A 222,161-nucleotide genomic window follows, 5' to 3' on the forward strand; every position below is an offset into this window, starting at 1 on the left:
CAGGCCGCGCTGGCGATGCGCGAACGCACCGGCCGCGGCCAGCATGTCGACATGGCGCTGCTCGATTGCTCGGTCGGCCTGCTGGCGAGCCAGGCGCTGCATTACCTCACCACTGGCACCAACCCGCCGCGCATGGGCAATGAGCATGCGCAAGTGAGCGCCTATGGCGTGTTCCCGACACGGGACGATCCGGTGATCCTGGCACCCGCCAATGACGGGTTGTTCCGCAAGCTGCTCAAGGTGTTGGGCCGCGACGATCTGTTGGATGAGCCCCGCTTCGCCACCAACGAGGCGCGCATCGCCAACCGTGCCGAGCTCGACGCGATGATCACTGCAGAAACAGCCAAGCACGACCGCGCGCATCTGCTCGAGCAGTGCCACGAGCACGGCATTCCCGCCGGGCCGATCCATGCCATCGACCAGGTCTTCGCCGACCCCCAGGTTGTGGCGCGCGGGATGCAGGTGGAGCTGGGCGGGCTACCCGGCGTGCGCAGCCCGTTCACCTTCTCCGAAGCCGAATTGGCGCTCGACCGACCTTCACCTATGCTGGGCGAGGATGATCCTGCTAGCGGCTAAGCCACGGGGTTAATCAGCCAACCGCCGCCTTCAGCGCATCGACCAGATCCGTGCGTTCCCACGGGAAGAAATCGCCTTCGGGGGTCCGGCCGAAATGGCCATAGGCCGCAGTCCGGCGATAGATCGGCTTGTTGAGGCCAAGGTGGGTGCGGATGCCGCGCGGGGTCAGGCGCACCAGTTCAGGCAGGATTTTTTCCAGCTGCGCTTCGGTCACGCCCTTGCCGGTGCCGTGCAGGTCGACATAGATCGAGAGCGGCTCTGCCACGCCGATCGCGTAGGAAAGCTGGATCGTGCAGCGCCGCGCAAGGCCCGCCGACACGATGTTCTTGGCGAGATAGCGGGTGATATAGGCAGCCGAGCGGTCGACCTTGGTCGGATCCTTGCCGCTGAATGCGCCGCCGCCATGCGGCGCGGCACCACCATAGGTGTCGACGATGATCTTGCGGCCGGTCAGGCCTGCATCTCCATCTGGACCGCCGATCTCGAAACGGCCGGTCGGGTTGATGTGATAGACGGTGTTCTCGGTCAGAAGTTCGTCCGGGAGAACATCGGCGATCACGCCCTTCACATAGTCGCGCAGCTCGGCATATTTCGCTTCGCCGCCTTCGCCGCCATGGAAGAAATACCCCGGCGCATGCTGGGTCGAAACCACGATCGCAGCAGCTTCAGCAGGGCGCTCGTTGTGATAGCGCAGCGTCACCTGGCTCTTGGCGTCGGGCTCGAGGAAAGGCGCAGCTCCGCTCTTGCGGTCGGCCGCCATGCGCTCAAGGATCTTGTGGCTGTAGTCGAGCGTCGCGGGCATCAGGTCAGGCGTCTCGTCGCTGGCATAGCCGAACATGATGCCCTGGTCGCCCGCGCCTTCATCCTTGTTGCCGCTGGCATCGACGCCCTGCGCGATATGCGCCGACTGGCCGTGCAAGTGGTTCTCGAAGACCAGCGTTTCCCAATGGAAGCCCGACTGCTCGTAGCCGATTTCCTTCACCGTGCGGCGGACCGTCGCTTCGATTTCCTCGAGCGCACCGGGTGCCCACTCGCCATTCTCATACACGCCCTTGCAGCGGATTTCGCCCGCCAGCACGACCAGCTGGGTGGTGGTCAGGGTTTCGCAGGCAACGCGCGCTTCGGAGTCTTTCGACAGGAACAGGTCTACGATAGCGTCTGAAATCTGGTCGGAAACCTTGTCCGGGTGCCCTTCGGAGACGCTTTCGGAAGTAAACAGGAATTCGCTGCGCATGATGCCTCGATATAAAGAGTTCTTTATGTGTGAAAACGCTCCCTAGACCCGGCGGCGGCGCATGGCAACCAGCGATGCAGCGAGAATCAGCAACGCCCAGCCAAGCGGCAACCAATTGCCCAGCCGTGCGAACAGTGTCGGCGCTTTGGCGGGCGGGATCAAGCCGTCGAGCCGCCCCGTCACTCCGGTCGGCACATGCTGGCGCACCACGCCATTGGCATCGATCACGGCGCTGATCCCGGTAGTGGTCGAGCGCAGCACCGGCAGGCCCTCCTCGATTGCGCGCAGCCGCGCCTGCGCCACATGCTGCGGCGGCCCCCAGCTGCCGAACCATCCGTCGTTCGACGGGTTGAAGATGTAGTCGGGCCGGTTGGCGCGATCGACCACATGCCCCGAGAAGACAATTTCATAGCAGATTTGGATCCCGGCCCTGCCGAAACGCCTGAGATCGAGCGTGCGTGGCCCGGGGCCCGGCAAATAGTCGATCGATCCTGCCACCAGCCGCGAAAGCCCGATCGGCTCGAGGATCTCGCGCATCGGCAGATATTCGCCATAGGGCACCAAATGCGCCTTGGCGTAATCGCCCACGATCTCACCGCGCCCGTCGATCGCGCTCACCGAATTGCGCGCACTGACTGCCGTGGTCCGCCCTTCAAGCTGTCCGATATCGAGATGGACGAGGCCGGTGAGCAACAGTGATTGCTGCCCGATAAGGACACCGATCCGCTTCCGCGCGAAATCGGGATCGGCCCCGGCGGTGCGCGCGCTGTAATAGCGCTGCGGATAGCCGTTCTCGAGATAGTCGGGGATCGCCGCTTCGGGCCACAGCACCAGCCGCTCGCTGTCATTGCCGGGCATGGTCAGCTGCGCGATGCGGATGAACTGGTCCTCGAATTTGCCGGGATCCTCCCGCTCAGCCTGCGGGATGAGCGGCTGGACCAGCGCATAGCGGATCGAGCCTTCGGCCTGCGTCAGGCTGCCGAAGGGAAAGGTCATCGCCCCGATGACGAGCAATGCCAGCACCAGCTGGCCGACGCGTCGTCCCTGCTGCACCAGCGCCGCAAAGCCGCCGGCGATCAGGATCGCCAGCCCCGAAAGCGCATAGGTGCCGAGCCAGGGCAACAGCAATGCGATGCCCGGGCTGTCGAAATCGCCCAGCAGCATCAGGCCCAGCGGCGGCCACGGATAGCCGGTGAAGACCCAGCCGCGCAGCCATTCGGCCACTATCCAGGTCGCAGCAAACAGTGCGGCAAAGGTGAAAGTCCCGGCATTCCGGCCGAGCCGGTTTGCGGCGAAGGCGGCGAGCGCGGGATAGACCGCGAGGTAAAGGCACAACAGCGGCACCGCCAGCCAGCCGAGGAACTGCGGCATCTCGGCCTGGTAGGTAAAGGCAGTCGCGATCCAGCTGTTGGCGACGGTGAGGTGTGCAAGGCCGAACAGCCAGCCCATCAATGTGGCGCGTTTCCAGCAGTTCGCCTGTCGCAGCAAGGCGATGAACAGCGCCAGCGCCGCAAGGCCGACCGGCCAGAGGCGGAGCGGGGGAAAGCCGCAAGCGGCGATTGCGCCAAGCAGCGCGGAAGCGAGCAGCGGCCGCGCCGCCATCGCTTGCCAGATCCGATCGAGCCGCGAGGTCATGCCCTGTACGTGCCCCTGCCCGATCCCGGGAATTGCGTTTGCGATCAGCCTACGGCGCGCAGTGCGTCGCCATCGTCATCCTTGGTGCGGCGGCGGCGACGCGGCTTCGCTTCCTCGCCCTCGTCATCGCTGCTGGCAGAGATCGAAGGAGGAAGAACCGCCGCATCGAATTCGCCCGAGCCGCCCTCGTCGCGCGGCGCGCGCTCCTTGCGGCGCGGCTTGTTCGAACCGGCATTGCGGCGGCGCGGCTGGTAATCGCCTTCGTCGTCACTGCTTTCGATCGTTTCGCCTTCGACGCCCTGCTCGCCTTCGTTCATGCCGTCGTTCTGATCGTCACGACCCTGCTCGTCGCGATAATCGCGCGAGCGGCGCGAACGGCGGCGATCATCGCCATCGTCTTCGTAATCTTCGTCGTCCTGCTGCTGGCCGCGCTCGTCGGGCCGACGGCCGCCGCGTGCTTCGTCCTGCCGCGCCTTGTTGTCGGCAATCACGCGGAAATAGTGATCGGCGAACTGGAGGTAGTATTCGGCCTGCACCCGGTCGCCATTGTGCTGGGCGTCCTGAGCGAGCTTCTTGTACTTTTCGAGCAACTGCGGGGCGTTGCCGCGTGCGCGGCTGTCGATCCGGTTGAGCTGCTGGCCGCCGCCGCTCTGATTGCGATTGCCGCGACCGCGGCGACGATTGTTGCGATTGTTGTTCAAGGAAAAACCGTCCTCACTGGAGGCCCCACGCGACCATTCGCTGGCGCGGGGTCAACTCACCCCTGTTCTTCGCCCCGCCCAATCGGACGGAGCAGTCCTATCCGCATGCCCCGGCAGGCGGGTTCGCGCTGCCCAATAACCTTTAAATGCGGAGCTTGGCGCAATGGTTCGCAGCTTTGGCAAACCAGAGGCCGATTCGGAGTTAGTGCTTCCAAGCCGGTTTGCCAAGCCTTTATGTCAGAATGAGCGCGCGCGGCCGCTCGGCAAGATCGCGGCGCAAGGAAACGGAAAATCCAGCCTCCTCAGCAATTTGCGCCACCATCTCCGCTTGCCCAGCCCCGATCTCGAGCACTGCAGCGCCGGTTTCTGTCAACAGGCTGCGCAATTGCGGGACGATGATACGGTAGTCGTCGAGCCCTTCGGGGCCCGCAAAGAGCGCGCTGGCGGGCTCGAATTCGCGCACCGAGGCGTCAAGCCTTGCCGTGGTTTCGACATAGGGCGGGTTGGCGATAACCAGTTCGAAGCGGCCCAGATCGTCAGCCCAACCGGCTTCGCGCCAGTCGCCACGCTGCATCCGCGCCCGCTCGCCCAGCCCCAGCCGCGCCGCATTCGCCGCCGCCACCGCGAGCGCGCCGAGCGACGCGTCGATCCCCACGCCGGTGAGGCCTGGGCGCTCGGCCAGCAGGGTCAGCAGCAAGGCGCCCGATCCGGTGCCGAGATCGAGCACCCGCCCGTCAATCGGCGCCACCTCCAGCGCCGCCTCGACCACGCTCTCGCTGTCGCCGCGCGGGATCAGCACCGCCGGACTGACGATGAAGCTGCGCCCGAAGAACTCGGCCTCGCCGAGGATGTAGGCGACCGGCTCGTGCCGCGCCCGGCGCTCGACCAGCGCCGCGAAGCAGGCCGGCGCCTCCGCACCCATGTGGCGCAGCAACATGTCCGACCGGCTGGCACCCAGAGCATGCGCCATCAGCAGTTCGGCATCGAGCCGCGCGGTGTCGCTGGTTTGAGAAAGGTTCTGCGTCGCCGCGCGCAAGGCGTCAGCTACTGTCACTCGCTCCGCTCCGTTCGTGTCGAGCGAAGTAGAGACACAGCCCGTTCGGCCTCTCGACTTGGCTCGAGGCGAACGGGAAGGAGATCACTCACCCATCGCGGCGAGGCGCTTGGCCTCGTCCTCTGCGATCAATGCATCCACCAGTTCGCCCAGCCCGGGCCCGGCGAGCACTTCGTCGAGCTTGTGCAGGGTCAGGCCGATGCGGTGGTCGGTCACGCGGCCTTGCGGGAAATTGTAGGTGCGAATGCGCTCGGACCGGTCGCCGCTGCCGACCATCGCCTTGCGCGCTTCCGCTTCGGCCCCCTGCGCCTGATCGCGCATCTGCTCGTAGAGGCGCGCACGCAGAACCTGCATCGCCTTGGCGCGGTTCTTGTGCTGGCTGCGCTCATCCTGGCAGGTCACGACGATCCCGCTCGGCAAATGGGTGATGCGCACGGCGGAATCGGTGGTGTTGACGTGCTGCCCGCCCGCGCCACTGGCGCGGTAAATGTCGATCTTGAGGTCCTTGTCCTCGATATGGACGTCGACCTCGTCGGGCTCGGGCAGGACCGCCACGGTCGCCGCCGACGTGTGGATGCGCCCGCCGCTTTCGGTCACGGGCACGCGCTGCACACGGTGCACTCCGCTTTCGAACTTGAGCTTGGCGAACACGCCCTGTCCGCTGACATTGGCGACGATTTCCTTGAACCCGCCGATGTCGCTGGCGTTCATGCTGATCGGTTCGACCTTCCAGCCCTGTTCGGCGGCATAGCGCTCATACATGCGGTAAAGGTCAGCCGCGAACAGCGCCGCTTCGTCGCCGCCGGTGCCGGCGCGGATTTCGAGCATGGCGGGCTTGCTGTCGGCGCTGTCCTTGGGGAGCATGGCCACGGCGAGCTGGCGTTCGAGCTCGGGCAATTCTTCCCTGATCTTGGCCAGCTCTTCCTCGGCCATGGCCTTGAACTCGGGGTCTTCCTTCATGGCATTGAGCGCCAGCACTTCCTCGCGCATGGCGGCGACCAAGCCTGCGGCCTTCGCCACCGGCTCAAGCTCGGCATAGTCGCGGCTGGCCTTGACGAATGCCTCTCCCTCGAGCGTGCCCGAGGCCATGCGTGCTTCAAGCTCGGCGAAGCGATGCGCGATCTGGTCAAGACGTTCGGCGGGGATGGCGGTCAATCTTCGTCTCCCAACGAATTCACCGCGTCCTCCAGTTTGTCCATATAAGAATCAAATTTTCCAACGTCGCGATCAAGTCGCAATTCCCAAGCGCGCTCGCTGGCCTCGTCCAAAGTTAAAGTCGACTGCTCACCCGTTCCAAGATGCTTGAACTGGAGCTGGCCAGAGGCAATTTCGTCCTCGCCAATGATGATCGCGGCCATGGCTCCAGCCTGGTCTGCGCGGGCAAAGCGCTTCTTCATATTGCCGCGAGCAAAAATCTCAGCCGAGAAGCGGGAGTTGCGCAAGGCCTGCGCCACCTCGATCGCTCGCAGATTGCCGACTTCACTGATCGGTATTACAGCAATCTCGACCGGTTCCTCAGCCTTGTCACCAACCAGCATCGCCAGCCGCTCGATCCCGGCAGCCCAGCCGACCGCGGGCGTGGGTGCGCCGCCAAGCGATTCCATCAGCCCGTCATAGCGACCGCCGCCGAGGATCGTGCTTTGCGAACCGAGGCGCGAGGCGGCCTCGCTGCCCTCGTCCGGGATGAACTCGAAGGCGGTGTGGCGATAATAGTCGAGGCCGCGCACGAGGCTTTCGGCGCGCACCCACTCCACACCCGCCGCATCGAGCCCCGAAGTCACCGCTTCGAAAAACGACTTCGCCTCGTCCGACAGAAACTGGTCGATCTTCGGAGCGGCGCTCACAAACTTGCGGTCACGCGGGTCCTTCGAGTCCAGGATCCGCAGCGGGTTCTTCTCAAGCCGCTCCTGCGAATCCTCGCTCAGTTCGTCCTTCACGGCGCGGAAGTGTTCGACCAGCGCGGCGCGCCACGCCTCGCGGCTCTCGGCATCGCCCAGTGTGTTGAGGTGCAGCGTCACGCCGGTGATGCCCAGTTCGCGGATGATCTGGTCGGCCATGGCCAGCAACTCGACATCGGCCTGTGGTTCCGCCGCGCCGATGATCTCCGCGTCGATCTGGTGGAACTGGCGATAGCGGCCCTTCTGCGGGCGCTCGTAGCGGAACAGCGGGCCGTGGGTCGCAACCTTAAGCGGCGCGTGCTGCTGCCAGCCATTGGTGAGATAGGCGCGCGCGATGCCCGCGGTGAATTCGGGGCGCAGCGTGAGCGATTCCCCGCCGCGATCCTCGAAGGAATACATTTCCTTCGAGACAATATCGGTGGTCTCGCCGATCGAGCGTGCGAACACTTCGGTCTTTTCGAACACCGGCATTTCCACCCGGCGGAAACGATAGAGCTTGCGCACGCGCTCGAAGGTTTCGACCACGAATGCAAAAGCTTCGGCTTCGGCGCCGAAAATATCCTGGGTGCCTCTGATGGCTTGCGGGGTGATCTTGCTCATGCGGGGGCGATTACGACCAAGGAAGGGCTTTCGCAATGGCAGTCGCGCCGCTAAAGGCCGCGCTACGAATTCCAGCCTCACGGCTGGAAGCGGTGCCAGCCCTCTCCCCCACCCAACCACCCGATATCATGGCCGGATAGCCTATCGGGTGGTTGGGTGGGGGAGAGGGCCGGAGCCGAGCGCAGAGCTCGGCGACAGCCGAGACTGAAAAGACGACACGAGACTGAAATGCGCATCGACAAGATCCCCACCGGCGCCAACCCGCCCGAAGACCTGAACGTCATCATCGAAGTTCCCACTGGCGGCGAACCGGTGAAATACGAGTTCGACAAGGAATCGGGCGCGCTCTTCGTCGACCGCATTCTGCACACGCCGATGCGCTATCCCGCCAATTACGGCTTTGTCCCGCACACGCTTTCGCCCGATGGCGATCCGCTCGACGCGCTGGTGATCTCGCGCAGCCCTTTCATCCCGGGCTGTGTCGTGCGCGCGCGCCCGATCGGCGTGCTCAACCTCGAAGACGAGCATGGCGGCGACGAGAAGCTGATCTGCGTGCCGGTCGACACGACTTTCCCCTATTATTCGGATGTCGGTGAAACCAAAGACCTGCCGTCGATCATCTTCCAGCAGATCGAGCACTTCTTCACCCACTACAAGGATCTCGAAGCCGAAAAGTGGGTGCGCATTGGCAGCTGGGGCGACGCACAGGAAGCGCGGCGGATCGTGGTCGAAGCGATCGAGCGCGCCAAGAAAGGCTGATCACTCCACCGGGCGGCTGGGATCGAGCAGGTCCTTGGCCCGCTTGCCGCTGCTGCGACGCTCGGCCTCGACCATTTGTTCGATTTCGCCTTCGGGGCGGACATCCTGGCTGAGCGTTTCGGCCTGTTGCGTGGCAGCCCTTGCGGCACCCGCCTCGCTTTCCACCGCAGCAACCGGGCGCCCGATCGGCAAGGCATCGCTGCGTGAATCGACCCGCAAGCGGTAGATCGGCTCGGGAATGGCGAAGCCTGCCTGTTCGAGCGCGTCCTTTACCGCCGCGATCGCCAGGCTGCGCGATTTGAACCAGTCTGCCTCGCGCTGGTCGATCCAGCCGAGGTAGAGCAGCACGATATTGGAATCGCCCACCTTCTGGAGCCGCGCCGATGGTTCGGGATCGGCCAGCACGAAGTCGAGCTTTGCCAGTGCTTCAATCCCGCAAGCCATCGCCGCAGGCGGGTCGTCATCGGCATCGATCCCTAGCTCGAATTCGAAGCGGCGCTGCGGATTGCGCGTGTAGTTGAGGATGACAGCCTTGAAGACCTGCGCATTGGGAATACGCAAATGGTTCCCATCGAGCGTCATCAGGATAGTGGCCCTGCTGGTGAGCCGGATCACGCGGCCTTCATATTGGTCGATCAACACCCAGTCATTGGCGCGAAACGGCTGGCGAATGCTCAGCATCAGCGAAGCGACATAGTTCTCGATTGTGTCGCGCATGGCAAAGCCAAGTGCGATCCCCATCACGCCCGCGCCGCCTAGCACCGCCCCCATCAACGTGCCGGCCCCGAGCATGTCGAGCGCAATGATCACGCCGCCGACAACGAACACGAATCGGATGGCGCTGCGGATCAGTTCGGCGAGGAATATGTTCGGCGCGATCCGGCTCCACAATCCTCTGAAGCCGGCGATCAGATAGCCAAGCCCGCCGATCAGGATCGCGGCCAGCAGCGATACCAGGATAAGCGGAAGGGCTTTGACGAAGTTCTGGGCAAGCCCCGACATCTGGCCCAGCACGGAAAGGTTTTCCTCAACCGAAAGATCGCGTTCGAGCCGGTTCTCGACTGTGACAACGCCGGAAACGCGTGCGGCGATATTGCCCGCACGACCGATCCCCGCCGGGTCCGCCACCTTGCCCGAGAGCGTGACGACCCCTTTATTCACTTCGACATTCACGCTCGAAAATGCGGGGAGTTCGGCGAAAATGCCCTCGATCCGTTCAGCGATCAGCGTATCCTGGCCCTCGTCGCGCGTGGCCTCGATTATCTGTTCGGGAGCCTCTGCAGTCGGAGAGGTCGTTGGAATCGATGTGGGGAGGACGGCTGATGCAGGCGCGCCAAGAGCAAGCGGCAGAGCCACCAGCAAAACCATGTGCCAGGAATATTTACGCATGTGTCACCCCCGCCCCGTCAGCCTACAGCGGTTGGGCGGCGGCGCAAAACTTAAGTCAGAAGACGGCGGCGATGACCTTGAACAGCGCGGTAAGCACGAAGGGCAAGCCGATCGCCAGCCCCCACAGCATCAACCGGTCGCGCTTGAACGCCTCGGCATAGGCGGGATCGACGGCCTGCTCGTCCGAAAGATTGACCCAGCGCTTCTCGAACCAGCGGCACGCCGGGATGATCCCCGCCACTAGCACCACCAGCGCGAGATAGGGCAGCATGCTGTGCGAGCCGCCCTTGATCGCGTTCACCGTGACGAAAATCTGCAGGCCGGTGTAGACCAGCAGCGCGTAAGCGACATGGTCGCTCATCGATTTGCGCCAGTCGCGCGCATGACCCCCAGCGCGCGCTGACCCTGCATCGTCGTGCGAGACGACGTCGTCCATCGAGGTTCTCCCCACAATGCCTCTCCGAATCCGGAGTATCACAGAGCAAGGCGACTTGTGCAAGCCCGCTAACCATGGCGATCTGCGCCGCCATGCACAAATCCTGCCAATTGAGCGAAGACAGGGGTTTTCTGGGCCGCACGGAATGCTAAAGCAGGCGTGATGGAGCATAGCGAAACCCTGAGCGAAGCGACCCACTCTCCGGCGAAGAGTGCAAGCGCGCCCATGCCCAATGGCGGCCTCGAAGTGATCTCGATCGCCAAGAGCTATGACAAGCGCAGCGTGCTGAGCGACATCTCGCTGACCGTGGCCAAGGGCGAAGTGCTCGGCCTGCTCGGCCCCAATGGCGCCGGCAAGACCACTTGCTTCTATTCGATCATGGGCCTGGTGCGGCCGGATTCGGGCCGCATCCTGATGGATAGCGAGGACGTCACCAATCTGCCGATGTATCGCCGCGCGATCCTGGGCCTGGGCTATTTGCCGCAGGAAACCAGCATTTTCCGCGGGATGACCGTGGAACAGAACATCAATTGCGTGCTCGAAATGGTCGAGCCCGATGCGGACACGCGCGCGCAGGAGCTTGAGCGGCTGCTCGACGAATTCGGCCTTACCCGGCTGCGCGAATCCCCGGCCATGGCGCTTTCGGGCGGCGAGCGCCGGCGCTGCGAGATCGCCCGCGCGCTGGCGGCCAAGCCTTCGATCATGCTGCTCGACGAGCCATTCGCCGGGATCGACCCGCTTTCGATCAGCGACATCCGCGATTTGGTGAAAGACCTCAAGGAACGCGGCATCGGCGTGCTGATCACCGATCACAATGTGCGCGAAACGCTCGACATCGTCGATCGCGCCTGCATCATCTATGGTGGCCAGGTGCTGTTTGCAGGCTCTCCGCAAGACCTTGTAGCCGACGAGAACGTGCGGCGCCTTTACCTTGGCGAGGGCTTCACGCTCTAGAGGTTTGGCAGATGGCGCTCGGACCGAGACTGGACCTCCGCCAATCGCAAGGCTTGGTGATGACGCCGCAGTTGCAGCAGGCGATCAAGCTGCTGGCGCTGTCCAATCTCGAAATCGAAGCCTTCATCGGCGAAGCGCTCGAAGCCAATCCGCTGCTCGAAGCTGGCGAGGTCAGCCGCGAGGCGGGCGAAGAGCTGCCAGCCGACGACATCCCGCGCGAGGAATTCACCGCCGACGTCCTGATCGCCGAAGGCCATGGCGAAGCCGAAGCTCCGCTCGATCTCGATCCGGCGTCGCTCGATCGCGATTTCGACACTGGCGATGCCGATTGGGGCGCTGCCGCCAGCCACGGCGCCTCCGACAATGAATATTCGTCATTCGAGGAACGCTCCAGCGCGGAACTGAGCCTGGCCGATCATCTGCACGAACAGGTGGGCGCGCTGAGTTCCGATGCGCGCGAGCAATTCATCGCACGGCACATCATCGGCCTGCTCGACGAGGCCGGCTACCTCAGCTTCGACCTGCGCGAGATTGCAGCGGACCTTGGCGTTACCCTGCCCGAAACCGAAGCCGGGCTGGCACTGGTCCAGAGCATGGACCCGAGCGGGGTGGGCGCGCGATCGCTGTCTGAATGCCTCGCTATCCAGGCGCGCGAAGCCGATCGCTACGATCCCTGCATGGCAAGGCTAATCGACAATCTCGACCTGCTGGCGCGCGGCGAAATTCCCCGGCTGAAGCGGATGTGCGGCGTCGACGACGAGGATTTCGCCGAAATGCTGAGCGAGCTGCGCGGTTACGATCCCAAGCCCGGCCTCGCTTTCGGCAACCCGGGCGCGCAGGCGGTGGTCCCTGACATATTGATCGCAGCGACCGCGGACGGCGGGTGGGACATAAGGCTCAATGAAGACACTTTGCCGCGCCTCGTGGTCAATCGCGGCTATTACCTCGAATTGCGACGCGGCGGCGGGGCGGACAAGGAAGCGCGCCGCTGGCTCAAGGAAAAGCTGGCTGACGCCAACTGGCTGATCCGCGCGCTCGACCAGCGGCAGAAGACCATTCTCAAGACCGCGGCGGAAATCGTCAAACGGCAGGACGGCTTCTTCCGGCGCGGCGTTTCCGAGCTTCGCCCGCTGACCTTGCGCGAAGTGGCCGAAGCGATCGAAATGCACGAAAGCACCGTCAGCCGCGTCACCAGCAACAAGTTCCTCAGCTGCGAGCGCGGCACGTTCGAACTGAAGTATTTCTTCACTAGCGGCGTGGGCAGAGTCGGGGGTGCTGGCGATGGCGAAGGCGCGTCCTCCGAAGCGGTGAAGGCGCGGATCAAGGCGCTGATCGATGCGGAGGATCCTGCCAAGATCCTGTCCGACGATACGCTTGTCGACCTGCTCAAGGCGGAAGGCTTCGACCTCGCGCGGCGGACCGTGGCGAAATACCGCGAGGCCATGGGAATCGGCTCGTCGGTCCAGCGGCGGCGCGCCAAAAAGCTGCGGGGCTTGTAAGCGCCGGTTTGAATTCGGGAGAGGGAGAAGGAAGATGAGCGACGATCTGGCCGAGAGGCGCCTGCAGCGCGTGCGCGACCATATGGCGCTCGAAATGGAATATGACTGGGATGCGGTGATCGCGACCTTCGACGGCCACCCGCGCTATGAAATGGCAACCGGTCAGGTGTTCGACGGTGAGGAATCCGTGCGCGGCTATTTCGCCGGATCGCGCTCGGTCTTCCCCGACCAGGGCAATGAGATCATCGAAATCGCACATGCCGGGAACACGGTGCTGGTCGAATTCTGGCTCACCGGCACGCATCTGGGCGAGATCCGCGTGGGCGACAGCGTGATCCCGCCAACCGGCCGCAAGCTCAAGGCGCGGATGGCGGCGACATTCGAATTCGCTCCGGGCAGCGACCTGATCCTGTGCGAGCGGCCCTATTTCGACCAGCTGGGCATGCTCCGCTCGATCGGGATCGATCTGTAGCCTGCGCCTTGCCGCACCTAAGTAGCTGTTGCCTAATAGACTCACTGCCTGGCGCAATCCGCACGGACACCGGCTTTACGCTAAATTAACCTTTTTCGTTGAGACCTCGTGTGGTTAATTCCTGGCAACCCCTCTTGATGAGAGGTTACCGCGAGCTCTGGGGCAAAGGGGGAACCACCCATGCGCGTGCTGTTGATTGAGGACGAACCGACAACCGCCAAGGCGATCGAGCTGATGCTCACGACCGAAGGCTTTAACGTCTATTCGACCGATCTGGGCGAGGAAGGCCTGGATCTGGGCAAGCTGTATGATTACGACATCATCCTGCTCGACCTGAACCTGCCGGATATGCACGGTTATGACGTGCTCAAGAAGCTGCGCGTCGCCAAGGTGCAGACGCCGGTGCTGATCCTTTCGGGCATTTCGGAAATGGACAGCAAGATCCGCAGCTTCGGCTTCGGCGCCGACGATTACGTGACCAAGCCGTTCCACCGCGAAGAGCTGGTCGCCCGCATCCATGCCGTGGTGCGCCGTTCGAAGGGCCACAGCCAGTCGATCATCCGCACCGGCAAGCTGGCGGTGAACCTCGATGCGAAGACCGTCGAAGTCGACGGCGCCCGCGTCCACCTGACCGGCAAGGAATATGCGATGCTCGAGCTGCTTTCGCTGCGCAAGGGCACCACGCTGACCAAGGAAATGTTCCTCAACCACCTCTATGGCGGGATGGACGAACCCGAACTCAAGATCATCGACGTCTTCATCTGCAAGCTGCGCAAGAAGCTCAGCCATGCATGCGGCGGCGAGAACTACATCGAAACCGTGTGGGGTCGCGGCTATGTGCTGCGCGACGCGGACGAGGCTGCCGAAGCGGCCTGAACCAGTTCCTTTCACGAAGGAAAAGAGACTGCGCCCGGGGCTATGCTCCGGGCGTTTTTCTTTTCGGGTGGCGCAAATTACGCCGTGCCGACCAGTTCCCTCCAGGCAGTGCGGTCGACCCGCGACTGGAACCCGGCAAGCTGGACCGCATCGAACAGCTCGACCAGGAAGGCATCCTCGATCCAGATCTCGGCCAATTCGGACAGTCCCTCGCCCCTGGTGAAGAGGCGCATGGGCCATGGTCTGCTACTTGGGAAAAGTTCGAGCGTCAGAATGCCGCAGCGCGGACGAGCATGAAGCCTGCGCCGAATGTCGCGAGCGCAAAGGGGATTGCGAGGACCTGCGCCGCTACCGCTCCTCCCTCCATCGGTCCGGTCCAGGTTGCGAGCGGTGCTGTACCCTGCGCGAATGGTGAACGGCGACGGGCCGGATTCAGGCGAAACAACACCAATGCGGTCGCGAAATACATCAAGGTATAGAGAATACCGATGACGAGGGCGAAGGTAGCCGCGGTCCCGCTTGCCGTTGCCAGCCAGAGGCCGGTGAAGAACACTGCATAGGCAACGCCCATCGCGAACCATATCCTGCGCGGAAACTCAAGGTCACTATCGGAGTGGTCCGCGCGAAGCCGAGCGCCTGGGGTCTCAAACAGAGCGAGCATGGTCGAGTCGCACGTCTCACCAATGTTGCAGCACGGATCACTGCATTCATCAACGACAGGCTCGGCAAGACGGTATTCAAGCATGGTTTGCTCCTTCGATCGGGGTTTCAGGCGGGGTTGCCTCGCTGCGATTGCGCTCAATCCCTGCACGCAGGCTGGCGGCAATCATTTCGGCGCGGCGCAGGATTTGGGCAGCGGCGGCATTACTTGCTTCAAGCGCCAGCGCGCGCTCGAACAGGGCAAGCCAACGATCGAACTCGCCCTGGCCTAGGCCGGTGATGACGGCATGCTTGAGCATTGGATTGCCTGCAAAGCCGCCTTCTCCCCGCAACACCGCGGCCCAGAACAGTTTCATCCGGGCGAGGTGATGCGGCCAGTCGGCAACTCTGGCGGCGAAAATCGGAGCAAGCAGTTCGTCCTCGCGAACTGAAGCATAGAACCGCTCTACGATGCGATCGATGAGACCGGAATTGATGCCAAGTTGGTCCGCCAGCAGGCGGCGTTCATTTCGTGCCATCGCGGCGCTGGGATGTGGCAAGGTCATGGCGGCGACTCTTATAAGTGGTATGTTATATACCTTTTATATCTCGCATTGCGGCAAGAGCAATGTCTGATATGTGCTTTAAATGCGCCTGAACCTGATGACCGATTACGCCCTGCGGTTGCTGATGTACCTGGCAACCGAGGAGCGGACTGTGTCGGTCGATGAGATCGCCGATGCTTATGGAATTTCACGCAATCACTTGATGAAGGTCGGGCAACAACTGTCCGCAATGGGGCTCGTCACCGCGAAAAGGGGCCGGGGCGGCGGATTAGCGCTGGCAGTTCCACCTGAAGAGGTGTCAGTCGGGGCAGTCGTAAGGCAACTGGAGTCGCTGGGCGGATTCGTCGAGTGCTTCTCCCCCGACACAAACACATGCAGGATTGCAGGAATGTGCGGCCTGCAGGGAGCGTTGAAATTGGCTTTGGGGGATTTCCTCAAGCGACTCGATGGTTACACGCTGGCACAATCTGTTCCAGACCGTCATCGCATGGCCTCGCGCCTGGAATTATTGTCTGACGCATGCAAGGAGTGAGTAGAACCTCGCTCCTAAACACCCCCGGATTTTCTTTACCACCCCGCGAGCTAAATCTATCTCGCTGGCACAAGCGCGATTGAATAAAGGCCGATCGAATTCACCCAGGCAGGAAACCGCGGGATGGAATGGTTCGGCATTGATCTCGCGGCCATCGCGCCGTTCATTGCGGTCGGCTTCGCCGCGCAGCTGGTCGACGGCGCGCTAGGCATGGCTTTCGGCGTGATCTCCAACACTTTGCTCGTTGGCGTGCTCGGCCTCCCCCCGGCGCAGGCATCGCAGCGGGTGCATGTCGTCGAATGCTTCACCACCGCCACTTCGGGCCTGAGCCACCTGTTCCACGGCAATATCGACAAGCGCCTGTTCGCTGGGCTGGTGATCCCCGGGGTCATCGGCGGGGTGGCCGGCGCCTACCTCCTGACTTCGATCGACGGCGAAGCGATCAAGCCTTTCGTGCTGCTCTATTTGGCAGCGATGGGCGTCTACCTGCTCGCACGCGGCCTGCTCTACCCGCCCAAGCTGCGCCCGGCGCGCCATGTCGCCCCGCTCGGCCTTGTTGGCGGCTTCCTCGACGCGGCAGGCGGCGGCGGCTGGGGACCGGTCGTGACCTCCAACCTGCTGGTGCAAGGCGCGGAGCCGCGCAAGGTGGTCGGATCGGTCAATGCCGCCGAATTCTTCATAACGGTCGCGATCTCCGCCACTTTCATCCTGCATATCGGGATTGCAGACCTCGCCGGGGCAACGCTGGGCCTGCTGATTGGCGGCATGGCGGCAGCGCCCTTCGCCGCTTTCGCCGCAAAGCATTTCAGCCCCAAGCTGATGCTGATCCTGGTGGGTGGCGCGCTCACGGTCACCAGCAGCTACGGCATCTGGACGGCATGGAGTTGAACGCCTAGGGCGCGGCCCATGTCTGCATTCAAGGAAGGCGATCCCACTACGCTCAACCGGCTCTATGGCCGCAGCCAGGGCAAGCCTCTGCGCGCGCGCCAGCAAGGGCTGGTCGACAATTTGCTGCCGCAGATTGCCGTACCAGCCGAAGGGCCGGTCACCTCGCAAATCCTGTTCGGGGACGATCTCCCGCTCCATTTCGAGATCGGCTTCGGCGGGGGCGAGCACCTGGCCTATCGTGCCGATCTGCTGCCCGACCACGGGTTCATCGGGGCCGAGCCTTTCGTCAACGGCGTGGCGCAGGCGCTGACCCATATCGAGGAGCAGAAGCTGGCCAATGTCCGGCTGCACATGGGCGACGCGCTGGATGTGCTCTCCCGCGTACCCGACGGGTCGCTTACCATGATCTACCTGCTTCATCCCGACCCCTGGCCCAAGGCCAAGCACGCCAAGCGCCGCATGATGAACGACGGGCCGGTCAGCATGTTCGCCGACAAGCTCAAGCCCGGCGGCGAATTCCGCTTCGGCACCGACCATCCGGTCTATCTGCGCCATGCGCTGATGGTGATGCAGCGCCACACAGATGCGTTCGAATGGCAGGTCAAGGACCGCTCATGCTGGGAAGTTCGCCCTTCGGGCTGGCCCGAAACCCGCTATGAGCACAAGGCGCGCACCGTTTACGGGCATGAGGTGTGGTACTTCCGCTATCGGCGCAAATAGTTACGCGGCGAGCAGGCCGGGAATCGTCATCGCTGCGGCAACCACAAGCACCACGACCAATCCTCTGCGTTTCGACTGCTTATCGTCGACCGGATCGCGCGAGAGCCGCCAATTGAATGCAAACCCCGCGAGTCCGGCGACAAGGCCGCACCATCCGCTGACGGAATTGGCCCGGTACCATGCGGCTTCGGAAGCGAGCGTTGCCGAAGTCCGAACGCCATAGACGCCGTTCGGCTCGATCAGTGACAGCGCAAGCGGCAGGCACACTGCCGCGAGGAACAGGGGCACATAATCAAGGATAGTGAGGCCGCGCATCAGCCGCCGAAGGTGAAGTCGACCATGATTTCGCCCGAAATCGATTCGAGTGCTTCCTGCACCGCTTCGGGTGCAACGCCTTCGGGCAGTGTCACGAGCAGCTCAGCGCGGAACAGCCGCTCGCCGCCCCATGCGGCGGTTTCCTCGCCGCTCGACAGGCTCTCGATATTGACGCCAAGCCGGGCAAGGATCGCGGAAACTTCGCGAATGATCCCCGGCCGGTCCTGCCCGACCAGTTCGAACAGCAGCGCGCCTGGCGCGGTTGCAGGTTCGTCGCCTGCCGGGTTGATCACCACATTCAGGCCGGCGGTGTCGATCGACTGCACCTGGCGCTGCAATTCGCCGACATTGGCGTCGGGCAATTCGACCAGCACTGAACCGACATAGAGCCCGCCCAGCCGGCTGAGGTGGCCTTCCTGCCAGTTGCCGCCCGCCGCCAGCACCGCTTCCGCCAGCGCCGAAGTGAGGCCGGGACGGTCGCTGCCAGTGACCGAGAGCACGATGCGGGTGCTGTCGCTCATAGTGGCCTAACCCGTCACGCCTGCGGCTGCGAGAACCGCCAGAGTGAGCACATCGGGCGCGATCGCAGTCATCGGCGCGATCTGCACCGGCTTCTGCATCCCGATCATCATCGGCCCGATGGTTGAAGCCCCGGCGAGTTCGCGCAGCAGCTTGGCGGACAGATTGGCCGATTGCAGGCCGGGCATCACCAGCACATTGGCCGGCGCCGACAGGCGGCTGAAGGGATAGCGTTCCATCACCTTGGGATTGAGCGCGGCATCGGGCGCCATTTCGCCTTCATATTCGAAGCCCGGGTCTTCCTGGTCGAGGATCGCCACCGCGCCGCGAATATTGTCGAGCCATTTGCCCGAGGGATTGCCGAAGGTCGAATAGGACAGGAATGCGACCCGTGGTTCATGCCCCAGCCGCCGCGCGACCGCCGCGGTTTCCTTCGCGATATGCGCCAGTTCCGCCGCGCCGGGGCGCTCGTTGATCGTCGTGTCGGCAAGGAACACAGTGTAATTCTTGCCGATCATCAGATGGATGCCGAAGGAAATCTCGCCGGGCTTGGGATCGAGCACCAGGTTCACTTCGCGCGCGGACTGCGCGAACGGCCGGGTAAGGCCGGTGATCATCGCGTCGCCCACGCCCAGCGCCACCAGCAACGCGGCGAAGACGTTGCGTTCCTGGTTGACCATGCGCGCCACATCGCGCTCGGTGAAGCCTTTGCGCTGCAGCCGGTTGTAGAGAAACTCGTTCATCGCCGGAACGTGTTCGCTGACCATCGAGTTGTGGATCTCGAAACTGTCCGGGTCTTCCACCGCCAACTCGACCAGCTTTTCGCGCACCTTTTCGGTCCGGCCGACCAGCACCGGCGTGCCATAGCCGAAATCGCGGAACTGGATCGCAGCGCGCAGCACTACATCCTCTTCGGCCTCGGCGAACACCACGCGCTTGGGATTGGCCTTTGCGGTCTCATAAACCTGCGTCAGGACCGAAGTGGTCGGGTTGAGCCGCGCCTTGAGCGAATGGCGATAGGCGTCGAAATCCTCGATCGGCGCCAGCGCCACGCCCGAATCCATCGCAGCCTTGGCCACTGCCGAGGAAACGACTTCCATCAGGCGGGGATCGAACGGAGCGGGAATGATGTATTCCTCCCCGAACTGGTGCGACACGCCATAGGCGGCGGCAACTTCGTCCGGCACGCGCTCGCGTGCCAGCTCGGCAATCGCCTGCGCCGCCGCGATCTTCATCTCTTCATTGATCGTGGTCGCCTGCACGTCGAGCGCGCCTCGGAAAATGAAGGGAAAGCCCAGCACGTTGTTGACCTGGTTCGGGAAGTCCGAACGGCCGGTCGCGATGATCGCGTCGGGGCGCACTGCCTTGGCTTCGTCAGGCATGATCTCAGGCGTCGGATTGGCCATGGCGAAGATGATCGGCTTGTCCGCCATCTTGGCGACCCATTCGGGCTTGAGCGCGCCAGCGGCGGAAAGACCGAGGAAGATGTCCGCACCCACCAGCGCTTCTTCAAGGCTGCGCGCCTTGGTCGGCACGGCATGCGCGCTCTTCCATTGGTCGACATCTTCGCGGCCGGGATAGATCGGGCCCGAACGGTCGCACACGATCACGTTCTCATGCGGGATGCCCATCGCCTTGATCAGCGCGGTGCAGGCCAGCGCCGAAGCGCCCGCGCCATTCACTACCATGCGACAATCCTTGAGCTTGCGACCAGTCAGCAGGCAGGCATTGATCAGGCCCGCCGCCGCAATGATTGCCGTGCCGTGCTGGTCGTCATGCATCACCGGAATCTTCATCCGGTCGCGCAGGGCTTGCTCGATGATGAAACACTCAGGCGCCTTGATGTCCTCGAGGTTGATGCCGCCGAAGCTCGGCTCCATCAGCGCGACCGCATTGATGAAGGCCTCGGGATCTTCGGTCGCGAGTTCGATGTCGATCGAATCGACGTCGGCAAAGCGCTTGAACAGCACGGCCTTGCCTTCCATCACCGGCTTCGAGGCAAGCGCGCCGAGGTTGCCCAGGCCAAGGATCGCGGTGCCGTTCGAGATCACTGCAACGAGGTTCGAGCGTGCGGTATACTTCGCCGCCAGCTGCGGATTCTCCGCAATCGCTTCAACAGGCGCGGCAACGCCGGGCGAATAGGCCAGGCTCAAATCGCGCTGCGTCGCCATCGGCTTCGAGGGGATGATCTCGATCTTACCCGGGCGGATCGTCTCGTGATAGAATAGCGCTTCGCGGGTCGTAAAACTGACTTTGCTCTTATCGGCCAAGGCTTGCCTCCTGTCTGCCGCCTCCCCTAAACGAGCCAAAGCGCGAGCGATAGGGGAAAGCTCGGCCAAGACCGTTCCGAATCGCACCGCGCGCCGCTACGGCTTGGCCAATGTCCGGCCAGACCACTCCAATGATGCAGCAATACCACGCGCTCAAGCGCGAGGCGGGCGGCAGCCTGCTGTTCTATCGCATGGGCGACTTCTTCGAGCTGTTCTTCGACGATGCGCGGCAGGCAGCCGCAATCCTCGATATCGCGCTGACCAGCCGCGGCGAACATGGCGGGGAACCGGTCCCGATGTGCGGCGTGCCGGTGCATGCGGCGGAGAACTATCTCGCGCGGCTGATCAAGGCCGGATGCAGGGTCGCGATCGCCGAACAGGTCGAGACGCCCGAAGAGGCGAAGCTGCGCGCCAAGCGCGAAGGGACGCCTTCGTCGAAGGCGCTGGTCAAGCGTGACATCGTGCGTTTCATCACTGCCGGCACGCTGACCGAGGAAGCGCTGCTGGAGCCGCGCCGCGCGAACCTGCTAGTGGCGCTGGCAGAAGTGCGCGGCACGATCGGCATCGCCAGTTGCGATATTTCGACCGGCGAAATGGTGCTGGAAGAATGCGAGCCTGCGCTGGTCGATGCCGCACTGGCGCGCCTGACCTTCAGCGAATGCGTGGTGCCCGAAGGCTGGGAATTGGGCCCGGAAGGCGCGGTCGAGCGCGCAAGGTCGGAATTCGGCAGCGACGGAGGAGCCGCAGCATTGCAGCGCATCCATGGCGTCGCGACGCTTGACGGATTTGGCGATTTCTCGCGCGCCATGCTGGGGGCCGCCGCTGGGCTGATCTCCTACCTTGAGCATGTCGGGCGCGGCAGCCTGCCGCTGCTGCTGCCGCCGCGCCTGCGCGATGCAGGGCAGGCGATGGCGATGGATGAAGCTACGCGCAGCAGCCTTGAAATCCTCGCCAGCCAGTCGGGCTCTCGCGAAGGCAGCCTGATCGCCGCGATCGACCGCTGTGTGACGGGCGCCGGTGCGCGCCTGCTGGCCGAAGACCTTGCAGCACCGCTGCTCAACCGCGCCGCGATCGAACAGCGCCTGTCGCTGGTGCAGTGGTTCCATGCCGATCCGCTCAACCGTGCCGATTTGCGCGAGGCGATGCGCAATTTGCCCGATCTCGGCCGCGCGCTGGGAAGGATCGTCGCCGGGCGCGGCAGCCCGCGCGATCTGGGCCAGATCCGCGACGGGCTCAACGACGCGCGGCGAATCCGCGACTTTCTCGCTCGTATGCCCGACACGCCCGAATTGCTGGCGGGACTGCTGCCTGCCCTAAGCGGACACGGCGCGCTCACCGATTTGCTCGACCGGGCGCTCGTACCCTCGCCGCCGACCGAGCGATCGAGCGGTGGCTACATCGCAGAAGGATATGACGCCGCGCTCGACGAATTGCGCGCGATATCGGGCAATTCGCGCCGCGCCATCGCCGCAATGGAAGCGCGCTATCGCGACGAGACCGGGGTCGCCGCGCTCAAGATAAAGCACAATGGCGTGCTGGGCTATTTCATCGAAGTGCCTGCGCGTCATGCCGATGCGCTGATGGCGCCGGACAGCGGCTTCACGCACCGCCAGACCATGGCGGGCGCGGTCCGCTTCAACTCGCTCGCGCTGCACGAGGAAGCGAGCCGGATTGCAGAAGCGGGCGGCCACGCGCTCGCCGCGGAAGAAGCGCATTTCGAGGAGCTGGTGGCGGAAATCGTCAGGGCGCGCGAAGCGGTTGCGCGCACGGCAGCGGCACTGGCGCGGATCGATGTCAGCGCGAGTCAGGCCGAACGCGCAGCCGAAGGCGGCTGGTGCCGGCCCGAGATCGAGGACGCCGCGCTGCTCGACATCACGGGCGGCCGCCATCCGGTGGTCGAAGCGGCGCTGGCGCGCAGCGGCGAGCGCTTCGTCGCCAATGATTGCCGCCTCGCGCCCGATGACCGGCTGTGGCTGATCGGCGGGCCGAACATGGGCGGCAAATCGACCTTCCTGCGGCAGAACGCGCTGATCGTGCTGCTGGCGCAGGCGGGCGGTTTCGTGCCTGCCGAGCGCGCCCGAATCGGCCTCGTCGACCGGCTGTTCAGCCGCGTCGGCGCATCGGACAATCTTGCGCGCGGGCGCTCGACCTTCATGGTCGAAATGGTCGAAACCGCCGCGATCCTGGCGCAGGCCACTTCGCGCAGCTTCGTGATCCTCGACGAAGTCGGTCGCGGCACATCGACCTATGACGGGCTGGCGCTGGCATGGGCCGTGGTTGAAGCGGTGCATTCGACCATCGCGTGCCGCTGCCTTTTCGCGACGCACTACCACGAACTCGCCCGGCTGGCCGAAAGCTGCGAGGCGCTCTCGCTGCACCATGTCCGCGCGCGCGAGTACAAGGGCGATCTGGTGCTGCTGCACGAATTGTCGGGCGGCCCTGCCGACCGCTCCTATGGCTTGGCCGTCGCGCGCCTTGCCGGCGTGCCCGCGCTGGTCGTGGCGCGCGCGAAGCAGGTGCTCGACAGGTTGGAGAAGAACCGCACCGAAACCGGCGGCCTCGCCGCAGGGCTCGGCGATCTCCCGCTCTTCGCTGCGGTCCACGAAGAGGAGGAGCCCCAGCGCGATACGCTGGCGGAAAGGCTCAACGCCATTGACGTCGATGCGCTTTCCCCGCGCGAAGCGCTCGACCTGCTCTACGAACTGGCAGCCGAAGCCAAAGCTACGAAAAGTTAACGGCGCGGCGACTATAATCCCGGCCCATGGCCAAGGGATTGTTCGAAAGTCCGAAAAAAGCTTTGCTGTTCGTCGGCATGACGCTGTTCAGCGTGGCCATGCTCGTCGGCTCCGAAGACGACCAGGGTGCACTGGTCCAGGCAGCCTCAAGCCTTTCGGAGCCTGAACCGGGAACCTTCGATGCCCCACCACAGGGCCAGTTCGGCTCGCGGATCGAAAATGACCGCGATCCCTATCGCGATGACTCAAGCGATGCCGATTTCTTCGCAGACGAAGAGCTGATAGATAGTGCGGCGGGACTTGACCCAACACCGCTCAGCACCGATCCGGACATGTCCAATCCGGCCGATGGCGACACCTATATCATCTCCGACGGCAGCGATTTTTTCGACGACTGAGCGCCGCTCCGCTGCTCAGCGTGTGGGAACCGGCACTTCGCCCGAATAGTCGTAAAAGCCGCGGCCGGTCTTGCGGCCAAGCCAGCCCGCCTCGACATATTTCACCAGCAGCGGCGCCGGGCGATACTTGCTGTCACCAGTCGTGGCGTAGAGCACCTTGATGATCTCGAAACAGGTGTCGAGGCCCACGAAATCGGCCAGTTCGAGCGGGCCCATCGGGTGATTGAGGCCCAACCGGCAGCCCTTGTCGATATCCTGGATGCTCGCGGTCGACTGGCCCAGCACGAAGATCGCTTCATTGATCATCGGCAGCAGGATGCGGTTCACCACGAAGCCCGGCTCGTCCTGGCTCAGCACGACCTGCTTGCCGAGTCCTTCGGCGAAGGCGGTGATCCGGTCGGTGGTTGCCTTGGCGGTCGCCAGCCCGGGGATCACTTCGATCAGGCCCATCACCGGCACGGGGTTGAAGAAGTGAAGCCCGATGAAGCGGGCCGCGTCGGGCGAATAGTTCGCCATGCGGGTGATCGGAATTGAGCTGGTGTTGCTCGCCATGACGGCATCGGCGCCCAACACCTTGCCTGCCGCTTCAAAGATCGACTTCTTGATCTCCTCGCGCTCGGTCGCGGCTTCGATGATCAGCTCGGCATCGACCATCGGCGCATAGTCGCCAACCGGGGTGATCCGGCCCAGCAGCGCTTCGGCTTCGGCGATCTCCATCTTGCCGCGGCCCACCAGCCGACCCAGCGCCTTGTCGATCGCGGCCTTGCCAGCTTCGGCGCGCGCCTGGTCGACATCGGCCAGCAGCACCTGCATGCCGTGCTGCGCAACGGTCTGGGCGATACCCGTGCCCATCTGACCCGCCCCGATAACTGCAACCCTCTGCATAAACCGATCCCTTCGCAACTGCAGCAAAGGCCGCCTGTTAGCGGCGCGGATGCGGCTTGGCTAGCGGCTTGCTGTCAGCGGTTGGCGCCGGGCACCCAGCGCACGTCGGCGGCGCCATTCGCATTGGAGACGCGCGCCAGCACGAAGAGATAGTCCGAGAGCCGGTTGATATAGGCCAGCGCCGCCGGATTGACCGGTTCCTCCGCAGCCAGAGCCACCACCGCCCGTTCGGCGTTGCGCACGCTCGCCCGCGCCACATGGGTGCGCGCGGCAGCTTCGCTTCCACCGGGCAGCACGAAGCTGGTGAGCGGTTCGAGGCCTTCGTTGAGCCCGTCGATCGCCCGTTCGAGCCATTCGACCTGCGCAGGCACGATCCGCAGCACCATTTCGGACGGCGCGAAATCGCCATCGGCCGCAGGGGTCGCCAGATCGGCGCCAAGATCGAACATGTCGTTCTGGATGCGATAGAGCGCCGCCGCGTGCGGCCCTTGCGGGTCCGCCGCCGCCGCCAGCCCGATCGCGCTGTTGGCTTCGTCCACCTTGCCGATCGCTTCGATCCGCAGCGAGGCCTTGGCCACGCGCGATCCGTCGACCAGCCCGGTCGACCCGTCATCGCCAGTGCGGGTGTAGATCTTGTTGAGCTTGACCATCGGCAGGCGCGCGCGATGCGGCGCTTACTGGCTGATCGCGAGGATGACGGCGATCACCGCCACCGCGAGCCCTTGATACTTGATGCGGGCGAACATCGCGCGGTTCTGCATCAGCTGCATTTCCTTGACGTTTTCGCCATCGCCCGATTCCAGGTCGATCTTGGTCGTCTTGAGGAAAGCCACGATGCCGCGCACCAGCGAAAAGACCACCAGCGCCATGAGCACGAGCAGCACAAGGATAAGAAGAGCCGTCATGCCGCCAATCTAGGCCTTCGACAGCGAGATACCAACCGGAAATCTATGCAACCGCAATTGCTCTGCAAGCAACAGCCCGTCTTCGCCCGCCATGCGCCGGTCGGCGAGCGAAGCGCTGTCGCGCCGCTTGGCGAGCTTTTCGCCGCTTTCGTCGAGCAGCAGCGCATGGTGGTGCCAGGTCGGCACCGGCAGGTCGAGCAGCGCCTGCAGCAAGCGGTGGATATGCGTAGCGGCGAAGAGATCCTTGCCGCGGGTGACCAGCGTCACCCCGTCGGCCGCATCGTCGAGCGTGGCGGCAAGGTGATAGCTCGCAGGCTCGTCCTTGCGCACCAGCACGACGTCGCCGAACGCGCCCGGATTGGCCAGGATGGTCCCGGCAAGCTCGTCTTCCCACACAAGCTCGCCGACCTGCGCGATCGCATCTTCCATATCGAGCCGCCACGCCGCGGGCCGCGCGGGATCGAGCGGCTTGCCCTTGCAGGTGCCGGGATAGACCGGCCCGTCGGGCCCGATGCGCGGGCTGAGCGCAGCGATTTCCTTGCGCGTGCAGGTGCAGGGATAGAGCAGCCCAGCATCGCGCAGGCGCTGCGCCGCCGCTTCATAACTCGCCAGCCGGGTCGATTGCGCGGGCACTTCTTCCCATTCGAGCCCGAGCCACGCGAGATCGCGGCGAAACTCATCCGCCAGTTCAGGGCGGCTGCGCGCGCCATCGATATCCTCGATCCTGAGCAGGAAGCGCCCGCCCCGCGCCTTCGCAAGGTCATGCGCCACGATCGCGGAGAAAGCATGGCCCAGATGCAGCATGCCATTGGGGCTGGGGGCGAATCGCGTAACGATCATGCTTGACTGGGAATCCCGCTTTTCCGGCGCCTTCGTCAAACCATGCTTGTGGAAAGACATTTTGTCACGGGGTTGACGCTTTAGCCCGCAAATGATTCTTTCGCATCAATCAGGGAGGAACGCGAGCAGTGTTCAGAACCGATCTGATCGAGAAGGCAGCGCGCTTTCGCAATGCGGACGAGGACCCGACGCGCAATCTGTCGGCGTGCCCCTCGCTCGTGCTCAATGCGGATTACACGCCGCTGTCCTATTACCCGCTGAGCCTGTGGCCGTGGCAGACCGCGATCAAGGCGGTGTTCCTTGACCGGGTAGACATCGTCGCGAGCTATGACCGCGAAGTGCACTCGCCTTCGCTCGACATGAAGATCCCCAGCGTGATCGCGCTGCGGCAATATGTGAAGCAGAGCGAGTTTCCCGCTTTCACCCGCTTCAACCTGTTCCTGCGCGACAGTTTCCAGTGCCAATATTGCGGCAGCCACGATCATTTGACCTTCGACCATGTGATCCCGCGGCGGCTGGGCGGGCGCACGACGTGGGAGAACATCGTCACTGCCTGCGCGCCGTGCAACATGAAGAAGGGCGGGCGCACGCCGGGCCAGGCGCAGATGCATCTCTATGAGAAGCCGATCCGGCCGACGAGCTGGCACTTGCAGCAGCGCGGGCGGCTGTTCCCGCCGAACTACCTCCACGAAACCTGGCGCGACTATCTCTACTGGGACATCGAACTGGAAGAGTGAGGCGGCTAGCTGTTTAACACCCTTCTGCCTTCTTCGGTCCAATGCGCGGTAGGCCCGGGTGATGTAATCAGTCCTGCCTCGTGCAAAGCTTCGAATGCGAGCTCACCAGCCGTCATGGAACAGTTGTAGAGGCTACCATCGCGCTCTTCGAGATATTGTGCCACCATCCACACGAGGGCTGTCAGTGCCTTCCCCGGCATATGCGTTTCCTTGATTCAGAAGGCTCTAGGTCACCGCGGCGCGTTCCCTGAATTCCGGCCTTTTCCATTCGTCCATATGGAGCACTTCGCGCAAATGCCCTGCCGCTTCGGCCATGTCCTCGAACCGCAGATAGGCGGGCGCGAAGCCCAGCCGCAAAATGTCCGGATCGCGGAAGTCGCCGATCACCCCGCGCGCGATCAGCGCCTGGCAGATCGCGTATGCCTCGGGATGGCGGAAGGACAGCTGGCTGCCGCGCGCATTGCCGTCGATCGGGCTGGCGAGTTCGATATCGAGGCCCCATTCGCCGAGGCAATGGAGCAAGAATGCGGATAGCGCCTGCGATTTGGCATAGAGCCGCCTGACACCGATCTCGGCGATCAAATCCACCCCCACCTCGAGCGCGGCGAGCCCGAGGATCGGCGAAGTGCCGCATTGCAGCCGGTCGATCCCCTCTGCCGGGGCAAAATCGTCCGAGAAAGCGAATGGCGCGGCATGGCCGAACCAGCCCGTCAGCGGCTGGTGGAGCGCGGCGTGGTGCCGCTCGGCGGCGAAAGCATAGGCCGGAGCTCCCGGCCCGCCGTTCAAATATTTGTATCCGCAGCCGACCGCGAAATCTGCGTTCGCCGCATTGAGGTCGACCGGCAGCGCGCCACAGCTATGCGACAGGTCCCACAGCACCAGCGCGCCTGCCGCATGCGCAGCCTTGGTGAGTTCGGCCATGTTGTGCAGCGCGCCGGTCTTGTAATGGACATGGGTGAGCATCAGCAGGGCGACATCGCCATCAAGCGCATCGATCAAACTGTCGCGATCCGCCAGCCGGCGGGTCGCCAGCCCCTGCCGTTCAAGCCCCGCGATCATGTAGAGATCGGTCGGGAAATTGCCGGGTTCGCTCAGGATCACCTTGCGCGCCCCTTGCCCCTCGCGCTGCATGTCGAGCGCGGCGGCGATCAGTTTGAACAGGTTCACGCTGGTGCTGTCAGCGGCGACGACTTCATGTGGCTGCGCGCCGATCAGCGGCGCGATCTTGCCGCCGACGCGGCGAGCGGCGCCGATCCAGTCGGCGCTATTCCATGAACGGATCAGCCCTTCGCCCCATTCGCCGCGGATCACCTGCTCCAGCCGCGCCGGAGTCGCGGCGGGCAGCGCGCCGAGCGAATTGCCGTCGAGATAGATCACGCCTTCGGGCAGCTCGAAAAGCCCGCGGAAAGCGCTGAGCGGATCGGCGGCGTCAAGTTCGCGCGCGCGGGCGATCATGGCGTCACGCATCGGGCAGCTCCCGCAGGATGGCGCGCACCGGCGAGGCGTCGCCCCGCTCGATCGCGAGCGGCAAGGCGATCAGTTCGTATTGGCCGGCGGGAACATCGTCGAGCACCAGCCCTTCGAGCACGCGCATATCCGCTGCAAGCACCGCCAAATGCGCTTCCATCGCCTTTGAATCCTGCGGATCGAGCGAAGGGCCGTCCATCCCGATCAGGATCACGCCGGCATCGGCCAGCGCGCGGATGGTCGCAGGCGCGATGGCGGTGTGCTGCGCATCCCACGCCTCATGCGGAAAGCGGTCATAGGTGCGGAACAGCACCCGCCGCGTACCCGCGAGGTCGGGCAGGTGGCCAGGCTCGACCAGCGCCCCGCAATTGCGCGCGTCGACCACAAGGCAGGGGCCGAGATAGGGCTCGAGCGCAACCGAAGCGATGTCGGGCGCATCGGCGGCGTAATGCAGCGGCGCATCGGCATGCGCGCCCGAATGGGTCGACAGGGTGAGCGCCGAGACATTGACCGGCGACCCCTCGCCCATCTGCCAGGTGCCCACTTGCGCGAAAGCGGTGTCGCCCGGCCACACCGGCAGATCCGGGCGCAGCACTTGCGAGATGTCCCGGATGCGCCGCCCCGCCATCAGATCGCGGTCCTGACGCTCAGCAATTCGGGGAAGAATGCCTGCTTCAGCACGCCGGCGAGATAGGGCACGCCCGGTGTCCCCCCAGTGCCGCGCTTGAAGCCGATGATGCGCTCGACCGTTTTCAGATGGCCGAAGCGCCAGCGCTGGAAGTGGTATTCGAGATCGACCAGCTTTTCGGCGAGCTCGTAAAGGTCCCAATGTTCCTGCGGGGCGCGGTAAATCTCCGCCCAGGCGTCCTCGACGCTTTGCGAATGCGCGTAAGGCGCTTCGATGTCGCGATCGAGCACGGCATCGTCGATCGTGAAGCCCCGCCGTGCGAGCAGGCGCACCGTCTCGTCATAAATGCTGGGGCTCGCCGCTTCGCTGGCCAGCATGGCGGCCGCCTCGGGCAGGCGTTCGTGCAGGCTGATCATGTCCGGATTCCGGCCGCCCAGCATGAATTCCATCATGCGATATTGCCACGACTGGAAGCCGGAGGAATTGCCCAGATGCGGGCGGATGGTGGAATAGTCGTGCGGAGTCATGGTGCTGAGCACGTCCCAGCTCTGGATCAGCTGCCCCTGCGCGCGTGCGACCCGCGACAGCATCTTGAAGGCCGGGCGCAGATTGTCCGCCGCGATGTGTCGCCGCGCTTCGGTCAATTCGTGCAGGCACAGCTTGAGCCACAGCTCGCTCGCCTGGTGGACGATGATGAACAGCATCTCGTCATGCGCGCCCGAAGCGGGGTGCTGCGCCGCAAGCACGCGATCGAGATCGAGATAGCTGGTGTAGGTAACGTCGGTTTTCGCCATGAGCCGGGCTCTAGCGCGAGATTGTCACAAATGAAACTAGCCGTCGATCATCCGCGTAGCGGGATGGTGCTTGTCGAGATGGCGCTTGATGATCTTGAGGTTCATCGTGTTCGACCGGAACAAGAAGTCCGCCGCGTCGCCCACTACGGGCACCAGCCCGAGCGCCGTGTCCAATGCCACATTCGCGCCCATGCGCCACAGCTTCCAGCGGGGCATGTCGAGGTTGCGCGCTTCCCACACGAGATAGGCGCCCATCACCGTGGTCACGACATCGCCCAGCACGGGGACGAGGCCCACCACGGCGTCGAGCCCGACCGGATAGTTGATTCCGGGGATGCGAAAGCTGCGTTCCAGCAGCATTTCGAGCGCTTCGACCCTTTGCCGGACCGATTGCGGATCGCTGCCCATCGGCACGACGAAACCCATCGGGCGGGGGCGCTGGTCATCGGGCATTCCTGTCTCCTCCGCCCTTATCTGGTCGGCCCGACCAGCGGAAACAAGGGATGCATGCCCCAAACGTTGGCTTCGAAACCCGAGATGTCTCCGCGCACAAGCGACCACCGCACCGGTGCGCCCAGCGGGATATAGACATTGGCCGAAGCCAGTTCGCGATTGGCCGCATCGAGCAATTGCGCCTTGGCCACCGGATCGGTCTCGGTCACCGAAAGCGCGACGAGCCGGTCTGCCTCGGACGAGCAAAGCCCCACCCGCAATCCGCAATTGAGCTGGTTGAGATACCAGCGCGGCGATTCATAGCGCGCCAGCCGGTCGAACAGTTCGAGATCGGCGGCATCGCCGGGCTTCGCCTGCACCGCAGTGACCCCCACAAGGCCGAAATCGCCCGCGACCTGCGCGAACAGGCGGTCGCTGCCCGGACCGGATGGCATGGCGATCCGCACCACCGCATCCTTGCCCTGCGCCGCTTCCCACGCCCGCACCCTCCCGCGCGCGATCTCGCGCCTCTGCTGCATCGACAGGCTTTCCCAGCGCTCCACCTGCGGCCCCGAATTGCCGAACATGCCGACGGGAACGACCCAGGTCGAGCTTTGCCATCCACCGATATTGAGCGGCTGCATCAGCCCGTCGCGGTCGATCGACATCGCCAATGCCTCACGCCGCGCCGGATCGGCCACGAAACCGTCATTGCTGCGCACAAGCAGGCCGAACAGGCCGCGCGCGCCATCGATCCGCACGGCTCCGCGGCTGAGCGGCCCGGTATCGGCCAGCGGCAGGCTGTCGATCTGGCCGTTGAGGACAAGGTCGACCTCCCCGCCTCTGAAGGCTTCGACCGCCGCCCTTGCCGGAAGCGCGCGCAGGATCAGCGGGCGGACCAGGTCTTCCCAATTCTCGCGCGCAGGCAAGCCGCGCCGTTCGGGCGGCAGCGCCGCGAGGCTGGCCACGCCCGACTCTTCGTCGAAGGTCAGGCTCATCGGCCCCGCACCGGCATCATTGCGCGCGACGCCCAGCTCGGGCTGGGCCAGCAAGCGCAGGAAATCCGGCATCGGGCTGGTCAGCCTGATCTCGATGACGCGCCCGGTCATGGCGCGGATTTCGGAGACTTTGCCAAGGTCGAGTCCGAGCGATGTGCCGCGCAACTCGCGTATGCTTTCCCGCAGCGACTGGCGCACGTCATTGGCGCCGATCGTGCGCCCGTCCGGCCAGTCGCTGTTCCGCAGGCGGAAGATATAGCTCAGCCCGTCATCGGTAATGATCCAGCGTTCCGCGAGCGCGGGAACGACCTGCCCCGTCTCGTCGAGCCCGACCAGCCCTTCAGTCGTCGCAGCACGCAAATGTTGCCCGGCAGGCGACAGGCGGACGCCTTCCTCGGTCAGGCTGCCGGGATCGCCGATGATCGCGACTTGCACCGGCCCGTCGGGGCCTGAGGGGCCGCAACCGGCGAGCAGCACAAACAGCAGGCAGGAGAACAAGAATCGCATCGCATACCGACTAGCAGCTTGCGCGCCGCCGGTCAGCGTCGATCAGTCCAATGCCATGAAAAGCCGTTCAGGCGAGCAGTTCGACCTCGTCATCGAAGGCCACGCCAAAGCGCGGCTCCTGCACCCAAACCACGGTGCCGGCGACGGAACCGACTTCAGGCAAGTCGATCGTGAGCCTTGTTCCGCTCGAAACGTGGAGCGCGCCTTCGCCCATCAGGCCGCGCGCCGAAAGATTGCGTACCTTGATGCGGTGCTGTGCGGGATCGCGGCCGATTTGCACATCGGCCAGATGAACGACGTCCTGGCGTTCGAGACTGCGTCGCTGGAGCCCAGTCATTGTTCGTCCTACCCTCGCGATAGCCGTTAACCACCCGTAGCCCGGGAATATCGGTATTGCGAGCGAGGATTAGCCGCCGAGTGCTAAGGAACCTTTAACCTCCTTCGGCAGCAGGGGCTCAATCGTCGCGCGAAATCTTCTCGCGGCGCTCGTGCGCTTCCTGCGCTTCGACGGTCATCGTTGCGACCGGGCGGGCGATCAGGCGCCGCAATCCGATCGGATCGCCAGTGACTTCGCAATAGCCATATTCGCCCGCGTCGATCCGGCGCAGCGCCGAATCGATCTTGGAGATCAGCTTGCGCTGGCGATCGCGCGTGCGCAATTCGATGCCCCAATCGGTCTCGCTCGAAGCGCGATCGTTGAGATCGGGCTCGCGGATCGGGCCGTCCTGCAATGCGTGGAGGGTCTGGTCGGCAGCGTGGTGGATCGAGCGCTTCCATTCGAGCAGGAGCATGCGGAAATAATTCTGCTGCTTCTCGTTCATATAGGGCTCGTCCTCGCTGGGCGTGTAGTCCGGCCCCAGGATTCGCTTGGCCTTTTCAAGAATATCAATTTCTTCAGATGCCGCAGTGGCCATGTATGCCTCTCAACCCAGTCAGACCCAATCAGACTGTTCCAAGTCCTGCTGCCCCGGTTTTCCGGTAGCGAGGGAGCGCCCTCTGCGCGGGCCTATAGGCTTGGGCCTTGGCACGCACAAGCCGTTTCCCGAGGCCCACCAATAAAGCCTGAGGATTAATGCCTGGCGAACGCAAATCGTGGCCTGCGCTGGCGTCAAAACGAAAAAGTTGATGGCCGCGTTAACCAATTGTTGACCATGTTCTGGCGAATTCACCTTGTAGCGGACAGGCGGGGGCCAGGTCCGCCGAACAGGGGACCGAACATGGAACTGAAACCGATCGACGGAATGGCGGCGAAAGAGTTGAAGCCGACCGAAGCCAACCGCATCATCGCGCAATGCCTTGCCGCAGCGTCGCAAGGCGAAATTGCCGCCTATTTCGATCTTGGCGTTGCCTTTTCGACCGGCATCCACGGCGTCGATTGCGACCTTGTGGAAGCGCACAAGTGGTTCAACCTTGCCGCATCGAAGGGGCATGAAGAAGCTGCTTACTGCCGCGCCGACATCTCCGAAGAGATGACTGCACGCGAAATCGCCGAAGCCCAGCGCCAGGCGCGCGAATGGCTGGCGAGCGAGCGTCGCCGCGCAGCCTAAGCCTTCCTGAAGGGAGTGCGCTGGTCGAGGTAGTTCTGATCCAGCGCGACGCCCGCGCGCTCGCGTTCGAGAAAATCGGCCACGGCAGCGCGGAAACCCGGATCGGCGATCCAGTGCGCCGACCACGTGCTGACCGGCTCATAACCGCGGGCGAGCTTGTGTCCGCCCTGCGCGCCCGCCTCGACCCGCTTCAACCCGCGCTCGATCGCCAGCTCGATCGCCTGGTAATAGCACAGCTCGAAATGCAGGAAGCGCTTGTCGAGCGTGCAGCCCCAATAGCGCCCGTAGAGCGCTTCATCGCCGATGAAATTGAGCGCACCTGCAATCGGCTCCCCTTCCATCAGCGCCAGGATCATGACGATCCGATCGGCCATCCGTTCGCCCAGCAGCGTGAAGGCGTCGCGCGTCAGATAGGGGCGGCCCCATTTCCGCGCGCCGGTGTCCTGGTAGAAAATCCAGAACGCATCCCAATGTTCGGGGCGAATATCGTCGCCTGACAATCGCAGGATCTCGACGCCTTTCTGCGCCGCCGCGCGTTCCTTGCGCAGCGTCCGGCGCTTGCGCGAGGCCAAGGCGCCAAGGAAATCGTCGAAGCTGGAATAGCCGCGGTTTTCCCAGTGGAACTGGATGTCGCTGCGCATCAGCCAGCCGGCATCCTCGAAGAAGCGCCGCTGCCCCTCTTCGATGAAGGTCGCATGCGCGGAAGACAGCCCGCTTTGCTCGCACACCGTCTCGGCCGCCTTGAGCAGGTGCGGGGCGAGGCTTTCGTCGCGCATCAAAAGGCGCGGTCCGTTGGCCGGAGTGAAGGGTGCGGCGATCTGCAGCTTGGGATAGTAACGCCCGCCCGCGCGGTGCCATGCATCGGCCCATGAATGGTCGAACACATATTCGCCCTGGCTGTGGCCCTTGGCATAGCTGGGCATGGCGGCGAGCAATTGCCCTTCGGCATCGGTGATGACGATCGGCACCGGGTCCCAGCCCGTGCCCTCGCCCACGCTGCCGGAATCCTCCAGCGCGGTCAGGAATTCATGGCTGACGAAGGGATTGCGATTGCCGCCGAGCGCGTTCCACTCCTCCGCGCCAAAGGAACCCACCGAAGGGGCAATGCTGACGGTGAGTTCTTCCGAACTCATGCCAGGCCATCTCCCTCCGCAATCAAGGCATCGGTGTTCGCCAGTGCGCGGGCGCGCGTTTCGGGCGAATTGACCGTCCATGTCAGGATCGGGAGGCCACGCTGGCGCAGCCCCGCAACCCAGCGGCTGGGCAGCGCGGCGATGTGATAGGCGAGGAAATCGGGCTTCGCGATCCACAGCGCCAGCCGCCGCTGCCATGCCTGCTGCGTATGGCCGTGCTCGTCTTCGCGCATCACCAGCCCGGCGCAGGTCTGCGGCGAGTGGTGGCGGAACCAGCGCGCCACGCGCGGGTCGAAGCTCATCACGGCATGGTGGCCCGAATAGTCGCGCAAATGATCGGCAACGACCTCGCAGGTCCGCGCGACATTATAGCCGCGCTTCGACTTGATCTCGATCAGCAGCGGGACGCGCCCGGCCACGGCATTGAGCAATTGGTCGAGCGTGGCGGGCCTCTCCTTGCTGCCGAGGTAATGGAGCTGCTGTAGTTCGGCCGCCGTGAGGCCATGCGTTTCGCCTTCGATGCCGGTCAGCCGCTTGAGGTCCCAATCGTGGAACACCATCGGGCGATCGTCGAGGCTGCGCTGGATATCGCATTCGATCCCCAGCCCGGCTTCGACCGCCAGCCGCGCGCCTTGCAGCGAGTTTTCCGGAACGGACCCGCCTTCTTTGGCCCCATGCAGCCCCCGATGGGCATATTCCCATTCGGTGAGCCACGATGGGGCGTGCCGCTTAGTCACCTTTGATCGCGACCACCGCATCGACTTCGACCGCGACGCCCAGCGGCAGCGCCGAAACGCCGACTGCGGCGCGCGCATGCTTGCCTGCCTCGCCGAAGACTTCGAGCATCAGGTCGGAAGCGCCGTTCACCACCTTGGGCTGGTCGGTGAAATCGGGCGTCGAATTGACGAACCCGCCGAGCTTCACCACCCGCTCGACCCGGTCGAGCGAGCCGAGCGCCGCCTTGAGCTGAGCCAGGATCATCAGGCCGCAACCGCGCGCGGCCTTGATCCCATCCTCAAGCGACATGTCTTCGCCCAGCCGGCCATTGATGCGCTCTCCATCAATCATCGACACCTGGCCGGAGACAAATGCCAGCCCGTTGTGGATCACCACTGGGACATAGCTTGCAACCGGGGCTGCCGCCTGCGGCAGAGTGATGCCCAGTTCCTGCAGGCGCGTTTCGATACTCATCTTGGATCCCTTTCCAGTTCTTCGAGCAGCCAAGGCAGCGCCTCGGCCCAATTGTCTATCCGCGCATGGGCGTGGCCCGCTTCGTGCGCGCAATCGATATGTCCGGCAATCATAGGTTCGCCGCACAGGTGCAGGCGGCTGACGCCCGGCACGATTTCCGAAACCGATTTGTGATGCTGCGCGAGGTCGTCGATGAAGATCGCCTTGGACGGCGCGAACTCTTCGACGATCGCTTTCAGCGCGGGGCCCTTCGGACCCTCGTTGGTGAAGACACGGGCATGCACGCCATAGGCGGCAAGCTGCTGCGCGCGCCGTTCCTGCCGCTCGTCATTGAGGTTGGTGAGGATCACGACATCGGCATCTTCCGCCAGCCGGTTGATCCCCGCGACAGCGCCCTCGATCGGCAGCTGGCGGTGCATTTCGGTGTCGAAGAAGCCGCCCAGCATGCGCCAGATATCGTGCTGCTCCAGCGGCTCGCCGGTCGATTGCCAACGCATCGCCGTGCCGAAATTATTGCCCTGGAGCTTGAAGGTAACGCCCTGGCTTTCTTCCAGCCATTCCTTGAAATGCGCCACCATGTGCAGCAGCACTTCGTCGCAATCGCTGATTACAAGCGGCCTGCTCATCGTGCCAACTCCTGCGCCGCGCCGACCAGTTCTTCGGGCGTGACCGCCAGCGCTTCGGCGCAGCGCAGCAGGTCGGGCTCATGGTTGGCGAGGAATTCCATCACCGCGCCAAGCACAGAAACATCGCCCAGCCCGGCCCGGAGCGTCTCGGGATCGAGCCCCGTCAGCGAAAGAAAACGCTCGGCGCGATCGCTATCTTCCAGGATCCAGCCAAGCGCCGCCAGCGCCAGCACCTGGGGTTCGGCAGAAGTCTCACTGGGGGATGAAGCTATCATGTGAATTGTCAGCGGCCTTTCAGCTCGACTATCTGGGGATGAAGACAAGGGAGCGCCAGAGGGCAGTGGCAAAGAGAATCCTGGTTGTCGAGGATAACGACCTCAACCGGAAACTGTTCTGCGATGTTTTGCGTGCCAACGGCTTCGAAGTCGAGCCGCTGGCCGATGGCGCACGCGCGCTCGATACCGCGCGCCAGCTTTCGCCCGACCTGATCATCATGGATATCCAGCTGCCGCATGTTTCGGGGGTCGAGCTGATCGAGCAGGCGAAGCGCGACCTGCACTTGCAGGCGATCCCGGTGCTGGCAGTCACCGCCTATGCCGCCAAGGGCGACGAAGAGAAGATTCGCGCCGCCGGGGCGGCGGGCTACCTCGCCAAGCCGGTCTCGATCATGCCCTTCATGAACGCCGTGAGGGAGCTGTTGCCCGATTGAACTGGAGCCCGCCCGATCCCACCGCTATGAGCGAGGACGCTTGACAAGCGCGCGGAAGAGCCGCTTTTCCGCCGCAACCGCATGGCACATGCCGCGCGACAGATTCTAAGGAAGGTTTTCCCCGCATGGACCGCGCCGAAGTCGATACCACGATCCGCTCGCTGATCGATCCCTTCAACAAGAAGGGTGTCGAGATCACGGATGCGACGAGTTTTGCCAACGATCTCGAATTCGACAGCCTGACGGTGATGGATTTCGTCGCCGAGATCGAAGACGCGTTCGACATCATCATCAGCATGAACCAGCAGGCCGAGATCGAGAATTTCGGCCAGCTGATCGATGCCGTCACCAAGCTGCAGGGCTAATGATGGCAGACGGTCTGGCCACGGGAGACCTCTTCTCCAAGTTCGACGAGCTTATCGCCATGCGCGAGGGCCTGCTGGCTGGCGGGCAGGAAGATCCCTTCAGCCTGGTGATGGAAAAGGTGCTTTCGCCCACGCAGGCGATCTGCAACGGGCGCGACACGATCCTGCTCGGCACCTACAATTACATGGGCATGACCTTCGACGATGACGTGATCGCCGCGGGCAAGCAGGCCTATGACGAGTTCGGCGCCGGCACCACCGGCAGCCGCGTGCTCAACGGCACATTCTACCATCACCGCGATGTCGAGAATGCGCTGAAGGAATTCTACGCCATGGATCACGCCATGGTGTTTTCGACCGGCTACCAGGCCAATCTCGGCATCATCAGCACCATCGCCGGCAAGGGCGACTACATCATCCTCGATATCGACAGCCACGCCAGCATCTGGGACGGCTGCAAGATGGGCGATGCCGAGGTGGTGCCGTTCAAGCACAATGACCTCGATGCGCTGGAAAAGCGCTTGCGCCGCGTGCCCGAAGGCGCGGGCAAGCTGGTGGTGCTCGAAGGCGTCTATTCGATGCTGGGCGACATCGCGCCGCTCAAGGAAATGGTCTCCATCGCCAAGAAATACGGCGCGATGGTGCTGGTCGACGAAGCGCATTCGATGGGCTTCATCGGCGAGCATGGCCGCGGCGTGTGCGAGGCAGCGGGCGTCATCGACGATTGCGATTTCATCATCGGCACCTTCTCGAAGAGCGTCGGCACGGTCGGCGGTTTCTGCGTGTCAAACCATCCCAAGTTCGAGATCATGCGGCTGGTGTGCCGCCCCTATGTCTTCACCGCGGCGTTGCCGCCTGCCGTGATGGCCTCGAGCGCCACTTCGATCCGCAAGCTCATGCACAATGGCAACAAGCGGGCGCATCTGTGGGAGAATTCGCGCACGCTGCATTCGGGGCTTCGCGCGCTCGGCTTCCAGCTTGGCACCGACGAACCGCAGAGCGCGATCATTGCCGTGGTCATGCCCGATCTCGAGCGCGGCGCCGCAATGTGGGAAGCGCTGCTGAAGGAAGGGCTTTACGTCAATCTTGCGCGCCCGCCGGCGACCCCTGCGAACATGACGCTGCTGCGCTGTTCGCTTTGCGCCGAGCATTCGTCCGAGCAGGTGCAGACCATCCTCGGCATGTTCGAACGCGCGGGCAAGGCGGTCGGCATCATCTGATCGCGGGGGCGGCCGGTTACGGCACGCCCCTTGCCGTCAGCGCGATCAGGCGCCCTCGCCAGCCATCGCGCCGTCGATTGCGGTTTCGGCGAACTCCTTGTTCTCCGGGAAGATCGGCCACAGCAATTGCTGGCCCAGCGTGGCCGGCGCGAGGTTTTCGACGCCGTAGCTGCGCGGATAGAGGCGGGTGATCCTGGCGGTGCCGAACAGCACATCCCAGAAGAACAAAAGGTTCCCGTAGTTGCCCTTATAGTGGACCGCGGGGTCGTCCGCATGGCGGCCATGGTGGGCATGATGCGTGGCGGGGGTCGAGATGGTCCGTTCGACCACCCACATGACCGGCGAGAGCCACTTGATGCGATAGAGCGGCTTGTCCCAGGCAACGTCGGAATGCGCGCCGATGATCACCGCCATCTTGACCACGAGATAGCCAGCGTAAACCCAGCCGAGCCCCATGTAGAGCAGCGCCCCGGCAAACCACAATCCGGGCATCATCGCGTAATATATGATGTTGTTCCGGTAGACGAGGCGCACGCTCATGTAGCGGGCATCGTGATGCGCGCGGTGAAGGTTGTAGAGCCAGGCGAAACTGTGGCTCGCGCGGTGCCACCAATATTGGGTCATGTCGTCGAGGATCAGGAACAGCAGTATCGCAGCGAACACGTTCAGGCCCGCCAGCGCGCCCTGCAGGCCGGGAGCGATCAGGCCCATCAGCGCCGCCGAAGCAAAAACAATCGCCGGCTGGGTAAATCCGATCAAGACGATCATGCTGACGCCTTCGACGATCCCGTCGTCGCGCGTCTGTTCGTCCTTCGCGAACAGGTTCGAACGCCACAGTTCGAGCAGCGCAAATCCGATATAGATTCCGAGAACCGCAATCATGTAGCCGGGCATAATCCTCTCCTTTGACGACCCTGCCGATACCAGCTAATCACACGCCAGAATGTCTAATATTTTACATTTTGCCGAGAGATCGCTTGCGACCCCGCTGCTGTTCTCGACGCTCGGCGCGCAAGTGCAGGACGAGTTGCGCCGCAGCGCGAGCAGGCACCGCTTTGCCGAAGGCGGGATCATCCAGCAGCGCGGCGACGAAGCGCGCGGCTTCTGGCTGATCGAGCGAGGCTCGGTCGCGGTCGGCCAGTTCCTGCCCGATGGCGAGTTCCGCGCAACCGCCGTGCTGGGGGTCGGCGATTCGTGGGGCGAGATCGCCATGTTCGCGCATCGGCCGCGCGTGGTCGATGCGGTGGCGCGCACACCGAGCGAGCTCGCCTTCATCCGCGCCGACCATTTCGAGAGATTGCTGGCGCGCGATCCGGCGGAAATGCGCAGCCTGCTCGGCGCGCTTTCAGCCCATCTGCAGGACATGGTCGATCTGGTTACGGGAATCCGCCAGGGCAGCGCACAGCGCCGCATCGCCGGACTGCTGGCCAATTTCGCCCGGACCACCCCTGCCCCGGTAGCGGTGGCGATCACGCAGCAAGAATTGGGCGAATTGCTCGGCCTCTCGCGCGCGACCGTGAACAGTGCCTTGCGCGAGCTCGAAGCGGCAGGATGCGTCTCGCGCTCCTATGGCAGGATCGTGATCGACCAGCCCGACCGGCTAACGATGCTCTCGCTGGCGGACTAAGGCGCGGAAGCCGCCGCGCAGGTCGCTTCGGGCGTTTCACCCTCATCGCTGGCGAGCTGCGTCAGCGCCACGAAGCCGCCCACAACCAGCACCACGAACAGCGTGGTGACTGTGCCGAGATATTCGTCGATGACACGCTTGATCGGCGCACCGAACACGCGGAACAGGATCCCCACGGTCATGAAAATCAGTGCGCGGCCGGCCAGGCTGGCGAGGATGAAGGGCACCAGCGCCATTTCCATGAAGCCCGCCGTGATCGTCAGCAGCTTGAACGGCACAGGCGTGGCCGCAGCAAAGATCACCGCCGCAACACCATATTCCTCGAAAGTGCATTGTGCCGCGGGGAAGCTCGCGGCGAGCCCCAGCATTTCGAGCATTTGCTTGCCGACCGTGTCGTAAAGCCCCCAGCCGATCGCATAGCCGAACAGCGCGCCCGCAACCGACGACAGCGTGGCGATCGCCGCAAAGCGCACCGCCTTCTTCGGTTCGGCCAAGCACATCAGGCCCAGCAGCGGGTGCGGCGGAATCGGGAAGAAGCTCGCTTCGACGAAGCAGAAGAACGCCAGCCAGCCCTGCGCATGCGGATGCGCGGCCTTTTCCATCGTCCAATTGTAGAGACCGCGCAGCGGCTTCATGATCATGAGGAAAGCGATCCCTTTGAAGATGTGCGGGGATTAGGGCAGGCGGGACATGGAGGCAAGCAAAGACAAATAACCTATTTGGCACTTTTTTATTGACATCGCCACGCTATTTGGTTAGAGAAAGGCGATTGTGTACTTTACAAACCCAAAGCTAAGTGCTAGATAATGCTCACTAACGGAGCATATCACCATGTCGGTTCTTTCTTCCCCGTACTTTCACGACGAAGCCAAGGCTTACGAGTACCTTGAGGGCATCGTGTGGGCCAACGGCGTGACCTGTCCGCACTGCGGTACGGTCAATGGCCGCGTGTATGATCTGTCCGGAGTTCGCTCCAAAGCCAGCAAGAAGAACCCCGAAGGCAAGGTGCGCCACGGCCTCAAGAAGTGTGGCGAGTGCCGTAAGCAGTTCACCGTCAAGGTTGGCACCGTCTTTGAACATGCCCGCATCCCGCTTCACAAGATGCTCCAGGCCGTTCACCTGATGGTGTCGAGCAAGAAGGGCATTAGCGCCCATCAGCTGCACCGCGTTCTCGAAATCCAGTACAAGAGCGCGTGGTTCCTTGCCCACCGTATCCGCGAGGCCATGCGTTCCGGCGATCTGGCACAGCCCTTCGGTTCGAACGGCGGCGCGGTTGAAGTTGACGAGACCTACATTGGCTTCAAGCGCGACGTTCCCACCCGTCGCGGTACCGCTCACAAGCACGGCGTTGTCGCACTGGTTGACCGTGAGAGCGGCCAGAGCAAGTGGTTCAAGATCGACGGTGCCCGCGCCGACGACATCCATCCGATCGTACTCAACAACATCAGCCGCGAAGCCCGCCTAATGACGGACGAGGCCAAGATGTACCGCAAGATTGGCCGCGAGTTTCGCGAGCACGGCACCACTACCCACGCCCGTATGGAGTACGTGAACCCGCTAGACCGCACCATCCATACCAATACCGTCGAAGGTGCATTCTCGATCTTCAAGCGCGGCATGCGCGGTGTGTACCAGCACTGCCAAGAGCACCACCTGCACCGCTACCTTGCCGAGTACGAGTTCCGCTATAATAACCGCGAAGCAAACGGCATTGACGACCGTATGCGCTCGGTTGCTGCGGTGAAGGGTATCGTCGGCAAGCGGCTGACCTACGCAAGGCCTGACGAAATCGCCTAAGCCGCCCCGCCAACTTTGGCTGCCGGGGCTGGAACCCCGACGTCGTGGCCGTTGGAAACCAAAACGGTCAAAAATGGGGGATTCACAAAGAAAGGCAGGGGTGCTATGGACACCCCTGCCAGTTTGGATCGAACTTACTTATTGGCCCACATCGAGGCCACCGTCCCCTGCTCGGGATTGGTGGCCTCTCTCATTTAGCCCCTACCGCCACCGCGAGCATGTGAACGGCATGAGCGACCCTTCTGTTGGTCATATCGCACCTCGCATTTCGCCGGGCTGATTCCCGACCCTCGCAAGGCCTATGTGATTCGCCCGCGCCGGTCAAGCAGCAATCACCCTTGTAAACTGCCAACCTGTGGATAGCGGATGTATTGACATTTCTTCGGTGATTGCACATTTACGTGTGCAGTTAGAAGGATTCGCTATGAGTACACGGATGCGTAGCCCGAACTTTCCGGGTATTTCACTTGATAGGGCGGTGAATGCCGTCGAGCAGATTTTCAACAACAACCGGCAGGCCGTCATAATGCGGGAGGATGCCGCAAAGGATCTTGGCTACTCCGGCCTGACGGGCCGCTCGATGAAAATTCTTGGCGCGCTTAACCAATACAATCTTATTGAGAATGTGCAGAAGGGCCAGTTGCGTGTCACGGACTTGGCGAAGGATATCCTTCACGGCTATCCAGAGGATGTGCGTGTTGCCGCATTGCATACTGCGGGGAACTCCCCCGCCCTTTTTAATTCGATTTATGATCGGTTTGACGGCGACATTCCTGGAGAGAACGCCGTCCGCTCATTTCTTATGCAAAGCGGGTTCACAAATCAGGGCGTAGAGAAGGCGCTGGACAGCTTCCTCGCTACAAACCGCTACCTTGAGATAAAGAGTGCTGCGAAAAGTTATCGTAGTGACGCCGAAAGCGAGCCAGAATCACCCCCTGAAATCGACAAGCAGGAGAGTGAACCCATGCAAGCCACCATGACGCGCCCCAGTCGGGAGGAGACACCAGCACTCGCGCGGCATACGGGCGGACTAGACTTCAACCTGACTAAGACTGGGTTGAGCCTTATGGGTTCAACCAATAGCAAAGCAGAACTGCTGGACTTCGCTGAAAAGCTAACGGTACTTGCGGGCCTGTTGCCAGAGAGCGAAAAGGCCTCTGATGGCTGACAAGAGAAAACCCCAAATCGACAAGTTCAAAGAAGCCGCGCGCGAACTTGAGTGCGACAACGACGAACAGCGCTTCAAGGAACGGCTTAGCCGGTTGGTGAAGCGACCTGCGAGGGAGCGCTCCGATGAGCGATGACAAGAAATACGACGAAGCCTTTGGCGTTGATCTTCCCATCGAAGCGGCACGAAAGCAATTCGCCAATGACATGCGTGAGGAGCTTGAAGAGAGCGGAGCGGACTTCACTGAATTGGTACCAGATGGGACGATCGAGATTGTCCCGTTTAAGGGAACCGATATCAGGCGCATTTGCCAGAACGGGGAATGGCTCTTTTCAATTGTGGATGTGATTGAGGCGGTCACGGAGAGTGAGCGACCAAGCAAATATTGGTCTGACTTGAAGGCTAAAATGGTGAAGAATGAGGGATTTGGAGATATTTCCGATAATATCGGAAATATCCCTTTACCCCTTTCGGACGGTCGAATGCGTGGCACTGATGTGGCGAACGCGGAAGTGCTGTTTCGCATTATTCAATCTGTACCGTCTCCAAAGGCTGAGCCGATCAAGCGTTGGCTCGCCAAGGTCGCTTATGAACGCATCCAGGAAACCCAAGATCCCGAACTGGCGATCAAACGGGCAATTCTCACATACCAGCTTCAGGGGCGAACCGATGAATGGATCGAGCGACGAATCCGCTCGATTGTTGCTCGCAACGAACTAACCCGTGAATGGCAAAAGCGCGGCGTCAAGGATAGCAAAGACTTCGCTATGCTGACTAACATCATTTCCGAGGAAACCTTCGGAATGGGGGTGCAGAGGCACAAGAAGTTGAAGGGTTTGAGTAGTCAGAATCTCCGTGATCATATGACCGACCTTGAACTCATTCTGACGATGCTGGGTGAAACATCCACAACAACGATTGCGCGCCAACGCGATGCACAGGGACTTTACCAGAACGCCAGTGCTGCACGCTCCGGTGGGAGCATTGCTGGGGGTGCTCGTAAGCAAATTGAACTGGAAACCGGACAGAAGGTCACATCATCAGAAAATTTTCTTGGCTCTCGAAAGCGCACAGCCGATCCAGTGCTTTTGACTGAGGGTGGTCGCAAACTACCAGAGACAATGGATGATGTAATTGAGGACCAACAGATACTCAAAATCTCGATTGCTCTCGGAATGTCATATGACGAGCTGAACGGCCAAGAGTGGACGATTGACGCCGATGTCGGCAACGATGACACGATTTACGGGTACGTTGTCACGCTGGGCAATGGCGAAACCAAATACCTGTCACCTGCGGACGTAGAGTAAGCTTTCCTACTCATCACCAGATCGGTTAGCGCGACTCATGGATGATCGCGACCGAAGCAACCTGCACAATTACATGGCCGGTTGCGTAGCCTTCCCGCTGATCGCGTACGGTGTTGTGAGGATGCTGTTCCACCTGCTTTGACCCGTGGGTTTGTAAACTGCACAATCGCCTCGGGAAAACATGCTGGCGGTCTATGCCGATTCGAGCTGGCTGTTCGCCACACCGACACAAGGAATGCAAATCTTCGACAAGGCAGCAGGGCAGCTAACGATTTTCGACGGAAGCTGGAACATCGCCACAGCACCTGCGACGCCCCAAGGCGGAGCGTCAATCGACGCGGAAGCCCGCCTCGCAATCGGCGAAATCATCGCGGCGCTCAAGTCCGCAAGAATCCTCCCGGAGTAACCCCGCAGAATTCCCGCAAGCCGCGCAGATCATTGGCCGGGCCGTGCTTGATTGTCGGCAAATTGTTCGGCGCCTGCCATAGCGACTAAAATGCAACAGTTATCGAAGATTGCATGCTTGCCACGACTTCGGCGAAAGGATAGAAACCCCGTCAAATCCTGCAGTTCGCAAGAAAGAAGGGGAAAGTAAAAATGCGCAAATTGGTCATGGGACTGGCGCTGGCATCGACTGCGCTTGCCACGCCCGCTCTCGCCCGTGACGGCCAATGGTACATTGGCGTCGATGGCGGTGCGATGATCGTAGAGGACACCGACGTTAACAGTGGCGATGCCACTGTCGAGCACGACAACGGTTACGACTTCGGTGGCGTCATCGGTCACGATTTCGGCGCGTTCCGTCTCGAATCGGAAGTGAGCTACCGCGAAGCACAGCTTAAGAGGATCTCGATCGGATCCGACTCGTTCCTTGCCAACGGCAAGGGCAATGCGCTCAGCTTCATGCTCAACGGCCTGTTCGACTTCGGTCCGGACGATGGCGTACAGGCCTTCCTCGGTGGCGGTATCGGCGTGGCTCGCGTCGATTTGTCGAACACGCTCAATGAAGCTGGTTCGGGCTACCCCGGTCTCTACGACGATTCGGACACCGGTCTTGCCTGGCAGCTGCTCGCTGGCCTGCGCGCTCCGCTCAGCGGCAATTGGGACGTTGGCGTGAAGTATCGTTACTTCAATGCACCGAACGTCAACATCATCGCCAATGACGGCGGCGACGTGAAGGGCGATTTCAAGTCGCACTCGCTGATGGGCTCGCTGATCTACAATTTCGGCGCTGAAGCTCCGCCGCCTCCGCCTCCGCCGCCGCCGCCTCCGCCGCCTCCGCCGCCTCCGCCTCCGCCTCCGCCGCCGCCGCCGCCGCCTCCGGCTCCGGTGTGCAACACGGGCCCGTACATCGTCTTCTTCAACTGGGACGAATCGGACATCACCCCGGAAGCGGCAACTGTGCTGGACAATGCGGTTACGGCTTACGCTGACTGCGGCACGGCAAGCATCATGCTCGCCGGTCACACCGACCGTTCGGGCACTGTGACCTACAACATGGGTCTCGCTGGTCGTCGCAACGCTTCGGTTCGCGAATACCTCACTGGCCGCGGTATCCCCGATGCACGCATCTCCAGCGAAGCGTTCGGCGAATCGCAGCCGCGCGTTCCGACTGAAGACGGTGTCCGCGAACTCCAGAACCGCCGGGTCGAAGTGACCTACGGTCCGGGTTCGGGCATGTAATCTTCGGTTACATCGAACCAGAAAATGATAAGGGGCCGGAGCTTTCCGGCCCCTTATTCGTTGAGGGCCAAGGATCCCGATACGGAGGCTTCCTATGAACAGACCCGTCGCTGCATTGCTGCTTGGCTCTTTCCTTGTCACCGGCTGCGCCACCACTGCGGTGCCGCCCACAGTGATCGTCGCAAACGGCAGCCTGATCCGCGCAGACGGCCAACAAGCGGGTCGTGCCGAACTGCTCCAGGAGGGCGATCGCCTCTACTTGCGCCTGGCAGGAAGCAGCTTCGATGCAGGCACCCGCGCGCTTCATCTTCACCAACAGGGCAAATGCGACGGGCCAGATTTCACTTCAGCTGGCGGGCACCTTAACCCGTTCGGCAAGACGCACGGCAAGCTTAGCGAGATGGGCCAGCACCTCGGCGATCTTCCCAACCTCGAGATTCTCGCGACAGGGTCATTCGACGTGACTGTCGAACTCGAGGGAGACGCGATCAGCACCCTGCCGCAGATTCTCGATGCCGACGGCACTGTCGTAATGATTCACGCCGGGCCGGATGACTACAAGACCGATCCCTCGGGCGCGGCCGGACCGCGGATTGCCTGCGCGGTGCTCTCGCCGACGTCCTGACTAGTCGAAAAAGATTTCAGTCAAACGCGCGTTTCGCCAGCAGCCTTTGCGCGAGCGATCAGGCTGTCACTCGCTGCGGGCACAAGGCGGATGGCCGCGAAGATCAGGGCGAAGCCGATCGGTGTGATCCACAGGGTTGTGATCACCCCCTTCGAAAGATCCCCATCGTTGATCGATGACACATAGCCCGCGAGATAGGGCCCCAATGCAAGGCCGACCAGCGTCGTGGCCAGGAAGAAGGTCGCGGTTGCGACGCCGCGCATGCGCGGAAGCACCAGCGACTGGCTGGTCGCTGCAGCCGCGCCAAGCGCCGAAGCGGTCAGCAATTGCGCTACGAAGGCAAGGATGAAGAACAGCACCATGTCATCGGTCGTGAAGAGCCAATAGGCCACCGGAACCGGTGCGAGCAGGCCGAACATCAGCACATAAAGGCGCCCCGCCGGATCGCGCTCAAACAGCAAGTCCGCCACGCGGCCACCCAGCGTCACCCCCAGGAAACCGGCCACAGCACTGGGGCCGCCAATCCAGAAGCCCAGGCTGCCCTTGTCGATATCGAAAACGCGTTCGGCATAGGGCGCGGTCCAATAGGCGCTGGCATATGCCATGAAGGCAACCGAACCATAGCCCAGGATCGTGCACAGGAAGGCTGGTGAGCCCCAGGTCAGGCGGAAGGTCGGCAAATCGCGGCTGCGAAGCGCCGTCGCCCAGCAGAAAACGGCGTAATAACCGATCGCGAGCAGCAACCACTGATCGGTGATCGGCTCGACAATCATACCGTTCCCCGAATCAAGCCAGTTTGTAAGCAGGACCGCCATGGTGAGCGCGCCGGCAAGGACGAGCAGGTTCAGCACCAACGCGCCCATACCCCTGCGGGCGGCACCGATGATCGTGAACGGAGGGATCACCGTCAAAAGCTCGGCAACGAAGCCGCGGAACGGTGCGGGATCGTGATGGGTTTCAATGCCGTCCATCACACCGCGCACTGGCTCACGCAGGGTGAGAACCCAAAGCGCAAGCAGCAGCCCGGGAAGGCCGACTGCGATGAAGGCTGCCTGCCACCCCGCCAGGCCGAGCGGCCCGCCGTCAGGATAGGCCGCGTTCCAGCGGTCGACGATCAGCCCGCCGATCAGCAGCGACACGCCACCACCGATGTAGAGGCCGGAGCTGTAGATCGCCAAAGCGGTCGCCCTGAGGCGGGCTGGGAACCAGTCTGAAATGAGCGAATAGGCCGAAGGGCTGGCGGTCGCCTCGCCCACGCCCACGCCGATACGCGCTACGGTGAGTGTTGCCGCATCGCGTGCGAATCCAGAAAACGCCGTCATGGCCGACCAGAGCGAGAGCCCGATCGTCATCAGGCGAACCCGCTTCCAGCTGTCAGCCAGCTTGCCCAGCGGGATGCCGAACAGCGCGTAGAAGATTGCGAAGGCCGTGCCGTAAAGGAAGCCAAGATAGGCGTCATCGACCCCGAGGTCCGCCTTGATGTCATTCGCGAGGATCGAAAGGATCTGGCGGTCGATGAAGTTCAGAACATAGACCAGCACAAGAACGCTAAGCGCATACCAGCTATAGGCCGGAACCCCCTGCGTCGCTTGTTCAGGTGCAACCTGCTGCGTGGCCTCTTCGCTCATGCATCTCCCCCAATTTCTTCCGTGCTTCCAACCGCGTAGCGCGTGCTATCTTCAACGCCCGCTTCGGCAAAACCCTTTTTTCGTAGTCGACAGGAATCGCACAATCCGCAGGCCAGCCCTTCCGGGGTCGGGTCATAGCAGGACCAGCTCCACGAAGGATCGAGTCCCAGCCGCGCACATTCGCGGGCAATATCCGCCTTGGTCATATGCTGGAGCGGCGCGTGGATACGAAACGGATGCCCCTCTACCCCCGCCTTGGTTCCCAGTCGCGCGGTCTCGGCAAAGCTCGCGATGAACTCGGGCCGACAATCTGGATAGCCGGAATAGTCCAGGGCATTCACACCGATGAAAACGTCGCGCGCATGCGCAGCTTCGGTCGCGGCAACCGTCAGCGACAGGAACACAAGATTCCTTGCGGGGACGTAGGTTACAGGGATCGAATCCTCGACACCCGTCTTGGGCACATCGATATCGTCGGTCAGCGCCGAACCTCCGAATGCCCTCAAGTCCAGCCCCAGTTCCACGTGCCGCTCGGCGCCAAGACGCTTTGCTATTGCTCTTGCCGCTTCGAGTTCGCGCCTGTGCCGCTGGCCATAGTCGATCGTCAGCGCATGAAGCGCATGGCCGCGTTCTATCGCAATCGCAGCCGTAACCATCGAATCGAGACCGCCCGACAGCAGGACAACTGCGGGCCCTTTTGAGGTAATTGCGTCGACAGGCATCAGGCTGGCTTAGCGACTGGCCCGACCGATGCAATCAGAACCGCGCTTCAAGCGGCGACTATTTGCAGCTTCCCGTCTGGCGCGCTTCGGCGAGGAACTGGAACGGCAAGCCATTGGCAATGCCCTGGCTCTCGATCTGCACCAGCGTCGCCGTTTCCCGGCGGATATTGGTACGGCCATAGCCATTGCCGCGGCAGGTGTACTGCACCGTCACTTCGATCGCTCCGTCCTCGACGACAAAGCGGCTGCAATTGCGGTCATCGTGCTGGAGCTGGATCAGCTCGTCGCCACTGCGGACACAGATCTTGCGGCTGGGCGCACCGTCGCGGAAGCGGATCGTCCACTCGCCCTTGCTCAGCCCGCCAAGCATGGCGAGCGCATTGGACTGGGCCTGGGCAGGCATGACCAGCGCACCGCCCGCCATTGCGAGCGTCACGAGACCGCCAACCAATCCTGCCTTGCGTCCAATCACCATATTGCCTTTCAAGCCATACCTATGCTGCGCGAGCTTGTATGCTATCGCACCTGCGCGATAAATCGTTGCTGAATAGCGACGAAGCGTTTCAAATGTCGATAATGAACTCGCGCGAGCAGAACGCGCAGTCGACCACGATGTCGCCCGCTTCATTGCGCATGGCGTCGCGCTCATCGTCAGGAAAGCGGCCAAGCACGTCCTTGTAATGCGCCACGGTGCAACGGCAGCCCTTGGTCAGCGCAGCACCCGGATCGACCCTGATCTCGCTTTCCTCATGGAACAGGCGCCACACCAGTGCCTCCATCGAAAGGCCGCCGTCGACCAGTTCGTCATGGCTGAGCGAGCCCGCGAGCACGGCGACATGCTCCCAATCGGGATGGTCGAACCGCGCATGGAGCCGTTCGCGGCCCACCTCGCCTTGTGGCAAGTGCTGCAATAGCAGCCCGCCCGCGACGCAGGACCGGCCCTGCGCCCTGATCCCGACCTTCAGCAGCGTGGGAATCTGCTCGGACTGGAAGAAGTAAGCCTCGCATGCCGCAGCGAGCGAATGCCCCTCCAGCGGCACTACGCCCTGGTAACGCTGGCGATTGCCGGTTTCGAACGTGATTGCCAGGAACCCCTGCCCGAACAATGAAGGCAAAGAAGGGTTGGCGCCAAGTTGCGCCAGCCGGTCGCGATCGAAATCGGCATAGCCGCGCATCTCGCCGCCACGATAATCGCATACCAGCAGGCGGACCGGGCCATCCTGCGTTTGCGCCTGCATGGTGAGCTGCGCCCCGTCTTCCTTGAGCAGCGCGCCCATCAGGGAGGTAAGGACCAGCGCTTCGGCGAGCAAATGCGTCACCGGTGCGGGATAGTCATGTGCGCCCAGTATATCGTCGAGCACAGCGTCAAGCCGCACCGCGCGCCCGCGGGCATCGCGGCCGGGCAGGCTGAAGCCCAGCAAGCGGTCAGCGAATATTTCAGGAGTGTTCGTCATCGCGGTGATATGGGAACGGCGGCGGCAATCGGAAGATGCCGCCACTCATTCCGCTAGAGTTTGCCGAGGCACCACAGGAGGACCGACTTCTGTGCGTGGATGCGGTTTTCGGCCTCATCGAACACCACAGAGTGCGGGCCCTCGAACACGCTTTCGGTCACTTCCTCGCCGACATGCGCCGGGAGGCAATGCAGGAAAAGAGCATCGGGCTTCGCATGCGCCATCAAGGCATCGTTGACCTGATAGGGCGCCATCGCCGCCAGCTTGTTGTGGGTATGCTCCTGCCCCATCGACACCCAGGTATCGGTCACGAGCACGTCCGCGCCCTGCGCTGCCTCTGCAGCATCGCGGGTGAGCGTTACATTCGCACCGCCGGCGCGCGCCATCTCGACGAATTCGGGATCAGGATCGTAACCGGCAGGTGTCGCCACGCGCACGTTGAACTTCATCAGCCCCGCCGCCTCAAGGATCGAGTGCAGCACATTGTTGCCATCGCCAAACCACGCCAGTTCGAGCCCGGGCAGCGGCTTGCCGTGTTCGATCACGGTCAGGAGATCGGCGACGATCTGGCACGGGTGCGAACGATCCGTCAGGCCATTGATCACCGGAACATGGGCGTAATGCGCCATTTCCTCGACCTTGGCATGATCGTCGGTTCTCATCATGATGACATCGACCATCCGGCTGAGCACGCGCGCGGTGTCGGCAATGCTTTCGCCGCGACCGAGCTGGCTTGACGAAGAATCGAGCACCAGCGTCGATCCGCCCAGCTGGCGCATGGCGACGTCGAAGCTCACCCTTGTGCGGGTCGAGTTCTTTTCGAAAACCATCCCCAGCACATGGCCGGCCAGCGGCTGATCAGCGTCGGGTTTCCCCTTTGGCCAGCCTTGCCGCGCCGCCTTGCGATCGATCGCATCGGCAAGCATCGCGGCGAGCGCATCGCCCCCTGCATCGGAGAGGTCGAGAAAATGCCGAACCGCCATCAGCTTGTCTGCGGCAGCTCGAAGCTTGCCGCCCCCGCCGAAAGCTTTTCGAAGAATTCGTCGAACTCGGCGTCGTCCGCCACCAGCGGCGGCAGGATGCGCAGCGTGTTGTCGCCCGCGGCCACCGTCAGCAGCTGGTGGTTGTCGCGCAAATGGGCATAGAAGGGTCGGCTTTCGACCTTCATCTTCAGGCCGAGCATCAGTCCCTTGCCACGCACCAGTTCGAACAGGTCGGGATAGTTGCCGATGAACTGCTCGAGGCGACTGCGCAGCCGCTCTCCCTTGTCGCGCACTTGCGCAAGGAATTCGTCATTGGCGACAGCGTCCATCACCGCCATGCCGGCCGCCATCGCGAGCGGGTTGCCGCCATAGGTCGAGCCGTGGGTGCCGAGCCCCATGCCGCGCGCAGCCTTTTCGGTGGCGAGGCAGGCGCCCAGCGGGAAGCCGCCGCCGATCCCCTTGGCAGTCGCCAGGATGTCGGGCTCGATCCCGTATTGCTCATAGGCATAGAAAGTGCCGGTGCGCGCCACGCCGCACTGCACTTCGTCGAGCACCAGCATCAGGTCATGCTGGTCCGCCAGTTCGCGCAGCCCCTTCATGAAGCTGTCGGATGCCGGGCGGATCCCGCCTTCGCCCTGGATCGGCTCGACAAGGAAACCGGCGGTGTGCGGCCCCATCAGCGCCTTGGCGCTTTCGAGATTGTCGAACTCGGCATATTTGAACCCGGCCAGCAGCGGCGAGAAGCCGTGATGCATCTTCTCCTGGTTCGATGCGCTGATCGTCGCCATCGTGCGCCCGTGGAAGGCATTGGCGAAAGTGATCAGCTCGAACCGCGTCGTGTCGCCCTGATGCTGGTGATAGGCGCGCGCGGTCTTGATCGCGCACTCGACCGCTTCCGCGCCCGAATTGGTGAAGAACACCGTGTCGGCAAAGGTCTTGTCGACCAGCCGCTGCGCCAGCACTTCGCCTTGCGGGCTGCCATAGAGGTTCGAGACATGCATCAGCGTTTCGGCCTGGCGCTGGATCGCGCCGATCAGCCCCTCGTGCGAATGGCCCAGCAAGTTCACCGCGATCCCGCTGGCGAAATCGAGATATCGCGTCCCGTCCTCATCGATCAGGTGGCAATGCTCACCGCGCACCGGCCGTACGCCACAACGCGGATAGACGGGCATCAAGGGAGTGATCGACATTCGGGAACCTCTGGCAATTTTCGAATCGGGTAAACGAGAAATGGCGGCCCATCAGGACCGCCATCTCCGCGTCGTTTAGATGCTGGCGCCGGGTCGGTCAAACGACCGGGCCAGTCAGCTGATCAACCCTGGACGGGAACGAGGTTGACCGCCGAGTGCTTGCCTCGTCGATCGACTTCGAGGTCGAACTCATAACGCTCGCCTTCGTTGAGCCCCGAAAGGCCCGAACGTTCGACTGCACTGATGTGAACGAAAGCGTCCGGCTGGCCGTCGTCACGGACGAGGAAGCCGAAGCCCTTCATCGAGTTGAAGAACTTGACCGTGCCGGTCGCCTTCTCGCCGGTGAGCTCGCGCTGCGGCGCGGCAGGAGGTGCCGAACGCTGTGCCACGGGCACGACGTCGCCGACGATCTGCAGGTCCTGAGCGGAAACCTTTCCGCCGCGATCGACCAGGTTGAACTCCAGCTCCTGCCCTTCGGCAAGCCCTTCAAGGCCGGCGCGCTCGACAGCACTGATGTGGACGAAGATATCCTCGCCACCGCCCTCTTGCTGGATGAAGCCGAAGCCCTTCTGTCCGTTGAAGAACTTCACGACGCCCTTGCCGGTGCCAATGACCTGTGCAGGCATGCGGCTGAAACCGCCGCCACCGCCGCCACCGCCGGGCCCGCGGCCACCGCCGCCGGGTCCACGGCCACCGCCGCCACCGAACCGGTCGCCACCGCCGCCAAAGCGATCGCCACCGCCACGGTCGTCGCCGAAGCCACGTCCGCCGCCGCCAAAGCGGTCCTGTTGTCCGAAATTGTCGCGCGGAGCGAAGTTGTCACCGCCGCCGAAAGGATCGAAGCCGTCTTCGCCGAATCCGTCGCGCTTGTCCCGGCCCCGGCGGCGCCCTCTGTCGTAACCCATAACCTACTAAGTACCTTGTAACTCCGCCCGAATATCCTGGCGCCGTTGCAGTGGACGGACAAAAGCAACCGGCGCAGCAGGCATTGCGGCATAGTGCCGAACCCCCGTCTGTGAAAGCAACATAGCGCACAAAGGCGTTAGACGCGAATGATTTAACGCTTGCCGCATCTTAGGCGCATAAATGTGACATTTTCGCATTCGAATATTTGCCTCACGCCTCGCAAACCTTCCATCCGATGCGCAAAGGGGATGCCTGACGATTCCGGGCGACGCCTATTTGCGATAATCGAGTGCCGGCGGGCGATCGCCCAGCAGCGAACGATACTGGTAGTCAGGCCCGCGCGAAGCGTCGAATTCGGCCTTCGCCGCCGCCCGAAGGTCCGGATTGGTGAACAATTCGACCGCCATCAGCGCCATGGCCTTCGCGGCAACCTGCGCCCCCTTGTGCCCGATCGAATTGCCGCTGGCCGCCACCGCCTGCCAGCTATGCGCACTGGTGCCCGGGACCCAGGTGGCAGTCCGCACGCCGACAGTCGGCGTCGCCCAGGACACGTCGCCCACGTCGGTCGAGCCATAGCCGAGGCTCTTCGAATAGGGCTGGATCTCCGCCGCGCTGTCGAGCGGCTTGGCGGCATTGCCAAACGACTTCTGGATCTCGGCCGCCCATTCGCGCTCTTCCTTGGTATAGACGACGCCGCCAACCTGGCGCAGCTTCGCATCCATCACCTTGGCCAGCGCCTCATTCACCAGCAGCGGGTTGTTGCCGTGGATCACTTCCCATTCGACCTTGGTGCCGGTGCCAAGCGCAGCGCCGCGGGCGGCATCTTCAAGGCGGGCCCAGATTTCCTCGACGCCTTCCGGGCTCGGGTGGCGGACGTAATAGAAGGATTCGGCGAAGTCAGGCACCACGTTGGGAGCATTACCGCCCGAAGTGATGACATAATGCATCCGCGCCTGCTGCGGCATGTGCTCGTGCATCATGTTGGCCATCATGTTCATGGCCTCGACCCCGTCGAGCGCCGAACGCCCGCGCTCGGGCGCACCGGCGGCATGCGCCGAGATACCGGTGAAGCGGAACTTCGCCGAGCGATTGGCCAGGCTGGTGCGCGCGGCAGCGCTGTTCTCGTCATCGGCGTGCCAGTGGATAGCAATGTCGACATCGTCGAACAGGCCGGCGCGGGTCATGTAGACCTTGCCCGAGCCGCCTTCTTCGGCGGGCGTGCCATAGAGCCGGATGCGGCCCGGCGTGCCGGTCGATTCGAGCCAGTTCTTCACGGCAATGGCCGCCGTGAGTGAGCCCGCGCCGAACAGATTGTGACCGCAGGCGTGGCCCGCGCCCTTGCCTTCGACCGGATCGCGGGTTGAAGATGACGACTGGTTGATGCCCGGCAGCGCGTCCATCTCGGCCAGGATCGCGATCACCGGTCCACCCTTGCCCCATTCGGCGACGAAAGCGGTGGGAATTTCTGCGACGCCTGCTTCGATGCGGAACCCTTCCGAAGTGAGTTCTTCCATCATCAGCGCGCTCGAGCGCTCTTCGAGAAAGCCGACTTCTGCCCAATCCCACAGCTGCTGGGCGACGCGTGCGGTACGCTCCTGCTGCGCTGCAACGTCGGCGGCGGGATCGACGCCCTGCGCCGCCAGCGGGCTGGCTGCGAAGGCGGCAATGGCGATCAGGCTGGCAAATGGCTTCATCGAATCTCCCCTAGATGCGTTGCGCTTGCCGCAAACCGCGCGCCATGCCAATGCGCAAATCGATGAATGTGTCGCCAGAGTTGCTCCAGTTCGCAGGATCGTTGGTCGCCATACTTGCCCTGGCCGGGATCGCGCGTGCGCTGAAGCTGGGAGGCGAGCCCAAACTCCTGCAAGATGATGACGTGCGGCGCGCGGCTGGCGAAGCGGTTGAGGGTTTCAAACCGGTAGCGATTTCGCGCGACCGCGAAGGGCGCGGCGCTATCCTGCGCGACGCCGCCGGGCGCGTGCTGGTGCTGAAACCGCATGGCAATTTCTTCGCGGGCCGCTTGCTGGCGGCCACGGCACGGGCACGGCTGAGCAGCACCACCGCCCTCGAAATCGACAGCGGCGAGCGGCGCTACGGCAAAGTCAGCCTGGACATTGACGATGCTGCAGCTTGGGCCGAAACCGTAAATGCCCTAGGAGAAGATCGGCATGCCTGATTTTTCGCCCGTCGATTACGCTGTTCCCGGCTTCGTGGCCCTGGTTCTGGTCGAGATGATCTGGGCGCGCTTTCGCCGGCGCGAAGCCTATGAGGCGCGCGATACTCTGGTCAGCCTCGCTTTCGGGCTTGGCAGCACCGTGTCGGGCCTTTTGACCGGCGGCTTCTTTTTCTTGCTGTTCCTGTGGGCCTGGCAATTCCGCCTGTTCGACATCGGCTGGGCCTGGTGGGCATGGCCACTGTGCTTCGTGCTCGACGATCTCAAATACTACTGGGTCCACCGCGCGGGGCACCGCATTCGCTGGATGTGGGCGGCGCATGTGAACCACCATTCAAGCCAGCACTACAATCTGTCGACTGCGCTCCGGCAAACCTGGACCAATCCACTGACCTTCGGATTCCTGTTCGCGCTTCCGCTGGTGCTGCTTGGTTTCCACCCGGTCATGATCGCGATCTGCGGCGGGTTCAACCTGATCTACCAGTTCTGGATCCACACCGAAGCGATCAACCGGATGCCGCGCTGGTTCGAAGCGGTGATGAACACGCCGAGCCATCACCGCGTGCACCACGCCACCAACCCGCGCTATCTCGACCGCAACTACGCGGGCGTGTTCATCGTTTGGGACAAGATGTTCGGCACCTTTGAGCCCGAGAGCGACGAGGAAAAAATCCGCTACGGCATCATCAAGCAGCTCGGCAGTTTCAACCTGCTGTGGGCGGTGTTCCACGAATGGATCGGCATCGTGCAGGACATGTGGCGTGCGCCCTGGGGCAGCAAGCTGGGCTATCTCCTGCGCGAACCCGGCTGGACGCATGACGGCAGCCGCGAAACATCCGACATGATCCGCGCGCGCTGGCTCGCGAGCCGTGAGGAGATTTCTCCAGCCGAAATTCCAGTGGCCAATCAAAACCCGATTGCGGGACAGAGCGAGCCTGCCTAACACTCTCCTGCAAGAGGAGAGATGATGGATACTTTCGATTATATCGTGATCGGTGGCGGCAGCGCGGGGAGCGCAGTGACCGGTCGGCTGGCCGAAGACGGCACCACCAGCGTGTGCCTGCTCGAAGCGGGGGGCCGGAACAACAACTTCCTGGTGAAGACGCCGGGCTTCATGCCCTTCCTGCTCAAGAATGCGAATTACCGCTATGAGACGGTTCCGCAGAAAGGCCTGAACGGGCGGATCGGCTACCAGCCGCGCGGCAGGGGTCTTGGCGGCTCCTCCGCCATCAATGCGATGGTCTATATTCGCGGCAACCGTTTCGATTACGACAAATGGGCCGCGCTGGGCTGCACCGGCTGGGCCTATGACGACGTACTCCCCTATTTCAAGCGCAGCGAAGGCAATGTGCGGGGCGGCGACGATTACCACGGTGCGGAGGGCCCGCTTTCCGTCTCCGACCAGAAATGGCCCAACCCAACCAGCGAGGCCTTTGTCGAAAGCGCCGCGCAATTGCAGCTGCCGCGCAATGCTGATTTCAACGGCGAGCGGCAGGAAGGCTTCGGGCTCTACCAGGTCACGCAAAAGGATGGCGAACGCTGGTCCGCAGCGCGCGCCTATGTCGAACCGCTTCGCGGCAAGCCCAATCTCGACATTCGCACGGGATCGATGGTCGAAAAGCTTGTGATCGAGGAAGGTCGCGTCACGGGTGTGGCAATCAAGCGTGGCGGCAAGCGCGAAGTGGTGCAGGCGCGCCGCGGTGTGATCCTCTCTGCCGGCGCGTTCAATTCGCCGCAGATCCTGATGCTGTCAGGCATCGGGCCCGGCGAGCACCTGCAGCAGAGCGGCATCGAAGTGCTGCTCGACAAACCTGCCGTCGGCAGCGATCTGCAGGATCATATCGACTACGTTTCGGGTTGGGCGACCCAGTCGACCGAGCCTTTCGGCAATTCGCTTGCCGGAACCTGGCGGATGGTCAAGGCGATCATCGAGCACCGCCGCCAGCGCACTGGCATCATGACCACCTGTTTCGCGGAGAGCGGCGGGTTCTGGAAAGTCATGCCCGACAGCCCCGCCCCCGATGTGCAATGGCACTTCGTTCCTGCAGTTCTCGAGGACCACGGGCGAGAGAAAGTGAACGGCCATGGCTTTTCGCTCCACGCCTGCGTGCTGCGCCCCGAAAGCCGGGGAACGGTGCGGCTCAATTCGCCCAATGCGAGCGATGCGCCACGGATCGACCCCAACTTCCTCGATGACGAGCGCGACATGGCGGTGATGCGCGCAGGCGTGCGCCTGTCGCACCGGATCGTCGATGCGCCGCCGCTATCCGACTACCATCCGATCGACCGCCATCCGATCGACCTGGATGACGATGCGCAGCTTGACGAACTGATCCGCAACCGCGCGGACACGGTTTACCACCCGGTCGGAACCTGCCGGATGGGCAGCGATGCCGAGAGCGTGGTCGATACGACGCTCAAGGCACGCGGGATCGAAGGCCTGTGGATCGCCGACGCCTCGATCATGCCCCGGCTTGTGAGCGGCAACACCAACGCGCCGAGCATCATGATCGGCGAACGCTGCGCCGATTTCGTGAAGGCTGCGAGCGGCTAGAACCTACGCAATCCGTTTCCACATCGTCGCGAGCGGCACCGGTACGGCACCGTTCTCGTCGAACCATTCGCTCTCGACCTGGTAGCCGCAGGATTCGTAAAGCGGCTTGCCCGACATGGTTGCGGCCATTTCGAGCTCGCGGAAGCCTTCCTTCCGCGCGGCTTCTTCAGCCGTTTCGAGGATCAGTCGGCCAATGCCCTTACGCGTATGTTCGGGGTGGGTGTACATCGCCCGGATCCGCGCACGTTCGGTCGCGGGATCGAGCAGGCGCGGATCGCGCCCCGCCGAGTGATTGCCGCCATAGAGCGTCGCACGGCGCGACCAGCCACCGCAGCCGACCAGTTCCCCCGCTTCCTCGACGCAAAAATAGGTGCCATCCGCGATCAGTTGCAGGTCCAGCCCCATCCCGGCCCGCGATGATGCGATCTGTTCGGGCGAGAGAAAACCCTGCTGTAATTCGCCGATGGCGCGATCCATCAGTGCGGCGATCACCGCTGTGTCTTCCTGGGTGGCCACGCGAACTTCAAGCATCGATTAACTCCAAATGAAAAGGGGCGACCAATGGCCGCCCCTCTCCCTTATCCGAGTTTGCTCCCGATCAGAACTGGAAGCGTGCCCGCACATAATAGCTGCCGCCGCTGAAGCCGAACGGCGAGCGTTCGCCATACTTGGCGCCGACAATGCCGGACCACGGGTTGAGCGTGGGATAGGTGTCGAACAGGTTCTGCGCGCCAGCGGCAATTTCGAGCCCGTCGATCACTTCATAGCCCAGCTCGGCGTCAACCGTCAGCTTGGCCTTGGCGTTGATCGGCAGGGTATCGTCTTCGAGGTGAGCCTCGAAGTACTTGCCGAAGTAATTGGCGCGAAGCAGCCCGCGGACGCGGCCTTCTTCATGCGTGATGTTGAGGAAGCCCTTCCAGCGGGGCAAGCCTTCCTCAAGCTGGCGTGCACGGGTGGACGAAATGGTCGCACCCAGATTGGTGACGTCGGTCTTGGTGTAGTTCACCGCCAGCGTAGCCTTGGTCACGCCGCCTTCGGTCAGGTTGAAGCGCGTGTTCGCCACGAAGTCGATACCCTGCGTGCGGGTGTCGAAATCATTGTTGAAGAAGGCGAATGCCACGAGATCCTCGAAGCCGGTGAAGTCGGCCCGGTCGATCACGCCTGCAGCGTCAAGCTGCGTCAGCAGTTCCGCCGGCGGCGGAGTGTTGCCCGGTGCGCAGCTGGTCGTCACGCCTTCGCGATCGGCCAGGTAGCAAAGCGCCGCCGGGAAATCGATCGTCGAGGAGCGCGAGATGCGATCCTTCAGCTTGATGTTGAAGTAGTCGATCGTGAAGCTCACCGCGCCCACGTCACCCGCGATACCGAGCGTGAAGCTATCCGCCTTTTCGGGGCCAAGCGTTGGGCGCGCAAGGCCAAGACCGCCATTCGCAACGCTATCGGCGATATAGTCCGAAGCGATCAGGCCAGCTGGGCTGCTGAGCGGGAAGGTGCCTTCGTCCTGCAACTCGCCATTGGAGAACTGCGTGGTGACGTTGATCACGTTTGCCTGGCCCGCCGTCGGGACGTGGAAACCGGTCGAATAGGTGCCGCGCAGGCGGAACGCATCCGAAACCCTGTAGAGGGCACCGGCCTTCCAGGTGGTGGTGTTGCCGAAGCTCTTGGTGTCTTCGTAGCGAACCGCACCTTGCAGCGTGAGCGCATCGATCAAATCGGCTTCGACGTCCAGATAGACAGCAGTGTTGTCTTCCTTCCACGAACCGGCGCTGTTGTCGGCAAAGCCGGGGAAGCCGTTCGAACTGGTCGAGAAGCCCTGGCCGAAAGGATAGGCAGCCGTCGGCTGGGCCAGCGGGCCAAGTTCGAAGGATGCCGGGTCGCCCGCAGTGATCGTGAACTTCTCGTTGCGATGTTCGGCACCCGCGGCGACGTACACGCTGCCGCTGCCGACCGGCAGTTCGTAGCCAAGGTTAAGGTTGAAGACCTGTTCGTGCTGCGCGTAGCCGCCGGGGTTGAACTCGGTCGGCGTATTCGGGCCAAGCGAAGCGTTCACCGTGTTGCGGATCATGAAGGTCGATTTGTTGCGACCATTGCGATAGCTGAGGTCGAAATCGAGCCCGCCGAGCAGTTGCCCCTTCACGCCAGCCGCGATCGAGTAATCCTCGATGTCGCCGCCGAAGCGCGGAGTGAAGCCGCCCGGGAACATTTCGACGAAGGAGAAGCAGTTCGCGCTGGCCTGGACCGCAGCGAGAACCGTCGGATCGGGCAGCAACCCGCCGCCCGCCGTCAGCGGAATGCCGGCAGGGCAGTCGCCGGCAGTGGTGTTCGACATGTCGCCAACCAAGACGGAAGGCACGGCATTGGCTGCTGTCGAAGCCGCGCCGGTTATCGGGTCGACCAACGGGCCTTCAAACACGCCCGCACGGTTGGTCGGGTTGCGGAAGAAGAAGCCGCCATCGACATTGCGTTCGGCATAATTGCCGAACGCGTAGATCGAGACGTTCTCGGTCACGTCGAGGCCGAAATTGGCGAAGAACTTGAAATCGTCGTTGACGTTGGGTTGGCCCCAGATCTGCGCCGGATCGGCGACATCGGTATTGCCCGCAGCGATCAGAGCAGCGGCGTCATCGCGCTGCACCGAACGGACGGTGGCATCGGATTCGCCATATTCCATGCTGAGGTTGAGGAAGCCCGCATCGGTGATCGGCAGGCCGATGTTCGCGGCGATCTGGTAATTGTCGCCATCGCCTTCATAGGTCGAGCCCCACTTGCCCGAGATCTCGCCACCTTCAGCGCTGTCCTTCAGGATGAAGTTGAGCACGCCCGCGATCGCGTCCGAACCATATTGCGACGAAGCGCCGTCGCGCAACACTTCGAGCTGCTTGATCGCGATCGACGGGATCACCGAAATGTCCGGCCCCTGCGAACCGTCCGAAATGCCGCCGCCGAGGAAGGCGATGACCGAAGCGCGATGCATGCGCTTGCCGTTGACGAGAACCAGCGTGTTGTCGGGCGAGAGCCCGCGCAGATTGGCCGGACGCACCAGCGTCGCCGCGTCCGAAATCGGCTGCGTGCTGACGTTGAACGAAGGAACCGAGATGCGCAGCGCATTGCCGATGTCATTGTCGGCCTGGTTGCTGAGTTCGGCACCCGAAACGATATCGACCGGCGCGACAGTGTCTGCGGCGGAACGATCCGCCTGGCGCGTGCCGGTTACGATGATCCGCGGAGCTTCCGCCCCGTCACCATTGGCATCCTGCGCCATTGCCGGGGTCGCCACGGTCATTGCCGCTGCGCCACACAAAAGGACCGAGCGGTACGTGGCCCGCATGGGGTTCCTGATTTCCATCGCCTTATCTCCCTGAATTACCACCATGGATAGGAGAATCGTGGAAAGGGCACATGGAGGCAAGGCCCTTGTCCCGAAGGACATTCCGTCGGCTTTTCACTGTCACACTGCTGCAACACAGAAAAAAGGGGCCGGAGCGGCTGGCTCCGGCCCTCATAGGCTTTACGTTCGCAGGAGGAACGTGGTGAGGCGGGGGGAAGGTGAGAGAGGAGAGAAGTTCCTGCCCCCCGCCAAGCTTGGTACTTCTTGATGGTCGCGTCGCGAAAGGCGAAGCCCGGGCTCCACCTTTCGCGTGACGCTCCCTCAGTTGTAGGCGCGCTCTCCGTGTTCGGAGATGTCGAGGCCGTTGACTTCGGACTCTTCATCAACCCGCAGGCCGATCGTGTACTTGACGGCCAGGCCGGCGATCAGAGTGCCGATGGCAGCCCAGGCGATTGCCACTACCACCGCGATGACCTGGATGTTGACCTGCGCCATCATGCTTTCTGCAGCACCGTTGCCCGGGCCGTTGAACAGCGTGTTGACGAAGCCGGTGCCAACCGCGCCGACGATGCCGCCGATGCCGTGGATACCGAAAGCGTCGAGCGAGTCGTCATAGCCCAGCTTCGGCTTGAGCTTGGCCACCGCGAAGTAGCAGACCAGCGAAGCGACGATGCCCAGCACAACCGCGCCGAACGGGCCCGAGTTGCCGGCTGCAGGCGTGACCGCCACAAGACCGGCGATGATGCCCGAACAGAAGCCCAGTGCCGAACCCTTGTGGCCCATCAGCTTCTCGATCACCATCCAGGCGAGGCCGCCAGCCGCCGTGGCGACGAAGGTGTTGATCATGGCGAGGCCAGCGAAACCGTCGGCTTCGAGCTCCGACCCGGCGTTGAAGCCGAACCAGCCCACCCACAGAAGGCCCGTGCCGACCATGGTCAGCGTGAGACTGTGCGGCGGCATCGGCTCGGTCGGATAGCCTTTGCGCTTGCCCAGCAAATAGGCGAGCACCAGGCCCGAGACACCCGCATTGATGTGCACCACAGTGCCACCGGCGAAGTCGAGCGCGCCCATTTCGAACAGCAGGCCGCCGCCCGCCCACACCATGTGCGCGATCGGGAAATAGACGATCGTCAGCCAGATGATGGTGAACAGCATGGTGGCCGAGAACTTCATGCGTTCAGCCGTTGCGCCCAGCACGAGCGCAGCGGTGATCGCGGCGAAGGTCATCTGGAAGCTGACGAAGACATATTCGCTGATCACTTCGTCAGAGAAGGTCGCCGCCGTCGTATCGGGCGTAACCGACGAGAGGAAATAGCTGCCCGTGCTGAAGAACTGGCCGAGCGTGCCTTCGATCGCAGTCGGTCCGAATGCGAGCGAATAGCCCCACATGATCCACACGAGCATGGCCAGCGCCGCAACGGCGCCGACCTGAGTCATGGTCGAAAGCATGTTCTTGCTGCGGGTCAGGCCGCCATAGAACAGCGCGAGGCCCGGCAGGATCATGAGCATCACCAAAACGGTGGCAGTCATCATCCATGCGTTGTTGCCCGGGTTGGGGACCGCCGCTGCGGCCTCGACGACTTCTTCCGGAACTGCGGCTGCAGCTTCCGCGGCGACCTCGGCTACAGCCTCGGCAGCTTCTTGCGCCAATGCGGCCGTTGCAGCGAACATCGTCGCTCCAAACGCGCCGACGCTTTTGATCATTGTGCGGATCATTGTGTTGGTACCCCTCATGAGCCTAGAGCGCCGTGTCGCCGGTTTCGCCGGTGCGAATCCGGGTGGCGGAAGCAAGGTCGAGCACGAAAATCTTGCCATCTCCGATGGCATCGGTGCTGGCGGTTTGCTGGATGGTTTCGACCACTTGAGCGGCGATGTCGTCGCTCGCGGCAATTTCGATCTTCACCTTCGGCAGCATATTGGTCGAATATTCGGCCCCGCGGTAAATTTCGGTCTGGCCCTTTTGACGGCCGAAGCCTTTCACCTCGGACACGGTCATGCCGGCGACGCCGATGTTGCCCAGCGCTTCGCGGACCTCATCGAGCTTGAACGGTTTGATTACGGCGATGATGAACTTCATCTCTGCCCCCTACTGCTTACCGGGCGCTTCCCGGCTGTGCAGGTGCAGCAAAAGCCGTGCCAACTCGGCTAACTATCCGGAATCCGAAGCGGAGGGCGCTCAATCAACCTGCCCTCCATTCGGGCAGAATGAGATATGTTGCCTATTTATTAATCTCTGGATTATTTTTTAGGCAGAACGAGCCGGGCCCAGACAGGCAGGTGATCCGATGCCTGAGCCGCCATCGCGCTGTGGTGCACCCCGCTGGCGATATAATCCCAGTCAGGCGTGGTCACGATCCGGTCGAGCGGCGCGATCGGGCGGCGTGCCGGATAGCTCGCTCCGGGGGTGATTTGCTGCCACGCGACCCCGAAGGCGCGCATTGCACCGGTCAGCCTGCCCCACTGGTTGAAGTCGCCCATGATCACCGTCGGGAGGCGCGGGCGCGCGGCACAATGGCCAAGCATGGCATGGACCTGGTCCCGCCGCCTGATACCCGAGATATCGAGATGCGCGCCAAGGATGCGCAGTGGCCGGCCTTCGAGCTCCAGCTCGCCCATTACCGCGCCGCGCGGCTCGAGCGTGGGAAGGTGCAATGCTTCGGACAGGGTGCAATCAATGTCGCGCCGCACGAGCAGCGCATTTCCATGCCAGCCGAGGCTGCGCGGCCGCTCCGACACGGCAAGCGGCCGCCAATGCGTGTCGTCGAGCATGGCACGGGGCAGCACCGCAGCGCGCTGGCCGAACCGCCGGTCGGCTTCCTGCAGCGCGATGATATCGGCATCAAGCTCGCGCAATACGGTGATGATACGGTCCGGGTCGCGGCGCCCGTCCAAGCCAACGGCCTTATGGATATTGTAGCTGGCGAAAGTCAGCTCCACCCGCCGCGCCCGCTAGTCACCCGCGATGTAGCGGTCGGTGGCGCGGGTCGGCAGCCCGTCGATGCTGCTGATGCGGAGCGACATCTTGGCCGCCCATTCGGCAGGGTTGGCCTGGGCATGCGCCTTTTTCAGCGTCTGCCGCTCTTCCTGGAACTCCATGAAGGGGACGCCCCAGCCGCAGCTCGTCTGTACGCTCTCAACATCGATCACGAAAATCTGCCGTGTGCCGGGCAACAGCGTGAAACGCGCCGCCAACGCTTCCCATTCATCGTCCTGCGGCAGAACCGCGCGCCCACCCCCGTAGATGCGCAGGATCAGCGCGGGCTGCTGGAAATTGCAGAACATGATGGTGATGCGCCCATCGGCGGCAAGGTGCGCATGGGTTTCGTTGCCTGAGCCGCCAAGGTCGAGATAGGCCACCTGTGTCGGGGACAGAACGCGAAAGGCGTCATAGCCCTTGGGGCTCAGATTGATGCGCCCGTCCGCGGCCGCCGTGGCGACGAAGAAGACGGGCTGCTGCCGGATCATCGTGACATGCTTGTCTTCCAGCGCGTCGAAGAAATCGGCCATCAGAGGAAATCCCGCAGCGTCTGCATGAAGCGGTCGAACTGGTCATGATGGAGCCAGTGCCCGGCCTTCTCGAACTCGATCACCTCGGCATTGTTGAAATATTTGATGCGGCCGTCCTTCTCCGGGTTCGAAGCCCAACTGTCCGCACCATAGAGCAGCAAGGTGGGGCTGGTGATCGCGTCCCAGGTCTGCTGGAGAAACTCGTCAGCAATGTCCTCGACGCCCCAGATGTTGAGATGCGGATCGAACTTCCAACTGAAGGTGCCATCCTCATTGCGGTTGACGCCGTGGATGGTGAGATGCCGCGCCTGCTCCTCGGTGAGGTAGGAATTCTCCTCGATCATGCGTGCGAAGGCATCCTCGATCGAGGCATATTTGCGCGGGTTGCGGCCAGAAGCCGCACGCTTCTTGCCGATCCATTCAGCGAAACGTTCGGGATAGGGTCTGGCGCGCATCTCTTCCTGCCGCGCAGGGCTTGGCCCCAGCCCCTCGATCGCAACGATCTTCCTGACCATCTCGGGGAACACGCCGGCATATCGCAGCGCCACATTGCCGCCCATCGAATGGCTGACAATCGTCACCGGCCCCACATCGAGCTGGTGTATGAACTGTGCCAGGTCATACACCATATCATTGGCCTGGTAGTTCCCGTCCGAAACCCAGTCGCTGTCGCCGTGGCCACGGTGGTCCATCGCGACGACATGCCAGTCCGCGCAGAGCGCCTCGGCCGTCCAGTCCCAGCTGCGCGCATGGTCGCGCCCGCCATGGACGAGCACCAGCGGCGGTTTGCCCCGATTGCCCCAATCGACGTAATTCAGCCGCAGCCGCTGCGAGATGAAGGTCTGGTTGGTGGGTCCGGTGCCGTTCATGCCGCATCCATGCCGTGAAGCAGGGCGGCCTGCAAGCCTACCGTTCCTTGGTCGCCGAGAAGGTAAGCTCGGGGTTCTTCTCAACCTGGTAGCTCACGTCCCACGGGCTCTTGGCCATGAACACAAGGTCGCCGTCGCGGTCGCGCGCCAAATTTGCGCGGTTGAAGTCCGCAAAGCCCTTCAGCGCCGCATCCGCTCCCTTGAGCCAGCGCGCGGTGGCAAAGGGCGAGGCCTCGAGCGCGGCTTCGACTTTATATTCCGCCTCGAGCCGGCTGATCAGCACTTCGAGCTGCAGCTGCCCGACCACGCCGACGATCCATTGCGCGCCGATTTCCGGGTAGAACACCTGGATCACGCCTTCTTCGGAAAGGTCGTCGAGCGCCTTGCGCAGCTGCTTGGTCTTGGTCGGATCCTTCAGCACCACGCGGCGCAGGATTTCCGGCGCGAAATTGGGCAGGCCGGTGAAGCGGAGCTGGTTCTTCTCGCTCAGCGTATCGCCCACCCGCAGCGTGCCATGGTTGGGAATGCCGATGATGTCGCCCGCTTCGGCGGTATCGGCCAGTTCGCGGTCTTGAGCGAAGAACAGGATCGGCGAATGCACCGCGATCGGCTTGCCGAGGCCCGAAGGCGTCAGCTTCATGCCGCGCTTGAACGTGCCCGAGACCATCCGCATGAAAGCGATCCGGTCGCGGTGGTTGGGGTCCATGTTCGCCTGCACCTTGAAGATGAAGCCGGTCACTTCATCGCGCGTCGGCGGGATCTGCTCGTCACCGGCGGGCTGCGGCCGCGGCGGCGGCGCGAAGCGCGCGATCGCATCGATCAGTTCGCTGACGCCGAAATTCTTCAGCGCCGAACCGAAATAGACCGGGGTCAGATCGCCATTGCGATAGGCCTCAAGGTCGAACTCCGGATATCCGGCCTGCGCCAGCTCGATCTCTTCGGCGAATTCGTCCGGGATCGCAGCATTCTCGTCGCGCGTACCGAGATATTCCTTCGACGGGCCTTCGGGGCGGCTGATCGCTCCACTGGCGAAGTCGAGTATGCCTTCGAAGCGGCCACCCATGCCGACCGGCCAGCTTTGCGGCGACACGTCGAGCGCGAGCATATCGGCCACTTCATCGAGCAGTTCGAAGCACTCGCGGCCTTCGCGATCGACCTTGTTGACGAAAGTGATGATGGGAACCGAACGCAGGCGGCAGACTTCGAACAGCTTGCGCGTCTGCGGCTCTATGCCCTTGGCCGCGTCGATCACCATGATGGCGGAATCGACCGCAGTCAGCGTACGATAGGTGTCTTCCGAGAAGTCTTCGTGCCCCGGCGTATCGAGCAGGTTGAAAGTGATCGTCTCGCGCCCGGAGTCCGTCTCGAACTCCTTCTCGAAGGTCATCACGCTGGAAGTGACCGAGATACCGCGCTGCTGCTCGATCTTCATCCAGTCTGAGCGTGCGCGGCGAGCCTGCCCGCGTGCCTTGACCTCGCCCGCAAGATGGATCGCGCCGCCTTGCAGCAGCAGCTTTTCGGTCAGCGTTGTCTTGCCCGCGTCAGGGTGCGAGATGATCGCGAAGGTGCGTCGATTGGACATATGTGGTCGACCTGCGCGGACTAGCCGCGCAGTTCCGCCCCCTGCTTGGCCGCCGCCGCTACGATCGCCTCGGAAATGGCCTTGAGGTCGGCATCCTTATAGCTCGCCTGCTGCGGCTGCAGCGTCACTTCGATCGCGACCGACTTCTTGCCCTCGGGGACGCCCTGCCCTGCGAACACATCGAACACGCGCGCGTCGACGATGTTCGCCCTGTCGGCACCCTTTACCGCACGCACCAGCTCGCCCGCGGCCAGACCTGCCGGAACGACGAAGGCAAAATCGCGCGTCACCGCCTGAAGCGTGGGCGGCGCATAGGCGCTGCGCGCAAACGAACCCCCGCCCTTCCTGGGCGGAATCGCATCGAGGAAGATTTCGACCGCCGCCACCGGCCCGTCGATATCGAAGGCCTTGCAGGTCGCAGGATGCAGCATGCCGAAACGCGCAAGCACGTTCTTGGGCCCGAGCCGCAAGGTCGCCGACTGGCCGGGATGGAATTGCACACCAGCCTCACCCATCACCATCAGGTTCTGGACCGGCGCCCCGGCAATCTCGAGCAACGCCATCGCCTCGGCCTTGGCGTCATAGGCATCGAACTTCGTTGCCTTGCCACTCGACCAGCCGCGCGCTGTCTTCTCGCCCGCCAGCACAGCCCCCAGCGTCGGCTTTTCGTCGCTTGCCCCGCCTTGTCCGCGGAAATAGCGGCGCCCGATCTCGAACAGCCGCAAGCCATCGGCCCCGCGATCGAGATTGCGCTTGGCCGCGCTGATCAGCCCCGGCAGCAGCGAAGGGCGCATCGCCTTCATGTCTTCGCTGATCGGGTTCTCAAGCACCCAAAGCTGCGAGCCATCGGCGAAATGCGCGGCGTCGTCAGTGGGCAAGAAGGACCAGGTCACCGCTTCGTTGAGGCCTCGCGCCGCTGCAGCACGGCGCAACTTGCGCTCGATCGCCTGTTGCGGCGTTGCGGTCGGCCTCGCGACCCCGTCCGCCCGAGACAGAGCAACGCTTGCCACCTTGTCGAGCCCGTGGATGCGGACGATTTCTTCGACGAGGTCTGCCGCGCCCTCGATGTCGTGGCGGCGCAGCGGACAAGTTACCTGCCAGTCGGCCGAAACCTTGAAATCGAGGCTTTCGAGAATGCGGCGCTGCTCGGCTTCGGGCACGTCGATACCACCCAGCTGCGCGGTGAGTGACGGATCGAATGCGACCAGCTTCGGCTCGGCAGGCGGCGTACCTGCCTGCACCTTTTCGCTCGCGGTTCCTCCCGCATGTTCGACGATCAGCGCGGTCAGCAGATCGAGCCCGTCATCGAGGAAGGCGGGATCGACGCCGCGCTCGAAGCGTGTGCGCGCATCGGATGTCAGCCCCAATGCACGGCCTGTCGCACCGATCCGCGCCGGATCGAAATAGGCGATTTCGAGCAGCACATCGGTCGTGCCTTCGCTCACGCCCGAATGCTCGCCGCCCATGATGCCGGCGATGTCGTGCACCTGCCGCTCATCGGCGATCACCGTCATGCTGCCGTCGAGCGTGTAGGTCTTCTCATTGAGCGCGAGCACCTGCTCGCCATCATTTGCCCGCCGCGCCACTGCCGCGCCGTTCAGCTTGGCAAGGTCATAGGCGTGCGCCGGGCGGCCATATGCGAGCATCAAGTAATTGGTCAGGTCGACCAGCAATGAAATCGGGCGCTGCCCCGCGCTGATCAGCCGCTGCTGCAACCATTCGGGCGAGACGCCATTGGTGACGCCCGTGACGACGCGGCCATAGAAAGCCGGGCACCCTTCCGGATCGTCGGTGCGGATTTCGACCGGGCAAGCGCCCTTTGTTTCGAAGCCCGGGATCGCGATCGGCTTGAGCGTGCCCATGCCCGCTGCGGCCAGGTCGCGCGCAATGCCATATACCCCCATGCAATCGGGGCGATTGGGCGTAATTGCCACGTCGAGCACCGGCGAAGCGCCGTGATATTCGGCGAAGCTGGTGCCAACCGGAGCATCTTCAGGCAATTCGATGATGCCATCGTGCTCGTCGCCCAGTTCGAGCTCGCGCACCGAGCACATCATTCCGTTCGATTCGACCCCGCGGATCGCGCTCTTGCGCAATTCCATGCCGTTTGCAGGAACGACCGCGCCGGGCAGGCCCAGCACGCCCTTCATCCCTGCGCGGGCGTTGGGCGCACCGCAGACGACCTGCAGCGGGTCGCCCTCGCCGGTATCGACAGTCAGCACGCGCAGCTTGTCGGCATCGGGATGCTGGACCGCAGTCAGCACCTTGGCGACGCGGAAACCGGCGAGCCTTTCGGCCGGGTCCTCGATCCCTTCGACTTCGATCCCGATCCGGTTAAGCGCAGCCGCGATCTCCTGCACCGATGCTTCGGTGTCGAGATGGTCCTTGAGCCAGGTCAGCGAGAACTTCATGAACGCGCTCCCACACCTGCGGAGAGCGTCGGCTGGTCGAGATGCGAAAAGCCGTATTGGTTCAGCCAACGCACATCGCCGTCGAAGAAAGCGCGCAGATCGTCCATGCCGTATTTGAGCATGGCGAGCCGGTCGACGCCTACGCCGAAGGCAAAGCCCTGCCATTCGTCGGGATCGAGCCCGGCGAACTCGATCACGCGGCGGTTCACCATGCCGCTACCGAGCAGTTCCATCCAGCCGTGCCCCGGCGCATCTCCGTCGCCGCCCAGCACGCGGCGGCCATCGACCACTTCGAAGCCGACATCGACTTCGACCGAAGGCTCGGTGAAGGGGAAATATGACGGGCGCAGGCGCAACACGATGTCGTCACGCTCGAAGAAGGCCTTGAGGAAGGTCTCCAGCGTCCACTTGAGGTGGCCAAGGTGGATGTCGCGATCGATCACCAGCCCTTCGACCTGGTGGAACATCGGCGTGTGCGTCGCGTCGCTGTCGCTGCGATAGACGCGGCCCGGCGCGATAATGCGGATCGGGGCGCCCTGGGCCACCATGCTGCGGATCTGCACCGGCGATGTGTGCGTGCGCAGCAGCATGCGTCCTTTTGGGCCTACCGCTTCGCTGCTTGAGGCCGCAGCGCCTTCGCCGTGCCCATCGGGGAAATAGAAGGTGTCGTGCATCGCGCGCGCAGGATGGCTTTCATCCATGTTGAGCGCAGTGAAATTGTGCCAGTCGTCTTCGATTTCGGGGCCGGTCGCGACCGCGAAACCCATGTCGGCGAAGATTTCCGCGAGTTCGTCCATCACCTGGCTGACCGGGTGCACCGATCCGCGCGCAGCTTCGGGCGCGGGCAGAGTGAGATCGAGCCGTTCATTGGCCAGCTGCGCTTCGAGTTCAGCCGCTTCGAGCGCGTTCTTCCGGGCGGTGAGCGCGTCGGTCACCTCGGCGCGGATCGCCTGGATCGCGGGAGCGGCCTGCTGCCGCTCTTCGGGCGGCATCGCACCCAGCGTCTTGAGCGCCAGGCTTACCCAGCCCTTCTTGCCCAGCGCCGCCACGCGCAGTTCCTCGAGCGCATCGAGCGTATGCGCTGCGGCGATCGCGGCCAGCGTGGCCTCTTTCTGTGTGGTCGGTTCGGTCATGGTATCGGATTCACTATCGGAGGCGCCCCGCTAGCGGCAAATGGCCGCCAAGGCAAAGTGCTTTCAGGCCGGGCGGTCAAGAGTCTGGGCGGGCGAACCCAGGTCGCGCGCCCGCGCTTCGACAAAGGAGGACAGGATCGGGTGATCCTGAGCCGCATATTCGCGCGGAGTCATGCCCATGAAGGTGCGGAACTCGCGCGTGAACTGCGACTGGTCGTGATAGTGCTCATCGATCACTTCGGTCCACTTGCTGCCCTTGTGCAGCATGAAGCTGGTAAGGCTCCGCATGAACCGCTGGCGGCGCATCAGCAGCTTGGGCGTGAAGCCGAAATGGCGCGCGCAAATCCGCTCGAGGCTGCGCACAGACAGTCCCGCCCGCTCGGCGAATTCGGCCACGCTGCCGAGATCCTCATCGACCATCGCGCTGTGCACCCTCAGGATCGTCGCTTCGTCGCGATGCGGGCGCGACAGAAGGCGCATGGCAGCGCACAAGGCTTCGAACTGCTCTTCAATGCTTACGCCGGGATTGCACAGCACGTCGCGGAGCGACGCGAACTTGCGAAACGCCGGATGTTGCGTTCCGTCCGACACGCTATTGGCCAGCGCCTTTGCTTCGACGTCGACATAGCGCGCCCAGCCAAGCGGAAGGAATCCGACACCCCACATGCGCACTGTGCCCAGCTCGAATTCGGTAGGGCGCGAGCTCGGACCGGTGGCGGTGAAGTTGGTATCGATGACCGGCTCGTGCCCGGCCATGCGCGACCATGGCATCACGCCGCAGAAGAAGCGGATATTGCCCCACTCAGGCTGGAGGTAGTCGCGGATCTTTCCGCCATCTTCGACGTCCAACTCAAGGCGGTAGAAGGAAGTGAAGCAGCCGTCGAATTCGCTGGGGGGCGCAAAGAACCGGCTGCGTATCGTGTACGCCGCAGTGCCAGCCCCCTTGGGTTCGCCCGACCCGTTCATGCGCGGGTGTTTGCCGGACCTCCATGCAATTTACAAATGGAAAGGCGCCGGAAGTCTCCTCCCGACGCCCCCAAAACTAACAGTCGGTATCGACTTCAGGCGGGCAGCGCGCCCTTGGCCTGAGCGATCACCGCCTTGAAGGCGCCTTCCTCGTTCATGGCGAGGTCGGCCATTGCCTTGCGGTCGAGTTCGATGCCGGCAAGCTTGATGCCGTGCATGAACTGCGAATAGGTCAGCCCTTCGGCGCGGACAGCCGCGTTGATGCGCTGGATCCAGAGCGCGCGGAAGTTCCGCTTCTTGATCTTGCGGTCACGGTAGGCGTACTGGCCTGCCTTTTCGACCGCCTGGCGGGCGACGCGAATGGTGTTCTTGCGGCGGCCACGAAAGCCCTTGGCCTGTTCCAGCAGCCGCTTGTGCTTGGCGCGAGTGGTCACGCCGCGTTTGATGCGAGGCATATCAGATTCTCCTTAAACCAGCGCGCTCAGTCGAGCCCGTAGGGGGCCCATTTCTTCACCGTCTTGGTGTCGGCTTCCGACAGGACAGTGGTGCCGCGGTTGGTGCGGATATACTTCGCATTGTGGCTGATCAGGCGGTGGCGCTTGCCGGCGACACCATGCTTGATCTTGCCAGTGGCGGTGAGCTTGAAGCGCTTCTTCACACCGCTCTTGGTCTTCAGCTTGGGCATTTCGATCTCCTAGTCAGAGACACGTTCGAACCGGCCCTGGCAGCCCTTTCAGCCAGGCAGGCGACTTGATTCGTGTCGATGAAGCGCGCGCAATTAGCGGATCGGGAGCAGAATGCAAGCGCGATGCCGATTCCTGCCGTTCGGTTCCGGCGGGCATGCATGGGACGATGCGACACATGCGACACTGTCTTAAGAAGAAAAACTCGCCCGTCCTGCCTGCCCCTTCATAGGGTGCGAGTCCGGCGGATCTGGCGGGCGGCATGGCGATCATGCGGCGACATTGGCAAACGAGCGCCGAGTAGGAAAGCCGGGATGGAAGCGTGCCGCAGGTTACGCGATATCAGGCGTGCATCGCTTCAAGCACGTCCTCGAGCCGCGCCGGGTCGCCGATCGCCAGCACTTCGCCCGTGCTGTCGGCGTTGAGCGGGTCGCCATTCCAGTCGCACATGATGCAGCCCGCCCCTTCGACCACCGGCACGAGCGCAGCGAAATCGTGCAGCTTCAGGCCTGCCTCGCACACCACATCGACATGGCCCGATGCGACCAGCCCGTAATTGTAGCAATCGCCGCCCCAGATGATCTTGCGATGCGCCACTGCACCGGCGAGCTTCATGAAAGGTTCGACCTGCTCGCCCGAGAACAAATGCGGGCTGGTAGTGGCAAGCACTGCATCGCCCAGCGCGCGGCAGGGCGAGCCGTGCACCGGCGTGCCGTTGAACATGGTGGCCTGCCCCGCTGCGCCGATCCAGCGTTCGCCCAGGATCGGCTGGTCGATCACGCCCAGCACCGGCCAACCGTCCTCCATCAGCGCGATCAGCGTGCCGAAGATCGGGCGCCCGGCGATAAAGCTGGTGGTGCCATCGATCGGATCGAGCACCCATTGCCGCCCCGCGCCCGGATTGCGGTTGCCATATTCCTCGCCGATGATCCCGTCGGCCGGGAACTCGCGCTCAATGATGGCGCGCATGGCGGCCTCGGCGGCGCGATCCGCCTCGGTCACGAAGCTGTGATCGTCCTTGCGCTCGTGCGACCACGCGCCGCGATAGAGCGGGCGGATCGCATCGCGGGCGGCTTCGGCCAGGCGCTGGGCGCATTCGATATCGGATGAGTTCATGACAATTGCCTTGGTTGGCGATATGGAGTGACGCAACGGGTCGCGCAACACCTCCTTCCGAAATGAAATGCAAGGGTCGGAAAAGAAAATGGGGCGCGAAGGCAATAGTCTGGTGACAAGCCTCGGCTTGCGTTCGCTGCTGGGTCACACCGCGGCGGGCGAGCCGCTGTCATTGAACCGCGCGCCATGCGAAGAGCTCTCACCCTGGGTCGCGCGGGTTTACGCGGTGCAGGTGGAAGCCGAACCCGATCACATGATCCATTGCGGGCTGTGCGCCGACACGCCCGTGCTGCGCGTACTGCTCGACGGCGACTGGACCGCCGAAACGCGCGACGGCTTTGCGCGCTATCGCAGCTGCGCGATGTTCTTCGGCCCGCAAACCCGCAAGATGCCGGTGACGGTGAAGGGCAGTTTCGCTGCGGTGGGCGTGGCGCTCAGGCCCGGGGCTGTCGCTGCGCTGAAAGGGCCCAAGGTCGCCGACATGCTCGACCGGGCAATCCTGTATGACCATATCTATGGCGACCAGGAATGGGGCACGAGCGAGAAGCTGATCGAGTGGTTCGACCCGTCCAGCCCGCCCCAGCGCTGGCTGCGGGTGGCGGAGATCCTGGTGGGCGATCTGGTCGAGCGTGCGGGAGGGGCGCACCCCGATCCGATCGTCGAAGCCTTCGACAAGGCGGCCTTCGCCAATCCCAACATGAACATCGGCGATTTCGCGGAGGAACACGGGATCGAGCGACGCAGCCTGGAGCGGCTGATCAAGCGCGCCTATGGCCAGACACCCAAGCGCGTGCTGCGGCGCGCACGCGTACTCGACATTGCGGCCAATTTGCGCGGAGTGGCCGACGATGCCGAGGCCGAGGAGTTGGCGCTGCGCTATTACGACCAGTCGCACATGATTCGCGAGTTCGTGGAATTCTTCGGCATGACCCCGCGGCAATTCGTCAACACGCCGCAACCGATCATGACCAAGACGCTGGAAGCGCGCCAGGCACGCCGTCTGGAAGTGCTGGGACGGCACGATCCGGCCGAACGCTATCCCTGGCGCCGCGGCGACTAGGCCACGCTTCGCATCCGATTCGACCAGCCAGTTTTTTTGCGCTAAACATCGGAAAAATGTGGGGTTGCTCTCAATGGCTGCGGATTGGGAAGGCGAACACTGGCACCATAAATACGCGCCGAAATCGGGCACTTCGCGCGACGGCATGCCGCTGTCGATCAATCGCCCGCCGGCCGACGATCTCCAACCATGGGTCGCACGACTCGTCGCCGCCAAGATCGAAGCCGCACCGGGATCGCTGATCCGCTGCGGCATGTGCACCGATCTGTCCTTTGTCCGGATTGTCCTGCGCGGCGACTGGACCGCCACTTCGGCTGACGGAACCCAGCACTATCGCGACGAGGCGCTGCTGTTCGGGCCGCATTCGCGCTACATGCCGCTCAGCTGTTCAGGCCCGGTGATGGCGATCGGCGTAGGACTGAGGCCCGGCGCGCTGCCGCTGCTGACCGGTCGCGCCACGGACGAGCTGGTCGACCGGATTGAGCATGGCGATCCGTTGGGGCTGATCGAGCACGACCTGTTTGCGGAATATTCGCCCGACGACGATCCGGAGCAATGGCTCGAACGGATCGAGGGCAGGCTGCGCCGCCGGATTGCCGAACTCGCGCCCCCCCATCCCGATCCCATCTCGACCGCGTTCGAACTCGCCGGTTTCGCCGACCCCAACCTGTCGCTGAGCGATTTCTCGGAACTCCAGGGTATCAGCCTCAGGAAGCTCGAACGCATGGTGAAGCGCGATTTCGGCCTCACCCCCAAGCAGGTCTTGCGGCGCGCCCGCGCGCTCGACATCGCAGCCCAGCTGTGCGGGGTGGCGGATGACGCCGAGGCGGAGGAACTGATGCTGCGCTATTTCGACCAGTCGCACCTGATCCGCGAATTCGCCGCCTTCTTCGGAACCACGCCCAGCGCCTTTCGCTCATCCCCGCGTCCGCTGATGACGCTCAATGTCGAAATACGGCAGGCGCGCCGGTTGGAGGAACTCGACCGGCTGAGGCCCGGGCAGACGCGCCCGTGGTTCAGCGGCAAATAGCCTAGTCGAACAGCGAGCTGACCGAGCTTTCGTCGGCAATGCGCCGCACCGCTTCACCGATCAGCGGCGCGATGGTGAGCACGCGGATGCGCTGCGACTGTTCGGTCGCTTCGGTCGGGCGGATCGTGTCGGTGATCACCAGCTCTTTCAGCGCCGAACCGTCGACGCGAGCCACCGCCCCGCCTGACAGCACGCCATGGGTGATATAGGCCGCGACGCTCACAGCCCCCGCGTCGAGCAGCGCCTGCGCCGCATTGCACAGCGTGCCGCCCGAATCGACGATGTCGTCGATCAGGATGCAATGGCGGCCCTTCACATCGCCGATGATGTTCATCACTTCACTTTCGCCGGGGCGGTCGCGCCGCTTGTCGACGATCGCGAGCGGGGCATTGTCGAGCCGCTTGGCCAGCGCGCGGGCGCGCACGACGCCGCCCACGTCGGGGCTGACGACCATCAGGTCCTGGTCGCCGTAACGCGCCTGGATATCGGCGGCCATCACTGGCGCTGCATAGAGATTGTCGGTCGGGATATCGAAGAAGCCCTGGATCTGCCCGGCGTGGAGATCGACCGCCAGCACGCGGTCCGCCCCGGCACGGGTGATCAGATCCGCCACCAGCTTGGCCGAGATCGGGGTGCGCGGGCCGGGCTTCCGGTCCTGCCGAGCATAGCCGAAATAGGGCACCACCGCCGTGATCCGCTTGGCCGAGGCGCGCTTGAGCGCATCGATGCAGATCAGCAGTTCCATCAGATTGTCATTGGCCGGGAAGCTGGTCGGCTGGACCAGGAACACGTCTTCGCCGCGCACATTCTCGTGAATCTCGACGAACACTTCCTCGTCGGCAAAGCGCCGCACGCTGGCGTCCGTCAGTGGAAGTTCGAGATAGGCGGCGACCGCGCGCGCGAGCGGCAGGTTCGAATTGCCGGACATGATCTTCATCGCGCTGTTCCCCTTTTGCCGCATGGCGAATCGGGCATGCGGGCCTGCCGCGGGCTTAGCCGAGCGTCATCACATTGCAACAGAGCGGGCGGCGGCTTTTCCATAGCCAGCCCGCCGGTCGCACCGTCAGTCGATGCGGTGTTCGCCGCGAATCCAGCGGACCGTGCCCGAACTCGCCCGCATAACCACGCTGTGGGTCGTCATCTTGCCGCCGCGCAGCCGCTTGACGCCATCGAGCAGCGAGCCCGATGTGACGCCGGTGGCAGCGAAGATGCAGTCGCCCTTGGCGAGGTCTTCCAGCTTGTAGATGCGGTCGAGGTCCTCAATGCCCCAATTGCGCGCGCGCTTCTTCTCGTCATCGTTGCGGAACACCAGCCGCCCGTTGAACTGGCCGCCGACGCAGCGCAACGCCGCTGCGGCAAGCACGCCCTCGGGCGCGCCGCCCTGCCCCATATAGAGGTCGATCGTCGTATCGGGGTCGGTCACCGCGATCACCCCGGCAACGTCGCCGTCGCCGATCAGCACGACGCCGCATCCGATCGAGCGCAGCTCGGCGATCAGTTCGGCATGGCGCGGGCGGTCGAGCACGCAGACGATGATCTCATCCGGCTGCACGCCTTTGGCCGCAGCCACGGCGATCACATTTTCCGTCGGCGTCCGGTTGAGGTCGATTATGTCGGGCGGATAGCCCGGCCCAACCGCCAGCTTGTCCATATAGACGTCGGGCGCGTTGAGCAGGTTCCCTTCGTCCGCCGCTGCCAGCACCGCGAGTGCATTGGGCCCGGCCTTGGCGGTGATGGTTGTGCCTTCGAGCGGGTCGAGCGCAATGTCGATCTTCGGGCCGCGACCGGGCGCGCCGCCCACCTTCTCTCCGATATAAAGCATCGGCGCTTCGTCGCGCTCGCCTTCGCCGATCACCACGGTGCCGTCCATATAGAGCGTGTCGAACGCGCGCCGCATCGCTTCCACCGCCGCAGCGTCCGCAGCCTTCTCGTCCCCGCGACCGACCAACTGCGAAGCGGCAATCGCCGCGGCTTCGGTCACGCGGACCATTTCGAGCACGAGAACGCGGTCGAGCACGTTGTCGCCGGCGGGCTTCTTTGCGAGAATATCGGTATTCATGAGCGATTCAGTCCCAAAGGCAAAAGGTCCGGGGGCGCTTAGACACAAGGAGTGGCGCTTGTCGAGCATTGCGCCGGTTCCGGCCTGCAATTCATCCCAGCCGTGGCGGTCGGCGTGGCTTGTCGCCGCGCTGGCGCTGGCGGGTCCGGCCCAGGCGCAACAGTCCGAAGGCGCGAATCCCCAGGGAAGCAGCGCCGACGCGCTGGCTGCAGCGCGCAGCGCCTATGGCCCGCCCCCGCAGGTGGAGGATTGCTCGGCCGAGCAGGAAGCTGCGATCATTTCCGGCGAGATCATCGTGTGCCGCCGCAAGCAGGACACGAGCGAATATCTAACCGGCAGCCGCGAAGAGTCGCAGAGCCGCTACGCGCAGGAAACAATGTATGCCAACGATCCGCAGGCGCCCGATGTGGCCGGGCCGGGCATATTCCGCGGGCCAGCAACAGTCGGCAGCCTGTGCATCCCGGGACTGCAGAAGTGCCCGCCGCCGCCCGCGCTGATGATCGACGTGACTGCGCTGCCCCAGGCCCCGCCGGGATCGGACGCAGATCGAATCGCCAAGGGGCTGCCGCCGCTTGGCCGCGAAGCGCCACAGCCACCGCCAGAGCTGATTGCCGAACTGGGCCTGCCCGCGCCCGGCGAAGCAAGCGCGGAAGCCGAGGCCGAAAGCCCCGACGCTAGTCAGGCAGGATCGGCAGAACCAGAGGCTGGGCAGTAAGGCTGTCGGAACCTTCGAGCAGCGCCAGTGCCTGTGCCACGCAACGCTCGGGCCCCTCATGCGTCACCATCGCCACCAGCACATCGCCGCCGTCATCCGATCGCGCCTTCTGGATCAGGCTTTCGATCGACACCCCGGCATCGCGCATCGCGGCCGCGATCTCGGCCAGCACGCCCGGGCGATCCGCCACGGTGAAGCGCAGATAGGTCCGCTCCATGCGGTGCCCCGGCTCGGCCGGCGCCATCCTGGCAAGGCTCGCGACCGGGATCGAGAAGGGCGCACCCACCTCGTCGCGAGCGATGTCGATCAAATCGGCCACCACCGCGCTGGCGGTCGGCCCTTCGCCCGCGCCCGCACCCTGGAACAGCAAGCGCCCCGAGAAATTGCCTTCCGCCACCACGGCATTGGTCGGCCCGTCGACGCTGGCAAGCGGGTGCGATTTGGGAACGAGGCAAGGCCGCACGCGCTGCAGCAGGCGCGGCGCGCCGCTCTCATCGGGTTCGACGTCGGTCATTGCAATCAGCCTGATCACATAGCCCAGCGTATCGGCCTGGGCGATGTCGGCCGCCTGCACCCGAGCAATGCCGGTGGTTCGCACTGCATGGAAATCGATCCGCGCGCCAAAACCGATCGCGGCGAGTATCGCCAGCTTGTGCGCCGCGTCGATCCCTTCGATGTCGAAGGTGGGATCGGCTTCGGCATAGCCCTTGGCCTGCGCTTCGCCGAGCACTTCGGCGAAATCGGCCCCGGTATCCTCCATGGTGGAGAGGATGTAATTGCAGGTGCCGTTGAGGATGCCGTAGATTCGCTCGAGCTTGTTGGCGGAAGTGCCTTCGCGCAGCCCCTTCACCACCGGGATCCCGCCTGCAACCGCCGCTTCGAATTTGAGCGCGACGTCCCTCGCTTCGGCGAGCTCGGCCAGCGCCAGCCCGTGATGCGCGATCATCGCCTTGTTCGCGGTGACCAGCGGCTTGCCTGCGCCGAGCGCGGCCCGGGCCAAAGTCAAGGCGGGGCCATCCGAGCCGCCGACCAGTTCGACCACCACGTCGACATCGTCGCGCTGCGCCAGCGCCGCCATGTCGTCTTCCCAGCCATAGCGCGAAAGGTCGATTCGGCGTTCGCGATGGCGATCGCGCGCGCTCACCGCCACCAGCTCGATCGGTCGCCCGGCGCGGGCGGCGAGCAGGTCGCGATTGGTGTCGAGCAGCCGGATCACCCCGACGCCCACCGTGCCGAGCCCGGCCAAGCCGATGCGAAGCGGATCAGGCATGGGCCACCTCATCGCTGGCAAAGCCATAGGCGGCGCGCACCTCGTCTTCGATGCGCAAAGGCTTGCCGGTGCCGAGATCGACCCTGACCTGCACCAGGCGGATGTCGGCGCGATGGCTGCCATCGTCCGCTCCATGAAGCGAGACCAGCATGGTCATGCTGGAATTGCCGATATGTTCGACCGTCAGCCGCCCTTCGATCAGTTCGTCGTTACGGATCGGGACGAGGTAATCGACTTCCGCCCGGCGCACATGGAACTCAAGGTCACCGGGCAGGCCGGCAGTGCCGCGATCGCGCAGGAATTCGGTCACCAGCACATCGGCATATTCGAGATAGCGCGAGTTGAAGACGACCGACTGCGGGTCGACCTCAGCATAGCGCACGCGAAAGACATGGCGGAATGGATAGCTCATCGCCGCTGCCTCTAGCGCGAGCATAGGGGGCGAGGGAACCACTTTGTCTTGGGGCGGCGCTAGTTGGGCTTGGCCCCGACGATCACAGCGATCGCGCGCAGGGCCCGAGCTCGCCCATCACCAGCGCATAGTCGCGCGCGGCCTGCGCGCGTGCAGCGCCGTCGTTCGACAGGTTCGCTTCATCGGGCAGGCGGGGCGGCAGCGCGCAAGCGAGCCGGTACCACGCAATCGTCTCGGGCGCGGGCGGGCGGGCGGACTGGTCGATGATCTCTCCCCACGAGACGCCCCATGCGGGCTGGCGACCGGGCCGCCGCAATACAGTGATCGAAACCGGAGCGCCCGCTTCGGTCTTGAGGAAAATCTGCGTCTCCGATTCGCCGGCAAGATTGCCGGGCACGGACAATGCATCGCTGATCCCCGTGACAACGGGCGGCGAATCGGATGCTGCGAGCGCCGACAGGACCGGGCGCAGCCGCGCTTCGAGCTCGGGCGAATAGGCGAGCTGCGCCGATTCGCTGGCCAGCTGCAATTCGCCCGGTCGCCCGGGAACCGCCCGCGCGAAGAGCAGCACCTGCTGCTTGCGCAGTTTGGGCACCTTGCCGCGCGCATCGAGCGGCACATCCACGAGGTAACGCAGCTGCGCCCCCACCCCGCTCGTCCCCGCAATCAGGGCCAGCGTATCCGCCTCGATGAAGAGCCGTGCGAATCCCGGTGCGACTCCCGTCGTGCGCTCCGGTTCCAGCGCGATCTGGCGACGAATCTCCGCGCGCAATACCAGTTCGGAAGTGTCGGCGAGACCGACCAGGTCGGCATAGGTCAATTGCGCTTCGCGGGAATCGGGCGCAGCCGGCACCTGTGCCGATACCGCCAAGGGCAGCGTTGCGAGGGATAGAGCCAGAATCTTGATTTTGAACATTTATTTTGCCTCGCATGGAGCCAGTAATGCCACCGATTACCTTCACCTTGCGTGGCTTGTCCACGCAAGGCTAAAGCGCTCTAATAGCAGACAATCAGGTCTGAATCGGAAATTAACCGATAAAGCGTTTGCCTGAGCTTGGCTTGCCCGTTAAAGCGCCGGTCTTGAGCCGGGCTAAGTTGGGGACAAGACTAGCCGGGCTCTGATTGCGGGTCGCATCGCTGCTAGCTCGCAATGCGTCCGGGTCGGTCGACTGCCGCCCGGTCAGGGAGGAAATGGAGTTCGAGGCTCCGCAAACTTCGTTTTGCGGTCGCCTAACTGTCGGGCTTTCAGCCTGACGAAGTGAATGGAGAGAAAGCGACTGGATGGCTTACGCTGACCAAACAACAAGCGGCAACCGGATAGTCTCCATCGTTCTGGTGGGACTGATTCACGTAGTTGTCGGCTATATCTTCATCAGTGGCCTGGCGATTGAAGCGGTGAAGAAAGTTGCCGAACGTGTGACCACGATCGACATCGAAGAACCGCCGCCGCCCGAGCCCGAGGATGAACCGCCGCCGCCCGAGCCTCAGCAGCAGGCTCCGCCGCCGCCCGTGGCTCCGCCGCCGCCGATCAATATCGCGCCGGCACCGCCCCCGATTCAGACCCGGCCCACGATTCCGCCGCCAGCTCCGCCTGCGTTGGTCGTGCCGCCGCCGGCTCCGCCCGCAGCGCCTTCAAGGGCGCGCGGCGCGACTCCGGACAATCAGCGTCGCTGGGCTGCCCGTATCCAGGAAAATTATCCGTCGCGCGCTTTGCGTGAGGAAATCCAGGGAACCGTGGGCGTGAACGTTTCGATCAGCCCCGATGGGCGCGTATCCGCATGTTCCGTCGCTCGCTCTAGCGGCTCGTCGATCCTTGACGAAGCGGCTTGCCAGGGGATGCAGCGCTACGCGCGTTTCAATCCTGCGCTTGACGCGGCCGGCAATCCGACCACGGGCCAGTATTCAACCAGCATTACCTACCAACTGAATTAGGCCGCGCGGCTTCGCACCAAGCCCAAGGCCCTTTGGGGACAATTTTTTAAGAGGACTTTTCGCAATGACTATCGAACTTCTTGCACCGGCTGCCGATGTTGCGCCGAACCAGTTTGGCTTCTGGGAAGCGATGCAGCAGGGCGGCCCCGTCGCCTGGTTCATTCTCACCATCATGATCATCATGAGCGTCGGTTCGTTCTACATCCTGATCACCAAGCTCTTCGAGCAAAACAAGATCATGAAGCAGTACCGCACCGAAGTGTCGGCCAAGTTCTGGCAGGCCGGTTCGCTCAAGGACGGCGCGACCAAGCTCGAAAAGAACAGCGCATGGCGCCAGGTTATCGACGACGCTCTCAAGGCTGAAGACGAGCACGCCAAGATGACCGACAAGCTCGAAGCTCATGACTGGATGCACGGCTCGCTGCAGCGTTCGCAGGACTCGATCAACGCCAAGCTCGCTGGCGGCCTGCCGTTCCTCGCCACTGTCGGCGCGACCGCGCCGTTCGTCGGCCTGCTCGGCACCGTTATCGGGATCTACCGCGCTCTGATCAACATCGGCATCGCCGGTTCGGCCTCGATCGACAAGGTCGCCGGCCCGGTCGGTGAAGCCCTGATCATGACCGCGATCGGTCTGTTCGTGGCTGTGCCTGCCGTGTTCGCCTACAACTGGCTGCAGGGCCGCAACCGTCGTATCGCCGAACACCTCTCGGCCTTCTCGACCGACATTCTTGCGAACCTGAGCTCGAATGGCGCCGTGAAGCCGGCAGTCAAGGCAGCTGCTGCCAAGCCCGCTGGCGCCTCGACGGCTCCCAAGGCCTGATCGCTGTAGATGACCGGGGGCGGCGCCAGCGCTGCCCCCGCCATCCACGACCCTCAGCGAAGTTTTACGGATAGGATTTAGCAATGGCGATTTCGATGGGAGGCAAGGGCGAGACCCCGATGTCGGACATCAACACCACGCCGCTCGTGGACGTGATGCTGGTGCTTCTGATCATCTTCCTCATCGCGGTTCCGGTGGCGATCCAGACGATCGAGAAGCTCGAAATTCCGGTGATGGAATCGATCGAGTCGAAGGATAAGGTCGAAAACCTTCTCCTTACCGTCAGCACCACCGACGCAGCCGGACGCAGTGCCGGCGAGCCAGGCTTCGAAGGCGCATCGCGCAGTGGCGAATGCCGCGTCTACTTCAACAACATCACCCCGGTGACGTCGGAGCAGCTCTACGACCAGGCATTCGCGCGTCTCGACGCAATCGTGACCCGCGCAGGCGGCCCCGAAGCGATCATGCAAAACCCCGACCAGATTCCCCAGGTGCACATTCGCGGCGACGTGAATGCACCGTGGCGCTGTGTCGCTGGTGCGATCTACAATGTGCAGGCTGCGGGCTATCCCACGGTCGGCTTCATCTCGAACCCGGTCGAACCCGGGATCTGACGCGCCTAGAAGAGAAATAGGAGACTACGCCCATGGCAATGTCAGGCGGCAAAGACGATGGCGCGCCGATGATGGAAATGAACATGACGCCGTTGATCGACGTCCTGCTCGTTCTCCTGATCATGTTCATCATTACCATCCCGGTGGCGACGCACTCGGTCGATATCGACCTTCCGCAGCCGAGCCCGCCGACCGATGTTCCGATCGACCCGATCAAGAACAAGCTTGTTCTGACGGCCGACAACCAGGTGTTGTGGAATGCCCAGCCGGTCACTCTTGGTGAACTGGTTTCGCTGCTGCAGGACACGCTGGCGATCCAGCCCGAGCCCGAACTCCAGTTCGAGCCCGAAGCGCAGGCGAGCTATGAACTCTCGGCCAATGTGCTGCGGATCATCAAGGCGTCGGGCGTCACCAAGTTCGGCTTCGTCGGAAACGAGAAGTACCGTTCGTTCGGCACCGGTGGACCCGGAGCGGTTGGCGGCCAGCAGTAAGGCTGCAAGCCAAACACATTTCGAAGAAGGGGCGGAGCGATCCGCCCCTTTTTTGTTGCCCGGTGCGGATCGGCCAGCAAGCCCAAGGCCCTGATCTGTCTGCGATCTTGCCAATCATTCGCGGTATGTTATGTTGTCACATCGCTCGCGCAGAGCGGGCGTGCAATCGGGAGAAATGCCATGCCCTACGCCTTGCGCCGCCGCCCGCCACCGTCGCGCCCGCTGAGCGACATGAACGTCACCCCTTTCATCGATGTCCTGCTGGTCTTGCTCATCATGCTGATCATGGCGGTGCCCATGGCCACCCATGTGACCGAGATCGACCTGCCCAGCGGCCCGGGGCCCTTCATACCGAACGATATCGAGAACACGGTTGCGATCGACGCCGGAGACCGGCTCTACTGGAACGGCAATGCGGTCAACCGCGCCGATTTGTCGCGCATGGTGCAGGCGGCCAGTGCCTTGCCGCGCGAGCCCCTGCTGCGCTTCGAACCCGATGGCTCAGCCAGCTACGACGCCTCGGCCAAAACCATCGCGCTGATCAAGGATTCGGGGGCGACGAGGTTCGCTTTCGTTGGCAACCACATGCACAAGGATTTCGGCAATTAGGAGCTGGCGGGAAGCGGCTATTCCTCGGCCGCTTCCCGCGCATCCACCCGCATCGCCTCGCCTGCCAGCGTTTCCGCCTCCAGCAGCAATTCCTCATCGATCGCGCCTTGCGGCACCGCTTCGCGCCCGATCATCGTCATCACCGGCACAGCCAAAGGGCTCACCCGGTCGAGTTCGACATGGACAAGTTCGCGGGCAGAGCGTTCGAGCAAATCCGCCAGCCGCCCTACATCGGTCATCCGCGCGCGGGCATCGGCCCAGGCCGCTTCAAGCAGCACGTGGTCTGGCTCGTATTTGCGCAGCACGTCGTAGATCAGGTCGGTCGAAAAGGTCACCTGCTTGCCGCTCTTGCGCTTGCCGGGGTGTTGGCGCTCGACCAGCCCGCTGATCACCGCGACCTCGCGGAAGGCACGGCGCAGCAAATGCGATTCCTGCACCCAATCGACGAATTCGTGCTCGAGGATATCGGGTGACAGCAGCGGGGCCGGAACGGTCACCGGCTTCAGCCCCCACACCGCAAGCGAATAGTCATTGGCAACGAAGCCGCCCGGCTGCAGCCCGCGATCCTCCATCCGCCGCGTGATCAGCATGCCCAGGCTCTGGTTCGCGTTCCAGCCTTCGAACGTGTAATAGACGCTGTAGTGCTTGCGCTCGTGCGGGAAGCTCTCGACCAGCAGCATGCCCGGCCCCGGCATTTGCGAGCGCCAATCCTGCACTTCCAGCCATTCGCGCACATCGTCGGGGAAGCGCGCCCAGCCCGCCCGGTCGACCAGCATCTCGCGTACACGCGCGGAAAGATGCGTCGTCAGCGGCATGCGCGCACCGCCATACGACGGAATGGTGGCGCTCTTCTTCGCGGCGCGCACCACCACGTCCATGTCCTTGAGCTGTTCGACCTCCAGGCTCATTCCGGCGAAGAAGAACGTGTCGCCGGGTGACAGCGTCGCGGCGAAGCGTTCTTCCACCCTCCCCAGGCTGCGCCCGTTGCGGAACCGCACGGTGAGCATTTCGCTATCGATGATGATCCCGGCATTCATGCGGTGGCGCTGGGCATGTTCGGGATGGGTCAGCCGCCACACGCCCTCCCTGTCGCGAACGATCCGCTTGAACTTGTCATAGGCGCGCAGCGCGTAACCGCCGTTCTCGACGAAGCCGAGCACACGCTGCCAGTCATCGGGCGTGACCCAGCTATAGGCCAGCGTCGAGCGCACTTCGCCCAGCAGCGCATCTTCCGCGAATGGCCCCGCGCAGGCGCAGGCCATCACATGCTGCGCCAACACGTCGAGCCCGCCCGGCCGGAACTCCTCGCCGTCGCGCTGGCCTTCGTCGACCGCATCCTTGGCGGCCGTCGCTTCAAGGAATTCGAAGCGGTTTCCCGGCACCAGGATCGCACGACTGGCTTGATCGAGCCGGTGGTTGGCGCGGCCGATGCGCTGCAGCAGGCGCGACGAGCCCTTGGGCGCGCCCATCTGCACCACGCAATCGATGTCGCCCCAATCGACGCCAAGATCGAGGCTGGCGGTGCAGACCAGCGCGCGCAGCTCGCCGCGCGCCATCGCGCCTTCGACCTTGCGACGCGCCTCGGCCGAAAGGCTGCCGTGGTGGATACCGATCGGAAGCTTGTCCTCGTTCACGTCCCACAACAGCTGGAAGATGAACTCGGCGAGGAAACGCGTGTTGGTGAAGACCAACGTGGTCCGGTTGCGCTTGATCGTGTCATAGAGCTGCGGGATCGCCCAACGCCCGGCATGCCCGCCCCACGGCACGCGCTCTTCAAAGGGCAGCAGGATTTCGACCTCGGGCGCGGCGCCCCGCTCGCCTTCGACCAGCTCGACCGTATCGACATCCCGCCCCCCCGAGTCGCTTTGGGGCGCCAGCCACCCCCGAAAACCTTCCGGATCGGCGACTGTGGCAGAGAGCGCCACCCGCTGCATATCGGGCGCAATCGCCTGCAGCCGCGAAAGGCTGAGTGCGAGCAGGTCTCCCCGCTTGCCGGTGGCAAAGGCGTGCACCTCGTCCACCACCACGCGCTTCAGCCCGCGGAACATCTCGAAACTGTCGGGATAGCTGAGGAGGAGGGAAAGGCTTTCCGGCGTAGTCAGCAAGACATGCGGGGGCCTTACCCGCTGGCGCTTCTTGCGTTCGGCTGGCGTGTCGCCGCTGCGTGTTTCGACGCGTATGGGCAGGCCGATCTCTTCGATCGGCGTGAGGAGATTGCGCTGCACGTCATGCGCCAGCGCCTTGAGCGGTGAGACATAGAGCGTGTGCAGCCCCTCGGGCGGTGCCGCACCATCCAGCCTCGATGCACAGAAATCCGCCAGCGTCGGCAGGAAGCCCGCCAGCGTCTTGCCCGCGCCCGTATCCGCCACCAGCAGAGCGTGCTTCCCCGCGTCCGATGCGGCGAGCATTTCTCCCTGGTGCCGCCGCACACGCCATCCCCGCCCGGCGAACCAGGCGGTGATTTCATGTGGGACCAGAGGCAGTGCGTTCACGCTCCGCAAGGAAGCAAATCGCGCGACCCGTGGGAAGCGATAATGACGGGCGCTAGTGCCCCACGCTTTCGCCGCGTTCGAGGCCGCTCAATGCCAATTGCTCGTCGATCTGCGCCAGCAGTCGAGCAAGCCCTTCCTCGCTGTCGCTTTCGGCGCGCGCGACCAGCACGTCCTGCGTGTTCGATGCGCGCAGCAGCCACCAGCCGTCATCGGTGGTGACGCGCACCCCGTCGGTCGTGTCGGCCACGGCATCGCTTTCGGCGATCCGCTGCGCAATCTCGCCAATCGCGGCAAACTTGCGGCTTTCATCGACCTGGAAGCGCAGCTCCGGCGTGTTGAGCATCGCGGGCATCTCGCCGCGCAGCTGCGTGACCGACTTGCCCAGCCGCGCGCTGGCCGCAAGCAGCCGCACCCCGGCATAGAGCGCATCGTCAAAGCCGTAATAGCTGTCGGCAAAGAACACGTGGCCGCTCATCTCGCCCGCCAGCGGCGAGGAAACTTCCTTCATTTTGGACTTGATCAGCGAATGGCCGGTCTTCCACATCAGCGGGCGCCCGCCGCATTCGGCGACGCGATCGAACAATGCGCGGCTGGCCTTCACATCGGCGATCACCGTCGCGCCGGGATGCGATTTCAGCACGTCCTCGGCATAGATCATCAGCAGCTGGTCGCCCCAGATCACGCGGCCCTGGCCATCGATCGCACCGATCCGGTCGCCATCGCCATCGAAAGCCACTCCGAAATCGAGCTGCTTTGCCGCGACGAGCGCCTTGAGGTCGGCCAGATTGGCTTCGACCGTCGGATCGGGATGATGATTGGGGAAGTTGCCATCGACTTCAGTGAAGAGCAGGTGATGCTCGCCCGGCAAGCGCGCAGCAAGCTTTTCGAGCGCGGGCCCGGCAGCGCCATTGCCCGCATCCCAGCCGACCTTGATGCCAGCCAGCGCACCCGGATCGATCCCGGCGAGACCTTGCAGCAGGCGTTCGACATAGTCGTCGAGGATTTCATGCACTTCGATGCTGCCCGTGCCATTGGCCCAGGCGCCGCGCGCCGCGAGATCGCCCAGCAGCTGGATGTCCGCCCCGAAGAACGGACGCCCCTGGAATACCATCTTGAAGCCATTGTAATTGGCGGGATTATGGCTGCCGGTTATCTGAATGCCGCCGTGCACATCCTCGGCTGAGGCTTCGGCGTAATAGAGCATCGGGGTCGGGCCCATGCCAACCCGCACGACGTCACACCCGCTGGCGGTGAGCCCTTCGACCAGCGCGTGTTCGAGCATCGGCGAGCTCACCCGCCCGTCATAGCCGACCGCGACCTTTTGCCCCCCCGCTTCGCGCAGCAGCGTTGCGAAGCCGCGCCCGATCGCGCGCGCGTCATCGGGGCCGAGCGTTTCGCCGATGATCCCGCGGATATCGTATTCGCGCAGTACGGTGGGATGGAATCTATGTGTCATGTCTAATGCCTTGAAATCCTGCGGCCGGGCCTAAGCCAGCCGCATTTGCCCTGCAATCGTGCCAATCGAACTACGACGGAATTTCGGGCGGCAGTTCGGCCAGCAACAGGTCGCGCGCGGCATTGGCCTCATGCACCTGCTCGTTTGTTCCGCCGCGATCGGGGTGGACCATCGCCACCAGCCTTTTGTGCGCTTCGACGATCTGCTGCCGCTTCGCGCCCTGGTCGACGCCGAGCAATTGTCGGGCCCGCTCGATCGCGCGCTGCCGCGTGGAGGCGCCGCGCAGATACTCCCACGGCCAGCGACCGAAGATGAGCTTGCACCCCAGCGACAGCAGCGCCGCGATGACCAGCAGGCGCAGCATCAGGCGAGCTCGAGCCTTGGCTGCGGCGGGATGAATTCGGGCAAGGCCAGCGACTTGACCAGTTCGCGCAATTCCTGCCGCGCGACGAGGTGGCTGGTGCCGAGTTCGCCCAGATGGCCCTTGTCGAGTAGCGTCAGCCCCGACGGGAACAGCTCGCGATAGATCACGCGTTCGGAAAGGCCCTGCGCCACGCGGAAACCGACCCGCTTCGAAAGCTCTGCCAGCGCCTGTTCGATACGCGCCATGTTGCGCGCTTCGACGTGGCCGGTGCGATTGCGCACCACCACCCAGTCCATCTGGCGGCGCTGCTGCTCGATCGTGGCACGGCTGCGCTTGAGCCGCGCTTCCCAGATCAGTTCGGCATAAAAGCTCAGCCGCTTGACCTTGAAAGTCTCGCCTTCGACTTGCCCGATCAGGTCGAAATCGACGAAGCTGTCGTTCATCGGCGTGACCAGCGTGTCCGCCTCGGTCGCGGCATGGCGAGCCAGCGGATCGTCGCGCCCCGGCGTGTCGAACACGACATAGTCGGCGTCGGCCCCAAGCTCCGCCACCAGCGCTTCAAGCCCGTCGACATCGCCTTCAAAGACCCTGCATTCCGCACTCGGCAAAGCCACCTGGCGGCGCTGCGCCGTATCGGCGCGATTCTCGAGATAGCGCGCCATGGTGCGCTGGCGCTGGTCGAGGTCGATCGCCACGACCCGCGCCCCGCGATAGGCCAGCGCGATCGCGATATGCACCGCCGTGGTCGACTTGCCGGTACCGCCTTTCTCATTGGCGAAGACGATCCGGTGCGGGAGCCTGGCGGACATTTCTGGCGGGGCCTTTCGATCTGCTTGTATCGCCCGCATGTCGGGCGCTAGGGGAGGGAAAATCCATATCGGAGGGGCTGCCCGCGTGCAAACCGCCACTACGCTCGACATGTTGAGAAATGCCCTGGCCGCGCTGCGCGCCGGGGGCGGCAGCGTGGCGCTCGTGCCGACCATGGGCGCGCTCCATGAAGGGCACCTGACGCTGGTGCGCGAAGCGCGCAAGGCATGCGATCACGTCGTCGCGTCGATCTTCGTCAATCCTACCCAGTTCGGCCCGAACGAGGATCTCGACGCCTATCCGCGCCAGCTGGCAGCGGATTCGGCCATGCTCGAAGCAGAAGGCGTCGCGCTGCTCTGGGCTCCGGGGGTCGAGGCGATGTATCCGGCGGGTTTCGTCACTTCGATCAGCGTCAGCGGCGTGAGCGACAATTTCTGCGGGGCGGCACGCCCGGGCCATTTCGACGGCGTGGCGACAGTGGTGTGCAAGCTGTTCAACCAGGTCATGCCGGACAAGGCCTTCTTCGGCGAAAAGGATTACCAGCAGCTGGCTGTGATCCGCGCGATGGCGCGCGACCTCGACCTCACCCGGCCGCATGTGCGCGACATCATCGGCGTTCCGACCGTGCGCGAGGCTGACGGGCTCGCGATGTCGAGCCGCAACCGTTATCTTTCGCCCGAAGACCGCGCGAACGCGGCCGCGCTGCCGCGCGAAATGAAGGCCGCGATTTCCGCAATCGAGGCTGGAGAGGATGTCGGCGAAGCGCTGGCCACGCTCGAACGCAGGCTGGTCGAGGGCGGTTTCGCTTCGGTCGATTACGCCGCGCTGGCCGATGCGCAGTTGCTCGCGCCGCTCACCAGCCTGCCGCCAGCGCCCGCACGCCTGCTGGTCGCTGCCAGGATCGGCGGAACCCGCTTGATCGACAATATGGCAGTTGGTTAGCCAATCCCTGTTTTGCCTCGGCAGGATAGTTGGTAAACACCCTGTTAGGAGTTTTGAAAGCAAGGCGCATAAGCCTTGGTTCAAACCGAGAGGACTAAACGAGGCGGATGACCAACGACTCGCGCCTTGAATATTGGGAAGCCATGGCGCAGATCGCGCAGGCGCGCACGCTCGTCGCTTTCCGGCGCGCGATTTATGAAGTGCTCAAGGCGATCGAGTTCGGCGGCGTCTATTTCGTGGCTCCGGTGGTGGCTGACCGGCGGGTGGGCCGGGTGTTCTGGAACGTCGGCTTTCCCAAGGAATGGGAGGCCGCCTACAAGCAGAGCGGCCGCTGGGACGATCCCTTGCCCAATCTTGCGCTCAATCGCGGCAACGCCTTCCGCTGGTCCGACGCGGGCACGATCGCCTGCCTCGACGAATGCGGATCGGCCTATCTCGACAGGCTCGAGGAAGTCGGGATGGGCGAAGGCGTGGCGGTGCATTGCACCGGCCCCTATGCGCGATCGGGCTTTGTGGGCGTCGGCATGCCGAGCCATCCGGAAGCGCTCGACGATGCAATGGTGCGCCAGGTGCAGGTCGCGGCGCAGCTTTGCTTCCACCGCTATTGCGACCTCGTCGGCGCGTTCAAGGAAGAAGTGCCCGACCTGTCGCAACGCGAACTCGACGTGATTCGCTGGATCGGCGAAGGCAAGAGCAATGCCGTGATCGCGGAGATCCTCGGCATCTCGAAGAACTCGGTCGACAGCTATGTGAAGCGCATTTTCGCCAAGCTCGATGTGTCCGATCGCACGGCTGCGGCGGTGCGTGCGGTGTCGCTGGGGCTGATCGCACCAGGCAAGCATTATCGCGAAGCGGCGCACCGCCCGCGCTGGCTTACCTGACAATTTTCCACTGACCCCCAATTGAGGGACAAGCCAAATCGAACTGCCCCAGCTAGAGGCAGTTGAGAAATGGCATCAGAGCCTTTCGGGTTCCAAGCCGGGCGTCACCAGAAAAACTGGGACCCCGGCTTTTTCATTTCTATATCAATGATTTGGAGCGAGGACTGCGGCTGGAGCGGGTGAAGGGAATCGAACCCTCGTCGTCAGCTTGGGAAGCTGCTGCTCTACCATTGAGCTACACCCGCCTGCATCGCTTGCGGCAGGGATGCGCCATTGGCACAGTCGGCGCTCGCCGGTCAATCGCAATCACCCATAGCGGCCAGTGATCGGACAGCGCCCTTGCCAGCGGCGCGCCCGCGCGCCATTGCATCTGCTGAAGGAGAGACTCAGGACTCATGCGTCAGATTGATCATTTCATTGTCGGAGGTGCAGGTGCTCCTTCGGCCCGCAAGCACCAGGTATGGAACCCCTCGACGGGTGAGGTTCAGGCCGAGGTTGTGCTGGGCGATGCGGCGCTGCTGCAGCGCGCGGTCGAAGCGGCGAAGGCGGTGCAGCCGGCCTGGGCGGCGACCAATCCGCAAAGGCGCGCGCGAGTGATGTTCGAGTTCAAGCGGCTGGTCGAAGCCAACAAGCAGGCACTGGCCGAAATGCTCGCGAGCGAGCACGGCAAGGTGGTCGAGGATGCGCATGGCGACATCCAGCGCGGGCTCGAAGTGATCGAATATGCCTGCGGCATCCCGCAGGCGCTGAAGGGCGAGTATACGCCGAGCGCAGGCCCGGGGATCGACGTCTATTCGATGCGGGTGCCGCTGGGCATCGGCGCGGGGATCACTCCGTTCAACTTCCCCGCGATGATCCCGATGTGGATGTTCGGCATGGCGTGCGCGGCGGGCAATGCCTTCATCCTCAAGCCCAGCGAGCGCGATCCGAGCGTACCGGTGCGGCTGGCTGAGCTGTTCCTCGAAGCGGGCGCCCCCGAAGGCGTGCTGCAAGTGGTGCATGGCGACAAGGAAATGGTCGATGCAATCCTCGACCATCCTGACATCGCGGCGATCAGCTTCGTCGGCTCGTCCGACATCGCGCAGTATATCTACTCGCGCGGCACCGCGAACGCGAAGCGGGTGCAGGCCTTTGGTGGGGCGAAGAACCACGGCATCGTGATGCCCGACGCCGATCTCGACCAGGTGGTGAACGATCTGGCCGGGGCCGCCTTCGGCTCGGCGGGTGAGCGCTGCATGGCGCTGCCGGTGGTGGTTCCCATCGGCGAGGATACTGCCGACAAGCTGCGCGAGAAGCTGATCCCGGCGATCAACGCGCTGCGCGTGGGCGTGTCGACCGACAAGGATGCGCATTACGGCCCGGTCGTGACCCCCGAACACAAGGCGCGGGTCGAGCAATGGATCACCACTGCCGAGCAGGAAGGCGGCGAGATCGTGATCGACGGACGCGGCTTCTCCTTGCAGGGACACGAGAAGGGCTTCTTCATCGGCCCCACGCTGATCGACCGCGTGACACCGCAGATGAAGAGCTACCAGGAAGAGATCTTCGGCCCCGTGCTGCAGATCGTGCGCGCGAAGGACTTCGAGGACGCGCTCAAGCTGCCGAGCGAGCACCAATATGGCAATGGCGTGGCGATCTTCACCCGTAACGGCCATGCTGCGCGCGAGTTCGCGAGCCGGGTCAATGTCGGCATGGTGGGGATCAACGTGCCGATCCCGGTTCCGGTGGCCTACCACAGCTTCGGTGGGTGGAAACGTTCGGGCTTTGGCGACATCGACCAATACGGCATGGAAGGCCTCCGCTTCTGGACCAAGACCAAGAAGGTCACCCAGCGCTGGCCCGATGGCGGCGGCGACGGTTCCAACGCCTTCATCATCCCGACAATGGGCTAGTATCTCCGGCTGGATTGCTCGCCAGACGGGATACTTTAAGTAGGTTTGATGCCCTTCGAAGAAGTAACCGCAGCGGAGTCAAATTTTCGCGCAACTGCCGCGCACCTGCTCGCCGCGGCATTGGCGATCTTGGCAACGCCTCCGCTTGTGGCTTCGAGCACTTCACAGCGCGCCGGGATTCCGGCCGCATTCCACGGGCACTGGGCTGTGGATGCCGCCGAGTGCACGAACCCATATGCCACCAGGAAATTGACAGTCGATGGCTTCGACATGCCGGAATTGAGCGAATCGACGATCCGGGTCGATCTGCTGGGCAAGCGAGGCGACAGCATGTTGATGGAATACAGCACTACCGTTACCGACGTCGTTTATAGGGGGCGGCGCTTGATCCACCTGTCGCGCGATGGCCAGCGCCTCTCGATCGAAGAGCTTGGCGAAGTCGAAATCGGATCGATCGATCCCGAATGGAAGCCGGACCCACTGGCCCGGTTGCACGAGCCGGGCGAAGCGCCGGTCCGCAGGGAGGTGCTGGTGCGATGCGAAACCAAGGGCCAATGAGCCGCTTTTGGCTTTTCTGCGCCATGTTGGTGCTGGTAGCGGCACCCGCGATTGCAGATGACAAACGCATCGCGCTTACCTTTGACGATATCCCCCGACAGGCGGGGGCCTTCTTCACTCCCGAAGAGCGGACCGAGCGACTGATCGCCGCCTTGCAGGAGGCGAAAGTCGAACAGGCTGCGTTCTTCGTAAATCCAGGGCGACTTGAAACGCCCGATGGCGTCAATGGCGAAGCGCATGTCGCGGCTTATGTCGCGGCAGGCCATGTCATCGCCAATCATTCCTTTAGCCACCGACACTTGAGCAAGAGCACGGCCGAGGACTATCTCGCCGATATAGACCAGGCAGGGCATTGGCTTGCAGGGCGCGACGGATACCGCCCCTGGTTCCGTTTCCCGTATCTTGACGAAGGCGCCGACAACAAGGCGAAACGCGATGCAGTGCGCGCGGGGCTGGCTGAACGAGGTCTGCGCAACGGCTATGTTACGGCCGACGGCTCCGATTGGCACCTGGAAGCCCTGGCCGTCGAGGCCAGGAAGGCAGGGCGTGAAATGGATATGAACGCTCTTCGCCGCCTCTATCTGCAATCGCAGCTGAGTGGAGTCGCCTATCACGACGCCCTTGCCCGCCGCACGCTGGGGCGGTCGCCCGCACATGTGCTCCTCCTGCATGAGACGGACCTTGCCGCTCTGTTCCTGGTCGATCTCGTGACCGAGTTGCGCCGCGACGGCTGGACTATAATCACTGCTGACGAGGCCTATCGAGATCCGATTGGAGAGGCGATGCCCGACGTCCCATACAGCTGGGGGACCTTGACCGGTTCCATGGCGTGGGAGCAAAATGTCGAGCCACCGCTCTCGCCTATATGGATGGGGACATCGATGGTAAGCTGGGTGTTCGAAACGCGGGTAGTCAAGCAGGATTCATCGGGAAAGGCACAATAGGCATTGCTTCCGTGCGATGACGCATCAATGATGGATGGATGAGTATGAGAGAGCTTCTGTCACCGATCCTTGTCGTTTCCCTCGCCGCGTGTGGCAATTATGGGGGCACCGATTTCCCTCCTGCCCCTCCGACTGGAGGAAGTGTTTGCGACGCTGCCCCCGCACAATACCACATCGGCCAGGAAGCAAACTCTGCAACAGGAGCGGCGATCCTGCGTGATAGTGGCGCAAAGACGCTACGTTGGGGTCCGCCCAATTCCGCATGGACGATGGATTATCGCGAAGATCGGGTGAACGCCCGCTATGACGACGCGATGAAAATCACGGAAATCACTTGCGGGTAATCACAAAGGAATTTCCTCCAACCGCATGCAAGGTGGCGGAGCGGGCGCTCAAGTTGAAAGCAGACTAGTTCCAGCCAGGTTGAGAAAGGGCATCGACATGAAGAATTCCAGCCTGGGCATCATTGCAAGCGCCGCCGCCCTGGTACTTGCTGCATGCGGCGGCGAAAGCGAACCCGCAGCCACTCATGACAGCGCCAGCGGTGCGACGCCCGGCGAAATGGCATCCGAAGCAAGCGAAGCCACTTCCATGCCAGCTGCGGACGATGTCTCTACTGTCGATGGCACCACGCTAGCTGACTTCACCGGCGATCCCGCTGCAGGCGCAAAGATATTCATGCAGTGCCGCTCGTGCCACGTTGTCGAACCCGGTGTGAACCGTGTCGGCCCTTCGCTGGCGGGCATTGTCGGCCATGCAGCTGGAGCGATCGATGGCTACAATTATACCCCGGCAAATTCTGGCAGCGGCATCACCTGGACGCCCGAAAAACTCTTTCAATATCTCGAGAATCCGCGGCGGGTGATCCCCGGTACCAAGATGGCCTTTGCCGGCCTCAGGAACGGACAGGATCGCGCCGATGTGATCGCATATCTGCAGGCGCCAGGCGAATAGTCCTGGAGCGACGCCCGACGAAGCGAACGCTGCGTTCACTTTCATTTCCTGCCTCAAATCCGCTTGGTTTTTGTGCCACCTGAGGCAAAAAATGCGCAAGAGTAGCATCAAGTATAACTCAATATCGCGAGCTTCGAAGGGCCGCAAATCGACCGGGCCGGGATTGATGCAGCGTCTAAAAGTCCGGCGCATAGTGGCTTTGTCGCACTCGTGCAGCGTCTCACCGCAAATATTGGCACCCCGGCATCGATTCGCGATTCCGGGCTAGCGCAATTGTTGAACTGTGCGGACGATGGTCTAAAGCAGCTTTCGCGATGGATACCAAGGTACTACAACGACAGCGTAAAAAGGCTGTGGTCGGAGACGACCATCCGCTGTTTCGCGATGCCTTGGGTCAATTGGCTGAAGCGTTGATCCCCTGTGCCGAAATCGGCCTCGCGGAATCAATGGGTGAAGTATTCGAACTGGCGGAACAGGGGGCTCCGCCCGACATTTTCCTGCTCGACCTGATGTTTCCGGGCATGGACATTCCCGTCACCCTGCCAGAATTGCGCAAGCAATATCCACTCGCTTCGATCGTGCTAATCTCGATGGTGAGTGACGAACCGACCATTGCATTAACGATGCAATCGGGCGGTGACGGGTTCATCCACAAGGCCGTTTCGCGAGAGCGCTGTATTGACGCCATCTCGCGCGTGCTTGCGGGCGAGTATGTGATCGAGCGAGAAGATCTGGACGCCGCTTCGGACGCGCTGGCTGAAAACCTCGGCCCAACCCTGACTGCGAGGCAGCGGGTTGTGCTCGATATGTTGGCGACTAACGCCTCAAACAAGTTGATCGCGCGCGAACTGGGAATCTCGCACCTTACCGTTCGGTTGCATGTATCTGCCCTGTTGCGCGCGCTTGGAGTCGCCAACCGCAAGGATGCCGTCGCCAAGGCCAATGCACTTGGCCTATTGAGCGGCGGTTGAGCGAAGCTTCGCACCCAGGCGGATAGCATTCACCAGCGAACGCAGTTCGGCCGGATTGACCGGCTTTTTTACCACCAAAAGGCTTTCAGCCGCGGCCAGTTCCGCAATCGCGTCAGTGTCATGGCCGGTGATGACCAGCGCCGGCGCGTCAGGTCCGAGCGAAGCGCGATAGGCGGCAATGCAATCACTTCCGGTCACCCCGCCGCCCAAATCGAAATCGGAGATCAATAGATCATAGGCTGGCTCGATCAGATCGGGGATAGCAAGGCATGCATCTACTGCACATCCCCATCCAGCCAGCATCTCGGCAGAGGCTTCCAGAATATCTGGCTCATCCTCAACCAGCAGTACGCGAAATCCGCTCAACGGACTTGGAATGTCAGATCGCCGGTTGCGGAACGAGATTGTTCTCGGAGCGACGCGGCCCCGATGCGGTACCATCCCTGCGATCGCCGCGCAGGTCCCTCGGCCCAATTCCGACCGCAGGTTCACATCCAGATCGAGCAGCTCACCCATGCGCCGTACAATCGACAAGCCCAAACCGACTCCGTGCCGGTCCCGGTCGCCCAATTTTCGGACTTGATAGAATTCCTCGAACACATGCGGCAATTCCTCGGACGAAATTCCCGGCCCGCGATCCCACACTTCAATCGCAATACGACCGCCGCGAAGCCGTGCGCCAATCACAATATCGCCGCCGTCCGAATATTTGATCGCATTGGACAACAGGTTTTGAACCATCGAATGAAGCAAAACCCGGTCGGTCATCACAACGTGTCGGGTTGCCACCAGGCGTATGCGCGAAGAGGCCCAGTCAGCGACTTCTTCATTCTGTGCCACAAGCTCACGCAACAATGCCCCCAGGGCGACAGGCTCAATCCGGGGAACCAGCTTGCCGCTATCAAGCTGAGACACATCGAGCAGCGACCGGAAAAGCCCCGACACACCGACAAGCGATCGTTCGATACGATCGACGATTGCCGAATGTTCGGGCGGCAACCCTTTGCTGCGCAAATTTCCGATCAGCAGGCTGGTAGCATGAAGCGGTTGCCGCAAATCATGACTGGCCTGTGCCAGGAAACGCGATTTCGACAGGCTCGCCTCTTCCGCCTGCCTGCGGGCCATTTCCACTCGCTGGAGCAACAACCAGGCATATGCCGGTACGATCAGCGCGGTAAGCGATGAGGTGATCATTATGTTCAGGCTGCTGAGCGGAACCGGGTACAACACATAGTACAAGAAGAGCCCGATCTGGCTGATGACCATCGCAACCGCCAGATAACCCCTGCCGAAGCGCAGCCCGTGGCCGACTACTGTCCAGACGAGGACCGCATAGAGCGGCAGCATCGCTAGCGGGTTGGCGATGATGCTGAAGCTGATCGCCGCTGTATCGATAAGCATCACAAAGACGCGGCGCGCCGGGTAATGACCTGGATAACGAACTATAAGGTAATGGGTGATCGTCGCCAGCACGGCATGGCAACTGAAATATGTCAGAACCTGCCAGGCCCATGCATCAAGCTGGAATGATCCCTTGGTAATATAAGTAAAAATAAAGACATAAACGATGCAGATCGCCCACAGGCCGAAGCGGACACGCGACTGCCCGAGCTCTGCAGCCCTGTCGCTGGTACCGGTCGGTGGCTGGAGCCTGAACAGTTCGCGCGGATCCAGATAGCTTCGACTGCCTGTGCTCATGGCGAGCCTAGGCTTTCCGTTCGGGAGGCCTGACGTGCCTCAATGCCCCGATCAAATCATTCGACACCTTAGCTGTTCCCCCAACCGCTTCATAGACCTTGGACAAGTCGGCATCGCGGGGAATTGCTTGCCCCATGACGCCGCACATGTCGATAGCCTTGCCCCATACACCCCGGGCCCGATGAGCCCAGTCACGATACTATTCATATGAATCGCCTCGAAAAGCGGCTTCGATGAACTAGTTAGTCTTGCCGACGCAGCGGTTTGGCGCACGCCAAACAATCGGATTGCCCGGATGCCGTTGGGCGCGACATCATGACACGGATCGTGCTACCGCACGGCACAATGCACCCCACCAAAGCAGAATCCGATTGAATGACCGACACCGCAACCGACATTTTCGACCTGGCCGTGATCGGCGGCGGCGTGAACGGTTGCGGCATCGCGCGCGATGCGGCGGGGCGCGGCTCAAGCGTGCTGCTGCTTGAGGCGGGCGATCTGGCGGGCGGGACGTCCTCGGCTTCGACCAAGCTGATCCACGGCGGCTTGCGCTATCTCGAGCATTTCGAATTCGGCCTCGTCCGCGAAAGCCTGTCGGAGCGCGAGCGGTTATGGTCGATCGCGCCGCACATCGCCTGGCCGCTCCGCTTCGTGCTGCCGCATGTCCCGGGCCTGCGCCCGCGCTGGCTCGTGCGGCTGGGGCTCTTCCTCTACGATCATATCGGTGGGCGCAGGCTGCTGCCGAAGACCGAGAACATTTCGCTTGCCAGGCACCCGGCCGGCGCGCCGCTCAAGCCCGAGTTCACCAAGGCCTTCGTCTATTCGGACTGCTGGGTCGATGACGCCCGGCTGGTGGTACTCAATGCGCGCGACGCCGCCGACCGCGGGGCGCAAGTGCGGACCCGCTGCCGCGTCACTGCGCTTGCCCGCGAGGGCGAGCATTGGCGGATCGAGGCCGATGGGCAGGTCTTTCGTGCCCGCGCCGTCGTCAATGCCGCCGGTCCCGCCGTGCTCGATTTGCTCGGACTGGCGAACCTGCCCGCCCACCGCAACATGCGGCTGGTGCGCGGCTCGCACATCGTCGTGCGAAAGCTGTTCGACCATTCCTTCGCCTATTTCTTCCAGCTGCCCGACGGTCGAATATTCTTCGCCATCCCCTACGAGCATGATTTCACCCTGATCGGGACGACCGATGCCGATCACCATGGCGGGCTCGATCACATCGAAGCCAGCCCTGAGGAGATCGCCTATCTTTGCGAAGGGGCGAGCCGCTTCTTTCGCCATGAGGTCACGCCATCGGACGTAGTCTGGACTTATTCTGGGGTGCGGCCGCTGATCGACGATGGCTCGGGCAAGCCCGAAGCGGCGACGCGCGGCTACTTCCTGGACCTGTCGGAAAAGGACGAAGGCGCGCCCTTCCTGTCGGTCTATGGCGGCAAGATCACCACCTATCGCCATCTGGCGCAGGAAGCGATCGAACTGCTGGCAGAGCTGCTGCCCGGGCTCGGCGGTCCCGAATGGACCGACCATGCACCCTTGCCGGGCGGCGACTTCCCGGTTGGCGCGGCGGCGGCGCAAATCGCCGAGCTGGAGGCGCGCTATCCCTTCCTCGAACGGCTCTGGGCCGATCGGCTGATCCATGCCTATGGGACGCGCGCTTTCGCCCTTCTTGGTGAGGCGCAGACGCTGGATGAGTGCGGCGAACATTTCGGCCACGGGCTGACCCGGCGCGAGGTGGACTTCCTCGTTGACGAAGAATGGGCCATGACGGCCGAAGACATCTTGTGGCGCCGGACCAAGCTGGGCCTGCGCTTCACAACCGAAGAAACGACCTGGCTGTCAGAATATCTTAGAAAGAAGGCTCGCGCATGACCATCAGGATCGTCGGTATCGGCGGAACGGTGAATCCGGGCAACACCACCGAAATGGCGTTGCGGCTGGCCGCTGCGCAGGCCGAGGCCGAAGGCGCGGAAGTGACGATCTTCGGCGGCGAATATCTGGGCAAGCTGCCGCACTATCGCGGAACCGGGCACGATGCCGAACACGGCGTCGAACTGGTCGAGGCCGTGCGGCGGGCCCATGGCGTGATCATCGCCGCGCCCGGATATCACGGGACGATCTCGGGCCTGGTCAAGAACGCCCTCGACTATCTCGAAGACCTTGCGAGGGACGAACGCCCCTATCTCGACGGGCGCGCGGTCGGCCTCATCTCGACCGCCTATGGCGACCAGGCTTCGGTGAGCACGCTGCTGACGCTGCGCGGCATAGTCCACGCGCTGCGCGGCTGGCCTACCCCGATGGGGGCGACGATCCGCACCCATCACGGGCTGTTCTCGCCCGAGGGCGAATGCTTGGAAGAACCGGCGCGGACGCAGCTCGAACTGGTCGGGCAACAGACCTTACGCGGCGCGCGCGCATTGGCTTCGCTCGATTCGGAAAAGTAACCGCTAGCGCGCGACCAGTTCCAGCGCCGGTGGCAGGCTTTCGGCAAGCGCACGCGCGGCATCTCGCGTGCCCGCCCGATCGGCGCTGTCGGCGATCTCGTAGGTATAGGCGGGAATGCCGTAAGTATCGTGGAACCAGTTCTTGGTGGTGCCGCTGCCGGGATTGGCGTCGCGCCGCTCGATCGTGAAGGGATAGTCGGGAAAGGCGGATTCCTTGCTGCCCAGCCAGGCTTGCAGGAATGCTTCCTCAGCTTCGCTCGCTTCCGCGCCCTGCACGTAGAACAAATTGCTGAAGGTCGAGTGGAAGTCGAGCATGAGCACGGGCCGGATACCGTCGGGCAGCGCGTCGAGCCAGCGTTTCACAGCCTGCGTTTCCGGCTGCGAGAAGTCGCCCCAGTCCCGGTTGAGGTCCTTGCCACCAAGATTGGCGCGCCAATTGCCATGCGCCACACCGTCGGGATTGAGCAACGGGATGGCGAGGAACTGATATCGCTGGCCCAGCGCTGGATCGGCCGCGATCATCTCAGCAATCCGGTCGACGAAAGCTTCCATGGCAATTGCGCCGGTCACTTCAGGCGGGTGCTGGCGACCAAGCAGCAGCACCAGCCTTGGCGCATCGGCGCGGCCCAGGCGGACGGCTTCGATCGGCCTGCCGCCATGCGAAGCGCCCAGCGTGAAGCGGTGCGCAAGGCGGCCCTGCGCCCATCGCGCCAGAGCTTCCCGATGATCGCCAGTGTCGATGATCTCCTGCGCGCTGACAGTCGCCGCGCCAACAGGCAGGTGCATGGTGGCGGTGGTGCGATCCGCGTCCGTCTCGACCGTCAGCTGCCGGGTTTCTGCGCCGTCATGCCATTTCGGGGCATAGCGATGCCTGCCGACAAGATAGCGCAAATGCACTGTCAGCGCTTCGCCTTCGCTCGCCTCGTAGCGGAAGGCATACCAGGGGCTGGGATTGATCGGCGGCTGGTGTTCCGGCGTGACCAGCACGCTAAACTCGCGCTCGCCCTCGATGACACAGCGCGAGAAGGATGCGGCTTCAAAATCGAAGCTCAGTTTGGCCGAGCCGGTCGAGCATGCCGTTTCGACCGGCCTAGGGCCGAGATTGTCCAACGGAGGCGTGCCTGCGGTGCACGCCCCCGTTGCCAATGCGAATCCGACCAGCAGATGTCGCACAGTCATGTCCAATCGCTTCGCTCCTCAGAACTCCTTGCGCAGTTCGACATGGAACACGCGCCCGCGCGCTGTGTGCAGCTCGCTGAAGAAGCCGTAGGATTCATCGGCCAGCGGCGGATCCTTGTCGAACACGTTGTTGATCGCGAAACGCAAGCGAGTTCCATCCAGCGGCGTGTCGTTCTCGATCTTGTAGGAGATCGAGAAATTGACCGTGAACCAATCATCGACCGGATAGTAGTTGGCGTTCGGATTGTCGGACACAATCAGGTTGTCGCGCACGACGCTGGTATCATAGACCATGCCCGTATATTGCCCGAACAGGCCGACATCGACCGGGCCGCTCTCCCAATTGATCGCGCCGTTGAGCCGCCACTTGGGCCGCCCTTCGATTTCGAGCAATTGCCCCAGGCCGCCTACGGCGACATCGGTCGGCAGAGTGCCATCGGCAATCGCATCAAGCAGTTCCTGGCCGTCGGGTCCGGCCGACTGGATGAAGCTCTTGAGGCGAGCCGCATTCAGGCGCAGCCGGAACTTGCCCAGGCCGAAATCGGGGACACGATAGAACAGGCCGAAGTCCCATCCCTTCGACACGCGGCTATCGAGGTTCAGATAAGGGTCAAGCACCTGGATGATCGCACCTGCCGGAGCGAGGCTGGTGCCAGTGAACAACGCAATATCGTCGGCCGTTGGAGCCTCGCGAATGACGTTCGGATTGGTGCTGCCGTTTAGGCGACGCAGCAGGTCGAGCGCGATCGCGTTGTCGTCACCGAAGGTTCCGACCAGCCCGGTCTGCTTCACGCGCCAATAGTCCGCCGTCAGCGTCAGGCCTGGAATGAATCCCGGCTCCACCACGATGCCCAGGTTGATGCTCTCGCTGTCTTCCGGCTTGAGCAGGTCGGTGCCCGAACGGAAGCTGATTGTACCTGCACCGGGACAAGCGCCGAGGTTCGCCAACGTGCCTTTCTCGACACGCGCCTGGCAGACGACGAAGTCGTCGCGCGTGTTGGAACGGGTGGTACCCTCGTCATTGACCTGCACAAGGTTGGGGGCGCGAAAACCTTCAGACCATGCGCCGCGGAAGGTGATGCCCGGGATAGTGGTCCAGGATGCAGCTACGCGCGGCACCATCGCAGTTTCGTCAATATCGGTGAAACGCTCGATCCGGCCTGCCAGCTGGACATTGAATGCTTCGACCAGCGGAATGTTCATGTCCGAACTAACCAGCGGAACGAAGAGCTCGGCAAAGGCCGAATAAACTTCGCGGTCGCCGCTGGTATCGGGCGAGGGACTGGTGCCGGCAACGTCACTGCCGTTGAAATCGCCGGTGACGCTGTCGGTAAAGGTGATCGTTCCGTCGAGCCGCGGGTCGCGATCGTCATAGAAGGTCTCGCGGCGCCATTCGATGCCCGCAGCAACACCCAGGTCGCCACCGGGAAGGGATAGCAGGTCATCGCGGCTGATCTTGAAATCGGCCAGCGCCAGGCTGGTGCCACCCTTGCGGTACACGTCGATCCTGAAGGGATCGATCGATGATAGCGGGTTCGGCGTGCAATCGCCCTGCCCAGGGTCATCGAGACAGCCGCCGTTGAACGGATTGTAGGCGTCAGGCGTCGTCAGGTTTATCTGTTGCTGCATCAAGGTGAGCGAGACGCGGTTGCGCGCAAGGTCGACGGATTTCGCCTCCGAATAGACGAAGCCGGTGTCGAAGTCCCACGCCCCGAAATTGCCGCGCAGGCCAGCGACAAGGCGGTAAGTGTCCTTGTCCACCGAAACGTCGCGATTGCCGACGTCAACGAAGCGGTAGCGCTCCATGATGATATCCGCACCGCCGGCAGCAATCGTGGTTCCCGGAAGCCGGTTCGGGCTGCCGGTCGGTCCGAAGGGGTTCCAATAGGCAGTACGCGAAATGCCCACCGGCACTGCGCTGAGGATCGCGGAAGCCTCGATATTGCGGCGGTTTTCCGACCGGTAGTAGCTGCCTTCGAAATAGGCTTCGATGCTGTCGCTCAACTCATAGCTGAGCAGCGCCATCGCGTTGTAGCGGTCTTTCTGGCTGTACAGGTGGTTGCCGTAATTGGTGTTGTAGCGCACAGCGGTTGTCGGCGTTGTGCCTGCGCGGGCGCAGATGCCATTGCCGAAGTCCATGGCACAACTCGGGAAGGTGCTTGGCTGCAGGTAGAAATCGTCATCGCCAATCGGTGTGCGGCTCGAGGGAGCCTGGATGTCGAATTGCCCGAACGGCCCGAACGTGTTGCGATTGTTGAACGAAGCATCGCCTTCGAAATCGGTGCCTTCCACGAGCGGGATGCGGTTTTCTTCGCCTGCGTAATCGCGCGCCGAAGCGAGCAGGCCGTTCTCGTGGAAATAGCCGCCATAGACGGTCAAATTGCCGCGCCCGCCTCCGAAATCGAAGCCATAGCCCCCGGAAAGGCGGTAGCTGTAGAGACTGGTGCCGTCGGACGCGCGCCAGTCGGCTTCAAGGAAGCCGCCCTTGCGATTGCCCCTGAGCACAGTGTTGACGACGCCCGCCACCGCGTCTGCACCGTAGATCGCCGAAGCGCCATCGCGTAGCACTTCCAGCCTGCGCACGCTGCCAGGCGCGATTTCATTGGTGTCGGAGCTGACCACGGGCACCAGCAATTCGGTCTGGAAACCCGGATGCAATGTCATGCGGCGGCCGTTGATCAGCAGCAGCGTGTTGCCTGTGCCCAGGTCGCGCAGGTTGATCGACCCGACGTCGCCACGCGCGCTGTTCTGGGTCGTCGCGTTCTGCTCGTTGAAGGCCACGCTGCCCGCCTGCGGGATCGCACGGAACAACTCGTCACCCGAGGAAGGATTGATCGTTTCGATCAGCTCTTCGTCGACCACGGTGACCGGAAGCACATCATTGATCTTGGCGCCCTGGATCTGGGTGCCGGTTACCACGATCACCGGTTCGTCCGGCGGCGGTGGCGGGCCCTGCAGGTCCTGCGCTGTCGCTGCCGTGGCGGTTGCGACCAGGCTGGTGCCAGACAGCAGCACAAGCTTACGGATAGTTCCAATCTGCATTGCTATTCCTCCCGAATTCAATCTTTGAATCCTGTTTCAAACCATTTGCTAAATATCGAAGGCCATTGGCTTATTGCCTGGTCCGGCGTGCCCAGTCCCCAGCCATGCCCGCCTTCGCTGAAAATGTGAAGCTCTGCCGATGCACCTTTCCCGCGCAATGCTTCGAACAGCGCTATGCCGTGCGCAGGCGGCGTGATCGGATCGTCTGCGGCAGAAAAGATGATCGTCGGCGGCGCGCCGGCGCTGGCATGTGTATCGAGCGACCATGCCTGCTGAGCGGCCAGGCTGGGATCGCGCCCGATGATCTCCCGCCTTGTGCGGGTCTCCACGAAGGGTTTCCGCAGCGAGACGACCGGGAACAGCAGCACCGAGAAATCGGGCCGCGCGCTCACCCCTTCGTATTGGTCCGTCCCTTCGTAAAGCGCCCGCGCCGGTTGCAGCGCTGTGAAACCGGCAAGATGCCCGCCGGCAGAGAAACCCATGATGCCGATCCGGTCGGTACGCAGCCCGAATTCAGCGGCGTGGGTGCGGATGATTTTCATCGCGCGCTGTGCATCGGCAAAGGGCGCTCCCGCATCCCACCCGTCATTGGGCAGGCGATAGAGCAATTCGAATACGGTAAAGCCCTGTTCCTGCAGCCACTCGGCCGCAGGCGTGCTTTCCTTCCACAGCTGGATGCGGAAATAGCCGCCGCCGCCCGCCACCAGAACGGCAGCGCCATTGGGCTGCGCGGGCCGGTAAACCCGCATGCGCGGGGTCGAGATGTTCGAAACTGCGCCAAAGCCCGATCCCGGCCCGCCGATCTTCTCCGGTCCGGTAGGGCCGCCTTGCCCCGGCGCACGCCCCGGCCAGAGCAGTATCTCTTCATGCTCCGCTGCAAGCAAAGGCCCGGAAAGCCCAAGCCCGGCGCAAGCGCCGAGCACAGTTGAGCGGTAAATCAGGGCGCGGCGCGAAATCATGCTCCGTGCTCTGCCAATTGCGCGGTGATCGCTTCGCTATGCGGCCCGCTGCGCTCGTGCCGTTCGATGTCTTCCTCGGGCAGGGGCAGCGGATTGCCGGCCATGGCGGCCGCCAGCCGGTCGGTATCGAGCGCATTCTCCCAGCGGGCGACGACGATGGTCGCCACCGAATTGCCGATGAAATTGGTAAGCGCGCGGCATTCGCTCATGAAACGGTCGATGCCCAGGATCAGCGCCATGCCCGCGACCGGGACCGAAGGGACCACCGACAGCGTGGCGGCAAGGATCACGAAGCCCGCGCCGGTAACGCCCGCGGCACCCTTCGAACTGATCATCGCAACCAGCACCAATGCGAACTGTTCGCCCCAGCTCAACTCGATGCCCACCGCTTGCGCAATGAACAATGCCGCCAGCGTCATGTAGATATTGGTGCCGTCAAGATTGAAGGAATAGCCGGTCGGCACGACCAGTCCGACCACGGTCTTGCGGCAACCCGCAATCTCCATCTTCTCCATCAGGCTGGGCAGCGCCGCTTCGGACGAAGACGTGCCGAGCACCAGCAGCAGCTCCTCGCGCAAATAGCGGATCAGCGAGAAGATCGAGAAGCCCGTGAAATAACCCACCATCCCCAGCACCACGAGCACGAACAGTAGCGAGGTGAGATAGAAGGTTGCAATCAGTGCAGCGAGATTGGCCAGCGATCCAATGCCGAACTCGCCGATCGTAAAGGCGATCGCGCCAAAGGCGCCGATCGGCGCGAGCCTCATCAGCATATGGACCAGCTTGAACACAATCTCGCTGAGCGACCCGAGGACATCGAGCACGAGATCGCTGTGCGGGCGGGTCATCGCCATGGCCACGCCTGCCAGGATCGCGACCAACAGCACCTGGAGGATTTTTCCTTCCGTCATGGCGCTGAAGAGGGTCTCGGGTATGATATCGAGCAGGAAGCCGGTAACGCTCTGCTCCTTGGCGGTTTCAGTGAAATTGGCGACTGCGGCAGCATCCAGCGTTGCCGGATCGATCGCCAGGCCGGCACCGGGCCGCACGACGTTCCCCACCACCAGGCCGATAATCAGCGCCAGCGTGGAGAAGAACAGGAAATAGATGAAGGCCTTGCCCGCAACGCTGCCAACCTTGCTCATGTCGCGCATGCCGGCAATTCCGGTCGCAACCGTGAGGAAGATCACCGGCGCGATGATCATCTTGACGAGCTTGATGAAGCCATCGCCCAACGGCTTCAGCGATGCACCGAATTCGGGGAACAGATGCCCGACGATCGCACCGAGCACGATGGCGGTCAGCACCTGGACATAGAGCTGGCGATAGAACGGCTTCCGCTGCATGGGCACCTCGGGCGCTTGCGCGATTCCGTCTTGCCTACCCATCAGCCTCTATTCCCCCTCCACAGGCTTGTTCGCGCCTGACCTGCCCAGATTACGCGGCACCAAGCCGTGATCAAGCAAGCGCACCGCAAGTATAATACAATGTTTATTCAATAACTTGAATGAAACTCCCTCGGGCTTTGTGCGGATTTTCGCACAGATTGATTGACCTCGATGCGAAATTCCGCACAAACACTCCTGAGCGAGGCATTGCAATGAGGCAGGAAATCAGTCGCTGGTATCTTCCGGCTATTGCCGGCCTGGCAGTACTACTGGCAGGCCTGCTCGCCATGGTCGCGGTCGATCGCGCGATGCACTCTGCCGCAATGGCTGAAGCACAATCGGTAGCCGACGGCGACGCCGCGATCCTTGCTGCGGGGCTCGAAAGCGAACTCGACAAGTTCAGCCTGTTGCCGCGCGTATTGGCAGTCGACCCCGAAGTGCGCGCCTTGCTTTCCGGGGAAGCGCGACAACAGGCCGTCCTCAATCGCCGCTTGGCAGACCTCGCCGAACAGACTGGGGCGGCGGCGATCTACCTGTTGGATGCGGACGGCCTGACACTCGCGGCCAGCAATTGGGAACTTCCGACCAGCTTCGTCGGGTCCAACTACCGCTTCCGCAGCTATTTTTCGGAAGCAATCGAGAAAGGCGCCTCGAACGAGTTCGCATTGGGCACGATCAGCCGCAGGCCCGGCCTCTACATTGCCCAGCGCGTGCAGCCTGGCTCCTCGCCGCTCGGCGTGGTCGCGATCAAAGTGGAATTCGACGCAATCGAGCAGAATTGGCGCGAAGCGCAGGAAGGGGTCTTCGTCACCGATCCTGACGGGGTCGTACTGATTACCAGCAATCCCGAATGGCGGTTCCGCACGACCCGGGCATCGGAGCCAAGTGCGCGCAACCCGGCGCAGGACGAGTTGCGCTTTGGCGTCTCCTCGCTTGAACTCTTGCCTGCGGCGGGCGAAGATTCAGCTTTCTCCTCCGTCGCCCTGATCGAGAAGATCCAGCCGATCGCGCCGAACGGTTGGGAGCTGCACCTGCTGGTCGATCCGTCGCCGCGCCTCGCCGCTGCAATAGCCAACGGGCGGCTGCTGGTGTTGCTGGGCCTGATCGCAGCGGCTGCGCTAGGCGGCATACTCATCTGGTGGCTCAGGCGGCGCGAAGCGCAGGCCGAAGCGCTTCTTGCTCAACGGACCGCCACCTTGCGCGACCAGCTGCTGCAGGCGAACCGGCTGGCAACGCTTGGGCAGGTCACCGCCGGGCTGGGCCATGAAATCCGCCAGCCGGTGGCTGCCATGCGGGTCTATGCCGAGAATGGCGAACGCTTCCTCGCAGCCGGCCAGGGCGAGGCGGCCGCCGAAAACTTCGGCAAGATCGTCGGGCTGACAGCACGCATCGGCCAGATCACCGAGGAGCTGCTGCGCTTCAGCCGCCGCGGCGCACGCACTCCGGTCGAGATGCCGCTCGCCCAGGCAATCGACGGAGCACTGCTATTGCTGCGCGACCGCGTCGAGCGACATGGCGTCACGCTGGTTCCACCCGATCCCGCACTGGCGCAGACCATGGTTCGCGGCGAGCATGTCCGGCTTGAGCAAGTGCTGGTCAACTTGCTGCAGAATGCGCTCGATGCCACGCCCACAGGCGGCAGGATCGCGATCGAAATCGCAGTCGAGAGCGATCGCTGCCTGCTCACCGTGGCCGATAGCGGAACCGGGATCGATGAAAATCTGCGCGAAGCGCTGTTCCAGCCGTTCGCAACAACCAAAGAGGAAGGACTGGGGCTGGGCCTTGTCATCTCGCTCGATATCATGCGTAGCCTGGGCGGGGACCTGCGGGCCGATAGCAGCACCATGGGCGCTCGCTTCACCATGGTGATCCCCCGCACATGAACGATCTTCCGAAACTCGAAGTCGCGCTCGTCGAAGACGAACCCTCGCTTCTCGAAGCGACAGGGCAGACGCTCACCTTCGAAGGCGCGCAGGTACAGGCCTTCAGCGATGCGAGGGCCGCGCTCAAGGCGCTGACGAGCGATTTCGCCGGGGTGGTGGTTAGCGACGTGCGATTGCCGGGCATGGACGGCATCGAGTTCTTCGCGCGCCTGCGCGAACTCGATCCAGAGCTGCCGGTCATCCTCACCACTGGCCACGGTGATGTGGCAATGGCTGTCGAAGCGATGAAGAATGGCGCGGCCGACTTTCTCACCAAGCCATATTCTTCGGCGGAGCTAATTCGCGCAATCAGGGTCGCGGCAGACCGGCGGGCGCTGGTGCTCGAAAACCGGCGATTGCGCAGCGAGCTACTGCGCCGGTCGGACGGATCGATCATCGGCTCCTCCGAAGCGGCGCAAAAGCTGCGTTCGGTGGTCGAAGCGGTAGCCCGATCGGAAATCGACGTTGTGCTGGAAGGGCTGGCAGGCACGGGCAAGAGCTTTGCCGCGCGGCTGATCCACGATCTCAGCACGCGCAGCGGCAGGCCCTTCGTGACGATCGATGCGGGTATTTTGGCGCATGAGGACGCCGACCTGTTGCTGTTCGGGCGCGAGCCTTCCGCCGGGCTTTCGCGCACCGGATTGCTCGAGCGCGCGAATGGCGGCACGCTGTTCCTCGACGAACTGCAATTCCTGTCCGGGCAGACCCATTCGCGGCTGCTGGCCATGCTCGACAGCCGCTCTGTCCTGCCGCTGGGTGCCGAGCGGGCGCGCAAGCTCGACCTGCGCATCATCCTCGCCCGCAATCCCGCTGCGCTGGAGGAAGCGACGCCCCAGCGCCAGCCGCTTGAGCAGCGCCTTGGTGCGGTGCGCATCACCCTGCCCCCGCTGGCCGAGCGCCGTGCAGACATCGCCGAAACCTTCCGCCATTTCGTTCTGCTGCACGAACGCGAGCTTGGCATCGAGGCACGCAACATCAGCGAGGCCGAGTGGCGCCATATCCAGACGCACGACTGGCCGGGGAATTTGCGCGAGCTGAGCGGCTATGCGCGCGCTTTCGTTCTGGGCCTGTCAGGCATGGATGCAGTGCAAGGCCCGCTAAGTGCACAGCGCCCGCTGCAGCAGATCGTCGCCGATTTCGAACGCTCGCTGCTGGAGGATGCGCTGCGCCAGAGCGGGGGCAACGTCAACGAGCTGCAGGCGGCTTTGCAGACCCCGCGCAAGACGATTTACGACAAGCTGGCGAAATACGGCCTCACCCCGCAATCCTTCCGCAAGTAGCCGCCCCGCAGGGCAGGCAAACGCCATTTCGCACCTGCAACATAGCTCTTGGCAAAGTGGCACGGCTGGTGCAGTCTCGCCTCCAAGGCATGGATAAGACGAGCGACACCAACTTCGACGAGATGGTCGACCACCAGGGCAATGTTCGCCCGGCCTATAATGCCTATCGCAACTGGTACGACGAGCAGGAGCCCGGCTGGCTACGCAGCCAGAACGCCCGGGCCGAAGGCGTTTTCCGCCGGACCGGGATCACCTTCAATGTCTATGGCGCCGCCGACGGGGAAGAGCGGCTGATCCCGTTCGACATGGTGCCGCGCATCATCTCCGGCGCGGAATGGCGCCGCATCTCGCGCGGGATCGAGCAGCGGGTAAAGGCGCTCAACGCTTTCCTGCACGACATATATCACAAGCAGGAAATCATCCGTGCAGGGCGCATCCCTTTGCAGATGATCGCCCGCAACGACGCTTTCCTGCAGCAGATGGTGGGCTTCACGCCGCCGGGCGGCGTCTACACACACATTGTCGGTATCGACCTGGTGCGGACCGGGTCCAACGAGTTCCATGTGCTGGAAGACAATGCCCGAACCCCGTCAGGCGTGTCCTATATGCTGGAAAACCGGGAAACCATGATGACCATGTTCCCGGAGCTGTTCGCCAACATCCCCGTTCGCCCGGTGCAGGACTATCCGCGCCAGCTCGCCAGTAGCCTGGCCAAATGCCGACCTGCGGCAAGCGGCCAGGGCGAGTCTGTGATCGCAGTGCTCACGCCCGGAATATACAATTCGGCCTATTTCGAGCACGCCTTCCTGGCCGACCAGATGGGCGCCGAACTGGTCGAAGCGAGCGACTTGCGCGTGATCGACGGCCGCATCGCAATGCGCACCACCCGCGGTTACCAGCCGATCGACATCCTCTATCGCCGCGTCGACGACGACTACCTCGATCCCTTGACCTTCAAGCCGGAAAGCATGTTGGGCGTGCCCGGGATCATGGACGTATATCGCGCCGGGGGCATCACCATCGCCAATGCGCCGGGCACCGGGATCGCCGACGACAAGGCGATCTACAGCTACATGCCCGACATCGTCCGCTTCTACACTGGCGAAAAGCCGATCCTCGACAATGTCCCGACCTGGCGCTGCAGCGAGCCTGACTCGCTCGCCTATGTGCTCGACAACCTCGCCGAGCTGGTGGTCAAGGAAGTGCACGGCTCGGGCGGATACGGGATGCTGATCGGGCCGACTTCGACCAAGGCAGAAATCCGCCAGTTCGCGCAGAAACTGCGCGCCCGGCCGGACAATTACATCGCCCAGCCCACGCTGGCGCTGTCGACCGTGCCGGTCTTCACCAAGGCGGGGCTCGCCCCGCGCCATGTCGACCTGCGCCCCTTCGCGCTGGTGTCGCCGCAAGAGGTGAAGATCACGCCCGGCGGCCTTACCCGTGTGGCGATGCGCAAGGGCTCGCTGGTGGTCAATTCGTCGCAAGGCGGCGGGACCAAGGACACCTGGGTGCTGGAGGACTGACGGGATCATGCTCGGCCGCCACGCCAACGGTATCTTCTGGATGTTCCGCTATCTCGAGCGGGCGGAAAACACGGCGCGGCTGCTCAGCGCCGGTTTCCAGCTGGCCCTAACCAGCGGCATGCAGGCAGCCGACGACGAATGGCGTTCGGTACTGGTCACGACCGGGCAGGACGAGTTGTTCCGCGAGCACAACCAGAGCTATTCCGGCCTGGCCGTGCCCGAATTCATGCTGCGTTCGCGGGACAATCCCGGCAGCATATTGTGCATGCTCGAAAGCGCGCGCACCAATGCGCGGGCGGTGCGCACCGCGCTGACCCGCGAGGTGTGGGAAGCGACCAACGAAACCTGGCTTACGCTCAAGGAGATGCTCGCCCGGCCGATTACAGAGCGCAGCCTGGGTGAAATACTGACAGTGATCCGCCGCCAGGCCGCGCTGGTGCGCGGCGCGATGGAAGGCACCATGCTGCGCAACGAGATCTACAATTTCGCGCGGCTCGGCACATTCCTGGAGCGCGCCGACAACACCGCGCGAACGCTCGACGTCAAGTATTACGTGCTGCTGCCGAGCATCTCGATGGTCGGTTCGCAGCTCGACAACAAGCAATGGGAAGCGGTGCTGCGCTCGCTTTCGGGAATCCGCGCGTTCCGCTGGCTCAACGCCGGGCGGATGGATGCGCGCAGCATCGCGCAATTCCTGATTCTCGACCGACGCTTCCCGCGCAGCCTGCGCTTCTGCATCGACAAGATCGAAAGCAACCTCGCCTATCTGGCCGAGGAACACGGCGGCGAAGGCACATCGCACGAACTGGTGCGCGACGCCGCGGCGAGGCTGCGGCGAAGCGACGTCGATGCGATCATCGACACTGGGCTGCACGAGTTCATAACCGAGGCGATCACGCTCAGTTCGCACATCGCCGACGCCATTTCATCCGACTACAGGTTCGTCGACTGATGCGCCTCGCGATCACCCATTCCACCCGCTACGATTATTCGCCGCCGATCGCGCATGGGCTGCTGCGCATCCGGCTCAGGCCCAAATCCACCCACGGCCAGAATGTGGTCGACTGGTCGATGGAACTCGATGGCGCGCAGGTCGAATGCGAATATGAAGACCAGCACAACAATAGGGTGGTGCTCGCTTCGGTGCATCCGGGCATGTCCGCGGTGACGGTGACCTGCCGCGGCGTGGTCGAAACAACCGACAATGCCGGCGTGATCGGCCAACATGCCGGCCACATGCCGCTGTGGGCCTTCACCAAGCAGACCGAGCTTACGCGGCCGGGAACCCGCATCCGCGCGCTGGCCAGTTCGATCGCCAAAGAGGAACTGGGCCCGCTCGAACAATTGCACGAGCTGTCCACCCGCGTGCTTGATGCTGTCGCTTACGAGATCGGCCGTACCCATGCGCAAACCACAGCCGAAGAGGCGATGCAGGCCGGCCATGGCGTGTGCCAGGACCACGCGCATATCTTCATTTCCGCCGCCCGCGAGCTCGGCATCGCCGCGCGCTATGTCAGCGGATACCTGATGATGGACGATCGCAGCGAACAGGAAGCGGGCCACGCCTGGGCCGAGGCGTTCGTGCCCAATCTCGGCTGGGTCGGCTTTGACGTTTCCAACGGCATCTGCCCGGATGAACGATATGTGCGGGTCGCCACCGGCTGCGACTACAGGGACGCCGCCCCGATCGCGGGAATTTCCTACGGAGCTGGGGATAGCGCGCTTGAAGTTCGGCTTTCGGTTGAACAGCACACCGCGGCACAGTAGCGCAGGCTTTCCGATGGAGAATTCGCCGTGACCTATTGTGTTGGTTTGCAGATGGAGCGCGGCATTGTGCTGATGAGCGACACGCGCACCAATTCGGGCGTCGACTACATCTCCTCCTTCCGCAAGCTCTACCATTGGTCGTCGCCGGGCGACCGCCTGATCACGCTGCTTTCGTCAGGCAATCTCGCGACGACCCAGGCGGTGATCAGCAAGCTCGAGGAACGCAGCAAGGCGCCGGGCGAGCGCCACAATTCGCTTCTTGATGCGCCCACCATGTTCCAAGTGGCGTCGCTGGTGGGCGAAGTCCTGCGTGACACCATCCGCGAAAGCACGCCTTCCGATACGCCGGAGGCCAGCGGCACCTTCACCGCCTCGTTCATCCTCGCGGGGCAGATCGCGGGCATGCCCCCGCGCCTGTTCCTGGTCTATCCCGAAGGCAATTTCATCGAGGCATCGGAAGACACGCCGTTCTTCCAGATCGGCGAGACCAAATACGGACGCCCGATCCTGATCCGCGCCTATGACCGAAGCATGAGTTTCGAGGATGCGATCAAGCTGCTGATGGTAAGCTTCGATTCGACGCTGAAAGCCAATCTTTCGGTGGGCATGCCGCTCGACCTGCTGGTGATGGAAGCCGGGAATTTCGAACCGCTGCACCAGCGCCGGATCCCTGAAGACGATCCCTATTTCCGCTCGATCTCGAGCGGATGGAGCGACGCCTTGCGCCGCGCCTTCGAGGAACTGCCCGACTATTCGATCTGAGCGAGGCCGCGCGGCCGCGACCTAGGCTTCGTCAAATGCGCCGATGACTGCCTCGATCTGGTCGAGCGGGTGATTGGTCAGGTCCTTGGCGATCTCCGCCACGACTGCAGACTTCAGGCCGGCACCATATGCCTGGCGCAAATGGCCCAGCGTGCGGGGATCGGCGATCATCACCAGCTTCTGGAACCGCCCCTGCGATACCCCTTCGCCAAGCCGCTCGGCGACGTGTTCGGCGAAGCGTTCTTCTGCCACCTTGTGCCAATCGGTTTCTTCAAGGCCGCTCTTGCCCCATGCCTTGAGCCCGCCCGTGGTTTGTTGCGTCGAGTCATTGCGGCGGCCGGGCCGGTCGCTTGCCAATTCATGGGCCGGCGCATTGTCATTCCGCTCATGCTCGACCAGCTGGAGATTGATGAATTTCGTGTCGCCGGCATTGTGCAGCAACAGGAACTTCTCGCCGTCTGCGATGACTACCCAGGTGCCGTTTTCGATTTGCACGCCTTTCCTCCTTGCTTGCCCTTACCCGTTCGGGCGGCACCGCTCGGGAGGGCGGGGAACCGGTCGCGTCCCGCTCATTCTTGGCCGCTCAAGGCTGTATAGACGGTTTCGCATGGAAAAGCATGCCATCCCGGTTCTGCGCCGGGCGGATGGAAAAATTGGTGGCGGCCTGTGTCAGGCCACCACCCCCTGGATTGCAAGCATGGCCACGGCCGAGCTGATGGTGGTGAAGGCGCAAACGCTTGCGGCAATCGCCATCTTGAAGCGGTCGGCGGGGCTGGCAACTGATTTGACGTACATTGTAATTCTCCTTGAAAAGATCCTTGCCGTCATCGGCAATGATGGTCTTCTAGGAGAGCGGCGTATCAGCCATGTGTCGCGCGAAGCGGAACCGTGTTTCGTTTGTTTCAGAAAGGCTTGCCCGCAGTTCGCGCCAAACGGATGCGAGATCGTGCGCAAGGCGAGCGCCGAGCTGTTCGTCGACGCGATCGGAAATGACCGAGATCCGCAGCACTTTCTCTCCGCGCCAGTTGGCGGTCCGCAGGAAATAGCGTCCTGTGGCGTTGAGCCGGTTGGCGACCGCTTCGGGCGCGTCCATGCCAGGCAAAGGCTCGAACCCCAACGCGATCTGGTTGAGCACCACGTCGTTGCGCATTTCGATCCCGTCAACCTTGGCCAAGGCCGCCGCGATTGAATGTGCCGCGCGGCAATGCCGCTCGATCATTTCGGCCAGGCCGCGCCGCCCGAGATGCTGCAACATCGCCCAGGCGGCGAAGCCGCGCGCGCGGCGCGACAGTTCGGGAACATAATCGCTCGGATCGGGCTCGTTCGCGGCTTCGCGCTCGATATAGCCTGCGGTCATGCGCATCGCGGCGCGATGCACCGTGCGGTCCTTCACAATGGCGAAACCGGAATCATAGGGCACCTGCAGCCATTTGTGCCCGTCGACCGACCAGCTGTCGGCGAGGTCCACGCCCTTGGCGAGGTGGCGCAAGCGCGGGCTCGCGCGGCACCACAGGCCGAATGCGCCATCGACATGCAGCCAGGTATCATGCTCGCGGCACAGGCGGGCGATCTCGGTGAAATCGTCGAATGCGCCCGACATGATATGCCCGGCCTGCGCGATCACGATGCGCGGCGCGTCCCCGTCTTCGGCCATCGCCGCTTCCAGCGCGGCAAGGTCGAACGTGCCTTGCTCAAGCGACGGGATGCGCCTGATCTGGCGGTTCCCGAAGCCGAGATAGCGCAGCACCGAGTAGTTCGAGACGTGCGCGTCCTCGGCAATGTAGATGGCGACTGGCGGCGCGCCGGCCAGGCCGCATTCCTCAAGGTCCACGCCTTTGCGGGCAAGCACGCCAAGCCGGGCCGAGGCCAGACAGGAGAATGCCGCCATGGTCGCTCCGGTCGAAAAGCCGACGCTGGAACCATGCGGCAATTGCATCAGGTCGACCAGCCATTCGCCAGCCACCTCTTCGGCTACTGCGGCAGCGGGCGCGGTCAGGAACATGCCCGCATTCTGGCCCCAGGCCGATGCAAGCCAGTCGGCTGCCACGCCGGTCGGGCTCGAACCTCCGATCACCCAAGCAAGGAAGCCGGGGTCGGTCGATCCGGAGAGGCCGGGTGTCGCCGCTTCGACGAGATTGCGGATCACTTCGAGGCTGTCTCGCCCCTTGACCGGCAGGCCGATCGCGAAATTCTCGCGCAATTCGGCATATCCGGCCGTGGAATGCAGCGGGCGCAATTCGCAGCGTGACCGGATTGCGAGTTTTGCAGCGAGTTCGAGTTCGGCTTCCTTCATTATCCCTCGCCCCTCATTCGACCATTCGATCCTGTCCTAGCGCGGCTGGAGCCATGCCGGCAGCATGGAATAGGCATTGTCCGGGCCCTTGCCCGTTATCTCAAGCCCGGCGCCCGCCAGCATATCGCCAATCCGGCCTTCGTTATAGGCGTCGAACAGGTCGGTGGCGCCGCCAAGGTGATCGCCCCCGAGGAAGATCTGCGGGATCGTGGGTGCACCGCTGCGTTCGGCCACGGCGCGGCGGACATCGGCCGCCCATTGCGGATCGGCATAATCGGGCCCGTCGAGCGCCACGGTGCGATAAGGCACGCCAAGCGCGTCGAGCAGCTTGCGCGCCGACCAGCAGAATTCGCACCATTGCAGCGCGAAGAAGACCAGAGGCTGCCCGGAGTCCGCCACGATGGCGTCGACATGGGCAAGCGCTGCAGCGCTCGCAATTGCAGGTGCGGCAACGGGTTTGGCCGGGGCAGTGGCGGGAGCCGGGGCATCGAAACGCGCAGCGGGAGTGGACCGCGAAATTTCGAGCTCTTCTTCATCCATCGCTTCGGCGATGTCCGCGAACAGCGGCGTCGACATATAGCGTTCGGCCGTGTCCGGGATCATCGCCAGGACTCGTGTGCCTTCGGGCGATTGCTCGGCGATCCGGCGCGCAGTGGCGAAAGTCGCGCCCGAGCTGATGCCGCAAAAAATGCCTTCTTCGCGGGCGAGCCGCCGGGACCAGGCGATCGCATCGTCGCCGGAAACCGGGACGACTTCGTCGATCAGATCGTCGCGCATCGCGCCATCGACGATGGCGGGAATGAAGTCGGGTGCCCAGCCCTGCACCGGGTGCGGGCGGAACACAGAGTGGCTGCCCGCCGGAGAGCGGTCGGCGTGATAGGCCTGTGCCACACCCGAGCCGAGCATGGGCGAGTTCTCCGGCTCGCAGGCGATCACGCGCGTGTCAGGGCTGTGCCGACGCAGGGCGCGCGCGACGCCCGAGATGGTGCCGCCGCTGCCGAAACCGCTTACGAAGAAGTCGAGCGGGCGGTCGGCGAAGGCTTCGACGATTTCCATGCCGGTGGTGCGTTCGTGGATCGCGGCGTTGGCTTCGTTCTCGAACTGGCGCGGCAGGAACCAGCCATGCGTTTCTGCGAGCTCGCGCGCTTTGGCCAGCATGCCGGTGCCTTTCTCGGCAGCCGGGGTCAGCACCACCTTGGCGCCGAGGTAGCGCAGGATCTTGCGACGTTCGATGCTGAAGCTTTCGGCCATGACGATGACCAGCGGATAGCCCTTGCGCGCGCAGACCATGGCCAGGCCGATGCCGGTATTGCCGCTGGTCGCTTCGACCACGGTCTGGCCCGGCTTGAGCGAGCCATCGGCTTCAGCGGCTTCGATCAGCCCGATGGCGAGCCGGTCCTTGACCGAGGCCGTGGGGTTGAAAGCCTCAAGCTTGACGTAGACTTCGCGGCCCGGGGGCGAGAGCTTTTCCATCAGCACGACCGGCGTATTGCCGACCAGTTCGAGCACCGAGCCGTGCGGACCCGCCACGCCTTGGGGGAGCGAGGGAGAGGGGAAGAGAGCGGTCATGGCGGGTCCTTTGACTTGCTGTTGGCAAGCGCCGGGATATGCCGCGCGTGTTTCAGTCGGATGCCGCGAGAGCGCTATCTTGTTTCAATTGTTTCAGCGGCGGTGTGCGCGCCGCTCAGGACGCGTCGGGATCGAAGATATAGCCGATGCCGCGCACGGTGCGGATCGTGACGGGCTTGGTCGGATTGGGCTCGATCTTCTTGCGGATGCGCGAAATGCGGATGTCGATGCTGCGGTCGAACGGATCCCATGACCGGTCGTGCGCACCTTCAAGGATCTGGTCGCGATTGAGCACCCGCCCCTTGTTGAGCGCGAACAGCTTGAGCAGGTTGAATTCCATCGAAGTGAGCGGCAGCGACGCGCCCTCTTCGTCGAAAAGCTTGGCCGCTTCGAGATCGAGCCAGGTCTTGCCGAAACGGATGCGCCCTTCGCGGTCGGTCGATGCGGAACCTTCGTCCGATTTGCCCGCGCGGCGCAGCACCGCGCGCACGCGCGCTACCAGCTCGCGCAAGTCGACCGGCTTGCCGAGGTAATCGTCCGCGCCCATCTCGAGCCCGACGATCCGGTCGACCGTTTCGCCCGCCGCAGTCAGCATGATCACGCGCGGCGCATCCTCGCCCTGGAGCGAGCGGAGCAGCGAGAGCCCATCTTCTCCCGGCATGTTGATGTCGAGCAGCATCAGGTCTGGCTTCCCGTCGGCCAGCAGCGCGCGCGCTTCGTCGGCATTTCCGGCCTGGCGCACTTCGAAGCCATGCTTGCCGAGATATTCGGCGAGCATTTCGCGCAGGTCCTTTTCATCGTCGCAAACGTAGATGAGGTTGCCGTCAGCCAATGTCCGTCACTCCGGTTACGACGCGGCGCGCCAGCTCGCGCAAATCCTGCGGCGCGATGGGTTTCTCGAGGAATTCGCAGCCCGCATGGTCCAGGAAATCGCGCACATCGGGGCTCATCGTGTCGCCGGTGACGAACGCCACCCGGCCAAGCAGTTCGGGCCGGCGGCGGCCCAGTGCCTCGTGAAAGCCGCGCCCGCTGATCCCCGGCATGTTCATGTCGGTCAGGATGGCGTCGTAATCATGCGTGGTCGCCAGTTCCAACCCTTCTTCGCCGCTCGACGCGCAATCGACCTGATAGCCTTCGCGTTTGAGGATTTCCGAGATCAAATCGGCCACATCCTCCTCGTCGTCGATCACAAGGATATGCCCCTCGCGGCCGTCGCTGGGCGCACGCGGAATTGCCGCGGCGCGGCCGCTGTCGCCTGCGACCGGCAGGGTAATGTGGAAATGCGCGCCCTCATCGCAAGGCATGAGCTCGATCGTCCCGCCGTGCGAATGGATCACGCGGTGACAGAAGGCGAGGCCGATCCCGGTGCCCTGCCCGGCCGGCTTGGTCGTGAACAGCGGTTCGAACACGCGCTTGCCGACGTCCTGCGGGATGCCCGGGCCATTGTCAGCCACGTCGATCGCAATCGATTCACCGCCCGGCAAGAGCCGCGCTTCGATGGAGATGCGATCGCCCTTGCCGCTTGATGCCATGGCCTGCGCGGCATTTAGCAGGAGATTGCCGAACACCTGCTCCAGCTGGCTGCGCTCGGCCATGATGCGCGGCAGATCGTCCGGCAGGTCGATCGCGATCTGCGGCGCGCCTTCGGTCGCCAGCGTGCTGCGCGCGCCCTCGATGATCGCGCTCAGTTCGACCGGTCGGGCGTCGACCTTTTGCTGGCGCGCCATGGCAAGGAACGACTTCACGATCCGCGCGCAGCGCTCCGCAGCTTCGCCGATCTTTTCTATCCGCGCGATCGTCTGCGGGTCGCTCGCTTCCTCGCGCATCATCAGCGCATGGCCGACCACAACGGAAAGCGGATTGTTCAGCTCATGCGCGACCCCCGCCAGCAGTTCGCCCAATGCCGAAAGCTTTTCTGCCTGGAATATCCGCTCGCGCTGTTGCGCCAGAGTTTTGCGCAGCGCGACTTCCTTGGTGATGTCGACCACCGAAGAGACTACCACATCGTCGCCGCGATATTCGATCAGCCGCGCCGACACGAGCGCGGGAAAGCGGCTGTCATCGGTCCGCTGCAGCTCGATGGTGCGCTCGTCGATCCTTCCTTCGGGCAGCAGTGCGGTGATGAAATCGGCGCGTTCGGTGCGGCTGGCGAAATGGTTCCCGGCATTTCGGCCGGGGCCGAGCAGGTCGCGCGCGGCAGGCGAGCGGTAGATGATCTGCCCATCGGTAATACGCGACATCACCAGCGCAGCCGGGCATGCTTCCATCACCTGGCGCAGCAGGGCATCGGCTTCGCGTTCGTCTTCATCGGTCTGGCTGCGCGCGGTCACGTCCGACTGGCTCAGCACAAAGCCGCCGCGCGCGGTTGGCCGCATGGCGAATTCGTGCACCCCGGCATCGCGCACTTCGACCATCAGCGGAGGAAGCGGCGCCTCGCCCGGCTCAAGCCGGCTCTCCATCCATTGCAGGCGTTCGCGCGTCGAAGGGGTGACCGCTCCACGCGCGACCATCTCGATCAGCAGCCGGTCCCACTCCAGGCCCGGCGCGACTAGATCCGCCACCTTCGGATTGAGCAGCCTGAAGGCCTCATTCGCACGGACCAGCCGGGCCGACGCGTCGAAGATCGCAATGCCGTCGCGCAGAGCGTCGACGACTTCGTCGAGCAGGTCCTTGCCGGAAAGGGCGTTGGCCGCGCTCATCGCGGGCTAGCCCTGGCCGCCCTCGGCCGCCGGAGCGATCGCGACCACTTCGCTGCTCTCGCCGCCTGCTATCTTGACGGTCCCGGCAGGCGAGCTGGCAATCCCGTCGCCCATCAGTTCGGCAAGTTCGGCAGGTGCAACGATCTGCATCGGGCCGGCAGCCTGGCGCAGCGCGCTGGCTTCGATCACCGCCGGGCCGAACACGTCGTAAATATATTTCTGGACGCCGACGACCGAGCCGATCACTGGCCCCACCGCGATCCCGACGCGGCATTGCCAGCCGATCGGATGGCTGCGGTTGCGCTGTTCGAGATAGCGCTGGAAGCGGATTGCGGCGTCGACCACCGATTGCAGCGCACGTTCCGAAGGGTCGGGCATGCCTGCCACGGTGATGTAGGTGTCGCCCACGGTCTTGATCCGCTCGCAACCGAATTGGTCGCCGATCCGGTCGAACGCCGTGTAGATATCGTTCAGCTCGCTCACCACGACGCTGGCGTCCTGGTTGCGCACGGTATCGCTGAATCCTGCGAAATCGAGGCAGATCACCGCGACATTCTCGTAGAGGCGCGGCGTCACCACGCCAAAGGTCTTGTACTCGTCATATACCGAGCGCGGCATCATGTTGAGCAGCAGCTTTTCGACCTGCTCTTTCTCGCGCTTGATCTCGCGCGTATTGCGTTCGACCATCATGGAATAGGAATCGATCATCGATTCCAGTTCCTTGATCCGGCTGATGTTCTGGCACACCAGCACCGCCACGCGCTCATTGCCGTCGAGCGCGGGATTGAGCGTCATCGCGATCGTCATGGTGCGGCGGCGCACGCGAAAACTGGTTTCGCCGACGTAGCGCCCTTCGCTTTCAAGCGCCCTGCGCACTTCGTCCTGATCGATCCCGACGAAAACATCGCTCAGCTGCTGGCCCAGTTCGGCCTCGCCGAACCATTCCTGGAAAGTGTCGTTGAAGAAGCGGAAACGCAGGTCGGACAGGTCGACCAGCGACACGCCGACCCCGATCGCCCGCAGCAATTGCTCGTTGATGGCTTCGATCGACATGGCGTCAGCTGTTCACGACCAGGCCGCGGCGGTCGGCGAAAGTCCCGACGATGGCGTCGGCATCCCCATCGCTCACACCGTGTTCGATCAGCGTTTCGCGCAGGATGACCGCAAGCTTGTCGAAATGCAGCGCACCGATCGCGAGATGCGAATGGAGCTTTTCGATCTGGTTGTCGGTGTAGGAAGCCGGCCCGCCCATCAGCGAGGAGACAAATTTCGTCTGGTGGTCGACGATCCGCGCCATATCGACATCGTCGAAAAACGGCCCGACATCGTCATCCTCAAGCAAGCGATCGTAGAGATCCATCACGATCCTGGAGATGGCGGAGAAGCCGCCATATTTGTCGAATAACGTCTGTTGCATGTGCCTTGTCCAAAAACCCCCGATGAACAGGGGGGAGACTGCCCCTATCCATCGGTAAAATCAAATGCGCAGAGTTCGGCCGGGTCAGGCGGCCTGTGCCAGGGGGTAGAGATGCCCGGCAATCCAGTGCTGGTTCGCCTTCATCGTCAGGTTCAGCGACTGGTGCAGTTCGGCCAATTGCGGAAGCGTCCAGTCATAGGCTGCGATGGTATCGGACAGGCGCAGCATGTCCTGCGACAGCGCATCGCGCGAGATCGCATAGCTGTCGAGGCGCCCAGCAGCCCAGCTGTCGGCCAGGATCTGCGCATCGCGCAAGGCGTCGGTGATGCCATGCGCAGTGATCGGATCCTTGAAGTATCCGGCATCGCCCACCAGCGCCCATCCGTCGCCGCATGCCTGCCGCATATAGCCGGGCTCGCCCGCAAAACCGGTGAGCCTTTGCACCAGCCGCGCATCTTCGAGTTCGCGGGCCATTTGCGGCATCAGCCGGGCGATGGCGGTGCGGAAACCTTCGGGCCTGAGCGCAGCGCGATAGGTTTCGCGCGCATCCTGCGGCAGCGACAAGAACACGCATGCCTGCCCGTCATTGGTGGGAATGATGCCGCCTGCGGCACCTTCACCCCAGTGCCAGCGAAAGCCGCGCGGAGCGAGCCCTTCGAAATAGCCATAGATGCAGCGCGATGCATGGGTTCCGCGCTTGGTGTAAGGCGCACCCGCGAGCTGCGCGACGGTCGAATTCCTGCCGTCTGCGCCCACCACCAGTTCGGCGGTGATCTTGTGGATTCCGCCGCCAGAATCGCGCAGGAAGGCCCCGGCCACGCCGCCATCGGGGGCGCGCAGCAAATCGAGGCAACGAATGCCGTGATGCACTTCGGCGCCGCTGCGGCGAGCTGCATCTACCAGCACCTTGTCCAGTGCGAACCGGCGCGGCGCGTAGAGCGCGCTGACCCCGTGTTGAGGCGAAATCTCGATGTCGATCGGATCGCGATCTCCATAGATGAAGCCGGTCGTCCGCACAGGCGGCGCGCCGGTCGCTGCGACATTGTGCAGCAGGCCCCAATTGGCCAGCTGCATCACCGCCCCGCGCATCAGCGCATGGGTCGACATGGTGTCACTGCCATAGGGTTCGCGATCGACGATCAGCACGCGGGCGCCCCGGCGAGCGAGAAGCATGCCGGTAGCGGCACCGGCGCAGCGCGCGCCGACAATCACCGCATCGTAATGGTCGTGGGAAAATCCGGTCAAAGTCATGTCTGTATCCTTTCAGGCAACGCGCAACTGGCGCGCGCCGAGCTGGGCAATGATGGTCTGTGAAATCGCCTCCGCATCGCGGCCAACGCCGTCGATGAAGCTGGAGGCGCGGTGGCGCATGAAGGGCAGGCCGAGCACATAGAGGCCCGGCAATCTGGCGATGCCATCCTGCTGGGCGATCTCTCCATGCTCGTCGAGCGCGTCGAGATGCAACCAGGGGTACGAACGGCGATAGCCGGTGGCCCAGATGACGGACGAAATCCCTTCGGCGACGAGATCGATCTGCGTGGGCGCTTCCGGCAGCGCAGCGGGGGCCTCCCAGGCGGCCGGGTCGGGTTCGACGTCGAGCGCCCATTGCGCGATCTCGGCATCGATCCGCTCGAGCATGGTGTGCCGCCGGCGCTCTGCTGCAGCGCATTCGCGCGCAAGGTCGGAAGCGAAGCCGATCGTCGCGCCACTCGCGCCCAGGGCGCGCCCGGCGATGGTCACGCCTTCGGCGGCCAGCGTGGCGAAGTCGATGTCGCCATTGGCGCCACCCCCCACCAGTTGCAGCGAAGGCTGCGCCATCAGCTCGCGGAACGAGCGGGCTTGCGGGCGAGTTTCATTGAGGAAGCCGACGAAATCGAGCCATTCGAACAGGTCCATCCCGCGGTAGCGGCGCGGGGTGCGGACGTGCCGTCCGGCAGCCAGCACGGTGCGGCGGCCGGAAGCGGCGGCTTCGCGGGCAAGCTGGACACCGGTGGCCGAGCCGCCGACGACGAGAACGCCGCCGTCGGGCAACTGGTCCGCGCCGCGATACTGGCTGGGCGCAATGCGATGGATGCGATGATCGAGCCCCAGGCTCCAGGCTGGAATGCGGGGACGATCGCAAGCGCCGGTCGCCACCACCAGCGCGCGGGCGATCCATGTGCCAGAGCTGGTGACGATGCGGAAGCGGTCGCCCATCGGCTCCACCGCCAGCACTTCGGTTCCATCCTGCAGCGGCACTTCATGCGTGGCGGCATAGGTTTCAAGCCGTTCGACCAAATCCGACGATGTGAGGAAGCCGTCGCTCTTCTGCGCCAAAGCGCCACCGGGCATGCGGGTCATCCAGCCGGGCGTGAGCAGGCGGAGCGAAGGCCAGCGTTCCGAACGCCAGCGTTCACCGATCCGTCCGCGCTCAAGCACCACGTGCTCGATGCCGCCTGCGGTCAGGCATTGGCTCATCGCAAGGCCGGCCTGGCCGGCTCCGATAATCAGGCAGTCAATCATGCGGGCCATGGCACGCTCCTTGCTTGGTGTTGCGCCCTGCCTAGGCCGGCGATGTATCTGTCGTGTGCCGCGCCAGCCCCGAAAGTGTTTCGATTGTTTCAGCGCGGGAAAAAGGTGGCGGACGCGAAAAGCCCGCCGGTTCGCTGGGAACCGGCGGGCTCTGGAGTTTGCGGTGTCGCCCCGGGTTGGGGGGAGAGATCAGGCGACCACCGCATTGACGGCGACAGGAACGCCGTTGGTCAGGATGTCGAACACGGCCGAGCGGGCGATCGACTGGTTGACGATCTTTTCGAGCGTTTCGGCATCGGCATCGCCATCGATCTTCACCGTCAGGCGGATGGCGTTGAAGCCGTTGCGCACCGAAGTGTCGATCCCGAGAATGCCGTTGAGGTTGATGTCGCCTTCGGCCTTGGTTTCGACCGAGTTGAGCTTCACCTGGCGCATCGAAGCGATGTTGCCGATGCCGGCCATGATGCAGCTCGAAAGCGCGCCCAGCACCAGCTCGACCGGGGTCGGGCCGTTGTCCGCACCGCACAGGACCGTGAGGTGATCGGCATCGACAGTGTGCTTCTTCTCGTGGCGACCTTCAGCGCAGGCACCAAAATAGTCGTCGAACTCGACCTGGCTGTGCGTGCCGGCGACCCACTTGCCGTGAGCGCGGAAGTTGAAGTTGCCGATTTCGCGGGTCGCATCGACCGCACCGAGAGTGGCGACGAAGGCAGGCACGTCGACGCCGTTCATTGCGACGCGGGCGGGCTTTTCCATGGTTGCAGTGGTCATTGTATCAGGTCCTCGAATTGAATTGGTAAAGGGGGATGAGTGCGGCGCGGCTTCCCGCTCCGAACGAGGACCTTTTCCCCTCCCAATGTATCAGTTCGATGCCGCCCAGCCCGGCAAAAGGTTTCAATTGTTGCAACTCACAGCGGCTCTACCGCATAGGGTGTGCTTACTATGGGGACTGGATCGTTGATCGTCATACTGGGCCGGTCGGGCAACTGAGAGATAGAGTGGCTTTCCGCCGCGATCACCCCGCCGACAGGCGGAACCTGGCCCCGCCGCACCACCTTGATCGCCGCCACCAGATCAAGCTTCGGCCGACGATCCTGCGGGTCAAAGTGACTCAGTCGAGGCGCGGGAGATTTGTCAGCAGCCGCAACGGCTTGGCGCACCACCAGCCCACTCTGTGTCGCGATTTTCCGACTGACCCGCTACCGGCACAGAAGATGTCATCACCCAAAATCAGCTACAACCCGCTGATCTGACACAACTCCATCAACAGCAGGCGCTGTGTACGGTGTGCCGGGTAATATACCCGCTCACGAGCTGCTCAGCATTGATGGCGGGGAGAGCAATGAGAGGTCGGGGCTGCGTTCAAAGGGAGCGCAACCGCTCACTAGTCGACCACAGTAAGATGCACTGCCAAGTCGTCAAAATCCACGGAACCTTCCCCATCACTGCAATGTAGGGCCAACCATGTGCCCACCTGTTTGACCCTCATTCCGGCGTTCCCAAGCCAAGCTTGTGTGACATCATGACCGCCGACTTTACCGCGCCATACGTTCCAAATCTTTAGCGTGGCTCGACCGCCAGTTTCCGATTTTACCTTCACCGGAACCCTATTCGGAGCGGTATCCCGCCAGAGCAGCATTTCCTGTGCTTCTACGCCATCGATTTCCAAGACGCCGCCATAAACCTTCAATGTCAGCCCTTGGACTGGCGTGTCAGTTGAGGATACGAACTCGACATCAAAAGCTTCCGGAGCCGGCATTTCGTAAATCGCGTAAGCTGGTTCACCCTCCCAATGGAGGCAAGGGGCCTGAGCATCAGCAAACATGTCAGCAAGAGCTTTGGTCATCTCAATATCCTGGGCGCCTGTAGGGATCGATCGCAGCATGGTCTTGCGGCCAACGCGGAACAACATCTCGGCCACCATTTCGGAATGGAATTGGCTCATGGCTCAAGTCCATAGATTCAATGCCGCCTTTATCAAAGTTGTAGCGCTGTGGTGCTAAACCCTGCTCCATTCTCTCAAGTTGCTGAGCGTTCCATGTCCCATGTTGAGGATGGGCCGCTTCGTTCTTCCAAAAACGCCCTCTCACAGTAGACCAGGCTGGCTCATTGCCCTTCGCCGTGAGGTTGTAAATGTCATCGCCGACGCTCCAGCCATTCGCTGGCACACTCTCTGCGGCATCTCCTATTAACTCCTTGGAGCCAATCCTTACCGTGCCTTTGAGTGCACCTGCAAGCCCTGTAAACAAACCGCCATATTCGCCCAATGCAGTCGCGTAGGGGTTTTCCCTGCGCAGGATCGACAAGGCCTGCTCGTCCCAGATGAAGGCGCCGCCGACAGCCGAACCGAAATCCGAAAGCAAGAAGCCTGCACGCAATTGATCAAGCGGATCGACAGGCTCTTCATAGCTATGCACGATGTCAACCGTACCGAACCTGTTTACGCTCTCAACGAGTGTGGAAGTCGATGCCCCGCCCGAAATGTGCCAACTTCTACCGGATGGAAGTTTGGCTTCGTTTGCAGCGTAGTCAGAAATGATGGCATTGACTTCGCCAAGCGTAAACTTCTCGGCGTCCGAACCCCGCGAAACGATAAAGTCAGTTACCGCCCTCTCGAGTGCTTCCGATGCTCCGACTGTGACCGTCCGCTTCGAGCCGGTCGCAAAAGTCAATTCCTGTTCGAGTGGGCTGAAACCGCGATGGCGGTGGAGCCACGCATCCAAGCCATCAGGCGCGCTGATGCTGCCATTTGCCAACGCATTTACGATCGAAAGATCAATCGATGAGCCAATGCCAAATGGAATCGAGCGATCCTGAGCAATATGTTCTGCAACCTGCCCGATGGTCACACCTGGCAGTGCGATCGGGTCGATGTCGATCGTAGGGATGGCGAACGGGGTGTCCTGCGTGATCCAGTCGCTCAAGGATGCCGGGCCGCGCCCTGCCGCAGATGCCGAGGAGCCGCCATTCCCCCTTAGCGCCCCACCGAGCGCCCGTCCGATGACCTGTCCGATGACATCGGGCAGGCCTGCTGCGATATTGCGCGAGAAGGAGGAGCCGGTGATGGCAGAGCGGGTGGCGGCAGACGCGATCAGCGAGGCTGTGCCTGCGGCGACTTGGTTGCCGAAGCTGTTTGCGCCCGCCTTGACGCCAAGAAATCCCTTCTCGGAAGCAACCGCGCCGCCCAGCGCGTCACCCACACCGGCGGCTACGCCCGCTGCCGCAACGCCAGCAAAGCTGAACTTGCCCTGCAGGCCGGTGGCCACGGCCACGCCTTGTGTCACCGCTCTGGCAAGTGCGCCTTTTGCCGCCGCATTGGCGATAGCTGTGACTCCGCGTTCGGCCCCATCTGCGACTGCGCCAAACGGGGCAAACTTGTCGCCAATGCCTGCGGTCACGCCTGCAGAGAGCGCTGCCATGGCCACGCCCTTGAACGAGAACTTCTCTTGTATACCGGTGGCCACGCCGACGGCTTGGCTGGCGATGCTGCCAAGGGCGGCATTGGCTATGGCTGCACCAAAGCTCGTCCCCCCGACGGGAGCCATCACCGACACCGCGATAGCGATTGCTGCGAGGAGTATCTGACCGAAGACGCCGCAGTTCTTTTTCTTGGGTTTGGGCGCGGTTGGAGAGAGGTCTCCTGTGGCCTGTGCGGGATCGTAGGGGGTGAAGGTGGAAGCGTTGAAGTGGGTGCGCTGGACCCCTGTGGGCAGGCGCAGCTGCTGCCCTTCGATCAGGCCGGAAGCGCCTGACAGACCATTGGCTTCGGCGATCTTGTACCACAGCTGTGTATCGCCATAGAGATTGGCGGCGATCGATTGCAGCGTCTCGCCGCCGCGCACCGTATAGCTGCCGCCCGCGCTACCCTGGCTATAGGAGTTGAGCGCGACCGAGCTGCCGATGAAGTCATAGGCGGTAGTGCCGATGGTCTTGTCGCCGCGGTAAGTGCCGATGGTGGTGGGCGAAGGCGCGGTCCGTTCTGCGATCGAGGCATCGATCGAGATATCGTTCGTCCCGTTATTGCCGGTAAAGCCCATCTCCCGACCGCCAAAGCGATACCACACTTCATGCGGCGCGCCGGTCTGTGCGGAAGGCGCGTTGGAAGGACGGGTTTCGTCACGGCGGATCACCTGGCCAAGCTCGTCATGCTTGAAGGTAACCCAGTGCGGCAAGCCGTCATTGACATGCGAGCTGGTGAGCTGGCCAACGCCATTATAGTAAAAGGCCGTGCTGTGATTGACGTCGAACCCCGACAGGACATAGCCCTGCGTCATCCCGCCGCCCGAAGTGTTGTCCTCCCAGCCATAGCTCCTATCGTACTGGATCGAGCTCTGCACCGCACCATCGTACCAGGCGAAGAAGTACTTGGTGGCAGTGTCGTTCCAGTCGTCGTCGCTAGAGTTCTTGTGATTGTCGGAGGCCTGCTGGACCACGCTGCCCAGTGCATAATTGGAACCCACGCCGTAATCGTAATTGGTGCGCGAGCGCCACAAATCCCCACTGCGCAAGGTGACCGCATAATCCTCGATCATCTGCCCCTTGGCATTGTACCAACTGTCGCGACTGTAGCCGACCGTGGTGCTGTTCGCGAGATAATCCACCTGCTGCGTCTGACGCCCCATCAGGTCATAGGTGAAGCTCGAACGCGTATAGAGCGTGCCAGTGGAGGCCGAGGGGATGTTGTTGGGATCGATTGAGGTAGCGCCCGATTGCTTCCTGATCTGCGTCAGGCGGCCAGCGGCATCGTAGACGTAATGCTCCTTGTGCTCCTGATAAATCGTGTAGGGATAACTGGTCGTAACCACCCTGCTGACCGCATAGGCGCGCTCTCCGGCCGCATTATATCCGAACTCCTGGCTGGGAACTCCAGTGCTGAACGAGCTCGTCACAGCAATGCCTATGGTTCCTCCAGAAAGCATGCCCTTGTCGATCACCAAGCGGTTCATGCTGTCATAGCGGAACCAGTAATCCTGCCCGGTCTGGTAGGGGTTGGGTGCCCCATTGGAACCAAGCGTGTAAAAGCTGGTGCTCTTCCTGCGGACATTGCCATTGGCATCATACTGCATTGTTGAAGAAGCCGCCGGTGCAGTGGAAGTGCCTGCTTCCGTCCACGTTCTCAGGCGCCCCAGCCTGTCGAAAGTGGCGCTCTGGTTCTTCAGCGCCGTACTAGAGACATTGTAACTCTCTTCGACCCATTGCCCTTCGCCGCCGTAATATTCTTCCCACATCTCCCAGTCATAGGTTCCAGGCGGATAGGGGTTTTCATAACCTTCCCAATGGGCAGGTACGTAAGTGCCGGATTCATCGTTGAGCTGCTCGGTCAGCCGATTGCCAACCACGTCATAGGTGTAATTGGCAATGCTACGATTCCAGTTGGTGTTGGTCTGTCCGGAGTTGGGGCTCCCGGTCCATTGCTGCCCCACCAGCTCTGTGTTGAGCCAGATGAAGCTGGTCAGCAGCCCTCCCATACTTGTGGCAGACAGCCTGCCTGCGGCATCATAGGTATAGCTGGTGATGTTGCTGCCCAGATCGCTCTTCGAGATGGCGCGCCCGAAGATGTCGGTGGTTTCGGAGAGAGTCCTGTAATTGGCCATGGTGGTGGTCTGGATCCACCCGCCGGTATCGATGAGACCGGTGCCGACCGCCTCGAGCGTTTGGTCCCAGGTATAGCTAGTGGTGGTGATATCGCCGCCGAAGGCGCGGCTTGAGATAACCCGGCCCCGGATATCGTAGTCGGTGGTCTCCTTGTTGGAGCTGCCCAGTAAATTGTTCCAATGGGTCAGCTGCCGGCCGAGACCGTCATAGCTGTAATAGTCCGAGAGGCCGCTGCCTGCGTGATAGACGTGGATCACTCGGCCAAGTCGGTCGAACGCTTGCCCAATGTCGCGCCCAAGCTCATCGCGTATTACGCGCGCATCGCCATGGATGTCATAGAAACGCTGTTTGACCCCGCCATCAGCATGGGTCTCTGCGGTGATGAGCGCCTCGCTGCCGCCATAACCCGATCCGGCGAGCAGGGCGAGGCGGGTGAGATTGCCGGTGTTGGCGGCTTTGGAGGTGCCATTGGTGGAGCTGCCACCGGTAGCATAGCTGCCATTGGCATCGCGCTGCGCGACGAGGCGCCCGGAGGCATCGTAATAATAATCCTCGGACGGCTTGATCCATTGCGAAGTGCCATCCTCATTGGTGATCTCCACCGTCGGGCCTTCCGAACGGATCATCCGCCCCATGGTGTTGTAGCTGTAAGTCAGCAAGGCGCCTGCCGCATCGGTCTCGCTCGCCACTTCATCAAAGGCGTTATACGTGCGGTAGGTATCAAGCGTCTGAGTGAAGGTCGTGGAGAGCTGGCGCTGCTCTTCCGAGACCCTGACCGCCATGTTGCGCTTGTCGTATTGGGTGTAAGTGGCGTTGACATTGGTCTGGCCAACCACTGCCAGCGCCTGGGCGAAGGTGATATTGGTCAGATTGTCGCCCGCGCTGGTGATTGCAATCGTCTGGTTGCCGTTCCGGTCATAGCCGAAGTGCTTCCACACCCCGTCGCCCGCATTGGTCTTGATCAGCCGCCCGGCCAAATCGTATTGATATTGCGTTTGCGACGTCCCGGTGCCGATCTGCGTTGCAATCACATCGCCATAGGCATTGTAGGCAGTGTAGGTAACCGGACCGCTCTGGATCCAGTTGGTACCATCATGAATCACATGATACTGCTGATAGATACGACCCACTGCATCGTGGTGGGTTACTGTTCCTTCATAGGTCGCCGTTGCAACACCGACGCTGTTGTAACGGACATAATGTTCGTAGTTCACCCGTCCAGCCACATCATACCAATAAATTGTAGTCAGCCCATCGGTGATATTGCCATCTTGGCCCTCTGCATTGGTTGTCGATCGAAGCTTATCACCATCATAATGATAGGTCGTGACCCGCTCTGCCGCATTGGCATTGCCGTGCTGGCGGGTACGGGTGAGGTTGCCCACGCCGTTGTAATAATAGTCGACCGTCGGGGTGACACTTGCCCCGGTGTAGTCGATGAAGGCCTGCCGCGACTCGGTGGTCAGCCGTCCGGCATCGTCATAGGTGTAACTGACCTGATCGCCGGTCGCTTCGACCTTGCGGGTCACCTGGCCCAGCCCGTTGTAGGTATAGCTCACCGTCGCATCGATGGTGCTGGTCGCGCCCGAACCATTGTGCACCACCACATTCTTGCGCGTCTCGGTCAGCCGGTTGCCTACCCTGTCATAGGTGTAGATTGTAACCCGATCGATCGTATCATCGACGATCCCTCCCGGGATCCAGGCAGTGCTAGTCGGCGTGGCGAACTTATTGGCATAATGCCTCTGGCTCAGAACATTGCCCTCGGCATCGTAAACCCAGTCGGTGCGATAGTTCTCCGCATCCATCTGATACTGCTTGCGCCCCAGCCTGTCGTAATAGGCCCAGGTGGTGTTGCCTTCAGGATCGGTGGTCTTCACCACATTGCCATTGGCATCGTACTCATAGAGCGTGTCGAGCGTCGCGGTGGTGACATTGGTCCAGCTCGTGCCGCTCAACACACCGGTCTTGTAACCCGATTGCAGGATCACCGTGCTCTTGGTCATGCGGTTCAGATTATCGTATTCGAAGCGCGTCTCGCGATATTCACCAGCAGGCGCTACCGGCGCTTCTTCCTGAGAGCCGCCATCCGTCGGCATACCCACTGCGGTTCCGAACACCCGGATCTTCGTGACATTGTTGTTCCCGTCATACTCATAGGCGGTGTAGGTCCCCACCGGGCTGATCTCCACCGCCTTGCGGTCAAGATCGTCATAGTAATAGATCGTCTTGCCGCCATCGGGCGCGGTCACCCGCGTCAGATTGCCGCGCGCGTCATAGGCATAGGTGGTGACAGGGGTCACACCGTGGAAGCTTGCCCCCGTCTCCTGGATCAGCCGGTCGGCCTTGTCATAGACATAGCTGGTGGTGCGCGCTTCAGTGAGGCCTGATGCCTCGACCCTGGTGATCAGATTGCCGCGCGCATCATAGGCATAGGTGTTGGTGACATTGCTCGCAACTAGCACGCCTGCATTGTTGTAGGAACCAACCGGCAGCGTCTCTGACACCATCCGCCCGAGCTTGTCGTAAGCATAGGTCGTGGTGTTGTTCGCGCCATCGGCATTATTGCCCGTCTCCGAGCGCGCAGTCTTGCTGGTCCGCTCGCCGAACACGTTGTAAGAATAGTTCTCGACAAAGCCTTCCGCATCGGTGCTGGTGACAACCCGGCCCGCCTTGTCATAGGCAAAGCTGGTGACAGCATCCTTGGCGGGATCCGCGGTTGTCGTCGGCTGCGTCGTGATGCTGTAAGGGCTGGTTGAGGCATTATAGCGCCGCACAACGCTCGCCACTTCGCCAAAGGCGGTATAGCTCGTCTCAGTGATGTAATTCTCGACATCGCGGGTCTTTGTCACCCGGCCCAGATTGTCGTAATAGCTGTAGCTTGAGTTGCCGCGCGCGTCGGTCACCTTCACCCGCTCGCCAAACGCATTGTACTCATAAGTGGTCACTCCACCCTGAGCATCGGTCACCTGCAACAGCAGGCCGCGCTTGTCGTACTCGTAAAACGTGTTCCTACCTTGGGAATCAGAGATTCGAACTGTCTGACCAAACGCGTCGTAGACATGGAGTGTGTGAGTTCGTTCTCCAGCCGCACCGTTGAGCTGAGTCGCCGTTTCACCCCATGCATAGAAGGACCACAGCAATCGGCCAGCACCATCGTTATCGAACAAGTTACTACTATGGTCACTGCCATTGTAGTCCCTGTGCTGCTCGGAAAGAAGGCCATTGCCATAATACCAATAGTCTTGTCGTTCGCCTTCACCATTGAATATGGCGAGCAGCCGATCCTGATTGTCATAGGCAAAGCTCTGATCGACAAAACCGGTGCCCACCAGGCTGTTGACCTGGCTGATGGTGGTGGCATCGGTGACGCTGATCGGTGCATCATAGCGCCGCTGGAGCGTGTTATGCCCCTCCGCGTCGTAATCATAACGCGTGACATAGCCCTCGCCGCCAACCGTGAAGCGTAGCTGCCCCCCTGCGCTATAGTAATTGCGCGTGATCCGCGCTTCAGCCCCTGAACCCTGCTGGACCCGGATAACATTGCCTGAGGTATCGTAGGTATATGTCGTCACCAGCCCGACCGGATCGTTGCTGGTCGCAACACGCCCCGCGCTGTCATAGGTAAAGCTCGTCTTGCGATCGTTCGTCGCATTGGCAATGCCCGCGACCAGCGCCTTGACATTGTCATAGGTAAAGTCGCTGGTGGAGAGGGCCGCGCTATACTGAATGCTCTCGCGTACCAGCCCCACTGCATGCCATTGCGTCCCGATCCAGTAGACGCTCTCGCTCACCCGTCCGGCACCATCGACCTGGTACCTCAGCAGTCCCTGCCCGTCGTAAACGTAATGCATCCGCCGGTTGGCGGCATTGCTCGCTCCGGCAGATGTACGCAGCTGCGCAAAGGTGCCGCTCGCCCACAGCGACGAAGATGTCTTCGCCGCATAGGCGATCTCTTCGACCTTCTGCCCCGCCTTGTCATACACCACTTCGGTCAGATAGCCTTCGCCATCCAGACCCCCGATCGCCCGGCCCGAACGGTCGTAGAACGTGCGCGTGATGATATCGTCGGCATGGCTCGCCACCGCCACCGGACTGGCAGGAGACGTGGACTTAAAACCTGATACATCGACCTTGGTGGCATAGGCCAGCGTCTTGATTAGCTGGCCCGCCGCATCGAACTGATAATCAACCACCCCGCCGGTGCCGTCGATCACCTGCGCCACCCGGCCCGCCGCATCATACACCGTCCAGGCCCAGATGTCGTAGATGTGTGCTGCAGGGCGCAGATCAGCAATCGTCAGCGTGTTATTCGGATTTTGCAGCGTCGCAAGATTTATCGAAGAAACCCCTAACGCAAAGCGCGTGCTCGCCACCACCCGGCCTGCCGCATCGTAACGACACTCTACGAGGTGGCCATCGTGGCTAATTACGCCGGTCTGACGCCCTAGCTTGTCATAAAGGTAATGGGTGCGCAGGCCCCGCTCATCGGTTGCAACCCGCAAACGGCCCATCGCGTCGTACTGGTTCGACGCCGTCCCGCTCACATCCCAGCTGCCGCTACCGCTCGAACTGATCAGCTCACCCGCCTTGTTATAGGTCTGCGTGGTGACATAGCTGCCTGCAGTCGTCACAATCGTCTTCGAGTTGGCATCGTCGAACACGATCGAGGTCGTGCCGCCACCCGTGTCGACCGAGGAGACCAGACGCCCCATACCGTCATAGACGAAGGTCTCGGTGCCTAGGCTGGCGGTCACCCGCGACAGCAACTGACCCTCCTGATCATAGGTATAGTAATGATGCGAATTGCCTTCCGCGGTCGAGGCCTCCCCGGCCGCCGTGGCAGAGCCCCAATCGATCATCTGAGTCTGGTTGCCGCGTGCATCGTAGGCGTAGGTCACAATCTGCCTGTCCGATCGATCGGCCATCCCATCGACCCAGGCGTTCAGCTGCGCAAAGCTCGGAGTGGTCGAGCTTACTGTGTAGGCGTGCTTGGGATAGGTACTCTCCCACTCCAGTTGGCCCGCAGCAGCATATCGGTACTCGGCAACCCTACCTTCGGGATTGATGATGAAGGCCAAATGCCCCTCGCCATCATAAGCATAATGCGTCCAGCGCTCGACATTGCTCCCCGTCTCGCTCACTCCATAGGAACGCTCGCGGATCAGACGGTCATTGCCATCGTACCACTTCTCGACTGTCTTGCCTGTAGCATCGGTGACCTTCGTTACGTTGCCACGCGCGTCGTAGGTGTAGGCGGTTATCCTTCCGTTTTCGTCATAGACAATCCCGAACGGATCGGCGCTGTCGGCGGCGACCTGCGATGCATCAAGCGCAACTACTTCTGGAGCGAGCCAGTCGGTCGACCAGCCATGCTGGGTCTCGTTATAATAGGTAAAGAAGCGGGCATAGACGCTGTTGTCAGGCCGATTCCCGTTCCAGCGGAAGGTAGCTGTGGTTCCAACCTTGACGCCTGTCTCGGTGTCGAAGATGCCGCCATACTGGCCCCAGGCAATATTACCCGAGCCTTCAGGCATTACATAGCCCACCACCTTGTACCAGCGATCCTCTTGTAGATGCGCCTGCTGTGTACCCGGATCCCATCCCATGAAATAGGGATTGACATTATCGGAACCGTCCCAAGCATTCTTGACATAACCTGCGCCACCCCAATTAGCGCTTAATCCAAAATACATGTAGTGCTTGCTCAGATCGCTCTTGCGCACATACTGGGTAAATTTGTAGGCTTTTGAGGTGTCGACCGTGAATTGGTTGGTGTAATTGCCACCTCCGTGTTCATAACTGTCGAATTGACCGGTTTGAAGCGCTACCGCCTGCCCGCCATCAGGCCCATCTACCGCAGACCAGCGCGCTTCATCGTAGTTCCAGTGGCTTCCTGACCAAGGGTTCCAACCATCGACCGATGGTGCCTCGAACAGCGCGGCGTCGCGCGCAATGTCGAGCTTGTCACTGCCGCGCAGGATCGCCGCCTCGTGAACCTCGCGCACCTCGGGGCGTACCCAATGGGTGAATTTACCTGTGCGCTCCTGATTGTAGTAATTGAAGAAACGGAGGTGTGTATCGTTGCTGGCATAAGCGCCATTCCAGGCGAAGTGATTGATACCAAACAACTTATTACCGGTCTCGGTATCATAGACTCCTCCGACCGAACCGTTTGCCTCTGCAGGAGTGCCGTCGGGCAACACATAGCCGACAATTTTTACCCATTTGTCTGCAGACCAGCCAGACGAAGCTGAAGGATAGGGTGCCGTGAAATAGGGATTGTTCTGAACGGCACCATCCCAGCCATTCTTGACAATGTTTGACGCACCCCAGTCCGCGCTGAGCCCGAAGTAGGCCATATGCTTGTCGAGCTGATCGGCCTTGACATAAATCGAGAACTCATAGGCTTTCGACTTGTCGATGGTGAAGTTGGCGCTGTAGGCGCCACCCCCTGGATCGGAACCGTCTGTCTGCCCGGTGTGAAGTGATACCACCTGCTGGCCATAGGGGCCCGTTGTCTGCGCCCACTCGGTCTCAGCATAGGCGTGTAGCCAGAATCCGCTCCCCTGGATCGATCCTGCTGCTGGCAGCGTGCCGTCGCGATCCTGCGGCCATCCGCTGTCATCGACAAGGTTGTCGCCGCGCAGTGCCTGCTCACCGTCCGCCCAGGTGCCCGCGATCACAAGGTTGTTGGGAGCCGATGCATTCTCGGCATCGGTCTCAATCGTGCGGATCAGATTGCCATCGGCATCATATTCGAACTGCTTGACAATCGCTGCCCCACCCTGCGTCGCAGGCGGGGTCATCAGCTGGATCAGCTGGCCCTTGGTATCATACCAGAGCTTTGTAATCGAACCATCTGGAGCGGTCACACTGGTTACGTTTAGCCCATAACCGATCCTAGTCGTTCTGGTGATGTCTGTTGAGACTGTTTGAGTGATGCTGGCTACACGACCTAAGGCGTCATAGGTGACGGCGACTTCGGTGCCGTCCTTTTGCCTGATCAGATTGACCCGGCCGTTGCCGTCATAGCCATACTCGAGCCAATAGGACTGAGCCAGAGTTGGCAGCGCATTGTCCTCCGGCGACAGATCGGTGCGCACCCGGATCAGCTTTCCGCCGGAATAGTCATACCATGTCCGCGTCAGCGTCGTGGCTGTGGAAGTTGTAAGATCGGTATAGCCGGTGGTGATCTTGGTGATATCATTGCCCGACCAGCTGTATTGCAGCCACTCGCCATTGGCCGTGGTCACCTTGTCGAGCTTGTCGGTATCCGAAACATAGCTGTAGGTCAGCTTGTTGCCATCGATATCCTGACGCTCGAGAAGCCGCCATTCACTTCCGCTTGCAACCGTCACTCCATAGGTCTCGGTTACCTTGCTATCGCCATCGCTCCAGATCCAGTTTGAACCGGAATTGACCAACCTGTCATAGGTCCCGGCTCCATCGGTGGACCAATAGGCCGTCACCGCATTCTTTGTGCTCCACACATAGGTGATCACCGAGCCGTCCGCGCTTAGCCGCTTGATCGTGCTGCCCGCAGTGTTGAGCGTGCCGGTCAGCCCGAAGACACGTCGCGTGGTCGACTGCTGCCAGCCATCGCCATTGTCACGATCGCTCGTGTCGCCAAGACTGTTGTAAGTCCGCAATACCTGCGCATCAGGCCCACGCCCGACCAAAAACTCGTCCTGTCGCGAGATAAGCAGGTTGCCCGTCGCCACATTGACCGAAACACTATCGCCGCCCTGGCCCAGAAGCGCCCCGCCAAGTCGGCCGGCCCCTCCAAGAATGCTCGCAGAACCACGCTCAAATCCCGCACCCAATCCCGAAAAAATCGCGACCATTTCTAAAGCTCCGGATCACCAAATCATCAAAGGAGCAAAAGCCGCACAACAACTTACCCCCCCAATTATCCTACCGGCCACAAAGAAGTTTAGAAAAAAAGAACACGCACCCTCAAAACACACAAGACAATATTATTCGTATTCTCCAACAATTGAAGTACAGCGGACCACTGCAGCAAATTCGATCGGGCTTCGGGTCTCTTCCACGCATTGGAATCGCTGTTGAATCGCAGCCCTGGAAGCGGTCGCACGCCGCATGATGCGTATCGGGGCCTTGGGTGACGGAAGCGACATGGTGCGGCTTCGCGGAAGTAGAGCCGCCAAAGACTACAAAAACAAAAACCACCGCCAAACCCGCGAAGGCTACCACTTCACGGCCACAATCCCGCAGAACTGCGCTGTTCTGAGGGGCTAATTCTCACATGTCGGGAAGAGACAAGGCTAGGTGGCGGAGCAGGAGGGATTCGAACCCTCGATACGGGGTTACCGTATACACACTTTCCAGGCGTGCGCCTTCGACCACTCGGCCACTGCTCCGCGTGCCCCGTTTATTGGCCTACCGTGCGGTGCGCTACTTGAGGCCTGAGACAGACCGGCGCGGATAGCCGTGCTATCCCCCTTTCGCAACCCGCAATCAGGTGGCACACATCGGCGGATGAAAAACCTCCTTCTCGGCGTCGCCGCCATCGCCCTTTCGGTAAGCGCACTCGCGCAAGACGCAGCGCCTTCGCCCAACGAAATCGTCGCCGCTGCGCCGCAATCTGACTGGGTGCGGATTCCCGCGGACGACCTGCTGGTGATGGACCTCGCCCCCGATGCAGAAGGCAATCCGCGCCGGGTAGTGATCCAATTGATGCCACCGCCCTTCAGCCAGGGTTGGGTGCACAATATCAAACTGCTCGCACGCAGCGGCTGGTTCGACAACATCAGCGTCAACCGGGTGCAGGACAATTACGTCGTGCAATGGGGCGATCCCAATTACGACAATCCCGAAGCGGAGGGTGAGACGAAGAAGCTGCCCGAGGGGCTGAAGGTGATGGGGGAGAGCGAGTATGTTGCCCCGCTCGACGCAGTCCATCCAGCCAGTGAAGCGGTAAATGGCGATGACCCCGAGCAATTCGAGAATCTGCTCGCATCGATCCGGGCGCTCGCCGATGCGCCGGAGATACGTGACCCCTATGCGCAGTCGTTCGAATTCTACAAAGGCTGGCCGATAGCAGGCGATTTCGACAATAACTGGCCCGTCCATTGCTATGGCATGGTCGGCGTAGGGCGGAACTACTCTCCCGACACCGGCTCTGGCGCGGAGCTATACACGGTGATCGGCCATGCGCCACGCCAGCTCGATCGCAATATCGCGCTTGTGGGCCGGATCATTGAGGGGATGGAGCATCTCTCTTCGCTCCCGCGCGGAAAGGGTGAACTGGGCTTCTACGCCGAATTCGAAAAGGACAAGCGTACGCCGATCCGGCAGGTCCGCATTGCCAGCGACCTACACGAGATTCCGCAGCCCGCATTCGAATATCTCAGCACCGAAAGCGAAAGTTTCGCCCGCTATGCCGAAGCGCGCGCCAACCGCCGCGACGCCTTCTTCATCCATCCGGCAGGCGGCGCGGACATCTGCAATATCCCGGTGCCGGTGCGGCGCGTGCCGAGCGAGTGACCCTCTCTCGTCATTGCGAGGAGGCGAAGCCGACGCGGCAATCCAGCTCCGATTCTGGATTGCTTCGCTACGCTCGCAATGACGAATGACAGAGAGACTAAGCCACACCGCCCCGCTCACCCGCTGGCAGGGCGAACGCGGCACCTGGTACCTGCTTGTCATCACCGGTGAAGCTGCCGAAGCGATCGCGATGCATGCGCGGCTCTATCGGCTCGAATATGGCAGACAGCGCGGCTTCGGCTCGGTCAAGGTCATGGCGCGCATCGGCGGCACCGAATGGAAGAGTTCCGTCTTCCCGCAAAAGGAGTCCCTGCCCTCAAGTAGCGAAGCGACAGGGCAACCAAGACGCGAATGGATTCTTCTCGTCAGCCGGAAAGTAATGCGCGCCGAAGACATTGTCGCCGGCGATCGGGTCTGCGTGGAGCTGGAACTGCACTAGAGCTTCTGCATCAATTCGATGCGGTTGCCGAAGGGGTCTGCGATATCCCCCCGGCGATACCCCTTCAGCGGCTTGCCCGGCGTAAACGGAACGCCGCTTTCTTCGAGCCGAGTAACCAGCGAGGCCAGATCGTCGACCAGCAATGCGGGATGCGCGCGCTGCGCTGGCAGGAAATCCTGTTCGACCCCGCAATGGATATGCGCCGTGCCGCTGGAGAACCAGCAGCCGCCGCTGATCGCTAGATGCGCGGGCTTGGGCACTTCCACCATTCCCAGCACTTCGACGAAAAATTGCCGTGCTTCGTATTCGCCGCCATGCGGCATGGCCAGCTGGACATGGTCGATGCCGATGACCCGGGCCAAGCGCGCCTCCCTAGATCCGTTCTGCCTGCGCCACCGCGTCGCTGGCGCGCAAGGCGCTGAGGATGCGGGTAAGGTGCGCCAAATCCTGCACTTCGCTGTCGATTTCATAAGTGGTGAAGGGATGGTCGGTCTCGACCTGGTCGAGCGCTTTCACATTGACGTGGTTCTGCGCGAAGATTCCAGCCATCTCGGCCAGAGTGCCCGGCCGGTCATATAGCGTCACGCGCAAGCGACCGACCGCACCCTGCGAGCGACGGCCCCAGCTGAGGTCGAGCCAGTCGGCATCGACGCCATTGGCCAGCTCGAAACAGCCGATCGAATGCACCTCCACCGGCTCGCCTTTCTTGCGCAGCCCCACGATACGGTCGCCCGGCACAGGGTGGCAGCATTCGGCAAGCTGGAAGCCGACCCCGGGGGTGAGCCCGCGGATCGAGATCTGGTGCTCGCGCCGGGTCCAGTCGTCATCGTCGCCAAGATCGGTGGTGCAGCCGGGCACCAGCGCTTCCATTACTTCGCGGTCGGTCAGGCGTGCTGCGCCGATCGCGAACATCAAATCTTCCTCGTCGATCAGCTCGAGCCGCTTGACCGCTTCGCGCACTGCCTTCTTGCCGATCCGCGCCGGAACCTTGGTGGCGATTTCGTCGAACAGCTTGCGACCGATCTCGGCGATTTCGGCGCGCTCCTTGAGCCGCACCGCGCGGCGGATCGCCGCACGCGCCTTGCCGGTCACGACGAAGCCGAGCCACGAAAGCTGCGGTTCCGCAGTCTTGCTCTTGATGATTTCGACCACATCGCCATTCGCCAGTGGCGTGCGCAGCGGCATGTGCCGCCCGTTGATCTTCGCGCCCACCGCTTGCGCACCAAGGTCGGTATGCACGGCGAAAGCGAAATCGACCGGGGTCGCGCCCTTGGGTAGCTGGAACAGCCCGCCCTTGGGCGTGAAGGCAAAAATGCGGTCCTGGTAGATCGCAAGCCTGGTGTGCTCGAGCAGTTCCTCGGCATCGTGGCTGGCATCGACGATTTCGATCAGGTCGCGCAGCCAACCGACTTGCCCGTCCGGCCGGTCGCCTTGCTTGTAGGCCCAATGCGCTGCCAGCCCGAACTCGTTGGTCATGTGCATCAGGCGGGTGCGGATCTGTACTTCCACCCGCATCGAATTCTCATACATCAGCGACGTGTGGAGCGACTTGTAGCCATTGCTCTTGGGCGTCGAGATGTAATCCTTGAACTTGCCCGGCAGGAACTGCCACGTGGTGTGCAGCACGCCCATGGCGGCATAGCAATCGGCCTCGGTATCGCAGATCACGCGGAAGGCCATGATATCGGTCACCTGTTCGAAGCTGACATGGCGTTCGGCCATCTTCTTCCAGATCGAATAGGGATGCTTCTCGCGGCCCGAGACTTCGACCTTGAGCCCCGCTTCGGCGAGCCGCTGCTTGACCTTGAGCGCAATCGCATCGACCTGCCCGCCATCCTGGCTGCGCAGTTCCTCCAGCTTGCTGGTGATGGTGGCATAGGCTTCGGGCTCAAGCTGCTCGAAGGCGAGCAGCTGCATTTCGCGCATGTATTCATACATGCCCACCCGCTCGGCCAGCGGGGCGTAGATATCCATCGTCTCGCGCGCGATGCGCTGTCGTTTTTCCGGCGACTTGATGAAGTGCAGCGTGCGCATGTTGTGCAAGCGGTCGGCCAGCTTGACCAGCAGGACGCGAATGTCCTCGCTCATCGCCAGCAGGAACTTGCGCAAATTCTCCGCCGCGCGCTCGTTCTCGGCCATCTGCTCGATCTTCGAGAGCTTGGTCACGCCGTCGACCAGCCGCGCGACGTCGGTGCCGAAATTGGCTTCGATATCCTCGATCGTCGCCAGCGTATCCTCGACCGTATCGTGCAGCAGAGCGGTGATGATGGTCTGCTGGTCGAGCTTCAGGTCGGTCATCAGCCCGGCGACCTCGACCGGGTGACTGAAATAGGGATCGCCGCTGGCACGCCGCTGCGTGCCATGCTTCTGCACCGTGTAGACATAGGCGCGGTTGAGCGCCGCCTCATCGGCGTCGGGGTCGTAACCGAGGACCCGTTCAACAAGTTCGTATTGGCGAAGCATCGTGCCCTGAATGTGCGGTGCAGCGGGGCTTATTGCAATGCGGAAATTCTCGGACGCGCGCAAGCAATGCACGCGCAGCCCGCAGGGGCCGCCCTCACCGCGGCGGAGGCTTCAGCTCCACACCGCTTCGGGCGGCAGGCTCATGAGAATGGCATCGACATTGCCGCCGGTCTTGAGCCCGAACAGCGTGCCGCGATCGTAGACGAGGTTGAATTCGGCATAGCGCCCGCGCCATTCCAGCTGGGTCTGCTTTTCTTCGGGCGTAAACTCGCTGCCCATCCGCCGCCGCACGAGTTGCGGGAAGATGTCGAGAAATGCCTTGCCGACATCCTGGGTGAAAGCGAAATTGCGCTCGAACGCCGCCTCGTCGGTGCATTCGAGGTGATCGTAGAAGATCCCGCCTACGCCGCGATGCACGCCGCGATGCGGGATGAAGAAATAGTCGTCAGCCCATTTCCTGAAGCGTTCGTAATAGGTCGGATTGTGCGCCGCGCAGGCCGCGCGGAAACGCGCGTGGAAATCCGCCGTGTCCTCTTCATAGGGGATCGGCGGATTGAGGTCCGCCCCGCCGCCGAACCACGCCGCCTGGGTCGTCAGGAAGCGCGTGTTCATATGCACTGCGGGCACATGCGGGTTGGCCATATGCGCGACCAGGCTGATGCCGGTGGCGGTGAAGCCCGGTTCCTCGGCACTCGCGCCATTGATGGTCGCAGCGAATTCCTTGCTGAAATTGCCCTTCACGGTCGAGACATTGACCCCGACCTTTTCGAACACCTTGCCTTTCATCAGGCCCCGCGTGCCGCCGCCGGGATCGGGATTGCCCGCTTCCTCGCGGTTCCACCTCGTATATTCGAAGGCGGCGTCCGATCCGGCCTCGCGCTCGATCGCTTCGAATTCGGCGCAGATCTGGTCGCGCAGGCTTTCGAACCATTGCTGCGCGCGGGCGGTGTAGGGTGTCCAATCGGTCATGGCATCCCCTTGCCAAAGCGCGCGGGGCGCGGCAAGTGAGAGCGATGGTTCCCCTTTCGTTCGCCCCGATGGAATTTGCCGGCCACGAATTGCTGCTGGCCGAGGGGCGCGCGCTGTACTGGCCGCGCGAGCAGGCCTTGCTGGTGGCCGATCTGCATCTCGAGAAAGCGAGCTTTTATGCGCGCCATGGCCAGATGCTTCCGCCCTATGACAGCCGCGAGACGCTGGAGCGCGTAGCCGATGCAGTGAAGCTGACCGGCGCGCGGCGCGTGATAACGCTGGGCGACAATTTCCATGACGAAGGCGGCACTTCGCGGCTCGACCCCTATGCCGCAGGCATGCTCGAGGCGCTGACGCGTGCGCTCGACTGGGTCTGGATCACCGGCAACCATGACGGGCAGATGCAGCGCGGTTTCGGCGGGACGCTGGTCGAAGAACTCGAGCTTGGAGGCGTGATCCTGCGGCATGAAGCGCAATCGGGAGAAGCACGCCCTGAGCTTTCTGGTCATTTCCATCCCAAGGTGCGGGTCAAGGTGCGCGACCGGCATATCAGCCGACCCTGCGCGGTGGTGAGCCGCGGTGCCGGTAAATCTGACCGGATGATCCTGCCGGCCTTCGGTGCGCTCACCGGCGGGATGGACGCGGGCGCACCCGAAATCCGCGCTGCGCTGATGCCTGCCAGCCGGATCGATGCGGTGCTTCCGGCAAGGGGAAAGCTGGTGCAATTGCCGCTTTGGCGCGAAGCCGCGTAACCCCTAGCGTTCGGCCCCGTTTGTCCCTACATAGCGGCCACAGAATCAAGGCTGAAACAGGAGAAAACCCCATAGCCCGTCCACCCCGGCGTTCGCTGGCCCCGCCTATCAAGAGCGGCCCGCGCTACGATGAATTTATCCAGTCCGACAAGGTACGCGTGATCGATCACGAAGGTGAAAACCTTGGCGTGATGTACACCCGCGAAGCGATCGAGCAGGCCAACGAACTCGGCCTCAACCTAGTCGAAGTTTCTCCCAACGCCGATCCGCCGGTGGCCAAGTTCCTCGATGTGGGCAAGTACCGCTACGAGGCGCAGAAGAAGGCCAACGCCGCGCGCAAGACACAAAAGACGCAGGAGATCAAAGAGATCAAGATGCGTCCCAACATCGACACGCACGATTATGACGTGAAGATGCGCAACGTGAACAAGTTCATCGAACATGGCGACAAGGTGAAGGTCACCCTGCGCTTCCGCGGCCGCGAAATGGCGCACCAGGAACTCGGCATGAACCTGCTCAAGCGGGTGCAAGACGATGTGGCGGAAATCGCCAAGGTCGAAGCCTTCCCGCGGCTCGAAGGCCGCCAGATGCTGATGGTGCTGGCTCCGAAGTAAGCCGCTATCGCATCGGGATACTAGCAAGGGGCGTGTCCGAAAGGCGCGCCCTTTTCGCTTTCCTGATGCCAAACGGCTCGACGAGCGGCTTGTGCCATTCGACCGAAGTCATTGATGGTTTTCAGGGATCGTCTATTTTGGCGGCGTAAAGAATTGCACACCTACCGGGCACATGACGCAGCACTATGCGTTTGCCCGTCCAGTACCCCCAATTGGAGCCATCATGCTTAAGTCACTGCTTGCCGGTGTCGGCATCCTCGCCCTTGCTCTCACAGCGCCAGCCAGCGCCGAGACTTCCGATGCGCCCGCCAGTGAAGCGATCGCCCAGTTCGTGCCTCACCCTACTGGCAGGACGACAAGGTTCGATTTCAGCCATTGGGACCAGGCGCTGGATTTCTTTGTGCTCGAGTTGGGCCCGTCGCTGCGCGAGAACGCTTTCCGGCCGGACGCGGATGTCGGGTCGAGACTGGTCTACGGCCATACCTCCCGGTACCGGCTCGAGGGCAACCGGGTCGTATTCTCGATGCTGGAACCCGAAGTGATCGAGACGCTGACCGAATACCGCAAGGATCTCGAGCACATCGGCAACACAGTCGATATCGGCAGCATGCCGCGCAACGAACAGCTGGCCTTCTGGATCAATTTGCACAACGTGGCGATGGTCGAACAGATTGCCCGCGCCTATCCCGTCAGGCAGCCGCGCAGCATCAAGATCGATGGCCTCCCGCTCGACGAAGCGCCCGTCCTTGCGATCAGGGGAATGGCCCTGAGCCCGCGCGACATCCGCACTCGGATCGTCTATCCCAACTGGAAGGATCCGAACGTGATCTACGGCTTCTTCCGCGGGGAAATCGGCGGCCCCTCACTCCAGTCCAACGCCTATAACGGCGAAAATGTCGGCGCCTTGCTCGAACTCTCCGCCAATGAATTCGTGAACTCGCTGCGCGGCGCACAATCGAGCGGGGATACGCTGCTGGTTTCCGAGATCTACGAAGAAGCCCGGCCCTTTTTCTTCGCCGACTGGCCCGAATCCCTGCGCGAGCACATCAAGTATCACGCCGACGAGGAAGTGCAGTCGATCCTCGCCAAGACCGGCCCCGTCAAAGCCTCGATCTACGAGCACGACATCGCCGACCTGGCGGGCGGCGAGCGCGCCCCGATCTACAGCAATGTAGAGAGCTGCGGCGGGGCGGGCGGTGGCCAGACCGGGATGGGCGATTGCTCGCCGATCAATTCACAAATCCCGCAGAATGTGCTGCGTTTCGTTCAGGAGCGGTCCGCCAAGGTCAATGCACTGATCAAGCGAGGCCGCCTGGGCCGCGTCATCATCGGACAGACCGATGCAGACGGGAACCCGGTCGAAGTCGAATAGCCACCGGATAATTCTGCTTTCCGACAATGCTTTGGCCTTGTGCCGGGGCATCCGGACTTGTTACCCCCCTCGTCAGCGCGCATCGGCGTCGCAACGGGGGAGCAGAATGACTGCCAAACGCATCGGGTTGATCCTTGGGCCGCTGGCCTTTGCGCTGACTGCGCTGACCGCACCGCCCGCCGGATTGCCCGCGGCGGCATGGCTGGTCGCGGGGCTGGTCGTGTGGATGGCAGCATGGTGGATGACCGAGGCGATCCCGCTGACCGCCACCGCGCTGCTCCCGTTCATTGTCCTGCCATTCGGCGGAGTGGGTAGCGCGCGCGAAGTCGCCTCGAGCTATTATTCGCCGATCCTGTTCCTGATCCTGGGCGGCGCTTTCATCGCGCTGGCGATCGAGCGCACCGGCCTCCACAAGCGGCTGAGCCTCGCCATCCTGCGCATGGTCGGCGCAAGCGGCGGGCAAACGCAGTTGCTGCTGGCTTTCATGATCAGCGCGGCGCTGCTTTCCATGCTTATCTCCAACACTTCGACCGCGCTCATCATGATGCCCATGGCGCTGGCGGTGCTGGCGGGTGGCGGGGTTCCCGATGAGGACAAGGAGGGGCTCGCGGGTGCCTTGCCGATGGGGATTGCCTTTGCCGCCAGCATCGGTGGGCTTGGCACCGTGGTCGGTTCTCCCACCAATGCCATTGCAGTCGGCTTGCTCGACACCATCGCCGGAGTTCGGATCAGCTTCGCCGAATGGTCGCTCTATGGCATGCCAATCGTGATCGTCGGCGTCCCGCTCGCCGCGTGGATCGTCGCCCGGACACAGAAGGTCGCCGCGCATCCCTTCGATGTCGCCAAGGCGCGAGCGGCGATCGACACCCATGCCGCATGGACCCTGCCCGAGAAACGGCTGGTGCCGCTCGTCGCGGTGACCTTCGTCGCGTGGATGAGCGTGCCGCTGGTCGAACCTTACCTGCCGGGCGGGAGCTGGGAAGACGGGACGATCGCCATCCTCGCCGGGCTTGCGCTGTTCCTCATCCCCGACGGCACCGGCCGGCCGCTGCTGGAATGGAAGGAAGCCGACCGCGCGCCATGGGGCGTGATCATGATGTTCGGCGGCGGATTGGCGCTGGCAGCCGGGATGCAGGCGTCGGGCCTCGCCGAATGGCTGGGGCAGGCGCTGCTCCCGCTCAGCAATGTGCCCTTGCCGCTGGTTGCGCTGGCGATCGTGGCGATGGTGGTGCTGGTGACCGAATTCGCGAGCAATGTCGCGACAGCCAGCGGGATCATCCCTGTGGTCGCGAGCCTGATCGTTGCGCTGGGGGCAGACCCGATCCTGCTCGCCATGCCCGCAGCAATCGCCGCCAGCTGGGGCTTCATGCTTCCCGCCGGGACCGGGCCGAACGCAATCGCCTGGGCGACGGGGCGGATCCGGATCGAGCGCATGGTGGGCGCGGGCCTGGCGCTCGACATCCTCGGCATTGCCTTGATCGTCGGGCTGGTCTGGGGCGTCGCATCGATCGCCGGTTGATATCATTTGAAACCGGTTGAAGCTTGCCCGGCATGGCGGTATTCGCGCGGGCATCGTTTCAGGCATCCGGTGCAGAAGCGTTCCTGCGGAGGTTAGGAACGGGCGGCCCGGACGGCTCCTAACCGGCTCCTGCCTTCCTAGGAGCGTTGCGGACGCGGCCTTGACCAAGAGGCAATCCGGCAGCGCCCGCACACTGGGAGGAATATCCATGACCGACGCTATCGACGCCGTCGACCAACCCACGCCGCGCCGCAAGCCGAAGGAACCGATCACCACGATCGGCGGGCGCCCGATGAAGCCCAGCACGCTGATGATGGGCTATGGCTATGATCCGGTGCTGTCCGAAGGATCGCTCAAGCCGCCGATCTTCCTCACCAGCACTTTCGCCTTCGAAAACGCTGCTGCGGGCAAGCGTCATTTCGAAGGCATCACCGGCAAGCGCGCGGGCGGGGCCGAAGGGCTGGTCTATTCGCGCTTCAACGGGCCCAACCAGGAAATCCTCGAAGACCGGCTGGCGATCTGGGACGGGGCGGAAGACGCACTCAGCTTCTCCAGCGGCATGACCGCGATCTGCATCCTGATGATGGCCTTTGTCAGCCAGGGCGACGTGATCGTGCATTCGGGGCCGCTCTATGCAGCCAGCGAAGGCTTCGTTGCAAGGGTGCTGAGCAAGTTTGGCGTGACCTATGTCGACTTCCCCGCCGGCGCGACGCGCGAAGAGATCGACGCGGTGCTCGCCAAGGCGAAGGCGCAGGCCGAGGCCAATGGCGGCAAGGTCGCGATGATCTATCTCGAGAGCCCGGCCAACCCCACCAATGCACTGGTCGACGTCGAAGTGGTGACGGCGGCGCGCGATGCGGCGCTCGATCTTGCGGTCACGCCGATCGCGATCGACAACACCTTCCTCGGCCCGCTGTGGCAGCGGCCGATCGACAATGGCGCCGACATCGTGTGCTATTCGCTCACCAAATATTTCGGCGGCCATTCGGACCTTGTCGCTGGCAGCGTGGCAGGCGCGAAGAAGTGGATGGACCCGGTCCGCGCGCTCCGCAACACCATGGGCGGCATCGCCGATCCCAACACCGCATGGATGCTGCTGCGCAGCCTGGAAACGGTCGAACTGCGGATGCAGCGCGCGGGCGAAAACGCCGCCAAGGTGTGCGAATATCTGCGCAGCCATCCCAAGGTCGAAGGCCTGGGCTATCTTGGCTTCATCCAGGATGCGCGCCAGCAGGATATCTTCGACCGGCATTGCAGCGGCGCCGGCTCGACCTTCTCGCTCTTCATCAAGGGCGGCGAGGCCGAGTCCTTCGCTTTCCTCGATGCGCTCAAGGTAGCCAAGCTCGCGGTCAGCCTGGGCGGAACCGAGACGCTTGCCAGCCACCCGGCTTCGATGACGCACCTCTCGGTGCCGGACGAGCGCAAGGCCGCGCTCGGCATCACTGACAACCTCGTGCGCATCTCGATCGGGATCGAAGACCCGGACGATTTGATCGCCGATTTCGAACAGGCACTGGCTAAGGTCTGATTGCGCAATGACGCTGCGCCTCGCGCCATTTCTGGCCCTTATTTTTCAGATGCCGGTATTGGCGCAAGGGATGTCGACTTCCGAAGCTGCCGCGCTCGACGCTGCGGCCGCAGCTCTTTGCGATCGAAAGGTCGCGGTGCTGGGCGAAGCCGAGCACGGTGATGCGCGGACCGAGACCTTCAAGATCGCCCTGATTGAACGACTGGTTGCACAGTGCGGCTATTCGGCGGTGCTATTCGAAGCGAGTTTTTACGAATTCGTGCAGCTCGATCGTATCCGTCGCGGTGGACGACAGGTAACACCCGATCAAATTGCCACCGCGGTCGGTGGGTTATGGAAGTTCGACCGGGAATTCCAGCCTTTGCTGCCCTATCTGGCAAGCCGCATAAACACCGGCACAGTCCGGCTTGGTGGCTTCGACTTTCAGTTGGGAGGCGTAGGACAGGACTTCACCAATTTTGGCGTCACGGCCGAGCTGGCCGGTGAGCTCGCGCCCGAAGATGGCCAGCGCTGCCGCGCGGTTTTCCGGGACATGCTTTTCACGGGCAACAATCCGGAACGCCGACGGGTCGCCGCCACATGCCTCGCCTTGATCGGCGGGCTGCCCCGCTCGGTCGATCCCAATGTCCGGCGCGAACGACAGGAAATGCTGGCGAACCTGTCCGCCTTCGCGGCGGCCGACCCGGTCGAAACGAACAACTATTTCGCCAGCCGCGACCGCGAGATGTTCGCCAATTTCAAGCGCTGGATGGCCCGATGGCCGTCGGAAACCAAGGCGATCATCTGGACAGCGAATTCTCACGCCGCGCGTGCGCCGCACGGGCATGCGGGCTTTGAGGGGATCAAGCCGTTCGGGGCTTACCTTGCGGGCCACTATGGCGGCGAGGTATTTGCGCTGGGCTTTGCCGCGCAAGCGGGAACAATGCGCGGCCACCCCGCGCCGCACCTTATCGAAACTGTCGAACCGGATTCGCTTGAAGCTGTCGTCGGACCGATCACGCGCGATGGGGCGGTGTTTTTCGACAAGACCGCGCTGGCGAACGCCGGGGCGCGGCCCTCGGGCATGTTCAGCTATTCACCAATCGTCGCCGACTGGGCGCAATTGTTTGACGGCGTGGTGGTATTCGATCACCAGGACGCCGCCGGTGACATCCGTACGGATGAAGTGCCAAAGTGACAGTAGCTGAAGCCTCTGGCAGGCTGCAACCGAGGTGCAGGCGACCATGCCTGCAATCCAGTTTGGCAGCTGCGGAGGGAGAGCGACATCATGGCTGACAGCAAGCCGGTTTTTCTCGTCATCGGCGCAGGCGCGGGGATCGGCGGGCACGCCGCCGCGCGCTTTGCCGCAGGGGGCTATCACGCGGTGCTGGCGCGCCGCAGCGATGAGGAAGGTCTCGCCCGGCTGGTGAGCCAGATTGAGCAGGCAGGCGGCTCGGCCACCGGAACGCTGCTCAATGCGAGCGAGGACGGCACGATCGAGGAGCTGGTCGAACGGGTCGAGCGCGACATCGGCCCGATCGATTGCGCGCTCTACAATCTGGGCGCGCAGATCGGGAACCGTAGCCTTGAAGAGACGCCACACCGCACCTTCGAGCTCGGTTGGCGGCTGGGCTGTTTCGGCCTGTTTCGCCTTGCGCATGAGATGCTCCCGGCGATGGTCGAGCGGGGCAAGGGCACCCTACTTGTCACTTCGGCCACGGCGGCGGTGCGCGGCAATGCGGGCCAGCACAGCCATGCCGCAGCGATGGGCGGGCGGCGCATGTTGTGCCAGACGCTCAATGCCGAATTCGCGCCCAAGGGCGTGCATGTCGCGCATGTGATCGTCGATGGCGCGGTCGACGCGCCCGATACTTTGGGCAAGATGCTGGGCGACAGGTTTGAAGCCTTCAAGAGCCTCAAAGGCGATGACGGCGTGGTCAATCCCGGCGCGCTCGCCGAAACCTACTGGCACCTTGCGCAGCAGCCCCGCAATTGCTGGACGCACGAGATCGACGCCAGGCCGTGGCTGGACGTTCCGTGGTGGAACGACAACCCCAGCCCGGCAATCGATACGCGCAAGTAGCGCTCAGGTCGCGCCCAGCATCTGGCCGGGCTGCGGCCCGCCGCCGCCCAGCGCCATCGGCTGGCGCTTCCAATAGGTCAGCGAACGCCAGACCCATTCGAGTGGGCCGAAGCGGAAATTGCGCAGCCAGATCACGCTGAACACAATCTCAACCACGGCGATCGTCAGAACCAGCAGGTAAAGCTGTGAGCGATCGAGCTGGCCATAGAGGCCGAACCCGAAACCGTAGAACAGGAAGGTGCAGATCAGCGTCTGGCCGATGTAGTTGGTCAGCGCCATCTGCCCGGCGGCGGCGAACCCCTGCTGGAGCCACTTGAAGAGGCCCAGCTTCACCACCGCCAGAACCAGCCCGATATGCCCGGCCACCATGGCAAGTCGACTGAACTGGTATGTCCTTCCGGCTTCCGCCGCGGCAACCGGGCCATAATCTCCCGCGGCCAGCAGCCCAAGTTCGTAAAGCCCCAGCGGTATGCCGATGCCATAGCCCACCAGCACCATCAGGCCGTAGAAGCGCACACTGCGTTCGGCCGAAAGCACGCCCCATTTGAGCAGCGCCATGCCGATCAGCATGAAGGGCAGCACGTCCGTGAAAATCCAGTACGGCGCGTGCGTCCATTGGAAGGAATAGCTGAAGTCGAACTGGCCCTTCACCGCCTCGACGTAGGTACCCTGATGCCACCCTTCGAACATTGCAGTCGATTCCTCGGTCGGGATGAATTCACTCTCCCGCTCCGCCCAGCTGTCGATCGACGCCTGCTGTTCCGGGCTTAGCGCCGCTCCGCTATCGGCAACGGCCTGTGCGGCAGCGGCGACCTGGGATTGGGCCGCTACTTCATGATAATCCTGGTTGCCCGAATAGGCGGCATAAAGCAGTCCGACGATCCCGACCGCAAATTGCACGCGCGCGGGCAGCTTGCGGACTGCAAACAGCAAGAAACCGCACAGCGAGTAGAGAAAGAGAATTTCGCCGGTCCATAGCAGGAGCGCCCAGTGGATCACGCCGAACAGCATGAGCCAGCTCATCCGGCGAAAATGGATCTCGGCGGTGGTGAGGCCCGCGCCGGAATTCTCCATCCGTTCGGTCATCAGTACGACCCCAGCCCCGAACAGCATCGAGAAGATGCCGCGCATGGTGCCCTCGAAACCCACGTTCATGATTTCGAACAGCTGGAGGTTCAGCCCGGTGCTGCCCCCGGCAGCATAGGGATTGCCATAGGCTTGCCAGATCATCCCGAAGGCGGAAATGTTCATCAGCAGGATGCCGAAAACGGCGATCCCGCGCAGGATATCGAGTGAATCGATGCGATTGGATTTGGCGACGGGCGCAGCAGCGCCAGCCGATTGTTCGACATTGGTCATCAGGGAACCCCCCAGTCCCCGAGGCAGCACATGAGGCCGCGACCCATATGCCTGGCGACACCGCCCTCGGTGAAACGATGCCGCTGGAGTGGAAGCTATCGTCTATCGTTTTCGAAGGCAATCCGGCTGCGCGGATTATTGACGGACCAGCTACACAGGGGTGGCCGCCAACCGTCGACAAGGCCAATCGTCGAGGGATCCTCGATCTGGACGTTCTGGGACGAATCTATATAATTTCGTGAAATCATGGTGTTGTGGTCAAAAGCAATTCGGGGGCAGTCATGAAGGCTAATGTGATTGTCTCGGCATTCCTGGCTCTATCCGTTTCAACACCAACCTTCGCCAAGGAACCCATCGAGGCCACAGCGGTCACGCAATGGGAAGTGGACTTCGCTCCGGAGAGTTGCGGCATTAAGCGCCACTTCCAGCTTGGCGAAGGGATTGTCAGCTTCGAGCTGAGGCAATTTACACCGCACGACGGCTTCGATCTGACCGTCTTCACTAACACACTCAAACGAACAGGAGCGAGTCCCGAAATCCGGTTTGGCGAGCATGACGATACAATCAGGCACGATTCCTTTTTCAAATTGTTGAGCGGCGAATGGAGCGGCATCAAGTTGATGTTGCCCGGAAACTATTTCGGCGATGGGGCCCAGAAAAGACGTGTTCTGTCCATATCGAAGTCGTTCGAGCAGGACATGGCCTTGCCGCTCGACAGTCTTGATCTCGCGCACAAAGCCCTGACCGACTGCATGGATGATCTGGTCGCAAGTTGGGGTCTCGATCCAGCTGGACAGAGGACGCTTTCGAAGCCGGTGGCCGTGCCGGAACTTCCTTGGGGTTGGATGAGCGATGCACTGCGAGCGACCCATTCGGAAAGGAGGAAAGCCCGGGAGGACCAAGTAAGGATCCTGCTGATCGTCGGGTCAAACGGCAGGGCAAGTTCCTGCAAGATGCTGGGAGCAATCAGCACGAGCAAATCAGCCATCAAAGCTTGCGATGGGATCATGAGGCAAGCCGAGTTCGAACCGGCCCTGGATGCCACAGGCAAGCCGGTGCGGAGCTTTTTTCTGGCTACCGGAGCTGCCTATGTCACGAGAAGCACTGTCAGTTTTTGACATCCGAACGCGGTTGGTCAAACGCCAGCCTTAACCCTTCCATTCGCGGCGTTCCTCCGCCGCTTTGAGCACTTCATAGGCCAGCTGCAGCTTCTGAAACTCTGCGGCAGCGTCCTTGTCGCCCGGCTTCACATCCGGATGGACTGTCTTGGCCTTTTCGCGCCACGCCTTCTTGATCGCGACGAAATCGGCATCGGCTTCGAGTTCGAGCACGCCCAGCGCGCGCATTTCGTCCTGACTGCGGCTGCCGTCGCCCGCGCCGGCCCAGCCGTAGTGCGAGGCTTCGGCATAGCCCGAATTGTCGCGCCGTTCGGTGCGCGCGCGCTCTTCGCGTTCGGCCTTGTCGAGCCCCTCGAAATAGTCCCACTTCGAATTGTATTCCGCCGCATGCTGCTGGCAGAAATACCACCGGTCGGGGCTATTGGGCGCCTTGGGCGCAGGGCAATTGCCGGGTTCGTCGCAGCCATGCCGATCGCACAGGCGCACGCTGGTCGCCTCGCGCGAGCTGCCATAGCCCCGCCAGCGCGGAAATCCCCAGTCGAGCGAACGGCGCGGTTTAGGCATGGGCACCCCTGCTGCAAATCGCCGGCCATGTCGTTCGTCTGACGCACATGGCAATCAGTCTAGGGACGATTGCGATTGTTTGGAAGATGTGGGAACCAGTTTCGATACGAAATGTTGCAATGCAATAATTCGTCAATATATGCGCGCTAGACGCGGCCCGAGAGACCCCCGATGAGCAAGCAACTCGCCATTTCCAGCAGCTTCGCCACCTTTGCCATGGCGGCGATGGCGCTGTTCGTCACGCCGGACCATTCGGGCCTGCCCAGCGGCAATGGCTTTGCAGGCTTGCAGGCCGAGAGCCCCGCTCTCGACCTGCCGCGACCGTCGATCTTCCTCGATTAATTCACCACCACGCTGACAGCGCGACGGTTGCGCGCCCAGGCTTCCTCGTTCGAGCCGAGTGCCACCGGGCGTTCCTTGCCATAGCTGACCGTGGCGATGCGGCCCGCATTGACGCCAAGGCTGACGAGGAAATTCTTCGCCGCATTGGCGCGGCGCTCGCCCAGCGCGAGGTTGTATTCACGCGTGCCGCGTTCGTCGGCATGGCCTTCGATCGTGATCGAAACCTGCGGATAGCGCGAAAGATACTGCGCCTGCGTCTGCAAACGTGCCGAGTCTTCGCTGTCGATATTGAAACGGTCGGTGTCGAAAAAGATCACGTTCTGCCCGTTGACCGCATTTTCGAAATGCGCCTGGCTGCCGACGCGCGGGCCGGTGGGAGTGGGCGCCGGCGTGGGAACCGGAGTGCTGGTGGTGGAGGGCGGCGGCGGAGGCAGTTCTTCCGGAGCTTTCTTGGCACAGGCCGCCATGGCAGCCGTGCCCGCCAGAAGCATCGCAGTCTTCATTCCGATATTCATGATACTTCCCTTTCGATGGGCGGCGCGCGTTTTGTGAAGGGGCGGCCGCTGTTAGTCTCTTATACCTCAGGGGAGGATCGGTCCCCAGGCCGGATCCGACGCGTCGACCGGCGTCGGCAATTTCCTTTCATTGCGGCCGGTCAGGTCGACCTGCCACAGCGATGACCGGCCCGTGTTGCGCTCGGTCCGGAAGAACTGGATGATGCGCCCGTTGGGCGCCCATGTCGGGGCTTCATCCTGCCATCCGTTGGTGAGCGCACGGACATTGCGTCCATTGGGGCTCATCACCGCGATGTTGAAATCGCCTGCGATGCGGGTGAAGGCGATCTGGTCGCCGCGCGGGCTCCATTCGGGCGTGGCGCAACGCCCGCCGCCAAAGCTGATGCGCCGCTGGTTGGTGCCGTCGGCATTCATCACATAGCATTGCTGGCTGCCCGAACGGTCGCTTTCGAACACGATCTGCCTGCCGTCGGGCGAATAGGAACCGCCGATGTCGATCCCCGGCGTATCGGTCAACCGAACGCTCTGCCCGCCGCTCGCCGGAACGCGATAGATGTCGGTATTGCCCGCTACCGCCATCGAATAGAGGATGTAGCGCCCGTCGGGGCTCCAGCGCGGCGCGAAAGTAGGATTGCTGCTTTGCGTCACCAGCGTCTGCTGGCCGGTGCCGATGTCATAGACATAGAGCCGCGGATTGCCGTCGACATAGGAGAGATAGAGCAGCCGCTTGTAATCGGGCGAATAGCGCGGGGTCAGCGCAGTGGCGCTGCCCAGCGTCAGGAAGCGGTGGTTGGCACCGTCGCTGTCCATGATCGCGAGCCGCTTGACGCGCCTGTCCTTGGGCCCGGTTTCGGCGATATAGGCGATGCGGCTGTCGAAGAACGGGCTTTCGCCAGTCAGCCGCGCATAGATCAGGTCCGAACATTTGTGCGCCGCACGCCGCCAGTCAGCCGGAGGCACGACCCAGCCCTCGCGCACCAGCTCGTCCTGCAGCGCAACGTCATAGAGGTAACAGCCGACCACCAGCCGCCCGTCGCTCCGCGCCCGCACATAGCCGTGCACCAGCATTTCCGCACCGCGCCCGCGCCACGTGCCCCAGCTGGGCGACGTGATCTCGGCAAATGTCGGTTGCGGCAGGCTGTTCGGCCCGACCGGCTTGAACAGCCCGTTGTTCTGGAGGTTTGCGGTGATCACGCGCGCCATTTCGCGCCCGAGCGCCGCGGTGCCATCGGCATTGGCAGGAGTCGGCACATCGCGATCGGCGGCAAAACCGGGGATGGCGATCCCAAGATCTGCCCAGTCGCTTTCGTCGGTTACGGTGAAGGTCAGGCCACCATCGGCAGCCTCACCCGAAGCGTCGGTTCCGGTCGTCTCGACCTGACCGCCCTCGGCCACCGGCCTGCCCAGATCCTGGTTCTGCGCTGCGAGCGGCGCAGCGGCGAATGCAATGGCGAAGAGCAGATATTTCATCGTGACAAATTCCTATCGAAACGGGCTCCGCGGATCGACTTCCATGCGTTGTAATACTCTGCAGGCAGGTCGAACGGCGCGGCAAGTTGCACTGCGCGGATCGCGCGTTCGGCGTGCAGGCTCGCCTGCGGGCGATTAGAGGCGTTGATGCCTGACTGGCGCAGCACACGCGGCCGCCCTTTCAGGCTGCCGTCTTCATTGAGCTCGAATGCCAGCTCGGTCACCAGCAATTCGGCATCGACGCCTGAGGGTGCATTCCAATGCGGCTTAATCTGGCGCGAGATCGACTGGATCATGCTCGCCTTGGCGCTCGCGCCGATTTCGTTGGCCGGAATGCGCGTATCGTCGCTGGTGCGGCTTGAACCGGAACCTTCAAGGAAGTTCTCGCCAATCTGCGTGCCGGTGGCCTGTCGCGGCTGTTCAGCGGCCTGCTGGCGCGGGGTTTCGCGCACCGCGTTGCGGGCATTGCGCGAAGGCGGCGCCTGGTCGACCGGCGTGCGTTCGCGCGCACGCTCCGGCTGTTTGGGTTGCTCGACCGGCGCCTGCGCCTCTTCGGCAACGACCGGCGCCATGGAAGCACGGCTTTCGGCAACCGGATCGGGCGATGTCGAGCGCAGCGAAACGTCGGGCGCGAGGCTCACCGTCATGCGTTCGGGCACTTCGAGCCCTTCGCCCGGGCCCGGCTGGAACAGCAGCACGCCTGCGAGCATGAGGTGCAGCCCCAGCGCAATCGCCAGGCCGAGTTTTTCCTCCCTCCGCAGTGCTGTCGCTTCCATGATGTCCTGCCGAATTATGGCGGCGAAACTGAACTGTTGGTGACCAGCGAGATCGAGTTGAACCCCGCGCGGTTGAGTTCGCCCATCACCGCCATCACTCTGCCATAGGCCAGGCCGCGATCGCCGCGCAGCACGATCACCGGCCCTTGCCCGTCAGCACCGCGATCGATCGCGGCCAGCGCCTCGGGCAGTGCGCCCGCAGGCACGCGCTTGTCGTCGACATAGATCGTGCCCGTGGAATCGATAGAGATCGTCACCTGGTCGGGCGTCTGGTCGATCGGGTTCGCCCGGCTTTCCGGCAGCTCTACTGGCACGCCCGACGCAAGCAGCGGGGCGGTGACCATGAAGATGATCAGCAGCACCAGCATCACGTCGACGAAGGGTGTGACGTTGATCTCGGCCATTGGCGCGCGGCGGCTGCGTCGCCATGTCCTGCCCGAAGATGCGAGGTTCATGGCCATTATTTACCTCCCTGTCGGGAGGAAACGGTGCCAGCCCGCTCCCCCGCCCAGCCACTTGATAGCCTGCCTGCCACCATATCGGGTGGCTGGGCGGGGGAGCGGGCCGGAGCCGCGCAAGCCGACGCGAAGCGGAGGCGGTTCATGCACACTATGCCTTGTCCAGCTCGAAGCTCAGCCCCGCATGGAAGCGGTCGGCAAAGCGCTGCAGCCGCGCTTCATAGCGGTTCACGCGGTGGCTGAAGCGGTTGTAGGCGATCACCGCGGGGATCGCGGCGAACAGGCCGATTGCCGTGGCGAACAGCGCCTCGGCAATGCCGGGCGCGACCACCGCGAGCGATGAGCTTTCCTGCATCCCAATCTGGAAGAAGCTGTTCATGATGCCCCAGACCGTGCCGAACAGGCCGACGAAAGGCGCGACCGAACCGACGGTGGCGAGGAAATTGAGCCGTTCGGACAAATCGTCCGCTTCCTTGGCGACCTGGCTTTCCATCGCGCCGGCGAGCCGATGGCGCGTACCTTCGCGGTCGACCGGCGGGTGCTGGGTCGAGCGCTTCCATTCGGCGACGCCTGCGGCAGCAACCCGGGCCGAGGGCAGGTCCTTGCGCGCGCGGCCGGTGGTGAGGCTGTCCAACTCCTCCGCATCCCAGAAATCGGCTTCGAACTCGCGGCTGCGGCGTTCGATCTTGCCCATGCGCATGCTGAAGGAGACGATGATCGTCCACACCCAGAGACTGGCGAGGATCAGGCCGATCATCACCGTCTTCACGACGATGTCCGCTTGCAGGAACAGGTCGAGCGGGTTGAGCCTGGTGGGCGCTGCGGCAATCAGGGAAAGCAGGGTAATGGTCATGCGGGGAAGTCTTCCATGAAATTCCGGAATGCGGCACGCCAAGCGTCGGGCTGGCGACGTGGGCGGCCATCGGGAGTGATGAAGCCAACGCGCAAATTCGCTTCGGCCAGCAATTCGTCGCCGCGCCATGCCCGCTGGTGCATGCGGCAACTGGCAGCGCCAAGCTCGGTGCAGGTGGTTTCCAAGACCACATCGTCATCTAGCCTGGCGGGGCGCAAGTATTTGAGATTGATCTCCGACACCGCATAGGCGCCTTCGCCCGCTTCGATCGCGGCGCGCTGGTCGATCTCCAGCATCCTCAGCAGGTCGCTGCGCGCACGCTCGAACCAGCGAAGGTAGTTCGCGTGATAGGTGATGCCCGAAAGATCGGTGTCTTCGTAATAGACCCGCACGGCATACAGATGCCGCGCGCCGTCGAAGCAGCCTCCGGGGGGATTGGGCCCAGTGGAAACAGGTAGGTTCATTCGCGCTGCGCCTTAGCGCATGCGTGAATCGCAGGGAAGCGACCAAAGACGGACTGAATCAATCTGTCGATGAAACGCTACCTGCGCAGCAACATCGGGCCCAGCGGATGCCCACCGAAGACATGGACGTGCAAATGCGGCACTTCCTGATGGCCATGCCCGCCGATATTGGCGAGCAGGCGATAGCCGGGTTCGACCAGCCCCTTGGCGCGGGCCACTTCACCGACCGCGCGTATGAAACCGGCGATTTCCTCGGCCGAGGCATGCTGCGAGAAATCGTCCCAGCTGACATAGCGCCCCTTGGGGATCACGAGCGTGTGGATCGCCGCCTGCGGATTGATATCCTCGAAGGCGTATGCCCATTCATCCTCATAGACTTTCGCAGAGGGAATCTCCCCGCGCAGGATCTTCGCGAAGATATTGTTGTCATCATAGGGCTGGGTCGCGTCGATCGGCATTATTCGCTCCGTGAGGCTTTTTCGTCCAAACCCGAAACGCCCTCGCGCCGGTCAAGCTCGGCCAGCACGTCGGCCAGCGGAATATCCTTCGCGCCGAGCAGCACCAGCAGGTGGAACAGCACATCGGCGCTCTCGCCGACCAGTTCCTGCCGGCTGCCGGAGAGCGCGGCGATCACCGCTTCGGTCGCTTCCTCGCCCAGCTTCTGCGCAATCTTGGGAAGGCCCGCGGCGTTGAGCTTCGCGACATAACTGCTTTCGGGCGAAGCGCCGCGCCGCGAGGCGATAATTTGTTCCAGTCGGGTCAGAGTATCCATGCGCCTGCTTTCGCTCATACGCCGCGCGCCGGCAAGCCCGCCGCACGCAGCGCGGCATGCGCTTGCGAGATCGAATAGGTGCCGAAGTGAAAGATCGAGGCCGCGAGCACTGCGCTGGCATGGCCCAGGGTCACCCCTTCGACGAGGTGCTGCAAATTCCCCACTCCGCCGCTGGCAACCACCGGCACACTCACCGCATCGGCGATGGTGCGGGTGAGTTCGAGGTCATAGCCGGCCTGCGTACCGTCACCGTCCATCGAAGTAACGAGCAGTTCGCCCGCACCGAGTTCCGCCAGCCGCACTGCGTGCCCGACCGCGTCGATGCCGGTCGGCTTTCGCCCGCCGTGAGTAAATATCTCCCATTCACCCGGCGCGGTCCGCCGCGCATCGACACTGGCGACCATGCACTGGCTGCCGAATTTCGCGGCAATGTCCGCGACCAGTTCGGGCCGGGCGACCGCCGCGGAATTGACCGCGACCTTGTCTGCGCCCGCGAGCAGCAGCGCGCGCGCATCATCGGCGCTGCGCACCCCGCCGCCGACGGTGAGCGGCATGAAGCAGACTTCCGCCGTTCGGCGCACGATATCGAGCAAGGTCCCGCGCCCTTCGTGGCTGGCGGAGATGTCGAGGAAGCAGAGCTCGTCCGCACCCGCTTCGTCATAGGCCTTGGCTTGTTCGACCGGATCGCCCGCGTCCTTGAGGTCGACAAAGTTCACGCCCTTGACCACGCGCCCATCGGCAACGTCGAGGCAGGGAATTACGCGGATACGGACGGTCATGCCACCCGCCCCGCCATCGCAATCGCCGCTGCGAGGTCGAGGCGCCCTTCGTAGAGCGCGCGGCCGGTGATGACGCCTTCGATCCCCTCATGCGCATGGAGCGAGAGGACATGGATATCGTCGAGGCCCTTCACTCCGCCACTCGCGATAACGGGAATGTCGACCCGCCGTGCAAGGTCAACTGTCGCTTCGATATTCGCACCCTTCAGCAGCCCGTCGCGCCCGATGTCGGTGAACAGCAGGCTGGCGACGCCCGCATCCTCGAAGCGGCGCGCCAGATCGACCACCGGCACGTCCGACACTTCGGCCCAGCCTTCGGTCGCGACCATCCCGTCCTTCGCGTCGACCGCGACCACGATCCCGCCTTCGAACTCGCGCGCCATGTCCTTGACGAATTCCGGGTCCTTGAGCGCGGCCGATCCCATCACCACGCGCGCCACGCCAAGATCGAACCAGAACTCGACCGCCTCGGGCGTGCGGATACCGCCGCCAAGCTGGACGTAGCCCGGAAAGGCTTCGACGATCGCTTCCACCGCTTCGCGGTTGCGGCTCTCACCTGCAAACGACCCGTCGAGATCGACCACATGCAGGTGCTGCGCGCCAGCATCTGCGAACAGCAGGGCCTGCGCCGCGGGATTGTCGCCATAGACCGTGGCGCGCGCCATATCGCCTTCGGCCAACCGCACCACTTCGCCGCCCTTGAGGTCGATGGCAGGAAAGATGATCATTTCGGATCCCAATTGAGGAAACGCTCGAGCGTCGCCAGCCCATAGGCCTGGCTCTTCTCCGGATGGAACTGCACCCCGATCATGTTGTCTTTCGCGACAGCGGCCACCAGCCCTTCGCCGTGGTCAGTCATTGCAGCCACTTCATGCCCGTCGCTTGCCTCGAAGTGGTAGGAATGGAGGAAATAGGCCTCGCCTTCCTCCAGCACCGGGTGATTGCGCGCATGCGGCAGCAACGCGACGTCGTTCCAGCCCATATGGGGCACCTTGATCGACGGATCGGCGGGTTCGATCAGATGTACCTCGCCTTCGATCCAGCCGAGCCCGCGGGTCGCGCCATGTTCCAGCCCGCGGGTCGCCAGCAATTGCATGCCGACGCAAATGCCGAGGAAGGGCACGGCGTCGCCGATCACGCGCTGCTGCAGCGCTTCGACCATGCCGGGGATCGCGCGCAGCCCCTTGGCACACGCCTTAAAGCTGCCCACGCCCGGCAGCACGATCCGCTGGGCACCTCGCACCAGTTTTGGATCGGAAGTTACCGCGACATGCTCCGCCCCGGCAGCCTTCAAGGCATTATAGACCGAATGAAGGTTGCCCGCGCCGTAATCGATCAGGGCCAAGGCTTCAGCCATGATTAGCCGCCCAACTGCCCCTTGGTGCTCGGGATCGCCTCGCCCTTGCGCGGGTCCCGCTCCACCGCGACGCGCATCGCCCGGGCAAACCCCTTGTAGATGCTTTCGCAGATGTGGTGATTGTTGGTGCCGTAGAGCAGCTCGACATGCAGCGTGATGCCGGCCGTCTGCGCGATCGAGTGGAACCAGTGCTCGATCAGCTCGGTGTCCCATTCGCCCAGCCGCTCCTGCGTGAACCCGGCCTTCCAGACCAGATAGGGCCGCCCCGAAATGTCGAGCGACACCCGCGCCAGCGTTTCGTCCATCGGCGAATAGGCGCTGCCATAGCGGCCGATCCCGGCCTTGTCGCCAAGCGCCTGCAGGATCGCCTGGCCCAGCGCCAGCGCGCTGTCTTCCGTTGTGTGATGCTGGTCGACATGGAGATCGCCAGTCACCTTCATGGTCACGTCGATCAGCGAATGCTTGGCAAACTGTTCGACCATGTGATCGAGGAAGCCGATCCCGGTGGAAACGTCATAGCGGCCCGTCCCGTCAAGGTTCACCTCGATACGGATCGCGGTTTCGGCGGTGTTTCGCTCTATGCTGCCTGTGCGCATAGTGGCGCTATAGGCGCTTGCTGCGAGCGCGCAAGCATTGCTGCGCCGCAATAATCTCCTCGCGTACCAAGCGATTGTTGCTTGACCAGCGCTGCGTGCAGCGCCACCTATCAGCCATGAGTGACGATACGCCCGACAGCCTGATCCCCTATGACGAGATCGTGCAGGAAGCCCTGCGCGCCGTGGTCGGTCGTGTGCTGGGCGAAGTTGCCCAGTCGGGCGGCGATTTGCCGGGCAACCACCATTTCTACATCACTTTCAAGACCGGCGCGGCAGGCGTCTCGATCCCGCCGCAATTGCGCGAGCGCTTTCCCGACGAGATGACGATCGTGCTGCAGAACAAGTTCTGGGACCTGCAGGTGGGCGAGGACGGTTTCTCGGTGGGGCTGAGCTTCAACCAGATCCCCGCAAAGCTCTCGATTCCCTTCGGTGCGATCACCGCCTTCGTCGATCCCGCAGTCGATTTCGGGCTACAGTTCCAGGCCACTGTGCCCGACATGGAGCCCGAAGCGCACGAAAATGCCGAGAATGACGAGCCGGATGGCGACGGCCCGACCAAAGGCGGGGATGATGGCTCGAACGTGGTCACAGTGGATTTCGGACGCAAGAAATAGGTCGATTGCGCATTGCAGCGCACTTGATTCCTGACCCCGCTTTGCGCCAACAGCGCACATGGCCGACCAACCCGAAAAGATCGATGCGCTGCAACGCCGCGGCTTGATGTTCATCCTGTCGTCGCCCTCGGGCGCTGGCAAGACGACGATCTCGCGCATGCTGCTGGCCGCCGACAGCGAGCTAAAGCTCTCGGTCTCGGTCACCACCCGCACTCCGCGCCCAGGCGAAGTGGAAGGGGTGCATTACCACTTCGTCGACGATGTCGAATTCGACCGGATGATCGAGGAAGACGATTTCTACGAATGGGCGCATGTCTTCGGCCACCGCTACGGAACGCCAAAGGGGCGCATCCGCGCCGCGCTGAAGGAAGGGCAGGACTTTCTGTTCGACATCGACTGGCAAGGCACGCAGCAGCTCTTCCAGAAGGACCAGCAGGACGTGGCTCGGGTGTTCATCCTGCCGCCCAGCCTCGAGGAACTGCGCCGGCGGCTGGAAACACGCGCGACCGACAGCGCCGAGGTGATCGAAAGCCGGATGGAGCGCGCCCGCGCCGAGATCAGCCACTGGGACGGTTACGACTATGTCGTGATCAATGACGATGTCCAGCTGTGCTTCGACAAGGTGCGCGAAATCCTCCATGCCGAACGGATGAAACGCCAGCGCCAGACCGGGCTGATCCCTTTCGTGCGCGGGCTGATGGGCTAAAAAGCATCGTTCGGGGCTGCTCCGGTCGGCCACGCGACGGAATTCTGCTGTATCTCTGCCCTTGCGGCGTTACGCTGAAGGCGTGAAGCCTAAAATCCTCACCACCATGCGCGATTATTCCTGGCGCCAGCTAGGGGCGGACACGCTCGCGGGGATCACCGTGGCGCTGGTCGCGCTGCCGCTGAGCATCGCCATTGCAATCGCTTCCGGGGCGCCGCCCGCCGCGGGGCTGGTGACGGCCGTCGTGGCGGGATTCCTGATCTCCGCGCTCGGCGGCAGCCGCGTCCAGATCGGCGGGCCGACCGGCGCCTTCATCGTGGTGGTCTATGGTGTGATCCATGACCATGGCTACAATGGCCTGCTCCTCGCCACGCTGATGGCGGGCGTGATCCTGCTGTGCGCAGGCTTTCTCAAGGCAGGCCAGCTGATCCGCCACGTGCCCGAGCCGGTGATCGAAGGCTTCACCATCGGCATCGCTGTGGTGATCGCGGTGAGCCAGCTCAAGGACCTGGCGGGTATGACCGGCGCCAGCCTGCCCGCCGATTTCCTGCCCAAGCTGCAAGGCCTGTGGGAGATGCGCGGCACGGTGGACACGGGATCGCTCGCGCTGGGCGTTGCCTGCATCCTCGCCATCATCGGCCTGCGCAAGCTGGCACCGCGAATACCCTGGCTGGTGCTTGTCGTGGCTGGCGCGAGCGCGATTGCCGCGTTGGCGGTTCCTTCGATCGAGACGGTCGCGGGCCGCTATGGCGCCTTGCCGCACGGCTTGCCCACACCCGAACTTCCCGAGATCAGTTCCGCGCTTCTGGTCGAGCTGCTGCCTTCGGCGCTGGTGATTGCCTTCCTCGCCGGGATCGAATCGCTGCTGTCGGCGATGGTGGCTGACCGAATGATCGGGAGTGCGCATCGATCGAATGCAGAACTGATCGCGCAAGGCGCGGCCAATGTCGCAGCGCCGCTGTTCGGAGGCTTGCCCGCCACAGGAGCGATCGCGCGCACCGCGACCAACGTCAACGCCGGAGGCCGCACTCCGGTAGCGGGGATTGTCCATGCGCTCGCGATCCTGCTGGCGATCGTGGTCGCAGCGCCCTTGGCTGGAGCACTGGCCTTGCCCGCGCTGGCCGGGTTGCTGGTTGTGACCGCATGGACCATGAGCGAGCCGCATCGCTGGCCCGAGCGGCTGCGCCTGCCCAGGGCGGATTTGGCGCTGCTGCTGATGACCGCCCTACTCACAGTGCTGGCAGACCTGACGATCGCGATCTGCGTGGGCACGATGATTGGTCTCGCGCTACGCCTGTCGCGCGGCGAAGTTTCCGCGCCGCGCTGGCACACGCCCTTCCGATGGGGCGGGAACGACCGGGACGATTAGTAGGCGCGGATGTCCGCGCGCGCCGTTTCGACCTCTGTCACCAATATCTTGCCCAGCGGCTCCCTGGCCGCGGCTTCAGCATCGGAGGTGGGCGCAACCAGGATGAACAGGTGCCGCCCCTGCGGCCCGCCGAGCATGCAGGCATAGCTGGGCAGGCCGCCCGTCTCGATGACTTCGAGCACTTTGCCGCCTGCTCCGATGCGTACGCATTCTGGGCCGAGCGGGTTGCTGATCCATACTGCACCTTCGGCATCGAGGCAGATACCGTCGGGCACGCGCGGAGCTGTCGGCGCCCATTCGCGCCGGTTCGACAATGCGCCATCGGGCCCGATGTCGAGCACGGTGAGCCGCCCGCCCAGCGTTTCCGCTACGATCAGGGTCTTGCCGTCAGGCGTGATCACCATGCCATTGGGAAAGCTGAATTTCTCGCCCGGCGCGGCATCGGAAACCGTGCCGTCGGGCTGCACCAGTGCAAGGCACGTCTGGGGGTGTTCGGCGAGCACGCTTTCGGGGCCGCGCGCATGCATTTCGGTATCGAGGTCGAAACCGAAATTGCCGACATAGGCGCGGCCTTGTGCGTCCACGACCATGTCGTTGCAGAGAAACACCGAATGGTTCGCCAGATCGGCATGGAACTGGAAGCGCCCATCGGGCCAGCGCCGCCAGACCTGGCGTAGCTCCATCCGCACCACCAGCAGCGATCCGTCGGGCAACCAGCCGAGCCCCGAGGGTCGGCCTTCGAGCTCAAGCTCAGTCCGAACGTCGCCCTCAAGCGATACCGAGCAGACCCGGTGCGCGTAAAAGTCGGAGTACCACAACCGGCCGCCATGCCAGCGCGGTCCCTCCCCGAAGTACACGCCTTCAGCGAGGGTTCGCACCGGCCCGGCCATGGTCAGCGGCCCGAAGGATCGACGAAATTGCCCGCGCCAATATTGGCGTTGACCACGCCGCCGTCGATCGGGATCGTCGTGCCGACTACGTAATCGCCCGCCCGGCTGAGCAGGTAGATCGCGCCTGCCGCCATATCTTCGGTCACGCCGACACGGCGCGACGGAATCCCGCGCGCCGAAGCTTCGGGATTGTCGCGCGCCGCACGGTTCATCGCGCTCGGGAAAGCCCCCGGGCCGATGCCATTGACGACGATATTATCCTTGATCAGCTCGGCTGCGAGGCGGCGGGTCAAGTGGATCAGCCCGGCCTTCGAAGCCTGATAGGGATAGGTCGGCCAGGGGTTCGACTTCATCCCGTCGATCGACGAGATCATCAGTACCTTCGCCGGGCGTTCAGGCGTCCCTGCCGCCTTGAGCAGCGGGAACAGTTTCTGCGTGAGGAAGAACGGCGTCTTGACGTTGAGGTCCATCGTGCGGTCCCAGCCCGCTTCGGTGAATTCCTCGAACGGCTCGCCCCAGGCGGCACCCGCATTGTTCACCAGCAGGTCGAGCTTGTCTTCGCGACTGGCCAGCTCATCGGCGAGCTGCTTGATGCCGTCCATCTGGCTCAAATCGCCGACAAGGCCGATAACCTTGTCGCCCAGCTCCGCCGACGTCTCGTCGACCTGCTCCTTTTTGCGAGCGACGATATAGACGCGTTCGCATCCGGCTTCGAGCAGGCCTTCGACGATCATCTTGCCGATGCCGCGGCTGCCCCCGGTTACCAGGGCGACACGTCCCTCGAGACCGAACAGTTCCTTGAGATTCATCATCTGCCCGTCCTCCTCAATATCCGCTCAGTTCGGCGACGCGGTTGGCATGGTAATAGGCATCGCCCAGGAACTCCTGCAGCGCGCGGTCGCGCTTCATGTAGAGGCCGATGTCATATTCGTCGGTCATGCCGATGCCGCCGTGCATCTGCACGCCTTCCCGCACCGAAAGACCGGCGGTCTTGGCGACCTTGGCCTTGGCGACGGAAACCATCAGCTCGGCCTTTTCGCTGCCCGCGTCGAGCAATTGCTGCGCCTTGATCACAGCAGCGCGAGCGATTTCGACTTCGGAATAGAGATGCGCAGCGCGATGCTGCAGCGCCTGGAATTCGCCGATCAACCGGCCGAACTGCTTGCGCTGCCTCAGGTATTCGACAGTCATGTCCATCGCACCGCGAGCCACGCCCACGCCTTCGGCGGCGGCCCCGACGCGGCCCGCCATCAGCAGGGTATTGAGCACTTCGCGCCCGCCATCGACTTCGCCGATCACCGCGTCACCGTCGAGTTCGACATTGTCGAACGTCGTGTGCGTCGCGATCGAGCTGTCGACCAGCCGCACCGCGTCATGGCTCATCCCGGCGGCATCCTTGGGAACCGCAAACAGCGTGACGCCGTCCGCATCGCCATCGCTGCCCGAAGTGCGCGCGGCGACGACGATCATGTCGGCGCTGGCGCCGTGAACTACGAAATCCTTCTTGCCTGAGAGCTTGAAGCCATTGCCCGAACGTTCGGCCTTGCAGGCGATGCGTTCGGGGCGGTGCTTCGGGCCTTCGTCAACCGCGACGGCAAAGACGCTGTCGCCCGAAACCAGGCCGGGCAAATAGCGCCCGCGCAGGTCGGCGCTGGCATGGCCGAGTGCGGTTGCCGCCAGTACCGAGCTGGTAAGGAAAGGCGAAGGGGTGAGGTTGCGGCCAATCTCTTCGAGCACGATGCCCGCTTCGACATGACCCATGCCGAGCCCGCCGTCTTCCTCGCTCACCAATATGCCGGTGAAGCCGAGTTCGCCCATTTGCTTCCACAGCGCGTGGCCGAAGCCATCCTTGCATTCGCGGTCGCGCCAATGGCGCAACTGCTTCGCGATCGCGCCTTCGTCAGCCATGAACTGGCTCGCGGTTTCGGCCAGCATGGCCTGGTCTTCGTTATGATACAGAGGCATGGATCAGGCTCCCGGCAGGTCGAGAATGCGTTTGGAAATGACGTTGAGCATGACTTCGCTCGTCCCGCCTTCGATCGAGTTCGCCTTGGTCCGCAGCCAGTTGCGGGCGGGCTTTCCGCCTTCGGTTTCGTCACTGTCCCACTCGAGCGCGCGGCTGCCGCCGGCGCTCATGACCAGCTCGTTGCGCGTCTTGTTGAGCTCGGTCCCGGCGTATTTCATCATGTTCGGCTGCGCCGGATGTGCCTTGCCGACCTTGATTTCGTCGAGGAACTTTTCGCTCATTGCGGTGAAGGCCAGCGCATCGACGTCGAACATCGCGATCTCGCCGCGCAGCACCGGGTCGAGCGTGGTGTTGCGGCTCATCGCTGCGCCGAGCGAGGTCGCCCGGTCGCCGCCACCGGTGGCGGAGATCATTTCGCGTTCGTGGCCGAGCAGATACTTGGCAACGTCCCACCCGCGGTTGATCTGGCCGACATAGCCGGGGATGTCCTCGCCATAGGACTTGGGCACCTTCACATCGTCGAAGAAGGTTTCGCAGAACGGGCTGTTGCCGCTGATCAGCAGGATCGGCTTGGTCGAAACACCCGGGCTCTCCATGTCGTAAAGCATGAAGGTGATGCCCTGGTACTTGTTCTCCTTGTCGGTCCGGACGAGGCAGAAAATCCAGTCGGCCTTGTCGGCATAGGAGGTCCAGATCTTCTGGCCGTTGACGATCCAGTGGTCGCCCTTGTCCTCGCCATAGGTCTGCAGCGACACGAGGTCCGAACCGCTGCCCGGTTCCGAATAGCCCTGGCACCAGCGGATTTCGCCGCGGGCGATCTCGTTGAGGAACTTCTTCTTCTGGCCTTCGGTGCCGAAATGCAGCAGCGCCGGGCCCAGCATCCAGATGCCGAAGCTGGAGAGCGGCGGACGCGCATTGATCGCTGCCATTTCCTCGCGCAGAACCTTGGCTTCGGCCGGGCTCAGGCCGGCGCCGCCATATTCCTTGGGCCAGGCCGGAACGGTGTAGCCCTTGTCGCGGCACGCCTCGAACCATGCCTTTTGCGCGTCGCTTTTGAAAACGGCCTTGCGACCACCCCAGAAAACGTCCTCGTCATCGCGGACGGGTTGGCGCATTTCGGCGGGGCAATTGGCTTCAAGCCAGGCGCGTGTTTCCTGGCGGAAGGCTTCCAGATCGGACATGTCCGACTCTCCTCTCATGTCTCCTGATTGACGCTTACGTTAGGGTGATTCGCACCCGCGCCGCAAGCACAGTTGTGACAGGTGGCAATGCCGTAGCGTCAGACTGTACAGCGTTGACGCGGGGCACGCTTCGCTTACGCTAACGTCAACGCCGTGGGAGTGGCCTGATGGAGAGATTCGCCCCGATTCGCAGCTTGCGGAGTGCCGCAGGGTGAGCCTTGTCAGGGGCCCTTTGCCGCAGCGGCTGAAGTTGATTCACGGCTTCGGCGCGGTCGCCTTCGGGGTCAAGGACTCGGGGTTCAGCTTCTTCCTGCTGCTCTATTACAACCAGGTGCTCGGCATGGATGCCGGAGTCGTGAGCCTGGCATTGCTCGTGGCGCTGCTGGTCGATGCCGTGGTCGACCCGATCCTCGGCAATCTGTCGGATCGCACCTATTCGCGCTGGGGCCGACGCCTGCCATGGCTCTACCTCGCGCCGATCCCGCTGGCTTTCGCATGGATTGCGCTGTGGTCGCCGCCCGGCGCGGAGCCACCCAGCTTCCTTGGCCTGCTTGGCATTGCAGTGGTGGTGCGCTTGCTGCTTTCCGCCTGCGAAGTGCCATCGGTTTCGCTGCTGCCCGAAATCACCAATGACTATGACGAGCGCACCACGCTGTTCCGCTATCGATATCTGTCGGGCTGGACCGGCGGCATATTGATGATGGTGCTGGCCTATACCGTTTTCATGCCGGGGCCCGAAGGCCTGTTGCAGCGCGACGGCTATGCCGCATTCGGCATTTTCGGTGCGATCCTGATGGCCGTATCGGTGATCGGATCGGCGCTGGGGCAGCACAGCCTGGTTGCGCATTACCCCGCCCAAAAGCCACCGCCCTTTTCGTTCAAGGCCGCCTTTTCGGAGATCGTCGAAGCCTTCCGCGAACGCGCCTTCATCATCTTCGCACTGGGCGGGTTGGCGGCCTATGTAAGCCAGGGGATGAGCTTTTCGATCACCAATTACCTCAATGTCTTCGTCTGGCAGTTCGATCGCACTGCGCTCACCGCCTATCCCGGCGTGCTGTTCCTTTCCGTGGTGCTGATGTTCTTCATCGTCAGCCCGATGCACCGGAGGCTTGGCAAGCCAAAGAGCGCCGCGGTTGCGATGCTGTCTTCGCTTGTCCTGTTCCTGGTCCCTTACGTGCTGCTGCTGGCCGGGATTTGGCCCGCAGTCGGCACCTGGCCATCGACCCTGCTCTATTTGGGGCTGCATTTGCTGGCCAACACCATGGGGATCGTGGTGATGATCTCGGCCTCGTCGATGATCGCGGAGATCGTGGAAGCCTATCTTGAGAAGACCGGGCGCCGGGCCGAAGGCGCTTTCTATTCGGGCAACTGGCTGGTGCAGAAATGCGCAACGGGCCTCGGCATCTTCATGACCGGGCAGATCATCGCTGCATCGCAGCTGCCATTCGATGCGCAGCCCGGCGCCGTGCCCGAATCGATCATCGCGCATATGATCCTGCTATATTGCGGCGCGGCAGCGGTGCTGGCGATCTTCGCCGCTTACTGGTTGGGCCGTTTCCCTATCGGACGCGAAGAGCACGAAGCGCGGCTCGCCGTGCTCGATGCCGCCGCTCGCGCCGACCCCGATGCCCATGCGATAACGCCATGAGACAGCACAAATGAGAGCTTGGCGCACCCAGCGGCCTCTGCCACTGAAGTGCACAACATCCGATTAGAGAAACCGAAGAGAGATAAGGACAGGAGCACCCCCATGGATTTCGAACCCACCGAACGGCAGCAATATTGGCGCAACCGGGTGCGCGATTTCATCGATCATCACATCCGCCCCGCAGTTCCGACCTACAAGGCGCAGGATGCCGCAGGCGATCGCTGGAAAGTGATCCCGGTGGTCGAAGAGCTTAAGGCCAAGGCCAAGGCAGAAGGCATCTGGAACCTGTTCATGCCGCCGCGCAATGACGGCCATCACCATGTCGACGAAACTTATGAATTCGAAGGCCCGGGTCTTACCAACCTCGAATATGCGCTGTGCGCCGAGGAAATGGGCCGCATCGGTTTCGCTTCGGAAGTGTTCAACTGTTCCGCGCCCGACACCGGCAATATGGAAGTGTTCCACCGCTATGGCACGCGCGAACAGAAGGACCGGTGGCTGACGCCGATCATGAATGGCGAGATCCGCTCCGCCTTCCTCATGACCGAGCCCTATACCGCCTCGTCCGACGCGACCAATATCGAGACCCGGATCGAGCGCGATGGCGACGAATACGTCATCAATGGCCGCAAATGGTGGTCTTCGGGCCTTGGCGATCCACGCTGCAAGGTCTCGATCGTCATGGGCAAGACCGATTTCAGCGCCGGTCGCCATGCCGCGCAGTCGATGATCCTGATGCCCAATGATGCGCCGGGCGTGAACATCATCCGTCACCTTCCGGTGTTCGGCTATGACGATGCCCCGCACGGCCACATGGAAGTCGAACTGAAGGACGTCCGCGTCCCAGTCAGCAACATGCTGCTCGGCGAAGGCCGCGGCTTCGAGATCGCACAGGGCCGCCTTGGGCCGGGCCGTATCCATCACTGCATGCGCACCATCGGCGTCGCCGAGGAAGCGCTCGCCAAGATGTGCCGCCGCCTGCAGGAACGCGAAGCTTTCGGCAAGCCGATCTACAAGCACTCGGTCTGGGAAGAGCGCGTCGCTCGCGCCCGCATCGACATCGACATGACTCGCCTGCTTTGCCTCAAGGCGGCCGATATGATGGACAAGGTCGGCAACAAGAACGCCAAGCAGGAAATCGCCATGATCAAGGTGCAGGCGCCCAATATGGCGCTGCGCATCATCGACGATGCGATCCAGGCGCATGGCGGCGGCGGCGTGTCGGAAGACTATGGCCTGGCCAGCGCCTATGCCCACCAGCGCACGCTGCGGCTGGCTGACGGGCCTGACGAAGTCCATGCCCGTTCGATCGCGCGGATGGAATTCGCCAAGCACCTGCCTCAGGCAGGCCCCTCCGCCAACGCGCTGCGCGACGGCAAGGCGCCGAGCATGGGCGAAGCAGGCTTCAGCTCGGGCGATATGGGAGTGGCGCGCTGATGGCGAAAGCTGCCATTCTCGAGCAAGTCGGCGGACTGACGATCGGCGAGGTCGAACTCGCCGATCCCGGCCCGCACGAAGTGCTGATCGACACCAAGGCCTGCGGGCTGTGCCATTCCGACCTGCACTTCATCGAAGGTACCTATCCGCACCCGCTGCCGGCGATCCCGGGCCACGAGGCAGCGGGCGTGGTCCGCGCGGTGGGGAGCGAAGTGAAGACGGTGAAGCCGGGCGACCACGTGGTCTCGTGCCTCAGCGCCTTTTGCGGGCACTGCGAGTTCTGCGTCACCGGCCGCATGGCTCTGTGCCTTGGCGCGGAAACCCGCCGCGCGCCCGATGCCGCCCCGCGCATCATGCGCGCCGACGGCTCGGCGCCGGTGGCACAGATGCTCAACCTCTCGGCCTTCTGCGAGCAGATGCTGATCCACGAGCATGCCTGCGTCGCCATCGACAAGAATATGCCGCTCGACCGTGCCGCCGTGATCGGCTGCGCAGTGACGACCGGCGCGGGCACCATCTTCAACGCCTGCAAGGTGGTGCCGGGTGAAACCGTCGCCGTGGTCGGCTGCGGCGGGGTCGGCCTTGCCGCCATCAACGCCGCCAAGATCGCTGGCGCGGGCAAGGTCATTGCGATCGATCCGATCCCGGAGAAGCGCGAACTGGCGCAAGTGCTGGGCGCGACCCATACGGTCGATGCCATGGCTGCAGACGCGGTCGAGCAGGTCATGGCGATCAGCGGCGGCGGCGTGCACCATGCCATCGAAGCCGTCGGCCGCCAGGCTTCGGCCGATCTAGCCGTCAAGATCCTGCGCCGCGGCGGCACTGCCACTATCCTCGGCATGATGCCGCTCGATTGCAAGGTCGGGCTCGGTGCGCTTGACCTGCTGGGCGGCAAGAAGCTGCAGGGCGCGATCATGGGGATGAACCACTTCCCGGTCGACCTGCCGCGCCTCGTCGATTTCTACATGCGCGGACTGCTCGATCTCGACACGATCATTGCCGAGCGGATCCCGCTGGAGAAGATCAACGAGGGCTTCGAGAAGATGAAGGGCGGCCATTCTGCCCGTAGCGTGGTGGTGTTCGACTGATGAGCGAGGAAGCGATCGATTTCGACAAGGAAATGGTCGGAACTGTCGAGGTGTCCGAAGCGGATCGGCTCGATCTCGACCGGCTGACAGCCTGGTTCGAAGCCAATGTCGAAGGTTATGAAGGTCCGATCAGCTACACCAAGTTCAAGGGTGGCCAGTCGAACCCGACCTATCGCATCGACACGCCCGGTGCATCCTACGTGCTGCGCCGCCAGCCATTCGGCAAATTGCTGCCAAGCGCCCATGCGGTGGACCGCGAATATGCCGCGATGACGGGGCTGTACCCCACCGGCTTCCCCGTGCCGCGCACCTTTGGCCTGTGCGAAGACCCCGAAGTGATCGGCTCCAAGTTCTTCGTGATGAGCCTCGCCGACGGGCGGTCGCTCTGGAACGGGGCGCTGCCGCAATGTTCGAAGGAAGATCGGCGCGAAATCTACCATTCGCTGATCGACACCATGGCGGACCTCCACACCAAGGACCCGCAGGCGATCGGGCTGGGCGATTTCGGCAAGCCAAACGATTATTGCGCGCGCCAGATCAACCGCTGGACCAAGCAATACAAGCTCTCCGAAACCGAGCATCAGCCCAAGATGGAGCGGATGATCGAATGGCTTCCGCAGACGATCCCGCCGCAGCACAATTCCAGCGTGGTGCATGGCGACTACCGGCTCGACAATGTGATTTTCCACAAGACCGAGAATCGCGTGATCGCGGTGCTCGATTGGGAGCTGTCGACGCTGGGCGATCCGATCGCCGACTTCAGCTACCTGATGCTCAACTGGAAGAACGCTTCCGATGGCCGCGCCGGCCTCGCCGGGCTCGACCTGGCAGAGCTGGGCATTCCTTCGATGGAAGAGGCAGTCGAACGCTATGTCGCGCGCACCGGTTATCCAGTTCCGCCGATGGATTGGTATTTCGGTTACAATCTGTTCCGGCTGGCGGGGATCATGCAGGGCATCAAGAAGCGCGTCATCGACGGCACAGCTTCCTCGGCCCACGCAAAATCGATGAGCGAGCGTGTCACGCCGCTGATCGAGCGTGCCTATGATTTCGCCAAAGCCGCCGGAATGCCCGACTAGAAACCGGCAGTGAAGCTCACCATGGCGCCGGCATCGCGGGGCGCCCCGGCATAATGGCCGGGCTCATGGCGGTAGAACAGGCTGGCGGCGGCCCGCCCCCACGCCAGCGGGCCCTGCCAGGCGAGTTCACCGACCAGTTCGCGCCCTTGCGGGGCAAGCGACAGGCGCTGGATCGCAAAACCCGCCGTTTCGCTCGCATAGTCATAGCTCGCAGGCAAATTGAGACTGAGCCCGCCGTGCTCGACCCGCAAAGGCTGGCTCAAGCGAAGCCCCAGGCTGTCGCCGCGCGCAAATATCGAAGCGCGTGTTAGGTCGAATGCCCATGCCTGGCTAATCAGTTGCGAACCGCTGGTGATCACGCTTCCTTGATCGGGCCGGGTCACACCAAGCCGCCATTCGCCTCCGGCGGACCAGTCATCGCCCGGTTGCCAGCGCGCACTCAGCTCGAGGAAACCTGTATCCGCCCCGCCTTGCGCGATCGCCGGGTGTAAGCGTGCACCCAATACGCTGCGCTCTTCGCGCAGCCAGCTCATCCCCAGCGTTGCAGCCAGCGCGCCATATCGCCGGTCCAGCTCCATTCCGAAACTGCGCGTCGGGAAGCGCTCGCCCGGCCCATACAGCAGCTCTTCCAGCCGGGGCGCATAGGCAAGGCGCGCGTCGCCGCTTCCGGCGTGAAACGTCACGCCCCACGGCTCGAATTCATGCCGCAGCGCCAGCGCCGCATCACTCGCCTGGAAGAAACCTGCATCGCCGCGAGGGCCCGGCGCAATGCGGAAGGCTGGCGTGGAATGGCCCTGCAATTGGGCAACAAGCCCGCCTGCCCCTTGCGCATAGGCAATGCCGAGTTGTGTGCCCGGCGCGATCCGCGCGGCGATGCGTGCGGCAAGCACCTTTGCCGATCCGGCTTCGTCTGAACTGAGCCGCAAAGGCCCCGCCCATTGCAACCCACCCGCGCGCGGGCCGCCCGCCACCTGGAAGGCGAGCGCCATGTCCCGACTTGCCGCGGCGAGTTCGTGGCCGCGCATTTCGACCGCTCCGCGCAATCGCGGAACGAGGCTCGATCCTGCCAGCCCTCTCCCCAGGTCGAAGCCATAGGCGCGGTCATATTTGTCGGTGATGATCGTCGGCAGCGACAATCCGCCCAGCGCATCGCCCATTGCGGGCGAGCCGACCGCGACCCTTTCACCCAGCGCAAATGCCGTGCTCTGCCCGGCTATCGTCGTCGTGCCCGCCGGGGCGAAGGCGCGAGCTATGTCGAGAATCCCGCGGCCGAAAACGGCATCGATGCCGCTCGCTCCTGCATCAAGCGCGCTGTCGAGCAAAATCTCGACCATTTCCGCGCCGGTCAGATTGGGAAAGGTCTGCGCCAGCAAGGCCACTGCACCGGCCACTTGGGGAGCAGAAAAGCTGGTGCCCGAAAAGACCGTAACGAATTGCTGGCCGTTGATGTTTTCGACCAGCAATTGCCCGTTCTCATAGACGCAGCAGATATCCTCCCCGAGCGCCGTGAGGAAGGAATCGCGCGAATTCTCGGCGCGGTTGCTGAAGCTGGAAAACTGCCCGCTCGCATCGTTCGAACCGACGATGATCAAATTGGCACCGCCGGCCTGCAGCAGGCTGGAGGCAAAGGGATCGGGCTGATCGGGATCGATGCCCGGCTCGCTACCGTCACCGCCATTGCCGGCCGAAACCACGATCACGAGACCGGCGCTGCTGGCGCGCGCCACCGCATCGAGCAGCACTTGCGAAGCAGTGCCCCCGCCAAGGCTGAGATTGACCACCTTCGCGCCCGAACTCACTGCCAGGTCCACGCCCGCAGCGATCGCGCGATCGTCAAACAGGCAACTTACGGAGGGATCCTGCGACGAGCCGGTGGAACAGGTTCCAGGCTCATCGGCCCGGATAGCCAGCACCTGCGCGTCAAAGGCGATGCCCATTATGCCGCGATTGTCCCGCGCAGCGGCAGCCACCAGCGCAACATGCGTACCGTGGTCATCAGGCCCGTCGAGGCCCCGGTTGCCGACAACATCGGTCGAGTTCGGGTGGATTCGCCCGGCAAATTCTGGGCTGTCGCTGTCGATCCCGCTATCGACGATGGCGATGATCGATCCTTGCCCGGTTGCCCCCGCCTGCCAGGCGCTGACTGCATTGTGGAACTGGGGCCCGTCGGAATCGCGGTATTCCTGCGTGTTGAAATTGGTGGGGGTGGGGGTGGGTGTCGGAGTGGGCGTAGGCGTGGGTGAAGGCGTAGGTGTCGGCACAGGCGGAGGCGTGCTGACCGGTGGTGCCCCTCCTCCGCCGCCGCATCCCGCCAGCAGCGCAATCGCGCCAAGCGCGGCCGAAGAACTCCAGCGATTGATATGCGGATTGAGGATGCTGGGCATGGTACGACCTTCCTCTGCCATCCCCCGTTAAGCCATAGGCATAAGTGCAAGGTTATCGCGATGGCAAGAAAATCTGCGCAGCTGCGCTCTTGCCGCACCCGCGCACCGCCGCTAGCAGCGCGGCAAGGGCCAATTGCCACCTGCGAAGATACGGGCCTGCGGAGATACAGGAATGTCCAGCGAACTCGTCCAAGCGATCGAAGCGGCGTGGGAACGCCGCACCGAACTGAGCCCTGCCGACCAGGACGTGCGCACGATGGTCGAAGAAGCGATAGGCCTGCTCGACAGCGGTGCGGCGCGCGTTGCCGAGCCCGATGGCAATGGCGGATGGAAGGTCAACCAGTGGCTCAAGCAGGCGGTGCTGCTTTCGTTCCGGCTCACCAACAACCGCGTGATGGAAGGCGGCTCCGCTGGCGAAGCCGCTTACGACAAGGTCCCGAGCAAGTTCGCCGGATGGGGCGACAATCGCTTCAGCGATGCAGGTTTCCGGGTCGTGCCTGGCGCAGTGGCGCGCCGGGGCAGCTTCATCGGCAAGGGCGTGGTGCTGATGCCGAGCTTCGTGAACATCGGCGCCTATGTCGATGAAGGCACGATGATCGACACCTGGGCCACGGTCGGCTCCTGCGCTCAGATCGGCAAGAACGTGCATATTTCAGGCGGCGCCGGGATCGGCGGCGTGCTCGAACCGCTTCAGGCCGAACCGGTGATCATCGGCGACGGCGCGTTCATCGGTGCCCGCGCCGAAGTGGCCGAAGGCGTGCGCGTGGGCGAAGGCGCGGTCCTCTCCATGGGCGTTTACCTTGGCGCGTCGACCAAGATCGTCGATCGCGAGACCGGCGCAATCTATCGCGGCGAAGTGCCGCCCTATGCGGTCGTCGTTCCCGGATCGCTGCCCGGCAAGCCGCTTGCGGACGGAAGCCCCGGCCCCTCGCTCTATTGCGCGGTGATCGTCAAAACGGTCGATGCGCAGACCCGCGCCAAGACCGGAATCAACGAACTTCTGCGCGATTGACCTTGCGCCGCCATGGGCGCACATTCGGAACAAGGCACCATGCGAGCCGTTGATTGCCCGCAGGGCCTTGTTCGCGGGAAGGAATGCCCATGGAAAACAGAAACGGCGAAATCCATATCGACGACAATGAAGCCCGCGCTGGTGTGACCAACACCGGCCTCCGCTGGGTGCTCGCGGTGGGATTGCTGCTGGCGATCATCGCCATGACCCTGGTGTGGATCGTCCCGGCTTTGACTGCGGCCTAGGGCTCACTCGCCCTTGACGGAATTCTCGATCTCGGGCGCGCCCCGCTGGCTGGCGGCATAGGCTTCCGCCCCGCGCAGCGCGCGCAAGGCATTGCGCAGCGAGATTTTCTCGAGGTCCTGCCGGCTGTATCCGCGTCTCGCCAGTTCCACGAACAGCGCGGGATATCCGGCAACGTCTTCCATCCCCACCGGGCCGCTCGGCATGCCGTCATAATCGCCACCGATGCCGATATAGTCGATCCCCGCGACATCGCGGATATGGTCGATATGGTCGGCCATATCCGAAATGGTGGCCAGCGGAACCGGGTTGGTCGCGTCCCATTGCTTCAGCCCGGCGGCGACGGCCTCAGGCTGGCCCAGCCAGAGCGCTGAAAGCCGCGCGCGCTCCGCTTCGCGCTGGCTGTTCCATTGGCGTGTGGCCTCGCTGAGGAAGCCGGGCAAGCCAACCACCATCACCACACCGCCATTCGCGGGCAGCCGCTTGAGCACGCTGTCAGGCACGTTGCGCGCATGGCCGTTGATCGCGCGCGCACCCGAATGGCTGAAGATCACCGGCGCTTTCGCCACGTCGAGCACGTCGTGCATGGTCTTTTCGCTGACATGGCTGAGATCGACCTGCATGCCCATACGGTTCATTTCGCGCACGAGGTCGCGCCCGAAATCGGTCAGCCCGTCATGCGCGGGAGCATCGGTCGCGCTGTCGGCCCAGGGCGTGTTCTTCGAATGCGTCAGCGTCATGTAACGCGCGCCGAGCGCGTACATCTGGCGCAATACCGCGAGGCTCGAACCGATCGAATGCCCGCCTTCCATGCCGATCAGGGAAGCGATCTTGCCCTTCGCAATCGCGGCCTCGACATCGTCAGCCGTGAGCGCGAGCTGCAATTCGTCCGGATAGCGCGCAACCAGCCGTTTGGTCACATCGATCTGCTCGATCGTTGCCTGCACCGCTTCAGGTTCCTTGAGCGATGCCGGGACATAGACCGACCAATATTGCGCACCCACCTTACCTTTGCGCAGCCGGATAAGGTCCGTGTGCATCACAGCTCCCTGCGGGTGGCCGTCCCCGGTGTAGGTGGTGTCCTCGAAATCGAACCCGTTGATGACGTTGCCGAAGCGGTCGCGCAGCTGCATCGGGGCGTCATTGTGCCCGTCGAATACCGGCGCAGCCTTGAGAGCTGCCGCGGCGGTGTCTTCTGGCGACTGAGCAGCCGCGAGTGCGGGAAGGCCAAGCAGCGCAACAGCGGCAAGCAAGCGGGACAATTTCATGCGATCCTCCGGCAGGGGCTCTTTTCGAGCAGCTTCGAAGGACCTGTCATAGCGCAACGCCTCGCAATGGGAAGCGCCCCAGATAGCCACGATCAATCGGAAGGAGAGCAAGTTGGCGCAACACCAACCGGGCCGGCTTCGCGCCGGTGCATAGTGGCGGTCGCGAGGCTAGCCTCAGCCGGACCGCAAGAGCCGAAAGGGCGGCGCCTCCCACACGGAAAGCGCCGCCCGATCGCAAGGATCAGCTGAGGTGCTTCGACACCGCAGCAGTCATCTTGAACATCGAGATCTGGGCATTGCCGATCACCGCGCCAAGCTTGGCATCGGGATTGATCTGACGCTTGTCGGTCTTGTCCTGCAGACCGTTAGCCTTGATGTAGTCCCACACCTTCGAGGTGACCTGGGCGCGGGTCATCGGACCCTTGCCAATCACCGCTTCAAGCGCAGGCGACACATTGACGGGCTTTTGCAGCGCGTTTCCAGCCATGTTCAGTTCCTTTCGTTTTTTGGCCGTTACAACTCGAAATCGTCATCATCCCAGTCTTCCTCGTCCTCCTGCGACCGGGTATATTGGGCAACCAGCGTAGTGCTGGCGACGACATGCCCTTCCATTGCTGCGAGCAGGTCCTCCCGCTTTGCCCCTGGCATAAGGGTCAAAGGCAGTTCGAGCGCAAACAATTGGAATACGTATTGGTGCGGTTCGCCCTCCGGCAGGTCGGGCAGCAACCACTCCGAATTTCCTAGCGAGTTCTTTCCGGTGCGCGGCGGCACCTCACCTTCGAGCAGCTTGCCGCGCTGGCCCGGGAGGCCCCAAACCAGCCAATGGCACCGCGGCTCGGAAGAATTGCCGGTGGCATCCTCGACCACGAGCGCGAGCTCCTGCGTCCCCGGAGGAGGCGCGCTCCATTCGAGCGGCGGAGCGACTGCATCTTCCTCATCGGCAGTAAAACAAGGGTCCAGTTCGCCGCCACCGGAAAAGGCCGGGCTGGTCAGTTGCAATCCGCCGCGTCCAAAGTTGCGCTCGCTGCCAAGCCGCGCAATCGCCAGTCCCGCATGGCGGGCCGCGGGCGGCAAGGACGCATTGAGCCAATCAGGCAAGCCGGACACAGTAATTGGATTCCTCTCTCTCAATATTGGTGGGCGAAACTAGGCTCTTCGACGGGGCGTGACGAGGTGGTGGCCCCGAATTTGCACCGCTTTTGGCCGCTAAACTGTGGGTAATTCCCCCTGATGACGGGTTTTTACCCTCGCAAAACTGCCTTGGCGGGGATTGCCCGCATGGGCGCATGGCGTCATGTTTGCCGGGTTTCCCCCGGATCGGGCACTTGTCCCGGGCAGATCATGAGGATGAAAATGGGTATCGGCCGCTCAGCCCTGACCGCCACGCTGGCCTTCTCGCTTGCCGCATGCGGCGGTGGTGGCTCCTCATCGCCTCCCCCGATCGGCGGAGGCGGTACGCCGACTCCGACGCCTTCGAGTTCCGCCTGCTCGCTCGCAACCCGGCAGCAATGGGTAAAAGCGACCCTCGACGAATGGTACCTTTTCCCCGAACTGCTGAGCGCCAACGTGAACGGAGCGGCATACTCCGATCTCCAGTCCTACATCGATGCGCTGGTTGCCCCCGCGCGGGCGCAGTCCAAAGACCGCTATTTCACCTACATCACATCGATCGCGGAAGAGAATGCCCTGATAAATTCGGGCTCGAGCGCAGGCTTCGGTATCCGCCTGGGCTACGACACGTCCGCCAATCGCGTCTACGTATTGGAAGCATATGAGAATGCGCCAGGCCTGGGCGCCGGGATCGACCGCGGCACCGAACTGTTGGCAATCGGGACAAGCAGCAGCAACCTGCAATCGGTCAGCACACTGATGGCGACTGGCGGTCCGCAGGCGGTGATTGATGCACTGGGCCCTTCGGATGCGGGTGTCACGCGCGTGATCCGTTTCCGCACCGCGTCGGGCGTAACGATCGAAGCGAGCATCGCCAAGGCCGATTACTCGCTTGATCCGGTATCCGACCGCTATGGCGTGCGGATCATCGATGATGGCGGGAAGAAGGTCGGCTATCTCAACCTGCGTACCTTCATCGTGAGCAGTGCGGACCCGGACCTGAGAGCCGCATTCCAGCAGTTCAAGGATCAGGGCGTTACCGAACTGATTATCGATTTTCGCTACAATGGCGGCGGGTTGGTGTCGATCGCCGATTTGATGGGCGATCTCATGGGCACAGGCAGGACGGGCCAGGTCTGGTCGAAGACGATACTGCGCAGCTCCAAGTCGTCAGAGAACGAGACCAAGCTTTTCGCTTCACAGCCACAGGCGATTGCTCCCACCAAGGTGGCCTTCATCGGTCGCGGCGGCACCGCTTCAGCGAGCGAACTGGTGATCAATTCGATGTTGCCTTACCTCGGCACCAACGTCGCGCTGATCGGCACCAACACATATGGCAAGCCGGTGGGCCAATTTGGCTTTGACCGCACCCAATGCGATGACCGCTTGCGGGCCGTGGCGTTCAAGACAGTCAACGCGAACGACCAGGGCGAGTATTTCACAGGCCTCGCCAGTGTCATGCCCAACACATGCCGCGCGAATGACGACATCTTCATTCCGCTGGGCGACCCGCGCGAAGCGTCGATTGCGACCGCGCTCGATTTCCTTGCCGGGCGCAGCTGCACCGCGATTTCGGAAGCTGGGCTACGGACCACGCAGGCGGTGAGCGGCGAGCGCCAGCTGATGCAGCCCGAGCGGCCGACCGCCGCGCAACACCAGATCCCCGGGCTTTTCTGACCGGCGATGGCGCGCGAGTATTCGAGCTTCGCCGAATTCTGGCCGTTCTACCTGCGCGAGCACAGCAAGCGGCAAACCCGCGCGCTGCACTATATCGGCACGACGCTGGTGGTCGGCATCGCACTTTGGGCAATGCTGAGCGAGAGCTGGCCCTGGCTCGCCGCGCTCCCGCTTGCAGGCTATTTCTTCGCTTGGCTGGGGCATTTCGGTGTCGAGAAGAACCAGCCCGCCACCTTTACCTACCCGCTCTGGTCGCTGATCGCCGATTTTCGAATGTGGGGCCTGTGGCTGACCGGCAGGCTCGGCCCCGAACTCGATCGCGCGGGCGTTCCGCGCTGATCCTTCACAGTCCGGAAGGCACGGTTTCGACCCCGGGTATATCACCCAGTTCGACCCAGTCCTGCTTGCTCTTGGTATAGACATGCAGGCTCGGCTGGATGACCGAAGTGTCGTCGAGCGTGCCGGCCTTGACCCAGACCATGCCGGGCGAGGCCTCCACCAGCGAGAACAGCGGCGAACCGCAATCGGGGCAGAACTGGCGCTGCACCGTCCCACCGCTGTCGCCCTTGTCGTTAAAGGTCTTGACCTTGCCCTCCACCTTCAGCGCCCCTTCAGGCACGCCGATGATGACCGAATAGGCGCTGCCCGCCTGCCGCTGACAATTCTTGCAATGGCAGGTCAGGCACATCAGCGGATCGGCAGTGATCTCATAGCGCACCTGGCCGCACAGGCATCCTCCGGTCAGTCCCATATCTTCCTCCCCGAGGCCGTGAGCCCCTCTTACGATTCCGCCGCGTCGGCCCGGGTGAACAGGAACACCAGGAAGCCGAAGGCGAACAACGCATCTCCCGCCAGCACCGCGGCGACCAGCCCGCTGCCGTCGCCACCGAACTCGGTCGGGCCCATCAGCGCGACGACGCCAACCTTGCCGAGCACCCCGGCCCAGATCACCTTGCCATAACGCAAGGGGTCGCTCGCCACGATGAAGTAGACCAGCCCGAAGGCGAAGACGAGCAGCCCGATGATGCGGCCGTCAAGCGGGGATTCGGGCATCAGCATGCCTGCCAGCCCGATCAGGAAGTTGAAGGCGGCTGCCGCCCAGAAGAAAATCCGCCAGCCGCGCCCGGCGTCGCCATAGGAACTCATGTTCAGGGGTTCTCCTCACCAGCAAAGGGTTGTCTGTCGGTATAGGCGCAGCCGACCATCTGCGCTTCTCCGATGTTGAAAGTCACAGTGAACGGATAGGTCCGGTCGCTCATCTGGTCGGAGCAATCGCCCGGCGTCACCGCCATCAGCAGCGCTTCGCCATTGAGCGTGCCGCTGAAGCCCAGTCCGCCGTTCCCGGCAAAGCGCGAAACCTCGATCTCGGTGCCGTCAATATTGTCCGGCGTCGAATAGGTCATCGCCGTGCCTGCGATCTTCGCGCTCCAGAAGGGTTCGGTGCCCAGCGCGGTGATCGTCTCGTCCTCGGCGATCCCGTCGAAGGCAGGCACATCGCCCGGTACGGGTTGGGACTCGCCGGAGCAGGACGCAAGCAGGGCCGCCATCGCAATTCCTGCCATGCATCGCCCTGTTTTCATGCCGAAACGCTCCCTCCCGATCCACGCGAAGCTAGGCTATCGAACAGCGCTCGTCACGCCTTTTCGCGCAGCAGGCTATGGCCCGCTAACCCTCGATCATCACGATATCCCAGCTGTAGCGATGGTCGCCCAGCGCGTTCGCCACCGACGTCGGCGCTCCGTCGCGCAGCGAGCGGTAGAGCCCGTCGCGCTGGTTGGATTCGGCCTCGTCCGGGAAATACATCTGGTAGATATTGCGCGATTCGCTCCCGCTCACATCCATATGTATGTGCGGCGTGCGCTGCCCGCGGCCTTCGCCATAGGAACCGGGCTTGATCGTCGTCAGCTTCCAGCTGCCGTCGCTGCCGGTATGGATGGTGGCGAAGCCCTGGAAATTGGGATCGAGCGGGCGGTCGGACGTATCCTGCGGATGGGCATAGCGGCCATGCGTATTGGCCTGCCAGATGTCGAGTTTCGCTCCGCTGATCGGGTTGCCGTGGCGATCGAGCACCCGGCCCATCACTTCGATAACCTGACCCAGCGCCCGTTCACCGTGCGCGCCGACGCGGGTGAGGTCGGCGTCGGTCTCGCCGCGATAGCCGGCCGGGAAGAACGGCCCGATGTCCGATGGCGAAGTGATGGTCTGCGCCAACGCGTGGCTGGCCCCGGCGGCGCTGGCGAGCGCGCCGGCAGTGAAGGCGCGGCGCGAAATGCGATGAATTATGTGAGACATGGGTCGTCCCCTCCCCCCAAAGAAAGAGCGACCCCCTGCGCGCTTGCTAACCCAAGCCAACAGGCAAGTCCATCGCGGCGGCGCAGAAAGCCGCCCGTTTACATCACCTTGTCGGGCGAGGGATCGTGCTTGTGCCGCTCGGCCTTGCCGAACACGCGATCGAGCCGCTCGAACAGGATGTTCCCCGCCTTGCGCGCGGCAGCGTCGACGTCGGCTGCATGCGCGGTAACGCCGATCGCCCTGCCGCTGCGCGGACGCGCTTCGATGGTGCAGCTCTTGTCGTCCGCTCCGCCCTTGCGCGCATTCTCGTCGCTGACATGGACTTCAATCCGGGTGAGGCGATCCTCATAGCGCGCGAGCCGGTGGCGCAGCTGCGCTTCGATCCGCTCGGCGACATTCGCCGTGCCCATCACGCTGCTGTCGGAATTGAACTGGATCTGCATTGCGCCGGTCTCCTCTCTTCTCTTTCGCTCTATCACCAAGATGGGAATTGCGACGCGCGAGTCCAGCGAAATCGGGCGGAAAATCGGGCCGGTGCGCGCAAGCCGATGCGACACATGCGACACAGTCCTGGTAAAGAAAACGGCCCTGCGGATTTGCCGGGATCGAGGGGCCGAAGCGAGGGTGGCCATGAATGGTTGCATGGCTACCGTTAAACCATGCGAGTGGGCGTGTAGGAAAGCGGCCAGTAGAGTTGACCTTTCGCAAGTAATTGCGTGATATTCTCTTTCTATGCCGCCGGAAATAGTTGCCCTGTTGGACAAGCCATGGTTGCTCGCCATTGTTCTGGCGATCGGCGCTGCATTGGGCATGTTCATTGAGCGTTTCGTCGAAGCCCAAAAACGGGCGGAGCGCCGCGCCTATTGGCAAGGCCGCAATGCGAAGAAAAACGGCCCGAACCTCAAGTCGATCGAACGCCTCGAGGCGAAGCAGGCGCAAGCGACTGACATGGCAACCGACCAGCTTCGTGTTGTCATGCGAGCAAAATTTGCCGCTCGTGCCCTACTCAACAGGCCCGAAGCAAAAGTGTTCGTCGCACTCGACCAAGCGGTGATCGCGCGCAATTCAGCTTGGCAGGTAATGGCGCAGGTTTCGCTCGGCGAGTTCCTCGCCAGTCCTGACAAGGACGCCTATCTCGCGGTCAACTCCAAACGGGTCGATTTCGCGCTGATGGACGAGAACTGCGAGGTTCGCCATGCAATCGAGTATCAGGGCAACGGTCACCATCAGGGCAGCGCCGCCGCGCGCGATGCAGTAAAGAAGGAGGCACTGCGGAAAGCCGGGATCGGTTATCACGAAGTCGTCGCCGGTCATACGACACCCGCAGAGCTGAAGCGGCTGGTCGAGAAGCTGGTGCCGCTGCCAAAGGACCAGGAAACTCCCCCTGCCCCGTCATCCTGAACTTGTTTCAGGATAACAAGAACATTTGTCCGGCAGGGTTATGCTGAAAACGGGTTCAGCATGGCGATTGAGGTGAGAATGACGAGAGAACGCACCCCCTGCGTCTATATCCTCGCCAGCGGCAGGCGCGGATACATCTATATCGGCGTCACCTCCGATCCGCCGCAACGCTTCTGGCAGCACAGGACCGGGGCGTTCGAAGGCTTCGCCAAGCACCGCAATTGCAATCGCCTTGTCCGCATCGAGATGTTCGCGAGCATGGAGGATGCCATTTCCCGGGAGAAGCAGCTCAAAAACTGGCGTCGCGAGTGGAAGATCAACCTGGTCGAAAGCGACAACCCGGAATGGACCGATCTCGCCCCTGAAATGGGACTTGCCGAATAAGATTGATTGTTATCCTGAAACAAGTTCAGGATGACGGGGTGGGATCGGAAAATAAAAGGGGTAGAAGAACCTGTGCGGCGCCCTACCCAATCACCTCATTCGCCTGCGTGATGAAGCAGCGCGAGCGACCGAAGTCGATAAAGTTCGCTTCATCTTCGAACAGGATCCGCGCGTGCTTCTGTCCCGCTTCGGTGGCGACCGCGGCGGCGACCGCTTCCTCGCTGTCGAACCACAATTCGGCCACGCCGTCGAAATCCTCGCCATCGCCATAGGGGATGCCGCGCCCTTCATTATTGGCCGCGCCGATCGCGCTGTCGACGGTGTGCTGCTGGATATAGCGGCGGATGCCCAGCGCATCGCGCGCCGCCGCCACCAGCGGAGCATGCGTTTCGCGCCAGTATCGCTGGAACTCGGCGCGGGTGAGCGACGGCAGGCGGTGGAGGCAATAGGTGAGCTTGATCATCTTCGCGTCTCCTTCAGGCGGGCTTGCTCCATCCGTGGCTGAGCAGCTTCACCGTGACCTTGCCGGTGGCGACCAGCGCGCCATCGGCATCGTGCATCGGCACTTCGGCGACATAGGTGGCGCTGCCCTTGCGCTCGAGATCGGCCAGCAGGCCCGCGATCTGCTCTTCCGACAAAGTGTATTCGGCGGTGACGTCGCTCGCCGCCATGCGGTGGAAGTCGACCGCGATATCCTTGATGATCGGGAAGTATTTCGCGGTGTCGAGCACCGAGATGCCCGGCCCCGCCGCCACCGCTTCGGCCAGCACGCAGAAAGCGCCGAGATACATCACGTCGACATGGTTGGCATTGGGCGCGAGCGGCATCAGCAGTTTGGAATGCCCACGCCCTTCCTCGAGCCGGCGCATGCCGGTGCGCTCGACGAATTCGACGCGGTAGACCGGCTTTTCCGCTTCGGCTGCGCCCATGGCGGCTATTCCGACGCAGGGACGTAAAGGTCCCCGCCCTCGCGATATTTCTCGGCCATCTGCTCCATCCCCTTTTCCGCCTCGTCCGCCGACGCCGCGATGAAGCCAGTGCTCTCCTGGTTCTGCTTCGCGGCGAAGTCGCGCACTTCCTGCGTGATCTTCATACTGCAGAACTTGGGGCCGCACATACTGCAGAAATGGGCAGTCTTGGCGCCTTCGGCAGGCAGGGTCTGGTATTGTTCCGCCGTGGCGGCAGTCAGGTGAGGTCCGGGGGTCTGTGACCTAGTTCCACACCGCAAGATCAGGGCCGCAAAGCGCGACGAAAAGACCCGTCTTCCTGTCGACGCCGACGATTTTGTATCGGTTGCTTTCCGGCCCATCCGGGCAAGGGAACACGGTGTCAAACCCCGTGACGGGAGGGCGTTGATGGAGCCCATTGGGGATTACCGCCAGCACCCAGTAGTTACACAATTCGGGTGTATTGGCTTGATCTGAACTGCAATTATAACTCTTGCCGCCGATCTTCCGGCTGACCTTGGCTGCCCGAACCGGATTCACATCTTGATCAACGCTTACTTGTCCGTACCGCTTCACACCAATCCTGATGAAAGGTTCTTCCAATACCCAGGTGTTCGACCTGCAATAATCGTCCAAACTCCGGTAATAGCCTTTCATGCTGCGTGTAAAGCGCCCGCGAAGGCGGCACATCCCTTCGGCTGCCGCCCTCGCCTCTGCCGCGCTGGGGTAGTTCATCGCCAATGAGTAGTCGTAGACCGGCTTTTTGTCGGCGTCGCCACGCTCGTCCTCGTGCACAATGAATGCGGCAAAGCCCGTCCACTGCTTCTGCCATCCCTTCGGCCTCGGGGGAGGCTTATAACCTGGCGGACGATACGGGGTGATGTCCCTTCGCCCATTCCGCCCGGCGTCGCCACTCTCAACGGTTGGAGTTGATACGCACAGTGGGACAGATACGCTCGGATTGGAGGTGTCGATCCCGACCTGTTGCTCGTTAGGGCCGCCGGTGCACATGAAGGTGGAGGCGGCCGCATCATCCGGAGAGGTGCTGAACATCACGATACCGAATGTCAAAGAGAGCTTAAGCCAAGCCGTCAGGGAGGCGGACCTTCTCTCGCGCTTTTGCCGATATCCGAACGGTCGGCGCATCCAAACTTGTTCGTATGACGTCATTTCAGCACCCTCTGGACGGCCTGCATATCTATCCGGCTAGGCAAATGGGCTCCGCATCTCAAGGCGGGCGGCGTACCAGTGCATCGGCTGCGCGCTCGCCCTTCAATCCCGCTCGCGGTCCCCGGCCCCCATATACAGCTCCCGCCCGGTCTCGTCATAGACCTTGCTCATCTCGGCCATCCCGGCTTCGGCCTCCGCTAGAATGAACCCCTCGCTGCCCTGGTTCTGCAGTCTGGCGAAGTCGCGCACTTCCTGCGTGATCTTCATACTGCAGAACTTGGGGCCGCACATACTGCAGAAATGGGCAGTCTTGGCGCCTTCGGCGGGCAGGGTCTGGTCATGATATTGCTCGGCCGTATCGGGATCGAGGCTGAGGTTGAACTGGTCGCGCCAGCGGAATTCGAAGCGCGCCTTGCTCAGTGCATCGTCGCGCACCTTGGACGCCGGATGCCCCTTGGCAAGGTCGGCCGCGTGGGCGGCGAGCTTGTAGGTGACGACGCCCACCTTCACATCGTCGCGGTCAGGCAGGCCGAGGTGTTCCTTGGGCGTGACGTAGCAGAGCATCGCCGTGCCGAACCAGCCGATCATCGCCGCGCCGATGCCGCTGGTGATGTGGTCGTATCCCGGCGCGATATCGGTGACGAGCGGCCCGAGCGTGTAGAACGGCGCTTCGCCGCAAGCCTCGAGCTGCTTGTCCATGTTCTCCTTGATCTTGTGCATCGGCACGTGGCCGGGCCCTTCGATCATCACCTGCACGTCCTGCTGCCAGGCGCGCTTGGTCAGTTCGCCCAGCGTGTAGAGCTCCGCGAATTGCGCTTCGTCGTTCGCGTCGGCGATCGATCCCGGACGCAGGCCGTCCCCCAGCGAATAGGCGATGTCATAGGCCTTCATGATCTCGGTGATCTCGTCGAAATGCTCGTAAAGGAAGCTCTCCTTGTGGTGCGCGAGGCACCATTTCGCCATGATCGAGCCGCCGCGCGAAACGATGCCGGTCACGCGCTTCGCGGTGAGCGGGACATAGGGCAGCCGCACCCCGGCGTGGATGGTGAAATAGTCGACGCCCTGTTCGGCCTGTTCGATCAGCGTGTCGCGGAAGATTTCCCAGGTCAGTTCCTCGGCAATGCCGCCGACCTTCTCCAGTGCCTGGTAGATCGGCACAGTGCCGATCGGAACGGGCGAGTTGCGGATGATCCATTCGCGCGTGTCATGGATGTTGCGGCCGGTGCTGAGGTCCATCACTGTGTCCGCGCCCCAGCGGATCGACCAGACCATCTTGTCGACTTCGCTGGCGACGTCGCTGGCGACCGCCGAGTTGCCGATATTGGCGTTGATCTTGACCAGGAAGTTGCGGCCGATCGCCATCGGCTCCGATTCCGGGTGGTTGATGTTGCTGGGGATGATCGCGCGGCCGCGCGCCACTTCGTCGCGCACGAATTCGGGCGTGATGACGTCGGGGATCGCCGCGCCCCAGCTTTGCGCGCCTTCGCGATTGGCGGCGATCAGTTCCTTCGCCATTTCGCGGCCGAGGTTCTCGCGCTCGGCCACGTATTCCATTTCGGGCGTGATGATGCCGCGGCGGGCATAATGCATCTGGCTGACGTTCATGCCCGCTTTCGCGCGCAGCACGCGCCTTGCGACATTCGGGAAAGCGGGCACGCCGCCCGAACGGTCGGGCCCGAGCTGGCCATTGTCTTCCGGCTTCACTTCGCGTGCGTCATATTCCTCGACGTCGCCGCGCGCGAGAATCCAGTCGCGGCGCAGCGGCGCAAGGCCCTTGGCGATGTCGATCGTGACCGCCGGGTCGGTGTAGGGGCCCGAAGTGTCGTAAACGCGCACCGAAGGCTCGTCGCCCTCAAGGTCGATCTCGCGCATGGCGACGCGGATGCCGCTGCCAGTGCGCGCGCCGACATGGATCTTTCGGCTGCCGCGAATAGGCCCGGTGGTGACGCCGATCTCGATCGGGCTGTTGATATCGGCCATGCGAAGTCTCTCCTACTGGCGGGAGAGCGGTTTCCGGGCAGCTAGCCGTCCGCTCCCTCCGCCGATGCTAATCGGTTCAGGTTCAACGGGTCGGGCGGCGCTTACCCCGCCCCTCTCAGCCGCAAGCTGGCTCCCCGGGGATGACAAGGCCCTAGACCTGTGCAAGCATCCAGTAAAGACGAAGCGGGAGAGAACACGCCATGGCAAGCATTGCAGAGACCAGGGAACGGCCGATTACTCCAATCGATCTCAGCGCGAACGCGCTCTACACCGAGAACCGCTGGCACGCGCCCTTTGCCCAGCTGCGCAAAACCATGCCGCTGAGCTATCTACCGGACAGCCCTTTCGGCCCCTATTGGTCCGCCGTGACGCACGATCTGATCCAGCAGGTCGAGCTTGATTGGGAGACGTGGTCGTCCTCTTGGGAGCGCGGCAACATCACCATCGCAGACGATGTGAACGACCACGCATTCCCCAATTTCATCGCGCAGGATCCGCCGATCCACACCGCGCAGCGCAGGGTGATTTCACCGGCCTTCTCGCCCAGCCAGATGGCTACGCGCGAAGTGCAAGTGCGCGCGCGCTGCGCCGAACTGCTCGACGGCTTGCCGCAAGGCGAGACCTTCGACTGGGTCGAGCGCGTGTCGATCCCGATGACCATCGGCATGCTCTGCATCCTGTTCGACATGCCCTATGACGAATGGCGCGACATCAAGCGCTGGTCCGACTGGGCCAGCGGGGTTTCGGCGGACAATCTCACCGAGGAATATTTCGCCGAATTCCTCGTCCAGATGGGCCAGATGCTCGAACGCTTCGACCGCGAGTTGGAGGTACGCCGCGCCCAGCCCCCCAGCGACGATTTGCTCAGCCGCATGGTCCATTCCGAAGCGATGGGCCACATGGAGCCGATGGAGCGGATCGCCAATATCGCTCTCCTGATCGTGGGCGGTAACGACACCACGCGCAACTCGATGAGCGGACTGGTCGAAGCGCTGGATCTCTATCCCGACCAGCTCGACCTGCTGCATGCCAATGCCGATCTGATCCCCAATGCCGCGCAGGAAATCATCCGCTGGCAATCGCCGGTCACCCACATGCGGCGCACCGCAACGCGCGACACCGAGCTGGCGGGCCAGCAGATCCGCGAAGGCGAGAAGATCATCCTGTGGTACATCTCTGCCAATCGCGACGAGAGCGTGTTCCCCGATGCCGACCGCTTCGACGTGACCCGCGAAAATGCGCGGCGGCACCTCGCCTTCGGCCACGGCATCCACCGCTGCGTGGGCGCGCGGCTGGCCGAAATCCAGATCGCCACGGTGATCGAGGAAATCATCGCCCGCAACTGGCGCATCGTGCCGCAAAGCGAACCGACCCGGCTGGCCAGCCCCTTCCTGCACGGCTTCACCGAAATGCCGGTCCGGATCGAGACGCGCAGCTGAGCCGGGCCTGCGCGAGCGCGCCCGCTGAAATCTAGGCTTCGCTTGGCGGGGGCGAGCGCAAGGCCTTGAGTCCTTCGGCGACGAAACGCGCCACCGCAGGGGCCTGGTCTTCCAGCGCGCCGCCCATGCGGCCGTTGCGCCACTGGTTGCACACCAGTTCGGCGGGGCCGAGCATCAGCGACTGGATCGTGGCCGGAGGCAACATCGGCAGTCGGCCCGCCGCAAGGTGCGGAATCGCCCATTCCATAACCGGCCGCTCGATCTCGACCGCCAGGTCGGCCCATAATTGCGTGTTCTGCGCCAGCCATTCCGAATGCGAGAATTGCGTGATCAGCCGGAAATGCCGCTGCGGATCGCGCGCCTGGAACAGGATCGCGGCGCGCGCGCCTTCACCCATCGCCTCGCATGGGTCGCCATCATATCCAAGGATGCATTCGGCGACATAGCCCAGGTAGGCGCGCCGCTCGCTCACGAAGATCGCTTCGAGCACGCCGTCCTTCGAACCGAAGTGATGGAAGATCGACCCGTTCGACACGCCCGAGCGTTCGACCAGATCCTTCATCGCCATGTTCTGGTGGCCGTGCTCGATCACCAGCTCGGTCGCCGTGTCGAGCACGAGGTCGCGGGTCTTCTGGCTACGCTTCTGCACCATGGGCCGCATGTGGAGGATTTGTTTGTCCATGTCACTCTAGAATCTTTTTCTAGATTATTGCTCTAGACTTGTACTCTAGTTTTGTCTAGTGGGAGCCCATCGGAAACGGAGACTGAAGGCCTAAACCATTCGATTTCAAAGACTTCTGTGAGCGAATCACCAAACAGTGATCGCTGGTCGCCCGGAAGCAGAGACGGCCATTGCCGACATCCGACCCCGGAAAGTTCAATTCAGGAGATTAAGACCATGAAGACCCTAGTATCGATCATCGCCCTGTCGCTTGTTGCGGCCCCCGCTCACGCCGGCCCGCTCGATTTCATCAAGAGCGCGGTCAAGGCCGAAGCCAAGAAGCGCCTCAACAGCGAACTCGAACGTCGCGGGCTCAGCACAGCCCATGCGCAGGATTCGACTCCTGCCCCAACCGAAGCGCGCCTGGTCCAGAATGGAACCACCGTTGCCACCGCCGATGAAGTCCTGGCTCCGGAAACCGGAGAGGGCGCGGCCAACGCCACAGGCAAGGGCTTCCGCCAGGAAGGCGGCACGACCGTGCCTACCGCTGACGACGTTCAGGCGCCGCAGAGCGAAGAGCGCAAGGGCCTGCTGCTGCCCGCGGTCCAGCGCGCGCAGGCTTCCGCGCAGACGCAGGGCAAGCCCTTCCGCCAGGAAGGCGGCACGACCGTGCCGACCGCTGATGACATGCAGGCACCTCAGGCTGAGGAACGCAAGGGCCTGCTGCTGCCGGCCGTGCAGAATGTACAGGCCCAGCCGCAGAAGCGCGGCAAGCTGCGCCAGAACGGCACGACCGTCGCCACTGCCAGCGAAGTGCAGGCGCCGCAGCGCGACTGATCCCGATTGTCGGAAATGCGAATTGGGGGCGGGCCGGTGCCTGCCCCCTTTTCATTGCCTAGACGAAGCGCAGCATCCCTGCGCCCGCCAGCAGGGCGCCGACCAGCAGCGTCACCAACGGCCAGCCGCGTTTCATTGCGGCAAGGTTCTTGAGCCAGGCCTGGAAATAGAGGTCGGAGATCGCCATCACGACCAGCGCTTCGGCCATCATCAGCCCGCCCAGCGCCTTCATCACCATCGCCAGCAGGTCGGACGAATCCCACGGATTGATCAGATAGATCGCCGCACCCACGAACAATTCGGCGAAACCGCACAGCAATTGCAGCGCGGGCGATTCCTCGATTTCCAGCACCATCTTGCTCCAGGTGCCCGGCTGGCGCAGCGCGCCGATCGCCACCGCCACGGCAAAGGCGCCCAGCAAGGTGGCGCTCCACGCCACCGGGTCGAATGCGCTGTCGAGTTCCATTTCTCTCTCCCCCTTGCGCCCGCTCTATTCGGCGGTTTCGAGATTGAGCTTGCGCCTGGTGTCCATGCAGGCACCTGCATAGAGGAACTCCGGCCCCTCAAGGTCGATGTTCGGAATCTCGTCCTTTTCGTGCCAGTAATCCTGGTTGTGCCGCCATTCGGGTTTGTCGCCGCGCCGGGGCATCTGGTCGAGCCCGCGCATCAAATAGCCCGGGTTGAAATTGTCGGCTTCGATCCAGGGCAGGAGCTCCATGCCCTTGTCTTCGGGCCGCAGCACCACTTCGACCCGGCCTGCGTGCTTCTCGTCCATGTGGTTGAGTAGGCCGCACACGAAGTCGCCCATCATGTCGACGCGCAGGGTCCAGCTGGCGCGGAAGTATCCCATCACCCAGGCCATGTTGGGCACGCCAGTGAACATCATGCCGCGATAGGTCACCGTGTCGTGCCAGTTCACCGGCTTGCCATCGACGGCGAAGGGGATGTCCCCCATCACCGACAGGCGGAAGCCGGTGGCCGCGATGATCAGATCGGCTTCGATCTCTTCGCCCGAAGCCGTGCGCACGCCCGTTTCAGTGAAGCGGTCGATCGTGTCGGTCACGACCGTCAGCTTGCCTTCGACCGCCGCGCGGAACACGTCGCCTTCGGGGCAGAAGGCCAGCCGCTGCTGCCACGGGCGATATTTCGGGGCGAAGTGCGGTTCGAACTGGAAATCGGGCTTGCCGGTGAAGGCACGCACCAGCTCGCGCAATTCTTCCACCACGACATCGGGCTCTTCGATGCAGCGGCGGGTCATCAGATCCTGGTCGTGCATGATCTGCGCGCGCACCACGCGGTGGATGGTCGGCTCGTCGATCCCGATCTCGCGCAGCCGGTCGGCCAGCTCGTTCTTGTTCTCGCTGCAGAAGAAATAGGTGGGGGAACGCTGCAGCATGGTGACATGCGCGGCCTTCTGCGCGAGTTCGGGGACCACGGTAGCCGCGGTCGCGCCCGATCCGATCACCAGTACGCGCTTGCCCGAATAGTCGTAATCCGGGTCCCACAACTGGGCGTGGACGAAGTCGCCCTTGAACTCCTTCAGCCCCATCTCGGCCCATTCGGGCGGGATGTAGGGCTTTTCGTGATCGTAATAGCCCTGGCACATCCACAGGAAGTGGCAGGTGAAATTCCGTTTCACGCCATCCGAAAGCCGAGTCGCTTCCACGGTCCAAAGGTCGGTTTCGCGCGAGAAGGAGCAGCCAGTGATTCGGTGGCCGTAACGGATGTGTTCTCCGATCCCGTTCTCTTCGATCACGTCGCCCATATATTTGAGGATCTCTTCGGCGCTGGCGATCGGCGCGCCGATCCACGGCTTGAAGCGATAGCCGAAGGTATAGAGGTCCGAATCCGAGCGAACCCCCGGATATTTATGCGTTTCCCAGGTGCCGCCAAACGTGTCCTTCATCTCGAGAATGAGGTAGCTCTTGCCCGGGCATTGCTCCTGCAAATGGTATGCCGACCCGATCCCCGAGATGCCGGCACCGGCAATCAGCACGTCCACATGTTCAACCGCGGCGTCCGGCTCAATCCTGTCTACAGCGTTCATCGCACCCTCTCCATTCCACGGGCATTCTGCACTTCTTGCGGAATGGAGGGAAGGCCGCATTGATCCAGGTCAATCACACAGCAAGGGCCGGCGCTCTGGAGTGAGCACCGGCCCTGCCTGATTGCGACGCTGGTGAAGCCGGAATTACTTCTGGCTGGCGATCCAGCGATCGATCTTCTGTTCGAGCACCGCCAGCGGCAGGCCGCCGGTGTTCAGCACCTGGGCGTGGAATTCCTTGATGTCGAACTTCTTGCCCAGTTCCTTCTGCGCGCGCTGGCGCAGTTCCTGGATCTTGAGCGCGCCGATCTTGTAGGCCAGCGCCTGGCTGGGGATCGCGATGTAGCGTTCGACTTCGGACACGACTTCAGTGCGGGTCATGCCGCTGTTCGCCAGCATGTAGTCGATCGCCTGCTCGCGGCTCCAGCCCTTGGCGTGGAGGCCGGTGTCGACGACGAGGCGCATCGCGCGCATCTGTTCGTCCTGCAGCGTGCCGTAGCGGTTCCATGGGTCCTTGAAGAAGCCCATTTCATAGCCGAGCGTCTCGGCATAGAGCCCCCAGCCTTCGATGAAGGAGGTGGTGCCGCCAAAGCGCATGAAGGCGGGAAGGTCGGCATTCTCCTGCGCCAGGCTGATCTGGAAGTGGTGGCCCGGCGCGCCTTCGTGCAGGTAGAGCGTGACATTGCCGGTCGTCAGGCGGCTCGGCAAATCATAGGCGTTGAAATAGAACGTCCCGGGGCGCGATCCGTCCGGCGAACCCTGGCGATAGGAACCGCCCGCGCTGAACTGTTCGATCGAAGGATCATACGGCTCGATCTTGAGCGGGGTCTTGGGCAGCAGCGAGAAATAGTCGCCGATCTTCGCGTCGACTTCCTTGCCGATGTCATAATAGCTCTGCGTCAGCGCTTCGCGGCTCTTCGGCTTGAACTTCGCGTCAGTGCGCACGTAGTCGAAAAACTCGTTCAGCGTTCCCTTGAAGCCGACTTCCTTCTTCAGCTTCTCGAGCTCGCCCTTAATCCGCGAAACCTCGGACAGGCCGAGGTTGTGGATGTAGTCGGCGGTGAGCGGCAGCGTGGTGGTCTGCTCGATCAGCATGGCATAGAGCTTGTCGCCGCCCTTCATCTGGCTGAGGCCGACCTGTTCGCGCGCAACCGGCAGGTACTCGTCGCGCAGGAAGTCACGCAGGCGTTCGTGGACCGCGTTGATCTCATTCGTCTTGGCCTCATAGGCCGCAGTCAGGCGGGCCTTGTCTTCAGCCGAGAAATCCTCGGGGAACATGCCCACCGGCCCCATGAACTGCGATTCCGCAACCGGGATGGCGAGCTGCGTGTCGAGCTGGGCGATGACATTGCCGATGGTCAGCTTGGTTTCGACCACGCCCGACTTCATGCCTTCGCGGAAACGGGCGATCGCACGGTCTGTGACCGCGATGTAATCGTCATGCCGGGTGAGGTTGTCTTCGTAATTCTCGATCGTCTTAAACGGAGCCACACTCTTGCCGCTGGCGAAATTGGGATAGAAGGTGTGGAAGCCGCTGAAGTGGTTGACCGGGCGCACTTCGGTGAGCGCGCGGATTTCGTCGCTGCTCGCGCGAAGGTCCTGCTCCTGCGTATATTTGAACACGTCATAGGCCAGCTGGTCGGTCTCGCTCAGCTTGCTGCGATCGACCAGCGCCAGCAGAGCCAGATTGAGCTGGATGTCGGTGCGGACGGCAAGGAAATGCGCATCGGTGAGGTAATCGCCCAAACGACCCGCATTCTTCGTGTCGCCGCGGAACAGGCGCCCGACCGGGTTGAGATCGAGGCTGCGCTCGTCGGATTCGGCGAACAGCTTGAACAGCTTGTCATGCTCGGCCTGCTGGGCGGCAGGCGCAGCGGCAGCGGATGCGTCGCCATTCTGTTCGGCCAGCACGGGCGCGGCGGGAAGGGCAAGCGCGGTGGCGAGCAAGGCGGTGCGAATAAGCTTCATGCGGGAGCTCCTGATCGGTTCTGGATATGTATTGCTGTTATAATACACGAGGACGGTAGTGTTGCGCCTGCTAGGCGTCATGCGAAGCGCTGACATGCGCCGCTCTGCCAAGCGACGCGCTGCATCGACGAATGGCATTGGCGCAGGGCCTGGGCAAGGCCCGGCGAAGTACAGGTCAATTGTGTCAGGTAGCGCCTGCGGCATAATCGATTATCACCTCCCGAAACCAAGAGGAGAGACCCGATGCCGTTCCGTATGACCGAGATGGTGGGATGCGAATTCCCGCTGTTCGCCTTCTCGCATTGCCGCGACGTGGTGGCTGCGGTGAGCCGCGCGGGCGGCTTCGGCGTGCTGGGCGCGGTCAGCTACACGCCCGAGCAGCTCGAAACCGAGCTGCGCTGGATCGACGACCATATCGACGGCAAGCCCTATGGCGTCGACGTGCTGATCCCCGAAGTGCAGGCGGTGGACATGAGCGTGACGGCGGACCAGATCGTTGCCGCGATTCCTGCGCCCTATCGCGATTTCACGCGCAAGGTGCTGCGCGAGGCGGGGATCGGCGAGGATGCCGCCAACCTGGTCGGCGGGTCGCAGCGGCCCAACACTTCGCTGGGGCAGGAATTGCTCGAAGTCAGCTTCAACCACCCGGTCCGGCTGATCGCCAATGCGCTGGGCACCGCCCCGCCCGCGATGATCGAGGCCGGCAAGAAATACGGCATCCCGGTCGCCGCGCTGGTGGGCGCCAAGGAACATGCGATGAAGCAGATCGACGCCGGGGTCGACATCATCGTGGCGCAGGGCGGCGAAGGCGGCGGGCATTGCGGCGATGTCGCGACCGTCGTTCTGATCCCTGAAGTGCTGCAGGCGATCGAGGATGCGGGCGCGGATATTCCCGTGCTGGCCGCAGGCGGGATCATGAACGGCAAGCAGATGGCGGGCATGATGGCGATGGGCGCGGCGGGCGTATGGTGCGGCAGCGTGTGGCTCGCCACGACCGAGGCCGAAACGCATGAAGTGTTCCGCGAAAAGATGGTGCAGGCGACCAGCCGCGACACGATCCGCAGCAAGCACCGCACCGGCAAATTCAGCCGCCAGCTGCGCAGCGGATGGCACGCCATGTGGGAGGAAGCGGGGCTGCCCGCGCTGCCCATGCCGCTGATGAGCACGCTGAGCGAGCCGGTGCTGCGCGCGATCGACAAGGCGGCGGTGAACGGCAACCCCAAGGCGCAGGAGCTGTGCTCCTACTGGGTGGGCCAGGGCGTGGGGCTGGTGCGCGAAGTGACTTCGTCAGGCCAGGTGGTGCAGCAGTTCAAGGAAGATTTCGTCGCGGGGTATGAGAACCTCGCCGCCGCGATGGAATAGGTCGGCTCAATCGAGACAGAAGCGGTCGCCTTCGCGCGCCACGCCGAAGCCGCGCTCGGTGACTTCGCGGCTCTCAGCGCTCGCGGGATCGCGGATCGGATTGGTGTGGTTGTAATGGATGAAATGGACTTTGGCGCGCTGGTCGGCGGGTAGCTGCTGCAACTGGTCCATCGTCGCCTTGACGCGCGGATGCGGGATTTCGGACATGTCGCGGCCCGGAAGCTCGTTGTCGTCCCAGAAGGTCGCATCGATGAAGACATGGTCGTTCGCCATCACCAGCAGTTTCCAGTCGATCCCTTCGGTTTCCTTCCACCGCTCCCAGCTGTCGATATCGGGCAGGTAGAGGAAGCCGCGCCCGCCCATGACCGAGGCATAGAATCCGACCGTCTCCGAATATTCGTCGCGATGCGGCACCCGGATCGAGACCACGGCCAGATCGTCTGCCAGCAGCACGTCGCCGCCATGATCGAGCGGTTCGATCCGGATGTTGCCTAGCTGGACCAGCTGGCTCCACGGGCCGTTCGTCTTCAGGAACTGCTCCATGCGCGGCATGGCGTAGACGGGAACGTCCTGCGCGCCCGCCGCTTCGCGCCCGAGCCAGGCGAGGCCAAGGTAATGGCCGATATGCGCATGGGTGAGGAAGATCCCGTCGATCCCCAGCCCGGCCTTTGGTGGCTCGATCGCATCAAGCATCGCCAGTTGCTCGGTGATCGCCGGGGTCGCGTCGAACAAATAGCGCTTGCCCGATGCACGATCGATCAGCGCGAGCGAGCTCGGCAACAGGCGCGGCTTTCCGTCGTCGCCATTGCCGATCTGCGGGGCACCGGCATCCTGCCCCGCGCCGAGCACCGCCAGCTCGCGCTGGCACATCGGCGCCTGTTCGGCCATGGCAGGACTGGCCATGAGAGCCGCGGCGGCCACCATCGCTCCCGTAAATTCGCGCATTTTCCTCCCCTTCGGGACCCGTGATGCGCTTTCTGCATTATTGGCACAAGGGGCCGAGACCGCGCTGCCCGCTTTGCTATTACCGGACCAGCCGCTATCAGACGCGTAACAGTCAAACACGAGGGAAAAATATTCGCATGAAACGCTTGGCATTTGCTGCTGCAACGCTTTTCACTTCTGTCTCGATCGCGGCCACTGCTGCCGCCCGCCCGATGACGCCCGAGGATGTCGCAAAGCTCGAGAGCGTCGGCGCAATCGCGGTATCGCCCGACGGCTCGCGCGTGGCCTTCACCACCAGCCGCATGCCCGACGTGACCGAAGGCGAGGACAATGGCTCGGCCAAGCAGGAGCTCAAGCTCGCCTGGGGCCCGGACATGGCGCGCGCCTACCTCCCGGCGGACGTCAGCCCTTCGGGCGTGCAATTCTCGCCCGATGGCCTGATGGTCAGCTTCGTCTGGGCCAAGGATGACGAAAAGCGCGCCGTATGGGGCGTGCCGGTCGATGGCGGCGCCTATCGCAAGCTCGCCGCGATCAAGGACAGCAGTGTGTCCTCCTATGCCTGGGCGCCCGATGGCGGCACGCTCTACCTGCTGGCAGGCGGTGAGGAAGACAAGCAGCGCGCCGCACAGCGCAAGGGCGGCTTCAACGCCAAGGTCTATGAGGAAGAGGCACGGCTCAACCGCCTGTTCGCCGCGACGGTGGGCGAAGAAGTGGACGCAAAGCCGCGCGAAATCCCGGTGCCGGGCTATGTCAGCGCGTTCAAGATCGGCCCCGATGGCGCGACCGGCATCGTCGAAAGCGCGCCCAGCCCGCTGATCGACGATGAATACACTTCGAAGCGGGTGCATGTCATCGATCTCGCGACCGGAGCGGTCCGCGCCGTGGTGAAGACCCCCGGCAAGCTGGACGATGTCGAGATCTCGCCTGACGGCAAGCAACTGGCCCTCGTCGCAGCGATCGACGCGAACGATCCCGCCGCCACTACGCTGCATCTCGCAGACGTGGCGACCGGCGAGTTCCGCGCCATCAACGCCGGCGCGCCCGAAGCGACGGTCGATGCCGAATGGCTGCCCGACGGGCGGCTTGCCACCGTGGTGCATGTCGGCGCGCAGAGCACGCTCAGGGTGTACAAAGCCGATGGCAGCGTGGATCACGAGCATGATCCGGGCGCATTGATCCTGACCCGCGTCGAAGCCGCAGGCAACAAGCTCGTCGTAGCCGCCGACAGCCCGGCGCACCCGACCGAACTGTTCGTGCTGAACGACGGGGCTTTCCAGCGCTGGACCAATCACAACCCGTGGCTGAGCGAAATCACCTTCGCGCCGCAACGCACCATCACCTATACCGCGCGCGACGGCCAGCAGATCGAAGGGATCCTGATCGAGCCGCTGGGCGAAAAGCAGCGCAAGGGCGCCCCCACGATCTTCGACGTGCATGGCGGCCCCGAAGCGCATGAATCGAACGGCTGGCAGACGGGCTATTCCAACCCCGGCCAGGTCGCCGCGGCGAAGGGCTATGCCGTGTTCCTGCCAAATTATCGCGGCTCCACCGCCTATGGCACGGCCTTCTCCAAGCAGCACCAGGGCGACTATGCGGGCAAGGAATTCGACGATCTGGTCGACGGCAAGCGCGCATTGGTGGTGATGGGCGTGACCGATCCCAAGCGGGTGGGCGTGACCGGCGGTTCCTATGGCGGCTTCGCGACCGCCTGGAGCTCGACCTACTATTCGAGCGAATTCGCCGCCGGCGTGATGTTCGTGGGCATTTCGAACAATGTCAGCAAGTTCGGCACTACCGACATTCCCAACGAAATGTACCTCGTCCACGAACGCAAGTGGCCGTGGGAAGAATGGGATCATTTGATGGAGCGCAGCCCCATCACCCATGTCGACAAGGCGGAAACCCCGCTGCTGATCATGCATGGCGAAGACGACACGCGCGTTTCGCCGACGCAGAGCTACGAGCTCTATCGTCACATCAAGACCCGCAAGCCCGGCACACCGGTGCGGCTGGTGCTCTATCCGGGCGAAGGCCATGGCAACCGCCTGGCTGCCAGCCGCTACGACTACAATCTGCGGATGATGCAGTGGTTCGACACCTACCTCAAGACGGGCGACCGCAAGGCAGCGATGCCGGGGCCGCGCCCGCAATTGGCCGACGGCGCCAAGGGCGCGAAGCCTGCCAGCAAGGACGATAGCACCAACTGATCGCCCTGCGACAATCGGAGATGCGAAGGGGGTGCCGAACGGCGCCCCCTTTTGCCTTTTGCGCCCGGTAGAGAGCTAGAACGTGTAGCCCAGGCCCACTGCGCCAAAGAACTGGTCCGCACTGCCGCGCTCGGCTGTGAAGGGCGTGTCCGCCGCATCGCCGACCAGCCGCGAATAGCCGGTAATGGTGATCAGGCTCAGCCCGCCATTGCGCGCATTGCCATCGAGATCGAACCCCAGCAGCAGCGTTGCGCCAAGGCTGTTGAGCCCACCCTTTGCGGTGAATTCCGGCAGGCCGCTGGCCGCGCTCTGAGCCGGGCTGACCGAATAGTAATAGCCAGCGAAATCGTCATCGACGATCTGCCCATTGAGCGAGAGCGACGCGATCATGCCGCGCGAGAGCGGCGTGAAATAAGTCACCCCGGGTTCGAGCACCATTCCGCCATGCGCGCCGGCGACATCCCAACGCGTATCGAGACCGAAACTCACCCGGTCAGCTTTGAGGATGACGCCGGGAAGGCTGTAGCCCACCCCGAGCCCCAGTTCGAAAGCGTTGTCGAGCTTGCCCGCCGCTTTCACCACATCGTCCTTGATCCGGCCATTGCGATCGCCGCGGAAGCGCACCGACGGGCCGATCGCGAAATCGGGGCCACCGCGCGCCTGCCGCGTGACGTCGAGCGAAACCCCGGCAGCGCGCGGGCTAATGCCGATACCGCCCAGCCGCCCCTGGACGATCGGCACCGGAGTCAGCACGTAATCGTCGGAACCGCTGTAACTGGCCGAAAAGCCAAGCCCGACGCCAAGAGTCAGCCAATCGCCCGCGAACGCATTCTCGCGGCCCGTTTCCACGGCTTCCCCTCGGCCGTCCTCCTCCTTCGCGGCCAGCGGAGCCGCCAACATGGCAAGGGCGGCCCCGATCGCGATCTGCGCTTTCAACAAGGCTTTTCCCTTTGCCATCCACACAGTTTGGGGACCACGACCTTCCCCCGTCAACCCCTTCGGCGGAAGCAAGCCAATTGCCCCGCTCGCCCGCCTGCCCTAGTGCCGCAGATGCAATGAGCGGGCGCATGACCGATGTGGCGATTGTGGGCGGCGGGCTGGCCGGCGGCCTGATCGCGCTCGCGCTGCACCGCGCTCACCCCGAGTTGCGGCTTCAGCTGATCGAGCGCGGCCCGGTGTTGGGCGGCAATCATCGCTGGAGCTGGTTTTCGAGCGACCTTTCCCCCGAAGGCGAAGCGCTGCTCGCTCCCTTCCGCAAGGTGGATTGGGACAATGGCTATGACGTCGCCTTCCCCGCCCGTCGCCGTACGCTTGCGGCGGGCTATCGCTCGCTGGCCAGCGCAGATTTCGACAGCGGGCTCAAACGGCTGCTTCCGCCGGACACGATAAGGCTGGATGCCCCCGTCGCCACGCTCGATGCCGGTGGCGTGACACTCGAAAGCGGCGAGCGCATCGCCGCGCGGGCGGTGATCGACTGCCGCGACTTCGTGCCTTCGCCGCATCTTTCCGGCGGATGGCAAGTGTTCATGGGGCGGCACCTCAAGCTGGGCGAAGCGCACGGGATTTCGCGCCCGGTGATCATGGATGCGAAGGTCGAGCAGCTCGCTCCGGCGGGCAATGGCGCGGCCTATCGCTTCGTCTATATCCTGCCGCTCGCCGCGCAGGAAATCTTCGTTGAGGATACCTATTACGCCGACGGGTCCGCGCTCGACCGTGGCCTGCTTTCGGCCCGGCTGGATCAATATGCTGCAAGCCATGGCTGGAGCGAAGGGGTTCCGGCGGGCATTGAAACCGGCGTCCTGCCGGTGATCACCGGGGGCGATTTCACCGCCTATCTCGCTTCGGTTGGCACGCCCGGCGTCGCCTTGGCGGGTGCGCGCGGCGGCTTCTCGCATCCGCTCACCAGCTACACTCTCCCGATCGCGGTCGAGAACGCGCTGGCGATCGCGGCGCAGGGCGATCTTGCCGGGACCGAGATGGCGCGCTTCTGCAAACAGCGCGCGCAGGCGCATTGGCGCAAGACCGGCATCTACCGCGCGCTCGGCCGGATGCTGTTCCAGGCAGCCAAGCCCGAACGCCGCGTGGACATTTTCGAGCGGTTCTACGGCCTTCCCGAAGGGCTGGTCGAACGCTTCTATGCCTGCCATTCGACGCTGCCTGACCGGCTGCGCATCCTGATCGGCAAGCCGCCCGTATCGATCCCGCGCGCGATCCGCGCACTTGCCGGCAAGGGCAAACCGCTGGCATGAAGGGAATGAGATGACCGCGCCGACCCTGCCCACCACGCCGCCACTGCGAAAGCAGCAGGCAATCGATCCGGCGCGTTACGAAGGGCGCAGCGCCTGCGTGATCGGATCGGGCTTCGGCGGCATGGCGCTGGCGATCCGGCTGCAATCGGCGGGCATCGCCACCACTGTGGTCGAAGCGCGCGACAAGCCCGGCGGACGCGCCTATTTCTGGGAGAAGGACGGCTTCACTTTCGATGCCGGGCCGACCGTGGTGACCGATCCGGATTGCCTGCGCGAGCTGTGGGACCTGACCGGGCACGACATGGCCGAAGACGTCGAGCTGATGCCGGTGATGCCGTTCTACCGGCTCAACTGGCCCGACGGGACCAATTTCGACTATTCGAACGACGAAGCCTCGCTCAACGCCGAAATCGCCAAGCTTAATCCGGAAGACATCGCCGGTTACCAGCGCTTCCTCGAATATTCGGAGGGCGTTTACCGGGAAGGCTATCTCAAGCTCGGCACCGTGCCATTCCTCGATTTCAAATCGATGCTGAAGGCTGCGCCCGCGCTGGTGAAGAAGCAGGCCTGGCGCAGCGTCTATTCGATGGTTTCGAGCTTCGTGAAGAGCGAGAAGCTGCGCGAGGCGCTGAGCTTCCACACGCTGCTGGTCGGCGGCAATCCGATGACCACCAGCGCGATCTATGCGCTGATCCACAAGCTTGAGAAGGATGGCGGCGTGTGGTGGACGCGCGGCGGCACCAATCGCCTGATCGCGGGGATGGTGCGCCATTTCGAGCGGCTCGGCGGCACCATGCGGCTCGGCGACCCGGTGGTGCAGGTGCACACTTTCGGCAGCCGCGCGAGCGAAGTCGAAACCGCCAGCGGCTGGCGCGAACGGTTCGACGCGGTCGCTTCGAATGCCGACATCGTCCATTCCTATCGCAACCTGCTGAGCGGGACGAAGCGCGGGCACGATTATGCCCAATCGCTGTCGAAGAAGAGATTCAGCCCCAGCCTGTTCGTGGTCCATTTCGGGCTCGAAGGCACCTGGCCGGGCATTCCGCACCACATGATCCTGTTCGGGCCGCGCTACAAAGGCCTGCTCGACGACATCTATGATCTCGGCGTGCTGCCGCAGGATTTCTCGATCTATTTGCACCACCCGACCGTGACCGATCCCGGCATGGCGCCCAAGGGCAAGAGCACCTTCTACGCGCTGGTGCCAGTGGCGCATATGGGCAAGCTGGCGGTCGATTGGGACGAGATCGGCCCGGTGCTCGAAAAGCGCATCCTCGACGAGATCGGGCGGCGGCTGATCCCCGACATCCATGACCGGATCGTGACCAAGTTCCATTATGCGCCGAAGGATTTCGCGCATGACCTTCACGCCCATCTCGGCAGCGCCTTCAGCCTCGAGCCGGTGCTGTGGCAAAGCGCGTACTTGCGCGGGCACAATCGCGACGACGCGATCGAGAATTTCTACCTCGTCGGCGCGGGCACGCATCCCGGCGCGGGCATTCCCGGCGTGGTCGGCAGCGCTAAGGCAACCGCGGGCTTGATGCTGGAAGACTTGGCGGTAAAGACCTCCGCATGAATCGCCTTGCAGTCTATTGCGGCTCCGCCACGCCGCAGGATCCCCGCTATATCGAACTCGCCCATGAAGTGGGGCGCTCACTCGCCTTGCGCGAGATCGGCGTCGTCTATGGCGGCGGGCGACTGGGCCTGATGGGCGCGGTGGCGCGCGGCGCGCTGGAAGCGGGCGGCGAAGTGATCGGCGTGATCCCGGAAGCGCTGTTCAACACCGAAGTCGCCAACCATGACTGCACCGAGCTGTTCACCGTTTCGGGCATGCACGAGCGCAAGCAGCGCTTCACCGATTTGTCGGACGGTTTCATCACCATCCCCGGCGGGGTCGGCACGATGGACGAGCTGTGGGAAGCGATGAGCTGGGCGCAGCTCGGCTATCACTCCAAACCGGTCGGCCTGCTCAACGCCTTCGGCTTCTATGATCACCTCATCGCCTTCAATTCGAAGATGGTCGAGGTCGGCTTCGTACGCGAGGCGCACCAGAACATTCTGATCCATTCGGACAGCATGGGCGATTTGCTCGACAAGATGGTCGCTTACGAGCCGCACACTCCGATCTTCCGTATGAAAGCCGACGATTTGTGAGCTTTTTTTACTTCGGAACCTTGCCCGCCCGCGCCCTCCACCCTTCCACCCGGAGCCTGCCGGGTTATCATCCGGGTGGAAGGGTGGAGGGCGCGGGCGGCGCGGTCAGGTAATGAAAAGAAGCGAACTCGTCGAGCAGAGCCGGCTGGCGATCAAACGCGGTTCGAAAAGCTTCTCCGCTGCCAGCCGCTTGTTCGACCGCACCACCCGCGAGCGGGTGTGGATGCTTTACGCCTGGTGCCGCCGGTGTGACGACCTTGCCGATGCGCAGGATATGGGCGGTGCGCTGGGCGACCAGTCGCAGATCGCGCAGAAGGTCGAGAAGCTGCGCGCCTTGACGGCACGGGCGCTCAAGGGCGAGCCGACCGGCGACCCGGCTTTCGATGCTTTCGGCCAGGTCGCCAGCGAATGCGGGCTGACGATGGAAGATGCCGAGGCCGTGATCGCGGGGTTCGAACTCGATGCCGAGGATTGGCGCCCGCGCTCCGAAGCCGATTTGATGCGCTATTGCTGGCATGTCGCGGGCGCGGTGGGCGTGATGATGGCGCTGGTGATGGGCGTGAAGCGTGAGGATGCAGATACGCTCGATCGCGCCTGCGACCTCGGGCTTGCCTTCCAGCTCGCCAATATCGCGCGCGATGTGGTGGAGGATGACGCGGCGGACCGCTGCTACCTCCCGGTCGAATGGCTGGTCGAAGAGGATATCGAGCCCGGCCAGCACACCAAGCCACACCACCGCCGCGAACTGGCTGACATGGCCGCGCGGCTGGTGCGGCGGATGGAAGTGCATGCGGCTTCTTCGCGCGTGGGCGCAGCGCGCCTGCCGTTCCGCTGCCGCTGGGCTATCCTTTCCGCCGCGCGGATCTACACCGCGATCGGGCGCGAAGTGCTGGCCATGGGACCGGCGGCGTGGGACCGCCGCGTCTACACCTCGAAGGCGCAGAAGATCGGCCACGCGGCAATGGCTTTCGGCGAAGCGCTGGTGAACCGCCCCCCGGTGCTCGGTAACGAGCCGCGCTGGCGGCGCAGCGATCTTGCGGAGAACGCAGCCAGCGCGTAGCGCTGCGCACATGATTTCAAAGCTCCTGATCGCCAATCGCGGCGAGATCGCCTGCCGCATTATCCGCACCGCGCGCGCGATGGGGATCGCCACGGTCGCGGTCTATTCGGATGCCGATGCCAAGGCGCTGCATGTCCGGCAAGCCGACGAGGCGGTGCATATCGGGCCGTCGCCTGCGGCCGAGTCCTACCTCGTCGGCGCAAAGATCATCGCCGCGGCCAAAGCGACCGGGGCGGATGCGGTGCATCCCGGCTATGGCTTCCTGTCGGAGAACGCAGGATTCGCGCAGGCGGTGATCGACGCCGGGCTGATCTGGGTCGGGCCGAAGCCTTCGAGTATCGAAGCGATGGGACTGAAGGATGCGGCCAAGAAGCTGATGCGCGCGGCGGGTGTGCCGGTGACGCCGGGCTATGAGGGCGAGGACCAGTCGGTCGAACGCCTCACCAAAGAGGCCGATGCGATCGGCTATCCAGTGCTGATCAAGGCCGTCGCGGGCGGCGGCGGCAAGGGGATGCGCAAGGTCGATGCCCCAGCCGACTTCGAGGCCGCGCTCGAAAGCTGCCGGCGCGAGGCCAAGGCCAGCTTCGGCAATGACGAAGTTCTGCTGGAAAAGTGGATCACCTCACCGCGCCATATCGAGGTGCAGGTGTTCGGCGACAGCCACGGCAACGTCGTCCATTTGTTCGAACGCGACTGCTCATTGCAGCGTCGCCACCAGAAAGTGATCGAGGAAGCCCCCGCCCCCGGCATGGACGAGGCCACGCGCGAGGCAATCTGCGCCGCCGCCGTGCGCGCCGCCAAGGCGGTCGATTACGAGGGCGCGGGCACCATCGAATTCATCGCCGACGCCAGCGAGGGCCTGCGCGCCGACCGCATCTTCTTCATGGAAATGAACACGCGGCTTCAGGTCGAACACCCGGTGACCGAGGAGATCACCGGGGTCGATCTGGTCGAATGGCAATTGCGTGTAGCGAGCGGCGAGCCGATCCCGCTCAAGCAGGATGAGCTGAGTATCAACGGCTGGGCCATCGAAGCGCGGCTCTATGCTGAAGACCCGGCGAAGGGGTTCCTGCCGAGCATCGGTGTGCTCGAAGATTTCGCCCTCCCTCGCACCAATCGGCGCGATGGGCCTAATCGCGTTGATACCGGCGTCGAAGAAGGCTCAGAAGTTACGCCATTTTACGACCCGATGATTGCGAAATTGATCGCGCATCGTAACACCCGCGAGGAGGCAATCGAAGCGCTGGCAACGAAGCTCGGCCACGCGCTGTGCTATCCGGTCAAGTGGAACGCTGGCTTTTTGCGTAACCTCGTTCTCGCAGAGGATTTCCGGGCCGAGCGATTGGATACCGGCTTTATCGAGCGCAATCTCGATACGCTCATTCCAAGCACCACACCTCCGGCTGATGTTCTAGAAGCGGCGGGCCGTCTGATTGCAGAACGAGCGAACGGTTCGCAAGCTAGTGAAACGCTCGATCTCGACGAACGGCTGCAGATCCGATTTGCTGGCTTCCGATTGAATGCCGCGCCAAAACCGGTGACCGTCAGAGTGAAACATGGAGCGGACGTCCACGACGTCGAATTGAGCGACCGCACGATTTGGGATTTGCCTATTGCGCGTCTCAAGCCGAATGGGATTTTCGCGTACGATTACGAAGGCTGGTCGGGACTGTTCAGCGAGGCCCGTAACGATAGTGGCGGCTCCCACTCCGCCCACGATGGCGACATCCTTGCCCCCATGCCGGGCAAGGTCATCGCGGTCGATGTGATGAATGGCGACGAGGTCAAGGCCGGGCAGCGGCTGATGGTGCTCGAGGCCATGAAGATGGAGCACGCCCTCACCGCGCCCTTCGACGGCGTGGTGCGCGACCTTGCCACCGCCCGCGGCGCGCAGGTTCAGGTCGAAGCATTACTATGCGTAGTGGAGCCAGCCGAAGAGGGTTGATATCCTGCCTGTCACCCTGAACTTGTTTCAGGGTCCATTTCGCCCCATGCACCGCAATTCAAGGCCGAAGATTGGAAGCTGAAACGAATTCAGCATGACGGCTTAAGGAGAGCGAACTTTGAACATCTTCATCACCGGCGCATCGGGCTTTGTTGGAGGGGCAGCGACCCGCCACCTGACCGCGCAGGGACACCTTGTGCGCGCCATGTCTCGCTCCGAAAAGTCCGATGCCGCAATCCGCACTGCAGGCGGCGAGCCGGTGCGATGCGACCTTGAGAACGTCACTGCCGAGCATCTCGCCGGGTGCGATGCGGTGATCCATTCTGCCGCCTATGTTGAAGCCTGGGGGCCGGAGGATGCGTGGTACCGCTTCAATGTACTCGGCACGCACGTATTGCTCGAAGCCGCACGCGCCGCAGGGATCAAACGCTTCATCCACATCGGCACCGAAGCCGCCATCGTTTACGGCCAGGATATCAGGGGCGCCGACGAGTCCTATCCGCTCTGTCCCAACTCGCCCTTCCCTTATTGCGCGACCAAGGCGCAGGCGGAAGCGGCGGTTCGCGCGGCCAACGCGCCGCCTTTCGAAACCATCGTGCTGCGCCCGCGCTTCATCTGGGGGCCAGGCGACACCACCCTGCTCCCCACCATAGAAGCTATGGCAAAGGCAGGTAACTGGACCTGGATCGGCGGCGGGAAGGCCGTAACCTCGACCACCCACATCGCCAATCTCGTGCACGCGATTGAGCTGGCGCTGACCAAGGGCATGCCGGGCGAAGCCTATTTCATCCTCGATGACGGCGAAGTGTCCATGCGCGAGATGGTGAGCGGCATGGCTGCGGCCAAAGGATTTTCCCTGCCGGACCGGTCAATCCCGGGGTGGATTGCCCGCTTACTGGGAGCCGCGAGCGAAGGCATTTGGCGAACTTTCGGCCTCAAGGGAGAGCCGCCGCTGACAAGCCACGCCGCGATGGTGATGAGCTGCGACTGCACGCTAAAGGGCGACAAGGCGCGGGCCGAGTTGGGCTATGCCCCGGTGGTGAGCCGGGAGGCGGGGCTGGCGGCGTTGGCTTCCGCATGACCTGGGCACAAGAGCTTGAGGAACTGAGGAAGCGCGAAGAGCTCGCCGAGCAGATGGGCGGGCCGGAAAAGCTCGCGCGCCAGCACGGGCGCGGCAAGATGGACGCCCGCGCGCGGCTGGCGGCGCTGGTCGACGAAGGCAGCTTCCGCGAGATCGGCAAGATCGCAGGCAAGGGCTCCTATAACGCGGAAGGCAACCTCACCGGCGTCCTCCCCGCTCCGTTCCTGTTCGGCAAGGCCACGATCGAAGGCCGCCCGGTGGTGGCCACGGCAGACGATTTCACCATTCGCGGCGGCGCGGCCGATGCCGGGATCAGCCGCAAGATGGTGCAGGCGGAAAAGATGGCGCATGAGCTGAAGCTCCCCATCATCCGCATGATCGACGGAACCGGCGGGGGCGGTTCGGTCAAGACGCTCGAGCAGATCGGCGCGACCTATATTCCGGCGGTGCCGGGCTGGTCTGACGTAGTGACCAATCTCGAAACCGTGCCGGTCGTCGCGCTGGCGCTGGGTCCCACCGCCGGGCTTGGCGCGGCGCGCACCGTCGCCAGCCATTATTCGATCATGGTGCGCGGCCTCTCGCAGATCTTCGCCGCCGGGCCCGCTGTGGTCGACGGGCTGGGCGCAAGCTACAAGGGCCCCGAAGACCACCAGCGGGCGAAGGAAGAGCTGGGCGGCAGCGACATCCACACGCGCAACGGCGTCGTCGATGACGAAGTCGGCAGCGAAGCCGAAGCCTTTGCCCGCGCGCGGCATTTCCTCAGCTTCATGCCCGAACATGTCGGCCAGCTGGCGCGCCGCTCCAACTGCCTCGACCCGGTGCATAGGCGCGAGGAAGACCTGCTCAGCCTCGTCCCGCGCGATCCCAAGCAAGTCTATTCGATGCGCCGCTGCATGGACATGGTGTTCGACACCGGCACGGTGTTCGAGATCGGCCGGATGTGGGGCCGCGCCGCGATCACCGCGCTCGCGCGGCTCGACGGCTGGCCGGTGGCGGTCGTCGCGAGCGACCCGAGCTTCCTCGGCGGGAGCTGGGAAGCCAAGACCAGCGAAAAGGTCGAACGCTTCGTCAAGCTGGCCGACCAGTTCCGCCTGCCGGTGGTCCACCTGGTCGACAACCCCGGCTTCATGATCGGGCGCGAGGCCGAAATGGCGGGCACGATCCGCTATGGCGTGCAGGCGATGAACGCGATCTACAAGGCGACGGTGCCACTCGCTTCGGTCGTGCTGCGCCGCGCCTATGGCATTGCCGGCAGCGCGATGAGCAATGCCGAACGTTACCAATACCGTTTCTGCTGGCCGAGCGGCGACTGGGGAAGCCTCCCCATCGCAGGCGGGCTGGAAGTCGCCTACAAAGCCGAGATCGAAGCTTCGGACGATCCCGCAGCGACGCTGGCGGAAATCAGGGCGCGGCTCGACAAGGTCACTTCGCCTTTCCGCAGCGCCGAGCGCTTCAATGTCGAGGACATCATCGATCCGCGCGATACGCGGCCCTTGCTATGCGAATTCGCCGAACTGGCCTGGCGCAAGCTAGGGAGTGAAAGTTAGTCCGGCCTTGCGGTCGCTACGCGACCGTTTGGTTCAATTCTCCAAAACACGCCGGCCGAAGAGCTTGCCCTTCTCGCTATAGAGAATCACCGCCAGCGCCAGCAGGCCGCAGCTCAGCATGGCTGTAGCGAGCGGGCGCGCGGTGCCGTCATAGGCGAAGCCGATCGCGCTGCCGAGCACCGCGCCCGAAACCATGCGCAGGCTGGTCTGCGCCGAGCTTGCCGCGCCCGCGATGTGATAGAAGGGCTGCATCGCGATCGAACTGAAGTTCGCCCCGATGAAGCCGAGCGACGCCATCGACACCGCAAGGATCGGCACGAATTCCCACAATTGCTGGTCTGCCCGCCCGGCGGAGATGAATTGCGCGATGCCCGCTGTAATGAACACCAGCAGCGCGGCATGGCTGACGCGGCGCGCGCCGAACCTTTCGACGATGCGCGAATTGGTGAAGTTCGCCACGACCATGCCCAGCACCGCCGCGCCGAAGATCAGCGCAAAGCTCTGCCCGGCATGGAAATGCTCGCCGATCAGCTGTTGCGACGAATTGAGGAAGCCGAACAGCGAGCCGAACACCAGCGCGCTGCCGATCACATAGCCGATCGAATCGCGCCGCATCAGCGCCGTTCCCATGTTGCGCAGGATAGTGCGCGGTTCGATGTCCTGCTGGTTCTCGGGCGCGAGCGATTCGGGCAGGCGCGCCCACACCCAGATGCCCACCACCGTGCCCATGATCGCCATCGCCCCGAAGATCCAGCGCCAGCCGAAGAAGTTGAGGATGACCTGGCCGATCGCGGGTGCCACCAGCGGCACGGCAAGGAAGATCATCATGATCAGGCTCATCAGCCGCGCCATGCGATCCCCGCCTACGCGGTCGCGCACGATGGCGGCGGGAACGACGCTGAGCCCGGCGCACCACAGCCCCTGCACCAGCCGCAGGCCGACCAGCCATTCGAACGAGGTCACGAGCGCGCAGGCGATCGAGAAAACGACATAGACGACCAGGCCCAGCGCCAGCACCGGCCGCCGCCCGAACTTGTCGGCGAAGGCTCCGGGGAAGAAGGCCCCGATGCCCGAACCGAGGAAATAGGCGCCGATGATGAACTGCCGCTCATTGCCGGTTACGCCGAACTCGCCCGAGATCGCGCCCAGCGCAGGCAGCATCGAATCGATGCCGAAGGCCTGCAGGCTCATCAACAGCGCCATCAGCACGATCAGCTCGCGCTCACCCAGTTTGTGGTGACGATGATGTCCGAATAAAGCCATGGCCCGTCCTTGCGGGCAGCGGGGACAAATGGAAACCCAATTGTGCGCTGCAAAACGACTTTTCGCTGCGCGTGGTTCCGAAATGCCGCGCCCGGGCCTATCCTGACGCAATGAGCGAGCGGCACGAAAGCGATGATGAAAGCGAGGCCATGGGCCTCAGGAAAATCATCCATGTCGACATGGATGCCTTTTTCGCCAGCGTCGAACAGCGCGACAATCCCGAGCTGCGCGGAAAGCCGGTGGCGGTGGGCGGCGCGGGCGGGCGCGGGGTGGTGGCCGCCGCCAGCTACGAAGCGCGCAAGTTCGGCGTGCGCAGCGCTATGCCCTCGGTCACTGCACAGCGCCTGTGCCCGGACCTGATCTTCGTGCGGCACCGCTTCGACGCCTATAAGGAGGCCTCGCGCCAGATCCGCGCAATCTTCCTGCGCCACACGCCGCATGTCGAACCGCTCAGCCTCGACGAAGCCTATCTCGACGTGACCGACGATCTGCTCGGGATCGGTTCGGCGACGCGCATAGCCGAGCTGATCCGGCAGGAGATCAAGGCGAAGACGCAGCTCACCGCCAGCGCGGGCGTGTCCTACAACAAGTTCCTGGCCAAGCTGGCGAGCGACCAGAACAAGCCCGACGGGCTATGCGTGATCCGCCCCGGCGAAGGTGCGGAATTCGTCGCGCGCCTGCCGGTGCGGCGCTTCCACGGGGTCGGCCCCAAGGGCGCGGAGAAGATGGCCCGGCTGGGGATCGCCACCGGTGCAGACCTCGCCGCGAAAGACATCGCTTTCCTGCGCCAGCATTTCGGCAGCCAGGCGGATTATCTCTACCGTGCGGCGCGCGGGATCGACCTGAGGCCGGTGCGCGCACACCGCGAACGCAAGTCGATTGGCGGCGAGCGCACCTTTAGCGAAGACATCTCGTCCGGGCCCGCGCTGCGCGAAACGCTCGACAACATCATCGACATCGTATGGGACAGCATAGAGCGGACCGGGGCCAAGGGCCGCACGGTCACGCTCAAGATGAAATACAGCGATTTCCAGAACGTGACCCGCGCGAAGACCGTGGACGAACCGGTCGCCGACAAAAGCGAATTTGCACAGATCGGGCGCGCGCTGCTCGACGAGCTATTGCCGCTGCCCATGCCGATCCGGCTGATGGGGCTGACGCTGTCGAAGCTCGAACGCGATAGCGAAAGCGAAGAGCGCCCGCGCGACGAAGCGCAGCTCTCGCTGCTCTAGCGGCGCTCGCGCCAGGCCGCGAGCTGGCGTCGCGCTTCGTGTCCCAAAGGCTCGGGCAGCGAATGCGGCGGAAAGAACCGCGCTTCAATCACTTCGCGCCGGTCGGGCTTCGGGTGCCGGTCGACGACCGCGCTGAACAGATATGCCGTATGGGGCGAACCCGAAATCTCGCCTTCGAGTGTGCCGTGCGATTTCAGCCGGGCGGGTTCGATCCCGAGTTCCTCGCGCAATTCGCGCATTGCGGCTTCGGCGGGGTCTTCATTGCGATTGAGCCCGCCGCCGGGCAGGCACCAGTGATCGGGGCCATAGCTGTGGCGCAGCAGAAGTAGGGCGCCGTCGAGATCCGTTAGCACTACAATGCAGCCACGCAGCGGCGCCTTGCGCCAACGCCGCCAGCGGTGCCGCAATCGAAACGCCATGGGCAGGATCGCGCGATGAACCGGCGCAGGGACGAAGCGGATAATCAGGTGAAGCATGTGACATCCCGGCTGGCCGCGCCGAGCAACCGCGCAACCGGCAGATCGTGCTCGCCGCGCACCGCCGCTTCGAACACCTTGAGCTTGCTCTCTCCGCGGATCACGAACAGCAGCTCGTCGCTGTCGAGCAGCGCCGGGATCGTCAGCGTGAGCCGGTCGAACGGCGCTTCAGGCGGAAGCGGGTCAGGCGTCAACCGCCGCACCATGCGCGGGTCGTCGACCTGTGGATCGGTATTGGGGAAGAGCGAGGCGATATGCCCGTCATCGCCCATGCCGAGCCAGGCCACGGCGAAATGCGGCGGGTGTGCATCTTCGGACAGCGCCACGACCTGCGCGCCGACGGGCTCGAACAAGGCGCGGATCTTGCCGGTGTTCGAGGCGGGGTGATCCTCGGGCACGATGCGGTCGTCGCCCGGCCAAACCACCACTCGCGACCAGTCTAGCGCGCGCGTGACGAGCTGCTCCATGATCGGGAAAGGGGTCGATCCGCCCGGCACCGCAATCGCCACGGGTCCCGCTGTCGCCGCCAGCGCCGCGGCAATCCGCGCCTCCAGCCAGTCAGCAACGGCGCCCGCATCGGCACCGGAAATCATCGTCACATCAGCCATCGCCCGCTTCTAGCAAACGCGCGGAGACTGGCCAGTAGAGAAACCGGCTGCGAAGGACCAAATTCGTATGCGAGCGAACTACTTGAGCGTCTGCGTGAGGAACCAGACGCGCTGTTCGGCCACGTCCGTCCAGCCGTCGATCAGCCCTTCGGTAGCATTGTCGCGCGCTTCGCCGGCCAGTTCCTTCAGCTCCTTCAGGCGCTGGACCAGCGCGACATTCTCGTCGCGCAATTCGGCGACCATGTCCTCGGCGGAAAGCGTGGTGCTGTCCTGGTCTTTCACCCGCGCAGTGCGCGCGATCGAACCGGTGGAAGTCAGCGTGTCAGCGCCCAGCTTGCGCACCCGCTCGGCGATCAGGTCGATCTGGTCGCGGATTTCGAGCGCCTGCTCGTCGAACAGCAAGTGCAGGTCGCGGAAGCGCGGGCCGGCCACGTGCCAGTGAAAGCTCTTGGTCTTGACGAACAGGGCGAAATGATCGGCGAGCAATGCGTTGAGTTCACCCACCAGCGCCGCCCTGGCGTTGCTTCCTGCTTCGATAGTCATGGACACCTCCTGCCGTATGATGGCTCTCACTATATGGGCAGCGTCGGCAGGAATGCCCGTGGAATGATGCGATCTTGGTGATTGGCAAAATCGATCAGGAAGCGCACCCACTTATGAATAATCCGATCAAACCGGCTGCTAGCAGGCCCGCCATGACGAGCCGGAGGATGCGCCAGCCGTGGCGCCGCTCGGGCCAGTCCGGCCAGTTCCAGCCGATGAGCAGCGCCAGCCCGCTGCCGACCGCTGCCGCCAATGCCGCCGCTTCGGGTGAGGCAAGCGCCGCACCCAGCGCGAACGCCAGCCAGCGCGGCGCATCGAAGACTTGCCGCAGCGTGAGCGCCAGCGCGATAGCACCCAAAGAACGCGTAGGTTCGCGCGGCGCCGCCAGCCGCACCGGCACAGCAAGCTCGGCTGCCGCGAGCGCGATCCCCAGCACGACAAGCCAGATGCCTGCCGTCTGGCCGACAAGGCCCGCCAGCCAGGCTCCGGCAAAACCCATGGCTAGGCTTGAAACGAACGCTGCAGTGAGCGCCGCCAGCAGCAGCCCGCCCGAATTGCCGAGCGCGGCTGCAAGCCGCGCGACGGTGAGCTGCGCCCGCCCGCCGCACGCAGCCGCCAAAACCACCGGTATCAGGATCGGCGCCATGTCCATCGCATGCGCCTAGCAAGCGGCGGCGGCGCCCGCCAGCGCCGCGGCATGCTCCATTTGCGCAGGCCATCTTTGCGCCTAAAACCGCGTAAGCAGGGCGCAGACTCAGTCACAATGGGAGCAGGCAATGAAATTGGAAAAGGGAATGGCCGCGGTGGTCACCGGCGGCGCTTCGGGCCTCGGCAAGGCAAGCGCGCAGGCGCTAGCGGATGCGGGGCTCAAGGTCGCGATCTTCGACATCAACGACGCCGAAGGCGAAGCCCATGCCAAAGCGATTGGCGGCACCTTCCACCATGTCGACATCATGGACGAGCAATCGGTCGAAGAAGGCTTTGCTGCCGCTCGCGCCGCCAATGGACAGGAGCGGGTGACGGTCCATTGCGCCATGGCCAGCCGCCGCGGCAAGACGCTGGGCTGGGACAAGGAAAGCGGCGGCTACAAGCGCCTTTCGACCGAAGACTATGCCTTTGGCGCGCAAGGCGTGCTTGTCGCCAGCTATCGCATCGCTTCGATCTCGGCGCTGGGCATGGCCAATGCCGAGCCGCTCAATGAGGATGGCGAGCGCGGCTGCATCACGCTCACCGCCTCGGTCGCGGCGCAGGACGGGCAGATCGGCCAGGTGATCTATGGCAGCTGCAAGGCGGGCGTGAACGGGCTGGTGCTGCCGATGGCGCGCGATCTGATGGACCTCGGCATCCGCGTGAACTCAGTGATGCCGGGCATTTTCGCCACTCCGCTGATGCTGGGGATGAAGGATCGCAACCCGGCGATGTGGGCGCAGCTCAACGCCAGCGTGCCCTTTCCCAAGCGGCTCGGGCACCCGGAGGAATTCGCGTCGCTGATCGTCGAGATTGCGCGCAATACCTACCTTAACGCGCACCAGTTCCGGCTCGATGGCGGGATAAGGATGCCGCCGAAATAGGAGAGCGGACGTGGCCACTCAATCCAACGAGTACCCCGCGAAAGCCTGGGGAGCGACTTCACCCGACGGCGGCATCCGTCCGATGGAGATATTGCGGCGCGGGCTGCGCCACGACGATGTGCTGATCGACATCAGCCATTGCGGCATCTGCCATTCGGATTTGCACACAGCGCGCAACGATTGGGGGCGCACCACCTATCCGATCGTGCCGGGGCACGAGATCGTCGGCATAGTGCGGGCCGTGGGCGAGGCGGTGACGCGGCACAAGGTGGGCGACAGGGTTGCGATCGGCTGCCTCGTCGACAGCTGCATGGAATGCCGGCACTGCGCCACCGATTTGGAGCAATACTGCCTCGATGGCGGGGCCACCGGCACTTACAACAGCAAGGACCGGCGCGACGGATCGCCTACCTTCGGCGGCTATTCCGACAAGATCGTCTGCCGCGAGGAATTCGTCCTCAAGGTGCCCGACGCGCTGCCGATGGCGGAGGCCGCGCCGCTGCTCTGCGCCGGGATCACGACCTACAGCCCCCTGCGCACGTGGAAAGTCGGCCCGGGCAGCAAGGTTGCAGTCGCCGGGCTCGGCGGGCTCGGCCACATGGGGGTGAAGCTGGCGGCGGCGATGGGCGCGGAAGTCACTGTATTGAGCCGCAGCGAAAGCAAGCGCGAGGACGCCGAAAAGCTCGGCGCGCACGCCTTCCTCAACACCAGCGACCGGGCCGCGATGAAAGCCAGGTCGGGCTATTTCGACATGGTGCTCAACACCATCCCCGTGCGCCACGACATCACGCCTTACCTGCACCTGCTGCGGGTCGACGGGGTGCAGGTGCTGGTGGGCGTGATCGAGATGCTGCCCGAAATGCACTCGGGCATATTGCTCGGACGCAAGGTGCTTACCGGCAGCGGGATCGGCGGGCTCGATCAGACGCAGGAGATGCTCGATTTCTGCGCCGAACACGGGATCGTGCCCGAAATCGAAATCATACCGATGCAGGACGTCAACCGCGCCTATGACCGGATGGAGGCGAGCGACGTCAAATATCGCTTCGTGATCGACATGGAGAGCCTGAAGGAAGGTTAGGAGATTTGGAGCGGGTAGCGGGAATCGAACCCGCATAACTAGCTTGGAAGGCTAGGGCTTTACCACTAAGCTATACCCGCCCGCTCCTGAGGCGCGCGCAATTGCCACGGTTGCAGGGGATTCGTCAACTGTCTCGAGACGCCTCATCTAAAGCGCCTGCAAGCAATTCTATATTCTCCCTTGCGCGGCAAATCCCTAGGTCGCGGGTCCTGAGACACGACGCAAGCGACTATTCATGACCAGCCTGACCCACCTCCAGCGGCTCGAAGCCGAGAGCATCCACATCATGCGCGAAGTGGTGGCCGAGGCGGAACGCCCAGTGATGCTCTATTCGATCGGGAAGGACAGCGCCGTGATGCTGCATCTGGCGCGCAAGGCGTTCCATCCGGCCCCGCCGCCCTTCCCGCTGCTGCATGTCGACACGACCTGGAAGTTCCAGGACATGTATGCGCTTCGCGAAAAGATGGCGCGCGAAGTCGGGATGGAACTGCTCGTCTGGCAGAACGAGGAAGCGCGCGAGCGCGGCGTAAACCCGTTCGACCATGGCCCGCTTCACACCGATATGTGGAAGACGCAAGGGCTGAAGCAGGCGCTCGACCATTACGGTTTCGATGCGGCCTTCGGCGGCGCGCGCCGCGACGAGGAAAAGAGCCGCGCGAAGGAGCGCATTTTCTCCTTCCGCACCGCCAGCCACGGGTGGGACCCGAAGAACCAGCGGCCCGAATTGTGGAACCTCTACAATGCACGCAAGGCCAAGGGGGAAAGCATCCGCGTCTTCCCGCTGAGCAACTGGACCGAGCTCGACATCTGGCAATACATCATGCGCGAGCAGATCGAGATCGTCCCGCTCTATTTCGCCGCCGAGCGCCCGACCTATGAATGGGAAGGCGGGCTGTTCATGGCCGACGACATCGACCGGCTCGAGCAGGTGCTGGGCAGGAAGCCCGAGATTGCGATGCGATCGGTCCGCTTCCGCACTCTGGGCTGCTGGCCGCTGACCGGTGCAGTCGAAAGCACCGCCTCGACGCTTGCCGAAGTGGTGCAGGAGACATTGCTCACAGCCACCAGCGAGCGGCAAGGCCGGGTCATCGACAAGGACGAAGGCGGCGCCGGGATGGAGAAGAAGAAGCAGGAGGGCTATTTCTGATGAGCCACCACCCTGCCTATGAAGCCGATGCCCTCATCGCCGAGGATATCGCCGCCTATCTCGACCAGCACCAGAACAAACAGCTGCTGCGCTTTATCACTTGCGGCAGCGTGGACGATGGAAAGAGCACGCTGATCGGGCGACTGCTCTACGATTCGAAGATGATCTTCGAAGACCAGCTCTCGGCGCTCGAGAACGACAGCAAGAAGGTCGGCACGCAAGGCGATGCGATCGATTTCGCTCTGCTGGTCGACGGACTGGCGGCCGAACGCGAACAGGGCATCACGATCGACGTCGCCTATCGCTTCTTCGCGACTGAGAAACGCAAGTTCATCGTCGCCGACACGCCCGGCCACGTCCAGTACACGCGCAACATGGTGACCGGCGCTTCGACCGCCGACCTTGCCGTGATCCTGGTCGATGCGCGCAAGGGCGTGCTCGAGCAGACCCGGCGCCATTCCTATATCGCGCACCTGCTGGGCATTCGGCACCTGGTGCTGGCGGTGAACAAGATGGACCTCGTCGGCTACGACCAGTCTGTGTTCGACGCGATTGTCGCCGATTATCGCGGCTTCGCGAACGAGATCGGCATCGAGGAATTCACGCCGATCCCGATTTCCGGCTTCAAGGGCGACAACATCACCACTGCGCCATCGGCGAACACGCCATGGTACCAGGGGCCGAGCCTGATCGAGCATCTCGAGACGGTCGAACTGGCGAACACCCGCGCGCAGGAACGCGCCTTCCGCATGCCGGTGCAATGGGTCAACCGCCCCAATCTCGACTTCCGCGGCTTTGCCGGCATGGTTTCCGACGGGGCGGTCAAGCCGGGCGACCCGGTGCGGATCGTCCCGAGCGGCAA

At 63.1% G+C, this 222,161-nt stretch carries 217 protein-coding genes, 3 tRNA genes, 1 pseudogene and 1 riboswitch (2 of these 222 running past the window's edge); of the genes and pseudogenes, 91 read left to right on the forward strand and 130 right to left on the reverse strand.

Features of this window, described 5'->3' with window-relative positions:
- Positions 1-576 carry the 3' end of a CaiB/BaiF CoA transferase family protein gene (locus ACUJ47_RS08120; RefSeq protein WP_445537903.1) on the forward strand. 588 nt of this gene lie to the left of the window's left edge, so 576 of the gene's 1,164 nt are visible here — the last part of the coding sequence; the start codon falls outside the window, past its left edge; it ends in the stop codon at positions 574-576.
- 13 nt (positions 577-589) lie between these two features.
- Here the strand turns inward: ACUJ47_RS08120 and metK are convergent, their stop codons facing one another.
- The 6 genes from metK to hisS all read right to left on the reverse strand — a co-directional run bounded on the left by metK (position 590) and on the right by hisS (position 7,698).
- Complete coding sequence (gene metK / locus ACUJ47_RS08125) at positions 590-1,810, reverse strand: methionine adenosyltransferase (protein ID WP_445537904.1); 1,221 nt, start codon at positions 1,808-1,810, stop codon at positions 590-592.
- A 42-nt stretch (positions 1,811-1,852) separates the two neighbouring features.
- Positions 1,853-3,445, reverse strand: a complete 1,593-nt coding sequence (lnt, locus tag ACUJ47_RS08130) for an apolipoprotein N-acyltransferase (protein WP_445537905.1) — start codon at positions 3,443-3,445, stop codon at positions 1,853-1,855.
- A gap of 44 nt (positions 3,446-3,489) precedes the next feature.
- Positions 3,490-4,146 (reverse strand): DUF4167 domain-containing protein, encoded by a 657-nt coding sequence (locus ACUJ47_RS08135; protein ID WP_445537906.1) that lies wholly within the window; start codon positions 4,144-4,146, stop codon positions 3,490-3,492.
- Between the two features lie 232 nt (positions 4,147-4,378).
- Complete coding sequence (prmC, locus tag ACUJ47_RS08140) at positions 4,379-5,200, reverse strand: peptide chain release factor N(5)-glutamine methyltransferase (protein ID WP_445537907.1); 822 nt, start codon at positions 5,198-5,200, stop codon at positions 4,379-4,381.
- A gap of 84 nt (positions 5,201-5,284) precedes the next feature.
- Positions 5,285-6,355, reverse strand: coding sequence for a peptide chain release factor 1 (gene prfA / locus ACUJ47_RS08145; protein ID WP_445537908.1), 1,071 nt, complete (start codon positions 6,353-6,355; stop codon positions 5,285-5,287).
- Positions 6,352-7,698, reverse strand: coding sequence for a histidine--tRNA ligase (gene hisS / locus ACUJ47_RS08150; RefSeq protein ID WP_445537909.1), 1,347 nt, complete (start codon positions 7,696-7,698; stop codon positions 6,352-6,354). Before hisS ends, prfA begins: the two co-directional genes overlap by 4 nt.
- A 228-nt stretch (positions 7,699-7,926) precedes the next feature.
- Here hisS and ppa point away from each other — a divergent pair, with 228 nt between their 5' ends.
- A complete protein-coding gene (ppa, locus tag ACUJ47_RS08155) occupies positions 7,927-8,457 on the forward strand; it encodes an inorganic diphosphatase (RefSeq protein ID WP_445537910.1) in 531 nt (176 codons plus the stop codon).
- Here the strand turns inward: ppa and ACUJ47_RS08160 are convergent, their stop codons facing one another.
- Entirely contained in the window at positions 8,458-9,846 is a 1,389-nt protein-coding gene (locus tag ACUJ47_RS08160; RefSeq protein ID WP_445537911.1) for a mechanosensitive ion channel domain-containing protein, read from the reverse strand.
- Between the two features lie 55 nt (positions 9,847-9,901).
- Positions 9,902-10,282 carry a hypothetical protein gene (locus ACUJ47_RS08165; protein WP_445537912.1) on the reverse strand — a complete coding sequence of 127 codons (381 nt, stop codon included), beginning with the start codon at positions 10,280-10,282 and terminating at the stop codon, positions 9,902-9,904.
- A 162-nt stretch (positions 10,283-10,444) separates the two neighbouring features.
- On the opposite strand from ACUJ47_RS08165, the gene lptB reads away from it, so the two are divergent.
- The 4 genes from lptB (at position 10,445) to ctrA (ending at position 14,083) form a co-directional block, all read left to right on the forward strand.
- Positions 10,445-11,236: an LPS export ABC transporter ATP-binding protein gene (gene lptB / locus ACUJ47_RS08170; RefSeq protein WP_445537913.1), complete on the forward strand. Its 792-nt coding sequence runs from the start codon at positions 10,445-10,447 to the stop codon at positions 11,234-11,236.
- A gap of 11 nt (positions 11,237-11,247) precedes the next feature.
- Complete coding sequence (rpoN, locus tag ACUJ47_RS08175; RefSeq protein WP_445537914.1) at positions 11,248-12,735, forward strand: RNA polymerase factor sigma-54; 1,488 nt, start codon at positions 11,248-11,250, stop codon at positions 12,733-12,735.
- A 34-nt stretch (positions 12,736-12,769) separates the two neighbouring features.
- Positions 12,770-13,207 (forward strand): ester cyclase, encoded by a 438-nt coding sequence (locus tag ACUJ47_RS08180; protein ID WP_445537915.1) that lies wholly within the window; start codon positions 12,770-12,772, stop codon positions 13,205-13,207.
- A gap of 180 nt (positions 13,208-13,387) precedes the next feature.
- Entirely contained in the window at positions 13,388-14,083 is a 696-nt protein-coding gene (gene ctrA / locus ACUJ47_RS08185; RefSeq protein WP_445537916.1) for a response regulator transcription factor CtrA, read from the forward strand.
- 77 nt (positions 14,084-14,160) lie between these two features.
- Here the strand turns inward: ctrA and ACUJ47_RS08190 are convergent, their stop codons facing one another.
- The 3 genes from ACUJ47_RS08190 to ACUJ47_RS08200 are packed head-to-tail and all read right to left on the reverse strand — an operon-like array spanning position 14,161 to position 15,261.
- Positions 14,161-14,316: a hypothetical protein gene (locus ACUJ47_RS08190; RefSeq protein WP_445537917.1), complete on the reverse strand. Its 156-nt coding sequence runs from the start codon at positions 14,314-14,316 to the stop codon at positions 14,161-14,163.
- A 35-nt stretch (positions 14,317-14,351) separates the two neighbouring features.
- On the reverse strand, positions 14,352-14,828 hold the full coding sequence (locus ACUJ47_RS08195) for a hypothetical protein (RefSeq protein ID WP_445537918.1): 477 nt from the start codon (positions 14,826-14,828) through the stop codon (positions 14,352-14,354).
- Complete coding sequence (locus ACUJ47_RS08200; protein ID WP_445537919.1) at positions 14,821-15,261, reverse strand: group III truncated hemoglobin; 441 nt, start codon at positions 15,259-15,261, stop codon at positions 14,821-14,823. The genes ACUJ47_RS08195 and ACUJ47_RS08200 overlap by 8 nt, the downstream gene beginning before the upstream one ends.
- A gap of 109 nt (positions 15,262-15,370) precedes the next feature.
- Here ACUJ47_RS08200 and ACUJ47_RS08205 point away from each other — a divergent pair, with 109 nt between their 5' ends.
- The 3 genes from ACUJ47_RS08205 (at position 15,371) to trmB (ending at position 17,428) form a co-directional block, all read left to right on the forward strand.
- Positions 15,371-15,820 carry an RrF2 family transcriptional regulator gene (locus ACUJ47_RS08205; RefSeq protein WP_445537920.1) on the forward strand — a complete coding sequence of 150 codons (450 nt, stop codon included), beginning with the start codon at positions 15,371-15,373 and terminating at the stop codon, positions 15,818-15,820.
- Between the two features lie 123 nt (positions 15,821-15,943).
- Positions 15,944-16,708, forward strand: coding sequence for a sulfite exporter TauE/SafE family protein (locus ACUJ47_RS08210; protein ID WP_445537921.1), 765 nt, complete (start codon positions 15,944-15,946; stop codon positions 16,706-16,708).
- Between the two features lie 18 nt (positions 16,709-16,726).
- Positions 16,727-17,428 (forward strand): tRNA (guanine(46)-N(7))-methyltransferase TrmB, encoded by a 702-nt coding sequence (gene trmB, locus ACUJ47_RS08215; RefSeq protein ID WP_445537922.1) that lies wholly within the window; start codon positions 16,727-16,729, stop codon positions 17,426-17,428.
- Here the strand turns inward: trmB and ACUJ47_RS08220 are convergent, their stop codons facing one another.
- From ACUJ47_RS08220 to ACUJ47_RS08230, 3 genes are read right to left on the reverse strand one after another with little or no spacing between them, the layout of a single operon-like run.
- Positions 17,429-17,743 (reverse strand): SdpI family protein, encoded by a 315-nt coding sequence (locus ACUJ47_RS08220; RefSeq protein WP_445537923.1) that lies wholly within the window; start codon positions 17,741-17,743, stop codon positions 17,429-17,431.
- Entirely contained in the window at positions 17,743-18,264 is a 522-nt protein-coding gene (locus ACUJ47_RS08225; protein ID WP_445537924.1) for a glycine cleavage system protein R, read from the reverse strand. Before ACUJ47_RS08225 ends, ACUJ47_RS08220 begins: the two co-directional genes overlap by 1 nt.
- A 6-nt stretch (positions 18,265-18,270) precedes the next feature.
- Positions 18,271-20,532 (reverse strand): NADP-dependent malic enzyme, encoded by a 2,262-nt coding sequence (locus ACUJ47_RS08230; RefSeq protein ID WP_445537925.1) that lies wholly within the window; start codon positions 20,530-20,532, stop codon positions 18,271-18,273.
- A gap of 110 nt (positions 20,533-20,642) precedes the next feature.
- Between ACUJ47_RS08230 and mutS the strand changes: the two genes are divergently transcribed.
- Complete coding sequence (mutS, locus tag ACUJ47_RS08235) at positions 20,643-23,267, forward strand: DNA mismatch repair protein MutS (RefSeq protein WP_445537926.1); 2,625 nt, start codon at positions 20,643-20,645, stop codon at positions 23,265-23,267.
- A gap of 77 nt (positions 23,268-23,344) precedes the next feature.
- Positions 23,345-23,665 (forward strand): hypothetical protein, encoded by a 321-nt coding sequence (locus ACUJ47_RS08240; RefSeq protein WP_445537927.1) that lies wholly within the window; start codon positions 23,345-23,347, stop codon positions 23,663-23,665.
- A 15-nt stretch (positions 23,666-23,680) separates the two neighbouring features.
- Here ACUJ47_RS08240 and ACUJ47_RS08245 read toward each other — a convergent pair whose 3' ends face one another.
- The 4 genes from ACUJ47_RS08245 to gluQRS all read right to left on the reverse strand — a co-directional run bounded on the left by ACUJ47_RS08245 (position 23,681) and on the right by gluQRS (position 26,295).
- Positions 23,681-24,550, reverse strand: coding sequence for a 3-hydroxyacyl-CoA dehydrogenase NAD-binding domain-containing protein (locus ACUJ47_RS08245; RefSeq protein WP_445537928.1), 870 nt, complete (start codon positions 24,548-24,550; stop codon positions 23,681-23,683).
- Positions 24,551-24,624: 74 nt separating this feature from the next.
- Entirely contained in the window at positions 24,625-25,200 is a 576-nt protein-coding gene (locus tag ACUJ47_RS08250; RefSeq protein ID WP_445537929.1) for a cob(I)yrinic acid a,c-diamide adenosyltransferase, read from the reverse strand.
- A 24-nt stretch (positions 25,201-25,224) separates the two neighbouring features.
- Positions 25,225-25,455, reverse strand: coding sequence for a hypothetical protein (locus tag ACUJ47_RS08255; RefSeq protein WP_445537930.1), 231 nt, complete (start codon positions 25,453-25,455; stop codon positions 25,225-25,227).
- Between the two features lie 9 nt (positions 25,456-25,464).
- A complete protein-coding gene (gluQRS, locus tag ACUJ47_RS08260) occupies positions 25,465-26,295 on the reverse strand; it encodes a tRNA glutamyl-Q(34) synthetase GluQRS (protein ID WP_445537931.1) in 831 nt (276 codons plus the stop codon).
- 128 nt (positions 26,296-26,423) lie between these two features.
- Between gluQRS and ACUJ47_RS08265 the strand changes: the two genes are divergently transcribed.
- Complete coding sequence (locus ACUJ47_RS08265) at positions 26,424-27,032, forward strand: HNH endonuclease (protein WP_354143806.1); 609 nt, start codon at positions 26,424-26,426, stop codon at positions 27,030-27,032.
- A gap of 225 nt (positions 27,033-27,257) precedes the next feature.
- On the opposite strand, the gene kynU is transcribed toward ACUJ47_RS08265, so the two are convergent.
- The 7 genes from kynU to dksA all read right to left on the reverse strand — a co-directional run bounded on the left by kynU (position 27,258) and on the right by dksA (position 32,772).
- Positions 27,258-28,487, reverse strand: coding sequence for a kynureninase (gene kynU, locus ACUJ47_RS08270; RefSeq protein ID WP_445538879.1), 1,230 nt, complete (start codon positions 28,485-28,487; stop codon positions 27,258-27,260).
- A gap of 4 nt (positions 28,488-28,491) precedes the next feature.
- A complete protein-coding gene (kynB, locus tag ACUJ47_RS08275; RefSeq protein ID WP_445537932.1) occupies positions 28,492-29,127 on the reverse strand; it encodes an arylformamidase in 636 nt (211 codons plus the stop codon).
- Positions 29,127-29,921 carry a tryptophan 2,3-dioxygenase gene (locus ACUJ47_RS08280; RefSeq protein ID WP_445537933.1) on the reverse strand — a complete coding sequence of 265 codons (795 nt, stop codon included), beginning with the start codon at positions 29,919-29,921 and terminating at the stop codon, positions 29,127-29,129. Before ACUJ47_RS08280 ends, kynB begins: the two co-directional genes overlap by 1 nt.
- Positions 29,922-29,957: 36 nt before the next feature.
- Positions 29,958-30,374 carry a DUF4112 domain-containing protein gene (locus ACUJ47_RS08285; RefSeq protein ID WP_445537934.1) on the reverse strand — a complete coding sequence of 139 codons (417 nt, stop codon included), beginning with the start codon at positions 30,372-30,374 and terminating at the stop codon, positions 29,958-29,960.
- 17 nt (positions 30,375-30,391) lie between these two features.
- Positions 30,392-31,858 carry an ABC transporter substrate-binding protein gene (locus ACUJ47_RS08290; RefSeq protein WP_445537935.1) on the reverse strand — a complete coding sequence of 489 codons (1,467 nt, stop codon included), beginning with the start codon at positions 31,856-31,858 and terminating at the stop codon, positions 30,392-30,394.
- Positions 31,859-31,925: 67 nt separating this feature from the next.
- Positions 31,926-32,195: a PilZ domain-containing protein gene (locus tag ACUJ47_RS08295; protein WP_445537936.1), complete on the reverse strand. Its 270-nt coding sequence runs from the start codon at positions 32,193-32,195 to the stop codon at positions 31,926-31,928.
- 118 nt (positions 32,196-32,313) lie between these two features.
- Positions 32,314-32,772 carry an RNA polymerase-binding protein DksA gene (dksA, locus tag ACUJ47_RS08300; protein WP_445537937.1) on the reverse strand — a complete coding sequence of 153 codons (459 nt, stop codon included), beginning with the start codon at positions 32,770-32,772 and terminating at the stop codon, positions 32,314-32,316.
- Positions 32,773-33,075: 303 nt separating this feature from the next.
- Between dksA and ACUJ47_RS08305 the strand changes: the two genes are divergently transcribed.
- Positions 33,076-33,405, forward strand: coding sequence for a hypothetical protein (locus ACUJ47_RS08305; protein WP_445537938.1), 330 nt, complete (start codon positions 33,076-33,078; stop codon positions 33,403-33,405).
- On the opposite strand, the gene ACUJ47_RS08310 is transcribed toward ACUJ47_RS08305, so the two are convergent.
- Genes ACUJ47_RS08310 through ACUJ47_RS08330 form a run of 5 tightly spaced genes read right to left on the reverse strand, consistent with a single transcriptional unit; the run spans position 33,402 to position 36,630 of the window.
- Positions 33,402-34,538 (reverse strand): GNAT family N-acetyltransferase, encoded by a 1,137-nt coding sequence (locus ACUJ47_RS08310; protein ID WP_445537939.1) that lies wholly within the window; start codon positions 34,536-34,538, stop codon positions 33,402-33,404. The two genes, ACUJ47_RS08305 and ACUJ47_RS08310, sit on opposite strands and share 4 nt — an antisense overlap.
- On the reverse strand, positions 34,535-35,275 hold the full coding sequence (locus ACUJ47_RS08315; RefSeq protein ID WP_445537940.1) for a glycerophosphodiester phosphodiesterase family protein: 741 nt from the start codon (positions 35,273-35,275) through the stop codon (positions 34,535-34,537). The genes ACUJ47_RS08310 and ACUJ47_RS08315 overlap by 4 nt, the downstream gene beginning before the upstream one ends.
- A complete protein-coding gene (locus ACUJ47_RS08320) occupies positions 35,268-35,729 on the reverse strand; it encodes a RidA family protein (RefSeq protein WP_445537941.1) in 462 nt (153 codons plus the stop codon). Before ACUJ47_RS08320 ends, ACUJ47_RS08315 begins: the two co-directional genes overlap by 8 nt.
- Entirely contained in the window at positions 35,726-36,355 is a 630-nt protein-coding gene (locus ACUJ47_RS08325; RefSeq protein WP_445537942.1) for an HAD family hydrolase, read from the reverse strand. Before ACUJ47_RS08325 ends, ACUJ47_RS08320 begins: the two co-directional genes overlap by 4 nt.
- A complete protein-coding gene (locus ACUJ47_RS08330; protein ID WP_445537943.1) occupies positions 36,352-36,630 on the reverse strand; it encodes a DUF3572 domain-containing protein in 279 nt (92 codons plus the stop codon). The genes ACUJ47_RS08325 and ACUJ47_RS08330 overlap by 4 nt, the downstream gene beginning before the upstream one ends.
- A gap of 65 nt (positions 36,631-36,695) precedes the next feature.
- On the opposite strand from ACUJ47_RS08330, the gene ACUJ47_RS08335 reads away from it, so the two are divergent.
- The 3 genes from ACUJ47_RS08335 to spt all read left to right on the forward strand — a co-directional run bounded on the left by ACUJ47_RS08335 (position 36,696) and on the right by spt (position 38,649).
- Positions 36,696-37,064, forward strand: a complete 369-nt coding sequence (locus ACUJ47_RS08335) for a response regulator (RefSeq protein WP_445537944.1) — start codon at positions 36,696-36,698, stop codon at positions 37,062-37,064.
- Positions 37,065-37,189: 125 nt separating this feature from the next.
- Positions 37,190-37,429 carry an acyl carrier protein gene (locus ACUJ47_RS08340; protein WP_445537945.1) on the forward strand — a complete coding sequence of 80 codons (240 nt, stop codon included), beginning with the start codon at positions 37,190-37,192 and terminating at the stop codon, positions 37,427-37,429.
- Positions 37,429-38,649, forward strand: a complete 1,221-nt coding sequence (spt, locus tag ACUJ47_RS08345; RefSeq protein WP_445537946.1) for a serine palmitoyltransferase — start codon at positions 37,429-37,431, stop codon at positions 38,647-38,649. The genes ACUJ47_RS08340 and spt overlap by 1 nt, the downstream gene beginning before the upstream one ends.
- A gap of 45 nt (positions 38,650-38,694) precedes the next feature.
- Here the strand turns inward: spt and ACUJ47_RS08350 are convergent, their stop codons facing one another.
- On the reverse strand, positions 38,695-39,543 hold the full coding sequence (locus ACUJ47_RS08350) for a sterol desaturase family protein (RefSeq protein ID WP_445537947.1): 849 nt from the start codon (positions 39,541-39,543) through the stop codon (positions 38,695-38,697).
- A gap of 49 nt (positions 39,544-39,592) precedes the next feature.
- Here ACUJ47_RS08350 and ACUJ47_RS08355 point away from each other — a divergent pair, with 49 nt between their 5' ends.
- On the forward strand, positions 39,593-40,276 hold the full coding sequence (locus tag ACUJ47_RS08355) for a Crp/Fnr family transcriptional regulator (RefSeq protein ID WP_445537948.1): 684 nt from the start codon (positions 39,593-39,595) through the stop codon (positions 40,274-40,276).
- Here the strand turns inward: ACUJ47_RS08355 and ACUJ47_RS08360 are convergent.
- Positions 40,273-40,917, reverse strand: a complete 645-nt coding sequence (locus ACUJ47_RS08360; protein WP_445537949.1) for a YqaA family protein — start codon at positions 40,915-40,917, stop codon at positions 40,273-40,275. The two genes, ACUJ47_RS08355 and ACUJ47_RS08360, sit on opposite strands and share 4 nt — an antisense overlap.
- Before the next feature lie 190 nt (positions 40,918-41,107).
- Here ACUJ47_RS08360 and ACUJ47_RS08365 point away from each other — a divergent pair, with 190 nt between their 5' ends.
- The 7 genes from ACUJ47_RS08365 to ACUJ47_RS08395 all read left to right on the forward strand — a co-directional run bounded on the left by ACUJ47_RS08365 (position 41,108) and on the right by ACUJ47_RS08395 (position 46,859).
- Positions 41,108-42,073: an IS1595 family transposase gene (locus ACUJ47_RS08365; RefSeq protein ID WP_445537950.1), complete on the forward strand. Its 966-nt coding sequence runs from the start codon at positions 41,108-41,110 to the stop codon at positions 42,071-42,073.
- Positions 42,074-42,497: 424 nt separating this feature from the next.
- A complete protein-coding gene (locus ACUJ47_RS08370; RefSeq protein WP_445537951.1) occupies positions 42,498-43,241 on the forward strand; it encodes a hypothetical protein in 744 nt (247 codons plus the stop codon).
- Complete coding sequence (locus ACUJ47_RS08375; protein WP_445537952.1) at positions 43,234-43,377, forward strand: hypothetical protein; 144 nt, start codon at positions 43,234-43,236, stop codon at positions 43,375-43,377. The genes ACUJ47_RS08370 and ACUJ47_RS08375 overlap by 8 nt, the downstream gene beginning before the upstream one ends.
- The gene (locus ACUJ47_RS08380) at positions 43,367-44,551 is read left to right on the forward strand and encodes a BRO family protein (protein WP_445537953.1); all 1,185 of its coding nucleotides are present in this window, start codon (positions 43,367-43,369) and stop codon (positions 44,549-44,551) included. Before ACUJ47_RS08375 ends, ACUJ47_RS08380 begins: the two co-directional genes overlap by 11 nt.
- Positions 44,552-44,732: 181 nt before the next feature.
- Positions 44,733-44,957 (forward strand): hypothetical protein, encoded by a 225-nt coding sequence (locus ACUJ47_RS08385; RefSeq protein ID WP_445537954.1) that lies wholly within the window; start codon positions 44,733-44,735, stop codon positions 44,955-44,957.
- Between the two features lie 191 nt (positions 44,958-45,148).
- A complete protein-coding gene (locus tag ACUJ47_RS08390; protein WP_445537955.1) occupies positions 45,149-46,234 on the forward strand; it encodes an OmpA family protein in 1,086 nt (361 codons plus the stop codon).
- A 94-nt stretch (positions 46,235-46,328) separates the two neighbouring features.
- Positions 46,329-46,859, forward strand: a complete 531-nt coding sequence (locus ACUJ47_RS08395; protein ID WP_445537956.1) for a superoxide dismutase family protein — start codon at positions 46,329-46,331, stop codon at positions 46,857-46,859.
- Positions 46,860-46,879: 20 nt separating this feature from the next.
- Here ACUJ47_RS08395 and ACUJ47_RS08400 read toward each other — a convergent pair whose 3' ends face one another.
- The 8 genes from ACUJ47_RS08400 to ACUJ47_RS08435 all read right to left on the reverse strand — a co-directional run bounded on the left by ACUJ47_RS08400 (position 46,880) and on the right by ACUJ47_RS08435 (position 55,436).
- The gene (locus tag ACUJ47_RS08400) at positions 46,880-48,487 is read right to left on the reverse strand and encodes an MFS transporter (RefSeq protein ID WP_445537957.1); all 1,608 of its coding nucleotides are present in this window, start codon (positions 48,485-48,487) and stop codon (positions 46,880-46,882) included.
- Positions 48,484-49,209, reverse strand: coding sequence for a 7-cyano-7-deazaguanine synthase QueC (gene queC, locus ACUJ47_RS08405; RefSeq protein ID WP_445537958.1), 726 nt, complete (start codon positions 49,207-49,209; stop codon positions 48,484-48,486). The genes ACUJ47_RS08400 and queC overlap by 4 nt, the downstream gene beginning before the upstream one ends.
- 58 nt (positions 49,210-49,267) lie before the next feature.
- Entirely contained in the window at positions 49,268-49,684 is a 417-nt protein-coding gene (locus ACUJ47_RS08410) for a hypothetical protein (protein WP_445537959.1), read from the reverse strand.
- A gap of 88 nt (positions 49,685-49,772) precedes the next feature.
- On the reverse strand, positions 49,773-50,663 hold the full coding sequence (gene hslO / locus ACUJ47_RS08415; protein WP_445537960.1) for an Hsp33 family molecular chaperone HslO: 891 nt from the start codon (positions 50,661-50,663) through the stop codon (positions 49,773-49,775).
- Positions 50,664-50,716: 53 nt separating this feature from the next.
- Entirely contained in the window at positions 50,717-51,646 is a 930-nt protein-coding gene (gene argF, locus ACUJ47_RS08420) for an ornithine carbamoyltransferase (protein ID WP_445537961.1), read from the reverse strand.
- Entirely contained in the window at positions 51,646-52,836 is a 1,191-nt protein-coding gene (locus tag ACUJ47_RS08425) for an aspartate aminotransferase family protein (RefSeq protein ID WP_354143779.1), read from the reverse strand. The genes argF and ACUJ47_RS08425 overlap by 1 nt, the downstream gene beginning before the upstream one ends.
- 122 nt (positions 52,837-52,958) lie before the next feature.
- Positions 52,959-53,741: a cold-shock protein gene (locus ACUJ47_RS08430; RefSeq protein WP_445537962.1), complete on the reverse strand. Its 783-nt coding sequence runs from the start codon at positions 53,739-53,741 to the stop codon at positions 52,959-52,961.
- Positions 53,742-54,014: 273 nt separating this feature from the next.
- Positions 54,015-55,436: an amidohydrolase gene (locus tag ACUJ47_RS08435; protein WP_445537963.1), complete on the reverse strand. Its 1,422-nt coding sequence runs from the start codon at positions 55,434-55,436 to the stop codon at positions 54,015-54,017.
- Between the two features lie 62 nt (positions 55,437-55,498).
- On the opposite strand from ACUJ47_RS08435, the gene ACUJ47_RS08440 reads away from it, so the two are divergent.
- The 3 genes from ACUJ47_RS08440 to ACUJ47_RS08450 are packed head-to-tail and all read left to right on the forward strand — an operon-like array spanning position 55,499 to position 58,469.
- The gene (locus ACUJ47_RS08440; RefSeq protein WP_445537964.1) at positions 55,499-55,918 is read left to right on the forward strand and encodes a hypothetical protein; all 420 of its coding nucleotides are present in this window, start codon (positions 55,499-55,501) and stop codon (positions 55,916-55,918) included.
- Positions 55,911-56,858, forward strand: a complete 948-nt coding sequence (locus ACUJ47_RS08445; RefSeq protein WP_445537965.1) for a sterol desaturase family protein — start codon at positions 55,911-55,913, stop codon at positions 56,856-56,858. Before ACUJ47_RS08440 ends, ACUJ47_RS08445 begins: the two co-directional genes overlap by 8 nt.
- Positions 56,859-56,882: 24 nt before the next feature.
- Complete coding sequence (locus ACUJ47_RS08450; protein WP_445537966.1) at positions 56,883-58,469, forward strand: GMC family oxidoreductase; 1,587 nt, start codon at positions 56,883-56,885, stop codon at positions 58,467-58,469.
- A 3-nt stretch (positions 58,470-58,472) separates the two neighbouring features.
- Here the strand turns inward: ACUJ47_RS08450 and ACUJ47_RS08455 are convergent, their stop codons facing one another.
- From ACUJ47_RS08455 to ACUJ47_RS08520, 14 genes are all read right to left on the reverse strand, one after another.
- The gene (locus tag ACUJ47_RS08455) at positions 58,473-59,000 is read right to left on the reverse strand and encodes a GNAT family N-acetyltransferase (RefSeq protein WP_445537967.1); all 528 of its coding nucleotides are present in this window, start codon (positions 58,998-59,000) and stop codon (positions 58,473-58,475) included.
- Positions 59,001-59,067: 67 nt separating this feature from the next.
- The gene (locus ACUJ47_RS08460) at positions 59,068-61,749 is read right to left on the reverse strand and encodes a TonB-dependent receptor plug domain-containing protein (protein ID WP_445537968.1); all 2,682 of its coding nucleotides are present in this window, start codon (positions 61,747-61,749) and stop codon (positions 59,068-59,070) included.
- Positions 61,750-62,115: 366 nt separating this feature from the next.
- Positions 62,116-63,510, reverse strand: a complete 1,395-nt coding sequence (locus ACUJ47_RS08465) for an ammonium transporter (RefSeq protein ID WP_445537969.1) — start codon at positions 63,508-63,510, stop codon at positions 62,116-62,118.
- A gap of 22 nt (positions 63,511-63,532) precedes the next feature.
- Positions 63,533-63,871: a P-II family nitrogen regulator gene (locus ACUJ47_RS08470; protein ID WP_354143770.1), complete on the reverse strand. Its 339-nt coding sequence runs from the start codon at positions 63,869-63,871 to the stop codon at positions 63,533-63,535.
- 161 nt (positions 63,872-64,032) lie between these two features.
- The gene (locus ACUJ47_RS08475; RefSeq protein ID WP_445537970.1) at positions 64,033-64,731 is read right to left on the reverse strand and encodes an endonuclease/exonuclease/phosphatase family protein; all 699 of its coding nucleotides are present in this window, start codon (positions 64,729-64,731) and stop codon (positions 64,033-64,035) included.
- A gap of 12 nt (positions 64,732-64,743) precedes the next feature.
- Positions 64,744-65,301, reverse strand: a complete 558-nt coding sequence (locus ACUJ47_RS08480) for a pyridoxamine 5'-phosphate oxidase family protein (protein WP_445537971.1) — start codon at positions 65,299-65,301, stop codon at positions 64,744-64,746.
- Entirely contained in the window at positions 65,301-66,170 is an 870-nt protein-coding gene (locus tag ACUJ47_RS08485) for an alpha/beta fold hydrolase (RefSeq protein ID WP_445537972.1), read from the reverse strand. Before ACUJ47_RS08485 ends, ACUJ47_RS08480 begins: the two co-directional genes overlap by 1 nt.
- A 37-nt stretch (positions 66,171-66,207) precedes the next feature.
- On the reverse strand, positions 66,208-67,752 hold the full coding sequence (locus tag ACUJ47_RS08490) for a peptide chain release factor 3 (protein ID WP_445537973.1): 1,545 nt from the start codon (positions 67,750-67,752) through the stop codon (positions 66,208-66,210).
- 20 nt (positions 67,753-67,772) lie between these two features.
- On the reverse strand, positions 67,773-70,163 hold the full coding sequence (gene pheT, locus ACUJ47_RS08495; protein ID WP_445537974.1) for a phenylalanine--tRNA ligase subunit beta: 2,391 nt from the start codon (positions 70,161-70,163) through the stop codon (positions 67,773-67,775).
- Positions 70,160-71,296 (reverse strand): phenylalanine--tRNA ligase subunit alpha, encoded by a 1,137-nt coding sequence (pheS, locus tag ACUJ47_RS08500; RefSeq protein WP_445537975.1) that lies wholly within the window; start codon positions 71,294-71,296, stop codon positions 70,160-70,162. The genes pheT and pheS overlap by 4 nt, the downstream gene beginning before the upstream one ends.
- 63 nt (positions 71,297-71,359) lie before the next feature.
- Positions 71,360-72,262 carry a helix-turn-helix domain-containing protein gene (locus ACUJ47_RS08505; protein WP_445537976.1) on the reverse strand — a complete coding sequence of 301 codons (903 nt, stop codon included), beginning with the start codon at positions 72,260-72,262 and terminating at the stop codon, positions 71,360-71,362.
- Between the two features lie 95 nt (positions 72,263-72,357).
- Positions 72,358-72,717: a 50S ribosomal protein L20 gene (gene rplT / locus ACUJ47_RS08510; RefSeq protein WP_354143762.1), complete on the reverse strand. Its 360-nt coding sequence runs from the start codon at positions 72,715-72,717 to the stop codon at positions 72,358-72,360.
- 26 nt (positions 72,718-72,743) lie between these two features.
- Positions 72,744-72,947, reverse strand: coding sequence for a 50S ribosomal protein L35 (gene rpmI / locus ACUJ47_RS08515; RefSeq protein ID WP_354143761.1), 204 nt, complete (start codon positions 72,945-72,947; stop codon positions 72,744-72,746).
- A 340-nt stretch (positions 72,948-73,287) separates the two neighbouring features.
- Positions 73,288-74,061 carry an inositol monophosphatase family protein gene (locus tag ACUJ47_RS08520; RefSeq protein ID WP_445537977.1) on the reverse strand — a complete coding sequence of 258 codons (774 nt, stop codon included), beginning with the start codon at positions 74,059-74,061 and terminating at the stop codon, positions 73,288-73,290.
- 112 nt (positions 74,062-74,173) lie between these two features.
- On the opposite strand from ACUJ47_RS08520, the gene ACUJ47_RS08525 reads away from it, so the two are divergent.
- Together ACUJ47_RS08525 and ACUJ47_RS08530 are read left to right on the forward strand one after the other, a co-directional pair.
- The gene (locus tag ACUJ47_RS08525; protein WP_445537978.1) at positions 74,174-75,121 is read left to right on the forward strand and encodes a helix-turn-helix domain-containing protein; all 948 of its coding nucleotides are present in this window, start codon (positions 74,174-74,176) and stop codon (positions 75,119-75,121) included.
- Between the two features lie 73 nt (positions 75,122-75,194).
- Positions 75,195-76,151, forward strand: coding sequence for a helix-turn-helix domain-containing protein (locus ACUJ47_RS08530; protein WP_445537979.1), 957 nt, complete (start codon positions 75,195-75,197; stop codon positions 76,149-76,151).
- Between the two features lies 1 nt (position 76,152).
- On the opposite strand, the gene ACUJ47_RS08535 is transcribed toward ACUJ47_RS08530, so the two are convergent.
- Positions 76,153-77,088 carry a ribose-phosphate pyrophosphokinase gene (locus tag ACUJ47_RS08535; RefSeq protein WP_354143756.1) on the reverse strand — a complete coding sequence of 312 codons (936 nt, stop codon included), beginning with the start codon at positions 77,086-77,088 and terminating at the stop codon, positions 76,153-76,155.
- Between the two features lie 126 nt (positions 77,089-77,214).
- Positions 77,215-78,210, reverse strand: coding sequence for a class II fructose-bisphosphatase (gene glpX / locus ACUJ47_RS08540; protein WP_445537980.1), 996 nt, complete (start codon positions 78,208-78,210; stop codon positions 77,215-77,217).
- Positions 78,211-78,268: 58 nt separating this feature from the next.
- Between glpX and ACUJ47_RS08545 the strand changes: the two genes are divergently transcribed.
- The gene (locus ACUJ47_RS08545) at positions 78,269-78,925 is read left to right on the forward strand and encodes a hypothetical protein (protein WP_445537981.1); all 657 of its coding nucleotides are present in this window, start codon (positions 78,269-78,271) and stop codon (positions 78,923-78,925) included.
- Here ACUJ47_RS08545 and ACUJ47_RS08550 read toward each other — a convergent pair.
- The 3 genes from ACUJ47_RS08550 to ACUJ47_RS08560 all read right to left on the reverse strand — a co-directional run bounded on the left by ACUJ47_RS08550 (position 78,885) and on the right by ACUJ47_RS08560 (position 81,523).
- On the reverse strand, positions 78,885-80,195 hold the full coding sequence (locus tag ACUJ47_RS08550) for a homoserine dehydrogenase (protein ID WP_445537982.1): 1,311 nt from the start codon (positions 80,193-80,195) through the stop codon (positions 78,885-78,887). The two genes, ACUJ47_RS08545 and ACUJ47_RS08550, sit on opposite strands and share 41 nt — an antisense overlap.
- A complete protein-coding gene (locus ACUJ47_RS08555) occupies positions 80,188-80,607 on the reverse strand; it encodes an acyl-CoA thioesterase (protein ID WP_445537983.1) in 420 nt (139 codons plus the stop codon). Before ACUJ47_RS08555 ends, ACUJ47_RS08550 begins: the two co-directional genes overlap by 8 nt.
- Before the next feature lie 82 nt (positions 80,608-80,689).
- On the reverse strand, positions 80,690-81,523 hold the full coding sequence (locus ACUJ47_RS08560; protein ID WP_445537984.1) for a hypothetical protein: 834 nt from the start codon (positions 81,521-81,523) through the stop codon (positions 80,690-80,692).
- A 365-nt stretch (positions 81,524-81,888) separates the two neighbouring features.
- Between ACUJ47_RS08560 and ACUJ47_RS08565 the strand changes: the two genes are divergently transcribed.
- From ACUJ47_RS08565 to ACUJ47_RS08585, 5 genes are all read left to right on the forward strand, one after another.
- Positions 81,889-82,539 carry an energy transducer TonB gene (locus ACUJ47_RS08565; RefSeq protein ID WP_445537985.1) on the forward strand — a complete coding sequence of 217 codons (651 nt, stop codon included), beginning with the start codon at positions 81,889-81,891 and terminating at the stop codon, positions 82,537-82,539.
- 64 nt (positions 82,540-82,603) lie between these two features.
- Positions 82,604-83,359, forward strand: a complete 756-nt coding sequence (locus tag ACUJ47_RS08570; protein ID WP_445537986.1) for a MotA/TolQ/ExbB proton channel family protein — start codon at positions 82,604-82,606, stop codon at positions 83,357-83,359.
- Positions 83,360-83,442: 83 nt separating this feature from the next.
- A complete protein-coding gene (locus ACUJ47_RS08575; RefSeq protein WP_445537987.1) occupies positions 83,443-83,973 on the forward strand; it encodes an ExbD/TolR family protein in 531 nt (176 codons plus the stop codon).
- A 32-nt stretch (positions 83,974-84,005) separates the two neighbouring features.
- Positions 84,006-84,464: an ExbD/TolR family protein gene (locus ACUJ47_RS08580; protein WP_445537988.1), complete on the forward strand. Its 459-nt coding sequence runs from the start codon at positions 84,006-84,008 to the stop codon at positions 84,462-84,464.
- 180 nt (positions 84,465-84,644) lie between these two features.
- A complete protein-coding gene (locus tag ACUJ47_RS08585; RefSeq protein ID WP_445537989.1) occupies positions 84,645-85,073 on the forward strand; it encodes an ExbD/TolR family protein in 429 nt (142 codons plus the stop codon).
- 17 nt (positions 85,074-85,090) lie between these two features.
- Here the strand turns inward: ACUJ47_RS08585 and ACUJ47_RS08590 are convergent, their stop codons facing one another.
- The 4 genes from ACUJ47_RS08590 to ACUJ47_RS08605 form a co-directional block, all read right to left on the reverse strand.
- Positions 85,091-87,565 (reverse strand): ligase-associated DNA damage response DEXH box helicase, encoded by a 2,475-nt coding sequence (locus ACUJ47_RS08590; RefSeq protein ID WP_445537990.1) that lies wholly within the window; start codon positions 87,563-87,565, stop codon positions 85,091-85,093.
- 52 nt (positions 87,566-87,617) lie between these two features.
- Positions 87,618-89,021, reverse strand: a complete 1,404-nt coding sequence (pgmG, locus tag ACUJ47_RS08595; RefSeq protein WP_445537991.1) for a phosphoglucomutase/phosphomannomutase PgmG — start codon at positions 89,019-89,021, stop codon at positions 87,618-87,620.
- A 70-nt stretch (positions 89,022-89,091) separates the two neighbouring features.
- Complete coding sequence (locus ACUJ47_RS08600) at positions 89,092-89,385, reverse strand: molecular chaperone DnaJ (RefSeq protein ID WP_445537992.1); 294 nt, start codon at positions 89,383-89,385, stop codon at positions 89,092-89,094.
- Complete coding sequence (locus ACUJ47_RS08605; protein ID WP_445537993.1) at positions 89,385-90,194, reverse strand: division plane positioning ATPase MipZ; 810 nt, start codon at positions 90,192-90,194, stop codon at positions 89,385-89,387. The genes ACUJ47_RS08600 and ACUJ47_RS08605 overlap by 1 nt, the downstream gene beginning before the upstream one ends.
- Positions 90,195-90,279: 85 nt before the next feature.
- Between ACUJ47_RS08605 and panC the strand changes: the two genes are divergently transcribed.
- Both panC and ACUJ47_RS08615 read left to right on the forward strand, forming a co-directional pair.
- The gene (gene panC / locus ACUJ47_RS08610) at positions 90,280-91,134 is read left to right on the forward strand and encodes a pantoate--beta-alanine ligase (RefSeq protein WP_445537994.1); all 855 of its coding nucleotides are present in this window, start codon (positions 90,280-90,282) and stop codon (positions 91,132-91,134) included.
- A 107-nt stretch (positions 91,135-91,241) separates the two neighbouring features.
- Positions 91,242-92,015, forward strand: a complete 774-nt coding sequence (locus tag ACUJ47_RS08615) for a LuxR C-terminal-related transcriptional regulator (RefSeq protein WP_445537995.1) — start codon at positions 91,242-91,244, stop codon at positions 92,013-92,015.
- Positions 92,016-92,186: 171 nt separating this feature from the next.
- On the opposite strand, the gene ACUJ47_RS08620 is transcribed toward ACUJ47_RS08615, so the two are convergent.
- A tRNA-Gly gene (locus tag ACUJ47_RS08620) sits at positions 92,187-92,260 on the reverse strand.
- Between the two features lie 150 nt (positions 92,261-92,410).
- On the opposite strand from ACUJ47_RS08620, the gene ACUJ47_RS08625 reads away from it, so the two are divergent.
- The 6 genes from ACUJ47_RS08625 to ACUJ47_RS08650 all read left to right on the forward strand — a co-directional run bounded on the left by ACUJ47_RS08625 (position 92,411) and on the right by ACUJ47_RS08650 (position 97,334).
- Entirely contained in the window at positions 92,411-93,907 is a 1,497-nt protein-coding gene (locus ACUJ47_RS08625; RefSeq protein WP_445537996.1) for a CoA-acylating methylmalonate-semialdehyde dehydrogenase, read from the forward strand.
- Between the two features lie 270 nt (positions 93,908-94,177).
- Positions 94,178-94,465: a hypothetical protein gene (locus tag ACUJ47_RS08630; RefSeq protein WP_445537997.1), complete on the forward strand. Its 288-nt coding sequence runs from the start codon at positions 94,178-94,180 to the stop codon at positions 94,463-94,465.
- Positions 94,462-95,409: a polysaccharide deacetylase family protein gene (locus ACUJ47_RS08635; protein ID WP_445537998.1), complete on the forward strand. Its 948-nt coding sequence runs from the start codon at positions 94,462-94,464 to the stop codon at positions 95,407-95,409. Before ACUJ47_RS08630 ends, ACUJ47_RS08635 begins: the two co-directional genes overlap by 4 nt.
- Before the next feature lie 44 nt (positions 95,410-95,453).
- Positions 95,454-95,753, forward strand: a complete 300-nt coding sequence (locus ACUJ47_RS08640) for an I78 family peptidase inhibitor (protein WP_445538880.1) — start codon at positions 95,454-95,456, stop codon at positions 95,751-95,753.
- Positions 95,754-95,850: 97 nt separating this feature from the next.
- Positions 95,851-96,363: a c-type cytochrome gene (locus ACUJ47_RS08645; protein ID WP_445537999.1), complete on the forward strand. Its 513-nt coding sequence runs from the start codon at positions 95,851-95,853 to the stop codon at positions 96,361-96,363.
- Between the two features lie 314 nt (positions 96,364-96,677).
- Positions 96,678-97,334 carry a LuxR C-terminal-related transcriptional regulator gene (locus tag ACUJ47_RS08650; RefSeq protein ID WP_445538000.1) on the forward strand — a complete coding sequence of 219 codons (657 nt, stop codon included), beginning with the start codon at positions 96,678-96,680 and terminating at the stop codon, positions 97,332-97,334.
- Here ACUJ47_RS08650 and ACUJ47_RS08655 read toward each other — a convergent pair.
- Positions 97,317-99,032, reverse strand: a complete 1,716-nt coding sequence (locus ACUJ47_RS08655) for a hybrid sensor histidine kinase/response regulator (RefSeq protein WP_445538001.1) — start codon at positions 99,030-99,032, stop codon at positions 97,317-97,319. The genes ACUJ47_RS08650 and ACUJ47_RS08655 overlap by 18 nt on opposite strands.
- Before the next feature lie 375 nt (positions 99,033-99,407).
- Between ACUJ47_RS08655 and ACUJ47_RS08660 the strand changes: the two genes are divergently transcribed.
- Both ACUJ47_RS08660 and ACUJ47_RS08665 read left to right on the forward strand, forming a co-directional pair.
- Positions 99,408-100,904 carry a glycerol-3-phosphate dehydrogenase gene (locus ACUJ47_RS08660; protein WP_445538002.1) on the forward strand — a complete coding sequence of 499 codons (1,497 nt, stop codon included), beginning with the start codon at positions 99,408-99,410 and terminating at the stop codon, positions 100,902-100,904.
- Positions 100,901-101,476, forward strand: coding sequence for an NADPH-dependent FMN reductase (locus ACUJ47_RS08665; protein WP_445538003.1), 576 nt, complete (start codon positions 100,901-100,903; stop codon positions 101,474-101,476). Before ACUJ47_RS08660 ends, ACUJ47_RS08665 begins: the two co-directional genes overlap by 4 nt.
- Positions 101,477-101,479: 3 nt before the next feature.
- Here the strand turns inward: ACUJ47_RS08665 and ACUJ47_RS08670 are convergent, their stop codons facing one another.
- Genes ACUJ47_RS08670 through ACUJ47_RS08685 form a run of 4 tightly spaced genes read right to left on the reverse strand, consistent with a single transcriptional unit; the run spans position 101,480 to position 108,044 of the window.
- Complete coding sequence (locus tag ACUJ47_RS08670; RefSeq protein ID WP_445538004.1) at positions 101,480-102,655, reverse strand: M14 family metallopeptidase; 1,176 nt, start codon at positions 102,653-102,655, stop codon at positions 101,480-101,482.
- Between the two features lie 18 nt (positions 102,656-102,673).
- Positions 102,674-105,697: a TonB-dependent receptor domain-containing protein gene (locus ACUJ47_RS08675; RefSeq protein WP_445538005.1), complete on the reverse strand. Its 3,024-nt coding sequence runs from the start codon at positions 105,695-105,697 to the stop codon at positions 102,674-102,676.
- A 17-nt stretch (positions 105,698-105,714) separates the two neighbouring features.
- Entirely contained in the window at positions 105,715-106,656 is a 942-nt protein-coding gene (locus tag ACUJ47_RS08680; protein ID WP_445538006.1) for an alpha/beta hydrolase, read from the reverse strand.
- The gene (locus ACUJ47_RS08685; protein WP_445538007.1) at positions 106,653-108,044 is read right to left on the reverse strand and encodes a dicarboxylate/amino acid:cation symporter; all 1,392 of its coding nucleotides are present in this window, start codon (positions 108,042-108,044) and stop codon (positions 106,653-106,655) included. The genes ACUJ47_RS08680 and ACUJ47_RS08685 overlap by 4 nt, the downstream gene beginning before the upstream one ends.
- Positions 108,045-108,256: 212 nt before the next feature.
- Between ACUJ47_RS08685 and ACUJ47_RS08690 the strand changes: the two genes are divergently transcribed.
- The 6 genes from ACUJ47_RS08690 to ACUJ47_RS08715 all read left to right on the forward strand — a co-directional run bounded on the left by ACUJ47_RS08690 (position 108,257) and on the right by ACUJ47_RS08715 (position 115,298).
- Entirely contained in the window at positions 108,257-109,927 is a 1,671-nt protein-coding gene (locus ACUJ47_RS08690; RefSeq protein ID WP_445538008.1) for a sensor histidine kinase, read from the forward strand.
- The gene (locus tag ACUJ47_RS08695; RefSeq protein WP_445538009.1) at positions 109,924-111,246 is read left to right on the forward strand and encodes a sigma-54-dependent transcriptional regulator; all 1,323 of its coding nucleotides are present in this window, start codon (positions 109,924-109,926) and stop codon (positions 111,244-111,246) included. The genes ACUJ47_RS08690 and ACUJ47_RS08695 overlap by 4 nt, the downstream gene beginning before the upstream one ends.
- Before the next feature lie 89 nt (positions 111,247-111,335).
- On the forward strand, positions 111,336-112,769 hold the full coding sequence (locus ACUJ47_RS08700) for a circularly permuted type 2 ATP-grasp protein (RefSeq protein ID WP_445538010.1): 1,434 nt from the start codon (positions 111,336-111,338) through the stop codon (positions 112,767-112,769).
- Positions 112,770-112,776: 7 nt separating this feature from the next.
- Positions 112,777-113,721, forward strand: coding sequence for an alpha-E domain-containing protein (locus tag ACUJ47_RS08705; RefSeq protein WP_445538011.1), 945 nt, complete (start codon positions 112,777-112,779; stop codon positions 113,719-113,721).
- Positions 113,721-114,536, forward strand: a complete 816-nt coding sequence (locus ACUJ47_RS08710; protein WP_445538012.1) for a transglutaminase family protein — start codon at positions 113,721-113,723, stop codon at positions 114,534-114,536. Before ACUJ47_RS08705 ends, ACUJ47_RS08710 begins: the two co-directional genes overlap by 1 nt.
- A gap of 27 nt (positions 114,537-114,563) precedes the next feature.
- Positions 114,564-115,298, forward strand: coding sequence for a peptidase (locus ACUJ47_RS08715; protein WP_445538013.1), 735 nt, complete (start codon positions 114,564-114,566; stop codon positions 115,296-115,298).
- 21 nt (positions 115,299-115,319) lie between these two features.
- Here the strand turns inward: ACUJ47_RS08715 and ACUJ47_RS08720 are convergent, their stop codons facing one another.
- The 14 genes from ACUJ47_RS08720 to ACUJ47_RS08785 form a co-directional block, all read right to left on the reverse strand.
- A complete protein-coding gene (locus ACUJ47_RS08720) occupies positions 115,320-115,793 on the reverse strand; it encodes a baeRF12 domain-containing protein (RefSeq protein ID WP_445538014.1) in 474 nt (157 codons plus the stop codon).
- Between the two features lie 174 nt (positions 115,794-115,967).
- Complete coding sequence (locus tag ACUJ47_RS08725) at positions 115,968-116,093, reverse strand: hypothetical protein (RefSeq protein ID WP_445538015.1); 126 nt, start codon at positions 116,091-116,093, stop codon at positions 115,968-115,970.
- A 49-nt stretch (positions 116,094-116,142) separates the two neighbouring features.
- Positions 116,143-117,591, reverse strand: a complete 1,449-nt coding sequence (locus ACUJ47_RS08730; protein WP_445538016.1) for a pyridoxal phosphate-dependent decarboxylase family protein — start codon at positions 117,589-117,591, stop codon at positions 116,143-116,145.
- A gap of 36 nt (positions 117,592-117,627) precedes the next feature.
- The gene (cysK, locus tag ACUJ47_RS08735) at positions 117,628-119,160 is read right to left on the reverse strand and encodes a cysteine synthase A (RefSeq protein ID WP_445538017.1); all 1,533 of its coding nucleotides are present in this window, start codon (positions 119,158-119,160) and stop codon (positions 117,628-117,630) included.
- 115 nt (positions 119,161-119,275) lie between these two features.
- The gene (locus ACUJ47_RS08740; RefSeq protein ID WP_445538018.1) at positions 119,276-119,992 is read right to left on the reverse strand and encodes a response regulator; all 717 of its coding nucleotides are present in this window, start codon (positions 119,990-119,992) and stop codon (positions 119,276-119,278) included.
- Positions 119,985-121,859: a response regulator gene (locus tag ACUJ47_RS08745; protein WP_445538019.1), complete on the reverse strand. Its 1,875-nt coding sequence runs from the start codon at positions 121,857-121,859 to the stop codon at positions 119,985-119,987. Before ACUJ47_RS08745 ends, ACUJ47_RS08740 begins: the two co-directional genes overlap by 8 nt.
- 6 nt (positions 121,860-121,865) lie before the next feature.
- A complete protein-coding gene (locus ACUJ47_RS08750) occupies positions 121,866-122,912 on the reverse strand; it encodes an adenylate/guanylate cyclase domain-containing protein (RefSeq protein WP_445538020.1) in 1,047 nt (348 codons plus the stop codon).
- 4 nt (positions 122,913-122,916) lie between these two features.
- Positions 122,917-123,276, reverse strand: a complete 360-nt coding sequence (locus ACUJ47_RS08755; RefSeq protein ID WP_445538021.1) for a group I truncated hemoglobin — start codon at positions 123,274-123,276, stop codon at positions 122,917-122,919.
- Between the two features lie 84 nt (positions 123,277-123,360).
- Entirely contained in the window at positions 123,361-124,527 is a 1,167-nt protein-coding gene (locus ACUJ47_RS08760) for an NAD(P)/FAD-dependent oxidoreductase (RefSeq protein WP_445538022.1), read from the reverse strand.
- 12 nt (positions 124,528-124,539) lie between these two features.
- Positions 124,540-125,787 (reverse strand): flavin-containing monooxygenase, encoded by a 1,248-nt coding sequence (locus ACUJ47_RS08765; RefSeq protein WP_445538023.1) that lies wholly within the window; start codon positions 125,785-125,787, stop codon positions 124,540-124,542.
- A 189-nt stretch (positions 125,788-125,976) separates the two neighbouring features.
- Positions 125,977-126,558: an OsmC family protein gene (locus tag ACUJ47_RS08770; RefSeq protein ID WP_445538024.1), complete on the reverse strand. Its 582-nt coding sequence runs from the start codon at positions 126,556-126,558 to the stop codon at positions 125,977-125,979.
- A gap of 613 nt (positions 126,559-127,171) precedes the next feature.
- Entirely contained in the window at positions 127,172-127,633 is a 462-nt protein-coding gene (locus ACUJ47_RS08775; RefSeq protein ID WP_445538025.1) for a hypothetical protein, read from the reverse strand.
- A gap of 1 nt (position 127,634) precedes the next feature.
- Positions 127,635-139,229, reverse strand: a complete 11,595-nt coding sequence (locus ACUJ47_RS08780; protein ID WP_445538026.1) for a LysM peptidoglycan-binding domain-containing protein — start codon at positions 139,227-139,229, stop codon at positions 127,635-127,637.
- 446 nt (positions 139,230-139,675) lie between these two features.
- Positions 139,676-139,766, reverse strand: a tRNA-Ser gene (locus ACUJ47_RS08785).
- 118 nt (positions 139,767-139,884) lie between these two features.
- Between ACUJ47_RS08785 and ACUJ47_RS08790 the strand changes: the two genes are divergently transcribed.
- Together ACUJ47_RS08790 and ACUJ47_RS08795 are read left to right on the forward strand one after the other, a co-directional pair.
- Positions 139,885-140,892 (forward strand): peptidylprolyl isomerase, encoded by a 1,008-nt coding sequence (locus tag ACUJ47_RS08790; protein WP_445538027.1) that lies wholly within the window; start codon positions 139,885-139,887, stop codon positions 140,890-140,892.
- Between the two features lie 85 nt (positions 140,893-140,977).
- Positions 140,978-141,331 (forward strand): DUF1905 domain-containing protein, encoded by a 354-nt coding sequence (locus ACUJ47_RS08795; RefSeq protein WP_445538028.1) that lies wholly within the window; start codon positions 140,978-140,980, stop codon positions 141,329-141,331.
- Here ACUJ47_RS08795 and ACUJ47_RS08800 read toward each other — a convergent pair.
- The 3 genes from ACUJ47_RS08800 to hemF form a co-directional block, all read right to left on the reverse strand.
- Positions 141,328-141,693, reverse strand: coding sequence for a VOC family protein (locus ACUJ47_RS08800; protein WP_445538029.1), 366 nt, complete (start codon positions 141,691-141,693; stop codon positions 141,328-141,330). The two genes, ACUJ47_RS08795 and ACUJ47_RS08800, sit on opposite strands and share 4 nt — an antisense overlap.
- Positions 141,694-141,703: 10 nt before the next feature.
- On the reverse strand, positions 141,704-143,794 hold the full coding sequence (locus tag ACUJ47_RS08805) for a RelA/SpoT family protein (protein ID WP_445538030.1): 2,091 nt from the start codon (positions 143,792-143,794) through the stop codon (positions 141,704-141,706).
- 111 nt (positions 143,795-143,905) lie between these two features.
- A complete protein-coding gene (gene hemF, locus ACUJ47_RS08810; protein WP_445538031.1) occupies positions 143,906-144,763 on the reverse strand; it encodes an oxygen-dependent coproporphyrinogen oxidase in 858 nt (285 codons plus the stop codon).
- A gap of 44 nt (positions 144,764-144,807) precedes the next feature.
- Here hemF and pdeM point away from each other — a divergent pair, with 44 nt between their 5' ends.
- The 7 genes from pdeM to ACUJ47_RS08845 all read left to right on the forward strand — a co-directional run bounded on the left by pdeM (position 144,808) and on the right by ACUJ47_RS08845 (position 152,610).
- Positions 144,808-145,515 carry a ligase-associated DNA damage response endonuclease PdeM gene (gene pdeM, locus ACUJ47_RS08815; protein WP_445538032.1) on the forward strand — a complete coding sequence of 236 codons (708 nt, stop codon included), beginning with the start codon at positions 144,808-144,810 and terminating at the stop codon, positions 145,513-145,515.
- 95 nt (positions 145,516-145,610) lie between these two features.
- Positions 145,611-146,129 carry a translation initiation factor IF-3 gene (gene infC, locus ACUJ47_RS08820; protein WP_354144151.1) on the forward strand — a complete coding sequence of 173 codons (519 nt, stop codon included), beginning with the start codon at positions 145,611-145,613 and terminating at the stop codon, positions 146,127-146,129.
- Positions 146,130-146,352: 223 nt separating this feature from the next.
- Entirely contained in the window at positions 146,353-147,501 is a 1,149-nt protein-coding gene (locus ACUJ47_RS08825) for a DUF547 domain-containing protein (RefSeq protein ID WP_445538033.1), read from the forward strand.
- A 106-nt stretch (positions 147,502-147,607) separates the two neighbouring features.
- Positions 147,608-149,020, forward strand: coding sequence for an SLC13 family permease (locus ACUJ47_RS08830; protein ID WP_445538034.1), 1,413 nt, complete (start codon positions 147,608-147,610; stop codon positions 149,018-149,020).
- 208 nt (positions 149,021-149,228) lie between these two features.
- On the forward strand, positions 149,229-150,548 hold the full coding sequence (locus ACUJ47_RS08835) for a cystathionine gamma-synthase family protein (RefSeq protein WP_445538035.1): 1,320 nt from the start codon (positions 149,229-149,231) through the stop codon (positions 150,546-150,548).
- A 70-nt stretch (positions 150,549-150,618) separates the two neighbouring features.
- Complete coding sequence (locus ACUJ47_RS08840) at positions 150,619-151,725, forward strand: erythromycin esterase family protein (RefSeq protein ID WP_445538036.1); 1,107 nt, start codon at positions 150,619-150,621, stop codon at positions 151,723-151,725.
- 90 nt (positions 151,726-151,815) lie between these two features.
- Positions 151,816-152,610 carry an SDR family NAD(P)-dependent oxidoreductase gene (locus ACUJ47_RS08845; protein ID WP_445538037.1) on the forward strand — a complete coding sequence of 265 codons (795 nt, stop codon included), beginning with the start codon at positions 151,816-151,818 and terminating at the stop codon, positions 152,608-152,610.
- A 3-nt stretch (positions 152,611-152,613) separates the two neighbouring features.
- Here ACUJ47_RS08845 and ACUJ47_RS08850 read toward each other — a convergent pair whose 3' ends face one another.
- A complete protein-coding gene (locus ACUJ47_RS08850) occupies positions 152,614-153,969 on the reverse strand; it encodes a DUF418 domain-containing protein (RefSeq protein WP_445538038.1) in 1,356 nt (451 codons plus the stop codon).
- Positions 153,970-154,250: 281 nt separating this feature from the next.
- Between ACUJ47_RS08850 and ACUJ47_RS08855 the strand changes: the two genes are divergently transcribed.
- Complete coding sequence (locus ACUJ47_RS08855; protein ID WP_445538039.1) at positions 154,251-155,087, forward strand: hypothetical protein; 837 nt, start codon at positions 154,251-154,253, stop codon at positions 155,085-155,087.
- A 30-nt stretch (positions 155,088-155,117) separates the two neighbouring features.
- Here ACUJ47_RS08855 and ACUJ47_RS08860 read toward each other — a convergent pair whose 3' ends face one another.
- A complete protein-coding gene (locus ACUJ47_RS08860) occupies positions 155,118-155,651 on the reverse strand; it encodes a J domain-containing protein (protein ID WP_445538040.1) in 534 nt (177 codons plus the stop codon).
- 171 nt (positions 155,652-155,822) lie between these two features.
- Between ACUJ47_RS08860 and ACUJ47_RS08865 the strand changes: the two genes are divergently transcribed.
- Positions 155,823-155,993, forward strand: a complete 171-nt coding sequence (locus ACUJ47_RS08865) for a hypothetical protein (protein ID WP_445538041.1) — start codon at positions 155,823-155,825, stop codon at positions 155,991-155,993.
- On the opposite strand, the gene pal is transcribed toward ACUJ47_RS08865, so the two are convergent.
- The 12 genes from pal to hisB all read right to left on the reverse strand — a co-directional run bounded on the left by pal (position 155,990) and on the right by hisB (position 164,033).
- Positions 155,990-156,508, reverse strand: coding sequence for a peptidoglycan-associated lipoprotein Pal (gene pal, locus ACUJ47_RS08870; protein ID WP_445538042.1), 519 nt, complete (start codon positions 156,506-156,508; stop codon positions 155,990-155,992). The genes ACUJ47_RS08865 and pal overlap by 4 nt on opposite strands.
- A gap of 66 nt (positions 156,509-156,574) precedes the next feature.
- Positions 156,575-157,978 carry a Tol-Pal system beta propeller repeat protein TolB gene (tolB, locus tag ACUJ47_RS08875; protein ID WP_445538043.1) on the reverse strand — a complete coding sequence of 468 codons (1,404 nt, stop codon included), beginning with the start codon at positions 157,976-157,978 and terminating at the stop codon, positions 156,575-156,577.
- The gene (locus tag ACUJ47_RS08880) at positions 157,975-158,754 is read right to left on the reverse strand and encodes an energy transducer TonB (protein ID WP_445538044.1); all 780 of its coding nucleotides are present in this window, start codon (positions 158,752-158,754) and stop codon (positions 157,975-157,977) included. The genes tolB and ACUJ47_RS08880 overlap by 4 nt, the downstream gene beginning before the upstream one ends.
- 14 nt (positions 158,755-158,768) lie before the next feature.
- Complete coding sequence (locus tag ACUJ47_RS08885; protein ID WP_445538045.1) at positions 158,769-159,215, reverse strand: ExbD/TolR family protein; 447 nt, start codon at positions 159,213-159,215, stop codon at positions 158,769-158,771.
- Positions 159,216-159,363: 148 nt separating this feature from the next.
- Positions 159,364-160,065, reverse strand: coding sequence for a protein TolQ (gene tolQ, locus ACUJ47_RS08890; protein WP_445538046.1), 702 nt, complete (start codon positions 160,063-160,065; stop codon positions 159,364-159,366).
- The gene (locus ACUJ47_RS08895; RefSeq protein ID WP_445538047.1) at positions 160,062-160,529 is read right to left on the reverse strand and encodes a YbgC/FadM family acyl-CoA thioesterase; all 468 of its coding nucleotides are present in this window, start codon (positions 160,527-160,529) and stop codon (positions 160,062-160,064) included. The genes tolQ and ACUJ47_RS08895 overlap by 4 nt, the downstream gene beginning before the upstream one ends.
- A gap of 77 nt (positions 160,530-160,606) precedes the next feature.
- Positions 160,607-160,987 carry a histidine triad nucleotide-binding protein gene (locus tag ACUJ47_RS08900; RefSeq protein WP_354144102.1) on the reverse strand — a complete coding sequence of 127 codons (381 nt, stop codon included), beginning with the start codon at positions 160,985-160,987 and terminating at the stop codon, positions 160,607-160,609.
- A complete protein-coding gene (locus ACUJ47_RS08905; RefSeq protein WP_445538048.1) occupies positions 160,987-161,301 on the reverse strand; it encodes a phosphoribosyl-ATP diphosphatase in 315 nt (104 codons plus the stop codon). The genes ACUJ47_RS08900 and ACUJ47_RS08905 overlap by 1 nt, the downstream gene beginning before the upstream one ends.
- A 14-nt stretch (positions 161,302-161,315) precedes the next feature.
- Complete coding sequence (gene hisF / locus ACUJ47_RS08910; protein ID WP_445538049.1) at positions 161,316-162,080, reverse strand: imidazole glycerol phosphate synthase subunit HisF; 765 nt, start codon at positions 162,078-162,080, stop codon at positions 161,316-161,318.
- A complete protein-coding gene (gene hisA, locus ACUJ47_RS08915) occupies positions 162,077-162,808 on the reverse strand; it encodes a 1-(5-phosphoribosyl)-5-[(5-phosphoribosylamino)methylideneamino]imidazole-4-carboxamide isomerase (RefSeq protein WP_445538050.1) in 732 nt (243 codons plus the stop codon). The genes hisF and hisA overlap by 4 nt, the downstream gene beginning before the upstream one ends.
- Positions 162,805-163,437, reverse strand: a complete 633-nt coding sequence (gene hisH / locus ACUJ47_RS08920; protein WP_445538051.1) for an imidazole glycerol phosphate synthase subunit HisH — start codon at positions 163,435-163,437, stop codon at positions 162,805-162,807. Before hisH ends, hisA begins: the two co-directional genes overlap by 4 nt.
- A gap of 2 nt (positions 163,438-163,439) precedes the next feature.
- Positions 163,440-164,033 (reverse strand): imidazoleglycerol-phosphate dehydratase HisB, encoded by a 594-nt coding sequence (gene hisB / locus ACUJ47_RS08925; RefSeq protein WP_445538052.1) that lies wholly within the window; start codon positions 164,031-164,033, stop codon positions 163,440-163,442.
- Between the two features lie 116 nt (positions 164,034-164,149).
- Here hisB and ACUJ47_RS08930 point away from each other — a divergent pair, with 116 nt between their 5' ends.
- From ACUJ47_RS08930 to ACUJ47_RS08940, 3 genes are all read left to right on the forward strand, one after another.
- Entirely contained in the window at positions 164,150-164,647 is a 498-nt protein-coding gene (locus tag ACUJ47_RS08930) for an SspB family protein (RefSeq protein WP_445538053.1), read from the forward strand.
- Between the two features lie 58 nt (positions 164,648-164,705).
- Positions 164,706-165,353: a guanylate kinase gene (gene gmk, locus ACUJ47_RS08935; protein ID WP_445538054.1), complete on the forward strand. Its 648-nt coding sequence runs from the start codon at positions 164,706-164,708 to the stop codon at positions 165,351-165,353.
- A gap of 82 nt (positions 165,354-165,435) precedes the next feature.
- A complete protein-coding gene (locus tag ACUJ47_RS08940) occupies positions 165,436-166,722 on the forward strand; it encodes a SulP family inorganic anion transporter (RefSeq protein WP_445538055.1) in 1,287 nt (428 codons plus the stop codon).
- Here ACUJ47_RS08940 and ACUJ47_RS08945 read toward each other — a convergent pair.
- From ACUJ47_RS08945 to ACUJ47_RS08960, 4 genes are read right to left on the reverse strand one after another with little or no spacing between them, the layout of a single operon-like run.
- The gene (locus ACUJ47_RS08945) at positions 166,719-167,600 is read right to left on the reverse strand and encodes an SMP-30/gluconolactonase/LRE family protein (protein ID WP_445538056.1); all 882 of its coding nucleotides are present in this window, start codon (positions 167,598-167,600) and stop codon (positions 166,719-166,721) included. The two genes, ACUJ47_RS08940 and ACUJ47_RS08945, sit on opposite strands and share 4 nt — an antisense overlap.
- A 14-nt stretch (positions 167,601-167,614) precedes the next feature.
- Positions 167,615-168,421 (reverse strand): SDR family NAD(P)-dependent oxidoreductase, encoded by an 807-nt coding sequence (locus ACUJ47_RS08950; RefSeq protein WP_445538881.1) that lies wholly within the window; start codon positions 168,419-168,421, stop codon positions 167,615-167,617.
- 16 nt (positions 168,422-168,437) lie between these two features.
- Complete coding sequence (locus ACUJ47_RS08955; protein ID WP_445538057.1) at positions 168,438-169,577, reverse strand: acyl-CoA dehydrogenase family protein; 1,140 nt, start codon at positions 169,575-169,577, stop codon at positions 168,438-168,440.
- 3 nt (positions 169,578-169,580) lie between these two features.
- Entirely contained in the window at positions 169,581-170,759 is a 1,179-nt protein-coding gene (locus ACUJ47_RS08960; protein ID WP_445538058.1) for an acyl-CoA dehydrogenase family protein, read from the reverse strand.
- 211 nt (positions 170,760-170,970) lie between these two features.
- Here ACUJ47_RS08960 and ACUJ47_RS08965 point away from each other — a divergent pair, with 211 nt between their 5' ends.
- From ACUJ47_RS08965 to ACUJ47_RS08980, 4 genes are all read left to right on the forward strand, one after another.
- Positions 170,971-172,407, forward strand: a complete 1,437-nt coding sequence (locus ACUJ47_RS08965) for an MFS transporter (protein WP_445538059.1) — start codon at positions 170,971-170,973, stop codon at positions 172,405-172,407.
- A 102-nt stretch (positions 172,408-172,509) separates the two neighbouring features.
- Positions 172,510-173,844 (forward strand): acyl-CoA dehydrogenase family protein, encoded by a 1,335-nt coding sequence (locus ACUJ47_RS08970; protein WP_445538060.1) that lies wholly within the window; start codon positions 172,510-172,512, stop codon positions 173,842-173,844.
- Positions 173,844-174,932, forward strand: a complete 1,089-nt coding sequence (locus ACUJ47_RS08975) for a Zn-dependent alcohol dehydrogenase (protein WP_445538061.1) — start codon at positions 173,844-173,846, stop codon at positions 174,930-174,932. The genes ACUJ47_RS08970 and ACUJ47_RS08975 overlap by 1 nt, the downstream gene beginning before the upstream one ends.
- On the forward strand, positions 174,932-176,011 hold the full coding sequence (locus tag ACUJ47_RS08980; protein ID WP_445538062.1) for a phosphotransferase family protein: 1,080 nt from the start codon (positions 174,932-174,934) through the stop codon (positions 176,009-176,011). Before ACUJ47_RS08975 ends, ACUJ47_RS08980 begins: the two co-directional genes overlap by 1 nt.
- Here ACUJ47_RS08980 and ACUJ47_RS08985 read toward each other — a convergent pair.
- Positions 176,008-178,416, reverse strand: a complete 2,409-nt coding sequence (locus ACUJ47_RS08985; protein WP_445538063.1) for a S8 family serine peptidase — start codon at positions 178,414-178,416, stop codon at positions 176,008-176,010. The genes ACUJ47_RS08980 and ACUJ47_RS08985 overlap by 4 nt on opposite strands.
- Before the next feature lie 151 nt (positions 178,417-178,567).
- Here ACUJ47_RS08985 and dapD point away from each other — a divergent pair, with 151 nt between their 5' ends.
- Together dapD and ACUJ47_RS08995 are read left to right on the forward strand one after the other, a co-directional pair.
- Positions 178,568-179,407, forward strand: a complete 840-nt coding sequence (dapD, locus tag ACUJ47_RS08990) for a 2,3,4,5-tetrahydropyridine-2,6-dicarboxylate N-succinyltransferase (protein WP_445538064.1) — start codon at positions 178,568-178,570, stop codon at positions 179,405-179,407.
- 89 nt (positions 179,408-179,496) lie between these two features.
- The gene (locus ACUJ47_RS08995) at positions 179,497-179,652 is read left to right on the forward strand and encodes a hypothetical protein (protein WP_445538065.1); all 156 of its coding nucleotides are present in this window, start codon (positions 179,497-179,499) and stop codon (positions 179,650-179,652) included.
- A 3-nt stretch (positions 179,653-179,655) separates the two neighbouring features.
- Here the strand turns inward: ACUJ47_RS08995 and ACUJ47_RS09000 are convergent, their stop codons facing one another.
- From ACUJ47_RS09000 to ACUJ47_RS09010, 3 genes are all read right to left on the reverse strand, one after another.
- Positions 179,656-180,918, reverse strand: a complete 1,263-nt coding sequence (locus ACUJ47_RS09000) for a dipeptidase (protein ID WP_445538066.1) — start codon at positions 180,916-180,918, stop codon at positions 179,656-179,658.
- A 241-nt stretch (positions 180,919-181,159) separates the two neighbouring features.
- Positions 181,160-181,405, reverse strand: coding sequence for an SWIB/MDM2 domain-containing protein (locus ACUJ47_RS09005; RefSeq protein ID WP_354144123.1), 246 nt, complete (start codon positions 181,403-181,405; stop codon positions 181,160-181,162).
- 26 nt (positions 181,406-181,431) lie between these two features.
- Positions 181,432-182,025, reverse strand: coding sequence for a YbhB/YbcL family Raf kinase inhibitor-like protein (locus ACUJ47_RS09010; RefSeq protein ID WP_445538067.1), 594 nt, complete (start codon positions 182,023-182,025; stop codon positions 181,432-181,434).
- Positions 182,026-182,259: 234 nt separating this feature from the next.
- On the opposite strand from ACUJ47_RS09010, the gene ACUJ47_RS09015 reads away from it, so the two are divergent.
- Positions 182,260-183,705: a S41 family peptidase gene (locus tag ACUJ47_RS09015; RefSeq protein ID WP_445538068.1), complete on the forward strand. Its 1,446-nt coding sequence runs from the start codon at positions 182,260-182,262 to the stop codon at positions 183,703-183,705.
- A 6-nt stretch (positions 183,706-183,711) separates the two neighbouring features.
- A complete protein-coding gene (locus tag ACUJ47_RS09020) occupies positions 183,712-184,044 on the forward strand; it encodes an Mpo1-like protein (protein ID WP_445538069.1) in 333 nt (110 codons plus the stop codon).
- 4 nt (positions 184,045-184,048) lie between these two features.
- Here ACUJ47_RS09020 and ACUJ47_RS09025 read toward each other — a convergent pair whose 3' ends face one another.
- From ACUJ47_RS09025 to ACUJ47_RS09045, 5 genes are all read right to left on the reverse strand, one after another.
- On the reverse strand, positions 184,049-184,456 hold the full coding sequence (locus ACUJ47_RS09025; RefSeq protein ID WP_445538070.1) for a GFA family protein: 408 nt from the start codon (positions 184,454-184,456) through the stop codon (positions 184,049-184,051).
- A gap of 29 nt (positions 184,457-184,485) precedes the next feature.
- Positions 184,486-184,851: a hypothetical protein gene (locus ACUJ47_RS09030; protein WP_445538071.1), complete on the reverse strand. Its 366-nt coding sequence runs from the start codon at positions 184,849-184,851 to the stop codon at positions 184,486-184,488.
- 2 nt (positions 184,852-184,853) lie between these two features.
- A complete protein-coding gene (locus ACUJ47_RS09035; RefSeq protein ID WP_445538072.1) occupies positions 184,854-185,252 on the reverse strand; it encodes a COG3650 family protein in 399 nt (132 codons plus the stop codon).
- A gap of 118 nt (positions 185,253-185,370) precedes the next feature.
- Positions 185,371-185,997: a dioxygenase family protein gene (locus ACUJ47_RS09040; protein ID WP_445538073.1), complete on the reverse strand. Its 627-nt coding sequence runs from the start codon at positions 185,995-185,997 to the stop codon at positions 185,371-185,373.
- A 98-nt stretch (positions 185,998-186,095) separates the two neighbouring features.
- Complete coding sequence (locus ACUJ47_RS09045) at positions 186,096-186,440, reverse strand: HPF/RaiA family ribosome-associated protein (RefSeq protein WP_445538074.1); 345 nt, start codon at positions 186,438-186,440, stop codon at positions 186,096-186,098.
- Between the two features lie 289 nt (positions 186,441-186,729).
- On the opposite strand from ACUJ47_RS09045, the gene ACUJ47_RS09050 reads away from it, so the two are divergent.
- Both ACUJ47_RS09050 and ACUJ47_RS09055 read left to right on the forward strand, forming a co-directional pair.
- On the forward strand, positions 186,730-187,398 hold the full coding sequence (locus tag ACUJ47_RS09050) for a DUF2726 domain-containing protein (RefSeq protein WP_445538075.1): 669 nt from the start codon (positions 186,730-186,732) through the stop codon (positions 187,396-187,398).
- Positions 187,399-187,476: 78 nt separating this feature from the next.
- Positions 187,477-187,782, forward strand: a complete 306-nt coding sequence (locus ACUJ47_RS09055; RefSeq protein WP_445538076.1) for a GIY-YIG nuclease family protein — start codon at positions 187,477-187,479, stop codon at positions 187,780-187,782.
- An 82-nt stretch (positions 187,783-187,864) separates the two neighbouring features.
- Here ACUJ47_RS09055 and ACUJ47_RS09060 read toward each other — a convergent pair whose 3' ends face one another.
- From ACUJ47_RS09060 to thiC, 5 genes and pseudogenes are all read right to left on the reverse strand, one after another.
- The gene (locus ACUJ47_RS09060; RefSeq protein ID WP_445538077.1) at positions 187,865-188,245 is read right to left on the reverse strand and encodes an EthD domain-containing protein; all 381 of its coding nucleotides are present in this window, start codon (positions 188,243-188,245) and stop codon (positions 187,865-187,867) included.
- Positions 188,246-188,258: 13 nt separating this feature from the next.
- Positions 188,259-188,711, reverse strand: a complete 453-nt coding sequence (locus tag ACUJ47_RS09065; RefSeq protein WP_354144135.1) for a PaaI family thioesterase — start codon at positions 188,709-188,711, stop codon at positions 188,259-188,261.
- A 5-nt stretch (positions 188,712-188,716) separates the two neighbouring features.
- Positions 188,717-188,959: pseudogene (locus tag ACUJ47_RS09070) on the reverse strand (phosphomethylpyrimidine synthase ThiC); the annotation flags it as partial.
- A 34-nt stretch (positions 188,960-188,993) separates the two neighbouring features.
- Complete coding sequence (locus ACUJ47_RS09075) at positions 188,994-189,899, reverse strand: hypothetical protein (RefSeq protein ID WP_445538078.1); 906 nt, start codon at positions 189,897-189,899, stop codon at positions 188,994-188,996.
- Positions 189,900-190,001: 102 nt separating this feature from the next.
- Positions 190,002-191,879: a phosphomethylpyrimidine synthase ThiC gene (thiC, locus tag ACUJ47_RS09080; protein WP_445538079.1), complete on the reverse strand. Its 1,878-nt coding sequence runs from the start codon at positions 191,877-191,879 to the stop codon at positions 190,002-190,004.
- Between the two features lie 35 nt (positions 191,880-191,914).
- Positions 191,915-192,026: riboswitch (TPP riboswitch) on the reverse strand.
- A gap of 53 nt (positions 192,027-192,079) precedes the next feature.
- Here thiC and ACUJ47_RS09085 point away from each other — a divergent pair.
- Positions 192,080-193,318: a cytochrome P450 gene (locus ACUJ47_RS09085; protein ID WP_445538080.1), complete on the forward strand. Its 1,239-nt coding sequence runs from the start codon at positions 192,080-192,082 to the stop codon at positions 193,316-193,318.
- Positions 193,319-193,349: 31 nt separating this feature from the next.
- Here the strand turns inward: ACUJ47_RS09085 and ACUJ47_RS09090 are convergent, their stop codons facing one another.
- Positions 193,350-194,000: a TetR/AcrR family transcriptional regulator gene (locus ACUJ47_RS09090; RefSeq protein WP_445538081.1), complete on the reverse strand. Its 651-nt coding sequence runs from the start codon at positions 193,998-194,000 to the stop codon at positions 193,350-193,352.
- 216 nt (positions 194,001-194,216) lie between these two features.
- On the opposite strand from ACUJ47_RS09090, the gene ACUJ47_RS09095 reads away from it, so the two are divergent.
- Positions 194,217-194,816, forward strand: coding sequence for a hypothetical protein (locus tag ACUJ47_RS09095; RefSeq protein WP_445538082.1), 600 nt, complete (start codon positions 194,217-194,219; stop codon positions 194,814-194,816).
- 58 nt (positions 194,817-194,874) lie between these two features.
- On the opposite strand, the gene ACUJ47_RS09100 is transcribed toward ACUJ47_RS09095, so the two are convergent.
- From ACUJ47_RS09100 to ACUJ47_RS09110, 3 genes are all read right to left on the reverse strand, one after another.
- Positions 194,875-195,282 (reverse strand): hypothetical protein, encoded by a 408-nt coding sequence (locus tag ACUJ47_RS09100; RefSeq protein WP_445538083.1) that lies wholly within the window; start codon positions 195,280-195,282, stop codon positions 194,875-194,877.
- Between the two features lie 24 nt (positions 195,283-195,306).
- Complete coding sequence (locus ACUJ47_RS09105) at positions 195,307-196,863, reverse strand: flavin-containing monooxygenase (protein ID WP_445538084.1); 1,557 nt, start codon at positions 196,861-196,863, stop codon at positions 195,307-195,309.
- A 144-nt stretch (positions 196,864-197,007) separates the two neighbouring features.
- On the reverse strand, positions 197,008-198,828 hold the full coding sequence (locus ACUJ47_RS09110) for a DUF885 domain-containing protein (RefSeq protein ID WP_445538085.1): 1,821 nt from the start codon (positions 198,826-198,828) through the stop codon (positions 197,008-197,010).
- A 243-nt stretch (positions 198,829-199,071) separates the two neighbouring features.
- On the opposite strand from ACUJ47_RS09110, the gene ACUJ47_RS09115 reads away from it, so the two are divergent.
- Positions 199,072-200,190 (forward strand): NAD(P)H-dependent flavin oxidoreductase, encoded by a 1,119-nt coding sequence (locus tag ACUJ47_RS09115; RefSeq protein WP_445538086.1) that lies wholly within the window; start codon positions 199,072-199,074, stop codon positions 200,188-200,190.
- 6 nt (positions 200,191-200,196) lie between these two features.
- Here ACUJ47_RS09115 and ACUJ47_RS09120 read toward each other — a convergent pair whose 3' ends face one another.
- Positions 200,197-201,135 carry an MBL fold metallo-hydrolase gene (locus ACUJ47_RS09120; RefSeq protein ID WP_445538087.1) on the reverse strand — a complete coding sequence of 313 codons (939 nt, stop codon included), beginning with the start codon at positions 201,133-201,135 and terminating at the stop codon, positions 200,197-200,199.
- Positions 201,136-201,272: 137 nt separating this feature from the next.
- On the opposite strand from ACUJ47_RS09120, the gene ACUJ47_RS09125 reads away from it, so the two are divergent.
- Positions 201,273-203,342 carry a S9 family peptidase gene (locus ACUJ47_RS09125; RefSeq protein ID WP_445538088.1) on the forward strand — a complete coding sequence of 690 codons (2,070 nt, stop codon included), beginning with the start codon at positions 201,273-201,275 and terminating at the stop codon, positions 203,340-203,342.
- Positions 203,343-203,417: 75 nt separating this feature from the next.
- Here ACUJ47_RS09125 and ACUJ47_RS09130 read toward each other — a convergent pair whose 3' ends face one another.
- Complete coding sequence (locus tag ACUJ47_RS09130) at positions 203,418-204,299, reverse strand: MipA/OmpV family protein (RefSeq protein ID WP_445538089.1); 882 nt, start codon at positions 204,297-204,299, stop codon at positions 203,418-203,420.
- A gap of 98 nt (positions 204,300-204,397) precedes the next feature.
- Between ACUJ47_RS09130 and crtY the strand changes: the two genes are divergently transcribed.
- The 7 genes from crtY (at position 204,398) to ACUJ47_RS09165 (ending at position 213,378) form a co-directional block, all read left to right on the forward strand.
- Positions 204,398-205,591, forward strand: a complete 1,194-nt coding sequence (crtY, locus tag ACUJ47_RS09135) for a lycopene beta-cyclase CrtY (protein ID WP_445538090.1) — start codon at positions 204,398-204,400, stop codon at positions 205,589-205,591.
- Positions 205,592-205,601: 10 nt separating this feature from the next.
- A complete protein-coding gene (locus ACUJ47_RS09140; protein ID WP_445538091.1) occupies positions 205,602-207,167 on the forward strand; it encodes a phytoene desaturase in 1,566 nt (521 codons plus the stop codon).
- Positions 207,164-207,745: an LOG family protein gene (locus tag ACUJ47_RS09145; protein WP_445538092.1), complete on the forward strand. Its 582-nt coding sequence runs from the start codon at positions 207,164-207,166 to the stop codon at positions 207,743-207,745. The genes ACUJ47_RS09140 and ACUJ47_RS09145 overlap by 4 nt, the downstream gene beginning before the upstream one ends.
- 112 nt (positions 207,746-207,857) lie before the next feature.
- Positions 207,858-208,805, forward strand: a complete 948-nt coding sequence (locus ACUJ47_RS09150) for a phytoene/squalene synthase family protein (RefSeq protein ID WP_445538093.1) — start codon at positions 207,858-207,860, stop codon at positions 208,803-208,805.
- Between the two features lie 10 nt (positions 208,806-208,815).
- Positions 208,816-210,750 (forward strand): acetyl/propionyl/methylcrotonyl-CoA carboxylase subunit alpha, encoded by a 1,935-nt coding sequence (locus ACUJ47_RS09155; RefSeq protein ID WP_445538094.1) that lies wholly within the window; start codon positions 208,816-208,818, stop codon positions 210,748-210,750.
- Between the two features lie 118 nt (positions 210,751-210,868).
- Positions 210,869-211,831, forward strand: coding sequence for an NAD-dependent epimerase/dehydratase family protein (locus tag ACUJ47_RS09160; protein ID WP_445538095.1), 963 nt, complete (start codon positions 210,869-210,871; stop codon positions 211,829-211,831).
- The gene (locus tag ACUJ47_RS09165; RefSeq protein ID WP_445538096.1) at positions 211,828-213,378 is read left to right on the forward strand and encodes an acyl-CoA carboxylase subunit beta; all 1,551 of its coding nucleotides are present in this window, start codon (positions 211,828-211,830) and stop codon (positions 213,376-213,378) included. The genes ACUJ47_RS09160 and ACUJ47_RS09165 overlap by 4 nt, the downstream gene beginning before the upstream one ends.
- Before the next feature lie 33 nt (positions 213,379-213,411).
- On the opposite strand, the gene ACUJ47_RS09170 is transcribed toward ACUJ47_RS09165, so the two are convergent.
- Positions 213,412-214,641 (reverse strand): multidrug effflux MFS transporter, encoded by a 1,230-nt coding sequence (locus tag ACUJ47_RS09170; RefSeq protein WP_445538097.1) that lies wholly within the window; start codon positions 214,639-214,641, stop codon positions 213,412-213,414.
- A gap of 110 nt (positions 214,642-214,751) precedes the next feature.
- On the opposite strand from ACUJ47_RS09170, the gene dinB reads away from it, so the two are divergent.
- Entirely contained in the window at positions 214,752-215,873 is a 1,122-nt protein-coding gene (gene dinB, locus ACUJ47_RS09175; RefSeq protein WP_445538098.1) for a DNA polymerase IV, read from the forward strand.
- Here dinB and ACUJ47_RS09180 read toward each other — a convergent pair.
- The 4 genes from ACUJ47_RS09180 to ACUJ47_RS09195 all read right to left on the reverse strand — a co-directional run bounded on the left by ACUJ47_RS09180 (position 215,870) and on the right by ACUJ47_RS09195 (position 218,152).
- Complete coding sequence (locus ACUJ47_RS09180; protein ID WP_445538099.1) at positions 215,870-216,349, reverse strand: NUDIX hydrolase; 480 nt, start codon at positions 216,347-216,349, stop codon at positions 215,870-215,872. The two genes, dinB and ACUJ47_RS09180, sit on opposite strands and share 4 nt — an antisense overlap.
- Positions 216,337-216,957 (reverse strand): 6-phosphogluconolactonase, encoded by a 621-nt coding sequence (locus ACUJ47_RS09185; RefSeq protein ID WP_445538100.1) that lies wholly within the window; start codon positions 216,955-216,957, stop codon positions 216,337-216,339. Before ACUJ47_RS09185 ends, ACUJ47_RS09180 begins: the two co-directional genes overlap by 13 nt.
- 78 nt (positions 216,958-217,035) lie before the next feature.
- Positions 217,036-217,500 carry a Dps family protein gene (locus tag ACUJ47_RS09190; protein ID WP_445538101.1) on the reverse strand — a complete coding sequence of 155 codons (465 nt, stop codon included), beginning with the start codon at positions 217,498-217,500 and terminating at the stop codon, positions 217,036-217,038.
- A gap of 94 nt (positions 217,501-217,594) precedes the next feature.
- Entirely contained in the window at positions 217,595-218,152 is a 558-nt protein-coding gene (locus tag ACUJ47_RS09195) for a hypothetical protein (RefSeq protein ID WP_445538102.1), read from the reverse strand.
- 124 nt (positions 218,153-218,276) lie between these two features.
- On the opposite strand from ACUJ47_RS09195, the gene ACUJ47_RS09200 reads away from it, so the two are divergent.
- Positions 218,277-219,071, forward strand: a complete 795-nt coding sequence (locus ACUJ47_RS09200) for an SDR family oxidoreductase (RefSeq protein WP_445538103.1) — start codon at positions 218,277-218,279, stop codon at positions 219,069-219,071.
- A 10-nt stretch (positions 219,072-219,081) separates the two neighbouring features.
- The gene (locus ACUJ47_RS09205; protein ID WP_445538104.1) at positions 219,082-220,152 is read left to right on the forward strand and encodes an NAD(P)-dependent alcohol dehydrogenase; all 1,071 of its coding nucleotides are present in this window, start codon (positions 219,082-219,084) and stop codon (positions 220,150-220,152) included.
- A gap of 6 nt (positions 220,153-220,158) precedes the next feature.
- Here the strand turns inward: ACUJ47_RS09205 and ACUJ47_RS09210 are convergent.
- Positions 220,159-220,232, reverse strand: a tRNA-Gly gene (locus ACUJ47_RS09210).
- A 155-nt stretch (positions 220,233-220,387) separates the two neighbouring features.
- Between ACUJ47_RS09210 and cysD the strand changes: the two genes are divergently transcribed.
- Together cysD and cysN are read left to right on the forward strand one after the other, a co-directional pair.
- Positions 220,388-221,299 carry a sulfate adenylyltransferase subunit CysD gene (gene cysD, locus ACUJ47_RS09215; RefSeq protein WP_445538105.1) on the forward strand — a complete coding sequence of 304 codons (912 nt, stop codon included), beginning with the start codon at positions 220,388-220,390 and terminating at the stop codon, positions 221,297-221,299.
- Positions 221,299-222,161: the beginning of a sulfate adenylyltransferase subunit CysN gene (cysN, locus tag ACUJ47_RS09220; protein WP_445538106.1), read on the forward strand. Its footprint extends 1,051 nt past the window's final position; the window shows 863 of its 1,914 coding nt (coding positions 1-863); its start codon is at positions 221,299-221,301; its stop codon lies off the right edge, out of view. The genes cysD and cysN overlap by 1 nt, the downstream gene beginning before the upstream one ends.

Source organism: Altererythrobacter sp. Z27 (genome assembly GCF_052683155.1).

What these genes read in the sequence shown, in the direction of transcription:
- metK (WP_445537904.1), bottom strand. Translation starts at nt 1,810, where the DNA reads ATGCGCAGCGAATTCCTGTTTACTTCCGAAAGCGTCTCCGAAGGGCAC.
- lnt (WP_445537905.1), bottom strand. Translation starts at nt 3,445, where the DNA reads ATGACCTCGCGGCTCGATCGGATCTGGCAAGCGATGGCGGCGCGGCCG.
- hisS (WP_445537909.1), bottom strand. Translation starts at nt 7,698, where the DNA reads ATGAGCAAGATCACCCCGCAAGCCATCAGAGGCACCCAGGATATTTTC.
- ppa (WP_445537910.1), top strand. Translation starts at nt 7,927, where the DNA reads ATGCGCATCGACAAGATCCCCACCGGCGCCAACCCGCCCGAAGACCTG.
- ACUJ47_RS08160 (WP_445537911.1), bottom strand. Translation starts at nt 9,846, where the DNA reads ATGCGTAAATATTCCTGGCACATGGTTTTGCTGGTGGCTCTGCCGCTT.
- ACUJ47_RS08165 (WP_445537912.1), bottom strand. Translation starts at nt 10,282, where the DNA reads ATGGACGACGTCGTCTCGCACGACGATGCAGGGTCAGCGCGCGCTGGG.
- lptB (WP_445537913.1), top strand. Translation starts at nt 10,445, where the DNA reads ATGGAGCATAGCGAAACCCTGAGCGAAGCGACCCACTCTCCGGCGAAG.
- rpoN (WP_445537914.1), top strand. Translation starts at nt 11,248, where the DNA reads ATGGCGCTCGGACCGAGACTGGACCTCCGCCAATCGCAAGGCTTGGTG.
- ACUJ47_RS08180 (WP_445537915.1), top strand. Translation starts at nt 12,770, where the DNA reads ATGAGCGACGATCTGGCCGAGAGGCGCCTGCAGCGCGTGCGCGACCAT.
- ctrA (WP_445537916.1), top strand. Translation starts at nt 13,388, where the DNA reads ATGCGCGTGCTGTTGATTGAGGACGAACCGACAACCGCCAAGGCGATC.
- ACUJ47_RS08190 (WP_445537917.1), bottom strand. Translation starts at nt 14,316, where the DNA reads ATGCGCCTCTTCACCAGGGGCGAGGGACTGTCCGAATTGGCCGAGATC.
- ACUJ47_RS08195 (WP_445537918.1), bottom strand. Translation starts at nt 14,828, where the DNA reads ATGCTTGAATACCGTCTTGCCGAGCCTGTCGTTGATGAATGCAGTGAT.
- ACUJ47_RS08200 (WP_445537919.1), bottom strand. Translation starts at nt 15,261, where the DNA reads ATGGCACGAAATGAACGCCGCCTGCTGGCGGACCAACTTGGCATCAAT.
- ACUJ47_RS08205 (WP_445537920.1), top strand. Translation starts at nt 15,371, where the DNA reads ATGCGCCTGAACCTGATGACCGATTACGCCCTGCGGTTGCTGATGTAC.
- ACUJ47_RS08210 (WP_445537921.1), top strand. Translation starts at nt 15,944, where the DNA reads ATGGAATGGTTCGGCATTGATCTCGCGGCCATCGCGCCGTTCATTGCG.
- trmB (WP_445537922.1), top strand. Translation starts at nt 16,727, where the DNA reads ATGTCTGCATTCAAGGAAGGCGATCCCACTACGCTCAACCGGCTCTAT.
- ACUJ47_RS08220 (WP_445537923.1), bottom strand. Translation starts at nt 17,743, where the DNA reads ATGCGCGGCCTCACTATCCTTGATTATGTGCCCCTGTTCCTCGCGGCA.
- ACUJ47_RS08225 (WP_445537924.1), bottom strand. Translation starts at nt 18,264, where the DNA reads ATGAGCGACAGCACCCGCATCGTGCTCTCGGTCACTGGCAGCGACCGT.
- mutS (WP_445537926.1), top strand. Translation starts at nt 20,643, where the DNA reads ATGTCCGGCCAGACCACTCCAATGATGCAGCAATACCACGCGCTCAAG.
- ACUJ47_RS08240 (WP_445537927.1), top strand. Translation starts at nt 23,345, where the DNA reads ATGACGCTGTTCAGCGTGGCCATGCTCGTCGGCTCCGAAGACGACCAG.
- ACUJ47_RS08245 (WP_445537928.1), bottom strand. Translation starts at nt 24,550, where the DNA reads ATGCAGAGGGTTGCAGTTATCGGGGCGGGTCAGATGGGCACGGGTATC.
- ACUJ47_RS08250 (WP_445537929.1), bottom strand. Translation starts at nt 25,200, where the DNA reads ATGGTCAAGCTCAACAAGATCTACACCCGCACTGGCGATGACGGGTCG.
- ACUJ47_RS08255 (WP_445537930.1), bottom strand. Translation starts at nt 25,455, where the DNA reads ATGACGGCTCTTCTTATCCTTGTGCTGCTCGTGCTCATGGCGCTGGTG.
- gluQRS (WP_445537931.1), bottom strand. Translation starts at nt 26,295, where the DNA reads ATGATCGTTACGCGATTCGCCCCCAGCCCCAATGGCATGCTGCATCTG.
- kynU (WP_445538879.1), bottom strand. Translation starts at nt 28,487, where the DNA reads ATGATCGCCCGCGCGCGCGAACTTGACGCCGCCGATCCGCTCAGCGCT.
- kynB (WP_445537932.1), bottom strand. Translation starts at nt 29,127, where the DNA reads ATGGCGGGGCGGCGCATCCGGGACATCTCGCAAGTGCTGCGCCCGGAT.
- ACUJ47_RS08280 (WP_445537933.1), bottom strand. Translation starts at nt 29,921, where the DNA reads ATGGCGAAAACCGACGTTACCTACACCAGCTATCTCGATCTCGATCGC.
- ACUJ47_RS08285 (WP_445537934.1), bottom strand. Translation starts at nt 30,374, where the DNA reads ATGCCCGATGACCAGCGCCCCCGCCCGATGGGTTTCGTCGTGCCGATG.
- ACUJ47_RS08290 (WP_445537935.1), bottom strand. Translation starts at nt 31,858, where the DNA reads ATGCGATTCTTGTTCTCCTGCCTGCTGTTTGTGCTGCTCGCCGGTTGC.
- ACUJ47_RS08295 (WP_445537936.1), bottom strand. Translation starts at nt 32,195, where the DNA reads ATGACTGGGCTCCAGCGACGCAGTCTCGAACGCCAGGACGTCGTTCAT.
- dksA (WP_445537937.1), bottom strand. Translation starts at nt 32,772, where the DNA reads ATGGCCACTGCGGCATCTGAAGAAATTGATATTCTTGAAAAGGCCAAG.
- ACUJ47_RS08305 (WP_445537938.1), top strand. Translation starts at nt 33,076, where the DNA reads ATGGAACTGAAACCGATCGACGGAATGGCGGCGAAAGAGTTGAAGCCG.
- ACUJ47_RS08310 (WP_445537939.1), bottom strand. Translation starts at nt 34,538, where the DNA reads ATGAGTTCGGAAGAACTCACCGTCAGCATTGCCCCTTCGGTGGGTTCC.
- ACUJ47_RS08320 (WP_445537941.1), bottom strand. Translation starts at nt 35,729, where the DNA reads ATGAGTATCGAAACGCGCCTGCAGGAACTGGGCATCACTCTGCCGCAG.
- ACUJ47_RS08325 (WP_445537942.1), bottom strand. Translation starts at nt 36,355, where the DNA reads ATGAGCAGGCCGCTTGTAATCAGCGATTGCGACGAAGTGCTGCTGCAC.
- ACUJ47_RS08330 (WP_445537943.1), bottom strand. Translation starts at nt 36,630, where the DNA reads ATGATAGCTTCATCCCCCAGTGAGACTTCTGCCGAACCCCAGGTGCTG.
- ACUJ47_RS08340 (WP_445537945.1), top strand. Translation starts at nt 37,190, where the DNA reads ATGGACCGCGCCGAAGTCGATACCACGATCCGCTCGCTGATCGATCCC.
- spt (WP_445537946.1), top strand. Translation starts at nt 37,429, where the DNA reads ATGATGGCAGACGGTCTGGCCACGGGAGACCTCTTCTCCAAGTTCGAC.
- ACUJ47_RS08350 (WP_445537947.1), bottom strand. Translation starts at nt 39,543, where the DNA reads ATGCCCGGCTACATGATTGCGGTTCTCGGAATCTATATCGGATTTGCG.
- ACUJ47_RS08355 (WP_445537948.1), top strand. Translation starts at nt 39,593, where the DNA reads ATGTCTAATATTTTACATTTTGCCGAGAGATCGCTTGCGACCCCGCTG.
- ACUJ47_RS08360 (WP_445537949.1), bottom strand. Translation starts at nt 40,917, where the DNA reads ATGATCATGAAGCCGCTGCGCGGTCTCTACAATTGGACGATGGAAAAG.
- ACUJ47_RS08365 (WP_445537950.1), top strand. Translation starts at nt 41,108, where the DNA reads ATGTCGGTTCTTTCTTCCCCGTACTTTCACGACGAAGCCAAGGCTTAC.
- ACUJ47_RS08370 (WP_445537951.1), top strand. Translation starts at nt 42,498, where the DNA reads ATGAGTACACGGATGCGTAGCCCGAACTTTCCGGGTATTTCACTTGAT.
- ACUJ47_RS08375 (WP_445537952.1), top strand. Translation starts at nt 43,234, where the DNA reads ATGGCTGACAAGAGAAAACCCCAAATCGACAAGTTCAAAGAAGCCGCG.
- ACUJ47_RS08380 (WP_445537953.1), top strand. Translation starts at nt 43,367, where the DNA reads ATGAGCGATGACAAGAAATACGACGAAGCCTTTGGCGTTGATCTTCCC.
- ACUJ47_RS08385 (WP_445537954.1), top strand. Translation starts at nt 44,733, where the DNA reads ATGCTGGCGGTCTATGCCGATTCGAGCTGGCTGTTCGCCACACCGACA.
- ACUJ47_RS08390 (WP_445537955.1), top strand. Translation starts at nt 45,149, where the DNA reads ATGCGCAAATTGGTCATGGGACTGGCGCTGGCATCGACTGCGCTTGCC.
- ACUJ47_RS08395 (WP_445537956.1), top strand. Translation starts at nt 46,329, where the DNA reads ATGAACAGACCCGTCGCTGCATTGCTGCTTGGCTCTTTCCTTGTCACC.
- ACUJ47_RS08400 (WP_445537957.1), bottom strand. Translation starts at nt 48,487, where the DNA reads ATGAGCGAAGAGGCCACGCAGCAGGTTGCACCTGAACAAGCGACGCAG.
- queC (WP_445537958.1), bottom strand. Translation starts at nt 49,209, where the DNA reads ATGCCTGTCGACGCAATTACCTCAAAAGGGCCCGCAGTTGTCCTGCTG.
- ACUJ47_RS08410 (WP_445537959.1), bottom strand. Translation starts at nt 49,684, where the DNA reads ATGGTGATTGGACGCAAGGCAGGATTGGTTGGCGGTCTCGTGACGCTC.
- hslO (WP_445537960.1), bottom strand. Translation starts at nt 50,663, where the DNA reads ATGACGAACACTCCTGAAATATTCGCTGACCGCTTGCTGGGCTTCAGC.
- argF (WP_445537961.1), bottom strand. Translation starts at nt 51,646, where the DNA reads ATGGCGGTTCGGCATTTTCTCGACCTCTCCGATGCAGGGGGCGATGCG.
- ACUJ47_RS08425 (WP_354143779.1), bottom strand. Translation starts at nt 52,836, where the DNA reads ATGTCGATCACTCCCTTGATGCCCGTCTATCCGCGTTGTGGCGTACGG.
- ACUJ47_RS08430 (WP_445537962.1), bottom strand. Translation starts at nt 53,741, where the DNA reads ATGGGTTACGACAGAGGGCGCCGCCGGGGCCGGGACAAGCGCGACGGA.
- ACUJ47_RS08435 (WP_445537963.1), bottom strand. Translation starts at nt 55,436, where the DNA reads ATGAAGCCATTTGCCAGCCTGATCGCCATTGCCGCCTTCGCAGCCAGC.
- ACUJ47_RS08440 (WP_445537964.1), top strand. Translation starts at nt 55,499, where the DNA reads ATGAATGTGTCGCCAGAGTTGCTCCAGTTCGCAGGATCGTTGGTCGCC.
- ACUJ47_RS08445 (WP_445537965.1), top strand. Translation starts at nt 55,911, where the DNA reads ATGCCTGATTTTTCGCCCGTCGATTACGCTGTTCCCGGCTTCGTGGCC.
- ACUJ47_RS08450 (WP_445537966.1), top strand. Translation starts at nt 56,883, where the DNA reads ATGGATACTTTCGATTATATCGTGATCGGTGGCGGCAGCGCGGGGAGC.
- ACUJ47_RS08455 (WP_445537967.1), bottom strand. Translation starts at nt 59,000, where the DNA reads ATGCTTGAAGTTCGCGTGGCCACCCAGGAAGACACAGCGGTGATCGCC.
- ACUJ47_RS08460 (WP_445537968.1), bottom strand. Translation starts at nt 61,749, where the DNA reads ATGACCGTGGCGACCCCGGCAATGGCGCAGGATGCCAATGGTGACGGG.
- ACUJ47_RS08465 (WP_445537969.1), bottom strand. Translation starts at nt 63,510, where the DNA reads ATGATCCGCACAATGATCAAAAGCGTCGGCGCGTTTGGAGCGACGATG.
- ACUJ47_RS08470 (WP_354143770.1), bottom strand. Translation starts at nt 63,871, where the DNA reads ATGAAGTTCATCATCGCCGTAATCAAACCGTTCAAGCTCGATGAGGTC.
- ACUJ47_RS08480 (WP_445537971.1), bottom strand. Translation starts at nt 65,301, where the DNA reads ATGGCCGATTTCTTCGACGCGCTGGAAGACAAGCATGTCACGATGATC.
- ACUJ47_RS08485 (WP_445537972.1), bottom strand. Translation starts at nt 66,170, where the DNA reads ATGAACGGCACCGGACCCACCAACCAGACCTTCATCTCGCAGCGGCTG.
- ACUJ47_RS08490 (WP_445537973.1), bottom strand. Translation starts at nt 67,752, where the DNA reads ATGTCCAATCGACGCACCTTCGCGATCATCTCGCACCCTGACGCGGGC.
- pheT (WP_445537974.1), bottom strand. Translation starts at nt 70,163, where the DNA reads ATGAAGTTCTCGCTGACCTGGCTCAAGGACCATCTCGACACCGAAGCA.
- pheS (WP_445537975.1), bottom strand. Translation starts at nt 71,296, where the DNA reads ATGACCGAACCGACCACACAGAAAGAGGCCACGCTGGCCGCGATCGCC.
- ACUJ47_RS08505 (WP_445537976.1), bottom strand. Translation starts at nt 72,262, where the DNA reads ATGAACGGGTCGGGCGAACCCAAGGGGGCTGGCACTGCGGCGTACACG.
- rplT (WP_354143762.1), bottom strand. Translation starts at nt 72,717, where the DNA reads ATGCCTCGCATCAAACGCGGCGTGACCACTCGCGCCAAGCACAAGCGG.
- rpmI (WP_354143761.1), bottom strand. Translation starts at nt 72,947, where the DNA reads ATGCCCAAGCTGAAGACCAAGAGCGGTGTGAAGAAGCGCTTCAAGCTC.
- ACUJ47_RS08520 (WP_445537977.1), bottom strand. Translation starts at nt 74,061, where the DNA reads ATGAACTCATCCGATATCGAATGCGCCCAGCGCCTGGCCGAAGCCGCC.
- ACUJ47_RS08530 (WP_445537979.1), top strand. Translation starts at nt 75,195, where the DNA reads ATGGCTGCGGATTGGGAAGGCGAACACTGGCACCATAAATACGCGCCG.
- ACUJ47_RS08535 (WP_354143756.1), bottom strand. Translation starts at nt 77,088, where the DNA reads ATGAAGATCATGTCCGGCAATTCGAACCTGCCGCTCGCGCGCGCGGTC.
- glpX (WP_445537980.1), bottom strand. Translation starts at nt 78,210, where the DNA reads ATGAATACCGATATTCTCGCAAAGAAGCCCGCCGGCGACAACGTGCTC.
- ACUJ47_RS08550 (WP_445537982.1), bottom strand. Translation starts at nt 80,195, where the DNA reads ATGCCTGATCCGCTTCGCATCGGCTTGGCCGGGCTCGGCACGGTGGGC.
- ACUJ47_RS08555 (WP_445537983.1), bottom strand. Translation starts at nt 80,607, where the DNA reads ATGAGCTATCCATTCCGCCATGTCTTTCGCGTGCGCTATGCTGAGGTC.
- ACUJ47_RS08560 (WP_445537984.1), bottom strand. Translation starts at nt 81,523, where the DNA reads ATGTTCAAAATCAAGATTCTGGCTCTATCCCTCGCAACGCTGCCCTTG.
- ACUJ47_RS08565 (WP_445537985.1), top strand. Translation starts at nt 81,889, where the DNA reads ATGGCTTACGCTGACCAAACAACAAGCGGCAACCGGATAGTCTCCATC.
- ACUJ47_RS08570 (WP_445537986.1), top strand. Translation starts at nt 82,604, where the DNA reads ATGACTATCGAACTTCTTGCACCGGCTGCCGATGTTGCGCCGAACCAG.
- ACUJ47_RS08575 (WP_445537987.1), top strand. Translation starts at nt 83,443, where the DNA reads ATGGCGATTTCGATGGGAGGCAAGGGCGAGACCCCGATGTCGGACATC.
- ACUJ47_RS08580 (WP_445537988.1), top strand. Translation starts at nt 84,006, where the DNA reads ATGGCAATGTCAGGCGGCAAAGACGATGGCGCGCCGATGATGGAAATG.
- ACUJ47_RS08585 (WP_445537989.1), top strand. Translation starts at nt 84,645, where the DNA reads ATGCCCTACGCCTTGCGCCGCCGCCCGCCACCGTCGCGCCCGCTGAGC.
- pgmG (WP_445537991.1), bottom strand. Translation starts at nt 89,021, where the DNA reads ATGACACATAGATTCCATCCCACCGTACTGCGCGAATACGATATCCGC.
- ACUJ47_RS08600 (WP_445537992.1), bottom strand. Translation starts at nt 89,385, where the DNA reads ATGCTGCGCCTGCTGGTCATCGCGGCGCTGCTGTCGCTGGGGTGCAAG.
- ACUJ47_RS08605 (WP_445537993.1), bottom strand. Translation starts at nt 90,194, where the DNA reads ATGTCCGCCAGGCTCCCGCACCGGATCGTCTTCGCCAATGAGAAAGGC.
- ACUJ47_RS08615 (WP_445537995.1), top strand. Translation starts at nt 91,242, where the DNA reads ATGACCAACGACTCGCGCCTTGAATATTGGGAAGCCATGGCGCAGATC.
- ACUJ47_RS08625 (WP_445537996.1), top strand. Translation starts at nt 92,411, where the DNA reads ATGCGTCAGATTGATCATTTCATTGTCGGAGGTGCAGGTGCTCCTTCG.
- ACUJ47_RS08630 (WP_445537997.1), top strand. Translation starts at nt 94,178, where the DNA reads ATGCCGGAATTGAGCGAATCGACGATCCGGGTCGATCTGCTGGGCAAG.
- ACUJ47_RS08635 (WP_445537998.1), top strand. Translation starts at nt 94,462, where the DNA reads ATGAGCCGCTTTTGGCTTTTCTGCGCCATGTTGGTGCTGGTAGCGGCA.
- ACUJ47_RS08640 (WP_445538880.1), top strand. Translation starts at nt 95,454, where the DNA reads ATGAGAGAGCTTCTGTCACCGATCCTTGTCGTTTCCCTCGCCGCGTGT.
- ACUJ47_RS08645 (WP_445537999.1), top strand. Translation starts at nt 95,851, where the DNA reads ATGAAGAATTCCAGCCTGGGCATCATTGCAAGCGCCGCCGCCCTGGTA.
- ACUJ47_RS08650 (WP_445538000.1), top strand. Translation starts at nt 96,678, where the DNA reads ATGGATACCAAGGTACTACAACGACAGCGTAAAAAGGCTGTGGTCGGA.
- ACUJ47_RS08655 (WP_445538001.1), bottom strand. Translation starts at nt 99,032, where the DNA reads ATGAGCACAGGCAGTCGAAGCTATCTGGATCCGCGCGAACTGTTCAGG.
- ACUJ47_RS08660 (WP_445538002.1), top strand. Translation starts at nt 99,408, where the DNA reads ATGACCGACACCGCAACCGACATTTTCGACCTGGCCGTGATCGGCGGC.
- ACUJ47_RS08665 (WP_445538003.1), top strand. Translation starts at nt 100,901, where the DNA reads ATGACCATCAGGATCGTCGGTATCGGCGGAACGGTGAATCCGGGCAAC.
- ACUJ47_RS08670 (WP_445538004.1), bottom strand. Translation starts at nt 102,655, where the DNA reads ATGACTGTGCGACATCTGCTGGTCGGATTCGCATTGGCAACGGGGGCG.
- ACUJ47_RS08675 (WP_445538005.1), bottom strand. Translation starts at nt 105,697, where the DNA reads ATGCAGATTGGAACTATCCGTAAGCTTGTGCTGCTGTCTGGCACCAGC.
- ACUJ47_RS08680 (WP_445538006.1), bottom strand. Translation starts at nt 106,656, where the DNA reads ATGATTTCGCGCCGCGCCCTGATTTACCGCTCAACTGTGCTCGGCGCT.
- ACUJ47_RS08685 (WP_445538007.1), bottom strand. Translation starts at nt 108,044, where the DNA reads ATGGGTAGGCAAGACGGAATCGCGCAAGCGCCCGAGGTGCCCATGCAG.
- ACUJ47_RS08690 (WP_445538008.1), top strand. Translation starts at nt 108,257, where the DNA reads ATGAGGCAGGAAATCAGTCGCTGGTATCTTCCGGCTATTGCCGGCCTG.
- ACUJ47_RS08695 (WP_445538009.1), top strand. Translation starts at nt 109,924, where the DNA reads ATGAACGATCTTCCGAAACTCGAAGTCGCGCTCGTCGAAGACGAACCC.
- ACUJ47_RS08700 (WP_445538010.1), top strand. Translation starts at nt 111,336, where the DNA reads ATGGATAAGACGAGCGACACCAACTTCGACGAGATGGTCGACCACCAG.
- ACUJ47_RS08705 (WP_445538011.1), top strand. Translation starts at nt 112,777, where the DNA reads ATGCTCGGCCGCCACGCCAACGGTATCTTCTGGATGTTCCGCTATCTC.
- ACUJ47_RS08710 (WP_445538012.1), top strand. Translation starts at nt 113,721, where the DNA reads ATGCGCCTCGCGATCACCCATTCCACCCGCTACGATTATTCGCCGCCG.
- ACUJ47_RS08725 (WP_445538015.1), bottom strand. Translation starts at nt 116,093, where the DNA reads ATGTACGTCAAATCAGTTGCCAGCCCCGCCGACCGCTTCAAGATGGCG.
- ACUJ47_RS08730 (WP_445538016.1), bottom strand. Translation starts at nt 117,591, where the DNA reads ATGAAGGAAGCCGAACTCGAACTCGCTGCAAAACTCGCAATCCGGTCA.
- cysK (WP_445538017.1), bottom strand. Translation starts at nt 119,160, where the DNA reads ATGACCGCTCTCTTCCCCTCTCCCTCGCTCCCCCAAGGCGTGGCGGGT.
- ACUJ47_RS08745 (WP_445538019.1), bottom strand. Translation starts at nt 121,859, where the DNA reads ATGAGCGCGGCCAACGCCCTTTCCGGCAAGGACCTGCTCGACGAAGTC.
- ACUJ47_RS08750 (WP_445538020.1), bottom strand. Translation starts at nt 122,912, where the DNA reads ATGTCGATCGAAGCCATCAACGAGCAATTGCTGCGGGCGATCGGGGTC.
- ACUJ47_RS08755 (WP_445538021.1), bottom strand. Translation starts at nt 123,276, where the DNA reads ATGCAACAGACGTTATTCGACAAATATGGCGGCTTCTCCGCCATCTCC.
- ACUJ47_RS08760 (WP_445538022.1), bottom strand. Translation starts at nt 124,527, where the DNA reads ATGACTTTGACCGGATTTTCCCACGACCATTACGATGCGGTGATTGTC.
- ACUJ47_RS08765 (WP_445538023.1), bottom strand. Translation starts at nt 125,787, where the DNA reads ATGGCCCGCATGATTGACTGCCTGATTATCGGAGCCGGCCAGGCCGGC.
- ACUJ47_RS08770 (WP_445538024.1), bottom strand. Translation starts at nt 126,558, where the DNA reads ATGACCACTGCAACCATGGAAAAGCCCGCCCGCGTCGCAATGAACGGC.
- ACUJ47_RS08775 (WP_445538025.1), bottom strand. Translation starts at nt 127,633, where the DNA reads ATGACCAAAGCTCTTGCTGACATGTTTGCTGATGCTCAGGCCCCTTGC.
- ACUJ47_RS08780 (WP_445538026.1), bottom strand. Translation starts at nt 139,229, where the DNA reads ATGGTCGCGATTTTTTCGGGATTGGGTGCGGGATTTGAGCGTGGTTCT.
- ACUJ47_RS08790 (WP_445538027.1), top strand. Translation starts at nt 139,885, where the DNA reads ATGAAAAACCTCCTTCTCGGCGTCGCCGCCATCGCCCTTTCGGTAAGC.
- ACUJ47_RS08795 (WP_445538028.1), top strand. Translation starts at nt 140,978, where the DNA reads ATGACAGAGAGACTAAGCCACACCGCCCCGCTCACCCGCTGGCAGGGC.
- ACUJ47_RS08805 (WP_445538030.1), bottom strand. Translation starts at nt 143,794, where the DNA reads ATGCTTCGCCAATACGAACTTGTTGAACGGGTCCTCGGTTACGACCCC.
- hemF (WP_445538031.1), bottom strand. Translation starts at nt 144,763, where the DNA reads ATGACCGATTGGACACCCTACACCGCCCGCGCGCAGCAATGGTTCGAA.
- pdeM (WP_445538032.1), top strand. Translation starts at nt 144,808, where the DNA reads ATGGTTCCCCTTTCGTTCGCCCCGATGGAATTTGCCGGCCACGAATTG.
- ACUJ47_RS08825 (WP_445538033.1), top strand. Translation starts at nt 146,353, where the DNA reads ATGCTTAAGTCACTGCTTGCCGGTGTCGGCATCCTCGCCCTTGCTCTC.
- ACUJ47_RS08830 (WP_445538034.1), top strand. Translation starts at nt 147,608, where the DNA reads ATGACTGCCAAACGCATCGGGTTGATCCTTGGGCCGCTGGCCTTTGCG.
- ACUJ47_RS08835 (WP_445538035.1), top strand. Translation starts at nt 149,229, where the DNA reads ATGACCGACGCTATCGACGCCGTCGACCAACCCACGCCGCGCCGCAAG.
- ACUJ47_RS08840 (WP_445538036.1), top strand. Translation starts at nt 150,619, where the DNA reads ATGTCGACTTCCGAAGCTGCCGCGCTCGACGCTGCGGCCGCAGCTCTT.
- ACUJ47_RS08845 (WP_445538037.1), top strand. Translation starts at nt 151,816, where the DNA reads ATGGCTGACAGCAAGCCGGTTTTTCTCGTCATCGGCGCAGGCGCGGGG.
- ACUJ47_RS08850 (WP_445538038.1), bottom strand. Translation starts at nt 153,969, where the DNA reads ATGACCAATGTCGAACAATCGGCTGGCGCTGCTGCGCCCGTCGCCAAA.
- ACUJ47_RS08855 (WP_445538039.1), top strand. Translation starts at nt 154,251, where the DNA reads ATGAAGGCTAATGTGATTGTCTCGGCATTCCTGGCTCTATCCGTTTCA.
- ACUJ47_RS08860 (WP_445538040.1), bottom strand. Translation starts at nt 155,651, where the DNA reads ATGCCTAAACCGCGCCGTTCGCTCGACTGGGGATTTCCGCGCTGGCGG.
- ACUJ47_RS08865 (WP_445538041.1), top strand. Translation starts at nt 155,823, where the DNA reads ATGAGCAAGCAACTCGCCATTTCCAGCAGCTTCGCCACCTTTGCCATG.
- pal (WP_445538042.1), bottom strand. Translation starts at nt 156,508, where the DNA reads ATGAATATCGGAATGAAGACTGCGATGCTTCTGGCGGGCACGGCTGCC.
- tolB (WP_445538043.1), bottom strand. Translation starts at nt 157,978, where the DNA reads ATGAAATATCTGCTCTTCGCCATTGCATTCGCCGCTGCGCCGCTCGCA.
- ACUJ47_RS08880 (WP_445538044.1), bottom strand. Translation starts at nt 158,754, where the DNA reads ATGGAAGCGACAGCACTGCGGAGGGAGGAAAAACTCGGCCTGGCGATT.
- ACUJ47_RS08885 (WP_445538045.1), bottom strand. Translation starts at nt 159,215, where the DNA reads ATGGCCATGAACCTCGCATCTTCGGGCAGGACATGGCGACGCAGCCGC.
- tolQ (WP_445538046.1), bottom strand. Translation starts at nt 160,065, where the DNA reads ATGACCATTACCCTGCTTTCCCTGATTGCCGCAGCGCCCACCAGGCTC.
- ACUJ47_RS08895 (WP_445538047.1), bottom strand. Translation starts at nt 160,529, where the DNA reads ATGAACCTACCTGTTTCCACTGGGCCCAATCCCCCCGGAGGCTGCTTC.
- ACUJ47_RS08900 (WP_354144102.1), bottom strand. Translation starts at nt 160,987, where the DNA reads ATGCCGATCGACGCGACCCAGCCCTATGATGACAACAATATCTTCGCG.
- ACUJ47_RS08905 (WP_445538048.1), bottom strand. Translation starts at nt 161,301, where the DNA reads ATGGATACTCTGACCCGACTGGAACAAATTATCGCCTCGCGGCGCGGC.
- hisF (WP_445538049.1), bottom strand. Translation starts at nt 162,080, where the DNA reads ATGACCGTCCGTATCCGCGTAATTCCCTGCCTCGACGTTGCCGATGGG.
- hisA (WP_445538050.1), bottom strand. Translation starts at nt 162,808, where the DNA reads ATGATCATCTTTCCTGCCATCGACCTCAAGGGCGGCGAAGTGGTGCGG.
- hisH (WP_445538051.1), bottom strand. Translation starts at nt 163,437, where the DNA reads ATGGCTGAAGCCTTGGCCCTGATCGATTACGGCGCGGGCAACCTTCAT.
- hisB (WP_445538052.1), bottom strand. Translation starts at nt 164,033, where the DNA reads ATGCGCACAGGCAGCATAGAGCGAAACACCGCCGAAACCGCGATCCGT.
- ACUJ47_RS08930 (WP_445538053.1), top strand. Translation starts at nt 164,150, where the DNA reads ATGAGTGACGATACGCCCGACAGCCTGATCCCCTATGACGAGATCGTG.
- gmk (WP_445538054.1), top strand. Translation starts at nt 164,706, where the DNA reads ATGGCCGACCAACCCGAAAAGATCGATGCGCTGCAACGCCGCGGCTTG.
- ACUJ47_RS08950 (WP_445538881.1), bottom strand. Translation starts at nt 168,421, where the DNA reads ATGAATCTCAAGGAACTGTTCGGTCTCGAGGGACGTGTCGCCCTGGTA.
- ACUJ47_RS08955 (WP_445538057.1), bottom strand. Translation starts at nt 169,577, where the DNA reads ATGCCTCTGTATCATAACGAAGACCAGGCCATGCTGGCCGAAACCGCG.
- ACUJ47_RS08960 (WP_445538058.1), bottom strand. Translation starts at nt 170,759, where the DNA reads ATGTCCGATCTGGAAGCCTTCCGCCAGGAAACACGCGCCTGGCTTGAA.
- ACUJ47_RS08970 (WP_445538060.1), top strand. Translation starts at nt 172,510, where the DNA reads ATGGATTTCGAACCCACCGAACGGCAGCAATATTGGCGCAACCGGGTG.
- ACUJ47_RS08975 (WP_445538061.1), top strand. Translation starts at nt 173,844, where the DNA reads ATGGCGAAAGCTGCCATTCTCGAGCAAGTCGGCGGACTGACGATCGGC.
- ACUJ47_RS08980 (WP_445538062.1), top strand. Translation starts at nt 174,932, where the DNA reads ATGAGCGAGGAAGCGATCGATTTCGACAAGGAAATGGTCGGAACTGTC.
- ACUJ47_RS08985 (WP_445538063.1), bottom strand. Translation starts at nt 178,416, where the DNA reads ATGGCAGAGGAAGGTCGTACCATGCCCAGCATCCTCAATCCGCATATC.
- dapD (WP_445538064.1), top strand. Translation starts at nt 178,568, where the DNA reads ATGTCCAGCGAACTCGTCCAAGCGATCGAAGCGGCGTGGGAACGCCGC.
- ACUJ47_RS08995 (WP_445538065.1), top strand. Translation starts at nt 179,497, where the DNA reads ATGGAAAACAGAAACGGCGAAATCCATATCGACGACAATGAAGCCCGC.
- ACUJ47_RS09000 (WP_445538066.1), bottom strand. Translation starts at nt 180,918, where the DNA reads ATGAAATTGTCCCGCTTGCTTGCCGCTGTTGCGCTGCTTGGCCTTCCC.
- ACUJ47_RS09005 (WP_354144123.1), bottom strand. Translation starts at nt 181,405, where the DNA reads ATGGCTGGAAACGCGCTGCAAAAGCCCGTCAATGTGTCGCCTGCGCTT.
- ACUJ47_RS09015 (WP_445538068.1), top strand. Translation starts at nt 182,260, where the DNA reads ATGAGGATGAAAATGGGTATCGGCCGCTCAGCCCTGACCGCCACGCTG.
- ACUJ47_RS09020 (WP_445538069.1), top strand. Translation starts at nt 183,712, where the DNA reads ATGGCGCGCGAGTATTCGAGCTTCGCCGAATTCTGGCCGTTCTACCTG.
- ACUJ47_RS09025 (WP_445538070.1), bottom strand. Translation starts at nt 184,456, where the DNA reads ATGGGACTGACCGGAGGATGCCTGTGCGGCCAGGTGCGCTATGAGATC.
- ACUJ47_RS09030 (WP_445538071.1), bottom strand. Translation starts at nt 184,851, where the DNA reads ATGAGTTCCTATGGCGACGCCGGGCGCGGCTGGCGGATTTTCTTCTGG.
- ACUJ47_RS09035 (WP_445538072.1), bottom strand. Translation starts at nt 185,252, where the DNA reads ATGGCGGCCCTGCTTGCGTCCTGCTCCGGCGAGTCCCAACCCGTACCG.
- ACUJ47_RS09040 (WP_445538073.1), bottom strand. Translation starts at nt 185,997, where the DNA reads ATGTCTCACATAATTCATCGCATTTCGCGCCGCGCCTTCACTGCCGGC.
- ACUJ47_RS09045 (WP_445538074.1), bottom strand. Translation starts at nt 186,440, where the DNA reads ATGCAGATCCAGTTCAATTCCGACAGCAGCGTGATGGGCACGGCGAAT.
- ACUJ47_RS09050 (WP_445538075.1), top strand. Translation starts at nt 186,730, where the DNA reads ATGCCGCCGGAAATAGTTGCCCTGTTGGACAAGCCATGGTTGCTCGCC.
- ACUJ47_RS09055 (WP_445538076.1), top strand. Translation starts at nt 187,477, where the DNA reads ATGACGAGAGAACGCACCCCCTGCGTCTATATCCTCGCCAGCGGCAGG.
- ACUJ47_RS09060 (WP_445538077.1), bottom strand. Translation starts at nt 188,245, where the DNA reads ATGATCAAGCTCACCTATTGCCTCCACCGCCTGCCGTCGCTCACCCGC.
- ACUJ47_RS09065 (WP_354144135.1), bottom strand. Translation starts at nt 188,711, where the DNA reads ATGGGCGCAGCCGAAGCGGAAAAGCCGGTCTACCGCGTCGAATTCGTC.
- ACUJ47_RS09075 (WP_445538078.1), bottom strand. Translation starts at nt 189,899, where the DNA reads ATGACGTCATACGAACAAGTTTGGATGCGCCGACCGTTCGGATATCGG.
- thiC (WP_445538079.1), bottom strand. Translation starts at nt 191,879, where the DNA reads ATGGCCGATATCAACAGCCCGATCGAGATCGGCGTCACCACCGGGCCT.
- ACUJ47_RS09085 (WP_445538080.1), top strand. Translation starts at nt 192,080, where the DNA reads ATGGCAAGCATTGCAGAGACCAGGGAACGGCCGATTACTCCAATCGAT.
- ACUJ47_RS09090 (WP_445538081.1), bottom strand. Translation starts at nt 194,000, where the DNA reads ATGGACAAACAAATCCTCCACATGCGGCCCATGGTGCAGAAGCGTAGC.
- ACUJ47_RS09095 (WP_445538082.1), top strand. Translation starts at nt 194,217, where the DNA reads ATGAAGACCCTAGTATCGATCATCGCCCTGTCGCTTGTTGCGGCCCCC.
- ACUJ47_RS09100 (WP_445538083.1), bottom strand. Translation starts at nt 195,282, where the DNA reads ATGGAACTCGACAGCGCATTCGACCCGGTGGCGTGGAGCGCCACCTTG.
- ACUJ47_RS09105 (WP_445538084.1), bottom strand. Translation starts at nt 196,863, where the DNA reads ATGAACGCTGTAGACAGGATTGAGCCGGACGCCGCGGTTGAACATGTG.
- ACUJ47_RS09110 (WP_445538085.1), bottom strand. Translation starts at nt 198,828, where the DNA reads ATGAAGCTTATTCGCACCGCCTTGCTCGCCACCGCGCTTGCCCTTCCC.
- ACUJ47_RS09115 (WP_445538086.1), top strand. Translation starts at nt 199,072, where the DNA reads ATGCCGTTCCGTATGACCGAGATGGTGGGATGCGAATTCCCGCTGTTC.
- ACUJ47_RS09120 (WP_445538087.1), bottom strand. Translation starts at nt 201,135, where the DNA reads ATGCGCGAATTTACGGGAGCGATGGTGGCCGCCGCGGCTCTCATGGCC.
- ACUJ47_RS09125 (WP_445538088.1), top strand. Translation starts at nt 201,273, where the DNA reads ATGAAACGCTTGGCATTTGCTGCTGCAACGCTTTTCACTTCTGTCTCG.
- ACUJ47_RS09130 (WP_445538089.1), bottom strand. Translation starts at nt 204,299, where the DNA reads ATGGCAAAGGGAAAAGCCTTGTTGAAAGCGCAGATCGCGATCGGGGCC.
- crtY (WP_445538090.1), top strand. Translation starts at nt 204,398, where the DNA reads ATGAGCGGGCGCATGACCGATGTGGCGATTGTGGGCGGCGGGCTGGCC.
- ACUJ47_RS09140 (WP_445538091.1), top strand. Translation starts at nt 205,602, where the DNA reads ATGACCGCGCCGACCCTGCCCACCACGCCGCCACTGCGAAAGCAGCAG.
- ACUJ47_RS09145 (WP_445538092.1), top strand. Translation starts at nt 207,164, where the DNA reads ATGAATCGCCTTGCAGTCTATTGCGGCTCCGCCACGCCGCAGGATCCC.
- ACUJ47_RS09150 (WP_445538093.1), top strand. Translation starts at nt 207,858, where the DNA reads ATGAAAAGAAGCGAACTCGTCGAGCAGAGCCGGCTGGCGATCAAACGC.
- ACUJ47_RS09155 (WP_445538094.1), top strand. Translation starts at nt 208,816, where the DNA reads ATGATTTCAAAGCTCCTGATCGCCAATCGCGGCGAGATCGCCTGCCGC.
- ACUJ47_RS09165 (WP_445538096.1), top strand. Translation starts at nt 211,828, where the DNA reads ATGACCTGGGCACAAGAGCTTGAGGAACTGAGGAAGCGCGAAGAGCTC.
- ACUJ47_RS09170 (WP_445538097.1), bottom strand. Translation starts at nt 214,641, where the DNA reads ATGGCTTTATTCGGACATCATCGTCACCACAAACTGGGTGAGCGCGAG.
- dinB (WP_445538098.1), top strand. Translation starts at nt 214,752, where the DNA reads ATGAGCGAGCGGCACGAAAGCGATGATGAAAGCGAGGCCATGGGCCTC.
- ACUJ47_RS09180 (WP_445538099.1), bottom strand. Translation starts at nt 216,349, where the DNA reads ATGCTTCACCTGATTATCCGCTTCGTCCCTGCGCCGGTTCATCGCGCG.
- ACUJ47_RS09185 (WP_445538100.1), bottom strand. Translation starts at nt 216,957, where the DNA reads ATGGCTGATGTGACGATGATTTCCGGTGCCGATGCGGGCGCCGTTGCT.
- ACUJ47_RS09190 (WP_445538101.1), bottom strand. Translation starts at nt 217,500, where the DNA reads ATGACTATCGAAGCAGGAAGCAACGCCAGGGCGGCGCTGGTGGGTGAA.
- ACUJ47_RS09195 (WP_445538102.1), bottom strand. Translation starts at nt 218,152, where the DNA reads ATGGACATGGCGCCGATCCTGATACCGGTGGTTTTGGCGGCTGCGTGC.
- ACUJ47_RS09200 (WP_445538103.1), top strand. Translation starts at nt 218,277, where the DNA reads ATGAAATTGGAAAAGGGAATGGCCGCGGTGGTCACCGGCGGCGCTTCG.
- cysD (WP_445538105.1), top strand. Translation starts at nt 220,388, where the DNA reads ATGACCAGCCTGACCCACCTCCAGCGGCTCGAAGCCGAGAGCATCCAC.